Here is a 223,708-nt window from a genome sequence, read left to right as displayed (position 1 = left end):
CCGCCGAAGGCGTCCCACGGGGACCAGCCGCCGTTGGGGGACGTCTGGTACTGGTGCTGGAAGACGTCCCCGTTGAGGGCGAATACCTCGAGGCGTCCGTCGCGGGACTTCTCCATCTCCACCCGGGCGTCGGCGGGCCCGCCCCCGGTCGGCTCCCACTCCGACCAGCCGCCGTTCGGCGCCGTCTGGTACTTGTGGAACAGACCGGCGGGACCGGAGGCGAACACCTCGATCCGGCCGTCGGCGTTCACCCCTGCCGCCGCGTCCGTGCCGCCCCCGCCGAAGGTCTCCCAGCCCGACCAGCCGCCGGACGGGGACACCTGGTAGCGGTGCTGGAAGGTGTTCCCGTCGATCGCGAAGAGCTCCAGGCGGCCGTCCGCGTCGGGCGCGATGGCCAGCTCCGCGCCGGCCGGACCGCCGAGCGGCTCCCAGGCCGACCAGGCGCCGTTCACCTCGACCTGCCAGGCGTGGTGCACGCCGTCGGCGCCCGCGGCGAACACCTCCAGGCGGCCGTCCGCCGAGCGGGCGGAGACGACCCGGCCCGACTCGGCCGGGTACACCAGCGGGGCGGGCCCGGGCTCCCCCGGGTGCCCGAGCCGGTCGACCGCGGCCCGCGCCTCGTCCAGGTGCCGCTCGTGCAGGTTCTGGTTGTAGGTGGACCAGGGCTGCCAGTTCGTACCGCCGGAGGAGATGTCGAAGGCCGCGTGCGCGTTGCACTGCGCGTCGTAGGCGCAGGCGTCGTCGACCTCGGAGTGCCAGTAGTCGTTGATCTGCCACAGGCCGCGGTCGGTGGAGGCGGGCGAGTTGTTCTGCGTGTTGGACGCCAGCGGGTTGCAGCTGGACTCGGCGAGGGCCACGGCCACGGCCGTCACCAGCGCCTCGCCCCGGAAACCGGCCTGGTAGCCGACCTGGGCGCACAGATCGCTCCCGGCCGCGTGCGCCGGAGACGCGCCGGCGAGGGCGCCGGCGGCGAGCAGCAGCGACGTGAGGGCCGACGCGGCGATCCGGTGCGGGGCACGGCGTCGGGAGGGCCGGGGCCGGGGGCCGCCCGCTGCGGGGCGTCGAACACTCGTCACCTGCGGTCTCCTTGGGTGGGGGTGGTACGTCAGAGGTGCGCGGCGCGCCGCGTGGGCGCGCCGCGCACCGGGGCTCACGCCTTGCGGAGCCGCTGGATGACGCCGTCGATGTCGCGCTGCATCATGTCGTGGCGGATGTAGTGGCCGCCGGGCAGCTCGTGCCACTCGTGCGGGATGCCCGCGTTTCCGAGGAGAGAACGGAACTCCCGCTGCCCCCAGAGGACATGGGACTCGTTGGCGCTGTCGAACCAGTTGACCGGGTCCGGGCTGGTGCCGGCGACCAGGAAGACCCGCTTGTGGCGGTAGCTCTCGATCCGCTGGACCGGGTTGTCGGCGCTCACGCGCGCCTCGTCCCAGAACGGCGCGCCGTAGACCGTGCCGCCGCCCAGTTCGAGCGCCGCGGAGGTGGCGTTGGCCCAGTGGACCACCATGCCGTTGTCGCGGCGGAGGCTGGCCGGGCCCGAGTGGGCGCTGACGGAGGCGAAGTGGCCGTAGTACTTGGCCGCGTACTTCAGCGCGCCGAAGCCGCCCATGGAGAAGCCGGACACGGCACGGCCGTCGTACTCGGCGTAGGTGCGGAAGTTCGCGTCGATCCACGGGATCAGCTGCGCGATGTGGAAGTGCTCCCAGTTGCGCGGGCCGACGTTGGAGCTGACCGGGTTGGAGTACCAGCCCGTCCGCCCGCCGTCGGGCATGACCACGATGAGCGGCTTGCCCGCGGTCCAGGCGCGGACACCCTCGCGGTCGAAGGTGATGAAGTCCTGCTCGCCGCCGTGGAGCAGGTACAGCACGGGGTAGCGGCGGCCGCTCCAGTGGTAGTCGTCGGGAAGGAGCACGTTCACGGCCGGGTTCCAGCCGATGGCGTCGGTGGCGAACCGGTAGTACCACATGCGGTGGTCGGCCTCGCCGCGCTCCACGATCCGCAGCCCGAAACCGTCGCCGACGGCGGCGGCCGGCCCGGCCGCGGCGACGACACCCGCGCCGCCCAGCGCCAGGGCGGCCGACAGGCCGCCCGCGGACTTGAGGATGTTCCTGCGCGAGGGATGCTGCGCGCTCAACGTGACCTCCGGGTCGAGAACATGGGGCCCGGAAGGCACCGGGGCTCCCGCCCCGCACCCCCGGACCGTACGGTCGAACGGTCGAACGGTCCGGAAGCTAGCAACGCCCCCGGCGGACCGGGACCCGGAAGATTACGGACTGACACCCGGGCACGCGTGCGCTAGGAACTGACTCGGGAGGAAGGGCTCAAGCGCACGTGCGGCGGCGCCCCGGGAGGATCCGGGGCGCCGCCGCACGGACGGGTGTGAGGGTCAGGAGGCCGGGGTCGTGGATTCCGGCTTCTGGAAGAGGAGGAGGGTCGACGCGCCGAAGGCTTCGGTGTCGGTGTGGGTGCTGCTCACCAGGGTGAAGCCGTGGTGCCTGATCTCCTCGACGAGGGCGTCGCCCTCCCGCTCCGCGTAGGGCAGGACCTCCAGGCCGATGTTCTTCTCGCCGTCCGCGACGCGGATCTTCCGGGGGATGACGCGGCCGGGGACGAGGTCGGCGGCGATCTCGTCGTAGTCCGGGATGGAGAAGAAGCCCTTGCCCCACTCGCTCGCGCAGTGGTCCACGACGAAGTGGCCGCCCGGGCGGAGGATGTCGAAGACGCGGGAGATGTGGCCGGCGCGCTGCGTGTCGTCGACGAGCATGTGGAGGCAGCCCATGTTCATGGCCAGGTCGAAGCTGCCCGCCTCGAAGCCGCGGAGGTAGATGATGTCGCGCTCCATGAACCCGGAGGCGTCCAGGTTCGCGGCCGTGGCCCGCTCGCGCGCACGGGAGAGGGCCGAGTGCGACACGTCGACCGAGACGACGTCGTGTCCCTGGGACAGGAGGTACAGGGAGTCGCGGCCCTCGCCGCAGCCGAGGTCGATGATCTTCCGGGAGAAGAGCTCCGGACGCTCCTGCATCAGCTGGAGGAGCGAGGCGTTCGGCTCCTCCGACTCCCACAGCTCGGCGCCGTTCTCGTACACGGTCCGGTAGCGGTCCTCGTAGCCGAAGTAGTAGTCGTCGATCGAGCCGACGATGTTCCGTACGTCGTCGCTGGTGGGCGAGAACTCGACGGGCGAGGCCGTGACGTCCGCCTCCCCGCCGAGGGCCATCAGCGCCGTGTCGTCGACCAGCCCGATCGCCAGCAGGTACTGCGACTCGTCGCACTCGACCGGTTCGCCGACCCCGAAGGGAGCGCAACTCTCCTTCAGCGACTCCAGGGTGATCGCGGCGGCCTTCTCGCACGTGAAGATCGCCGCACGTCCCTGGGTCACCTTGACGACGAAGCCGGCGGTGCCGTCCAGCTGCCACACGGTCTTGCGGTCCTGGAGCCGGATGTCGGTCAGCTGCATGCCCTCGGGCGCGACCTCGTCGGCTATCGCCTGGTAAAGGCTCACTTCAGTACCCCCTGTGAATGGTTCTCGGATGTGCGCAGTTCCGCCAGGCGCTCTTCGTAGCGCCGGATGACGGGGCCTTGGTGCCGGAAGATCCGGCCGGAGTCGCGCAGGTGGCGCGCGAGCTCGTAGTTCCGGGAGCGCAGGGCGGCCTCGATGCCGGTCATCTCGATGACGTCGCGCTGGGCGTTGCTGCCGCCCATCGCAGCCGAGTGACGGAAGGAGCGGGCCAGCCGGGCCGCCGCGTCGGCGTAGTCGCCGGTGGTGAAGGAGCGGAAGCCGAGGAAGATGTCGACCATCTCCTCGGACACCTTCTCGGGCCGCGACAGGACCGCTTCGAGGAGGGCGTCCGCGCGCTCGTGGTCGCCGAGCCGGCAGTAGGTGAGGTAGGCGTGGAAGTCGTTGAAGAGGTACCAGTTCTCTTCCGTGTACGGCTTCCAGTCCTCGTAGAGCGACTGCCAGTACGCGGAGAGGTCGAGCGACGGCCGGACGAGCCCGAGCCGCCAGAGCAGCGTCACGGCGTCGAGGTCCTCGGCCGAGCGTGCCGACGTCTTGCGGCGGATGCCGATGCGGTAGCAGGCCAGTACGTCCTGGACCCGGTCCGCGTACAGCTCGAAGAGGGCGTAGTGCCACCAGACGTGGATGCGCATGGGGGTCGAGGCGTCCCTGCCGCGCATGTAGTCCTGGATGTAGCGGGCGCCCTCTTCGTGACGGCCCGTCTCGTACAGGCAGTGCACCAGGGCGTGCATGGCGTAGATGTCGTCGGAGTGCGCTTCGAGGGCGACTCCGCAGCGCTCCATGGCCGCCGTGATGAGGCCGTTCTCCTCCAGGGCGAAGGCGTGGAGGCCGTGCAGGTAGCCGCTGACGGGGTCGTCGTCCGTGAACCGTCCGACGGCGCCCTCGATCGAGGCCAGCATGTGCGGCGCGTCGCCGAGGTAGAAGTCGAGCATGTGCGCCGCGTAGACCGAGACGGCGTCCCCGGGGTACGTGTCGACGAGGGTCTGGAAGCCGTTGCGGGCGGCCACCAGGTCGCCGGCCGCCCAGGAGGCGACGGCGGAGAGCATGGCCCGGGTCCGAGGTTCGGCCGGGGCGGTCTCCCTGAGGGAGTCGCAGATCTTCGCGGCCTCCACGGCCGCGGGGCGCTCCATGGAACACAGCAGGTCGACGGCGAGCATGAGCGCCAGGGGCGGCGTGGACCGCGCGTGGCGGCGACAACGTTCGTGGTCCAGTCTCATGGAGACCAGTTGGACGATCGCCTTCTCGACGACGTCCATGTCCGCCGGCTGTTCCACAAGATGCGGAACGCCTCGGGAATCGTCGATCACTGTCATTCGGACACCTCACTCGGAATGGGTCGACGGCCTTGGACCGCGTGGATTCGGTGAAATGAGAGAACGAGCAACAGCGTCAGGGCGAACGGGGCCGGCCAGATCTGGCCGGAGAAGTACCTTCCGCCTGCCAGGACGGCGGACAGCAGGAGGAGCGAGTAGGCGTTCGCGTGGGCCACGATCGCCCCGACCTGCTGCGGCGTGGAATTCGACGCCGCTTCCGAGCGCAGGATCACCCGCAGGGATCCGAAGGCGCATCCGAGGAGGAAGATGGCGATGGAGTGCGGTACTCCGAAGGCCGGGAAGAAGAGCCAGAACGTTCCCGCCACGGCCATTCCGATACCGAGGAGCATGTCCAGGATTCCGACGGTGAGCATGCTCCCGCCATTGGCCAGGACCTCCAGGGGCAGCATGAGGTTGAACGTACCCAGGATGGGCCAGACGAATATGAAGGCGAGAAGGTAGCTGAAACGGCGCAGGGCGTCACCGTCGAGCCCGGACGCCTCGTCGTTGAACCAGACCTCCCAGGCCGATTCGAGGTGGAAGAAGAAGATCCACAGGACGAGGTTCAGGGCGACGACGACCTGGACGTGGGTGTAGCCCGCCGCGATCACCAGGAGGGTCAGCGCGACGCCGACGAGTCCCGCGGCGGTCGTCCTGGCCCCGCCGGCGATCGGCACGAAGCGGATCAGCGACGGGACGAAGACGGCGGGCACGAAGGAGAGGGCGGTGGAGACGGCGAGGACGTCGTATCCACCGCCCTGCGCCGACGCGATGCGCCAGTTCAGTGGACCGGGAGCGAGGCCTCCTCGTCGAAGAGCGGGTCCCTGCCCAGTTCGACGAGCCCCTCCCTGTTGTTCCAGTTCTTGGCGCACCGGGAGAGGTCGCAGAGGTCGACACCGAAGTACGAACCGATGTGCACCCGATAGGGGTTGAGCGCGTACGCGCGCTCGCCCTGGTCCATGATGCCGTCGCCGCCCGCCCGGGCGGCCACCTCGCGGGTGGTGGCCAGGACGACTCCGACGCTGCCCCCGAAGTCGTACGGCTTGATGACGACGGGCAGCCCGATGGCGTCGAGGGCTTCGAGCAGCTCCTCCTCGGACTGCACGAGGAGGGTGGCGAGGCCTCCGCACGCCCGCGTCCAGGAGGGCCCGCTCCATGGCGTGCTCGTTGCGGACGGCGTTCGCGGAGTCCACCGTCCAGTCGTTCAGCGCGGCCGACACCATGTTGTCGAACGTGCGGCTCCGCTTGCGTACGGCATCTTCCGCAGCCGCCCACACAGGAAGATCGGTGATCTGCTTCGCTCCCGATAAGGCCCGTTCCCGGAGATACTGGTCGGCCCCGAGCAGGAGTACGCATTCCTTGGACTGCACAGATCTTCCCGATCTTCCATGGATTGAGCAATGCTGGGGATTCACTCGGCGTCTTCGCACGTCATCGGGCCAGTGACGCGTGCGGAATTCATTGCCGAGGGGGCGACGGGACGCGGCTGCAGCGATCCAATCGACAGGTCTCTAGCTGCGCCTCATTTGAATTCCCCCATACCCATTCTCCCCTTCCGCCGCCAGAGCGTAGCTTCGGCATACGGGGCGTGCAAGCGATCGTTTTGAGACTTGGCGCAAAAGGAACGGCGCGCCGTGACGGCCCGACGGAAACGAGAATACGTGCAGGAGGCAGCTTTTCGTGCGGCGTCGTCCTGCTCCCGGACGACACCGTATTGACCTGCGGAAATGCCGCCGGAGCGGTCAGCCGGAGCGGTATCCCCAGCGGGCGGCGCCGTCCTTGCCCATGAAGCACTTCGCCGGACGCCCGTCGGAGGTCGTGGCGGTGGCACCCACGGGAGAGCAGAACTGGCCGAAACCGACCCCAGAGGCGGTGCCGGAGCCCGTGCCGGAGCCGGACTCGGACCTCGGCTTCGGCGTCGACTTCGGGCTCGGGTTCGTCTTGGGCTGGGGCTTCGGCTCAGGCTCAGGCTCGGGCTCGGGGTTCGGCTTCGACTTCGGCTCGGGTTTCGGCTTGGGTTTCGGCTTCGGTTTCGGAGTCGGCTTCGGGGTCGGGCTGGGCTCGGTGCAGGAGGCGCCCTCGGGGGTGAGCCACAGGTCGACCCGCGTGGTGACGGGCACCTCGATGCCCGCCTCCGGCTGCTGCCGGCAGACCCGCCAGTCCGCCAGGCTCGTACGCCGCTCGTCCAGACGCTGCCCGGTGTGCGCGTGGAAGCGCGTGACACTGTCGAGGCCGAGGGGGGCGAGCTCCCGCCACGCGGCGTCGTGCCGCTCGCCGACCAGGTCCGGCATCACCACGCGCCGGGTGCCGTCCAGTCGGGACGGGCACGGTTCCGTCTCGGGAACCGCGTAGAGCGTCAGCGTCCTGCCGTAATGGCCGGTCCGCTCGCCGGGAGAGGGGTTCTGGAAGCAGACGCGCCAGCCGGCCCGATACGCCGTCACCGTACGCAACGCGGACGACGCGTCGGCGGCGGCCACCCGCCACGACGCACGGCGCGCCTCCCCGGCGGCCGTGGTCAGGGAGGCACCCCGGAGGTCGGGCACGGTCGGCGCGTGGTCCGTCCCGCCGCGCGCCACGGCGTCGGTCTGCCCGGCACCGTTCACCCCGGCGACCAGCATCGAGGCGGCCGCGACGGCCATCGACACCGGGTGCCGCCGCACCCACGTGGCGGTCCGCCTCCCCCCGCCGGGCCGCAGCGCCGAGTCCGGGGGCAGGAGCTCCCCCGCCGCTTCCAGGAGCTTCCCCTTCGGGTCGAGCTTCGAGCCGTGCAGCTTGTGGGGCTTCCCGGCCACCAGGATCTCGACGGCGTCGAACATGCCGTAGGAGCGCCGCAGGATCCGCAACGGCCGGGCCACCCGCGTGGCCTTGGGCGCCAGGAGGTTCCGGAGGAGGACCAGCCCCTTCCCGGTGAGCACGGCGTAGCCCCAGCCGTCGTGATAGACGGCCCGCACGGCCTCCCCCGCCTTGAGCTCCCGCAGCAGCGCCTGCTTGTGGCCGTCGGAGAGGGAGACTTCGCCCGGCGCGACCTCGATGGTGCGCGGGTCGTCGGCCAGCGGATCGGACACAAGCTTCCCCGTGCTCGGAGGTACGACGGACGGCCGGGGGAGGCTCGTACGGCGCCCCCCTCCGGACGTACCGGATGCTAGCTCTCGCCCGGAGCGGCCCCCGTCCGGGCCCCTGCCCTGGCCTGCCTTGGCCTGCCCTGCCTTCCCTGCCTGCCTGGCCAGGCCTGGCCTGGCCTGGCCTGGTGCGAAAACCGTTTGGCGGCGGTGGGTGGGCCTTGCTAGTTTTCCGCCCGGCCGTGCGAGAGAACGAGGAGGTGGTACCCGTGAACACAGTATCGACATGGGTGCTCCCCTCCGGAGTCACGGTCGGGCGATAGGTCGTCGTCCGGGAGCGCCGTTCCAGAGCACTCCCGAAAGGCACGACCGTGCACTTCACTTCCGAACAGCACCTCGACGACGGCGTCCTCGAACGCGCATTCACTCGCGGCGAGATCCCCGGCACCCTGTGGACGCCTCCGTCCACCACACCGGCCCCGCTGATCCTCATGGCCCACAACAACGGTCTCCCCCAGGCGGATCCCCGGCTTGTGGCCAGGGCCCGCCACACGGCGGCGCGCGGCTACGCGGTGGTCACCATCGACGCCGCCGGGTGCGGCGACCGGCCCCGTTCCGCCGCCGCCGAAGAGGCCCGCGCCGAGCTCGGCCGCGCGATGCGGGCGGGTGAACCGGTCGACGAGATCTTCGAGTCCTTCATCGGGCCGATGGTCGAGAACGCCGTCCCGGACTGGCTGACCACGCTGGACGCGGCCCTCGCGCTGCCCGAGGTCGGCGGCCCCGTCGGGTACTCCGGCGGCTGGACCGCGCTCGGCATCCGGCTCGCGGTCGTCGAGCCGCGCATCGCGGCCGCCGGATTCTTCGCCGGAGGCTATGTGCCCCGCGCTCAGCGCGAGGAGGCACGGCAGGTGACCATCCCGCTGTTGTTCCTGCTCCAGTGGGACGACGAGGGCAACCCCCGTCAGCGGGCACTCGACCTCTTCGACGCCTTCGGCAGCGAGGAGAAGACGCTCCACGCCAACCTCGGCGGGCACACCGGCACGCCGTGGTTCGAACTGGAGGACGGCTGCCGCTTCCTGGACCGCCACCTGAAGTAGGGTCCGGGGCCCCTGCCGCTGTGCGGCGGGGGCCAGCTGCCGTGCCGGCACCCGTTGTCAGAGCCGTGTGCGAGCGTGGAGAGGTGAGGACGTCGGGTCGAGAGGCGGGGGCGGGAGTTCGGTGACTGCGGTGGAACACGGGTGGACCGGCATGGGGTGGGACTGGAGCGACCATGAGGACATCCGCAGACGGCTCGACGGGGGTGCCGATCCGGAGAGGTGGACCGGGGGAAGGCCGCTGCACCGCGCCGCGCTGTTCGGGTCTCCCGAGGTCGTGGCGGAGCTGGCCGGGCGCGTGGCGGACGTGGACGCGCTGGAGGGCGGGGTGACGGCCCTCTGGGAGGCCGTCGTGTCCGGGAAGGTGGAGAACGTTCGTGCGCTCGTCGCCGCCGGGGCCGATCCGTGGCGGCCGTCCCTCGGCGGCTGGTCACCGGGGCGGCTGAGCCTGGCGGGGCCGACGCCGGAGCTCTTCACGGTCCCGGAGGGAGTACGGCTGGGCGCCGGGGAGCGCGCGGCGGCGGACGAGGCCCGTCGTCTCTGCGCGGCGCTCGGCGAGTTCTTCTACGACGGCCTGGGGCTGGCCTGCGTCGCGGGGATCGACGCGTCCGAAGCGGTCCGCCGTCTCGACGGGGCGCCCATGGCGGACGACGTCATCGAAGAGTTCCTGGAGGACCCGCTGGAGTACGACATGGACGAGAGCCTCCACTTCGTCGGCGTCACATCCGTACCGGGCGGCTGCGTGGTGACCCAGCCGTGGGGCTACGCACCCCAGATGCCCGGCGTACTGACCCGGCTCTCCGCCGGCACCCACTGCTACGGCCTGTACGCCAACCCCAAGAGCGGCAACCAGGGCAGCATCGCCCGGGACGGGACGGTCGAGGGGTGGGACCTGCACCCGGGCGGCGGGCCGAACGAGGACGACACCCCGGAGGAGGTACTGACCTCCTACCTCTACCACCACCGGGCCGTCGCCTACGCGTGCGCCTTCGCGGGACTCCGCCCGACCGACGCCCGCGCCGTGCTCGGACCCCCCGACCTATGGATCGAACTGCCGGACAGCGACTACTGGAACCACTGACCGTCCGCTCAGGCGGCCGGTCCGGTCGGTCGGTCGGGGAATGTGTCCCGTCGTGGCGGGAATGCGGGGTTCGCTCCCCTGGAGAGGGAGAGTCTCGCTAGCGTGACCTCGGAGCGGAAGGGGACAGCGATGACACTGACCGTCGGGTTCCGGCTGGGCAACGACACCACCGGGCGTCAGGTGACGGTGCTGGTCACCGAGACGGGCGTCCTGCACCGGGCCCACGGTCTCTACGGGAGACTGCCGCGCGTGTCACCGCCGGTGGCGTCACCCGCGCTGGCCGCGACGCTTCCGGCCCTCCGGGGTGACAACCCGCTCGCGCGGCGCATCGCCGAACTGCGCACCGAGCACGCCGCGTACACGAGGAAGGGGTATACGCGTCCCCTGATCCCGCCGGCCGTCGTACGGGTCGACGTGAAGGAGCATCCTCCTCAGGACAGGATGCGGCACCGGGAGTTGGTGCACGCCTTCACCGACGCGGCGCCCACCACGCCCCGGTCCCTCGAAGCGGCCATCAAGGAGTTCCGGACCCTCCTCGGGCTGCCCACCCGGCCCGAGGGCATCGCTCCGGCGCCCCGTGGACGGCCCTTGCCGCCGCGCGTCACGGCGATGCTGCGTACCCTCGCCCACGGCTCCGCGATCACCCCGACCCGACCACGCCCCGTGGGATGGACGGTGACGGGCCGGGCCGTGCGGCTGCACGTCGGCGCGGCCGGGGAGGACCTCGACCGCGCGGCCGTGCTCGATCTGCAGGCCGCCCTGAGCGCGTGGCTGCACTTCACCGAGCAGCCCAAGGAGTCCGCTGCCGCGGAGCGGCCGCCCTCTCGTTCCTGAACTTCGGTTCCTGTCATCCGGCTCCTGAACCCCGGTCCGGCGGCTTCAGTGTCGCCGCGCCAGGGTGGCCGTGATCGCGGCGAAGGCGACCGCGTGGCCTCGGGCGTTGGCGTGCACGCGGTCGGCGGCGTAGATCGCGGGGTCGGCGGCGAGCGGGTGGTGGTGGGTGTCGACGTGGACGCCGCCGAGTTCGCGCGTCAGGCCGGCGGTGAGGGCGTCGAGTTCGTCGAAGCGGCGGGCCATGCCGGGCGCGTGTTCCGGTGGGACGAGGCCCGAGCGGGCGAGGTCGAACAGGCCGATCGTGACGACCAGGGCTCCGGTCCCGGCGAGCGGTGTGAGGAGCGCGGCGAGGCTGCCCCGGAGCGTGGCGGGGTCGAAGCTGCGGAAGGCGTCGTTGCCTCCCGCGCTCACCATCACCACGTCGGGCCCGAACTCCAGGGCAGGCCCGAGCTGTCGGTCCCGGATCTCGTCGAGGAGCAGGTGGGGCGTGGCCAGGTTGACGGCGGCGAAGCCGGGGCGGGTGGCCACAAGGGCGTCGGTGAAGCGGTCGGCGAAGGAACGGTGGCGGTAGCCCGGGAGGGGGTCCATCACGCCGGCGGTGACGCTGTCGCCCAGGACGGCGAGCCGCTGCCACGGGTGGTGGCGGAGCAGTTCGGCGGCGGTGTCCGGGGCGACGCAGTACGGGTCGGACGACTCGGCGGCGAGGTCGAGGCGGTCGGCCGGCCGGTCCTGGACGGGGGTCCGGTCCTGCTGCGGGGTCATCGCTGGTCCCCTTCGAGGACACGAGGGACCGCCGGGACCCCGTCGGCCACGGCGGCGAGCCCAAGCGACGGACCGACCGCGGACTCGGGCTGGGACTGGGACTGGGACTGCGGCTGCGACTGCGACGGGCGCTGCGGCTGGGACTGGGACCCCAGCTGCGACTCCGACTGCGCCGGGGGCTGCGGCTGCGGCTGCGGCTTGGCGCGTAGGGCTAGTGCGCCGAGCGCGGCGGCCACGTTGACGGCGGTGGTGAACCCGTACACGGCGGCGTACGGCTCCGCTCCCGAGCCCGGGACCTCCGCGATGATCACGGCCGTGGCGGCGATGCCGAGTCCGCCGCCGACCTGACGGGCTGCCATGACCATGCCGGTGGCGGCGGCGAACTGCTGGGGCGGCGCGGAGAGCGCGGCGGCGCTGGAGACGCCGACGGTGACCAGTCCGACGCCGACTCCCATCACCGCTCCGGCCGGGAGCCACAGCGTCCAGAAGCGGGGCTCGGTGTCGATCAGGAGGGCCAGCACGGCCGTCGAGGCGGCGACGAGGGCCGAGCCGGCCACCACCATCGTGCGCGGGGTGAGCGGGAGCGAGAGCCGTCCGATGCCGACGCCGACCACGGCGGTGGCCAACGCCGCCGGGCTCATCGCGAGGCCCGCCTCCAGGGCGGAGTACTTCCAGGCGTCGGTCATGAAGAGCACGCCGAGCAGCATCGTGGCGAAGAGCGCGGCGCCGTACGCGACGGAGACGGCGCTCGCGACGGCGAAGGGGCGGCTGCGGAAGAGGTCGAGCCGGAGCGCCGGCCGTGGATGCCGCAGCGAGCGCGCCACCGCGGCCACCGCCGCGAGCGGGGTGACGCCGGCGGCGACCAGGACGTGCGCCGAGGTCCAGCCGCGCTCGGGTCCCCGCGTCAGCCCGTACACCGCCGCGCCGACGCAGAGGGCGAGCAGCACGCTGCCCGCGAGGTCGGGCGCCCGGCCGGTGCGGGACTCGCCGGTGAGCAGCTTCCTGCCGGCGATCGACACCCAGACGCCGACGGGCAGGTTGAGGCAGAAAAGGGCGCGCCAGTCGAGCGCGTCGACGACGACGCCGCCGAGTGCGGGCCCGGCCGCGGCGGCCAGGGCGCCCGCGGCGCTCCACAGGCCGATGGCGGCACGCCTGCGTTCGGCGGGGATCTCCGCGAGCACCAGACCCAGCGAGGCGGGCACCAGCAGGGCCGCCGCCAGGCCCTGGACGGCGCGGGCGCCGAGCAGGACGGGCAGGTTCGGGGCCACGGCGATCAGCAGGGACGACGCCGTGAAGGCGGCGACGCCGATCAGGAAGAGGCGGGCGCGGCCGACGGCGTCGGCCAGCGGGCCGGCCGGGGCGAGGAGCGCGGCGAAGGGGATGACATAGGCGGTGGCGACCCAGGAGACCGTGGTCAGCGAGGCGTCGAAGGTGTCGGCGATCGGCGGCACGGCCAGGTTGGTCACCGTGGCGTCGAGGAAGCTCAGGAAGGTGCCGGCACAGGCGAGTGACAGGGCGAGGGAGGCTCGGCGGGGGTCCGCGGCAGGCGTCATGGCGAGGATTTAAGAGTACGATCGTTCGTACGTCAATGACGTACGGTCGTTTGCTAAACTCGCCGGCATGGCAGGACGTGCATCAGCTCAGGCGGCCCTCGAAACCCGGCGGTCGGTGCTGCGCGCCGCCGCCGATCTCGCTTCCCTGGAGGGTCTGGACAGCGTCACCATCGGCCGGCTCGCCGACCGGCTGGGGATGAGCAAGGCCGGAGTCATCGGCCAGTTCCGCAGCAAGGAGAAGCTGCAGCTGGAGACGGTGGAATTGGTCCTGGAGGACTTCCGCACCCGGGTCTGGCTGCCGGCGCGCCACCTCGACGCGGGGCTGCCGCGCCTGCTGGCCGTCTGCGCGGCCTGGGTGCGGTACGCCGCCGAGCCCGGCTACTCCGGCGGCTGCCTGCTCACCCAGGTCACGTACGACTACGACGGGCGCACCGGCTCCGTGCACGACCGGATCGCCGAGGGGCGCGGCCGCTGGCGGGAGACCCTGCGCCACGACATCGACGCCGCCGTCGCCGCCGGGGAGCTGCCGCCCACGACGGACACCCCCCGTGTCGTCTACGGGCTCGAATCCCTGGCCGCGGGGATCACTCCGGCGCGGCTCCTCCACGGCGACGACCAGGCGGACGGCTGGGCGCTGCACGGCATGCGCACGATCCTGGGCGTCCCCACGGCGGACTGACCGCCGGCGACCCGTTCCCCTCAGGGGCGTCCCCGGCGGGGGCGCCCGGGCGCGTCACCCTCCGGCGAGCAGCTCCGGCAGTTCGCGCATGTCGTCGAAGACGACGGTGCCCGGGCCTTCGAGGCGTACGGCGGGCGTGGGGCCGCCCGCGTACCCGAAGGCCCGCATCCCGGCGGCCCGGGCGGCCGCGACGCCGGGGCCGCTGTCCTCGACCACCGCGCACGCCGCCGGGTCGACGCCCATGCGGCGGGCGGCGTACAGGAAGAGATCGGGCGCGGGCTTGCCCCTGGGCACTTCGCTCGCGCTGTAGATCCGGCCCTCGAAGTGGCCGTAGAGGCCGGTGCGGCCCAGGGTGTGACGCATCTTCTCGTGGGACCCGCTGGACGCGACGCAGGTCGGCAGGGTGAGGGCGGCGAGCGCCTCGGGCAGCCCGTCCACCGGGTCGAGGCCCAGGTCGACCGCGTCCCGGTGGCGCTCGATGAGCAGGCGCCACCACAGCCCCGCCGTCTCCGCGCCGAGCCGCTCGGCGATCTGCCCGACGATCGACTCCTTGGAGCGGCCGATGAACCGGTCGACCACCTCGTCGGCGGTGAGCGGCCAGCCCAACTCGGCGCCGAGCGCCACCTGGAGACGGACGGCCAGGCGTTCGCTGTCGACGAGGACGCCGTCGCAGTCGAAGATCACGAGCTCTATCGGTTTGATCATTCCCGCAGGGTAGGCGGCGAGGTGGGCGGGGCTCACGTGGCATCGGCCGTCAGCGGTGACAGCGGCCGCTCGAAGAAGGTCTCCAGGACGACGGTGGCCTGGGTGCCGCTGACCCCGTCGATGGCGTAGATCCGGCGCAGCACGTCCTGGAGTTGCTCGGTGGTCGCGGTCCTGACCTTGACCAGGACCGAGGCGCTGCCGGCGATGACGTGCGCCTCCAGGATCTCGGGGAGCGCGGCGAAGTCCTTCGCCGAATCGCCCATCCAGGACGTGGAGTCGACCATCACGTAGGCGAGGACGGCGCTGCCCACGGCGGCCGGGTCCACGTCGGCGACGGTACGCCGGATGACGCCGCGTTCCCTCAGTTTGCGCACCCGTTCGTGGGCGGCGCCGGCGGACAGGCCGACGGCCCGGCCGAGGGCGGCGTACGACTGGGTGGCGTCCTGCTGAAGCTGGGCCAGCAGTGCGCGATCGATGTGATCCACAACTCTCCATTCGTTGATTCCTGGCGAAGACCGTATCTCATCCCGCAATATCAACTCCGGGCCGACTGAGGTTCAATGCGCGGCCCGGATGCGGCATGTGACGTCTCTCGTGAGGAGTGGACCCTATGAGCAGCGAGCGCCCGGGACTGTACGAGATGCTCGACGAGCGGTTCCGGACCGGCCGGTGCATGAACGGCGACGACGCGCTGGAGGTCCTTTTCACCGGCTGCCGCTGGGCCGAGGGGCCGGTGTACGTACCCGCGTGGCGGCAGGTGGTCTGGAGCGACATCCCCAACGACCGGATGCTCCGGTGGGACGAGGAGACCGGCGCGGTCGCCGTCTTCCGCCGCTCCGCCGGCCACACCAACGGCAACACCCTCGACCGGGAAGGCCGGTTGATCACCTGCGAGCAGGGCAACCGCCGGGTGACCAGGACCGAGCACGACGGCACCGTCACCGTCCTCGCCGACCGGTGGCAGGGCAAGCGGCTGAACAGCCCGAACGACGCGACCGTGAAGTCCGACGGCTCGATCTGGTTCTCCGACCCGGACTTCGGCATCACCAGCGACTACGAGGGGTACCGCGCGCAGAGCGAGATCGGCGCCAACAACGTCTACCGGATCGACCCGGCCACCGGTGAGGTGCGGCTCGTCGCGGACGGTTTCGGCGCGCCGAACGGGCTGGTCTTCTCGCCCGACGAACGGCGCCTGTTCGTCTCCGACACCCGCGCCGGCTTCATCCGGGCCTTCGACGTCCGCGAGGACGGCACCCTCTCCGAGGGCACGGTCTTCGCGAAGACCGGGGACCGCGAGAAGGCCCGCTTCGACAACCTCCGCTTCGACGACGGCGGCCGGCTCTGGGTCGCCGCGATGGACGACGGGGTGCACTGCTACGACCCCGACGGCACGCTGATCGGCCGGCTGAACGTCCCCGAGGCCGTCGCCAACATCTCCTGGGGCGGCGCCAAGCGCAACCGCCTCTTCATCACCGCGGAGACCAGCCTGTACTCGGTGGTCATGGGGGTCACCGGCACGCACCCGACGGGGCCGGGCCACCGCCCCTGGCTGTAGCCGAGGCCTTGCTGAGCCGAGGCTTTCCGGGCCGGGGGCTCGTATGGCCAGGGGGGCTCGTGCAGCTGGGGGGCTCATGCGGCCGGAGGGCTCGTGCGGCCGGGGGGCTCGTGCGGCCAGGGGGCTCGTGCGGCCAGGGGCTCATGCTCAGCCCGTCGGCGCCGACGCCCCCCGGAAAGTGCGGCGGTACGCCATCGGCGAGACGCCGATGGCCGCGTGGAGGTGCTCGCGCAGGGAGGTGCCGGTGGCGAAGCCGACCCGGCCGGCGATGTCGTCGACGGCCAGGTCGGTGGTCTCCAGGAGGTGCTGGGCCCGGGAGACGCGCTGCTGGATCAGCCAGCGCCCCGGGCTCGTCCCGACCTCGTCGCCGAAGCGCCGCGCGAAGGTGCGCAGGCTCATCCGGGCGTGCCCGGCGAGTTCGCTCAGCGTCAGCGGCTCGTGGAGGTTCTCCAGCGCCCACTGGCGGGTGGCGGAGGTGCCGCTCCCGTCCGCCGGGGGCACGGGGTGCTCGATGTACTGGGCCTGCCCGCCGTCCCGCCACGGCGGTACGACGCACGCGCGTGCCACGTGGTTGGCGACGGCCGCGCCGTGGTCCCGTCGTACGAGGTGGAGACAGACGTCGACGCCGGACGCGGCGCCGGCCGAGGTCAGCAGGGTGCCGTCGTCCACGAAGAGCACGTCCGGGTCGACCGCGACCTCCGGGTACCAGGAGCGGAAGAGGTCGGTGACGGCCCAGTGGGTGGTGGCCGGGCGTCCGTCGAGGAGTCCCGCCGCCGCCAGGACGAAGGCACCCGTGCAGATGGACACGATCCGGGTGCCAGGGCGGATCGTCTTGAGGGCCTCGCCGACCCCCGGCGGCAGTTCGCGCGAGAGGCGGGAGAGGTCGAACGGCGGCAGCAGCACGGTGTCCGCCGTCGCGAGGACCTCGGGGCCGTGCCCCACCGTCACCGAGAAGTCGGCGTTCGTGGCGACGGGACCGCCGTCGACCGAGCAGGTCAGGACCTCGTAGCGGTCCTGGAGCGCGCCGAAGACCCGGCTCGGGATGCCGAGTTCGAAGGGGTACACCCCGTCCAGGGCGAGGACGACGACACGGTGGACACTCATGGCACGATCCCGTCGGAAGTTGGCATTCATGCCATGGTACCGGGGTGGGCTCCGCGACGAGGCTGGACGGCATGACGAACACGAACACCGCCACCGCCACCGCCACCGCCACCGCCACCACGGCTGCCCGCACCATGCGCGCCATCAGCCAGGACACCCACGGCACCCCCGACGTCCTGAAGCAGGTCGACCTTCCCCGTCCCGTCCCCGGCCCGAGCGAGATCCTCGTCGCCGTCCGCGCCTCCGGCGTCAACCCGACCGACTGGAAGCACCGCGCCTCGGGACTCTTCCTCGACCGGCTGCCGCTCGTCCTCGGCTGGGACGTCTCCGGCGTGGTCGAGGCCGTCGGCTTCGGCGTCACCCTGTTCAAGCCGGGCGACGAGGTCTTCGGGATGCTGCCCTACCCGCACGGCGTCGGCTCCCACGCCGAGTACGTGACGGGCCCGGCCCGCGCCTTCGCCGCCAAGCCCGCCGGCATCGACCACGTGCAGGCCGGCGCCCTGCCGCTCGCCGCCCTCACCGCGTACCAGGCGATCGTCGACACCGCCGGGGTGCGCGCCGGTCAGCGCGTCCTGATCCACGCCGCCGCCGGCGGGGTCGGCCACCTCGCCGTCCAGATCGCGAAGGCCCGCGGCGCGTACGTCATCGGCACCGCCAGCGCCCCCAAGCACGAGTTCCTCCGCTCGATCGGCGCGGACGAGGTGATCGACTACCGCACCACCGATTTCCGCGACGCCGTCCAGGACGTCGACATGGTGCTCGACCCGCTCTCCGGCGACACCCGCGCCCGCTCCCTCGACGTCCTGCGCCCCGGGGGCCTCCTCGTCTCGATCATGCCGGGAAACGACCCCGACGAGGCCGCGAAGGCCGCGGCCCGCGGGGTCCGCGTGGAGACCCTCCTCGTCGAGGCGGACCACGCCGGTATGAACGCCGTCGCCGACCTGGTCGCCTCCGGCGCCCTGCGCGCCCACGTCGAGGCCGTCTTCCCGCTCGCCGAGGCGGCCAAGGCCCATGCCCTGGGCGAGACGAACGGCACGACCGGCAAGATCGTGCTGACCGTCCCGTAAGCAAGCGCCTCTCGTCGCACACCCCGACCCGCCCCTCCCCGAAGGTGGCGGTGGCGGTCCCAGGCTCATCGCGCACCGCCTCGGCCCGCCCCCGCCGCCCAGGAGCGTGGGCATGAAGCGATCCACCGCCCCCACCGTCCTGATCACCGGCGGCACCTCCGGCATGGGGCTCGCCCTGGGCAGTACGGACGCCGCCGTACGGGCCCTGTCCTGCCCCCCGGGCACATACAACGTCGTGGACGACGAGCCGGCCCCCGCGCACACCTGGCTGCCTCTGCTCGCGCAAATCCTGGGCGTGCCCGCACCGGAACGCACCGAGGCCCGAACCCCCTGGGCCCGAGGCGCCCTCAACACCCGTACCCGCGAACTCGGTTGGACCTCAACCCGACCGTCCTGGCGCACACCAGCCAGTCCCCGCCCGATCTCCGGAACGCCCGCCGGGGTCGGCCTCTCACCCCGCCGCGCGCGCCTGGCCAGCCGCTCCGGAAGGTAGTGCAGCGCGGCGTCCTCGGCGGTGGCGCGCACCCGCTCCTCCGTGCCGGATGCCGGGAGACTACTGACAGCCGTCCGCGAGCCGCGCGTCCGCCGGATCCGGCGGATCCGCCGGATCTGCGTGACCTTCGCCGCCGCAAGGTCGATACTGCCCAGGTCGACATGGATCCACGCCCGACCCTGCCAGCCCCGCGAGGAGACACCGTTGAAGATGCTGATCAATGTGCCCGAGAGTGTCGTGGCCGATGGGTTGCGGGGGCTTGCCGCGGCGCATCCGGAGTTGACCGTGGACGTGGAGCAGCGGGTGGTGGTGCGGCGGGACGCGCCGGTGGCGGGGAAGGTGGCGCTGGTCTCGGGGGGCGGGTCGGGGCACGAGCCGTTGCACGCGGGGTTCGTGGGGCCGGGGATGCTGGACGGGGCGTGCCCCGGGGAAGTGTTCACGTCGCCGGTTCCGATGCAGATGGTGCGGGCGGCGGCGGCCGTGGACAGTGGGGCCGGGGTGTTGTTCGTGGTGAAGAACTACACCGGGGACGTGCTGAACTTCGAGATGGCCGCCGAGCTCGCCGAGGACGAGGGCATCCAGGTGGCCAAGGTGCTCGTGGACGACGACGTGGCCGTGACGGACAGTCTGTACACGGCGGGGCGGCGCGGGACCGGGGCCACGCTGTTCGTGGAGAAGATCGCGGGGGCGGCGGCCGAGGAGGGTGCGCCGCTGGAGCGGGTGGAGGCGCTGGCGCGGCGGGTGGTGGCGCGGTCGCGGTCGTTCGGGGTGGCGCTGAGTGCGTGCAGCACACCCGCGAAGGGCGGTCCGACGTTCGATCTGCCGCCGGGGGAACTGGAGTTGGGGGTCGGGATCCATGGGGAGCCGGGGCGGGAGCGGCGCGGGATGATGACCGCCGGGGAGATCGCCGAGGTCGCCGTCGACGCCGTCCTGGACGACCTGCGGCCCTCGGACCCCGTCCTGCTCCTGGTGAACGGGATGGGCGGGACGCCGCTCCTGGAGCTGTACGGGTTCAACGCGGAGGTGCGGCGCGTGCTCGACGCCCGGCGGGTGCCGGTGGCGCGCACGCTGGTCGGGAACTACGTGACCTCGCTCGACATGGCGGGCTGTTCGGTGACCCTGTGCGCCGCCGACGAGGAGCTGCTGCGGTTGTGGGACGCGCCGGTGGCCACGCCCGCGCTGCGCTGGGGACGGTGAGCGGGCGATGACGACGGAGACGTACGGTGCCGCCTTCGCGGTGCGGTGGATGGAGGGCGTCGCGGCGGCCGTCGAGCGGGAGGCGGGGCGGCTCACCGACCTCGACGCAGCGATCGGCGACGCGGACCACGGGGCCAACCTGAAGCGCGGGTTCACGGCCGTGGCCGAGGCGCTGGCGAAGGAGCCGCCCGCGACGCCGGGCGCGGTCCTCGTCACCACCGGCGGGCTGCTGATCGCGACCGTGGGCGGGGCCTCGGGGCCGCTGTACGGGACGCTGCTGCGGCGGGCCGGGAAGGCGCTCGGCGGGGCCGGGGAGGTCTCGCGGGCGGAGCTGGCGGACGCGCTGGCCGCCGGGGTCGCGGCGGTCGGGGCACTCGGCGGGGCGGTCCCCGGCGACAAGACGATGCTGGACGCGCTGACGCCAGCCGTGGAGGCGCTGCGCGAGTCGTTCGGCGCCGCGCGGTCGGCGGCGGAGGCGGGCGCGCTCGCGACCGTGCCGCTGCGGGCCCGCAAGGGCCGGGCCAGTTATCTCGGCGAGCGGTCGGTCGGCCACCAGGACCCGGGGGCGACGTCCTCGGCGCTGCTGTTCGCCGCCCTGGAGGAGGTGGCGGCGGGATGAGCGGGGAGCGGGTCGGGATCGTGCTGGTCTCGCACAGCGCGGCCGTCGCCGCCGCCGTCGCGGAGCTGGCGCGCGGGCTCGCCGGCGGCGGTGACCTGGCGCCGGTCGCGGCGGCCGGCGGCGCTCCCGACGGCGGTCTCGGTACGAGCTCCGAGCTGATCGCCGCGGCGGCGAAGTCCGTCGACGCGGGCGCCGGGGTGGCGCTCCTGGTGGACCTGGGCAGCGCGGTCCTCACGGTGAAGGCGCTCCTCGCGGAGGGCGACGAACTCCCGGCGGGCGCGCGGCTCGTGGACGCGCCGTTCGTCGAGGGCGCGGTGGCCGCCCTGGTGACGGCGAGCGCCGGCGGCGACCTCGACGCGGTCGCGGCGGCGGCCTCGGAGGCGTACGGCTACCGCAAGGTCTGACGCCCACGCCGACCGTGTCCCGCCCGCGCCGACCGTGTCATGCGCCCGCCCCGTGTCCCTCTCGTCCACCGCCCGTCACACGCCCGCCGGCGCGGGTGTGTGACGGCGGTAGCGACCCGGCGGGAGGCCGTGACGGTGGGAGAAGGCGCGGGAGAAGGCGAACTCGGAGGCGTAGCCGACGGATCGGGCGATGTCGTCGACCAGGGAGTCGGTGTCGCGGAGGAGGCGGGCGGCGAGGTCGACGCGGAGTCCGGCCGGGTAGGCGAGCGGGGTGCTGCCGACGAGGTCCTTGAACCGGCGGGCGAACGCGGCCCGGGACATCGCCACCGCGCGGGCCGGGCCCTCACCGTCCAGGCGCGCTGCGGCTCCTCGTGCATCAGGGAGAGCGAGGTCCCGATCCGCGGGTCGCGCAGGGCCGTCAGCCACGAGGGCCCGGCCGGTTCGCCGTCGGCGCCGCGCTCCAGCCAGGCGCGGACGGCCTGCGCGAAGAGCACGTCGGTGAGCCGCGTCGCGAGGGCCTGCGCACCCGGGCGCCGGCGGGTGGCCTCGGCCGCGATCAGCCGTACCGTGGCCTGGAGTTCGGGGTCGGCGCTCATGCCGGGGAGGTGGACGACCCGGGGCAGGGCGGCCAGCACGGGGTGCCGTCCGAGCGCGCCCCCGTAGGCGAACCTGCCGCACACGACGCGGACGACCGGGCCGTCGCCACCGCCCGCGACGCCGGAAGCCTCGCCGACCTGTCCGGGCGGTACGGCGACGCCGTGCTCGCCCTGACCCTGGACGTGACCGACAAGGACGCGGTGTTCGCGGCCGTCGGGAGGGCCAGGGAGCACTTCGGCCGGCTCGACGTGGTCGTCGACAACGCCGGGTACGGCCTGTTCGGCGCGCTGTGGGTGACCCAGGCCGCGCTGCCGCATCTGGGCGAGCGGGGCGGCGGGGGCCACATCGTGCAGATCTCCTCCACCGGCGGCGTCGCCGCCTGGCCGCTGGTCGGCGGCTACCACGCCTCGAAGTGGGCCCTGGAGGGGCTCACCGAGTCGCCGGCGCGGGAGGTCTCGGGCCTCGGCATGAAAGTCACGCTCGTCGAGCCGGGGGCGTACGCCACCGGCTGGGGCGGGCCGTCGGCCGTCCATTCGGAGCCGATCCCGGCGTACGACGGTACGACGGCGTCCGCGAGAGGCTCGGCGGGTTCATCGCGACGCTGGACCTCGGCGACCCGGCCGCCGCAGGCCTGGCGCTCCTCGGAATCGTCGACGCGGACGCCCCGCCGCTGCGCGTCTTCCTCGGCACCCAAAGCAACGAGATGCTGCCGCGGGTCTGCGCCGACCGGTTCAAGACCTGGGCCGACCGGCAGGACCTTTCGGTGCGAACACGGTGCGAACACAGGGCCGAGCGCGGGCGGCCGTCGGGGCTTCGGAGCGCGAGTGACCGACCCCGCATTGTGATGAAGCAGGTCAACACACTAATGTCACAGGGCCTTGGTGTTCGGGAAACCGGTGCAGTACCGGTGCGGCCCTCGCCACTGTGATCGGGAGGTCCAGCTCCGTCCCTTCGGGGAAGCCACTGCTCCGCCGCGGGAGACCGTCGCGGGGTGGGAAGGCGGAGTCGGGCGGCACTACCGTCAGCCAGGAGACCGGCCAGGGCGCGTTGTCCATCCACGAGGTGCTGGAGAGGGTCTCCCGATCATGCATATCGCCGAGGGGTATCTGCCCCCCGTCCACGCGGCCGCCTGGGGCGTCGCGTCGGCTCCGTTCGTCGTCCACGGGGTCCGCGCGCTCACCCGCGAGGTGCGCGCCAACCCCGAGTCCACCCTGTTGCTCGGCGCCTCGGGCGCCTTCACGTTCGTCCTGTCCGCGCTCAAACTGCCCTCGGTGACGGGCAGTTGTTCCCACCCTACGGGTACGGGACTGGGCGCCATCCTGTTCCGGCCACCGATCATGGCGGTGCTCGGCACGATCACCCTGCTGTTCCAGGCGCTGCTGCTCGCCCACGGCGGGCTGACCACGCTGGGCGCGAACGCCTTCTCGATGGCGATCGTCGGACCGTGGGCCGGGTACGGCACGTACCTGCTGGTCCGGCGGTCCGGGGCGCCGCTGATGGTGGCGGTGTTCTTCGGCGCGTTCGTCGCCGACCTCTCCACCTACTGCGTGACCAGCGTCCAGCTGGCCCTCGCCTTCCCCGACCCGGGCAGCGGCGTGGCGGGCTCGCTCGCCAAGTTCGGCGGGATCTTCGCGGTGACGCAGATCCCGCTCGCGGTGAGCGAGGGGCTGCTGACCGTCCTGGTCATGCGGCTGCTCGCCCAGTCCAGCAAGGGCGATCTGCTGCGGCTCGGCGTGCTCGCCGCGCCGAAGGCGGCCGAGCGGCGCGAGGAGGCGGCGGCGTGATGAGCAGGAACACGAAGATCAACGGTCTGCTGCTCCTGCTGGTGGCGGCGCTGGCCGTGCTGCCGCTGGCGCTGGGGCTCGGCGACCACAAGGAGGAGCCGTTCACCGGCGCCGACGCCGAGGCCGAGACGGCGATCACGGAGATCGAACCGGACTACGAGCCGTGGTTCTCGCCGCTGTACGAGCCGCCGTCCGGCGAGATCGAGTCGGCGCTGTTCGCCCTGCAGGCGGCGCTCGGCGCCGGTGTCCTCGCGTACTACTTCGGGCTGCGGCGCGGCCGGCGGCAGGGCGAGGAGCGGGCGGCGGCCCGTGCGGAGGGCGGCGTGACCGTCCCGGACACGGACAAGGACGCGTAGCCGCCGATGCTGCCGATCGACGCGGCGGCGCACAGCAGTCGCTGGCGCCGCCGCCATCCGGCGGAGAAGGCCCTGCTCGGTTTCGGTCTGACGCTGTGCGCGGTCTGCCTGCCGCCGTGGCCGGGGGCGCTCCTGGTCGCCTCGGCGACCCTCGCCGTGCTGCTCGGTCCGGCCGGTGTGCCGGGCCGGCAGCTGTGGCGGGCCTTCCGGATCCCGCTGGGCTTCTGCGTCACGGGGGCCGTTCCGCTGCTGTTCTCGGTGGGCGGGCCCGCCGGTCTCGTCGCCTGGGCGCCGGACGGTCCGGTGCACGCCGGGGAGCTGCTGCTGCGGACGGCGTCGGCCTCGCTGGGCGTGCTCCTGTTCGCCTTCACGACGCCGGTGTCGGACGTGCTGCCGCGGCTCGTTCGGGCCGGGGTGCCGGCCCCCGTGGTGGACGTGGCCCTGGTGATGTACCGGATCGTGTTCCTGCTGCTCGACGCGCAGAGCAAGGTGCGGCAGGCGCAGGCGGCGCGGCTCGGGGCGACGACCCGGGCCGCGGTGTGGCGCTCGATGGCGGGGCTCGGCGCCACCTCGTTCGTGCGGGCCTTCGACCGGGCGCAGCGGCTCCAGACCGGACTCGCCGGGCGCGGTTACGACGGCACCCTGCGGGTCCTGCTGCCCGAGGCGTCCGTCTCCCGCCCGTTCCTCGCGGCGACGGGCGGCCTCCTCGCGGGGCTCGTCGCCCTCACCCTCGTACTGGAAAGGCTTCTGCCATGACGACCCCCACTCCGGTCGTGGAGCTGGTCGGCGCGGGTTTCGCGTACGAGGACGGGCCGGCCGTCCTCACGGATGTCTCCTTCGCCGTGCACGAGGGGCGGGCCGTCGCCCTGCTCGGGCGCAACGGCGGCGGGAAGACGACGCTGCTGCGGCTCCTGAGCGGCGGGCTGCGGTGCGGGAGCGGGGCGCTGCTCCTGGACGGGGCGGAGGTGGCGCACGACCGGAAGGGGCTGACCCGGCTGCGGACCTCCGTGCAGCTGGTGGTGCAGGACCCGGACGACCAGCTCTTCGCGGCCTCGGTGGCGCAGGACGTGTCCTTCGGGCCGATGAACCTGGGGCTGCCGGAGGACGAGGTACGGCTCCGGGTGACGGAGGCGCTGGAGGCGCTGGACATCACCGCGCTCGCGGACCGGCCCACACACCTGCTGTCCTACGGGCAGCGGAAGCGGGCGGCGATCGCGGGCGCGGTGGCGATGCGGCCCCGGGTCCTGATCATGGACGAGCCGACGGCCGGTCTCGACCCGCACGGTCAGGAACGGCTCCTGGAGACCCTGGAGCGGCTGCGGGCGGCGGGCACGACGGTGGTCATGGCCACGCACGACGTGGACCTGGCCCTTCGCTGGGCCGACGAGGCCGCCGTCCTCTCCCCCGCCGGGCTGCGCACCGGCCCGGCGGCCGACCTGCTGGCCGACGACGCCCTCCTCGACGCGGCGCGCCTGCGCCGCCCATGGGCGGTGTCGGTGGGACGGCTGCTGCGGTCCCAGGGGCTGCTGCCGGAGGGCGTACCGACCCCCCGGACGGCGGAGGACCTCGACGCGCTCCTGGACAGGGTGGGGTGAGCGGTCCGGTGGAATGAGCGGGTCGCGCGGCCGGTCGGGCGGGGCGATCGGCCCGGGGGGCAGGCCCGGTCGGCGCCCCCGTCACCGAAGACCCGACCGGCACAGATCCCACCGACACAGGCCCGACCGGCGGCCCCGCCACCGCGGGCCCGACCGGCACAGGCCGGACGGCACAGGCCGGACGGACGGACGGCACAGACCGCACGGCACAGACCGGACGGGCGGACGGCATAGGCCGGACGGCACAGGCCGGACGGACGGACGGCACAGGCCGGACGGACGGACGGCACAGGCCGGACGGACGGTCCGCACAGGCCCGACCGCACAGGCCCGACCAGCAGCCGGCTTGGTCGGCGGCCCGGGCGGGCCGCCTGGACGGGCGGCCGACCCGGACGGTGGCCCGGACCGCGGCCCCGGCGGCCGTCCCCTGTGGTTCAGTCGTCCGCCGCGACGAGCAGGGTGAGTCGGCCCGTTCCGTGGTTGATCAGGACCAGTTCGTGGAACTCGCCGTGGACGCTTGCCCAGTCGTGGTACTCGGCCTCGCCGAGGCCGTCGAGGTGGTGGACGGCGTCCGCCGCCGCCAGGGCGTCGTACGCCTCGCTGCGCAGGGCCTCGGAGAGCGGGGCGGGGAGGGGGCCGTGCTGGTCGGCCCAGGTCCTCAGGAGGAGGGTGGCCCGGTCGCGGCCGATCGGCTCGTACGCCTCGGGGGTGACGCAGCGGAGCCAGTACTCGCCGTGGCGGGTGCCCTCGGGGTCCACTCCGCCGCCGGCGTAGTCGTCGCGGAACTGCTCGTGTGCGATGAGCGCGGCGAGGAGGTCCCGGTCCGTGGCGGACGCCGCGCGCCCGGGGAGGGCGAAGTGCTTCACGTCCAGCCAGCGGAAGGCGTGCGCGTGCGGACGCGGCTCCGCGAAGTCGAAGTGCCGGAAGTTCACGAAGGCGCTGCCCTCGTGGGTGAGCGTCCATCCCATGGTCCCTCAGCCCAGCCACGGCAGGCCACCGCTTCTACCGAGTAGTAACCATCACACCCCGAACCTTCTGCAACTAGTTGCATAAACGCCGCCGCGTCGCCTACAACAGGATCCGACGATCCCTGCGCGAGGAGGCGCCCCGTGACCGCGACGACCCCGTACCCGCATCTGCTCAGCCCGCTCGACCTCGGGTTCACCACCCTGCCCAACCGGGTGATCATGGGCTCGATGCACGTCGGCCTGGAGGAGACCGAGCACGGCTTCGAGCGGATGGCCGCCTTCTACGCCGAGCGGGCCCGCGGCGGCGCCGGCCTCATCGTCACCGGCGGCATCGCGCCCAACGAGGCCGGACGGCCGTGGGACGGCGGCGCCAAGCTCACCACCGGCGAGGAAGTCGCCGAGCACCGGCTGATCACCGACGCCGTGCACGCCGAGGGAGGCAGGATCGCCATGCAGATCCTGCACTTCGGCCGGTACGCCTACCACCCCGGCCTCGTCGCGCCGAGCGCGATCCAGGCGCCCATCAGCCCCTTCGTGCCGAACGAGCTGACCGACGCCGAGGTCGAGCAGACCGTCGAGGACTACGCACGCTGCGCCGAGCTCGCCCGCGAGGCCGGCTACGACGGCGTCGAGGTCATGGGCTCCGAGGGCTACCTCATCAACGAGTTCATCGCCGCCGCCACCAACCACCGCACCGACCGCTGGGGCGGCTCCTACGAGAACCGCGTGCGGTTCCCGCTGGAGATCGTCCGCCGGATCCGCGAGCGGGTCGGCACCGACTTCATCATCGTCTACCGGCTCTCCATGCTGGACCTCGTCCCCGGCGGTTCCACCCTGGAGGAGGTCGTCCAGCTCGCGCAGGAGATCGAGGCGGCCGGCGCCACCATCATCAACACCGGCATCGGCTGGCACGAGGCCCGCATCCCCACCATCGCCACCTCCGTGCCGCGCGGCGCCTACACCTGGGTGACGAAGAAGCTGATGGGCTCGGTCTCCGTGCCGCTCGTCACCTCCAACCGCATCAACACCCCGGAGGTCGCCGAGGAGATCCTCGCCGACGGCCGCGCCGACCTCGTCTCGCTCGCCCGCCCCTTCCTCGCCGACCCCGCCTTCGTGAACAAGGCGGCCGCCGGCCGGGCCGAGGCCATCAACACCTGCATCGGCTGCAACCAGGCCTGCCTCGACCACACCTTCAACCTCAAGATCACCTCCTGCCTGGTCAACCCGCGCGCCTGCCACGAGACCGAGCTGGTCCTCTCCCCCACCCGCCTCGCCAAGCGGATCGCCGTCGTCGGCGCCGGCCCGGCCGGCCTCTCCTGCGCCGTCTCGGCGGCCGAGCGCGGCCACACCGTCACCCTCTTCGACGCCGCCGCCGAGATCGGCGGCCAGCTGAACGTCGCCAAGCGGGTCCCCGGCAAGGAGGAGTTCGACGAGACCCTCCGCTACTTCCGCGTCCGGCTCGCCGAGCACGGCATCGACGTCCGCCTCGGCACGTACGTCTCCGCCGACGACCTCGACGGCTACGACGAGGTCGTCGTCGCCACCGGCGTCACCCCCCGCGACCCCGGCATCGAGGGCCAGGACCACCCCAGCGTCCTCAGCTACCTCGACGTCCTCCGCGACGGCGCGCCGGTCGGCGAGCGGGTCGCCGTCATCGGCGCCGGCGGCATCGGCTTCGACGTCGCCGAGTTCCTCACCGACGGCGGCGAGGGCGCGAGCCAGGACCCCGAGACGTACTTCCGCCAGTGGGGCGTCGACACCTCGTACGAGAACCGGGGCGGCCTGCGCAAGCCCGAGCGGAACGCGCCGCCGCGCCAGGTCCACCTGCTCCAGCGCAAGACCACCAAGGTCGGCGCCGGACTCGGCAAGACCACCGGCTGGATCCACCGCACCGAGCTCAAGCACCGCGGCGTCGCCATGGTCGCCGGCGTGAGCTACGACCGGATCGACGACGAGGGCCTGCACCTCACCGTCGACGGCGAGCCGCAGGTCCTCCCGGTCGACACGATCGTCCTCTGCTCCGGCCAGGAGCCGCGCCGGGACCTGTACGAGGAGCTGGTCGCCGCCGGCCGCCCGGCGCACCTCATCGGCGGGGCCGACGTCGCCGCCGAACTGGACGCCAAGCGCGCGATCGACCAGGGCACCCGGCTCGCCGCCACCCTGTGAGCGCGGCCGGCCGCCCGACCTAGGATGCCCGCATGTCCCTCCCGCACGCGATCCTCACCGCGCTGCTCGAGAAGCCGTCCTCCGGTCTCGAACTGACGCGCCGCTTCGACAAGTCGATCGGCTACTTCTGGTCGGCGACGCACCAGCAGATCTACCGGGAGCTGGGGCGCCTGGAGGAGGCGGGGCAGATCCGCGCCCTGCCCTCCCCCGTGCCGGTGCGCGGGCAGCGCAAGGAGTACGAAGTGCTGCCCGCGGGACGGGAGTTCCTGCGGGAGTGGGTGGGCGCCGCCGAGGACCCGAAGCCGCTGCGGTCCGCGCTGCTGCTGCGGATGCGGGCCGCGGCCGTGGTCGGCTCGGCCGGGCTGCGGGCCGAGCTGGAGCGGCACCTCGCGCTCCACCGGGCGCAGTTCGACGAGTACACGGGCATCGAGGAGCGCGACTTCCCGGCCGAGCGGCGCGCCGCCGAGCCCGACCGGCTGCGCCATCTCGTGCTGCGCGGCGGCCTCGACCTGGAGCGGTTCTGGGTGGAGTGGCTGACGGCCGCGCTGGAGGAACTGGGCCCGGAGGACTGACCTGAGCGGCCGCACGGGCGGGTGCGCGCCCGTCCCGCGCCCTTCCGCCCCCGGCGCGCGCCGGGGCTCTCCCCCTCCGCCGTGGATACTGGTCGGTACCGGTTTCATGGTCCACGGAGGGAAAGGGCGGGTATGGCCGACGACTTGGGGCGCCGCGGCACACGACACGCGGTGGTCATCGGGGGAAGTCTCGCCGGACTGCTGGCGGCGCGGGTGCTCGCGGAGCACGCGGAGCGGGTCACGGTCGTGGAGCGCGACCGGCTGCCCGAGGGGCACGACGCCCGGCCGGGGGTGCCGCAGGGCCGGCACCTCCATGTGCTCATCGAGGGCGGCCAGCGGGCGCTCGACGAACTGCTGCCCGGCTTCATGGACGAGCTGCGGGAGCTGGGCGCGCCGAAGGTCGGGATGCCGACGGACATGGTGCAGTGGCAGGCGGGCCAGTGGTTCACCCGGTCCCCCGCCTCCGCGCACTTCTACAGCGGCCCGCGGGCCCAGCTGGAGTGGCTGGTGCGGCAGCGGGTGCTCGCGGACCCGCGCATCGAACTCGTCGAGGGCACCGAGACGGTGGGCCTGGCCGGCACGGCCGCGCGGGTGACGGGGGTACGGCTCCGGGAGCGCGGCGCGGGCGCCGGGCAGGAGCCCCGTACCCTCGCCGCCGACCTGGTGGTGGACGCCTCCGGACGGTCGACGAAGGCGGCGGACTGGCTGGCCGGGATCGGCGCGGAGGCCCCGCACGAGGAGACCCTCGACACCGGACTCGCGTACGCCTCCCGGATCTACCGGGCGACGGACGCGGTGCCCGCCACCGACGCCCAGGGGTACTACATCGTGCCGGGCCCGCGGCAGACGTACGGCGGGGTGATCGTGCCGCTGGGCGACGGGCACCACATGGTCACCTTCTCGGGGCTGCGCGGGGAGGCGCCGCCCACCGAGGAGGAGGCGTTCGAGGCGTACGCGAAGCGGCTGCCGCACCCGGTGCTCAGCGAGTGGCTGGCCGGGGCGGAGCCGGTGACGCCGGTCCACGGCTTCCGGCGGACCGCCAACGTCCGCCGCAGGTACGACCGTCCGGGCCGCCGCCCGGCCGGTTTCCTCGCCACCGGCGACGCGCTGTGCGCGTTCAACCCGATCTACGGACAGGGCATGACGACGGCGGCGCTCGCCGCGGTGGCGCTGCGCCGGGCGCTGGCCGAAACCCGCCGGGTCCCGACGACGGCGCGGGTGCAGCGGGCGCTCCTGGAGTCGTCCCGGCAGGCCTGGGACATCTCGGCGGGCGCGGACAAGAAGATGCCGGGCGCCACGGGCGACGCGGCCCGTCTCCAGCCGGCGGACAGGTTCGCCGACTGGTACCTGGGCCGGATCCAGGAGCTGGCGGCGGGCGATCCGGCGGTCGGAACGCACTTCCGGGCGGTCCTGAACCTGACGGCCCCGCTGAGCAGCCTCTTCGCCCCGTCGCTCGTCCGCGCGGTGCTCTTCTCGCCGGTGCCGGAGACCCCGGCGGAGCCGCCGCTGCTGAAGGACGCCTGACCGTCCGGCCGTCGGAGGGCGGGCGGTGGTGTCCGCACGCCCTCCGGGCTCCGGGGCCCGCCCTCCGTCAGACGCCCGGGGCCGCCGTGATCATGCCGGCGGCGATGCCGGCGCCGAGGGTGGCGTAGTCGTCGGCGTTCTGGCTCGCGTAGGCGAGGGAGAAGTCGGCGACGGCGCGGTCGAAGACGTCGGAGGAGCCGAGGTAGGCGGCGATGGCGACGCGGTCGCCGGAGCGGGCGTGGGCGCGGGCCAGGGCGCGGCCGCACAGCCGGGCGTAGTCGCGCAGCAGGGCGGGGGTCATCGTCTCGACCTCGGCGGAGCCCTTCATGTCGCGCAACTGCCGCCAGTAGAAGTGGCGTTCCTCGGGTCCGGTCATCCAGCCGAGGAAGATGTCGCTGGCGGCCTGGGTGAGGCGCTGGCCGCAGACGACGCGCCGGCCCTGGTGGTCGTAGACGGTGGGCGGGAGGTAGGCCTCCAGGACCGAGCGGCCGGCCTCCTTGATCTGGAGGATCAGCGGGTCGCCGTCGTCGCGGCCTTCGAGGAGGACGACGAAGCAGCGGGTGCCGACGCTGCCGACGCCGACGACCTTGCGGGCGGCGTCGCGGAAGCGGTAGCGGTCGAGGAGGACCCGGCGCTCCTCGGAGAGCGAGCTGCGGTAGTCGCCGAAGATCTTGCCGAGGGCGACCCGGTCGAGGTCGGGGACGCGTTCCAGGAGCGGCGGGTCGTCGGCGATGCGGCGCTCGCCGTCGCCGTCCCGGGTGGTGAGCTTGTCGAAGGCCTGGAGGCTGGTGCGGCGGCGGGCCTTGGCGAGGTTGCGGGTGAGCCGCTCGCGTTCGCGGGGGCGGGCGAGGGCGGTGAGGTCGTCGGCGGAGATCCGCTCGTACCAGACGGTGAGTTCCCCGAGGCCGGCGAGGCGGCGCATGGCGGTGCGGTACGCCTCGGCGGCGGCGAGCGCGGCACGGTGGGCCTTGGGGCGCGGGCTGCCGTTCTGGAGGGCGGCGACGGCGATGCTGGCGGCGAGGCGCTTGACGTCCCATTCGAAGGGGCCGGGGAGGGTCTCGTCGAAGTCGTTGACGTCGAAGAGGAGCGTCCGTTCGGGTGAGGCGTAGACGCCGAAGTTGAGCAGATGGGCGTCGCCGCAGAGCTGGACGGTGAGTCCGGTGTTCCGGGTGGCGCCGAGGTCGGCGGCCATGACGGCGGCGGCGCCCCGCAGGAAGGCGAAGGGGGAGGCGGCCATCCGTCCGTACCGGACGGGTGCGAGGTCGGGCAGGCGGTCGGCGGCCTGCTTCTCCAGGACCGTGAGCGGGTCGGGGCGCTGCGAGCTCGGTATCCAGCGGCCGTGCGAGGACCGCGGGACCTTCTTGCGGGCCGCGCGGCCGCGTGCGGAGCGCTCGGAGGGCGTCGTCATCCGGCCTCACCCCTGTTCCTCCGCCGGCATCGCCGGTCCTGTCGCCTGGTCCCCATTACAGGGCGCCGCGCGGGTTTCGGCCACTCTGCACGGTCGCCCTAGCGGAATGGTTTAGACCAATGATAGGAATTGATCACCCATACGGCCCACGCGGTGACGCTGAGCGAAGAAGGGGTCCATCATGGCCGTACCCGATTCCGCGCCCGATTCCGAGCCCCCGGAGGGGGTGGTCCCGCGCTATCTGCGGGTGGCCGCCGCCCTGCGGGACGACCTCGTCCGGCACGCCCTCGCCCCCGGGAGCAGGCTCCCCTCGGAACGTTCCCTGGCGCAGCGGTACCACGTCAACCGGCAGACCGTCCGCAGCGCGCTCCAACTGCTCCGCGAGGAACGGCTCGTGGTCACCGACCGGCGCGGCACCTTCGCCGCGCACGACCCCTCGCACGGCCCCGCGCACGGGGAGGCGCCGCGGCCCGCGCCGCCGCCGGCCCCGTCCGCCGCGCGACCGGTCTTCCCCGGCGGGCCGCGCGCGGCGGAGGCCCTGGTGCGGGCCTCGCTCGACTGGGAGCCGCCGCCGTCGGCGCTGGCCGCGCGGCTGCACCTGGCGCCGGGCGAGCCGACGCTGGTGCACCGCCACCGGGTCCTCGCCCCGCAGGGTCCCGAACTGCAGCGGGCGGTCTCGTGGTTCTCGCGGGCCGCCCTCGAAGAGATCCCGCAGCTGGCCCGCTACCGGCGGGCCCGGTACGGCGTGCGCCAGCCGGACCTGCGACTGCTGTACCACTGGATGCACCAGGCCGGCCTGCGGGCCACCCACCGCGAGTCGGTCAGGGTCCCGCCCGGTACCGCCGGGGCGGCGGCGGGCGGTGCGGCCCGGCTGAGCGTCCACCGGGTGGTGAGCGACCAGCACGGGCACGTCCTGGAGGTCACGGACATCGACTTCTCGGCCAGGGAGGCTGCCTGGACGTACGAGTACAGCCTCTGACAAGCCCCCTGACGGGGGATCAGACGAGGTTCTCGGCGAGCTCCGCCTCCTCGCGGGCCGTACCGCCGTACGGGGTCGGCGTGCCGTACGACCGGCGGGCGGCGTACCACCAGACGGTCGCCAGGAGGAGGACGACGGCGAGGGCGATGACCGCGTAGTTCATGGTGTCGACGGTCACCGGGCTCTTCTGGGGCAGGCAGAAGAGGACGGTCACGACCGCGACCCAGCCGACGGCGGTCCAGCCGATCGGCCGGCTCCAGCGGCCGAGGCTCCACGGGCCGGGCGTGAAGTCGCGCCCGGCCCGCAGCCGCAGGAGGATCGGGATGGCGTAGGCGGGTGTGATGCCGATGACGTTGATCGCGGTGACCGCGCCGTACGCCGTCGGCGAGTACAGCGACGGCAGGGCGAGCACCGCGGCGGCGCCGACCGACAGCCAGACCGCCGGCACCGGCGTCCGGTTGCGGGCGCTGACCTTCCGCCAGGTCGCCGACGCCGGAAGGGCGTTGTCGCGGCTGAACGCGAAGACCATGCGGCTGGCGGCGGCCACCTCGGCGTTGCCGCAGAAGAGCTGGGCGACGATGACGACGAGGAGCAGGGCGGTGGCGCCGCCGGAGCCGAGGGCGTCGAGGAAGATCTGGGCGGGCGGCACGCCGGTCGCGCTGCCGACGGTGCCCGCGTAGTCCTGGATGGCGAAGGTGAGCCCGGCGAGCAGCGCGAAGCCGGCGATCCAGGAGACCCAGATGGCGCGGACGATGCCCTTGGCCGCCGTGACGGAGGCGTTGGCGGTCTCCTCGGAGAGATGGGCGGAGGCGTCGTAGCCGGAGAAGGTGTACTGGGCGAGGAGGAGTCCGATCGCGGCGACGTAGAACGGATTGGCCCAGCCGGTGTCGTTGACGAACTCGGTGAAGACGAAGCCGGCCGACTGGTGGCGGTCGGGGACGATCGTGAGGGCGCCGACGATCACGGCGACGCCCGCGAGGTGCCACCAGACGCTGATCGAGTTGAGCACGCTGACGAGGCGCACGCCGAAGAGGTTGAGGGCGGCGTGGACCAGCAGGATCGCCAGGAAGATCAGGAAGGTGGAGCCGGGCGTCGGCTCGAAGCCCCACTGGAGGTTGAGGAAGGCGCCGGTGAAGAGGGCCGCGCCGTAGTCGATGCCGGCGATGGCGCCGAGCAGACCGAGCAGGTTGAGCCAGCCGGTGTACCAGCCCCAGCGGCGCCCGCCGAGCCGGTCCGCCATGTAGTACAGCGCCCCTGAGGTCGGGTAGGCGCTGGTGACCTCGGCGAGGGCGAGGCCGACGCAGAGGACGAAGAGGCCGACGCCCGCCCAGCCCCAGAGCATCACGGCGGGGCCGCCGGTGCCGAGCCCGAAGCCGTAGAGGGTCATGCAGCCGGAGAGGACGGAGATGACCGAGAAGCTGATGGCGAAGTTGCCGAAGCCGCCCATGCGGCGGGCGAGCACCGGCTGGTAGCCGAGCTCGCGCAGCCGGGCCTCCTCGTCGGGTAACGCCGGGGACGGGTGGCGCGGTGCCTCGGGTGGGATGGGGCGGGACATCGGGGAACCTTTCCGAAGGGGGGACGGGTCTGCTCAGCCGGCGAGGCAGCGGGCACGGGCCCGCAGGAAGACCTCCTCGGCGAGGGCGCGGTCGGCCGGGCGCGGGGTGCGGTGGGCCCAGGGCGCGGTCGTGCAGTACGGGCCGAGGGCCTCGAAGACCCGTGCCGCGTCGGCGAAGCGCAGGGCGCCGAAGAGGGCGTGCGCCAGATGGTTGAGGTCCAGCTGGGAGGCCTCCGGCACGGCGCAGAAGAGGAACCAGGCGTCCATCGCCCGCCGGGCCTCGCGGATCGCGTCCTCGGCCACCCAGTGCAGGTCCAGGGCGTGTTCGTGCCCCCGGTCGCGCCGGTAGCGCTCGACCCGCACGTAGAGCGGCAGGGCGTGCAGGGCGGAGCCGCGCGGCGCGCATGCGGCCGCCCACTGGGCGTAGTTGACGGCCTCGGAGAGCGGGCCCTCGCTGCGCCCGTACATGAACTGCAGCATGCGGTGGTACGCCTCGCGGTTGTACGGGTCGCGCCGCTCGACCTCGGCGAGCAGCCCCCAGGGTCCGGGCGGCAGCATCGGCGCGGGCGGCGCGGCGCGGTGTTCGGGGGCGTCCTTGCGGGGGTCGAGCGCGGCGAGGGCGAGGAGGCAGACCCAGGGCACCGGGTCGGCGGGGGCGCGCTCCGCGGCCTCCCGGCACGCGGTCCACGCCTCCTGCCGGAGGGTGCGGGCGCGCGGGTGGCCGCCCCGTTGGGCGCGGACGGCGCGCTCGACGGCGACGCGGGCGTGCATGACGCAGGCGGCGGCGCTGCCGGGCCGTTCGGCGCGCCAGGTGTGGACGACGTCGGTGCCGGCGGCGACGGTGGCGAGGACCTGCGTACGCCGCGTCCAGCCGTCCCAGTGTCCGGCGCCGGTCCGGTCGTCCGCGCCGCCGACCGCCCGGGCGTCGGGGCCGTCGGCGCCGTCCGGGCCTTCGAGGAGCCGCGCCATCTCGCCCCAGCGGCCGGTGCGCAGGTCCTGGAGGGCGTGGCGCAGGGCGTGGTCGTGGCCCGCAGGGTGGAAGACGGGCCGGAAACCGTGTCCGGGCATCAGCGGGCGGGACGGGGTACGGGCGGAGCGGTGGGCGTGGTCATCGTTCCTCGGTCGGGCGCGGTCGGGCGGCGGGTGCGGCGCCCGCGCGTCCGTCGGCGAGCGGCGCTCACTATAGGCGCGACCGAAGGTGACCGTCCGGATCATTCTTGTGACCGTAACTATCCGGCCAGCGCCTTCTTTTGAGCTACCGTCAAGTAATCGTGAGTGACCTGACAGGCTCGCCCGGAGAGGGTTGACGGTGAGCCGCCGGCCCACCAGCCTGACCCCTTCCCTCCGGCGAACCCCACGACGGGAGCAGGCACATGACGGGCGGCCCGGTACTCGCCGTCGACCAAGGCACCTCCGGAACCAAGGCACTCGTCCTGTGCCCGGAACGGGGCGTTCTCGGCACCGGCACCGCACCGGTGAGACCCCGCCCTCTGCCCGGCGGGCGCGTCGAGGCCGACCCCGCCGAACTGTACGGCTCCGTGGTCGCGGCGGGCCGCGCCGCGCTCGCCGAGGCGGGCGTACCGGTGGTCGCCGTGGGCCTCGCCAACCAGGGCGAGACGGTCCTCTCCTGGGACCCCGCCACCGGCGAAGCGCTCACCGACGCCCTGGTCTGGCAGGACCGCAGGGCGGCCGGAATCTGCACGGAACTCACGCCGCACCATGACGACTTGCGGGACCTGACGGGCCTGCCCGTCGACCCCTACTTCGCCGCGCCGAAGATGGCCTGGATCCGTCGCCACGCCACCGGCGCCGGGGTGGTGACGACGAGCGACGCCTGGCTGGTCCACCGGCTGACGGGCGCCTTCGTCACCGACGCGGCCACGGCCGGCCGCACCGGCCTGCTCGATCCGGCCGCCGTCGCCTGGTCCGGACCCGCCCTCGACCTCTACGGCCTCGGCGGCGAGAAACTCCCCCGGATCGTCGACTGCGACGAACCCGTCGGCACCACCACGGCGTTCGGGCCGCCGCTGCCGCTCACCGGGCTCGTCGTGGACCAGCAGGCCGCGCTCCTCGCGCAGAGCGCCACCGCGCCGGCCGCCGCCAAGTGCACCTACGGCACCGGGGCGTTCCTCCTCGCCCGCACCGGTCCGCACCCCCGCCGCACCACGACCGGCCTCGTCGGCTGCGTGGCCTGGCGGCTGCGGGGACGTACCGAGCACTGCCTCGACGGGCAGGTGTACACCGTCGCCTCCGCCGTCCGCTGGCTCACCGACCTCGGGGTCGTCTCCGGCGCGCGGGACCTGGACGCCGTCGGCGGCTCCGTGCCCGACAGCGGCGGCGTCACCTTCGTGCCCGCGCTCGCCGGACTCGCCGCCCCCTGGTGGCGCGCCGACGCCCGCGGCACGGTCACCGGCCTGGGCCTCGACACCGGCCGCGGACACCTGGTGCGGGCCCTCGTCGAAGGCATCGCCGCGCAGGTCGTCGACCTCGCAGAGGCGGCGGCCGCGGACCGGGGCGCCCCCCTCGACGCCCTGCGCGCCGACGGCGGCCTCACCCGCTCCGCGCTGCTCATGCAGACCCAGGCGGACCTGCTCCAGCTCCCGGTGGAGGTCTCCGCGCTCCCCGACGCGACCGCCCTCGGCGTCGGCGCGATGGCCCGCCTCGGCCACGACCCGCACCTCACCGTCCCGCAGGCCGTACCGCCGTGGAAACCCTCCGCCGTGTACGAGCCCGCGATCTCGGCGGACGAGGCGGCGGACCGGCTCGGCCGCTTCCGGACGGAGGTCGCGGCGCTCCTCGACCGCCAGGAGGCGCCGGGAGCGTCGGGGGCCCCGGGGTCGTCGGGGGCCTCGGCGTGACCCGCCCCGGGCACCGCCGGACGGGCGGCAGGGACGGCGGCAGGACCGTGGCCGCGAACGGGCTGGAGTCGCCACGCTCGGTCGGGCCGGCGGCGGGTGGTGGTGGCGGGCGCGTCAGTGGCCACGTCAGTCGGCGCGGCCCCCTGCCCGGCGGGGCGGAGGGCGCGTACGACGTCGTCGTGGTGGGGGCCGGGGTCGTCGGGGCCGCGATCGCCCGCGCGCTGGCGCGGTACCGGCTGCGGGTCGCTCTGGTCGACGCGGCGGACGACGTCGGCGAGGGCACGTCCAAGGCCAACACCGCGATCCTCCACACCGGCTTCGACGCCGCCCCCGGCACCCTGGAGGCCGGGCTCGTCCGGGCGGGCCACCGGCTGCTCACCGCGTACGCCGCCGAGGCGGGGATCCCCGTCGAGCCGGTCGGCGCGCTCCTCGTCGCCTGGGACGAGGAGCAGCTGGCCGCCCTTCCCGGCCTCGCCGCGAAGTCCGCCCGCAACGGCCACCACGCCACCCGGATCGTCGGCGCGGACGAGCTCCGCCGCCGCGAGCCGCACCTCGGCCCCGGCGCGCTCGGCGCGCTGGCCGTGCCCGGCGAGTCGATCGTCTGCCCCTGGAGCACCACCCTCGCCTACGCCACCCAGGCCGTCCTGTCCGGCGTGGACCTGCTGCTCGGCTGCCGGGTGACGGACGTCGTCCCCGGGACCCGGACCGGTACCGGCGACGACGGCGCGCCGCACCGGCTGGTCACCACGCGGGGCCCGCTCACCGCCCGGTTCCTGGTCAACGCCTGCGGACTGTACGCCGACGGCTTCGACGCGCTGCTCGGCGTACGGGACTTCACGGTCACGCCCCGCCGGGGCCAGCTGCTCGTCCTCGACAAGGACGCCCGCCCGCTCGTGCGGCACATCCTGCTGCCCGTGCCCGGCCCGCTCGGCAAGGGCGTCCTCGTCACGCCCACCGTGTACGGGAACGTGCTGGTCGGCCCGACCGCCGAGGACCTCCACGACCGCACCGCCACCGGCACGACCGCCGACGGCCTCGCCGGGCTGCGGGAGCAGGGCGCGCGGATCGTGCCCGCGCTGGCGGAGGAGGAGGTGACGGCCGCGTACGCGGGCCTGCGGGCCGCCACCGGGCGGGAGGACTACCGGTGCGCCGCCCATCCCGCGCTGCGGTACGTCACGGTCGGCGGGATCCGCTCCACGGGCCTGTCCGCCTCCCTGGCCCTCGCCGAGCACGCCCTCGGGCTGCTCGGCGAGTGCGGGCTGCGGACCGGCCCCGAGGCGCCGCTCGCGCCGGTCCGGGTGCCGAACCTCGGCGAGGCGTTCCCCCGCCCCTACCGGGACGCGGCGGCCGTCGCCCGCGACCCCGAACTCGGCGCGGTCGTCTGCCACTGCGAGCACGTCACCCGCGGCGAGGTGCGTGCCGCGCTCGCCTCGCCCGTCCCGCCCGCCGGCCTCGCCGGTCTGCGCCGCCGCACCCGCGCCGGTGCCGGCCGCTGCCAGGGCGGCCACTGCCGGCCGACGCTGCGCGCCCTCGTCGAGGAGTACGGGAAGGGGGCCGGGGCCCGGTGAACGCACGGTCACGGGAGGCGCGGGCCGTCGACGTGCTGGTCGTCGGGGCGGGTCCGGCGGGGCTCGCCGCGGCGGCTCGGCTCGCGGCGCTCGGAATCGGACGCGTCGAGGTCCTGGAGCGGGAGCCGGAGGGCGGGGGCGTGCCCCAGCACTGCGCCCACCCGGGTTTCGGCGCGGACGCGCGCGGGCGCGCCCTCGACGGACCCGGGTACGCGCGGCGCGCCGTGCGGGCGGCGGGGCGGGCCGGCGCCGTCCTGCGTACCGGCGTGTCGGTCGTCGGCTGGGCGGGTCCGCTCGCCCTGGAGACGGCCTCGCCGAGCGGGCCGGAGACCGTCGTGGCGCGGGCGGTGGTCCTGGCGACGGGCGCCCGCGAGCGGTCCCGCCCGGCCCGGCTGCTCCCCGGCACCCGCCCCGAGGGGGTCCTGACGGCCGGTGAGCTCCACCGGACCGTCGCCCTCCTCGGCCCGCGCCCGGAGCGGATCGGCCGACGCGCCGTGGTCGTCGGCGGCGGAGCGACGGCCGGACACGCCGTCAGGCTGCTGCGCCGCGCCGGTGTCACGGTGGCGGCCGTGGTCACCGGGGAAGGGTACGCGACCGCCCCCGGGGTCCCGGTGCTGACGGGCGCGGCGGTGACGGAGCTGACCGGCCGGGGGCGGCTCGCCGGAGTGACCGTCCGGGACCGGCACGGGCGCGCCCGTCCGCTCCGCTGCGACACGCTCGTCCTCACCGGCGACTGGACCCCGGAGCACGAACTGGCCCGCGCGGGCGGCCTCCCCCTCGCACCCGGCACCCGCGCGCCCCTGGTGGACGCGTCCCTGCGCACCGGCGTGCCGGGCGTCTTCGCGGCGGGCGGCCTCCTGCGCGGCGGCACGCCCGCGGTCCGCGCCGCCGCGGAGGGCCGGAGGGCCGCCGAGGCCGTGTGGACGCACCTGAACGGCGGGGCGTAAGGGGCGGACGAGGGCCCCCGGGGCGTCGGGCTCGGCCGGCCGGCGCGGCGCGCGTGGCCGTGCGTACCCCGGGCGGGTCGGCGCGTGTGGCCGTGCGCGGCCCGGGCGGGTCGGCGAGACTGGCGGCATGGCGGTCAGGCGCAGCGCGGGTCTGCTCGTCTTCCGTCGGAGCGGGGCGGAGGACGACGGGATCGAGGTGCTCATCGGGCACATGGGCGGGCCGTTCTGGGCGCGCCGGGAGCAGGCCGCCTGGTCGGTGCCGAAGGGCGAGTACGGGCCGGAGGAGGCTCCGGAGGACGCGGCCCGGCGGGAGTTCCGGGAGGAGCTGGGACTGCCGGTCCCGGAGGGCGAGTGGCTCGCGCTCGGGGAGGTGCGGCAGGGCGGCGGAAAGACCGTCACCGTGTGGGCGGTGGAGGGGGACCTCGACCCGGCGGCGGTGGTGCCGGGGACGTTCTCGATGGAGTGGCCGCCGCGCTCCGGGGTCCTGGCGGAGTTTCCGGAGCTGGACCGGGTGGGGTGGTTCACCGCGGAGGCGGCGGCTCCGCTGCTTGTCGCCGGGCAGCGGGAGTTCCTGGAACGGCTTGTCACGCGGGTGCACGGGCGGGCCTGAGGGTCATTGTCAGACCCGTGCGAGAGGGTGGGGTGCGTCAAGCCGTCGAGAGGGAGCCCGACATGACCACCATCACCGCCACCGAGCGCGCCGCGGCCCAGGCGTACCTTCGCCTCCTCGAATCCACCCAGGCCGTGATGACGGATCCGCGCCTCGCCCCGTACGCGGGGGTGATGCTGACGAACCCCATGGCGGAGGCCGACGAGGCGCTGCGCGCGGCGGGCCTCGCGGGGAACGAGGACCGGCTGCTGCGGCTCGTCTCCACGCTGCGGGCCTCCCCCACACCGCCTACCGGCGTGCCGGCCCCCACCCGGGACCCGGACCGGGGCCGGAGCCGGCGCGGCTGACCGGCGGGGCGGTCACCGCGCGGCGGGGCCGAGCCGGACGGGCAGGGCGCGGACGCTGTTGCCGACGAAGCCCGCGTGGCGGCTGAGTCCCTCCTCGGGGACGGCGACGTCGAGGTCCGGGAAGCGGGTGAAGAGCGCTTCGAGGGCCACGGCCGCCTCCATGCGGGCGAGGGGGGCGCCCAGGCAGTAGTGGGGGCCGTGGCCGAGGGACAGGTGCTTGGCCGCGCCGCCCCGCGTGAGGTCGAAGCGGTCGGCGTCGGGGCCGTGCGCCTCCGGGTCGCGGCCCGCCCCCGAGTACCCGGCCAGGACGGGGGTGCCGCGCGGGATGAGGGTGCCGTCGACGGTCAGGTCACGGGTGGGGTAGCGGAAGGGGAAGTAGCTGACGGGGCTGTCCCAGCGCAGGGTCTCCTCGACCGCGTCGGCCCAGCTCGCGCGTCCCTCGGTGACGAGGGCGAGCTGGTCGCGGTGGGCGCACAGGGCGCGGACGGCGTTGGTGACCAGGTTGAGGGTGGTCTCGTGCCCCGCGATGATCATCAGCAGCAGGGTGCCGATGAGCTCGGGCTGCGCGAGCCGGTCGCCGCCCTCGTCTCGGGCGGCGATCAGGGCGCTGGTGAGGTCGTCGCCGGGCTCCGCCGCCTTGGCCTCGGCGATCGCGCCGAGCAGTCCGAGGAGTTCGCGGTTGGCGGCGACGACCTGGGCGGGCTCGGTGTCGGTGGCGACGACGAGGCTCGACAGGCGGTGCAGCCGCTCCTGGTGGGCGGGGTCGACGCCGAGGAGCTCGCAGATGACGCCGAGCGGCAGCGGGAGGGCGAAGTGGCGGCGCAGGTCGGCGACGCCGTCTCCCTCCGCGGCGGCCTCGGCGAGGCCGTCGAGCAGACCCTCCGTCACCGCCGCCACGCGCGGGCGGAGCTCCTCGACGCGGCGGGCGGTGAAGGCGCTGCTGACGAGGGTCCGCAGCCGGCGGTGGTCGGCGCCGTCGGCGGTGGTCATGCCGGGCACGGTCGCGAAGGTGCGCAGCGGCCAGCCCTCCGGTATGCGTCCCTCGGCGAGTGCGGCGAAGTGCTGCGGCCCCTTGGCGACGTCGGGGTCCGAGAGGAAGTCGCGCAGGGCGTGGTGCCCGAGGACCACCATGCCCTCGATGTCCCCGGGCAGGAGCACGGGAGCGACGGCCCCCTGAGCCCGCAGCCGCGCGTTGACCGCGTGCGGACAGCCACCGGCCGCGTCGAGCCGGTACGGCTCCGGGGTCGGGGCGGGGGCCTCGGTGCGTCCGGTCTGCTCGGGGTGCGTGTCCATGGGGGCTCCTGACGACGGGCGGGCGGGTCGGGCGGGGCGGGCCGGGTCGCATCCTAGGGTCAACGCGCATCGGCTCGCGCGGAGTTGTCGTCGGCGGGTGCCGGGGACCGGGGGGCCTCACCCGCCCGGCAGAGCGCGACCACCCGCCCGGCGGCACGACGCGCCGCCCGTCGTCGCGTTCTCTAGGCCGGGTGGCGCACTTCCTCCTGCGCACCGCGCACCCCCTTCCTACGGTGGCTGAATGATCGTCACGTCAGCTGTTCGCCATGCCGCCGCGGGCTCCGCCGCGATGCTGCTCGTGCTCTCCGCCCCCGTGGCCGGCGCCGCGACCCCGCCCCGCGCCCCGGTGACCGCCCCCGCCGCCCCCGCCCCCGCCCTCGGACCCGGCTCCGTCACCGAACCGACGCCTCCCGCACGGCGGTTCGTGGACCGGGCGCGGCTCGACCGGGACGGGACGCAGGTGCAGCCACTGGCCGGCGCGCCGGCCGTCCCGACGCCCTCGGCGCTCTCCTGGGTGGTGGCCGACGCGGGCACCGGCGAGGTGCTCGCCGCGCGCGCCGCGCACCGGAAGCTGCCGCCGGCCAGCACGTTGAAGACCCTGTTCGCGCTGACGGTGCTCCCGCACCACGAGGCGTCCGAGCGGCACACGGTGGCCGACGAGGAGCTGAAGGGAATCGGCGAGGGCAGCAGCCTCGTCGGGGTGAAGGAGGGGTACACGTACCGGGTCTCCGACCTGTGGAACGGCGTCTTCCTCAGCTCGGGCAACGACGCCGTGCACGTCCTCGCGGCGATGAGCGGCGGCTGGGAGTCGACGGCCCGCCAGATGCAGGAGAAGGCGCGGTCCCTGGGGGCGAGGGACACGCACGTCGTCTCCCCCGACGGGTACGACGCGCCGGGGCAGGTGTCGTCCGCGTACGACCTGGCGGTCTTCGGCCGGGCGGGGGTGCGGGATCCGGAGTTCACCCGCTACTGCTCGACCGCGTACGCCGACTTCCCGGCCGGCTCGTGGTCGTACGGCATCGCCAACACCAACCGTCTCGTCACCGGGGCGGACGGGGTGGGCCGCTACCCGGGGATCATCGGCGTCAAGAACGGCTACACCAGCAACGCGGGCAACACCCTCGTGGCCGCCGCCCGCCGCGGCGACCGCACCCTGGTGGTGTCGGTGATGAACCCGCAGGCGGGCGGCGGCCTCGCCGTCTACGAGGAGGCCCGCGACCTCCTCGACTGGGGCTTCGCGGCGGCGGGCAAGGTCGAGCCGGTCGGCTCCCTGCTGCCCCCGAGGTCCGAGGAGTCCGCGGGGTCTCAGGCGGCCCGGGGGCCGGCGGGCGAGAAGCGGCCCGACGCCCGGGGCGTCTCCGTGCGCGGGGGCGGCGGCGCCCCGGCCGCCGCTCTCGGCGCCTCGGCGGCCCGTCCCGGCACCGCCGCCGACGCCTCCGCCGACGCCGGCCCGTCGGTGGCGCTGCCCCTCTCCCTGGTGGGCTCGGCCTGCGCGGCGGCCCTCGCCCTGTGGGCCTGGCGGCGCCGGCTGTCGCGCGCCTGACCCCCGGCCCACGCGGGCGGTTCCACCACGGCGGCTTCCGGCGGGCGTTCAGTCCATGCCGGGAGCCGCCGCCGTGTGCGCGCGGCGGTGCGCGGCGACCCGCTCGCGGGTGGCGCAGCGGCGGGAGCAGTAGCGTCGCTCGGGGCCGCTGCCGTGGGCGACGAAGACGTTCCCGCAGCTCGCGGAGGCGCAGGTGCGACCGGGCGGGGCCTGCCGCTCCCAGAGGAGGACGGTCAGGGCCAGACAGCCGGAGGCGCGGAACCACTCCGTCCAGGGCGCGTCGTCGGAGGCGTCCGCGTGGGGGTGCCAGGGGGCCGTGCCGCCGTGCGAGGTGAGCCGGAGGGGGCCGGTGTGGGCGGCGAGCAGGGAGTTGAGGAGGGCGGCGGCCTCGTCGGCGGAGCCGGCGGCGAACACCTCCCGCAGGTGCACGGCGGCGGCCCGCAGCCCGGTGACGTCCTCGGCGGTCACCTCGACGGGCGCGGGTTCGCCGTGGGAGAGGAGGACGGCGGCGATCTCCCCGGGCCCGGCCGCCGGGTCGGCCAGGGCGTTGACGAGGGCGGCGGTGCGGAGGGCCATGGCGACGGTGGAGTGCCAGGTGGACCGGTCGGGGAGCACGGGCATCGGCCGAATGTAACGCATATTGCGAGGTTTTGAGTTACCTCCGTAGCCTCTGCCGCCATGCGCAGCCCTTCGTTCCGCCTATCCCTCCGCCCCTCCGTCGCCGCCCACCTGACGGGTGCGCTCGCCGCCCGGACCGGTGACGAGGCGGCCGGTCCCGCCCTGGCGCTCGCCGGGTTCGCCGCCGCCGGCTCGACCTCCGGTGCCGCCGCGCTCCTCGCCTGCGTCACGGTCGCGGCGGCCGTCGGCGGCCCCGCCTTCGGGGCGCTCCTCGACCGCTCGCGCCGGCCGGGACGGCTCCTCTCCGGCGCCCTCGCCCTCTACGCGGCCGGGCTCGGAGCCGTACTCCTCGGGCTCGGCCGGCTGCCGTTCGCAGTGACGGCGCTGCTCGCGGTGGTCACGGGGCTGACGGGCCCGGCGCTCTCGGGCGGCTGGACGGCCCAGCTGCCGGGGCTCGCGCCCGCCGGCCGGATGCCGCGCCTGCACGGCCTCGACTCGCTCACCTTCTCCGTCGCCGCGCTGGCGGGGCCCGCGCTCGCGGGCGGCGCCGCGCTGCTCCTCGGCGCGCCGGCGGCGGTGGTCGTCGCGGCGGCCCTGGTCGCGGCGGCGGTGCCCGTCGCCTGGGCGCTGCCCCCGGCCGACCCGCGGCCCGGGGGACGTGCCCGGGGCGGCCGGGTGCGGGCAGTGTTCGGGCGGGGGCCGCTGCTGCGGGCCACGGTCACCTCGGTGGGCTGCGCCGCCGCGCAGGGCGTGGTCGCGGCCTGCCTCCCGGCGCTGGGGGCGCGGACGCTCGGCGCGCCCGGTCAGGGGGCGCTGCTGCTGTCCGTGGCGGCGGCGGCCTCCCTCGCCGCGACGGCGCTGCACGCCCGGCTCCGCCGCACGGTGGCGGCGGCGCGGGTGCTGTGGGGCGCGGCGCTGGCGCAGGCCGGCGCGTGGACGGTGGCCGCGACGGGCGGGGCGGGTGCCCTGGTGGTGGCGTTCGCGGTGGCGGGGGCGGCGGAAGGGCCGCAGCTCACCGCGCTGTTCGCGGTGCGGCACGAGGAGACGCCGGGGTGGCTGCGGGGGCGGGTGTTCACCACCGGCGCCGGTTTGAAGATCACCGGCTTCGCGGTGGGCGCGGCGGCCGCGGGGCCGGTCGCGGCCCGGTCGGTCGCGGCGGCCCTGCTGCTCGCGGCGGTGCTCTGCGCCTGCTCGGCGCTGCCCTACGCGGGGCTCCGGAACCGCCGGACCGTCAGAGCGACGCCCTGGGAGCACCGGGCCGTCAGAGGGACGCCCGGGGCGCGACGTAGCGTTCGGCGGCGCGGAGTGCTTCGGCGGTCGAGCGGACGCCCATGAGCACGCACAGGGTGTACGCGGTGTCCTCGAAGCGGCGGCGGACGGTGAGGTCGCAGGGGCCGGCCAGGACGCGCTGTTCCTGGGCCCGGTAGTGCCGGAGGACCCGTTCGACGGTGTTCCGGTCGGGCAGCAGCATGGGTTCCTCCGTAACGGCCCCGTCTCGTGCGTCGCTCCATGGTGCTCGCGACCGGCCACCCGCGCGACCCGCACGGTCACCCTCCGTGACCCGGGGCGGGCCGAGGTGCGGGGGCCGCCCGGATGGCGGAGGGTCGAAGACATGAAGACGCGTACCGGGCTGAGGGTGGTCGTCACCGGCGCCACCGGAAACGTGGGCACCAGCGTCGTACGGGCCCTGGCCGCCGAATCCGGGGTCGGCTCCGTCCTGGGTCTGGCCCGCCGGCTGCCGGCGCTCGACCTCCCGGGCGTCGAGTGGGCCGCCGTCGACCTGTCCCTCGACGGCGACGAGCCCCGGCTCGCCCAGTACGTCGCCGACGCCGACGCCGTCGTGCACCTGGCGTGGCGCTTCGGGCCGACGCACGACCCCGTGACGACCTGGCGGACCAACGTCCTCGGCACACTGCGGGTCGGGGACGCGGTCGCGGCGGCGCACGTCCCCGCCCTGGTGTGCGCGTCGTCGGTGGGGGCCTACTCCCCCGGCCCCGAGAGCGGCGCGCCGGTCTCCGAGGCCTGGCCGACGCACGGCTGGCCGGACGCCGCCTACAGCCGCGAGAAGGCCTATCTGGAACGGGTCCTGGACACCTTCGAGCGCGATCACCCGCAGACCCGGGTGGTACGGATGCGGCCCGCGTTCCTGTTCAAGGAGGAAGCGGCGAGCGAGCAGCGCCGGATCTTCGCCGGCCGGTTCGTGCCGGGCCGGCTCTTCCGCCCCGACCTGCTGCCGCTGCTGCCGGAACCGTCCGGGCTCCGCTTCCAGGTCCTGCACACCGACGACGCCGCCGACGCCTACGTGCGGGCCGTGCTGCGGGACGTGCGCGGCGCGTTCAACCTGGCGGCGGACCCGGTGGTCGACGCGGCGCTGCTCGGCGAGATGTTCGACGCCCGCCCGGTGAAGGTCCCGGCGGGCGCGGTGCGCGGCGCCCTCGCGACGGCCTGGCACCTGCGCCTCGCCCCCGCCTCCCCCGGCCTCTTCGACCTCCTGCGCCACCTTCCCGTCATGTCCACGGACCGGGCGCGCGAGGAGCTCGACTGGGCGCCCGCGGCGAGCTCGGTGGAGGCCCTGGAGGCCTTCCTGCGCGGCGTCCGCGCCGGCGCGGGCGACGACACGGCACCCCTGACCGGGCGCCGCGCCGCCTGAACCCCCGCCACCAGCCCGTCGACGCGCACCTGCTGCTCTCCTACGGCGAACTCGCCACCGCGGCCCACACCGCCGCCGCCGTCGCCGAGCGGGCCGCCGACGCGCTCGCGGGCGGCCCGCGCGCGGGCTGGACGCTCGGTGTCGAGGAGCGCGCCGACCTCGCCGCCCTGGTCGCCGCCGCCGAGACCGTCACCGGCCGGACGGCCGTCCGGCTGACCACCCGCATCCTGGAGCTCGTCGAGGGCGCCGGGGGCGGCGGCCCCGGCTTCGACCGCTTCCGGCGCAACGCCCGCGCCCTCGCCGCCCGCGCCCGCCCCGCCCACCGGCTCCGCGACATCGGCGACCACTGCCTCCACGACGGCCGCACCCGGCTGGCCCGCACCGCCTGACCCCGGGGACGGACGGTCCGGCATGTCGGGGCCTCCGGCCCTCGCCTCCGACGGCCGATGGGCCCAAGCTGGAGGTGGAAGGGGACCGGCCGCCGGGCCGGACCCGTCGCGTGCTGTCAGGGAGGACGTCGGATGAGTCGCGAGGCCCAGGAGTTCCGTACCGGGACGGAGATCGTGGCCGGGGTGGACGGATCGCCGGAGAGTCTCGCCGCCGCGGAGTGGGCGGCGCGGGAGGCCGAGCACCGGGGGGTCGCGCTGCGGCTCGCGCACGCCTGGCGCTGGGAGCCGCTCGACCTGCCGCTGGTCCAGGACCAGGGCGCGCAGGAGCAGGCGGCCGAGGCGGTGGTGCGGGCGGCGGAGCGGGACGTCACGGCACGGCACCCGGGCCTCGCCGTCACGGCCGAGGTGCTGACGGACACGCCGGTCGCGGCGCTGCTCGCCGCGCAGGACGGCGCCGGGATGCTGGTCATCGGCTCGCGCGGGCACGGGGCGGTGGCCGGCTTCCTGCTCGGCTCGTACGGGCAGCAGATCATCGCCGCCGCGAGCCGGCCGGTGGTCGCCGTCCGCGCCCGCGACGACCGGGCGGCCGAACCGCCCACGGGCGAGATCCTGGTGGGCCAGCAGGGCAGCCCGGAGGACAGCGAGGAGGTGCTGCGGTTCGCCTTCGAGACCGCCGACGCGCGGGGCGCCGCGATCCGCGCGGTGCGCGCCTGGAGCCTGCCGTCGCTGTACGCGTTCAGTCCGGCCTCGCTGCGGCTCGCCGACGACTCCGGCGGCCTGGTGCCCTTCGAGGAGAAGGCGCTGCGCGAGGCGCTCGCGCCCTGGCGCGAGCGGTACCCGCACGTCCCGGTGACCGAACACGTCGAACTCGGCAGCGCCGGCCAGGTCCTCCTCACCACCTCCGGGGCCGCGCAGCTCCTCGTGGTCGGCCGTCGCGCCAAGCGCGGCGCGCTGGGCGGGCGGATCGGCTCGGTGGCCCACGCGGCGCTGCACCTGGCCCCCTGCCCGGTGGCCGTCGTCCCCCAGGGCTGAGGCCCGCTCCGACGTGGTGCACCCGTTCGGCCCTCACGTCAAGCCGGTGCGGCGGGTTGACGCGGACAGTTGACTCACCGGGTTGACGTCGGGTGTCGGGGCGCGGGAGGGCGGAAAGCCTTGCCCCCGTCGCCCCGGGGCCCACGGACCCCGGACCGGACGGCGGCGCAGGCGAGAGAGCGGAGCCCCATGCGGTACGACGGTCCCCCCGGTCCCGACCCTTCCGACCCCCCCGAACCCCACGAACCCCACGAACCCGACCCTCACGAACCCGCCCCCCACCACCTCGTCCCCCACTCCCCCGCCTCCGGCCGCCACCGCCGCGGCGGTCCGGTCCGGCGTCGCGGGCTCCCCCGGCCTGGCTTCGCCGCGTCGGTGCTCGCCGCGGGCACGGCCGCCACCGTCGTCACCGTCCTCCTCGGTCTGTACGCGGCCCACCCGCCCACGGCTCCCGCCCCCCGCGCGGCCAGGCCCCCCGCCGCCGAGGCCCCACCCCCGTCCCACCCCACCCGGGTCCCCGCCTCGCCCCCGGCCCGCGCCGGGGCGCAGGACGGGAGGGCCTCCGACGGGCTCGCGCCCCAGACGGGGGCGGTGGCCGCCGCTCCGGTGACGGTTCCGGCGCGCGCCTCCCGCTATGTCCAGGACGTCATCGCCCTCGCCAACGCCGAACGGGACCGAGCGGGTTGCGGCCCGCTGCGGTCGGAGGCGCGGCTCGCCCGGGCCGCCCAGGGGCACGCCGACGACATGGCGGCGCGCGACTACTACGCCCACGACAGCCCCGAGGGGCGCGACGGCGGCGACCGGATGACGCGGGCGGGCTACAGCTGGTCGGCGTGGGGCGAGAACATCCACAAGGGGCCGAAGACCCCGCAGCGGGCGATGGACGACTGGATGGACAGCCCGGCGCACCGGGCGAACATCCTCAACTGCTCGTTCCGCGACATCGGGGTCGGCGTGGCGCTGACCGCCGACGGGCCGTGGTGGGTGCAGGACTTCGGCACGAAGGACTGACCGGGCGCCGGGGTCAGTTCGCGGGCGCGGCCAGTTTCTGCACCCAGACCGTGCCGCGCGGGCCGGGCGCGGCGGCCACTCCGGTGTCGCGGTAGGAGCAGTCGAGCATGTTGCGCGCGTGCCCGGCGTCGTCCCGCCAGCCGGCGACGACGGAGGCCGGGTCCTTCTGTCCTTCGGCGAGGTTCTCCGCCCAGGCCGACCAGCGGTAGCCGGCCTCGGTCATCCGGGTGTCCGCGAACTCGCCCTCGGGGCTGGCGTGGCCGTAGTAGCCGCGGGTCGTCATGTCCCGGGCGTAGGCGCGGGCGGCGGCGGTGAGCCGGGGGTCGGTGCGCAGCGGGGCGCAACCGGCGTCCGCCCGGAGCCGGTTGACCAGCTCGGTGACGCGTTCGCCCGGGTCGGCCGGGGGTGGTGGGGTGGTGCGGGCCGGGGTGGGCGGGGTGGTCGTGGGCGTGCGGGTGGGCGGCGCCGGGCGGGTGGCGGCGGTGGTGACGGTGCTCGGTGTGGGGGTGGGCGGGGGCGTCGTCGCCGCGGGGGTGGTGGCGGGTGGTGCGGCGGCGGGGCGGGGCGCGGGCGGGGGCTCGGTCGCCCCGGGGAGGGTGAGCACGAGCGCGCCGAGCACGGCGACGGCCGCGACCCCGGCGGCTCCCGCGGCTCCGGCGCGGCGCCCGGTCGACCAGTACGGCGCGGCTTGGGCCCCGGCGGACTCCGCCGCGCCCGACGGCTCCGGCACGCCCGCCGCCCCCGACGGCTCCGCCTCGCTCGCCGCGTTCGCCGCGCTCGCCGCTCCCGCCGGTTCCGCCGCGAGTGCCGGGGTCGTACCCGCGTCGAGGAGGGCGCCGGCGACGGGCGGGACCAGGCCGATGCCGACGAGGAGGCCCTCGACGGGGGCGAGGCCCCGGCGGGCGTTGCCGGTCGCGCAGGTGCGGCAGTCGCGGAGGTGGCGGGCTATGCGTTTGCGCCACAGCGGGGAGGGGCGGCCGTCCCAGGGGGCGAGGGTGGCGGCGAGGCCGGGGCAGCGGGGGTCGGCGTCGAGGGCGCCGACGACGGCCCGGCCGGTCTCCAGCCGTTCCTTCATGCGCTGGACGCGGACGGCGGTGTGGGCCGGGGGCAGCCCGAGGCCCTCGGCGAGTTCCGCGCGGGTCAGTTCCCCGGCGGCCTCCAGCCACCACAGGGAGAGCAGCTCGCGGTCGTCCTCGTCGAGCCAGCGGGTGGCGCGGGCGACGTCGCGGCGCTGTCCGGTGAGGCCCAGGCGGAGGATGGTGAGGTCGGTGAAGTCGCCCGCCGGGTCGGCGAGGCCGACGGCCCGGTCGAGGCCGGGCACGGGTGCCTGGCTGCGTTCCCGCCAGCGGCGGCGCACCCCGTTCATGGCGATGGCGACGAGCCAGGACCGGAAGCGCTCGGGGTCGCGGAGCCCGGGCAGCCCGTCGAGGGCCCTGACCAGGGTCTCCTGCACGATGTCGTCGGTGTCGGCATGGCCGTCGAGGGCGCGCCCCACGATGGCGTGGACGAGCGGCAGGAAGGCGCGTACCAGGTCCTCCCTGGCGTGCGGATCGCCCGCGCGGGCCGCCTCCACCAGGGCGGTGGTGCGCTGCTCGTCGCTGTGCATGGATGGTGCTCCCTCGTGCCCGGTCCTGTCCCCGTCCTGCTGGAGACGCGTGGCGCCGGGTGGGGATAACACTTTTCTAGCCGGTCGGATGGGGCAGGCGGGGGACGGTGGCCCCGGCGCCCTCTCTCACCGCCTCCACGACCGCGTCGTGGAGTTCACGGCTCTCCTTCTCCGAGGAACAGGGGACGGGACTTCCCGACATGGTGAACCAGTCGGAGGCGCCGCTGTACTGCACGGCCACGCGTGCCTCACCGTCGGCGAAGGTCGTGTGCACGGTCAGGTCGCCCGTGACGATTCCGCCTTCGACGGTCAGCACCCCACCACGCCCGGTGTAGACACCGGCGGTCGTCCAAGATGCCCAGCTCATGCCCTCCAGGGTCACACCCGGATGGCGTATGCGCCACCGACGCGACCGCCCCGGCCGGAATCGTTCCGGCCGGGGCGGTGTGCGTCGGGTGCCGGATCAGGCGAGGGACGCGACGGCCTCGTTGAACGTTGCGGACGGGCGCATCACGGCCGCGGCCTTGGCCGGGTCGGGCTGGTAGTAGCCGCCGATCTCGGCCGGGGCGCCCTGGACGGCGTTCAGCTCGTCGACGATCTTCTGCTCGTTGGCGGAGAGCGTCTCGGCGAGCGGGGCGAAGGCCTTGGCCAGCTCGGCGTCCTCGGTCTGCTTGGCCAGCTCCTGGGCCCAGTACAGGGCCAGGTAGAAGTGGCTGCCGCGGTTGTCGATGCCGCCGACGCGACGGGTCGGCGACTTGTCCTCGTTGAGGAAGGTGCCGGTGGCGCGGTCCAGGGTGTCCGCGAGGACCTGGGCGCGGGCGTTGCCCGTGGTGGTGGCCAGGTGCTCGAAGGAGGCGGCCAGCGCGAAGAACTCGCCGAGGGAGTCCCAGCGGAGGTAGTTCTCCTTGACGAGCTGCTGGACGTGCTTCGGGGCGGAGCCGCCGGCGCCGGTCTCGCAGAGGCCGCCGCCCGCCATCAGCGGGACGACCGACAGCATCTTGGCGCTGGTGCCCAGCTCCAGGATGGGGAAGAGGTCGGTCAGGTAGTCGCGGAGGACGTTGCCGGTGACGGAGATGGTGTCCTCGCCGCGGCGGATGCGCTCCAGGGAGAACTTCGTCGCCTCGATCGGGGACAGGATCCGGATGTCCAGGCCCTCGGTGTCGTGCTCCGGGAGGTACTGCTTGACCTTGGCGATGATCTGCGCGTCGTGGCCGCGCTCCTCGTCCAGCCAGAAGACGGCCGGGGCGCCGGTGGCGCGGGCGCGGGTGACGGCGAGCTTCACCCAGTCCTGGATCGGGAGGTCCTTGGTCTGGCAGGCGCGGAAGATGTCGCCGGCGGCGACCTCCTGCTCCAGGAGGACGGTGCCCTCGGAGTCGACGAGGCGGACGGTGCCGGCCTCGGCGATCTCGAAGGTCTTGTCGTGGGAGCCGTACTCCTCGGCCTTCTGCGCCATGAGGCCGACGTTCGGGACGGAGCCCATGGTGGCCGGGTCGAAGGCGCCGTGGGCGCGGCAGTCCTCGATGACGGCCTGGTAGACGCCGGAGTAGCTGTGGTCCGGGAGGACGGCGAGGGTGTCGGCCTCCTGGCCGTCCGCGCCCCACATGTGGCCCGAGGTGCGGATCATGGCCGGCATCGAGGCGTCGACGATGACGTCGGACGGCACGTGCAGGTTGGTGATGCCCTTGTCGGAGTCGACCATGGCGAGGGCCGGGCCCTCGGCGAGCTCGGCGTCGAAGGAGGCCTTGATCTCGGCGCCGTTCGGGAGGGCGTCGAGGCCGTTCAGGACCGTGCCGAGGCCGTCGTTGGCGGAGAGGCCGGCGGCGGCCAGCGCCTCGCCGTACTGGGCGAAGGTCTTCGGGAAGAAGGCGCGCACGACGTGGCCGAAGATGATCGGGTCGGAGACCTTCATCATGGTGGCCTTGAGGTGCACGGAGAAGAGCACGCCCTCGGCCTTGGCGCGGGCGACCTGCTCGCCGAGGAAGGTGCGCAGGGCGGCGGCGCGCATGACGGCGGCGTCGACGACCTCGCCGGCGATCACCTTGAGCGGCGCGCGCAGCTCGGTGGTGGTGCCGTCGGCGGCGGTGAACTCGAAGCGGAGGGTGTCGTCCTTGGCGAGGACGACGGACTTCTCCGTGGACGCGAAGTCGTTCTCGCCCATGGTGGCGACGTTCGTCTTGGACTCGGAGGTCCAGACGCCCATGCGGTGCGGGTGGTTCTTCGCGTAGTTCTTGACCGAACCGGGGGCGCGGCGGTCGGAGTTGCCCTCGCGCAGGACCGGGTTGACGGCCGAGCCCTTGATCTTGTCGTAGCGGGCGCGGACGTCCTCGTCCTGCTCCGTCTTCGGGTCGTCCGGGTAGTCCGGGAGGGCGTAGCCCTGCGCCTGGAGCTCGGCGATCGCGGCCTTCAGCTGCGGGATCGAGGCCGAGACGTTCGGCAGCTTGATGATGTTGGCCTCGGGGGTCTTGGCCAGCTCGCCGAGCTCGGCGAGGGCGTCGCCGATGCGCTGCTCCTCCTGGAGGAACTCGGGGAAGCTCGCGATGATGCGGCCCGCGAGCGAGATGTCACGCGTCTCGACCGTGACACCTGCCGTGGAGGCGTACGCCTGGATCACGGGCAGGAACGAGTACGTCGCCAGGGCAGGCGCCTCGTCGGTGTGGGTGTAGATGATGGTCGAGTCAGTCACCAGGTGCTCCGCTCCACGTCTGCGTATGCGAGATTGCTCGACATCAAGATATCTCGTGATCGCGGTTCTCCGTAAAGGGCCCCACGAGCTCACCTTGGTCGGGGACTCCGGAGTCCTCCACGAAGGGGCCTCCGAGCCGGTACGAGGCGGGCCCTCCGTCCAGGTCGACGTGGCGGACGAGGGCGAGCAGGGCCAGTCCTGCGGCGGCGCCGACGCCGGCGGCGAGGGCCTGGCCGCAGCGGTGGGCGAGGCGGAGCTCGTCGGGGTCGTACGGGGCGGTGGCGGGCAGTCCGAGGGTGTCGCCGAGGAGTAGGAATCCGGCCACGAGCCCGCCGGCGGCGACGAGCGCGAGCGGCAGGGTGGTGGGGAGGCCGCGCAGGGTGGCGCCGCGCCGGGCGCCGGGGCGGACCTTGCCGCGGCGGGCGAGCAGGGCGATCAGTCCGCACTGGACGGCGAGGGCGAGCAGCGCGGCGGCCATGACGTCGCCGGGGCGGTGGTCGCCGACGGCGATCGAGTACGCGCCGAGGAGGATCGCCCACAGGGTGGCGGCGCCGGTGACGAGGCCCCGCGAGCGCCGGGGCACGAGCAGCGGGAGGGCGAAGGCGACCCCGAAGGCGAGGGTGGCGGTGGCGCTGGGGAAGCCGCTGGGCACGAGCGCCCCGGCGCCGTCGGCGAGCGGGGGGCGGGGGGCGTACCGCTGGAGGAGTCCGGTGACCGCGAGGGCGACGGCGACGGCTCCGGCGGCGGCTCCGGTGAGCGCGTACCGCTTGCGCAGCGCGCCGAGGCCGACGAGGAGGACGCAGGCGAGGACGAGGGAGAGGGTGGCGGCGCCGGCGAGCGAGGGGTGGTCGCGGACGAAGTCGGCGACGCGGGTGTCGGCGCGCCGGCCGGTCACGGCGGCGTCGCCCCAGCGGCGGCCGGTGGCGGTGAGCACGAGTCCGGCGTAGACGAGGGTGAGCAGCAGGACGGCCCCGAGGCAGGCACGCCGGGTCCGGGTGCGGACGCGGGTGCTGAAGGAGTCCGCGGCCTCGCCGGCCACGGCGGCGTACCACCAGGTGTCACCGGCCTTCGGCGGCCTCGGGGAGCCGCCTATGCGCCTGTCGTAGGAAGCCATGCCCCGATTCGAACCCACGCGCGCCCGCGCCGCCTGCTGGGATCGCCCGAACGACATGCCGGGGAGCGGATTCGGCCCTCACGGGGTCCGCGCCGCGCGACGACGGCGCGGACGAGGGGGAGGCCGCGGACGGCGGGCAGCGGGTGGCGGGCGTCAGGCGTCAGGAGGAGGCGCGGACGACGAGTTCGGTGGGGAGCATCCGGCGGGGCTGGTCCTCGGGGTCGCTCGGGGAGGCGATCTCGTCGAGGAGCATGCGTGCCATGGTGCGGCCCATCTCCTCGATGGGCTGGCGGACGCTGGTGAGCGGCGGGTCCATGAGGCGGGCGACCGGGGAGTCGTCGACGCCGACGAGGGCGACGTCCTCGGGGACGCGGCGGCCGACCTCGCGCAGCACGGCCCGGGCGCCGGCCGCCATCACGTCGGAGGCGGCGAAGACGGCGTCGATGTCCGGGGCGCGGTCCAGGAGTTCGCGCATGGCGCGCCGGCCGCCCTCCTCGGTGAAGTCGCCGGTGGCGACGAGCGCGTCGTCGGCGGGGAGCCCGGCCTCGGCGAGGCCCTCGCGGTAGCCGTCGAGGCGGCAGCGGGCGCCGTACATGTCGAGGGGGCCGGTGACGGTGGCGATGCGGCCGCGGCCGGCGGCGGCGAGGTGGGCGACGGCGGTGCGGCCCGCGCCGGTGTTGTCGGAGTCGACGAAGGCGACGGGCTCGTCCTCGCGGCGGCGGCCGTTGAGGACGGCGGGCAGGCCGAGGGCGCGGACCTGGTCGGGCAGCGGGTCGTCGGCGTGCACGGAGACGAGCAGGACGCCGTCGACGCGCTGGGCGGCGAGGTACTGCTCGAAGCGCTGGCGCTCCTGGTCGCTGCGGATCAGGGTGAGCAGCAACTGCTTGTCGGCGGCGGCGAGTTCACCGCTGACGCCGCGGATGATGTCGAGGAAGTACGGTTCGGCGAAGATCCGGGCCTCGGTCTCGGGGACGACGAGGGCGACGGCGTCGGTGCGGCTGCCGGCGAGGGCGCGGGCGGCGCGGTTGGGGATGTAGCCGAGTTCGGCGACGGCCTGCTCGACGGCCGCCTTGGCCTGTTCGCTCACCTTCGGGGAGCCGTTGATGACCCGGGAGACGGTGCCGCGGCCGACTCCGGCCCGGGCCGCGACCTCCTCCAGGGTGGGCCTGCCGGTCTGTCGCCCGCTCACCGCCATGTGCCGCTTCTCCCCTCGGCCCCGGGCCCGCCGCCCGCTCGACCGCCCGTACTGTGCGGCGAACCTATCAGGCGGGCGGACGGGCGCCGGTGGGTCAGGCGTGGGCGGGTGGGGGGTCTCCGGGTCAGGCGCCGGTGGGCGCGAGTTCCGCCATCGGGCCCCAGCCCGGCTGCTCCGTCTTCACGTTGATGATCTCGGGGGTGGTGGCGACGGCCCCGGCCATGGCGGCGAGTCCGGCGGCGAAGTGGTCGGAGCCGACGTGGACGGCGCCGGCCTCGTCGTCGACGAACCCCTCCAGGAGGGTGAAGACGTTGGGGTCGTCGACGCCGCGGGACCAGTCGAAGAAGAGGTTGCCCGGCTCGGCGCGGGTGGCGGCGGTGAAGTCGGCGACCAGGTCGAGCCACTGGTCGGCGAGGTCGGGGCGGACGGTGAAGCGGACGGCGATGAAGATCATGCGGTCAGGCTGCGCCGGGCGGCCCGGTACGGGCCAGGCCGGACGGTCAGGATTCCGGCAGGGCCGGAAAGTCCGGTACGGCGCGGGCCAGGGCGGCCCGGACGGCGCCCTGGCGGCGGGCGAAGTCCGCGGTGGGCAGGGAGACGGAGAGGGCGTGCACGATGCCGTCGCCGCGGTCGGGCACGGCGACCGCGAGGCAGGTGTACGCGAGGTCCGCCTCGCCGACGGAGACGGCGTAGCCCTGGCCGCGGACGGCGGCCATCTCGGCCTCGAAGCGTTCGGCGCCGGTGATGGTCCGCTCGGTGAAGCGGGCCATGCCGTGCTCGGCGAGGTAGCGGCGGCGCCGGGCGCGCGGCAGGGCGGCGAGGAGCGCCTTGCCATGGGCGGTGGCGTGCGCGCGGGCCTCCGGGCCGGGGGTGAAGGGGTGGGCGGTGTCGGTGACGGGGGCGGTGGTGTCGACGACCGTGATCAGGCCGTCGCGGTAGGCCGTGTGGTACGCCTCCGCGCCGGTCGCCCGGCGCAGCCGCCCGAGCAGCTCGCCCGTGGGCGCGCCGAGGCCGTGGTGGCGGAGATGGGCGCGGTGCAGGGCCGGGACGCGGGGCCCGGGGGCGTATCCCTCGGCGGTACGGACGAGGTGCCCGCGCGCGAGCAGCGGCCCCGCCAGGTGGTAGACGGTCGAGAGCGAGCAGCCGAGGCTCCGCGCGAGCGCCTTGGCCCCGACGGCCCGCCCGGCGTCGGCGACCAGATCGAGCAACTCCAACGCCCGCTCCACGGACCGCGGCCCACCGCCTCCCCGGTGCGGCTGATCCTGCGGATGCGAGTACGGGAGCGGGGCGTCGGCGGGCATCCGACCAGGGTAGCGGCGGGGGCCTGCGTGGTCCTGGCGGCGGCGTGAAGGACGGACTCCCGGTGGCCCCTGAGGGAACCCCCTACGGGGCGGGTCCGGAACGGGCCCGAGGACGGCCCGCACGTCGCATCCCCAGGGCGACGCTCCGGGACGCCGGCTCAGATGGACCCGCCCGCCCGACTCCGGGCAGACCCGGGACAACCCGCGCCCCGACCTCCAGGCAGAACCCGGGGACACCCCTTCCGCGCAAGCCCGGAGCAGCAGGCGCAACGAGCTCCCGCCGCACCCGGAGGCAGCCCGCACGGCGGACGCCCGGCACGACGCTCCGGGGCGCGATTCGGGTGGGCCCGCCCGGCCGCCCTCCGGGCACAACCCGGGCACGACCCTTCCGGGCAAGCCCGGGGCGGCAGACCGCGACGGGCTCCCGCCGTGCCCGGAGGCAGCCCGCACGGCGGGCACCCGGCAAGTGAGCCGGCCGGGCCGCCCCTGGGCCGGGCCCGCCCGGGCCCGGCCCAGGGGCGGCCCAGGGGGGCGGCCCAGGCCGCCACCCAGAGGAGCGTCCCGGGGGGCGGCCCCCGCAACAAAGTCCGGGCAGGCCCGGGCAGCCCGCACGGCCGGTTTCCGGCGCGCCCGGCGCGATGCTCTGGGGCGCTGCTCGGGTCGGCCCGAATAGCCGGCCTCCGGGCAGGACCCGGGGGCGTGCCTTCCGGGCGAGCCCGGGGCGGCAGGCGCGGTGGGCTTCGGGGTCGCCCCGTGGCGGCCGTGCGGCGGGCGCCCGGCGGGGGCGGGGCGGCACCTGCGGGGGTGGGGGCCGCACCCTCCGTGGCGAGGGCGTCGCGGGTGGTATTCGTGCAGGTCAGGGCAGCTTTATGTGCATTTGACACTCTTTCGACGTACCTTCGTGAGGATCCCTTTGTCCCCGACGCACCGGGAGAACGTGTGCCCCGCCCCAGGACCGACCATGCCCCGACGCCCGCTGCCGCGGACCGCCCACGGTGGCGGACGGCCGCGATCGCCACGGGCGTCGTCGCCGTCGCGGCGGGCGGTCTCTACGTGGCCGGTCTCGTGGCCACCGGCGACGACATATCCGCCGGCACCCGGGCGGGCGGTGTCGACATAGGCGGCCTGAGCAAGGCCGAGGCCGCCGAGCGGCTGCGGGCGCAGGCCCCGGCCGCGTGGACCGCGCCGATCGCGGTGCGGGTCGGCGAGCGCACGGAGAGCGTCTCCCCGGCCGCCGCCGGGCTCACGGTCGACGCGGAGGCGACGGCCGAGCGGGCCGCCGACCCGTCCAGGGACCCCTTCACCGTGATCGGCCGCCTCTTCTCCTCCGGCGACCGCGAGATCGAGCCGGTCCTCGCCCAGGACACGGCGAAGACCGACGCGGCCGTCGCCGCGCTGGCGAAGAAGAACGACCGGGCCGTCAAGGAGGGTTCGGTCTCCTTCAGGGACGGCGAGGCCGTCGCCACCCGGCCCGTCACGGGGCAGAAGTTGGACACCGCGAAGGCCGCCGAGGCCCTGCGGGCCGCCTACCCGGCCGCCCCCGGCGCCGCCGCCGTCGCCCTGCCGGTGTCGCTCACCGAGCCGAAGCTGCCCGCCGCCGAGCTGACCCGCTTCCTCGACGCGTACGCCCGGCCGGCCGTCTCCGGCCCGGTGACGCTCACCGTGGGCGAGGAGCGCCTGCGGATCTCCCCCGAGACCCTCGGCGACCATCTGACCGTAAAGAACGACGGCGGCCGGCTGACCGGCTCCCTCGACACCACGGCCCTGCTGCGCGACCCGGACGTCGCCCGCCCGCTGGCCACCATGACGGGCGCGCCGGTGGAGGGCACCCTCGGCGTGCGGGACGGCAAGGTCGTCGTGGTGAAGGAGGGCAAGCCGGGGCGCGAGGTGACCGAGAAGTCGCTCGCCGCCGCCGTGGACCCGCTGCTCACCCGTACCGGGGACGCGGCCCGTACCGCCGCCGTGGCCACCAAGGTCACCCAGCCGCAGGTGAGCTCCGCCACCCTCGACTCGCTCGGCGTGAAGGAGCAGATGTCGACCTTCACCGTGAACTTCCCCACCGCGCCCTACCGGACGATCAACATCGGCCGGGCCGCCGAGCTGATCAACGGCTCCCTCGTGCGGCCGGGCGAGGTGTGGAGCTTCAACGAGACGGTCGGCGAACGCACCGAGGAGAACGGTTTCGTCGACGGCACGATGATCCTCGACGGCCGCTACCAGGAGGCGCCCGGCGGCGGTGTGTCGGCGGTGGCGACCACCGTCTTCAACGCGGTCTTCTTCGCCGGCGTGCAGCCGGTCGAGTACGGCGCCCACTCCTTCTACATCGAGCGCTACCCGGCCGGCCGGGAGGCGACCGTCGCCTGGGGCAGCCTGGACCAGAAGTTCCGCAACGACTCCGGCAAGCCGATCTACATCGCGGCGAGCGCCACGGACTCCTCGGTGACCATCACCTTCTACGGCACCAAGAAGTACGACTCCGTGGAGGCGGTGGCCGGACCGCGCACCGACGTCACGAAGCCGGAGAAGCGGGAGGTCACCGGCGAGACGTGCGTGCCGCAGGAGCCTCTGGAGGGCTTCGACATCGCCGTCGACCGGGTCTTCAGGAACGGCGGCGAGGAAGTGAAGCGGCAGACGTTCAAGACCCACTACACCCCGCGCGACGAGGTCGTCTGCAAGCCGGCCACAGACTGACGCCGTCCGGGCCGGAACGGTGTCCTCCCCGCCGAACGCGGGCATGCATCCCGGGTGCGGCCGGTCCGGGGCCGCTCCGAGCCCTGCCGGAGGCGTCCGTGGCGGAGCGCAGCGAGGTTCCCCCCTACGCCCGGCTGCTGGCCGGGGCCGTCCAGGACGGCGTGTGCCCGGGGGCCGTGTGGGCGGTCGGCGATGTCTCCGGTACGCGCTCCGCCGGCGCGGTCGGCGTCCTCGACCCGGCCCGCCCCGGGGAGCCGGTGCGCCCGGACACCCTCTTCGACGTGGCCAGCCTCACCAAGATCCTCACGGTCTGGGCGGTGACCGGGACCCTGGTCGACGCGGGGAAGCTGGACCTGTCGGCGCCGCTCGGCTCCCTCTGGCCGGCGGCGGCCGGCCGCCCGGTGGGCCGGGTCACCGCGCACCACCTGCTCACCCACACCGCCGGGATGCCGCTCCGCGCCAATCTGCGCTTCCTGTACGGCTCCGATCCGCAGGACATCAGGGACGGGGTGCTCTCGGAGCCGCTGCGGCACCCGCCCGGCGCGGCCGTCGCGTACACCGACCGGGCGGCGCTGGTCCTCGGCTGGCTGGCCGAGCACCTGACCGGCAGGCCGCTGGCCGAGCTGGCGCGCGAGCGGGTGTGGACGCCGCTGGGCATGCGGGAGACCCGCTGGGGCCCGCTGCCGCCGGCGGAGGCGGCCCGCTGCGCGCCCACCGAGTACGACGAGGAGTCCGGCCGCCGGCTGCGCGGCACGGTCCACGACTTCTCCGCCCGGCTCCTCGGCGGGGCGTGCGGGATCGCCGGGGTGTTCACCACGGCCGGGGACACCGGCCGCTTCCTGCGCGGGGTGCTGTCCCCGCCGTCCGGCACCTTCTCGCCCGCCTGGACGGCCGCCTCCCTGCGCGTCGGCACGGGCGCCCTCGACCCGCCGCGCGGCCTGCTGTGGCATCCGGCGCCGGGCACCGGGCCCGGAGACGACGTGTGGGCGCACTTCGGCTTCACCGGCACCGCGATGTGGGTCTCCCCCGCCCGCGCCCGCTGGGCGGTGCTGCTCACCAACCGGCTGTACGTGACCCGGGACCCGGCTCCGCTGGCGCGGGTCCGCGAGGCCTTCCGGGCGTACGCCTTCGCGTGAGCCCCGCGCGGGCGGCGGGCCGCGCTGCCGGCGGGCCCTACGCCTCGCAGCCCAGCGGCGGAGCTGCGGCGGCTGGTCGCGGACCGGTTCGCGGGGCCGGAAGTGTGAGCTCGCGGACACACGTTCGGGGCCCCTTGTCGGGGTCGAGGACCTGCGGGTTACCATATGAGCGCCGTCTAGCTCGAAAGATAAATCTTGTGACTGTCAATGATGACTCGTTCACCAGCTGGAAGAACCGTGAGGAGATCGCGGAGTCGATGATCCCGATCATCGGGAAGCTGCACCGTGAGCAGGACGTCACCGTCCTCGTTCACAGCCGCTCCCTGGTGAACAAGTCGGTCGTCAGCATCCTCAAGACGCACCGCTTCGCCCGCCAGATCGCCGGCGAGGAGCTCTCGGTCACCGAGACGCTGCCTTTCCTGCAGACGCTCACCACGCTCGACCTCGGCCCCTCGCAGATCGACATCGGCATGCTCGCCGCCGAGTACAAGGCCGACTCGCGCGGCCTGACGGTCGAGGAGTTCACCGCGGAGGCCGTCGCCGGCGCCACGGGTGCGAACAAGATCGAGCGCCGTGACGGCCGGGACGTCGTCCTGTACGGCTTCGGCCGCATCGGCCGCCTCGTCGCCCGCCTCCTCATCGAGAAGGCCGGTTCGGGCAACGGCCTGCGGCTGCGCGCCATCGTCGTGCGCGGCGGCGGCGAGGCCGACCTCGTCAAGCGCGCCTCCCTGCTGCGCCGGGACTCGATCCACGGCCAGTTCCAGGGCACGATCACGGTCGACGAGGAGAACAGCTCCATCGTCGCCAACGGCAACACGATCAAGGTCATCTACGCCAACGACCCCTCCGAGGTCGACTACACGGCGTACGGCATCGAGAACGCCATCCTGATCGACAACACCGGCAAGTGGCGCGACCGCGAGGGCCTCTCCAAGCACCTGCGCCCCGGCATCGACAAGGTCGTCCTCACCGCGCCCGGCAAGGGCGACGTGCCCAACATCGTGCACGGTGTCAACCACGACACGATCAAGCCGGACGAGCAGATCCTCTCCTGCGCCTCCTGCACCACCAACGCCATCGTCCCGCCGCTCAAGGCGATGGACGACGAGTACGGCGTGCTGCGCGGTCACGTGGAGACCGTCCACTCGTTCACGAACGACCAGAACCTGCTGGACAACTACCACAAGGCCGACCGTCGCGGCCGTTCCGCGCCGCTCAACATGGTGATCACCGAGACCGGTGCCGCCTCGGCCGTCGCCAAGGCGCTGCCGGAGCTGAAGGCCCCGATCACCGGCAGCTCGATCCGCGTCCCCGTCCCGGACGTCTCGATCGCCATCCTCAGCCTGCGCCTGGGCCGCGAGACCACCCGCGACGAGGTCCTGGAGTACCTCCGCGACGTCTCGCTGCACTCGCCGCTGAAGCGCCAGATCGACTTCACAACGGCTCCCGACGCCGTCTCGATGGACTTCGTCGGCTCGCGCCACGCCTCCATCGTGGACGCCGGCGCGACCAAGGTCGACGGCGACAACGCGATCCTGTACCTGTGGTACGACAACGAGTTCGGCTACTCCTGCCAGGTCATCCGCGTCGTCCAGCACGTCTCGGGCGTCGAGTACCCGACCTTCCCGGCCCCGGCGGTCTGATCCCCGCCCGCGCCCACGCGAACGGCGCGCCGCACTCCCCCGCGGAGTGCGGCGCGCCGTTCGTCGTACGGGATCAGCGCTTGCGGACCGAGCGCAGGGCGCCGGCCGCCGGCTCGACCGGTTCGTCCCGGGCCTCGGCCCAGAGCGAGCGGACGTGGCCGAGGTGGCGCATCATGCACGCCTCGGCGCCGGCCCGGTCGCGGGCGATCATCAGGTCGAGCAGTTCGACGTGCTCCTCGGCGGAGGAGACCAGCTTGCCGGCCTCGTCCAGACCGGTCAGCCCGTAGAGCCGGGACCGCTTGCGCAGGTCGCCCACGGTCTCCACCAGCCGGTCGTTGCCGGACAGGCCGAGGAGGGTGAGGTGGAACTGCCGGTCCGCCTCCAGATAGCCGATGAGGTTGTGCTCGCGGGCGTTGACCACGATCTCCTCGGCCAGCGGGCGCAGCGCCTCCAGCTGCTCGGCCGTCGCGGTCTCGGTGACCCGGCCGACCGTGGGCACCTCGATGAGCATCCGCAGCTCGGTGCACTGGTCGAGCTCGCGTTCGCTGACCTCGGTGATCCGGAAACCCTTGTTGCGGACCGGCTCGACGAGGCCCTCTCGGGCCAGGTCGAGCATGGCCTCGCGCACCGGCGTGGCCGACACGCCGAGCTCGGCCGCGAGGCCCGGGGCCGAGTAGACGGTCCCGGGCTTCAGCTCACCGGCCGTGAGGGCGGCGCGCAGTGCGTGGCCCACCTGGTCGCGAAGCCGCTCCTGGGCCTTGATGAGACTGTGCTGCTTCAGGTCGCCCACGCCGTTCCTCCGAGTATCCGCAGGCGCCCAGCGTACAATGTCACGTTGCTCAGCCGGTGGCCGCCCGGTGGACCGCGACGGCCACGGCGAGATCCTGCCAGGCCATGCCCACGCTCTTGAAGAGGCGGGGGGCCGGCCCGGGGGCGGGCAGCGCCGGGCCCCGGACGAGGTCGGCGAGGGTGCCGGTGATGTGGCCGGGTCCGATCGCCCCCTCCGCCTCGGGGATCAGCAGGTCGCCGGCCTCCCGCAGGGCCGCCGTCCGCGCCTCCACCCAGACCTCGGAGCGGCGGACCAGGGCGGTGTCGGTCTCGCGGGCGTCCGGCTCGTGCGAGCCGACGGCGACGACCACCGCCCCGGGCGCCACCCGCCGCCCGTCGAAGAGCGGGGTCCGGGCGGTGGTGCAGCAGACCACCAGGTCCGCCTCCGCGACCTCGGCGGCGGTGCCGCGGCGAGCCTCGGGGACGCCGATCCCCCGCGCGTACGCCGCGAGTCCCTCGGCCCGCCCCGGGTCGCGCGCGACCACGGTGACGGAGGCGAGCTTCCGTACCGCGAGGAGCGCGTCAACGTGCCCGTACGCCTGCGGTCCCGAGCCGAACATCACCACCCGCAACGGCCGCTCGCCCGGTGTGAGGTGACGGACCGCCAGGGCGGAGACGGCCGGGGTGCGCAGCGCGGTGAGGGCGGCGCCGTCGAGCAGCGCGCGGGGCCGGAGGGTGGTCCCGTCGAGGAGGAGGTAGCTCCCGGTGATCCGGGGCAGTCCGAGGGCGGCGTTGCCGGGCGCCACCCCGGCGATCTTCACCCCGGCCCAGTCGCCGGCCGCGGCCGGCATGAGCAGCAGCTCGCCCGCCGGGACGGGGACGGCGGAGCGGGGCGGGCAGGTCTCGGGGTCGAGCCCGTCCCGCAGGACCCCGGCCAGGGCCTCGACGGCGGCGGCCGGGGCGAGCGCCCGGGTGACGGCGCCGCCGTCGAGGTACGGGAGCGCGGTCACAGGAGGAACCCCGCGCCGAGGGTGTCGTCCGGGTCGAGCGTGAAGTGCGCCTCGCCGGTGCGGTGGGCGGTGCCGGTGACCTCGGTGACGAGTCCGCCGTCGGGGTCGCCGCCGGGCAGCACGCGGCCGGTGAAGACCGTGCCGGCGACGGACTCGTGGGTGAGGACCTGGCCTTCCTTGAGGCTGCCCTGGTCGGCGAGGAGGGCGAGCCGGGTGGAGGTGCCGGAGCCGCACGGGGAGCGGTCGATCTGGCCGTCGGCGAAGACGGTGACGTTCCGCTGGCGCGGGCCTTCCGGGGTGTCGGGCAGGTCCTCGTACAGGATGACGCCGTAGACGCCGGAGAGCAGCGGCCCGTCGGGGTGCCAGGTGGCGGGGTGGCCGGCGAGCGTGGTGCGGATCTCCCGTCCGACCCGGGTGAGTGCGGGCAGGGACGCCTTGTCCACGGTGAGGCCGAGCTCGCGGGCGGAGACGGAGGCGTAGCAGGCGCCGGCGTGGGCGAGGTCGGCCTCGACGATGCCGAGGCCGGTGGCGACGGGGACCCTGCGGGCGGTGACCCGGGCGGGCACGTTCCGGAAGGTGACGCCGGTGGTGCGGCCGCCGGACCGGTGGACGGTGGCGGTGACCCGGCCGGACGGCACGTCGATGCGGACGGGCACGTCCCGGTCGCCGTCGCCGGCCGGGACGCGGCCGGTGTCGACGGCCCAGGCGGCGAGGGCGATGGTGCCGTGGCCGCAGGCGGTGGAGAAGCCGTCCTTGTGCCAGAAGAGGACGCCGAGATGGGCGCCGTCGTCGTCGGGCGGGACGACGAATCCGCCGTACATGCCGGCGTGGCCGCGCGGCTCCTGGACGAGGAACCGGCGCAGCGCGTCCAGGGGGCCGGGGCGGGGGGCGGTACCGGAGCCGCCGGCGCCGATGGCGGTGGCGCACCGCTCGGCGACGGTGTCGCCGGGGGCGGGCGGCAGGCCGTCGGCGACGATCCGGAAGGGTTCGCCGGCGGTGTGGTAGTCGGTGACGCGGACGCCGTCCGCGGGGAGTGCGGTCACAGCAGGAATCCGGCGGGGAAGGGGTCGGTGGGGTCGAGGAAGTACTGGGCGGTGCCGGTGATCCAGGCCCGTCCGGTGACGGTGGGGACGACGGCGGGCCGGCCGCCGACGGTGGTCTCGGCGACGAGCCGCCCGGTGAACTCGGTGCCGATGAAGGACTCGTTGACGAAGTCGGTGTCCAGGGCGAGCTGTCCGCGGGCGTGCAGCTGGGCCATGCGGGCGCTGGTGCCGGTACCGCACGGGGAGCGGTCGAACCAGCCGGGGTGGATGGCCATGGCGTGCCGGGAGCGGCGGGCGTCGGAGCCGGGGGCGGCGAGGTAGACGTGCTTGACGCCGGCGACGGCCGGGTCCTCGGGGTGGACGGGCCGGTCGTCGCCCGCGTTGATCGCGTCCATGATCGCCAGTCCGGCGGTGAGCAGGTCCTGTTTGCGGGCGCGGTCGAAGGGGAGGCCGAGGGCGTCGAGTTCCACGAAGGCGTAGAAGTTGCCGCCGTAGGCGAGGTCGTAGGTGACGGTGCCGTACCCGGGGACCTCGGTCTTGAGGTCGAGTCCGACGCTGAAGGCGGGGACGTTGGTGAGGGTGACGGAGCGGGCGGCGCCGTCCTCGACGCGGACGGCGGCGGAGACGAGTCCGGCCGGGGTGTCGAGGCGGACGGTGGTGACCGGTTCGGTGACCGGGACCATGCCGGTCTCGACGAGGACGGTGGCGACGCCGATAGTGCCGTGGCCGCACATCGGGAGCAGGCCGGAGACCTCGACGAAGAGGACTCCGTAGTCGGCGTCGGGGCGGGTCGCGGGCTGGAGGATCGCACCGCTCATGGCGGCGTGGCCGCGGGGCTCGTACATGAGCAGGGTGCGCAGGTCGTCGCGGTGCGCCATGAAGTGGAGGCGCTTCTCGGCCATGGTGGCGCCGGGGATCACCCCCACTCCGCCGGTGATCACCCGGGTGGGCATGCCCTCGGTGTGGGAGTCCACCGCGTGGTAGACGTGTCGGGTGCGCATGGGCTGTCTTCCCCCTGGGGTCAGCGAAGGCCTTCGGCCAGGACCTTCTCGGTGGCGGCGCGGACGGCGGTCTCGACGGCACCGGTGAGCGGCAGGCGCGGGGCGCGGGTGGGGCCGCCGGGGCGGCCGGCGAGGTCCATGGAGAGCTTGATGGCCTGGACGAACTCGGTCTTGGAGTCCCAGCGGTAGAGGGGGTGCAGCGCCTTGTAGAGCGGCAGCGCGGTGGCGAGGTCGCCGGCGACGGCGGCCCGGTAGAGGGTGGCGGCGGACTCGGGCAGGGCGTTGGGGTAGCCGGCGATCCAGCCGACGGCACCGGCGAGGGCGAGCTCCAGGAGGACGTCGTCGGCACCGATGAGGAGGTCGAGTCCGGGGGCGAGTTCGGCGATCTCGTAGGCGCGGCGGACGTCGCCGCTGAACTCCTTGACGGCGACGATGTTCCCGTCGGCGTGGAGGCGGGCGAGGAGGGCCGGGGTGAGGTCGACCTTGGTGTCGATGGGGTTGTTGTAGGCGACGATCGGCAGCCCGACGCGGGCGACCTCGGCGTAGTGGGCGCGGACGGCGTCCTCGTCGGCGCGGTAGGCGTTGGGCGGCAGGAGCAGGACGGAGCCGGCGCCGGCCTCGGCGGCCTGTTCGGCCCAGCGGCGGGACTCGGCGGAGCCGTAGGCGGCGACGCCGGGCATGACGCGGGAGCCGTCGCCGGCGGCCTCGACGGCGGTGCGGACGACCGCGGCGCGCTCGGCGTCGGTGAGGGTCTGGTACTCGCCCAGCGAGCCGTTGGGGACGACGCCGTCGCAGCCGTTGTCGATGAGCCAGCGGACGTGGGCGGCGTAGGCGTCGAGGTCGACGGAGAGGTCCTCGCGCAGCGGCAGGGTGGTGGCGACCATGATGCCGTGCCAGGGGCGGGTGCGGGTGTCGGTCATGGTGACGTACTCCTTTGTAGTGTGTGACATTTTACTAGGGGGTGTGCGGCGGCCACAAGAGTGTGACCACCACGGAAGGGGCTAGTCGGCGGGGAGCTCGGCGAGCTCCCCGAGCCGTACGGGGCAGGCCAGCGGGCGCCGGTCGGCGGCGGGTTCGCCGCCGGCGAGCGCGGCCACCGCCGGACCGCACATGCGGCCCTGGCACCAGCCCATCCCCGCGCGGGTCAGCAGCTTGACCGTGCGGGCGTCGGTGGCGCCCAGCTCCTCCACCGCCTCGCGGACCCGCCCGGCCGGCACCTCCTCGCAGCGGCAGACGGCGGTCTCCTCGCGGAGCCAGCCGGTCCAGCCGGCACCGGGCCGGTGGGCGGCGCCCATGGCGTCGGCGAAGGCCCGCAGTCGCTCCCGGCGCCGGGCGAGCGGCGTCGGGACGGCCTGTCCGGCGATCGAGTGGGCAGCGATCTCGCCTTCGGTGAGCGCGAGTTGGGCTCCCCCGACGCCGCCGGTCTCGCCCGCCGCCCAGACGCCGGGCACCGAGGTGCGCAGGCCGGGGGTGAGGACGAGGGCGGCGGTGCCGTCGGCGGCGGTGCGGGTGGTGCAGCCGAGGGCGGTGGCGAGGGAGAGTTCGGGGACCAGGCCGTGGCCGACGGCGAGCGCGTCGCAGGGGATCCGGCGGCCGGTGCCGGGCACGGGGCGCCAGTCGCGGTCGAGCCGGGCGACGGTCACCGCCTCGACGCGGTCGGTGCCGTGCGCTTCGACGACGGCGTGCCGGAGCAGCGGGCGGACCTGGTGGCGGAGCAACGCAGCGCCGTAGAGGGCGCCTTCGGCGAGCTTGGCCGGGTTGCGCAGCAGGGTGCCGGTGTGGCGGGCGTACGGGCCGTATCCGGCGGCCTCGACGACGGCGGGGACACGGGCGCCGGCGGCGGCGAGGGAGGCGGCGACGGCGAGCAGCAGCGGCCCGCTGCCCGCGACGACCACGCGGCGGCCGGGGAGCACGAGCCCGCTCTTGAGCATGGCCTGGGCGCCCCCGGCGCCGACGACGCCGGGCAGGGTCCAGCCGGGGAACGGCAGCTGGCGCTCGTACGCCCCGGTGGCGAGCAGCACCGCGCGGGCCCGGACGGGCTCCCCGGCCTCGTCGTCGGTGCGGGAGTGGACTCTCCAGTCGGTTCCGGAGCCGGTGACGCTCCACACCTGATGGTTCGCCAGATATCGTACGCGGCCCGCTCGTTCGTGCGCGCGGAGCTCGGCCTCGCGGCCGGCGAAGGCGGCCCAGTCGTGGTGCAGGGCCTGGGGGCGGGTGGCGCCGAGGGCCGGGTCGGGGTGGCGGTAGTACTGGCCGCCGGGGCGGGCGCCCGCGTCGAGCAGGGTGACGGTGCGGCCGAGGGCGGCGGCGGTGACGGCGGCGGCGAGACCGGCGGGTCCCGCGCCGACGATCGCGAGGTCCACGGGCGCGGTCCCGGAGTCAGACGGCGAGGTCGTCATGGCCGGTTCCCTCCTGGCTGGTGACGAGGCCGCCGGGGCGGGCGGGGACGAGGCAGGCGCGGCGGTTGGGGGTGCCGTCGACGGTGACGAGGCAGTCGAAGCACTGACCGATCCCGCAGAAGGCGCCCCGGGGTTCGCCGCCGTGCCGGGTGGTGCGCCAGGCGAGGACGCCCGCGCCCCACAGGGCGGCGGCGACGGTCTGCCCGGCGGCGGCCGGGATGTCCCGGCCGTCGAAGCGGAAGGTGAAGGTCTCCTGCGGCGCGCCACCGACGAGGGCGCGCGGGGTGCGGCGGCTCAACTCTGCTGCTCCTGGGTCGGGGCGTCGGCGGGGCCGAAGTCGCGCTCGGGGCGGAACGGCGCCGGGTCGAGCGGGGGTTCGGCGCCGGTGAGGGCGGCGGCGACGAGGGCGCCGGTGGCGGGGGCGAGGCCGATGCCGGCCCCTTCGTGGCCGCAGGCGTGGTGGAGGCCGGGGACGCGCGGGTCGGGGCCGATCGCCGGGAGGTGGTCGGGGAGGTAGGGGCGGAAGCCGTGGTAGGCGCGGAGCACCTGGACGCCGGCGAGGACCGGGAAGAGCGCGGCGGCCTGGGCGGCGAGCCGGCGCAGGGCCTCGGTGGAGAGCGAGCGGTCGAAGCCGACGCGTTCGCGGGTGGCGCCGATGAGGACGGGGCCGCCGGGGGTGCCCTCGACGACGGCGGAGGACTGGAGGGCGGCCGAGCCGCTGGCCACGTCGGCGATGTAGTCGGCGGCGTAGACCTTGTGGCGGACGATCCTCGGGAGGGGTTCGGTGACGAGGACGAAGCCGCGGCGGGGCAGGACGGGGAGGTGGACGCCGGCGAGCCGGGCGGCCTCGCCGCCCCAGGTGCCGGCGGCGTTGACCACGGCGGGGGCGAGGAGTTCGCGGCGCGGGGTGCGCACGCCCCGGACGGCGCCGGCCGGGCCGCGGAGGATCGCGGTGACCTCCTCGCCGAGGTGGAGCGCGGCGCCGGAGGCGGCGAGCAGCCGGGCGGCGGCCTGGGCGGGCTGCACCTGGGCGTCCTGGGGGTAGTGGAAGCCTCCGGCGAGGCCGGGGGCGAGGTGGGGTTCGAGCTCGGCGAGCCGGTCGGCGGGGAGTTCGGTGGCGGTGACGCCGGCCTTCCGCTGGCCCTCCGCGAAGGCGCGGAGGGCCCGGAGGGCGGACTCGTCGGGCGCCACGACGAGCCCGCCCTTGGGCTCGTACTCGGTCTCCGGCGGGAGTGTCGCGGAGAGTTCGCGCCAGAGTCTCGTGGACAGCAGCGCGAGGTCGAGCTCGGGGCCCGCCTCCTTGTCGGAGACGAGCAGATTGCCTTCCCCGGCGCCGGTGGTGCCGCCCGCGACGGGACCGCGGTCGACCACGGCGACGGTGAGTCCGGAGCGCGCCGCGTAGTACGCGCAGGCGGCTCCGACGACGCCGGCGCCGATGATCACGACGTCCGGGGAGTGTCTGTTGGGCACGGCAGTAATATGTCACATTCTTCAGGCGTTGCCCAGGGGCCGGCGGCCCCTGGGCGGGACGGACGTGGGGTCAGCTGCGGAGCGGGCCCTCGCAGCGGAAGCTCGACGTGCCGGCGACCCTGTTGGACCAGATCTCGATCGGCCCGAAGCTGCAGTTCATGTCGGCCAGGTTGTTCAGCGCCGCGCCCGAGCGGTCGAGGATGAAGTAGTCGACCGTCTCGGACATGTCCTTGAAGTTCTGGTCGTCGCTGCCCGGGTTCGCGAGGTTCGCGGTGATCCGGCCGGTGCACTCGAAGCGGCGCTTGCCGGGCTCGCCCTTCTCGACGCAGTCCGGCGTGTTGTACGTGGCGTTGGCGAAGGCGGTCTTCACCCCGGAGACGGTCGAGTACGTGAGCTGCCCGTTGGGCGTGTAGGAGGTGTCGGGCACGAACAGCTCGTCGACCTTGGCGATCTGCGCGTCGAGGAAGCGGTCGTACGCCTGCTGGAGTCCGGCGTCGGAGCTGAGCCGCTCGCGCCAGGCGTCGTAGCCGGCGACGTCGTCGGCGCGCAGGCGGGTGTACATCTCGCGGATCAGCGAGGGGCGCTCGGTCCACAGGAACTCGAAGAAGGTGCCCGCGTAGCTGTAGAAGCGGAAGCCGTCGCCGTCGTAGGTGGCGTGCAGGATCTGCCGGAGGTTCATGCGGGGGCCGCCGCCCGCGGTGTCGTTGATGATGCTGCGGACCAGGGACTTGCGGACGGCGATGCCGTCGTCGCGGGTCGCGCCGTCGAAGAACTCGGCGGTGCCCTCGTCCATGAAGGTGGTCCGGTCGCCCTGGTACCAGGGGCCCTGGCCGAAGAAGCCGGGGACGGCGAAGCGCCCGTTGAGGTAGTGGGTGTACTCGTGGCGGAACAGCTCCTCCAGGGTGAGGGAGGAGTCCTGCGGGACGCGGCGCTGGTACGTGTAGAAGGTGGCGCCGTTCTCGATGTAGATGCCGCCGTTGTTCGTGTCGTACCCGGTCAGGATCGGGTGGTAGTTCTCGTAGTCCGCCCGGGAGCCGTACAACACGATGTTCAGGGTGGTGTTGGGGTCGCCGGCCAGCGGCTGGTCGCTGCCGACCACCCGGTGGAACTGCGCCTTGACCTGCTTGCTCGCGTAGTACAACTGGTCGACGGTGGCCCGGTCGAGGCCGGTGCGGACCTTGAGGGCGGCGCCGGTCCCGGTGTCGTAGGTGTACGTGTAGGGGAAGATCCGGGCCTCGATGTCGGCCTTGCAGACGCCGTACGGGGCGCAGGCGTCGTAGAAGTTCAGCCAGGACACGATCTTGGCCCAGGGCTGGCTGCCGGGGCCCCAGGCGGACTCGACGGGGCCGATCATCGCGCCGAGGTCGGCGACGATCCCGTTCCGCAGGCCGGCGACCTCGCCGAAGCGGCCGTACTCGCTGATCGCGTCGCGGGCGACCCACGCGTTGGCGGTGCCCTTGAGGTGGGTGTAGCCGGCGAAGGCCTTGAAGACGGCGCGGTAGGCCGGGTCGGCGGCGACGGCGGCGTGGAAGGCCGTGTCGTGGTTGCCGGAGTAGATGCCCAGGTAGTTGACGGAGAGCGCCGACAGCGCGGCGCCCGCCCAGGTCGGGTCCTGGTTCGTGGCGGGGTGCGCCGGGTCCATGGTGGCGAGCACCTTGGTGATGAGTCCGAGCTGGTGCTGGCGCAGGCCGGGGGCGCTGCCGATGTAGAGGGCCTCGCGGAGGGTGCGGGCGTTGGACGCGGTGACGTCGAAGGTCCGGGCGGCGGAGCCGAAGGCGGCGATGGCGCGGCGGACGGCGTCGACGGTCGGGGCGTCGGTGATGTCGATCTCGTCGCGCGAGAAGTCGTGGTACGCGACGGCGTGGAGATAGGTGAACATCTCCTCCAGGTGGGAGGAGTTGCGGCCGTCGTGGGCGGCGGCCAGGCCGGATATCCGGTTCGCGACGGCCTGGACGTGGGCGTCGGACATGACCGGGGCGAGGCGGGCGTCCCAGGTCCAGATGAGGCCGGTCAGACAGCCGTCGGCGGTGACGGCGGGGTCGGCGAGGAAGTCGGCGAAGGCCGCCGGGGAGAGGCCGGTGATGCCGTCGAGGGTGCAGGGCACGCCGGCGGCGAGGGTGGCGGCGGGCGCAGACTGGGCCTTGCCCTGCTTGGCGGTGGCCTTGGCGTCCTTCTTCGCCTGGCCGGGGACGCGGGCCCTGGTGTCGCCGGTGCCGCCGGGGGCGGGGGCCGGGGCGGGCGTGGCCGTACGGGCCTTGGCGAATCGTTCCACCTCGTCGAAGGGGTTCGGCTCGGCGGCGGCGGTGGGCGCGAAGGCGCCGGGCACGCCGGACGTCGCGGCGGCGGCGCGCGGGGCGGGCGCCTCGGCGGCCTGGGTCGCGGCCTGTCCGGCGGAGGCCACGAGGGTCACGGCGATCGCGGTGGCGAGGAGGGAGGAGCGCACGACTCTGTGCTGGGACACGAGGTCTCCTGATCGAGGGTGGGGATGAGGGGGGTTGCGCGGCCGATCAGCGGCACCTGAACGCGAGTTGACGGAGAGAAGGCCGTCCGCCGCACGAGCTGTAACATAGTAATGTGAAATTGCACTGACAAGCCCTGTGCGCGGGTCAGTTGTGAGAGCCGGGCGTCCGCCTCCGTGAGGGAACGGGGGGAGGCGGACGCCCGGCCGCCTGATCCGGAGCCGAACCCGCAGGTCAGCGCGGTGAGTTCGGTACGGATCCGAGCCCGGGCGCCGTCGGCCTCAGCCCCTTCGCCGCACCCTCCGCCCGCCCGCGCGCCACCGCCGCGAGCGCCGCGTCACCGATCGCGTCGGCCAGCCGGGCCCGCCCCAGCCAGTTGTACGGGCTGTCCGGGCGCAGCCCGTCCCGCTCGCTCAGCAGCAGCCGGGCCCGGTCGTGCTCCCCGGCGGCGAGCGCCGATTCGAGGAGCGTCCGCTGGACGGCGTCCCGCTGGGCGTGGCTGCCGCCGAAGACCTGGATCCTGCGCCGCAGCGGCCACAGCAGCTCCACCACGGCGGCGTGGTCACCGCGCCCCTGCGCCACCAGCGCCTCGCAGACCGGGAGTCCGACCTCGGCCGTCATGGCGTGGTTGGAGAGGGTACGCCGGTCCCCCTCGCCCTCTCCCTCGGCCAGCCACCGGCGGCGGTCGGCCACCAGCGCCTCCGCCTCCGCGATCCGGCCGGCCCCCACGTACGCCATCACGGCGTGGGCGTCGTTGAAGGCGTAGAACGGCGGATCGGCCCGCGCGGCCCAGGCGTCGGCGAGCCGCGCCCAGCGCTCCGGCTCCTCCCGGCCCGCGAGCCGCAGACGCCACAACAGCGCGGCGGCGTCCAGGAGTTCCATGGCGAGCCCGGCCGACTCCTCGTGGTGGACGGCCGCGTCGTAGACGCGCAGCGCGGTCTCCTCCGCGCCCGCCTCCAGGGCGTACAGCGCGTAGTGCCACCAGTTGTGCACCGTCAGGTAGTTGCCGCGCGCCCAGTCGTCCGCGCGGCCGTCGAGGAAGGCGACGCCCTCGGCGACCCTGCCCTGCATCTCGTACACATGGGTCACCGCGTGCACCGCCCACACGTCCCTCGGATGCCGCTCCACCGCCGCGAGGCCCGTCTCCTCCGCGCGCCGGTAGTGGCCCGACTCCTCCAGACCGAAGGCGTACATGCCGAGCAGCGGCCCCCGGTGCTCGTCGGCCCTCCCCCACGCCGACAGGGCGCCGCCGATCCGGTCCCGCAGCCGGACGGCGTCCCCGGTGAGGAAGTCCAGCTGGTGCCCGGCGAAGAGCGCGAGGACGTCTCTCGGGTACGCGAGGGACAGCTCCTCCAGGAGGTCGCCCGCCCCGTGCAGGTTCCCGGCGAGACAGGCGCCGGCGGCGGCCAGGTGCAGCCGCTCGCGCGCGGGCAGCGCGGAGGTGTCGCAGTCGGCGAGGAAGCGCTCGAAGCGGGTCCGGGCCTCCGCGGCGCCGGTGTGCTCGGTGCCGAGCACCCCCAGATAGGCGGCGAAGGCCTGGGCGTCGGGCGAGCCGGGGCTCGCCGCGAGGGCGTCCTCGACGGCCGGGGCCACCTCGGGCCGGAAGAAGAGCAGGGCCTCCACGGCCCGGTCCAGATGGGCGGCCCCCTCGGGGGTGCAGGCGTACAGGGTGTTGCCGTAGCGGTCGGTCGCCAACGCGGATCCTCACCTCGGTTCCTCGGATGCTGCCGGATGCTGCCGGATGCTGCCGGATGCTGCCGGATGCTGCCGGGAGCGTGCCCCACCGGCTCCCGTGCCACTCCGCCCGGCGGCATGATCCACTGTTCCCCGCACGACAGCACGCAGCACGCAGCACGCAGCACGCAGCACGAGGAGAGTGAACGTTCATGTCGGTCGCCGACGACGCCGCCGTCCGGGTCCGTCCGGTCCGGAAGGACGACTTCGACCAGTGGCGCGCCCTGTACCGGGGCTACGCCGCGTTCTACCGGGTCGAGCAGAGCGAGGAGGCCGCGGCGCTCGTCTGGTCGTGGCTCCACGACCCCGGCCACGAGGTGGAGGGGCTGGTGGCGGAGGGCTCCGACGGACGCCTTGTGGGACTCGCGCACTTCCGGGCCTTCGCCCGGCCGCTGTCCGCGTCGGTGGGCGGCTGGCTCGACGACCTGTTCGTGGACCCGGCGAGCCGCGGCACCGGCGCCGCCGACGCCCTGCTCGCCGCGCTGCGCGGAATCGGCGCGGAGCGCGGCTGGAGCGTCGTCCGCTGGATCACGGCCGACGACAACCACCGCGCCCGCTCCAAGTACGACCAGGTGGCCACGCGCACGATGTGGATCACGTACGACATGGCCCCGGAGGCCTGAGAACAGGCCCTAGCGGAGTTCCTCGGCGACGATCGCCGCGGCGGCGGCCACGAGTTCGTCGACGCCCTTCGCCGCCCGGTCGAACCGGGTGGTGAGGACGGCGAGGAGGATCGGGCCGCCGTCCGGCGGCCAGGTGACCGCGACGTCGTTGTTGCCGCCGTAATCGCCGCCGCCGGTCTTGTCGGCGACGGTCCAGTCCGCCGGGAGGCCCTTGCGGAAGCGGGCGTCGCTGGTGGTGTTGCGGAGCAGCCAGTCGGTGAGGAGGCCGCGGTCTGCGGGGGCGAGGGCGCGGCCGAGGACGAGCCTGCCGTAGGTGCGGGCGATGGCGCGCGGGGTGGTGGTGTCGGTGATCCGCCACGGCTCGGCGGAGTTCAACTCGGGCTCCCAGCGGTCGAGCCGGGTGACCGGGTCGCCGAGGGAGCGGGCGAAGCGGGTGACGGCGGTGGGGCCGCCGAGCTCGCGCAGCAGGAGGTTGGCGGCGGTGTTGTCGCTGAACCGGATGGCCGCGTCGCAGAGTTCGGCGACTGTCAGGCCGCCCGCGACGTTCTCCGCCCGCTCGGTCACCGGGGACCAGCCGGAGCGCTCGACGTAGTCGGCGGTGTAGTGGAGGCGGCGGGCCAGGAAGGCGCCGTCGTGGTCCAGGTCGCGCAGGACGGCCGCGGCGGCGAGGGTCTTGAAGACCGAGCACATCGGGAAGCGTTCGCGGTCCCGGTGGGCGATCGTGCGGCCGGTGCGCACGTCGTGGGCGTGGACGCCGAGGCGGGCGTCGTACCGCTCCTCCAGGGCACGTAGGCGGGCGGCGATCCGGTCCTCGGCCGGGCCGGACGGCCGGCCCGCGGCGTGGGCGGTGCCGGCGCCGGCGAGGCCGAGGGTGGTGAGCGCCGTCGCGGCGCCGAGGGTGAGCGCGGTCCGGCGGGAGGCGCCGGGGTTCTGGGGATGCACGGACGTCCCTTCGCGGGCGATCGTCGGCGATCGCGGGTGATCGTTTCCGCAGTGCACCACGCGGGACCGGCGGGGTTCGGTTCCGACACCCCGGGTCGCCTGACGGTACGTGATTCCGGTTCCACTGTCCGATCATGAGGTCGGAGCGCAGTGCTCCGCGCGTGATGAAAGGGCACGCATGCCCCAGCGCGGGGGCACGGGGAGCGCCGAGCAGCCGGCCCGGGACGCGGTGCTGCCGCTGCCGACCGCGTACCACCGGCTGCGGACGCCGGTCCACGAGTGCCTGGTGGGGCGACGACAACGGTGTCGACCGGCTCGTCGCGCCGCTGCGCCGGGGCGCTGGCGCCGTCGTCCACGAGCCCACCGATCTCGGAGCCGTCATGCGAACGCGGCCGCGACCGCCCGCGAGTGATCGGTATACACGAATACTGACCGTCTTGATACCCCACCGGGTATCCTGGCGAGGGGGTGACGACGAGAAGGAGGCGGCCGTGCAGGTCGACGAAGAGGCCATGGCGCCCGTGCTGAACCGTCTGCGGCGGGCCCAGGGACAGCTGGCCGGGGTGATCGCGATGGTCGAGGCGGGCCGCGACTGCAAGGACGTCGTGACCCAACTCGCCGCCGTCTCCCGGGCCCTGGACCGGGCCGGATTCAAGATCGTGGCGAGCGGGATGCGCCAGTGCCTGTCCGAGGAGCCGGCCGGCGGCCCGCCGATGACGGAGGCGGAACTGGAGAAACTCTTCCTCGCCCTGGCGTAGGGCCACGCCGCCCGACCCCGCAGCCCGCAGCCCGCAGCCCGTCGCCTCGTGTCCGCGCGACGGGGTCGGGCGGCCGTCGCGCCTCCTATGCTGATCAGGTACGGAATCACCAGGCCAGGCATGGCGCACGGACAAAGGGGCACCCCGCTCGATGAGCCCGAAGCAGCAGCGCGGAGAAGTCACCGTCGACCGCGTCCTCGACGCCGCGCTCGACCTCTACGCGCGCGAGGGGGAGGCGGGGCTCACCGTCGCCGCCCTCACCCGGGTGAGCGGTGTCAGCACCGGCAGCGTCTACCACCACTTCGGCAATCTCCACGGAGTCGTCTCCGCGCTCGCCCTGCGCTGGCTCGGCCGTCTCCTGGGCGAGTTGGGCACCGCCCTGCTCTCCCACCAGGACGCGCGCTCCGGCATCGAGGCGGTCGTCCACGCCTATATGGACTTCGTCCGCACGGAGCCGGCCGCCTCCCGCCTCCTGCACTCCCCCTTCGCGGACCAGGAGGGCACCGCCCGCGCCGCCGAGATCCGCGACAACCAGGAGGCCCGGCTCACCCCCATCGAGCACTGGCTCGACGCCCACCGCGCGGCGGGCGAGCTGGCGGACCTCCCCACCCCGGTCATCGAGGGCCTCGTCCTGGGCCCGGTCGTCGCCATGGCCCGCCGCTGGCTCACCCTCGGCGACGTCGACCTCGAGGAGGCGAGCCGACTCCTCCCCGACCGGATCTGGCGCGCGGTCGGCCCCTGACGGCGGCCGGCCCGGGGGTCAGCGGGGTCCGCCCCCGCCGGGCGGGGCGGGCGGGACCGGCGCCGGGGACGCTCCGTCCGTGGTGCCCGGGCCGATGCGGAGCTCGAAGTCGCCGTCGTACCGCTGGTGTCCGGCGATGACCGCGACCCCGACGACCTCCTCGCCGACCTGGCCGCGCACGATCAGCGGATCCTCCCGCAGGTCCCGCATGAGGGCCACGCACATGCCGATCATGACGAGCACGAACGGGGCGGCGACCAGGATCGTCAGGTTCTGCAGGCCCGCCAGGGCGTCGCCCTGCCCGTCGCCGATGAGCAGCATGATCGCGGCGACGGCGCCGGTCAGCACACCCCAGAAGACCACCACCGGTCGCGTCGGCTCCATCGCGCCGCGCTGCGACAGGGTGCCCATGACGATGGAGGCGGCGTCCGCGCCGGAGACGAAGAAGATCGCGACGAGGACCATCACGAGCAGGCTCATCGCTCCGGTCATCGGGAACTCCTGGAGCAGCCCGAAGAGCTGCCCCTCCGGCGTCGTCTCCCCCGCGAGCTCCCCCTGCTCGCTCAGCCGCATCGCCGTGCCACCGAAGATCGCGAACCAGACCAGGCTGACCGCGCTCGGCACCAGGATGACGCCGCCGATGAACTGACGGATCGTCCGGCCCCGGCTGATCCGGGCGATGAACATGCCGACGAAGGGCGTCCAGGAGATCCACCACGCCCAGTAGAAGACCGTCCAGCTGCCCAGCCAGTCGTGGATGTTCTCGCCGCTGGTGGCCTCGGTGCGGCCGGCCAGCTGCGGCAGGTCGCCGATGTACGCGGCGATCGAGGTCGGCAGCAGGTCGAGGACGATGATCGTGGGTCCGGCGACGAAGACGAACAGGGCGAGCAGCAGCGCGAGCACCATGTTGATGTTGGACAGCCACTGGATGCCCTTCTCCACGCCGGAGACGGCGGAGAGCACGAAGGCGACGGTGAGCACGGCGATGATGCCGACCAGCAGGCCCGTGCCGGTCTTCGCCATCCAGTCCAGCTCCTCCACGCCGCTGCCGATCTGGAGCGCGCCGAGCCCCAGCGAGGCGGCGGAGCCGAAGAGGGTGGCGAAGATGGCGAGGATGTCGATGACCCGGCCCGGCCCGCCGAGCGCCCGGCGCGCGCCCATGAGCGGCACGAAGACGGCGCTGATCGTCTGCCGGCGCCGGCGCCGGAAGGTGGAGTAGGCGATGGCGAGGCCGACGACGGCGTAGATCGCCCACGGGTGGAGCGTCCAGTGGAAGAGCGTGGTGGCCATCGCCGTCTCCATCCGCTCGGCGGAGTCGGCCGGGGAGGTGCCGGGCGGCGGGGTGCCGTAGTGGGCGAGCGGTTCGCTCACCCCGTAGAACATCAGGCCGATGCCCATGCCGGCGCTGAACATCATGGCGATCCAGGAGACCGTGCGGAACTCCGGCCCCTCGCCCTCCTGTCCGAGCGTGATCCGGCCGTACCGGCTGATGGCCAGCCAGAGCGCGAAGACGACGAAGCCGGAGGCGGCGAGCATGAACGCCCAGCCGCCGTCCCGGATCAGACCGTCGAGGAGGCTGCTGGAGACCGACTCCAGGCTGTCGGTGGCCGTCGCGCCCCAGACGACGAACGCGAGGGTGAGGACGGCGGTGACGCCGAAGACGACCGGGTCGGTACGGGCGGGATGCCGGTGGCGGAGATCGGGCAGGTCCGCCGTCACCGGCAGCACACCCCTCCCGCCCCCACCCCTGCCGCTCCCACCCCTGCCGCGCTCTCCCCCGCCGCCCGCACCCGGATCCTGTCCGACATTCGCCATCTACGACCCCTTTCCCCGCCGAACGGGGCACACGCCATATGTCCTGCTAAGGCAGTACCACAGGCGGGGCTCAACTCCGTGGACCAACAGCCCTGGTGACTCCTGGACACCACCGGGAGGGGATGGTTAGGTTAGCCTTACCTAAAAGTCGATCGAGGAGAGTCTCCGTGCGCGTCGCCCCCTCCCCCGCCCTGCCCCAGCAGACCGCCGCGGAACAGGTCCGCTCCGTGCTGGCCAGGGCCATCTCCCTCTCCCTCACCCTCGACGGCCAGACCTACGACCTCCTCGGCGCCCACACCGTCGGCGCCCGCGGCCGGATCACCCTCCACCCGCCCGCCGACACCCCCCTGGCCGACCACCTCGCCCGCGCCCCGCTCGGCGGCCTCGACGCCCGCATCGACCTCACCGACATCGCCCCGACCGCCCTGCGCGACCGGGTCCGCGCCCGCGTCACCCTCACCGGACGGCTCGCCCCCGCCACCCCCGGCGACCTCGGCTCGCTCCGCCTCGACCTCGCCGGCGTCGCCCTGCGCACCGGGACCGGGACCCAGGAGATCGCCCCCGGCGCGTACACCCTCGCCGCACCCGACCCGCTCGCGCTCGAAGAGGCCGCCCTCCTCACCCACCTCGCCGACGCCCACGCCGACCTCGTCTCCGACCTCGTCGTCCTCGCCGGCTCCCGCCTCCCCCACGGCGTCGTCCGCGCCCTCCCCCTCGCCATCGACCGGCACGCCGTCTCGCTGCGCTGCGAGTACGGCGAGGGCCACTGCGACCTCCGCCTCCTCTTCCCCGGCGAGGCCCGCGACGCCGCCGAGGCCGGCGACATGGTCCGCCGGCTGCTCACCGCCCCGCGCTGCGCCCACCACCACGACCACCACTGACCCGCCCCACCCTGCGGAAACCGCACACACGCGCGGACGCGTCCCCTCCCGCATGGACCAGATCACGCACGGATTCCGCCAGCTCCTGCGCTTCGCCCTCCTGGAGGCGCGCTGCTGCGCCTTCGCCGTGGCGCTCGTCGGCGGCATCGCCGTCTCCGCGCTGTTGCCCGAGCTGCCCGTCGCCCGCTACGACCTGCTCCTCGGCTACGGGATCCTGCTCACCGTGCTGGCCTGGCGGGTCGGCTGGGACAGCGGGCGGGACGTCGTGGTCATCGCCGTCTGCCACCTCATCGGCCTGGTCTTCGAACTGGTCAAGGTCCGCATGGGCTCCTGGAGCTACCCCGAGGACGCGGTCACCAAGTTCGGCGGCGTCCCCCTCTACGGCGGCTTCCTGTACGCGGCCGTCGGCAGCTACGTCTGCCGCGCCTGGCGCCTCTTCGACCTGCGGATCACCGGCTACCGGCCCCGGATCATGGCGGTCCTCGCCGGCGCGGTCTACCTCAACTTCTTCAGCCACCACTGGCTGCCCGACGCCCGCTGGTTCCTGGCCGGGCTGCTGCTCCTCGCCACCGCCGGCACCTGGGTCCGCTTCCGGGTCGGCGAGGAGGACCACCGGATGCCGCTGGCCCTCTCCTTCGTCCTCATCGGCTTCTTCCTCTGGATCGCCGAGAACGCCGCCACCTACGTCGGCGCCTGGAGCTACCCCGACCAGCTCGACGGCTGGCAGCCCGTCTCCGTCGCCAAGTTCGGCGCCTGGGCGCTCCTCATCTCCGTCACCTTCGTCCTCGTCTACCGGACGGGCTCCTCGCCCCGGCGGATGCCGAGCGTGGCCAGCAGGTCCTCGTGAAGCTCCATCCAGACGGTGTGGCAGGAGTCGGCGCGCGGACGGTCCACCCAGGACAGCTCGCCGCGCTTCACCCGGGCGAGCGCGCCGGTGAAGCGCTCCCCATAGCCGCCGAAGCGCGGCAGCAGGGCGGAGAGCTCGCCCGAGAGGGTGTCGATGACCCCGCCGAGCACGGTCAGCTCGTCGAGGACGCGCCGGTCCCAGACCGGGTCCCCGTGGGTGTTGACGGCGAGGCGCCCACCGCCGTCGGGCCGTAGCTGCCAGTCGGTGCAGGCCGTGAGACAGCGGGCGTTGTACGCCAGGAAGGTCGCGTACCGCTCCCGTACGAACGCCTCGTGCCCGGACCCGGCCAGCTCCTCGGCCAGCAGCCGCTCCCCCTCGGCCCGTCCCCGGTCGGTCAGGCTCCAGCCCGAGGTGCCGGCGAAGGAGGACCGGGTGACCCGCCCGTAGGCCTGGAGGTCGAGCAGCAGCTCGCCCACGGCCTCCGGATCGAGCCCGAAGCGTGCCGCGGCCTCCTCCCCGGTGGTCATGCCCCGCAGCCGTACGGCGTGCAGGACGAGGAGCTCGGGAGCGGAGGGGATCGCGGGTGTCGCCATGGAGGAGAGCCTAGGCAACCCCGGGGGCGGCCGGGGCGTCCTCCCGGGCAGGAAACCCCACGACCGGGCAGCGAGGGCGCCACCCGAAAGGGACACGGATGGGTAACGGACGGGGCGAACGGGATCCCACACCTTGTCAGTGCAATTTCACATTACTATGTTACGGGTCACATTCCGGCCGCTCTGGCTGTCCGACCGCTCTTCCGCTCTCCTCGGAGTGACCCATGAACAAGCGCACCCACACCCTGGCCATCGCCCTGGTGTCGACCCTGACCCTCGGCCTCGCGGCCTGCTCCGGCGGCTCGTCCGGCGGAAAGACCGGAGGCCCCGACCGGAAGAACCCCGCCGCCGCCAACGCCGGAGCGACCATCGGCGGCACCCCGCAGCGGGGCGGCACCCTCACCGTCCTGTCCAACCAGGACTTCTCCCACCTCGACCCGGCCCGCAACTGGGTCATGCCCGACATGGACTTCGGCACCCGGCTGCTCTACCGCACCCTCGTCACCTACCGGGCGGCGCCCGGCGCCCAGGGCAGCGAGCTCGTCCCCGACCTCGCCGAGGACCTCGGCACCCCGTCCAACGGCGCCAAGACCTGGACCTTCCGCCTCAAGCCCGGCCTGAAGTACGAGGACGGCACCCCGATCACCGCCCAGGACATCAAGCACAACGTCGAGCGGTCCTTCTCCCCCGACCTGCCCGGCGGCCCCGACTACGCCGCCCGCTACCTGGCGGGCGCCGAGGGCTACCAGGGCCCCGCCCAGGGCAGGCACCTCGACTCGGTGAAGACCCCCGACGCCCGCACGATCGTCTTCGAACTCCACAAGCCCTTCGCCGAGTTCCCCTTCGCGGCCACCCTGCCGACCTTCGCCCCGGTGCCGCCGAAGCAGGACAAGGGCCCCCAGTACGACAACCGCCCGTTCTCCTCGGGGCCGTACAAGATCGAGAGCTACGCCCGCGACAAGCAGATGGTCCTCGTCCGCAACACCCACTGGGACCCGAAGAGCGACTCCGTCCGCAAGGCGTACCCGGACCGGATCGTCGTCACCATGGGCCTCAAGGGCAACCAGGTCGACGACCGCCTCATCACCTCCTCCGGCGCCGACGCCTCCGCGATCTCCTGGGCCCAGCTCCGCCCGGAGTCCCTCTCCAAGGTCCTCACCGTGGCCGACGTGAAGGCCCGGCTGCTCGCCGAGTCCAGCAGCTGCACCGAGATGCTCCAGATGCACACCGGCCGCGCCCCCTTCGACGACCTGAAGGTCCGCCAGGCCGTCCAGTGGGCCCTCGACCGGGAGTCGATCGTCACCGCCGCCGGCGGACCGGCCGTCACCGACGCCTCCAGCGCCGCCATGCCCGGCGCCCTCTTCGCCGGCGGCAAGCAGCCCGACACCCTGAAGATCCCGCTCGCCGGCGACCCGGAGAAGGCCAAGAGCCTGCTGAAGGAGGCCGGGAAGCCCGACGGCTTCGCCACCCGCCTGACCGTCTCCACCGGCGACAAGGCCATCGGCGAGGCCGTCCAGCAGGCCCTCGGCAAGGCCGGCATCAAGGTGACCATCGACACCGTCGACCCGTCCGCCTTCTACGACACCATCGGCGACACCAAGAACCGCACCGACCTCGTCTACACCGGCTGGTGTCCCGACTTCCCCTCCGGCACCACCTTCCTCCCCTTCGTCTTCGACGGCCGCTACATCAAGGAGAAGGGCAACTCCGGCAACCACTCCCTCTTCAAGGACGACGCCACCATGAAGCGGATGGACGAGATCGCCGCCATGACCGACGGCGCCGCCGCCAACAAGGCCTGGCAGGAGCTCGACGCGCGGATCCTCGCCCAGGCCCCGGTCGCCCCCGCCGCCACGAAGCGCCGCTCCCTCCTCGTCGGCACCAACGTCGCCGGCGCCTACGGCCACACCTCCTGGGGCGGCCAGATCGACTACGCGACCGTCGGTCTCAAGGACCCGTCGAAGAGCACGAACTGAGGACTGAGGGACGACGCCCCGATGACCACGACCACACCCACGTCCCAGCCCCAACCCGACCCCGAGCCCGACCCCGTCCCCACGTCCTCGTCCCCGCCCTCCTCCGCGGCGACCGCCATCGCCGCCGCTCCGGTCCACCCGGCCGACGGCGCCTGGCGGCTCGTCCGCGCGGAGCTGGGCCGCCGCGCCTCGCTCAAGGTCGCGCTCGCCGTCGTCGTCCTCTTCGCGGTGATGACGGCCGCCGCCCCGCTGATCAGCGCACTGGGCGGCTGGGGCCCGGAGGAGTTCGACAAGTCCGCCGTCGACCCGTACCTCGGCGGACTGCCGATCGGGCCGCTCGGCGGCGTCTCCGCCGAGCACTGGCTCGGCGTCGAACCCGTCACCGGCCGCGACCTGTTCGCCCGCGTCGTGCACGGCGCCCAGGTCTCCCTCCTCATCGCCTTCGCCGCCACCGCGATCGTCGTCCTCGCCGGCACCACCGCCGGCATCGCCGCCGGCTACTTCGGCGGCCGCACCGACACGGTCCTCTCCCGGCTGATGGACCTCACGATGTCCTTCCCCTCCCTCATCTTCATGATCGCGATGATGTCGGTGGCCAGGGACGTCGACCGGATCCTGCTCATGACCCTCGTCATCGGCCTCTTCGGCTGGCCCGGCGTCGCCCGGGTCGTCCGCGGCCAGACCCTCTCCCTCAAGCACCGCGAGTACGTCGACGCCGCCCGCGTCGGCGGCTCCGGACCCTGGCGGATCCTCGCCCGCGACATCCTCCCGGGCGTCGCCGGGCCGGTCATCGCGTACACCACGCTGATGGTCCCCGGCATGATCGCCACCGAGGCCGCGCTGAGCTACCTCGGCGTCGGGGTCCGCCCGCCGACCCCGTCCTGGGGCCAGATGATCGCCGAGAGCGTCGCCTACTACGACACGGACCCCATGTACTTCCTCGTCCCGAGCCTCTGCCTCTTCCTCACCGTGCTCGCCTTCACCCTCCTCGGCGACGCGCTGCGCGACGTCCTCGACCCCCGGGGGAGCCGTACGTGATCCTCTACCTCGGCCGCCGGCTCCTCGGGATGCTCGGCGTCCTCCTCGCCATCGCCGCCGTCACCTTCACGATCTTCTACGTCCTCCCCTCCGACCCGGCCGCCGCCGCCTGCGGCAAGGCGTGCAGCGACGAACGCCTGGAGGCGATCCGCGCGAACATGGGCCTGGACGCCCCCGTCTGGCGGCAGTTCGCCGACTTCGTCACCGGCATCTTCACCGGCCGCACCATGGGCACCGGCCAGTACGCCCTGCACTGCGACTTCCCCTGCCTCGGCTACTCGTACGAGAACAGCGAGGGCGTCTGGGACCTGCTCGTCGACCGGCTTCCCGTCTCCGCCTCGCTCGCGGTCGGCGCCGCCGCCCTCTGGCTGGCCCTCGGCCTGACGGCCGGCGTCACCGCCGCCCTCCGCAAGGACAGCCTCACCGACCGGGCCCTCATGGTCGGCGCCGTCGCCGCCGCCTCCCTGCCCGTCTACTTCACCTCCGTCCTCCTCATCTACGGACTGATCCGGCTCACCGGCCTGCTGCCGTACCCGAGTTACGTCCCTTTCACCTCCGACCCGCTGTCCTGGGCGACCAACCTGCTGCTACCCTGGCTGGCCCTCGCGATCCTGTACGCCGCCATGTACGCCCGGCAGAGCCGCGGCGCCATGATCGAGTCCATGGCGGAGCCGTACATCCGCACCGCCCGCGCCAAGGGACTGCCGCGCCGCACGGTCGTCGTCAAGCACGGACTGCGGGCCGGCCTGACGCCCGTCCTCACCATCTTCGGCATGGACCTCGGCGGACTCCTCGCCGGCGCCGTCATCACCGAGTCCCTCTTCGGACTCCCCGGCATCGGCCGCCTCTTCTACGGCGCCCTCACCACCGGCGACCAGCCCGTCATCCTCGGCGTGACGCTCCTTGCGGCCACCTTCATCGTCGTCGCCAACCTCGCCGTGGACCTGCTGTACGCCGTCGTCGACCCGCGAGTGAGGTACTGATGGCCGACCCCGCCCCGCTCCTGTCCGTCCGGGACCTCAGCGTCACCTTCCCGACCCCGCGCGGCCCCGTCCGGGCCGTGGACTCCCTCTCCTTCGACGTCCCGCACGGCCGCACCCTCGGCATCGTCGGCGAGTCCGGCTCCGGCAAGTCCGTGACCTCGCTCGCCGTCATGGGCCTCCACACCGGCGCCGAGGTCACCGGCTCCGTGACCCTCGACGGCCGCGAACTCGTCGGCCTCCCCGACCAGGAGCTCAACCGGCTCCGCGGCCGGCGGATGGCGATGATCTTCCAGGACCCGCTCTCCAGCCTCCACCCGTACTACACGGTCGGCGAGCAGATCGCCGAGCACCACCGCGTCCACTTCGGCACCCGCAGGGCCGCCGCCCGCGCCCGCGCCGTCGAGGCGCTGGCGGAGGTCGGCATCCCGGAGCCGAAGCGGCGGGTGGGCGAGTACCCCCACCAGTTCTCCGGCGGCATGCGCCAACGCGTCATGATCGCCATGGCGCTCGTCTGCGAACCCGACCTCCTCATCGCCGACGAACCGACCACCGCGCTCGACGTCACCGTCCAGGCCCAGATCCTCGACCTGCTCGCCCGCCTCCAGCAGGAGCGCCGGCTCTCCGTCGTCATGATCACCCATGACCTGGGCGTGGTGGCCCGCGTCGCCCACGAGGTCCTCGTCATGTACGGCGGCCGAGCCGCCGAACAGGCCCCGGTGGACGCCCTGTTCGCCGCCCCCGCGCACCCGTACACCCGAGGCCTCCTCGACTCGCTCCCCCGCCTCGACGACCCCGACGACGTACCGCTCCGCGCCATCCCCGGCACCCCGCCGTCCCTCCTCGCCCCCGCCCCCGGCTGCGCCTTCGCACCCCGCTGCGCCCGCGCGGCGGCGGGCACGCCGGAGGAACGGGACCGGTGCGCGACCGAACGCCCGACGCTCGCCGCGGTCGACGCGCACGACGCGGTCGACGCGGTCGACGGCCGCACCGCGGCCTGCCACTTCGCGGCCTCCCCGGCCGCCTCGTCCGAAGGGATCACCCCGTGAGCACGACGCCCCCTCCCGGTACGCCGCCGCTGCTGCGGGTCCGGGACCTGGCGATGACCTTCCCGGGCCGGCGCGGCTCGGCGCCCGTGCGGGCCGTCGACGGCGTGGGCTTCGACCTCGCGGCCGGGGAGACCCTGGGCCTGGTCGGCGAGTCCGGCTGCGGCAAGTCGACCACGGGCCGGATGATCGTCCGGCTCCTGGAACCGACCGCCGGCTCCGTCGAGTACGACGGCCGCCCCATCGCCCACCTCTCGCAGCGGGCCCTGAAACCGCTCCGCCGCGAGATCCAGATGGTCTTCCAGGACCCCCACTCCTCCCTCAACCCCCGCCAGTCGGTGGCCCGCATCATCGCCGACCCCCTCCTCGTCCAGGGCAGTTCACCGGAAGAGGCCCGCAAACGAGCGGTCGAGCTGATGGAACTGGTAGGCCTGATCCCCGAACACGCCGACCGCCGCCCCCACGAGTTCTCCGGCGGCCAGGCCCAGCGCATCGGCATCGCCCGGGCCCTCGCGACCGGACCCCGCCTGGTCGTGGCGGACGAACCGGTCTCGGCCCTCGACGTCTCCGTCCAGGCGCAGATCGTCAACCTCATGGAACGACTCCAGGACGAACTCGGCCTCGCCTACCTCTTCATCGCCCACGACCTGTCCGTGGTGAAGCGCGTCTGCGACCGGGTCGCCGTCATGTACCTCGGCCGCATCGTAGAGATCGGCCCCAAACAGCAGGTGTACGAAACCCCCGCCCACCCCTACACACGAGCCCTCCTCTCCGCCGTCCCCCTCCCGGACCCGACGGCCGAACGCACCCGCGAACGCCTCACCCTCCTGGGCGACCCGCCCAGCCCCGCCGCACCCCCGCCCGGCTGCACCTTCCACCCCCGCTGCCCCAAGGCCCAGCCGATCTGCCGCACCGAACGCCCGCTCCTACGTCCCCTGGCCCCGACCGACCCCAGGGAGGTGGCCTGCCACTTCCCTGACTGAGGGGTGTCAGGGGCACTAATCGGTGGGTTCGGCGGCGCGGCGGGCCTCGTCGAGGACGGACTCGGCGGCCCGGAGGGCCGTTTCGGCCTCCGTCGCGGTGCGTTCGGTCGCGGCGGCGGCCGTGCGGGCCTCCTCGCGCTCGCGTTCGGCGCGGCGGAGCCGCCGGGCGGCCTCCTCGGCCGCCGTCTTCGCGGCAGCCGCCGCCTCGCGGGCCGCGTCGCGCTCCCGCTCCCGCCGCGCGACGACGGCGCGGGCCCGCTCCGCCTCGCGGGCTTCATGGGCTTTGCGCGACGCGCGGGCCTCGCGCGCCGTGCGGTCCGGCGCGGTGGCGGGCGGCCGGGGCAGCACGTCCGGCGGGACTTCGGGGAAGCCGACGGTCGTCTCCGGGAGGGCCGTGAGGCTGCCCCGGGACCACGGTCCGGCCACGTCGGGGTGGGCGAGGACGGCGTGGAGGACGCGTTCGACCTCGCCGAGGACCGTGTCGCTCAGGGGCTGACCGGCCGCCTCGGCGAGACCGGCGGCGGTGCGGACGAGCGCGGCGACCAGCCGGTGCTGCCGCCGGCTCGCCTCCCGGAGCCGCTCGCCGTCGAGCGTCCGGTGGGCTTCGCGGAGGGCCTCGCCCAGGGCGAGGAACCGCTCGGCCTCCTCGGGCCGTTCGCGGGCCAGCAGGTTCGCCGCCCAGACGGCCAGCGGCGGGCGCCGCAGCGCCGCGATCGCCTTGGCGGCCTCCTTGTCCTTCGCCTGCCGCGCCTCGGCGGCGTACGCGTCCCGGGCGGCCGTGAACTCGGACGGCCGCAGCCCGTACAGCTCGTCGGTGATCCGCTCGACATCGACATCCATGCGCCCCACTCTGCGGTGCCCGGCGCGGACGGCCGGGCCGAACCTCCGCGGGCCCGCCCGCCCGTCACCCACTCGGTGGCGGCGCCTCAGGCGTCCTGGATCCGCCGGAAGGGCCGCTCGGCCTCCAGGGCGAACGCGGCCTCCAGGAGGGTGCGTTCGCTGCCGGGCCGGCCGGAGAGGAGGACGCCGATCGGCAGGCCGTCAACGGTGGTCCGGGCGCTGGGCAGCGAGATCGACGGGGTGCCCACCACGTTGTCGACCGGGGTGTAGGCGACGTACGCGAGGATCCGCTCGACGAGGAGCTCGTACGGCACCGTGGGGCTGAGGTACCCGATCGGCGGCGTGGTGTGGGCGAGGACCGGAGTGAGGACGAGGTCGAGACCGCGGAAGGCCGCCGCGTACGCCTCCTTGGTGCGCCGCAGCCGGCGCACCACGCCCGGCGTGTCCCGCCACCGCTTCACGTACTCCTCGCGCAGCCCCCGGCTCAGTCCATCCATGCGGTGCCGGTCGAAGTCGGGCCCGAAGGTGCGTCCGGTGGCGCCGAGGAGGAAGGAGAGCATGCCCCAGTAGGTGAGGAAGTCGCCGGTGAAGCGGGGGTCCAGGTCCATGGTGACGGGCTCGACGGTGTGGCCGAGGCCCCGGAGCGTGGCGGCGGTGTCGGTGACGGCGGCGCGGGTGCCGTCGTCGCAGGCGACGCCGTTCGGCGAGTCGAGCAGGAAGCCGATGCGCAGCCGGCGGTCCGAGGGCCCCTCGACGAGGCCGACGGGCGGCAGCTTCGGATTGCGCCGGTAGCGTTCGGCGGCGGCGAGGAAGGCGGCGGAGTCGCGCACGGTGCGGGTGACCACGCCGTCGGCGACGAGGTCGACGGGCAGGTGCCGGCTCTGCTCGTTGCCGACGACCCGGCCCCGGGTGGGCTTGAGACCGACGAGTCCGCAGCAGGCGGCGGGGATCCGGATGGAGCCGCCGCCGTCGTTGGCGTGGGCGAGGGGTACGGCCCCGGCGGCGACGAGCGCCGCCGCGCCGCCCGAGGAGCCGCCGGAGGAGTGACCGGTGTGCCAGGGGTTGCGGACCGGCTCGGCGTTCTCGTACTCGGTGGCCGGGCTGAAGCCGAACTCCGGCAGCCGGGTCTTGCCGAGGACGGTGACGCCGGTGCTGAGGAGCTGCCGGACGAAGGGCGCGTGCCGGCGGGCGGGCCGGGGCGTGAAGGCGGCGCTGCCGTGGCCGGTGGGCAGCCCCGCGAAGTCGGTGTTGTCCTTGACGAGGGTGGGGACTCCGGCGAAGGCCCCGCCGTTCGCGCCGCCGAGGGCTTGGGGCCTCCCCTCGCTCGAACGAAGTTGAGAGCTTGGGGAAAAATCGAGCGGTGTCTGCACCGCGTGGAGCCCGGCGGCCGCCCGGATCCGGGCGGCCGCGTCCCTGGCGGCCTCGGCCGGGCTCACCTCGCGCCGCCGTATCGCCTCCGCGAGTCCGACGGCGTCGTGCTCCCCGAGGGAGTCGTCCCTGAAGGCGTGCACCGTGTTCCGCTTGTCGTCGCTCACCGCTGCCTCAGCCCCCGGAATGGTCGTGGTCGTCTGCTGCCGCCATCATGGCGTACCCACGGGTAACACGCGAGGGGCGGAGGCAGGGGCGAGCCGGTGGGCTAACGACCCTGGAGCCGCTTGACGTTGTCGCCGAAGGTCCAGTTCTTCGACCCGTCCCAGTTCGCCGACCAGGTCATCAGGCCCTTGAGCTTGCCGCCGTAGTGGTTCCACGCCTGGGCGGCGAGCGAGGGCGCCATGTACCCGCCGCCCGCGCCGGGCTGCGCGGGCAGGCCGGGGACCTGCTTGTCGTACGGGACCCGGACGGTGGTGCCCTGGATGACGAGCCCGCGGTCGAGGCAGTCGGTCTGCGCGGTGAACCCGGCGACGGTTCCGGCGGAGTAGGAGTCGCCGGAACAGCCGTACATGCTGCCGTTGTAGTACTGCATGTTGAGCCACCACAGGCGCCCGTTGTCGGCGTACTTCTTCACGATGGGCAGGTACGCGCCCCAGATCGAGCCGTACGCGACGCTGCCGCCGGTGACGTACGCGGTCTCGGGCGCCATCGTGAGACCGAAGCCGGCGGGCATGCGGGCGAGGACGCCGTCGATGATCCGGATCAGGTTGGCCTGGGAGGCGGAGAGGGTGGTGATGCTGCCGCTGCCGACGAGACCGGTCTCGATGTCGATGTCGATGCCGTCGAAGTTGTACCGCTGGAGGATCGGCACGATCGTCGCGACGAAGCGGTCGGCGACGGCCGGGGAGCTGAGGTCGATGCCGGCGGCCGCACCGCCGATGGACATGAGGATGGTGGCACCCGCGGCCTTGGCGCGGCACATCTCGGCGGGTGTGGCGACCTTGACGGTGTTGTCCATGCCGTCCTCCCACAGCACGGTTCCGTCGGAGCGGATCACGGGGAAGGCGGCGTTGATGACGTTGTACCCGTGGGCGGCGAACCGGGGATCGTCGATCGGGGCCCACCCGAAGGGCGGGTGAACGCCGTTCACCGCTCCGTCCCAGTTCTCCCAGTAGCCCTGGAGCACCTTGCCGGACGGGCGGGGCTTGAGGGCGCAGGTGTCGGCGGCGGCGCCGACGGCGCCGGCGGTGGGCGGGACCACGGCGGTCGTGGCGGCGGCCGGGGAGGAGACGGCCGCGCCGGTGGCGAGCAGGGCGGCGAGGCCCGCTCCGAGGGCGCGGACGATCCGTGAGCCTGGCATGCGGGTGCTCCTTGGGACGTGGGGGCGGTCCGGGGCGTGGCGCGCGCTCCAGGAGACCGTAGATTGGTCCAGACCTACCGTCAACCATCCGTGACTGCAGGGGAGTTGACGATATGGCGAGAGAAGTCGGCAGCACATGTCGCCAGAGGTGCGTGACACCAGGCGGCGCCACTACGGCACCACATGGCACCACCCGCCGCCACCATTGACGCCACCTGGCACACCGAAGGCGCCTCACTGGCACTATTCGGCGCCACATGGCACCACACGAGGTTGCATATGGCGCCACGATGGTGCCATGATGACGTCATGGATCTCACCCCGTATGTCGACACCCTCCGCCGCGAACTCGCGGTGGCCGCCGAAGCCGGTGGCGACGCGGCCCGCGAGCTGGCCGAGCGGCTCACCGCTCCGCTGGAGTCGGCGGCCCGTCTGACCATGCTCAACGTGCTCTCCGCGGCGACGGACGAGATCACCCGCGAACTCGCCCCCGGTTCGGTCGACGTACGCCTCCGTGGTCTCGACCCTGACTTCGTGGTGACGCGGCCGCCCGCCGACAGCGGCGCGGCGCCCGCGGAGCCGTCGGAGCCGTCGGAGCCCGCCGAACCTCTCACGGTCCCCGCGGCCGCCGACGCGGACGAGGGGGCGGTCGCCCGGGTGAACCTGCGGCTGCCGGCCCACCTCAAGGCGCGGGCCGAGGAGGCCGCGGGCCGCGAGGGACTGTCGGTGAACGCCTGGCTGGTACGGGCCGTGTCGTCGGCGCTCGACGGCGGCGGCGCGGGGCGCCCGCGTACGACGGAGCGACCCCGGTCCGTCGGCCAGAGCATCACGGGCTGGGTGCGCTAGCACTCCCCCGCGACCAACGCTCCACTCCACTCCACTCCACTCCACTCCACCCACACCGCGTCCCACCAGCGGGGACGTTCCAGCGACCCAAGAGGACGGGACAGCCATGCCTTCTTTCGACACTCCCGCAGCGATCTCGGCCCTGGCCCGCGTGGAAGCCGGTTCGATCCAGTTCGTCGCCGGCGACCGTACGGACACGGTGGTCGAGGTGGCGCCGCGCAACCCGAAGAAGGACCTGGACGTGCGGACGGCCGCCCAGACCGAGGTGTCGTACGCCAACGGCACGCTGACCGTACGGACGCCGAAGTCGAACCTGTTCGGCCGCACCGGCGTCGTCGACGTGACGGTGGAGCTGCCGGCCGGCTCCCGCGTCGAGGTCGACGGCGCCTGGACCCAGATCCTCGGCGAGGGACGGTTCGGCGAGGTCCGCGTGAAGACCTCCGCCGGCGACGCCCGGCTCGACACCACCGGCCCGCTGCACCTCACCGCCTCGCACGGCTCCATCACCGTGGACCGCGTCGAAGGGGCGGCCGAGATCACCACCAGCTCCGGCAGCATGCGCGTCGGCTTCGTCGACGGCCCGGCCGTCCTGAAGAACTCGTCCGGCTCCACGACGGTCGGCGCCGTCACCGGCGAGCTCCGCGTGAGCGGGGCGCACGGCGACATCACGGTGGACCGCGCCGAGGACTCGGTCACCGCGACCACGGCCCACGGCACGATCCGCGTCGGCGAGATCGCCCGCGGGACGGCGCAGCTGGAGACGAACCACGGCGCCATCGACGTCGGCATCCGCGAGGGCACCGCCGCATGGCTTGACGCCGTCTCCGGAAGCGGCCAGGTACGCAACGGCCTCGCGGCCTCCGACGCCCCCGAGGCGACGGAGGAGACCGTCAAGGTCCGCGCCCGCACCCGCCACGGCAACATCGACATCCGCCGCGCCCGCCCCTGACCCGACCCGGTCCGCACCCGAGACCACCCCTGCCCCGGACGGGCCCGGCCGGGGGGGGAAGCACAGAGCCGCCCCGGCCCCACCCGGCCCCTCCCAAGCGGGCACCGCACGACCTCCCCTCCGACCACCCCGGAATCGCGCGGCCTCAGCCCCACGCAACGAGGCGCGAGCTCCGCCCCGCCCCAGCCGGCGGGCCCCCGAGTCCGCCTCCCCGCACGGCCGCCCCCGCCCCGGCGCCGTCCAGGCATCGCCCCCACGCGACACGGGGCCCCACCCGGCCGAGTCCGACCGCGCCGAGCGGCATCAGCCCGCCCCCACCCCGGACCGCCCCGCCCTCCAGCCGGACAGGCACCCGAGCTCCCGGCACCATCAGACACCGGCCGCCGCCCGCAGGCCGGACACGGCGAGGCACGAACTCCGAAGGACCGGCTCGACGTGGACCCGGCCACTCCAGCTCCCTCCCCGCCCCACGCCCACACCCACACCCACCTCAGCCTTCGATCGGAGGCTCCCATGCCTTCCTCTGTCATGCCCACGCCCACCCCTCAGCCCGTCCCGGGCCAAGGGAACGGTCGTGCCGCCCCCGCCGCCATCACCGCCGCCGGTCTCCGGAAGTCGTACGGCGACAAGGTCGTCCTCGACGGAGTCGACCTGGCCGTCCCCGAAGGAACGATCTTCGCCCTGCTCGGCCCGAACGGCGCGGGCAAGACGACCGCCGTGAAGATCCTCTCCACCCTCGCCACCGCCGACTCCGGCCACGCCGCCGTCGCCGGACACGACCTCACCACCCACGCCCACCACGTCCGCGCCGCCATCGGCGTCACCGGACAGTTCTCCGCCGTCGACGGACTCATCACCGGCCTGGAGAACATGCTCCTCATGGCCGACCTCCACCACCTCCCCAAACGGGAAGGACGCCGGATCGCCACCGAACTGCTCGAACGCTTCGACCTCACCCACGCCGCCGGCAAACCCGCCTCCACCTACTCCGGCGGCATGAAACGGCGCCTCGACATCGCCATGACCCTCGTCGGCAACCCCCGCGTCATCTTCCTCGACGAACCCACCACCGGCCTCGACCCCCGCTCCCGCCACACCATGTGGCAGATCATCCGCGCACTCGTCGCCGACGGCGCCACCGTCCTCCTCACCACCCAGTACCTCGAAGAAGCCGACGAACTCGCCGACCGCATCGCCGTCCTCAACGACGGAAAGATCGCCGCCGAAGGCACCCCCGACCAACTCAAACGCCAGATCCCCGGCGGGCACGTCCGCCTCCGCTTCACCCACCCCGACACCTACCGCGCCGCCGTCACGACGATCCAGGTCGCCACACGCGACGACGAGGCCCTGACCCTCCAGATCCCCAGCGGCGGCACCCAGCGCGAACTGCGGGCGATCCTCGACTGGCTGGACGCCGCCGGCATCGAGGCGGACGAACTCACCGTCCACACCCCGGACCTGGACGACGTCTTCTTCGCCCTCACCGGCACCACCGCCGCCCCGGCCCCCGCCCCCACGACCCGGAACCAGGAGTCCGCCCGATGAGCACCCTCTCCCTCGCCGCCCGCGACTCGTCCACGATGCTCCGGCGGAACCTCCTGCACGCCCGCCGCTACCCCTCCCTCACCCTCAACCTCCTCCTCACCCCGGTGATGATGCTGCTGCTCTTCGTCTACGTCTTCGGTGACGTGATGAGCGCCGGCATGGGCGGCGGCGCGGACCGTGCCGCGTACATCGCCTACGTCGTCCCCGGCATCCTGATGATGACCGTCGGCGGCACGGTCGTGGGAACGGCGGTCTCCGTCTCCAACGACATGACCGAGGGCATCATCGCCCGCTTCCGCACGATGGCCATCCACCGGCCGTCGATCCTCGTCGGGCACGTCGTCGGCAGCGTCCTCCAGTGCGTGATGAGCGTGCTCCTCGTCGGCGCCGTCGCCGTGGCCATCGGCTTCCGCGCCACCGACGCCACCGCCCTCGAATGGCTGGCCGCCTTCGGCATGACGATCCTGATCGCCTTCGCCCTGACGTGGATCGCCGTCGGCATGGGCCTGGTCTCCCCCAACGCCGAGGCCGCCTCCAACAACGCCCTCCCGCTGGTCGTCCTCCCCCTGATCTCCAGCGCGTTCGTCCCGATCGACTCGATGCCGGGCTGGTTCCGGCCGATCGCCGAGTACCAGCCCTTCACCCCGGCGATCGAAACCCTCCGCGGCCTCCTCCTCGGCACCGAGATCGGCAACAGCGCCTGGATCGCCCTCGCCTGGTGCGCGGGACTGACCGTCCTCGGCTACGTCTGGTCGAAGTCCGCCTTCGACCGCGGCGCCAAGTAGCCCTCACCTCGCACCCCCGCAGCCCCAGGGCGGCGTACCCGACCCCCGTCGGCTACGCCGCCCCCCGCGCATGCCGCAACGCCCGTCACCCGTCCTCCGCGATCCGCGCCAGCAGCGATTCGTACACGGCCCGACGGTCGGGCCGCGCATGGGCCGCGGCCCTCCGCAGGGGCGGCACCGCTTCCGCGCCCGCGTGCAGGACGGCCGCCTCAGCCGTGCGCCGTACGGTCTCCCGGCCGTGGTCGAGCAGCGTGACGAACACGGGGACCGCCGACCTCCGGCCCGCCTGCGACAGCACGCGGATCGCGCTGCGCACCACGTCGGGCTGCGCGTCGCCGAGCAGCACCTCGGTCAGCCGCAGATACGCGTCCCGGTCGAGCAGCGCCCGGGCGACCCGCTGCGCGTGGAGGCGTACGCCTGTCTCTCGGTGCGTCAGCAGCACACGCAACTCGCCCTCCAGGAGCGTCGGTTCGGCCTCGCCCCGACGCTCCGTCAGAGCGGCGAGCGCACGCCGGACCCGCCGGGGCTCCGGCGACCGCAGCAGGGCGACCAGTTCCCCGTACGCGAGGGAGGACCCGTCCGGTACGGGAGCGGGGGCGCGGGCGCGGAGTGCGCGGAGCGCCGCCGCCTGCCGCTCGGCCGCCTCCGGGCCGTACGGCGGTCCGTCGACGAGGACGATCCCGGCGTCGGGGTGCCGTTCGGCCAACCGCGCGAGGAGAGGCGTGGACTGGAGGCGCCGGTCGGCGAACAGTTCGAGCAGGCCCACCTCCCCGGCAACGAGCCGGCCCTCCAGGTGCGCCGCCAGGTCATCGCCGTTCAGCCACCGCAGCGCGGTGTACGCGTCGGACCGCGCCTCCGTCGGCCCGTGCTGCCACAGGTCCAGGAGCAGGGGCAGCAGGGGCCTGAGCCGCCGCTCGTCGAGGCCGGCGGCGAGCCGGGCGGCCCGGGCGACCCGCTCGGGCCGGAGCTCCGGGTCGCGCAGCGACTCAGGAGCCGCCTCCGTCAGGGCCTGCGCCAGAGCCTTGGACGCATCGTAGGCCGTCGGCTCGTCGACCCGTCCGCGCAGGTACGCGGCCAGCACGGCGGCGCGCGGGGCCGGTTCGGGCCAGGCGAGGAGGGCGCTCGCGTCCTCGTTCCGCCGCTTCGGGTCGCCGGAGGTCAGCAGCGCGAACAGCCGGTCCCGTCGCGCGGCGGAACGGGGTTCGTCCAGGTCCACGGGGCGCACCGCCACCGGCTCGGGCTCCGCCAAGTCCCACGGCGGGGCGTCGAGTGGCTGAAGCTCCGTCATCCAGTCGACGAGCGCCGCCCGTACGTCCTCCGAAGCCCCGCCCCACACCTCCACCAGCGCGGCGAGCAGCTCGCGCGACCCCGCCGGACGCGCCTGCCCCCGAAAGGCGGCCAAGGTGCGCGCACTCCGTACTGCGAGGGCGAGTTCACCGCGCCGGGAGGACCCAGAGACCTCGCCGGCCTCCACTCCGAACGCCTCCCGCAACACCCGGGCCCCCGCCTCCGACGGCTCGGAACCCCGGGCGGCGCAGGCGAGTTCGCGGTCCAGATCGGCACGGACCACGACCGCTCCGGCGCGCCGGAGCAACGACAGCGCGGAACGCCGGCCCAGCCCTCGCACGGGCAACGCCCGTACGGCCGCGACGACTTCGGCACGGTCGGCGACGCGCTCCGCGACCGACTCCAGGAGGGCGAGGATTCCGTCCCTCACCTCCCCCTCGGCCTCCGCGAGGCCGTCGAGGAGGACGGTGACATGCCGGGCGATCACCGTACGCTCGACCGCCGCCCACGGAGCCGGGCAGACCTCCGTCGGCAGCACGGCCAGAACGGCCCTCCGCGCCTCGGCCGAGGTGGCGGCGAGCTCCAGCCAGTCGGCCAGGTACGGGCGCGTCGCTCCCAGCCGCACGGCGCACGGCCGGGACTCGGCGAGGCGCAGGGCGGCGGCCGGATCCCAGCCCTCCTCCGTGAGGTGCCGCAGATCGGTCTCGTCCCGCTCCGGCTCCGGTCCGACGGCGAGCGCGGCGAGCAGGCGGGCGCGGGCGGCCGCCTCGGTGGCACGGTCGGCCGCCGCGGTGACCGTGGCGGTGAGGGTGTCGCCGAGGAGGGCGCTCAGGGCGTCGAGGAGGTGGGTGCGCAGACCGGGGTTGTCGTCGCGGGCCAGGCGGTCGAGGAGCGCCGGGACGGCCCGGGGCGTTCCCGCGGTGGCGAGGGCGCGGGCGGCGGTCTTGCGGACGTTCATGGCGGGGTGGGCGAGGCAGCCGGCGATGGCGTCCGACGCCCAGCGGGCCCCGGCGTCCCCGAGGGCGCTCAGGGTCTGGCGTACGGTCTGCGGATCCCGGTCGGGGCCCGTGAGCGCGAGGAGCGTCGCCGACACGGCCGCGACGCCGTCGCCCGTGGTGTCGCGGGCGAGGAGGGCGACGACGTGCTTGCGCACATGCCGGTCGGGGTGGCGCAGGAGGTGATGCACGCGGGGCCGGATCATACGAACCGGGGCCTGCGGGAGATCCAGCAACACCCGTAGCAGCACCGCCTGTTCGCCTGCCGTGAGCGCGGGTCGTTCGAGCAGTCCGAGGACCACGTCCGTGACGAGCGCCGGTCCGGCGTCGTCGTCCCGGAACACGTCCAGGAGGCACCCGGGCCGGATCCGGCCGCGCCGCCTCAGCCGGCGCCCCAGGGAACTCAGCGCGTCCACGGCCTCCTCCGGCACCACCGGCTCCGCGCCGGGCACGGGTCCCGTGCCGCCGGGCTCCCAGGCCGCGGCCGCCTCCCCGGCGATCCGGAGCAGCAGGTCGGCGAGGGCGGGCAGGAGGCCCGGTCCGGCGTGCGCGGCGAGGCGGCGGAGGGCGGCGACGGGCTGTTCCGGGTCCAGGTGGGCGGCGAGGAGGGCGAGTTCGCGTTCGTCCGGTCCGCCGAGGTCGGCGGCCATGCGGGCGGGCAGCTCGGCGGCGTCGACCCGCGCGAGCAGCTGTCGCCGGACGTCGGGGTCGTCGTTCAGCAGCCAGACGAGCTCCAGGGCGCGCTTGCGATGCCCCCGCAACGCCCGTTCGACGAGGGCGGGTTCCGGTGTGGTCGGAGCGTCGTCCGGGGCCACCGCGTCGAGGCCGAGGCCCGCGCCCAGGACGCGTACCGTACGCGCTCCGCCCACGGCCTCCAGCGCGTGGAGGGCGTCGGCGGGGGCGTACGGGAGGGCGTCGAGGACGGCGTCCTCGGTGCGGGGGTCGCGCAGGACGCGCAAGGCCCTCAAGAACGGCCCCGGCGCCTGCGCGAGCGGCAGCAGACGCGCGATCTCCCCGGCGACCGGCAGTCCCCCGACCCCCTGCCCGTCCAGCGCGACGAGCAGGTCGAGCCGGCGCGGCCACTCCGGATCGTCCGGAGGCGCGTCGACGAGCAGGCCCAGCAGCGCGTGCCGCGCGGTGAAGAGCACCGTCGCCACGGCCTCGGCCGGAACGGTGTGGTCGGCGAGCGCGAGGGCCAGCACGGCGGGCACGTCCGCGTCGGTGACGAAGTGGCCGCGCCGGTGCATCGCGCGCAGACACTCCACCGCCGGTCCGGCGAGCAGCAGCGGGTCCACCCCCGCGAGGTCCAGGACCGCGGCCGCGTCCTCCCGCCGCGCCTGCTCCCCGTACAGGGCCAGCGCCCACCCGCGTACCCCCGGCGGCAACCGGTCCGCGTCCGAGGCGACCCACCACAGCAGCTCCCCGTGCCCGTGTGCGGCGGCGACGGTGAGCACCGCCTCGACGGTCGCCGCCGGCACGGACCGCGCGGACGGCGCGAGGAGATCGGCGAGCCGGGCGTGCGGCAGCGGCTCGAACGCCGCCCAGGGCTCCGCGAGTTCGTTCAGCGCACCCTGCACCACGCCCTCGGCCGACGAGTCCGCCAGCCGGGTCAGCACCTCGCGTACGAATCCACTCGTGAGCCCACCCGTACGCAGCCCTTCCCGGGCCAGCCGCAGCGCCTCCCCCTCCAGCACGGCGTCCCCGGCACCGGCCAGTTCACGCACGAGCTCCGGCACGCACGCGGGCGCGCCCGCGTACACCCCCGGTACGGCCCCGGCCGTCTCCACGCGCGCGTGCACACCGCGAACGGCCTGGTACAGCACCTCCCCGCGGTCCTCGTGCGCGAGCACCGCCGCGGGCTCCCGTACGAGCTCCGCCCGCAGCAGCGCCACCCGCACGGACGGCGCGAGCACGGCGTCCGGCCACCGCCGCCACCCGGGCGGAGCCGCTCCGGCGGCGGCCAGGGCGAGCGCCGCCTCCGGGCTCGCCGGGACGGGATGCGGGGGCTTCGGGCTCGGGCCGGCCTGGGGGTTCGACGTGGGGCGCATCCGGGGATCGTACGGTCCGCATATCCGGATGAAGGGACGGCGGCCGGTCTGGCACACTCACCCCCGCAGGCAGAAAGGCTCGAACGTGCACCCGAAAGACCAGGCCCCCGAGGGCGCCGGATCCACCGACACCCAGGGTCCGTACGAGACGCACGTGACCCTCCGCCGCACGACCGGGCCCGAACTGGACCGTCTGGAGGCGTGGGCGGCGCGCCGGGGCCTGAAGCTCACCACCATCGTGCTCGCCCGGGGCCGGACGCCCGTCCAGCCGATGCTGACGCTCCCCGACCGGACGGGGTATCCGGCGCTGGTGGCAGCGCTGCGGGCGGACGGCTTCGCGCCGGTGCGGGTCAAGGTGGAGACCGTGCCGTGGAGCACGGAGCCCGTGGGGCCGGGCGGCGGCTACCACGAGCACCACCTCAAGCTGGCGCTGCCGTCGCCGTACGACCGCGCCGCGCTCGAAGCGCTCGTCGTCCCCCACGGGGCCCATGTCTCCTGGAACGCCCGGCGGGCCCTGCCCGGCCCCCGGGGCTGCCACGAACGCTTCGTGACGCAGCGGCACCCCGGCCCGGCGCCCGAGGCGCTCCGCGCCTGCGACGCCCTCCTCGCGGAGCTGCTCGCCGCCGGATACGAGGTGGTCGGCGAGGAGCGCGAACGGGTGCTCCGCGACAGCGACCCGACGATCGACGCGGGCTGGCTGGAGCCCGGCACCCCGGAGGAGAAGGCATGAGCGACAGCGGTACGACCTGGACGGATCCGATCCCGAACGGGCCCGGCACGGCCGGTGAGCCGGCCGCCGAGTACCGGCGGCGCAGCAGTGCGCACCCGAGCACGCTGACCGCCGGAGTCGGGGCGGCGGCCGTCCGGCACCACGCCTTCGACCCGGCCCTGATGCACTTCCGGGAGGCCTTCCGTCCCACGGACGACGTCATCGAGGACCCGGAGCTGCGCGCCCGCTGGCAGGCGGCCCGCCGCTCCGCCCTGGACCTGGTGCTCGCGGCGGTCGCGGGCTCGGCGTGGGCGGACTCGCTGGTGCTGCGGGGCAGCATGCTGATGTCGGCGTGGTTCGGGGAGGCGGCCAGGCCGCCCAAGGACATCGACTTCGTCGTCGTCCCGGAGACCTGGCGCATCGAGGAGCCCCGCACCCGGACCATGCTCGACGACATCGGCCGGTCCGCCGGCCGGCTCGCCCGGGCGCTCGACCTGGACCTGGTGATCGACGACGCCGGCGCCGTGACCGAGTACATCTGGACCTACGAACGGGTCCCCGGCCACCGTCTCGTGCTGCCGTGGAGCGCGCCGGGCCTGCCCGGCGGGCAGGTGCAGCTGGACTTCGTCTTCCACGAGCGCCTGCCGACCCCGCCGCGGCCGACCGAGGTGGCCGGAGTGCAAGTGCGGGCGGCGGACCGTGAACTGTCCCTGGCGTGGAAGCTGCTCTGGCTGAGCTGCGACATGCATCCGCAGGCCAAGGACCTGTACGACGCCGTCCTCCTCGCCGAGAGCTGCACCCTGCCCCTCCCGCTCCTGGAGACCGTCCTGAAGGAGGCCGACGAGTGGCCCCTGGACATCGGCGTGCCGTTCGGCCCCGCCGTGTTCGAGCAGGCCGCCCGCGAGGTCGACTGGGCGGCCTTCCCCGACGACCACGCGGGCGCCGGGAAGGACTCCGGCCCGTCCCTCCGGGAGGAGCTGGCCACCCGTCTGGTGACCGCGCTGGCCCCGACGTTCGCCTCCTGAGCGGGCCCGGCCGGGCGTCGGAGGGGCGTTGTCAGACCCTCACGGCACGATGGGTCCATGACCGCGATTCCCGCCGCTGAGGCGCACCTTGTCCTGTCCAGCTCCGCCGCCTACGAGGACGCGCTCGACCGGCTGCGCGCCGCGTCCGGCGCCTACTACGCGGGCGAGAACAGCCCGCTGGACGACGCCTCGTACGACGCGCTGCGCCTGGCCGTGCTGGCGTGGGAGGCGGCGCACCCGGACGAGGCGCCCGGTTCGCCGACGGGGCTCGTCGCGGACGGGGCCGCGCCGGCGGGCGACGTCGCGCACACCACCCGGCTGCTGAGTCTGGACAACGTGTTCGGTCCCGAGCAGCTGGTCGCCTGGGACGCCTCCCTGCAGCGGCGGCTCGGCCGGCCGGTGGAGGGCGGGTTCGCCGTCGAGCCGAAGCTGGACGGCGCGGCGGTCGCCGCGCGGTACCGGGACGGCCAGCTGGTGCAGGTCGTCACGCGCGGCGACGGCACGCACGGCGAGGACGTCAGCCATGTGGTGGGTTCGGTCGTCGGGCTGCCCGAGCGGCTGGCGGAGCCGGTGACGTTCGAGGTGCGGGGCGAGGTGCTGTTCACGCAGGAGCAGTTCGAGACGGCGCAGCGGGTCCGCGTGGCGCACGGCGGCGCGCCGTTCGCGAACCCGCGGAACGCGGTGGCGGGGACGCTGCGGGCCAAGGACCGGCCGTACCGCCTGGAGATGGCGTTCTGGGCGTACGGCGCCGTCGACCTGGACGGCGGATCGTTTCTTCCGGTGGGGGCGACGCACGCCGAGACGCTGGCGGCGGTCGCCGCGGCCGGCGTCCGCACGACGGCCGACACGCCCGCCGGGCTGCACGTGGTCGCCACCATCGCCGAGGCGCAGGCCCGGGTGGACGCGATCGCCGCGCTGCGCGCCGGGCTCCCCTTCGGCATCGACGGCGTCGTCGTGAAGGCGGACAGCGCGGCCGAGCAGGCCGAGGCGGGCCTCGGCAGCCGCTTCCCCTACTGGGCCATCGCGTACAAGCTGTCGGCGGTGGAGCGGCAGACGGTGCTCCGCGACGTCGTGTGGGAGGTGGGCCGCACCGGCGTGCTCGCGCCGACCGCCGTCCTCGACCCGGTCGAGATCGACGGCTCCACGGTCTCCCGCGCCACCCTGCACAACCCCGCGGACATCGCCCGCCGCGACCTCCACCTCGGCGACACCGTCACCGTCTACAAGGCCGGTGACATCATCCCGCGCGTGCAGGCCCCCGTGGCCGAGCTGCGCCCCGAGGACGCCGTGCCGGTCCCGCTGCCGGCCGCGTGCCCGAACTGCGGCGGCGACATCGACAAGAGCCAGGAGCGCTGGCGGTGCGCGAAGGGCGCCGGTTGCGCGCTCGCCCCGCTGATCGAGTACGCCGCCGGGCGCGACGTCCTCGACGTCGACGGCCTCGGCAGGACCTACGTCAAGGCGCTGATCGACGCCGGTCTGGTCACCGACGTGGCCGACCTGTTCACCCTCACCGAGGAGCAGCTGTCGGCGGCCTCCGGCAGCGCCCGGCGCGGCGCGAAGCTCGCCGAGCAGTTCGAGCTGGCCCGCAGCCGCCCGCTGAGCCGGGTCTTCTGCGCCCTCGGCATCCGGGGCACCGGCCGCCGCATGTCGCGGCGGCTCGCCGCCCACTTCGGCACGATGGAGGCGATCCGCGCCGCGAGCGCCGAGGACCTCCTCGCCGTGGAGGGCATCGGCCCGGAGAAGGCCCCGGTGGTCGTCGCCGAACTGGCCGCGCTCGCGCCCGTCGTCGACAAACTGATCGCGGCGGGTGTGAACATGACGGAGCCTCAGCAGCCCGGACGCCCGGCCGGCGCGGCGGACACGGCCGAGGCGGACGCGGACGGTTCCGCACCCGCCGCCGCGGGCCCCCTCGCCGGCAGGACGGTCGTCGTCACCGGGAAGATGACCGGTCGGCTCGACGGCTTCGGCCGCTCGCAGATGAACGAGCTCATCGAACGGGCCGGCGGCCGGGCGGGCAGCGGCGTCAACGGGAGGACGAGCTACCTCGTCGCCGCCCCCTCCCCCACGGGCAGGCCCAGCTCGAAGGCGGTCACCGCCGAGAAGCTCGGCGTCGAGGTCCTCACCCCGGAGGCCTTCGCCGACCTCGTGGCCGACTACCTCCCCTGACCGCCCACGGCTCCGGGGGGCGGGTTACGCCGCTCCGCCGCCCTGCGCGGACGTGCGCCGGCGCGACCGCCGCTCGCCGCCCCGCGCCGCGGGCTTGGCGGAGCCGTCGCCCTTCGCGGCACCCGCCGCGGCGGAGCCCGTACGACGAGCGGTCCCGCGCCCACCGGCGGCGGAGCCCCGTCCGCCGGCCTTGGCGCCGCCACCGGCGCCGCCACGAGAACCGCCACCGCCGCCGGCACCACCACGGGCACCCGCACCGGCCTTCGCGTCGGCGCCGCCACCGGCGCCACGGGCGGCGCCGCCCTCCCCACGGGCTCCGGTGCCGCCACCCCCGCCGCGGCGTCGCCGCGGCGGGCGGGTGCCGGCTTCGCCCGCCGGCTTGCGGGCGGGGCGGGAGGCCGCCGGGGCGGCCTGCTGGGGCACCTCGATGGTGACGGCGACACCGGACGGCTCACGGGCGCCGGTGAGGGTGGTCAGCTCCTCGTCGCTCGACTTCAGGCGGGTCGTACGGGGCTGGATGCCCGCGTCCCGCATCAGCTTGGTGAACTCGTGCTTCTGCTCGGGCAGGACGAGGGTGACGACGCTGCCGGAGCCGCCGGCGCGGGCGGTGCGCCCACCCCGGTGGAGGTAGTCCTTGTGGTCGCCCGGCGGGTCGACGTTCACGACGAGGTCGAGGTCGTCGACGTGGATGCCGCGGGCCGCGACGTTCGTCGCCACCAGCGCGGTGACCTGGCCGTTCTTGAACTGCTCCAGGGTGCGGTTGCGCTGCGGCTGGGTGCGGCCGCCGTGCAGGGCCGCCGCCCGGACGCCGACGGACAGCAGCCGCTTGGCGAGCCGGTCCGCCGACCGCTTGGTGTCGAGGAAGAGGATGACCCGGCCGTCACGGGCCGCGATGCGGGTCGTCACGGCCTTCTTGTCGGTGGCGTCCTGCACGTGGAGCACGTGGTGCTCCATGGTGGTGACCGCGCCCGCCGACGGGTCGACGGAGTGCACCACGGGATCCGTCAGGAAGCGCTTGACCAGCTGGTCGATGTTCTTGTCCAGGGTCGCGGAGAAGAGCATCCGCTGCCCGTCGCCCCGCACCTGCTTGATCAGCTTGGTGATCTGCGGCAGGAAGCCCATGTCGGTCATCTGGTCGGCCTCGTCCAGGACCGTGATGGCCACGTCGTCCAGGACGCAGTCGCCGCGCTCGACGAGGTCGTTGAGCCGGCCGGGGCTCGCCACGACCACCTCGACGCCGCGCCGCAGCGTGGCGGCCTGCTTGGTGATCGAGAGGCCGCCGACGACGGTCGCCATCCGGACGTTCACCGCGGTCGCGTACGGGGCCAGGGAGTCCGTCACCTGCTGCGCCAGCTCACGGGTGGGCACCAGGACCAGCGCGAGCGGCGCCCTGGACTCGGCCCGCCGCCCGGCCGTACGGGCGAGCAGCGCGAGCCCGAAGGCGAGGGTCTTGCCGGAGCCGGTCCGGCCGCGTGCCAGCACGTCACGGCCGGCGAGCGAGTCGGGCAGGGTCGCGCCCTGGATCGGGAAGGGCGTGGTCACGCCCTGTGCGGTCAGGGTCGCGAGCAGTCCCGCCGGCATGTCCAGTGCGGCGAAGTCGTCCACGGCGGGGAGGGCGGGCGTCGCGCTCTCCGGCATGCGGAACTCGCCGACCGAGGCCGAAGAGGGAGCCGAGGGAGGAACCGAGACGGGAGCGGAGCCTCGCTTGCTCGACTTCCGGGGCCTGCGGGACATAGACACTGCCTTTCTTCGAACAGCACAAACCGGGGCCCGCACCACGAAGGTGCGAACCCCGGCGGGTGACGGACTGATGTCCGGCGATCAGGCGGGGACGATGTTCTCCGCCTGGGGGCCCTTCTGGCCCTGCGTGACGTCGAAGGTCACGCGCTGGCCTTCCTGGAGCTCACGGAAGCCGGAGGCGTTGATGTTCGAGTAGTGGGCGAACACGTCCGGACCGCCACCGTCCTGCTCGATGAAGCCGAAGCCCTTTTCCGCGTTGAACCACTTCACGGTTCCCTGTGCCATGACGTTCTCCTTCTGTAGGCAGAGGCCCCATCCGGAGATGCCGGTAAAACGAAATATGCGCCTGCGGAAAAGCATTCCGGTCAGGCGCACATAGGTTCATGGGTACCACAACTGCAACACGTCCACCGTAGCACGATCCGGCTCACACGGCTGATGGGGGCGCGCGTCGGTGTGCCGCGCGCCCCCGGTCGCCGCTCAGGCGGTGACGGCCGCCAGCAGGTTGGCCACGATCATGAGGACGACGCCGAGCCGGTGCACGGCGAAGCCGGTGCGGCGGGCCCGCATGATGTCGCCGGACCGGAAGCCGAGCAGGTACTGGCGCAGCCGCAGCAGCGAGGCCGGCAGCATCACCAGGACGAACCACCAGGGGGCGACGCCCACCAGGCTCGCGACGGCGATCGTGAGGAACTCGGCGAGCGAGAGCGCGCCGATGAACCGGGCGTTCCCGCGCTCCGAGACCAGGGCGGCGACGGTGGGCCTGCCCACCGCGCGGTCGCCGTCCACGTCGTTGGTGTTCGAGTAGACGCCGAACATCAGCGGGCCGAAACCGAAGAGCACGGCCTGGACCAGCAGGAAGCCGGTGGCCTGCCCGGTGACCATGCCGTACGGGAGGATGACCAGGGCGAAGCCGAGGGCGACCAGGTAGAGCTCCTGGAAGCCGTGGTAGCTGAGCTTGACCCCGTACGAGTACTGGAGCGTCACCACCCACAGCACGACGAGCCCGATCGAGGTCCAGGCCGGCCGGTGCGGGGCGAGGACGGCGGTCACGGCGAACAGCAGGGCGGCCAGGACGGCGCACGCCCAGGCGAAGCGCAGCGCCTCGGGCACCGTGAGCGCCCCCGCCACCAGCGGCTTGCGCTTCACGTTGCGCAGCGGGTGGTCGGGGCCGTAGTTGGTGATGTCGCTGCCGTCGCGGAAGCCGGTGACGTCGTCGAAGGCGGTCATCGCCATGAGCAGGAGGACCTGCCCGACGAGGAAGACGCCGAAGAGGGCGGCCGTCCGCCCGGTGAGCGCCCCGGCGGGCAGCAGGACGGCGGAGAGGGCGATGAAGGTTCCCAGGTAGTAGTCGTAGACGTCCAGCTTGCCGAGCCGCGCGTAGGTCCTGAGCCTGCTGTCGGCGGCGGGGGCGGGGGGCCCGTCGGGGGCGGGCGCGGTGGTCGTCGTGAGCGTGGAGTCTGTCATGTCGCCTCGGAGCGTGGGGTGGGGAGGGGGGTACGGGCGGGGCGGCGGCCCTGCACGGAGTAGAGGACGCCGGTCGCGGCGGCGAACCCCGGGTCGCGCATCAGCGCGCCGAGCCGGTCGAGCTCGGCGGGGGTGAAGCCCGCGTCGAGGAGCCGGGGCGCGAGGTGGTCGAGGTGGTGGAGCTGGAGGCCGAGCGCGGGCGTGCCCGGGGCGCGCACCAGGACGTGCGGCCGGATGCGGAGGCCGGTGAGGCCCGCCTCGCGCAGTGCCGCGGGTGCCCGGCGGCCCCAGGTGGGGTCGCCGCCGGCCGCGCGCATCAGGTCGGTCCTGGCCGTGGTGAAGCGCTCGTAGAGCCGCGCGTCCTGCGGGGAGGGCGCGAGGAGGCACGGTTCGTGTCCGGCGTCGAACTCGTCGATCTGGAGGAGTCCGCCGGGCCGGAGCGCGCGGACGAGGCGGTCCAGGACGGCCTGCCGCTCGGGCAGGTGCTGGAGGACGAGGCGGGCGACGACGAGGTCGTAGGCCGCTTCGGGCAGCGGGTCGGTGACGACGTCGTGGGCGAGCACGGTCAGTCCGGGTGCCGGGGCGATCCGGCCCGGTTTGATGTCGGTGGCGGTGACGGTGCCGCCGGGCGTGACCAGCCGGAGCAGGGCGTGCGAGACGCTGCCGGCGCCGGCCCCGATCTCCAGGCAGTCCATGCCGGGCGTCACGCCGGCCTCCCGGAGGTGGCCGAGCGTGAGCGGGTCGAGGGCGCCTTCGAGGGAGGCGTGGTGGCGGGCGCTGTGCGGGCTGTCGTTGTCGAAGACGTAGCCGCCGGGCGCGGGGGGCGGGGCCGCGGTCATGTCCAGCGGCCGGTGCCGCAGGTCTCGGCGCTGCCGGTGAGCTGTTCGAGGAGAACGGCGCGGCGGACCTTCCCGGTGGCGGTGCGCGGGACCTCGTCCCAGGCGACGACGGCGGGTTCGGCGAGCGGCGGGAGGCCGTCGGCGGCGCGCTTCCAGCTCGCCGGGTCGAGGGTGCCGTCCTCGGTGACGACGACGGGCAGCGGTGCGGCGCCGCCGGTCCGGGCGAGGACGACGCACTCCAGGGCCTCGGGAAGCAGGTCCTCCAGCATGTCCTCGGCCTGGAGGCAGCTGAAGCCGGGGAGGTGGTCGACCTCGCGGTCGAGGAGCCGGACGCTGCCGTCGCGGGCGATCGTGCCGATGTCGCCGGTGTTCCACCAGCCGCCGTGCGCCTTGGCCGCCCAGCGTTCCGGCTCGCCGGGGTAGTCGGGGGCGAGGGCCTTGGTGCGGCACAGGATGAGGCCGGGGGTGCCGGCGGGCACGGGGAGGAAGGTGTCGGGGTCGACGGCCTTGAGGCGGGTCTTCAGGGGGACGGGGCGCCCGAGGTCGCGCGCGGTCGTCGCGGTGCCGTCGGCGGCCCGGGCGACGGAGCGGCGGGTGTGGAAGGCGAAGGTGAGCGGGCCGGTCTCGCTCTGTCCCCAGCCCTGCATCCAGAGCGGCCGGCGCCGGGTGCTGGCCTGGAGGTAGGAGCGGATGACCGGCGGGTGCACGGCGTCGTAGGTGCTGATGTAGGTGCGGACGTCCCGGAAGGGCTGGTCCAGGCGGCGGGTGAGCGGGCGGAGCCGTACGTAGTGGGCGGGCAGCGCCTCGACGACGGTCGGCGGGTGGGCGCGCAGCAGCAGGTCGGCGGTGTCGGGCCGGCCCTGGGAGTCGATGGAGATGTGCCGGGGTGCGCGGACGGGGGCGACGGCGGTCCAGCAGATGGTGCGGCCGTGGGCGTAGGAGCTGGCGTTGAAGAGGCTGTCGTCGCGGCGCAGGCCGATGCGGGGCGTCGGCAGGGTCTCGAAGCGGGCGAGGTGGTGGATGAGGGTGCGGGTGGTGTGGGTGACGAGTTTGGGTACGCCGGTGGTGCCGCTGGTGTGGACGACGACCAGGGGGGCGTCGTCGTCGCGGGGGTGCGGTCCGGGGTCGGCCGCTCCGGCGAGCTCGTCGAGGTGGACGGTGCCGTCGGGGAGGGCGTCGCGGGGGCCGAGGACGACGGTGGTGCGGGCGGTTCCGGCGAGGTCGACGGTGGGGTCGCGGCGCAGGACGTCGGCGTCGGTGACGAGGACGGTGGGGGCGCAGCGGTCGAGGAGGACGCGCAGGGCCTCGGGCGCGACCCGGTCGGAGAGCTTCACGGGGACGGCGCCGGTGCGGACGGCGGCGCAGGCGATCAGGTCGTAGTCCCAGTGGTTGGCCTTGACGATGGCGACGCGGTCGCCGGGGCCGGCTCCCGCGGCGGCGAGGGCGCCGGCGGTCTCCTGGACGAGCAGGGCGAGTTCCGGGACGGTCCATTCGGTGGCGCCGTCGCCGGTGGGCGAGGGGGCCAGGTCGAAGGGGCGGTCGAGGTGGACGCGGGTGGGGGTGCCGGCGTCGGCGAGCTCGTCGAAGAGGGTGCCCAGGTCGTGGGGGATCATGCGGCGGTCTCCTGCCGGGTGGTACGGCCCCGGTGCGGGGCGAGGTGGGCGAGGACGCGGGCGGCGGCGAGGGCTCCGGAGCGGGCGGCGCCCTCGCTGGAGGGCCGGGCGGCGACCCAGTCGCCGGCGTACTCGACGGCGCGGGCCGGGCGGCGCAGGAAGGCGGGGCGGACGGCGAGGGCGCGGGGGGTGAGTTCGGGCATGGCCTCGGGCCAGTGGTGGACGTGGGTGGCGGTGAGGGCGGCGCCGAGGCCGGGGACGTACCGTTCGGCGGCGGCGGTGAGCCGGCGGGCGGCTTCCTCCTCGGTGGCCTCGGCGAGTTCGGGGATGCGGCGCGGGGAGGCGAGCAGGCTGATCAGGCCGGCGCCGGCGGGGGCCCGGTCGGGGCATTTGAGGTGGTCGGCGATGACGCAGGAGAGCAGGGGTTCCTCGACGGCGGGGGTGAGCAGGGCGTAGCCGCCGCCGCGCGGGGCGAGGGGCCGGTCGAGGGCGCAGCTGACCTTGAACATGGGCCGGAAGGTGGAGGCGGCGACGTAGCCGGCGTCGGCCGGGTGGGGGCCCCCGGTGAGCCGGACGGCGACCGGGGCGGGCACGGCGAGGACGACGGCGCGGGCGGTGAGGGTGGCGCCGTCGACGGTGAGCCGGGCGTGGTCGCCGTGGTCGGTGACCTGGTCGACCCGGTGGCCGTAGCGGGTGGTGAGTCCGGCGGCGAGGCGGGTGGCGAGGAGGTCCATGCCGCCGCGGTAGGTGCGCCAGGCGGAGACCGGGCCGACGGCGAGGAGCAGGCCGACGAGGGGTGCGGCGGCGCTGCGTCCGGCGTCCCAGCCGAAGAAGGCGGCGGAGAGCGGCTGGAGCAGGTGGTCGTGGAGGTCGGGGTGGTAGGCGCGGGCGGCGTCGGCGATGGTGTCGGAGCCGAGCGGGGTGCTCTCGGGGTGGTCGTGGTCGATCTCGCCGCGGCGGCGTCCGCCCCAGGCGAGGAAGCGGGCCAGGGAGGGCCGGGCGGCGGGCACGAGTCCGGCGCCGGTGAGGACGGCGCGGGGTTCGCCGACGCCGTTGTGGGGCCGGCCGCCGCGCCAGACGGCCATGGGGCGGCCGATGCGGGGCACGTCGTCGGGGGTGAGTCCGGCGCGGCGGATCAGCTGCCAGGTGGCGCGGTAGCCCTGGGCGGAGATCTGTTCGGCCCCGGTGTCGATGAGGTAGCCGTCGCGGCGGACGCTGCGCATCCGGCCGCCGGGGGCGTCGGCGGCCTCGAAGACGCACACCTCGTGGCCGTTGCGGCGCAGTTCGTGGGCGGCGGCGAGTCCGGCGAGTCCGGAGCCGATGACGGCGATGTCGAGGTCAGGGGTCATGCGGGGCTACTCCGTGCGGGGCGGGGGCGGGGGGCGCGGCCCGTCCGGGGCGGTGCGGTCACCGGCGGGTGCGCAGGACGTGGGCGCGGACGGCGTCGGTGACGCGTTCGACCTGGGCGTCGGTGAGCCGGTGGTGGACGGGCAGGGAGAGGTGGCGGCGGGCGGCGTCGCGGGCGTGCGGCAGGCCGGGGCCGGGGCGGGCGGCGGCGACGGGGGCGAAGGCGGTCTGCTCGGGGAGGGTCCTCGGGTAGTAGACGTGGGTGTCGACGCCCGCGGCGGCGAGGTGGTCGCGCAGGGCGTCCCGGTCGTCGGCGAGCAGGGTGTAGACGTAGTAGCAGCGGCCGTCGGTGCCGGGCGGCGGGGTGGTGAGGCCGGGCAGTCCCGTGAGGTGTTCGGTGTAGTGGGCGGCGATGCGGGCGCGGCGCTCCAGGCGGGCGTCGAGGCCGGCAAGCCGGTGCAGCTGGAAGGCGGCCTGGATCTCGTCGAAGCGGCTGTTGACGCCGATCCGGTGGTGGAGAAAGCGGTTGACCCCGTCCTGGCCGTGGTTGCGGAGCATGCGGACGGTGCGGCCGGTCTCCTCGTCGCGGGTGACGACGGCGCCGCCCTCGCCGGGCATGCCGAAGGACTTGACCTGGACGAAGGAGTAGAGCCCGGCGTCGCCCCAGAGTCCGGCGGGGGTGCCGTCGAGGACGGCGCCCTGGGCGACGGCGGAGTCCTCGACGAGCCGCAGGCCGTGGTCGGCGGCGAGGGCGGTGAAGCGGGGCATGTCGGCCATGACGGAGAACATGTGGGCCGGCATCAGGGCCTTGGTCCGTCCGGTGACGCGGGTCTCGGCGTCGGCCGGGTCGAGGGTGAGGGTGCGGGGGTCGATGTCGCCGAAGACGGGGACGGCGCCGGTGTGGAGGACGGCGGCGGCGAGCGGGGCGCAGCCGAAGGCGGGGACGACGACCTCGTCGCCGGCGCCGATGCCGAGGGCGGTGAGGATCAGCTGGAGGGCGGAGGTGCCGCTGGAGCAGGCGATGACGTCGGCGGCGCCGAGCCGCTCGCGCAGGGCGTCCTCGAAGCGGCGGGTGCGGTCGCCGAGGATGAACTTCTGGTCGGCGCCGGTGCCGATCTCGTACAGGAGCCGCAGCAGGGTGTCGCGGTCCTCGTGGAAGAGGTCGGGCGGGAAGAAGGGGACGCGGTCGCCGGGGTCGGCGGTCGGCTCGGTGGCCCGGTCGCCGGTGGTGGTCATGCGGGCACCTTCCCGGTGTGGAACGCGCGGACGGCCGCGCAGACCCGGTCCACCTCGGCCTCGGTGAGGTCGGCGTGGAGGGGCAGGGCGACGGCGGCGCGGGCGGCGGCCTCGGCGACGGGGAAGTCGCCCGGCCGGTGGCCGAGTCCGGCGAAGCAGGGCTGGAGGTGGAGCGGGCGCGGGTAGTACGTCTCGGTGCCGATGCCCTGGTCCTGGAGGTGGTGGACGAGCGCGTCGCGCCGTTCGGTCTCGATCAGGTAGACGTAGAAGACCTCGTCGGGGGCGCCGGTGACGGCGGGCAGCCGGGTGATGCCGGGTGTGTCGCGCAGGCCCGCGTCGTAGCGGCGGGCCAGTGCGGCGCGGTGGCGGATGTCGTCGTCGAGGACGGTGAGCTTGGCGAGCAGGACGGCGGCCTGGAGGTCGTCCATCTTGCTGTTGTGGCCGATGTGCACGGTCTCGTTGGAGATGCCGGGGAAGTGGGCGAGGGTGCGCCCGGTACGGCCGTGGTGGCGGAGGGCGGCCACGTGCTCGGCGAGCTCGGGGTCGTCGGTGAGGACGGCTCCGGCGTCGCCGAGCGCGCCGAGCGTCTTGCTGGGGAAGAAGGAGAGCACGCCGCCGCGTCCGTGCAGCCCGGCGTGGACGCCGTCCTGCCGCATGCCGATGCCTTCGGCGCTGTCCTCCAGGAGCGTGATGCCCCGGTCGGCGGCGTAGGCGGAGAGCGCCGCCATGTCGGCCATCCGGGAGAAGAGGTGCACGGGCATCAAGAACCGGGCGCCGTCCGCGTCCTCGTCCCGGATCGTGCCGGGGCTCATGGCGTACGTGTCCGGTTCGACGTCCGTGAAGACGGGCCGGCCGCCGGCCAGGACGACGGCGCTGGCGGTGGCGACGAAGGAGTACGTGGGGACGAGGACCCGGTCCCCTGGGCGCAGCCCGCACGCCTGGAGGAGGAGCACCAGGGCGTCGGTCCCGCTGTTCACGCCGATGACGTGGCGGGCGCCGGTGTACCGCGCGAGGGCGTCTTCCAGGAGGCCCACCCGACGGGAATGCGAGAACTTGCCGTCGGCGAAAATCTCGTCCACTCCGGCGCGCAGTTCCGGCCAGATCTTTTCGAACGTCTTCGCCTGGGAGAAAAAGGGAATACTGGATCGCGTCACGCGGAAACAATTCTTCTCGGCCGACGGGACGCCGGCGTCAACTGGGGCCGGAGAGAAGGCCCGAGAGGGATGAAGGGCCGGGTCGGTGCCCGCCCTGAAAGCCTGCCGAGCGAGCGTAACAGTACGAAGAACGGCGTCACGAATCCCCAAAGGAAATTCATACTTCTCGGTGATCATGTCTCCGATTTCCTTGACCGCTGTCGCACGCGGCGGCGAGATTCTTCGCTGCGTCCCGCCCGAATCACCGAATGGAACAACCGTATGAGGCAGCCCCTGATCATCGGACTGGGCCGGGCCGGCGCCGGGCTGCACCTGCGGGCCCTGCGCACCGCCCTGGCCCGCTCGCCCGGGCTCTGGCACGGTCCGGTCGTCGCCGTCGACCCCCGGCCCGGCGAGCGGGCCCCGGTCCCCGACGGCGTCACCGTCACGGCCACGCTCGACGAGGCGCGAGCCCTGCTGCCGCCCGAGCGCGCCGTGGTCCACGTCTGCACCCCGCCCGCCGCCCGGCTCTCCGTCCTCGCCGAGCTCGCCGCCGCCGGCTACCGCGACCTCGTCGTGGAGAAGCCGCTCGCCGCCGACGCCGCCGAACTGGCCGCCGTCACCGAGCTGGTGAGCCGGTACGCCCTGCGCGTCGCGGTGGTGGCGCACTGGCCCGCCTCCGGCCTCGCCGACCGGCTGCGCACCTCCCTCGCCTCGGGGGAGCGGGGCCGGCTGCTGCGCATCGACGTCGTCCAGCACAAGCCGCGCTTCACCCGCTCGCTGCGCCCCGACGACGGCCATCCCACGGCGTTCGACGTGGAGCTGCCGCACTCCCTGGGTCTGGTCCTGTCGCTCGCGGGCCCCGCCGAGACGACCGGCGCCCGGCTGACCGACCTGCGGATCGGGGAGACGGTACGCCCCGGCCTGGGCTCGGCGGTGCTCGACCTCCTCCACGCGAACGGGGTGCGCACCCGCATCCACTCCGACCTCACCGCCCCCGTCCGCGAGCGGCGGGTCTCCCTCACCTTCGAACGCGGCACGCTCGTCGGCCACTTCGCGCCGAGCGACGCCGACGACCACGTCCAGCTGGACGCCGACGGACGCCGCGAGGTGTTCCTCGACGACGCCCTGGCCTCCTTCCTGCACCGGACCTACACCCGTTTCGCCTCCGCCGAAGAGCCTTCCTGGGAGGCGGAGTTCGCCCTGCACGCCGACGTGGTCCGCATCCTCGACGCGGCCAAGCGACGCTGCGCGGCGGACACGGTCGCCGAGCACGACGAGGAGGCCCGCCGTGCCGTGGCCCGTTGACCTGACCGGCCGGATCACCGGCATCGGCGACGAGGCCGCCCCCGGCCTCGCCGAACAGATCGCCGTCGCCCGGGAGTTGGGCTGGTCCGCGCTGGAACTCCGCAGTCTCGACGGCACCGCCCTGGCCGACCTCCCCGCGAAGGCGGTACGGGAGGCGGCGGCGCGGCTGCACGCGGCGGGGCTCGGCGTGGTCTGCCTCGACTCCCGGATCGGCAACTGGGCCCGCCCGGTCACCGGCCCCTTCTCCGCCGACCTGGACGAGCTGGACCGGCTCGCCGAGCACGGCAGGGTGCTGGGCTGCCGCAGCCTGCGCGTCATGTCGTGGACCGACGGCGGGCTGCCCGAGGCGGAGTGGGCGGCCGAGGCGATCGACCGCATGCGCCGGCTCGCCCGCCGGGCGGAGCGGCTCGGCGTCGAACTGCTCCACGAGAACTGCGCGGGCTGGGCGGGCTCCGACGCCGACCGGACGCTCCGGCTCCTCGCCGAGGTGGACAGCCCGGCGCTGCGCGTCCTCTTCGACATCGGCAACGGCGTGCCGTACGGCTACGACGGCCACGCCCTCCTCGAACGGCTCCTGCCGCACGTCGCCCACGTCCACGTCAAGGACGCCCTGCCCGGCGCCCGCCCCGGCGAGGCCGCGTACACGCTGCCCGGCGAGGGCGTCGCCCGGGTCGCCGACTGCGTCCGTATCCTGGAGGACCACGGCTACCGGGGCGCGTACTCCCTCGAACCCCACCTGGCGGTGATCCCGCACGAGGGCCTCCACGCCGAGGGCACCGACACGACCGCCCCCTTCGTCCGGGCGGCCCGCCGTCTGGCCACCCTGCGGATCCCCGCGCCCGCGCGGCCCGCCCCGGGGGCCCCGTCACGGCCGATTCCCTCCCCCACCGCCCCCAACCAGCCGCACACACCACCCCCCATCGACACGGGCCTGCTGCTCCACCTCCTCCACACGCCCACCGCGGGCCCCCTGGAGACCGGCCCGGACGCGCCCCATCACCTGACGGCGGCCCTGCACGCGTACGCCACCGCGGCGGCCCGGATCGGCTTCGCGACGGTGCGTCTCGGCTCCCCGGCCCCCGAGGCGGTGCTGCGCGACGACACCCCGCGGCCGGTACGCCGCGCGGTCGCCGCCGACCCCGCGTTCCTGGAGCGCCAGCCGAGCCTCGTGCTGCGTCTCGGGCCCGAACTGCCCCGTGAGCGCACGGTGATGTTCAACGTGCACCTGGACACCGTCGCCGGCGGCGCGCCGCCGGTCTTCGACGGGTCCCGGTTCCACGGCCGGGGCGCGGTCGACGCGAAGGGCCCGGCGGTCGGGCTGCTCGCCGGGGTCGCGGCCGCCGTCGCGCGCCGACCGGCGATCGGGCGGGACGTCGCGGTCCTGGTGCAGGCGGTGGCGGGCGAGGAGGGCGGGGCGCTCGGCACCTTCGGAACCCGGCCGCTGGTGGAGGCGGGCCACGTGGGCCGGCTCAACGTGTTCTGCGAGCCGACCGGGCTGCGCCACCTGCCGCGCGCCACGGCCGCCGCCACCGCCCGTATCTCGGTCGAGGGCGAGGACGCCGTCGACGACCGGCCCGGCGCCGGGCACAACGCCACCGTCCTCCTCGGCTTCCTCGCCCAGCACCTCGCCGCCGCGCTCGGCCCGGCGCCCTCCGGCGGACCCTCGCCCACGGTCTGCGTGGCGGGCCTTCACACCGGCACCCTGCACAACAAGGTGCACGGCACCGGCAGTCTGCTGCTGAACCTCGCCTACGCGACCGCCGAGGCGGGCGCCGCCGCCGAGGGCGCGCTCGCCCGCGCCCTCGACGAGGGGCTGCGGGAGTTCACCGCCCGCTTCTCCGGCCTGCCCCTCTTCGCGCGGACGGCGGCCGACGCCGCCCGGATCACCCGCCTCGACTGGGAGAAGCGCGGCCTGCCCGCCCTCGGCCCCCAACCGGCCTGGGGCGAGGAGCTCTTGGCCCGAGCGGGCATCCCCCGGTGGCCCGACGACGAGCCCGCCTTCACCTGTGACGCGATCTGGCTGGACGGCACGGAGGCCGCCTTCACCACGGTGTTCGGCCCCGGCTCCCTGGACGCCAACGGGGCCCACGCGCCGGGCGAGTTCGTCGACCTCGCCGACCTGGAGACCTTCGCGGACCGTGTCGCCGCGCTGCTGACCGCCTTCGCCGACGACCTCCGGTACGGCCCGGACCACCGCGCCGTACCGGCACCTACCGAGAAAGCAGGAACCGCATGACGTCCACGCTGCCCGACGGCGCCGTACCCCGGAGCTCCGGCCCGGCACCGGGAGGGGGCCGCGAGGTGACGGTCGCGTACGAGACGCTGCTCGACGAGACCGCCGCCTGCTTCGTCCGCCTCGGCCTCCCCGAGGGCCGGGCCCGGCTCGCCGCCGAGGCGCTCTGCTACGGCGACCTGACCGGCATGGACTCGCACGGCGTGTTCAACCTGGCGCGCCTCTACGGGCCGCTGCTGCGCTCCGGCGGCGCCGACCCCGTCGCCGAACCGCTGGTCCTGCGCGATCTGGGGCCCTGCGTCGCCGTCGACCACCGGCGTGCGCTCGGCCTGTGGGCCGCGTCGGAGGCGATGGACCTCGCCGTGGAGCGCGCCGCCCGCTGCGGCATCGGCCTGGTGTCGGTGCGGGGCGCCACCCATTTCGGCTGCGCGGGCGTGCACGCCAAGCGGGCCGCCGACCGGGGCATGATCGGTGTCGTCGCCTCGAACTGCGGCGGCCAGCGCATCGCCCGCCCGCCGCTCGGCGCCGCCGCCCTCCTGGGGACCAATCCGCTGAGCGTGGCGGCACCCGCCCTCGAAGGCCGCCCGTTCGTCCTGGACATGAGCACCACCGTCGTCCCCACCGGCCGGATCCGCACGGCCGCCCGCGACGGCCGGGAGGCGCCCGAGGGCTGGCTCACCGACGACGCCGGACGGCCGGTGCGGGACGCCGCCGCCTACGACCGGGGCGAGGCCTGGCTGGGCTGGCTCGGCAGCACGCCCGCGACCGGCGCCTTCAAGGGCTTCGGCCTCGGCCTCGCCGTGGAACTCCTCGCGGCCGTGCTGCCCGGCGCCGCCACCGGCCCCTCCCCCGCCGCCCTGGAGGGCGACGGCAGGCCGGGTGGCGACGACGACGACATCGGCTTCCTCGTCCTCGCCATCGCCCCGAACGTGCTCCGCGACGGCTTCGAGGACGACGCCCGGGAGATGTTCGGCACGATCGTCGACTGCCCGCCGCTGCCCGGCCAGGGACCGGTGCGCTACCCGGGCCACCCCGAGGCCGAACGGGCCGAGCGGCGACGCGCCTCGGGCGTCCCGCTCTCCGCCGCGCTGCACGCCGAACTGACCGCCCTCGGCCTGCGCCTCCCGGCCATCCCGGAGGAGAACCGATGACGCCCCCCGCGGACCGCCCGCTCCGCCTGGGGATCGCCGGGCTCGGCGTGATCTCCCGCTTCTACGTGGCCGCCGCCGAGCGGATGCCCGAGTGGGAGGTCGCCGCGGTCTGCGACCTGCGCGAGGAGGCCCTGGCCCCGTTCCGGGGCCGGGTCGCCTGCCACACCGACCACCGGGAGCTGCTCGCCGCCGGCCCGCTGGACGCCCTGGTGGTCGCCGTGCCCAACCACGCGCACGCCGAGGTGTGCACAGACGCGCTGCGGGCCGGCGTCCCGGTCTGCGTGGAGAAGCCGCTCGCCCTCGACCCGGCGGACGGCCACCGTCTGGCCGCGCTCTCCAAGGAGTACGGCGTCCCGCTCCTCACCGCCTTCCACCGCCGCTACAACGACCGGGTCCTCGCGCTGCTCGACCGGCTGCCCGCACCGGACGCGCCGGTGCGGGTGGAGTCCGTACGGGTGCGGTACCTGGAGCGGATCGAGGAGCACATCGGCGCCGACACCTGGTACCTGGACCCGGCCCGCTGCGGCGGCGGCTGCGTCGCGGACAACGGCCCCAACGCCTTCGACCTCGTCCGCCTGTTGCTGGGCGAGACGCCGCTGGAGGTCGTCGCGGCGACGGTGACCCGGGACGGGGCCGGCACCGACCGGCAGGCCGTGGTCGAGCTGGCCGGTCCGGGCGGCCGCGGCCTGGTCGAGCTGGACTGGTCGTACCCCGGGGAGGTCAAGGACGTCGTCGTGCGGCTCAGCGACGGCACCGAGCTCTCCGCGGACATGCTGGGCGGCCGCCCGGGCTTCAAGGAGTCGCTGTGGCACGAGTACGAGGGCGTGCTGAGGGAGGTCGCCGGGCTCCGCGGCCTGCCCGACCCGTCCCGGGCCGTCGAGGGCGGCCTGGCCGCGCTCGGGCTGGTCGCCGACGTCTACGCCGTGGAGGCGGCCCGGTGACCGCGCCCCCCGTGGTGTCCGCCGCGTCCCTGGACGCGGGCCGGCACGAGAACGGCCCCAAGCGCGCGGTGTGCGGGACGCTGGTGAAGGTGCTGCTGCACGAGCGCACGGACCGGGGCATGACCCTGGAGCCGTTCGCGGCCCGCTGCGTCCGCCGAGGCGAGGTCCACGAGCTGCTGACGACCGACCGGTGGACGGACGCGCCGGGCGCGCGGGTGGACCGGGTCGGCTTCCTCGGCTTCGTGGAGCTGGAGGCCGGCGGGGTCGTCGACCGGGGCGACGCGGTGCTGATCGGCGGGGAGCCGGTGGGCACCGTGCTCGGCTTCGACGGCTGCCACCTGCCCAACCACTACAACATCGTGATCCACGCGCCCCGACTGCTCACCGGCCGGTCCCTGGCCCTCGAACCCGAGACGCCCGTGGTCTTCGCGCCGGCCGGCTGATCCGGGCGGGCGACAGGGAAACGGCCGGCCGGCACCCCCCGAGAGGGTGCCGGCCGGCCGCCGTCGGCACGTGGGGCTCAGCCGAGCAGCTCCACGTCGAGCTCACCGGTGTGGAATCGGCGCACCGCGTCGAGCAGCTCGTCCTCGGACAGCGAGCCGTTCTTGTTGGTGTCGATCTCCTGGAAGGCCTCGCGGCCCTCCTTCTCGCCGAGGCCGATCGCGCGGAGCCACGTGGCGAACTCGGCCGCGTCGATGGAGCCGTCGTCGTCCTTGTCGGCGAGGGCGACGATGCCCTTGACCACCGGGCCGAGGACCCGGTTGAAGGAAGCGGGGTCCGCCACGATCTCGTCGCCGACGGTGAGGAACTGCTCCTGGCTGACCGAGCCCGCGCCCTTGGCGATGTACTGGAACATGGCCTCGAAGCCGTTGCGCAGCTGGACGCCCTTCGGCGACGAGATGTCCGAGCCGAAGGCACTGGCGATCTTGGCGGCCTCGGTGTCGAAGTCCGCGGCCTCCAGCGTGCCGTTGCCGTCCGTGTCCCACTTCGCGAAGCGCTTCTCGAGACGGTCCTGAACGATGCTCATGAGTTTTCTCCTTCGTTATTCCATCGTGCCGGTCGGACGGATGTCCTCACGGCCTTCCTCGGTCCGGCCACACGCACATGGCCGGACCGGAGGTCTGTGGGGAGCGGGGCGGCGTCAGAGCCGCACCACGCGTCTGCCCTCCGCCGTCCCCCGGGTGTCCAGGACGGGGCAGTCCGCGCCGTCCCAGTCGGTGGACCGGTACTCGGCGTGCTCCTGGAGCAGCACCACCAAATCGCTGTCGGCGAGGGCCTGTTCGCGCGAGCGCTGCCGGGGGACGGTGACGCCGTCCACCTCGAAGCGTCCGACGTACGGGTCGTGGTAGGCGAGCCGGGCGCCGAGCGCGCCGAGCGCCCGGGCCACGGCGTAGGCGGGCGACTCCCTGGTGTCGGAGATGTCGGCCTTGTAGGCGACGCCGAGGAGGGTCACCCTGGCCCCGGCGGGGTCCTTCCCGGCCGCGAGGAGCAGGTCGCGGGCCCGGTCCGCGACGTGTTCCGGCATGGCGTCGAGGACCGCGCGGGCGGCGCCCAGGGTGTGGAAGGTGAAGCCCTGTTCGGCGGCGTGGGTCATCAGATAGCGGGGGTCGACGGGGATGCAGTGGCCGCCGACGCCGGGGCCCGGCCGGAAGGCCGAGTAGCCGAAGGGCTTGGTGTCGGCGCAGCGCAGCACGTCCCAGATGTCGATGCCGACCCGGTCGCAGTAGAGGGCGACCTCGTCGACCAGGGCGATGTTGACGTACCGGTAGCTGTTCTCCAGGAGCTTGGCCATCTCCGCCTCCCGCGTCCCGGCGGCGACGACGACCTCGTCGACGAGCCGCTCGTAGAAGGCGGTGGCGTGCTTGGCGCAGAGCTTGGTGCAGCCGCTGACGACCTTGGGCGTGGTGCGCAGGCTGTAGCGGCGGTTGCCCGGGTCGATGCGCTCGGGCGAGTACGCCAGGTGGAAGTCCTCGCCGACGCGCAGTCCGTGCGCTTCGAGGAGGGGCCGGACGATCTCCTCGGTGGTGCCCGGGTGGCTGGTGGACTCGACGCAGACGAGCACGCCGGGTTCCAGGTGGCGGGCGACCGTGCGGACGGCCGTCGTCAGCGGTAACAGGTCGGGCTCCCCGGTCGGGGTGAGTCCGGTGGGCACGCAGATGACGACGGTGTGGGCGCCGGCGAGGACGGCGGGGTCGGTCGTGGCCCGGAAGCCGGCGGCGCGCATCGCCTCGACGTCCTCGTCCGGGATGTCCTCGATGTGCGAGCGCCCCCGGTCGAGCCCCTCCACGACCTCGGCGTCGACGTCGAAGCCGACGGTCGCGAGGCCCGCTTCGCAGGCCCGGCGGGCCAGCGGAAGACCGACGTAGCCGAGACCGACCACGGCGACTTCTGTGAACATTCGTCCCCCCGTGATTCACTTCCCGAACAAGGAAGTTGAATCAAAGATTCCGTTTGCAGTAACAGGATTGCATGCAATTTCGGGCTGTTGCGCAATCAATGCACGAGTTCGCCCGCATGGGTGAAATCTCCTGCCTCCAGGTCGACGCGGACCGTCGCGCCGACCGGTGTGGCGCCGCCCAGGGCGTCCACGGCCCGGGCGGTGACGGTGCGCCGGCAGACCTTTCCGGTGGGCCGCAGCGGCATCCGGTCGAGCACCAGGAGGTACTCGGGGAACTTCCGGCGCTCCAGGCCCCGTGCCGCGAGGTGCGCGGTCACGGCGCCCAGGAGCGGCGCGGGCGCGCCGGGAGCCGGGCGTACGACGGCGCACAGCCGCTCGCCGAACTCCTCGTCGGGCACGGGCACGCAGACCGCCTCGGCGAGGCGGGGGTCGGTGCCCAGCTCCTGTTCCACCTCGGCCGGGCTGATCGTGTAACCGCCCCTGATCACCACGTTCTTGAGCCGGCCGAGGACCCGCAGCCGCCCCGCGCCGTCGAGTGCCCCGAGGTCGCCGGAGCGGACCCAGCCCGTCGCGGTGCGGTAGCGGGCGTCGAGTTCGGGCGCGTCCACGTAACACAGCGGTGTCATGGGCCCCTTGGCCTGGATCTCCCCCGGCTCGCCGACGGCCGCCGGCGTGCCGTCCGGCCGGACGATCCGGAGCGCGGCCACGGCGGGGTCGGGGGTGCCGGCGGTGTCCGCCGGGGTGACGGTGTGACAGTTGACCCCGTCGGAGGAGCCGTAGACGGTGACGACCGGCACACCGAAGCGTTCCCGGCAGGCGGTCGCGGTGGAGGCGGGGAGCGCGGCGCCGCTGGAGACGACCGCTCGCAGGCCCGAGGCGGATTCCCCCGGCAGGCGGGGCAGGTCCGCCATCCGCCGCAGCATCGTCGGCACCCCGAAGACGTGGGTGGGCCGGTGATCGACGACCGCCCGGAGCGCCTCGCGGGCGTCGAACCGCTCGCGCGTGATCAGGGTCGCCCCGAGCGCGGCGAGCGCCACCGGGACGCCGAGCGAGCCGTACGAGGAGGCCAGCGGGACGAGCACGAGGAAGCGGGGCGGCTCCGCCGGGAAGCCCGCGAGCGCCCGTACGTACGCGGCCCGGCCCCCGGCCAGCGCCTGATGGCTGTAGGCCACCAGCTTCGGCTCGGCCTCGGAACCGGAGGAGACCAGGAACCGCGCCGGCGCGCCGGCCCCGGCGGGGCGGTCCGCCGGCCGGAAGGCCGTACGCGGCACGGCACGGTCCAGGCCGTCGGCGCCGGAGGAGGTACGGAACACGGCGCGCGTCCAGGGGAGTTCGGCCGCCGCCTCGGCGTCCTCCGGTTCACTGAGGACGGCTCCGCCCGCCCGGGAGCGGGCAAGGAGCGAGCGGGTGTCGCGGACGCCGCCGCCGAGCGGATACGGCAGGGCGACCGCGCCGAGGGCGTAGACGGCGAGTTCGGCCGCCGCGGCGAGCCGCCCGTTGGGCAGCCGCACCGCGATCACGTCCCGGGCGCCGAGCCCCGCCTCCGCGAACAGGCCCGCGACGCGCAGCACTTCGGCGTACAGCTCGCCGTAGGTGAGGGTGCCCCGGTCGTCCACCACGGCCTCGCGGTCGGGGAAGGCGAGGGCGTTGTGCCGGAAGAGGGTGAAGAGGTCGGCGTCGGGGCACAGCCCCCGGGCCTCCCATGCCTCGCGGTCGGCGCGCGGCACCCGGTCGGGCAGCTCCAGGCCGTTGCGGGAACGCCAAGGGGTCTCCCGCACGGCGGTCGTCGCGGTCATCGGTGTTCTGCCTTCCGGGGTGGTTCGGGTGGGGCGTGGGGCGTGGGGCCTCGGAGCGGCGGGCGCGGGCCTCGCGTCAGCGCGTACGGGCGGGCGTGGGCGCCGGCGCGCCGGGGCTCGGGCGGCGGCGCCTCACCCGGAGGTCTCCTCGGTGAACGTCCAGGGCGCGGCCGGGCGGGCGTACGGGAGGTGTTCGTCCGGCGGGAGGACGGCGCGGGCGAAGGCCGGGTCGGCGGCGAGGCCGGCCAGGTCGGTGCGGACGGCGACCGACGGAAGTCCGGCCGTGCGGAGCTCGTCCAGCCAGGCCTCCGTCGTACGGCTCCGGAGCCGCTCCCCCACCGTGCCGGCTCCGTTCGCGCCGACGGCCCGGGCGAGTTCCGCGGGCCTGGAGCGTGCGCGGGCGCCCAGGTAGAGCAGTCCGTCGGCGGTGGGCAGCGGGTGGTCGAGCGGGGAGAGGGCGACCCGGCGGCCCGCCCGGGGCACCAGGGCCGCGGCGGAGAGCAGTGAGGAGTGGACGCGGGCGCCGCGGCCGGTCCGCTCGCGGGCGAGGAGGCCGGCGAGGACGGCCTGGGCGAGGACCAGGCCGCCGAGGACGTCGGTGACGGTCATCAGGGAGGGGGCCGGGGGCTCCGCCGAGGGGCGCAGGGCGGCGGCGAGGCCGCCGTGGACCTGGGCGAGGTAGTCGGTGCCGATCGGCGGGACGGGTCCGAGGGCGGTGCCGAATCCGGAGGCGGAGGCGTACACGAGGCGGGGGTGGCGGGCGTGCAGCGCGTCGGCGTCGAGGCCGAGGGAGCGGTCCTTGCCGGGGGCCCAGTTGTGGAGGAACACATCGGCGTCGGCGGCGAGTTCGCCGACGGTGTCCCGGCCCCGGCGGGTGGTGAGGTCGGCCTCGACGACGGCCTTGCCGTGGTTGAGCGCGGAGAACCGGACCGAGCAGCCGGCGGCGACCGGTGGCAGGTGGCGCAGGGGGTCGCCGCCGGGCGGTTCGACCCGTACGACCTCGGCGCCGAGCATCCGCAGGACGTGTCCGGCCATGGGGCCCTGGACGCGGCGGGCCGATTCGACGACCCGGACGCCGGCCAGCGGCAGGGCCTCTCCGGCGGGCGGGGTGGCGGTGGGGGGGCGGGGTGGTGCGGGTGGTGCGTGGGGGGCGGGTTCGAGGGTCCAGGGGGTGAGGTCCGGCGGGGGTGTCGTGGTCTCGCCGATCTCGGCGACGGACACGCCGTGCGCGGCACCGGCGTGGCGTAAGGCCTCCAGGGGCCGGGCCAGGACGGCGGCGCGGAGCTCCGGGGGGAGCGGACAGACCGCCGTCCCGAAGCGGGACTGGAAGGGGAGCCAGCCGCGGCCCGCCGTGCGCGGCGGAACGCCTAACCGGCTCCAGAATCCGGCCCAGGCCTCGGGGTCGAGCGTCTCGATCTCGACGCGGACGCCGTCGGCGGTGACGAGGGTGGCCAGTCCGGACGGGCCGCCGGGCGGCGCGGCGTCGTCGGGCGCGGTGGCGGCGGCGAGGTACTGGGTGACCGTGAGCAGCGCCCCCTGGGCGAGGGAGGTGCCGGTGCGCAGCGGCGGGCGGCCCTGGGCGCGGGCGAACAGAGCGGCCGTGACGCCCTGCGCGGCGAGCACGCCGGTGACGGCGGAGACGTACTCCGCGGTGAGGGGCGCGGGGGCGCCGGTGGCCCGGCCGTGCACGTGCATGAGGCCGCAGGCGGCCTGGGCGGCCCGCTCGTCGCCGGCGTCGATGCCGACGGGTCCGGCGCCGCCGACGGTCCAGGCGGGGCGGTCCCGGTCGTCACCCGGCAGACCGTCGAGGGTGCGGTCGAGCAGCGCCCCGGCCACGGCGCGGGCGGCATGGGCGGTGCCGGTGGTGTCGGCGGGCGCGGACGGGGCCCGGGTCCCGGCCTCCTCGGACAGGCTCACCTACGCCGACCGCCTTCCCCGTCCCGCAGCATGCGCCGACCTCTCCCACCTCGAAACGATCTTTACTTCCGGGTGAGAACAGCGGACGGACGGCGAGGGCACGGCCGCCGCCGCGGCTTCCGCCCGACGGGCGAGTGCTCGTACGGCCGTCCGGGATCACTCCCGGCCAACGCCGGGCGGGGGCCGGAGGTGGCGCCGGGTCCTGAGGTCCGCCGGGGGTCAGGCGCGGGCGACGGTCGACGAGAGGGCGTGCAGGCGGAGGGCCAGCTGTATCTCCAGGGCGCGGGAGGGCGCCTGCCAGTCGGGTCCGAGGAGCCGGCCCACCCGCTCCAGGCGCTGGGCCACGGTGTTCACGTGGACGTGGAGGTCGTCCTTGGTGCGGGCCGGGCTCATGCCGCTGGCGAAGTAGGCGTCGAGGGTGCGCACCAGGTCGGTGCCGCGCCGCCGGTCGTAGGCGACGACCTGGCCGATCGTCCGCTCCACGAAGCCGCCGATGTCCCGGCCGTCGGCGAGCAGCAGGCCGAGGAAACCGAGGTCCTCGGCGGCGGCGCCCTCGCCCGCGCGGTGCAGCAGTCCGAGGGCGTCGAGGCAGCGGCGGGCCTCCTGGTAGGCGCCCGCCACCCGGTCCGGGTGGTCGAGGAGGTCCCGGACCGGGGCGGAGGCGCCGACGGTGACGGGTTCGCGGAGGGTGCCGCCGAGGTGGCGGGCGGTCTGCCGGGCCAGTTCGGCGGCGCCCTCGCCGGGGCCCAGCGGCAGCAGGAGGACCGTACCGCCGTCCCGGGCGGAGGCGAGGCCGCCGCGGGTGGCGGCGAGGTGGGAGGCGGCGGACCACAGCCGCTGCCGGTCGGCGCTCTCGCGGCCGGGCCGTCCGGTGTCGTCGGCGGGCCCGGTGCGGTCGATGCGGGCGGCGAGGACCACGTGCGGGGCGTCGCTGTCGGTGCGGAGGCGGGCGGCGCGCTCGCGCAGCAGGCGGCGGTCGCGGTCGGGGGCGTCGAGGAGGTCGTCGAGCAGCTCGCCCCGTACCCGCAGTTCGGCCTCGCCGGCCGAGCGGCGGGCGAGCAGCAGCAGGGAGGTGACGAGCGCGGCCCGCTCCAGGGTGCGCAGGTCGACGGGGTCGAGGTCGGGGCGGCCGCGCAGGACGAGGGCGCCGAGGTGCTCGCCTCCGGCGGAGACGGCGGCGACCCAGTCGTCGCCCTCGCGGACCGCGTGTCCGCCGGAGCGGCGGGCGGCGCCGGCGGGGGTCTCGGTGAACTCGACGGTGCCGCCGAGGACCTCGGAGACGGCCTCGGCGACGTCGTGGACGCCGCCGCCGCGCAGCACCAGTTCGGAGAGGCGGTCGTGGACCTCGGAGGCCCGCTCGATGACGGCGCTGTGCTCGCGGATGATGTCGTTGGCCCGCTCCAGTTCGGCGAGGGCGGAGCGGGTCTCGGCCAGCAGGTTGGCCGTGTCGATGGCGACGGCCGCGTGGGCGGCGAAGGAGCCGAGGAGGGCGACCTGCTCGCGCTCGAAGACCCGGGCGCGGCGGTCGGCGGCGAAGAGCACCCCGATGACCTGGCTGCCGAGGCTGAGCGGCACGCCGAGGATGGCGACGAGGCCCTCGTCGCGGACGGCGGAGTCGATGGTGCGGGTGTGCTGGAAGCGGTCGTCGCCGAAGTAGTCGGCGGTGACGTAGGGGCGGGCGGTCTGGGCGACGAGGCCTCCGAGGCCTTCGCCCATGCCGAGGCGGACCTGCTGGAAGCGGGCGGAGACGGAGCCCTCGGTGACCCGCATGTAGGTGTCGCCCGCCACCGGGTCGTTGAGGCTCAGGTAGGAGACCTCGGTGCCGAGGAGGGCGCGGGCGCGCTGGACGATCGCGCGCAGCACGGCGTCGAGGTCACGGAGTCCCGCGAGGTCGTGGGCGGTGGCGAAGAGCGCGGAGAGCTCTGCCTCGCGCCGCCGCCGGCCCTCCAGGTCGGCGCGGACCCGCAGGGCGAGCTGCTTCGCCTCTTCGAGCCCGGCCAGCACCTCGGGCTCCGCGCCGCTCGCGCGGGCCAGGAGCACGGGCCGGTCGTATGCCTCCGTGGCGGCTCCCCGGGCGAGGAGTTCCAGGTAGGAGACGTGTTCGTGGGACATGGAGACAGGAATACCCGGCGGGAGTGGGGTCGCACCACCCCTGTGGACGGAGCCTGTGGACAACGCCCGTCGGAGTGGCCGGCCGCTGCCGGGCCGTGCTCAGTCGCCGAGGGCAGTGCGGAACCAGGTGGGTTCGTCGGCGAGCGCCTTCTCGATCCGGCGCAGGGAGAAACGCTTCATCTCGGGGAGGGCGTCGACCTCGAACCAGCCGACGTCGATCGACTCGTCGTCGTTGACCCGGGCCTCGCCGCCGACGGCCCGGCAGGCGAAGGCCACGTCCATGTACTGGCAGATGTCGCCGTTGGGGTAGACGACGGGCTTGCGCAGGGTCTCCACCAGGAGCACCCGCTCGGGCACGCAGCGCACCCCGGTCTCCTCCTCGACCTCGCGGACCGCGGTGTCGGCGGGCTGCTCGCCGGGTTCGACGATGCCGCCGATCACGGCCCAGCCGCCGGTGTCGGCGCGGCGGCCCAGCAGGACCCGGCCCCGGTCGTCGAGGACGACGGCGCTGACCCCGGGCAGGAAGAGCAGCTGGTGCCCGGCGGTCTTGCGCAGTTCGCGGATGAAGTCAGGGGTAGCCATGGGCCGACCCTAGATCATCTTCCGGGTGGGCCCGGGTCTCAGGAGCGCGCCCGGCGGGCCCGTACAGCCCGGGCGGCGGCCCAGCCGAGGCCGGCGGCCGCGACGGCGGCGAGGAGGGCCTCGGGAAGGGTGCCGAGCCGCGTCGCGGGGGTCTGCGTGGAGCGCAGGGGGACCTCTTCGACCAGGTAGTCCGGGGTGAACATCGCGGTCTGCGAGACGATCTCGCCGTCGGGACGGATGACGGCGCTGACGCCGCTGGTGACCGGGACGACGACGGCGCGGCTGTGCTCCACGGCCCGGACGCGGGACATGGCGAGCTGCTGGTAGGTCATCTCGCTGCGGCCGAAGGTGGCGTTGTTGCTGGGGACGGTGAGCAGCTGCGCCCCGTGGGTGACGGTGTCGCGGACGGCCCAGTCGAAGGCGGCCTCGTAGCAGGTGGCGAGGCCGACCTTGGTGCCGGCGAGGTCGAAGACGCCGATCTGGCTGCCGGGGCCGAAGTCGCGGGCGACGCGGTCGACGTCGCTGTTGAAGAGGCGGACGACCGACCGCATCGGGATGTACTCGCCGAAGGGCTGGACGTGCCGCTTGTCGTAGGTGGCGACGGGTCCCTTGCCGTGCTCCCACTGGATGAGGGTGTTGCGGAGCTTGCCGGTGGGCGGGGAGATCACGGCGCCGATGACCGTGGGGGCCTTGACGGCGTCGACGGCGCCCTCGATGACGGCGGCGGCGTCGGGGTTGGCGTAGGGGTCGATGTCGGAGGAGTTCTCCGGCCACAGGACGAAGTCCGGCTGCGGCTTCGTGCCGGCCTTCACCTCGGCGGCGAGTTCGCGGGTGCGGGCGGCGTGGTTGTCGAGGACCTGGCGGCGCTGGGAGTTGAAGTCGAGGCCGAGGCGGGGCACGTTGCCCTGGATGGCGGCGACGGTCGCGGTGCCGTCCTCGGGGGCGTCGCTGACGAGCGGCAGGGCGGCGAGGGCGCCGGTGACGGGGACGAGGACGGAGAGCGCGGCGGCGGCGAGCGGTCCGCGCGGGACGGTGCCGGTGGCGCGGTGGAGGAGGACCAGGCGGACGGCCTCGTAGAGGCCGAAGCCGCAGAGGGCGACGGCGAAGCCGAGCACCGGTGTGCCGCCGACGGCGGCGAGGGGCAGGAAGATCCCGTCGGCCTGACCGAAGGCGATCTTGCCCCAGGGGAAGCCGCCGAAGGGCACACGCGCGCGTGCCGCCTCGCCGAGGATCCACACCCCGGCGGCGAACACCGGCCACCAGGGCAGCCGGGAGACGGCGGCGATGCCGAGCCCGGCGACGGCGACGAAGAGCGCCTCGATCGCGGCGAGGGCCAGCCACGGCACCGGGCCGACCTCCTCGCCGGTCCACACGAGGAGCGGCAGCAGGAAGCCGAGCCCGGCGAGGTAGCCGAGGCCGAAGCCGGCGCGGAGGCGGCGCCCGTACAGGCTCCACCCGAGGAGCGCGAAGGCGGGGAGCGCCAGCCACCACAGGGGGCGCGGCGGGAAGCTCAGGTAGAGCAGGACGCCGGAGAGCAGAGCCGTTCCGGGGCGGGCGAACCGCCGGACCCGGTCGAGACGGCGCGCCCGGTCGTCGGTCGCGGACGGGTCGGCGGCGGCTCCGGCCGCCTCGGGGGTGATGGTGGTGCTCACCTTGCGGAGTGTACGTGCCGTGTCTGTTGACGCCCGGTCCGGCACCGCGCGGCTCCGGGCGCCGCGCCGGGCCCCGCGGGAGCGTGCCACCCGTACGCGCGCGTGCCGGTCAGGCGCCGGCGGGGGTCTGGGGCGGAGCCGGGTGGCGGAGGCGGCCCCGGATGGAGTCGACCGCTCCTTCGGCGCCGTCGACGGTGACGGTGAAGGTCCGTCCGTCGGCGAGGCGGAGCACCAGGCCCTCGCCCCGGCGGACGACGACGGCGGTGCCCCGGTCGGGGCGCCAGCGGTAGCCCCAGCCGCCCCAGTGGCGCGGGGTGACCCGGGGCGCGTAGTCGGCGTCGACGACCTCGGTGAGCGGGATGGTCCGGCGGGGGACGCCGATGTGGCCGCAGCGGACCTCCATGGCCCGGTCGTCGACGCGGACCTCGACGTGGACGAAGGCGAGGGTGCCGAAGAGGACGAGGAGTCCGGCGGCGACGCAGCCGAAGACCGCCATGACGAGCGCGGCGATGCCGGAGGTCCAGGCGGAATCGACGGCGAGGGTGATCCCGAGCGCCATGAAGGCGGCGCCGGCGACGGCGGCGATCCACTGGAAGCGGTTGGTCGCGCGACCGGTCCAGACGGCGGGCGGACGCCCGTCGGCACGTACCTGGCCGGATTGCTTCCTCATATTCGGAAGACTACCCAGTCGCGTCCGGTTCAGCCCGCCGGAGCGGAGTCGTCCGGTGACCCTGCGTGGCGTCCCCCCGAGGGTCCCGGAGGGATCAGAGGGAGGGGGCCGGGGCGGCGGCCAGGAGGCGGCCGGCGGCGTACGCGAGGGCAGCGGACGGGAGCGGGCCGGGGCGGCCGCTGAGCAGGACGGAGAGGGTGCCGGTGGGCTCGACGTCGGGGGCCGGCGCGGCACCGACGCGGCGCAGGGCCTGGGCGGCGACGGCGTCGGCGGAGCCGTGGAAGACGAGCGGCGGCAGCCCGGGACGGCGGCGGGGGGTCAGGGCGGCGAGGATGCGGTCCTCGACGAGTTCGTAGTGGGTGCAGCCGAGGACGAGTGCCCGGACGTCCGGCGGGGTGAGCGCGGCGGCGGCGACGACGGCCCGGTCGATGGCCTCGGGGTCGGCGTGCTCGACGGCGTCGGCGAGGCCGGGGCAGGGCACCTCGGTGACCTCGGCGCCCCCGGCGAACTCGCGGATGAGTCCGCGCTGGTAGGCGCTGCCGGTGGTGGCGGGGGTCGCCCAGATGGCGACCTTGCCGCCGGCCGCGGCGGCCGGCTTGATCGCGGGGACGGTGCCGACGACCGGTACGCCCGGTTCGAGGGCGGCGCGCAGCGCGGGCAGGGCGTGGACGGTCGCGGTGTTGCAGGCCACGATCAGGGCGTCGGGCCGGTGGTCGGCGGCGGCGCGGGCGACGGCGAGGGCGCGCCCGGTGAGGTCCTCGGGGGTACGCGGTCCCCACGGCATGCCGTCGGGGTCGTTGGAGAGGAGCAGCTCGGCGTCCGGGCGGAGCCGGCGCACCGCGGCGGCCGCCGGGAGGAGGCCGATTCCGGAGTCCATGAGCGCGATCTTCACCCGGTCACCCTAGCCGATGGGCCCCGACTGCCCGCCGTTCTGGGGCAGACTGCGGCAAATGAGCACGCTTGCCTGGTTCGCTTCCGTCTCGCTGGCCGTCTGGGTCTGGCTCCTGCTCGGCCAGGGCTTCTTCTGGCGCACGGACCAGCGCCTGCCGAAGCCCGGCCCCGGCGCGGGCCACGCGCGCGTGGGGGCGGGGGCGTGGCCCGGCGTCGTGGTGGTGGTGCCCGCGCGGGACGAGGCGGGGGTGCTGCCGCTGAGCCTGCCGTCGCTGCTGGCCCAGGACTATCCGGGCCGGGCCGAGGTGATCCTGGTGGACGACGGCAGTACGGACGGGACGGGACGGGTGGCCGCCGAGCTGGCCGCGCGGCACGACGGGCTGCCGCTCACGGTGGTGTCGCCGGGCGAGCCCGGACCGGGGTGGACGGGGAAGCTGTGGGCGCTGCGGCACGGGATGGCGCTGGCACGCGCGCGTGGGCCGGAGTTCCTGCTCCTCACGGACGCGGACATCGCCCACGAACCCGACAGCCTGCGGCGCCTGGTGGCCGCGGCGCGGGACGACGACCGGGACCTGGTCTCGCAGATGGCCCGGCTGCGGGTGACGAACTTCTGGGAGCGCCTCGTGGTCCCGGCCTTCGTCTACTTCTTCGCCCAGCTCTACCCCTTCCGCTGGATCAACGCGGCCCGGCCGCGGGCGACGGCGGCGGCCGGGGGGTGCGTGCTGCTGCGGACGGAGACGGCGGTGGCGGCCGGGGTGCCGGACGCGATCCGTACGGCGGTGATCGACGACGTGTCGCTGGCGCGGGCGGTGCGGGCGGCCGGCGGCCGGATCTGGCTGGGGCTGGCCGAGCGGGTCGCATCGGTGCGCCCGTATCCGGGGCTCGGGGAACTGTGGCGGATGGTGACGCGGAGCGCGTACGCCCAGCTGCGCTACAGCCCGCCGCTGCTGCTCGGGACGGTCGTCGGGCTCGCGCTCGTCTATCTGGTGCCGCCGGCCGCGTGCGTGGCGGGGCTGGTCTCGGGGGACGCGCCGGCGGCGTGGGCGGGCGGGGCGGCCTGGGCGGTGATGACGGGGACGTACGTACCGATGCTGCGCCACTACCGTCAGCCGGTGTGGACGGCGCCGCTGCTGCCGTTCACCGCCTTCCTCTATCTGCTGATGACGGTGGATTCGGCGGTGCGGCACTACCGCGGGCGGGGCGGGGCGTGGAAGGGCCGGGTCTACTCCGGGGGCCGGACGGCGACGGGAGGCGGGGAATTCACTCCCCGCCACGGGGAGTAACGCGGCGAATTCGGCGTGTGTACATCTCGCCGTTCGGCATCGGATTGACGTTTCGACTTACCCAAGATCACTTCTCCCACTCCCTCCGGCCGCCTTTTCTTTATCCGTTCTTCATACCGGGTGGAGCCGTCGGCCCCTTGCGGTCCGACCCGGCGGTAACCCCCTCTCAACTCGGGTTTTACGCGATCATGAAACAGCGGCATGCCCGTTTTCTACGAGTTCGCTCTGGTTGGGGATCCACGGCCGCCAGAAGCCCGTCAAAGAAGGCGTTGAGCAGGCTCCCCAATCGGCAGATCGTGGGCTTAACTTATGTGCCATGACCTCCCCCCGCTCCAGCTATGGAGGCGGTTACCACACCGCGCCGTCCTTCCCGGACACCCCTATCTACGACTCCCTGGTCGCGGAGCGGGGCACGCCTCAGATCGCCCCGATCCGAGTGCCCGCCGCGTACGAGGCCCCCGTCGGCTATCCGACGCCCGCGCCGACCGGCTCCTACCTGCCGGCGCTCCCGGCGGCCCTGCCCGCCCTCCCCTCGGCGCCTTCCCCCCAGCCGGCGCCCGGCTACCTCGGCGGCGGCGGTTACGGATATCCGCAGCCGGCCCCGCAGATGGCGGCGCCCGCGCCGCTCCAGCCCGCCCCGACGCCGTACATCCCGCAGCAGCCCGCGCCGCCGCGCGGCTACCCGGGCGGACCGGTCCCGCAGCCGGCCCGGCCGGCCGCCACCGGCTACGAGGCGATGCGGCCCGCCGCCCCGCGCCCCGCTCCGGCGCCGGTCCCGGCCCCCGCGCAGTACCACGACCCGTACAACCGCCCCTACCAGGGCGGCGGTTACTGACGGGACGCGCGACCCCGATCCCGGCGGGGACGGAGCGGCTGGCAGGATGGGCCCATGGCTGATCCCGTCCTCCGCTCCGTCCACGTCCATCCCGTCAAGGCCCTGCGCGCGCTCGACCGCGCGGAGGCGGAGGTGCAGCCCTGGGGCCTCGCGCACGACCGCCGCTGGGCGGTCGTCGACGCCACCGGCACCGTCATGACCCAGCGCCGTCACCCCCGGCTCGCCCTCGCCGCCGCCGAACCCCTCCCGGACGGCGGCCTGCGACTGACCGCGCCCGGACGCGAACCGCTGGTGGTCCCCGTACCCGAGCCCTCGGCCACGCTGACGGTGGACCTCTTCGACAAGGACGTGGAGACGGTGCCCGCCGGCGCGCCGGCCGCCGCCTGGTTCTCCGCCCACCTGGAGACCGACGCGCGCCTGGTCCACCTGGACGCGCCCGAGCACCGGCGCCCGATCGACCCGGCGTACGCGCTCCCCGGCGAGACCGTCAGCCTCGCCGACGGCTACCCGCTGCTCGTCACCTCCAGCGCCTCCCTCGACGCCCTCAACAGACTGATCGGCGAGGGCGACCACGCCCACGAGGGCCCGCTGCCCATGAGCCGCTTCCGGCCGAACCTCGTCGTCGACGGCACCGAGGCGTGGGCGGAGGACGGCTGGACCCGGCTCGCCGTGGGCGAGGTGACCTTCCGGGTCGCCAAGCCGTGCGGGCGGTGCGTGGTGACCACCACCGACCAGACGACCACCGCGCGCGGCAAGGAGCCGCTGCGGACCCTCGGCCGACACCGCAAGCTGAACGGCAGGCTCGTCTTCGGTCAGAACCTCGTCCCCGAACACCGCGGCACCGTCCGCGTCGGCGATCCGGTGAAGATCCTCGACTGACCGCCGACCCCGCCCCGCTCGACAGGCGAACCGCGCGCCCCGAGGGCAGACTCGTCGGAGGACCGACGAACGAGGGGGTTCGGCACATGCGCGCAGTCACCGGACTCTGGCGCTGGCGGCACAATCCCCTGCGCCGCACGACGGACCTGGTCGAGGTGTGGGTGGCGCTCATCGCCGCCCTCGCACTGTGCCTGGCGGTGCCCGCGGCCGGCTGGGCGGCCGGAGCCGCCGCGCAGCACTCGCTCCAGCGCGCGGTCCACGCCCAGCAGCAGGGGCGCGTGGAGACCACGGCCCATGTGCTCCGGCCCGCCCCGAAGTCGCCGGGCGGCGCCGCCTCGCACGAACAGGCCGCCGAACAGCGCTTCCGGCGCGCGGTCGTGGCCCGATGGACCGCCCCCGACGGCACCTCCCGCACGGGCACCGTCACCACCTCCCGGGCCAGTTCCGCGCCCGGCGACGCCTTCTCCCTCTGGACCGACCGGGACGGCCGTCCCGTCACCGCGCCCCTGGCCCGCGACACGGCCCGCGCCCACGCGGTCCTCGTCGGCCTGATGACGGCCGTCCTCACCGCCGTCGGCGTCGAACTGGTCCGGCGACTGGTCATGCGACGCCTCCGCTGCCGGCGGTACGCGCGCCTCGACCGCGCCTGGGCGTCGGTCGGCCCCGACTGGGGCCGAACCGGCACCGGCAGCTGACCCCGCCCCGGAAGCAGGGGTTCCGTGCCCCGTAAGGGTGTGGCTCGACGACCCGTCAACCCCGCGCGGCCGCGCGCGCTACGGTGGGGCATCGGGTCCACGATCCCGGATACCGGATCCACCACAGGGGATCCGGCACATTGGATCCAGTACGCCGGATCCAGGAGGTCGGATCCCGTACATCGGATCCCGTAGGTCGGATCCAGGATCCGTTCTATTGGATCCAGGATCCATGGCATTGGATCCAGGATCCGTTACGTCGGATCCAATGCATCGGATCCTGGATCCGGTTCAGCGTCGACGGCACGAGGCGGGGGCAGAGCACACCCATGGCACAGGGCACGGTCCAGGTGACGCACACCGGCACGTCGCGGTGGCGGCGCCGCACGGGCGAGTACGCCTCCCTCGCCGCCGCGCTGGAGGCGGCCGGTGACGGCGACGTCCTCACCGTCGCGCCCGGCACGTACCGCGAGAACCTCGTGGTGACCCGGGCGGTGACGCTGCGGGGGCCGGAGGACGGGGCGGGGCCGGTGCGGATCGCGCCGCCTGACGGGGTGCCGCTGACGCTGCGCGCGTCGGCGATCGTGCGGGATCTGCACATCGAGGGCCAGGACGTGGCGGCGCCGGCGCTGCTCGTCGAGGACGGCACGCCGGAACTGCTCGACCTGCGGATCATGACCCGTTCGGCCGCCGGGATCGAGGTGCGCGGGCAGGCCAGGCCGACGGCCAGGCGCTGCACCGTCGACAATCCGGCGGGGGTCGGCATCGCGGCCGTCGACGGCGCGGGCGGGGTCTTCGAGGAGTGCGAGGTCGTCGCGGCCGGGCAGGCCGGGGTGGCCGTGCGCGGCGGGGCGCACCCCCGGCTCGAACGGTGCCGGGTGCACCACGCCTCCGGCGCCGGGATCGCCGTCACCGGCGAGGGCAGCGGCCTGGAGGGCATCGGCTGCGAGGTGTACGAGATCAAGGGCGCCGGGCTGCAGATCGCCGGCCGCGCCACGGCGCACCTCGTGGACTCCTCCGTGCACCGCACGTCCGCCGACGGCGTCACCCTGGACACCGACGCCGTGCTCACGCTCTCCGACTGCGACATCCACGACGTGCCGGAGAACGCCGTGGACCTGCGGTCGCGTTCGGTGCTGACGCTCACCCGGTCGACCGTGCGGCGCTTCGGGCGCAACGGCCTGTCGGTGTGGGACCCGGGCACGCGCGTGGACGCCCACCAGTGCGAGATCCACGACAGCACCGGCGACTACCCGGCGGTGTGGGTGAGCGACGGGGCGAGCGCCGTGCTCGACGCGTGCCGGGTGCACGACGTGCCGGACGCGCTGTTCGTACTCGACCGGGGCTCCCGGGTGGACGTCGTGGACAGCGACCTCACACAGGTGCGCAACACCGCCGTGTCGGTGAGCGACGGCGCCACCGCCCAGCTGGACGACTGCCGGATCAAGGAGGCGTCCACCGGGGCGTGGTTCCGCGACCACGGCAGCGGCGGCACCCTCGCCAACTGCACCGTGGACTCGGTGCAGACGGGCGTGATCGTCACCAAGGGCGCGGACCCCACGGTCGAGCGCTGTGTCGTCACCTCCCCCGCCGAGGCCGGTTTCTACGTGTCGGCGGAGGGCCGGGGCACCTTCCTGGGCTGCCGGGTCACGGGCAGCGGCGGTTACGGCTTCCACGTGATGGACGGCTGCCGGACGGTGCTGCGCCGCTGCCGGACCGAGCGGTGCGCGCGGGGCGGGTACGAGTACCCCGAGGACGGGCCCGTCGTGGAGGACTGCACCGGCGACGAGAGCGCCGTACGGACTCCGCCGGCGCACGTTCCGGCGGCTCCGGCCCCGGCCTCCCCGCTCCTGACGGCGGCCCAGCACTCCCCCGGCCTGCTCGGCGGCCCTCCCCCGGCGCGTACCGGCGCCCCGGCCCCGCTCGCCGCGCCGGCCGCCGCGGCCACCCTTCCGGTCCCTGCGCCGAGGTCCTCGGACGATGTGCTCGGGGCGCTCGACGCGCTGGTCGGTCTGGACAGCGTGAAGCACGAGGTGCGGACGCTCACCAACATGATCGAGGTGGGCCGCAAGCGGCAGGAGGCGGGGCTGAAGGCCGCCTCGGTCCGCCGCCATCTCGTCTTCACCGGCAACCCGGGCACCGGCAAGACCACCGTCGCCCGCCTCTACGGCGAGATCCTCGCCTCGCTCGGTGTCCTGGAGCGCGGTCATCTCGTGGAGGTCTCCCGGGTCGACCTGGTCGGCGAGCACATCGGGTCGACCGCGATCCGCACCCAGGAGGCGTTCGACCGGGCGCGCGGCGGGGTGCTGTTCGTGGACGAGGCGTACGCGCTGTCGCCGGAGGACTCGGGGCGGGACTTCGGGCGCGAGGCGATCGACACGCTGGTGAAGCTGATGGAGGACCACCGGGACGCGGTGGTGGTGATCGTCGCCGGGTACACGGCCGAGATGGAGCGGTTCCTCACCGTCAACCCCGGTGTGGCGTCCCGTTTCTCACGGACCATCAGTTTCGGTGACTACACGCCGGAGGAGCTGCTGCGGATCGTGCGGCAGCAGGCGGACGAGCACGAGTACCGGCTCGCGGAGGGCGCGGACGACGCGCTCCTGACGTACTTCGGGAAGCTGCCGAAGGGGCCGGCGTTCGGCAACGGGCGGACGGCGCGGCAGACCTTCGAGTCGATGGTCGAGCGGCACGCGGGCCGGGTCGCGGTGCTCGCGGAGGCGAGCACCGACGACCTGACCCTGCTCTATCCGGAGGACCTTCCCGAACTCCCCTGATCCGCCGCCTCGTCGGGGGCGCGGGGGTGGGGCAGGGCGGGCGGGAGCCGGTCGAGGAGGGCCGACCGGCCGGCCGCGAAGGCCGGGTCGGCCTGGTAGTCGGAGTGGCCGAGGACCGGTTCGGGCAGTGGGTGGGCGCGGGTGCGTCCGTACGCGACGGGGTCGAGCAGCACCGGCGCGTCGACGGCCGGGCGGCCGTCCTCGGCGGGGACGCGGACGGGGCCGCCGATGGGGTCGGTGGCGCGGTGCAGATTGGTCCAGCAGTGCACGGCGCGGTGCAGTCCGCGCAGCGCCTCGGGGCCGAAGTAGGCGGGGAACCAGCGGCCGTAGAGCCGTTCCAGCGGGGAGCCGTACGTGAGGAGGGCGACCCGTGCGCGGGTCGCGGACGGCAGCTGCCAGACGGCCGCGGCGGCGAGGACGCTGCCCTGGGAGTGGCCGGAGATGACGAGCCGGCCGCCGGTGTGCCGGGTCCAGGAGCTCATCCGCCAGGTGAGGTCGGGCACGGCCCGCTCGGCGTAGCAGGGCGGTGCGAACGGGTGGGCGGCGCGCGGCCAGAAGGTGCCGACGTCCCACAGGATGCCGATGGTGCGGCGGGCGGAGGCGTCGCGGTAGGCGCGGCGGCCCAAGGTGACGAAGAGCAGGAAGCCGAAGCCGATCATCCAGGAGCCGAGCGCCTGGGTGGTGGCGGCGAGGGCGGCGATCGCCGGGTGCGCGTCGGAGAAGGCGCTGCCCGGGACCTCTCCGCTGGTCCAGGCCCCGACGACGGAGGCGGCGCCGAGCAGCAGCGCGGTGCCGGAGACGACGCCGATGAGGACGGGCGCGGAGTCGGTGAGCGAGGCACGGGCGCGGCTGGTGGCGATCTGGCCGGTACGCACCGGGTCGGGGCGCTCGCCCGCGTAGTCCGCCTCGACGGCGGCCCGCAGCCGGCGGGTCGCGAGGAGGGTCCGGACGCCGAGGAGGGCGGCGGGCACGAGCAGCAGCAGGAGCAGCACGGGGATGACGGACGCCTGCCAGCTGAGGAGGACGGGCGGTCCGGCGAGTGCGCCGGAGTCGCCGAGGCGGTCGGCGACCCACTGGGCGACGCCGCCGGACATGACCCCGCCGAGGGCGCAGGCCAGCATGGCGGTGGCCGGTCCTCCGAGTCCGGCGAGGGCGGTACGGGGATCGCGGCGGGGCCGCTGGAGCAGCAGGGCGACGGCGCCGAGGGCGACGACGAGTCCGCCCTGGGCGAGGGTGAGCGCCCCGAAGGCGGCGTTCCCGGGGAGGGTGCCGGCGGAGTTCCAGCCGGGCCGCTCCCCGGCGGTGTGCAGGGCGGTCAGGGCGAGGAGGACGAGCGCGGCGGCGGGCAGCCGGGTGAAGAGGGCGCTCTCGACGCGCTGGTCGAGCCGGCGTTCGCTGCGGCCTCGGGCGCAGACCGACCACAGGACGACGGCGGCGACCGCCAGCAGGGCGGCCCGCAGGGCGAGTCCGGTCGCGGCGAGGCCGCCGGTGTCGTGGCGGGCGGGTGCGGCGGCGAGGGCGCCGGCGACCGTGAGGAACCCTGCGGCGGTGTGCGCGGCGCGCAGCCGGGCGACGAGCCGCCTCCCATACCAGAATCCGGGCCGTCCGAGCGCGGGCCGCGGGTCCTCGGGCGGCGCGGGGGCGGGCGGTACGGATCCGGGTGGTTTGGATCCAGACAGTTTGGATCCAGGTGGATTGGATCCAGGTGGATTGGATCCAGACCGTTCGGATCCAGACCGTTCGGATCCAGGTGGTACCGGCCCGGGCAAGGTCTCGTCGGTGGGTGGGCGCTGGGCCTCGTACGCGCTCCAGGTGCGGTGGGAGAGGTACCAGAGGAGCCCGACGAGGGCGGCCGGGAGGGCGGCGGCGAGGGCGAGCCGGCGGCCGGGCCCCGACCACCAGCCGCCCCGGTCGGCGGCGAGGAAGCCGAGCCAGGCGCGGCCGTCGGCGCAGCCCGCGGTGCCGGCGCACTGCCAGGCCGTCAGGTCGAGGGCGACCTCGCAGGCGGCGGCGGTGAGCAGCACGGTGAGGCTGAGGGCGAGGAGGCGGACGAGGACGCCGTAGAGCCGGAGGAGGCCGGGGCGGCCGGCGGTGGGCGGCCGCATCCAGTGCGCGAGGTTGACCACCATGAACGGCAGGAGCAGCAGCCAGAGGGCTCGGGCGCCGTCGCCGGAGGTGAGGTTGGACCAGACGTACGCCTCCGGCACCGGCCGGGCGGCGTACCGCCCGGGATGGGCCTCGGCGTCGAGGTCCTCGGCGCGCCGGTGCACGGCGGCGGTCTCGTCGCCGGTGACCCGTACGGTCCTGGCGTCGTCCAGCATGGACTGGGGGGTGGCACCGCCGACTCCGTGGACGAGGAGTTCGAGCGCCGCGCCCCCGTGCTCCGGGGCGGGTGTGGCAGGGGACACTTAGGAGTCCTCCTCTCGGGAGTGGGAGGATGCGACGTCGGCTCCAGGATCGCGGACGACCGTGTGCCCGCGCACGGTCTCTCACCGAATCCGACAGCCATCCCCTCGTCTCCTGCGGAAGGACCGGCCCCGGCGGTGACTGACAATCAGAACCTCCTCGCGGAGCAGCGACGCGCCCTGATCCTCGACGAGGTGCGGCGGCGCGGCGGCGTACGGGTCAACGAACTGACCCGGCGGCTCGGCGTCTCGGACATGACCATCCGCCGCGACCTGGACGCGCTGGCCCGGCAGGGCATGGTCGCGAAGGTGCACGGCGGGGCCGTACCGGTGACGGAGCCGAGCACGCACGAGCCGGGGTTCGAGGCGAAGTCGGTGCTGGAGCCGAGCGCGAAGGACGAGATCGCCCGGGAGGCGGCGTCGCTGGTGCTGCCGGGTTCGGCGATCGCGCTGTCGGGCGGGACGACGACGTACGCGCTGGCACGGCAGCTCCTGGACGTGCCGGACCTGACCGTGGTGACGAACTCGGTCCGGGTGGCGGACGTCTTCCACGAGGCGCGCCAGACGGCCGGCGAGGGCCGGCGGGCGGCGACGGTGGTGCTGACGGGCGGGGTGCGGACGCCGTCGGACGCGCTGGTGGGACCGGTGGCGGACCGGGCGGTCCGCTCGCTCCACTTCGACCTGCTCTTCCTGGGTGTGCACGGCCTGTCGGTGGAAGCGGGCCTGTCGACGCCGAACCTCGCGGAGGCGGAGACGAACGGCTGCCTGATCCGGTCGGCGCGCCGGGTGGTGGTGGTCGCGGACCACACCAAGTGGGGGACGGTGGGCCTGAGTTCCTTCGGGACCCTCGACGAGGTGGACACCTGGGTGACCGACCGGGGCATGGCGGCGGAGGTGCGGGCCGAGGTCACCGAGCACGTGCCGGGGCTGCTGGTGGCGGGCGAGACGGCGGCGTGAGCCGCTTCCGGGTGGTGCGGGCGGTGCCGCTGACTCCGGCGGAGGCGTGGCGGCGGCTGACGGACTGGCCGGCGCACGGCCGGCAGGTGCCGCTGACGCGGACGGCGGTCCTGACGTCCGGCCCGAGCCGGGCCGGGACCCGTTTCACGGCGCGCACCGGGCTCGGCCCGCTGGGCTTCGACGATCCGATGGAGGTGGTCCGCTGGGAGCCGCCGCGCGGGGACCGGCCCGGAGTGTGCCGACTGGAGAAGTACGGGCGCCTGGTGCGGGGTTGGGCCGAGATCGAGGTGGCTCCGGAGGCCGGCGGCAGCCGGGTGGTGTGGACCGAGGAACTGTCGGTACGCGGACTGCCGCGCGCCTTCGACGGGGTGCTGGCGCGGGCGGGGCGGGTGGTGTTCGGCAGAGCGGTGGACGGGCTGCTGAAGGCGCCCTCCGGGGCCGGGCGGTGAGGTGTGCGCCGCCGGCGCCTCCGGGCCGCGGGCCCCTCCAGGCGGCGGGCCGTGCGGGGGTGCCGGGCGGTGCAGGGTGCGCCTCCGGAACCTCCGGAGGCGGGCGGTGAGGCATGCGCCGCCGTCCGGCCGGGGGCATCTTTCGGACGATGGCGTTCCCCCGCCAACACATATCCCTCGAACGGGCTTTCGCGCTGACAGGCTGTCAGTTAGGGTGCGTCTTCCACTCATCCGGGAGGTCCGGTCCATGCCACGCCGACTGCGGCCGGTGGAGCTCGGCTTCACCGCCACCGCGCCCGTCCGCCTCGCCTTCGAGGCCACCCTCCAGGCGCCGCCGGCGGCGGTCTACCGCTCGATCGCGGTGGAAGTGGGCAGCCTGCCCGCCTGGTTCACCCCGGTCGCCTCCGCCATCCCGCTCGACGACGGGGCGCGCCGGACGATCCGGCTGCGCGGCGGGATCCGGTTCGAGGAGACGATCCTGGCCTCCGAACCGGACCTGCGCTACGCCTACCGGGTGGACCTCACCAACGCGCCCGCGGTCTCCGCGCTGGCCGAGGAGTGGGCCCTGGCCCCGGACGGCTCCGGGACCCGGCTGCGCTGGACGATGGCCGCCGACGGCCCCGCCCCCTTCCGCACCGGACTGCGGCTCGCCTCCCCCGGCCTCGACCTCTCCTTCCGGCGCGCCGCCGCCGCGCTGGACCGGCGGCTCACTCCGGCCAGACGCCCGTCGCCAGGAAGCGCTCGATAGCGGCGGCGTACGGGGCGACGTCGAGGCCCTGCTCGGCGAGCCAGGCGTCCGAGTAGTACTTGTCGAGGTAGCGGTCGCCCGGGTCGCACAGGAGGGTGACGACGCTCCCGGTGCGCTCCTCGGCGACCATCTCCGCGACGATCTTGAGGGCGCTCCACAGGCCGGTGCCGGTGGAGCCGCCCGCCTTCCGTCCGATCGCACCCTCCAGGGCGCGGACGGCGGCGACGCTCGCCGCGTCCGGGACCTTCATCATGCGGTCGATGGCTCCGGGCACGAAGCTGGGCTCCATCCGGGGCCGGCCGATGCCCTCGATGCGGGAGCCGCAGTCGGAGGTGGCGTCGGGGTCGTGGTGCACCCAGCCGTCGAAGAAACAGGAGTTCTCCGGGTCGGCGACGCAGATCCGGGTGTTCTGCTGCGTGTAGTGGACGTAGCGGGCGATGGTGGCGGAGGTGCCGCCGGTGCCGGCGGTGGCCACGATCCAGGCCGGTTCGGGGTACCGCTCCAGGCGGAGCTGCTGGTAGATCGACTCGGCGATGTTGTTGTTGCCGCGCCAGTCGGTGGCCCGTTCGGCGTAGGTGAACTGGTCCATGTAGTGGCCGCCGGTGCGCGTCGCGAGCGCCGCGGCCTCCTCGTACATCCGGCGCGAGTCGTCGACGAAGTGGCACTGCCCGCCGTGGAACTCGATGAGCCGGCACTTCTCGGGGCTGGTGGTGCGGGGCATCACGGCGACGAAGGGGACGCCGATGAGCTTCGCGAAGTACGCCTCCGAGACGGCCGTCGAGCCGCTGGACGCCTCGATGACGGGCTTGCCGGGCCGGATCCAGCCGTTGCAGAGCGCGTACAGGAAGAGCGAGCGGGCCAGTCGGTGCTTGAGGCTGCCGGTCGGGTGGGTGGACTCGTCCTTGAGGTAGAGGTCGATCCGCCACTTCTCGGGGAGCGGGAAGCGCAGGAGGTGGGTGTCGGCGGAACGGTTGGCGTCGGCCTGGACCTTGCGGACGGCCTCCTTCAGCCAGGCGCGGTACGCCGGGTCGGTGCGGTCGACGTCCACGGTGGCCATCGCCTCGCCGGCGTGGGGGGTGATGCTGGGGGCGGTGCTCAACGGTTCTCTCCTCGCTGTCCCGCCGGGTCGGAACCCGGCTTCCCAATGCCGACGATACCGCTCCGACCTGGGCAAACGTTCACTTTGACGCTCCATAGGAACGCCTTGGGGAACACCTGAGCGGGGCCCCTGGCGTGCGGGCCGACGGCCCGGCACACTGGGAGGGACGGGCAGCCGGAAGGGGTGGAGCGGCAATGGCGGAACCGGAGTTCACTGCCAGGGGCGTACGGATCGAGCGGTGGCCGCGCTCGCTGACCCGGGCCGGGGAGGTCCGCATCGAGGACGGCCGGCTCGCGCTGCTCACGAGTTACGGCTCCGAGATCGACAGCGCGCCCGTCAAGGCGGTACGGGCGGGCCGCCCGTGGTTCGCGAAGGGCGACGAGACGGTGGCGACGGTGAACGGCACCCGCTACCGGCTGACCATGGACGCCGCCGGGGAGGACGACGCCCGGGACGCCGAGCAGGCGGGCCGTTTCCTCGCCGCGCTCAGGCGGGCCGGCGGCGGCGAGTGACCCGCTCGGCGCGGCGCTGACCTGGGGAAGCTCGCGGCGGGTTGCGGCGGGGTGACGGCTGGTTCACGCTGGAATCACCTCACTGAGGGTTCAACGGTGGTGACACTGTGCTCAGTGCGCCGCCCTGATGTACCGCATGACAGATCCGAATCTCCGTTCTTCAGGACTACTTCGGGGAGTCGCAGCCGTGATCAGCGAGCCGAGCAGGTTTTACGCGGTGGAGCTCCAGGCCCTGCCGTCGCGGATCGGTCAGATCCGCAGGATCGTCGCCGCCCATCTGCGCCATTGGCGCCTCGACGCCTTGGTCGATCCCGTCCAACTGGGAGTGACCGAGCTGTTGAGCAATGTGCACCGCCATGCGCAGCCCGACAAGGAGTGCACCGTCGAGCTGGAACTCCTGCTCGACCGGCTGACCGTCTCGGTCCGGGACAACGATCCTCGGATACCGGTGGCGACGGAGTCGGCCTTCCTCGACCTGTGGGACGAGCCGGACGCGCTCGCCACCTCCGGCCGTGGCCTCGCCATCGTCGGGGCGCTCAGCGACAGCTGGGGCGTCCGGCCGCGGGGCGCGAGCGGCAAGGTCGTCTGGTTCACCCTGACGGCGCCGCCGCCCTCCGACGGGCCGGCCGCGGCCGGCGCCGAGGCCGGGTTCGGCTTCGGGCTCGGGCTCGACGCGGTGCCGCTCGCCCCGATCGTCTCGTACAGCCGGCTCGCGGGCGTCCCCCTGGGCACGCCTGCGGAGGCCCCGGCGCTCGCGGCGAGCGGCGCCCGCGCCTGAGCGCAGGCGCGGACGCGGGCGTCAGGCGGTGGCCACCAGCGTCAGGTACGCGATGCCGAGGACGTCCCGGTAGCCGTTCAGCCAGCCGGAGCGCTGCCGGTCGACCCGCTCGCGGGTCTCGGCGGCCAGCGGGTGGTCCGGGTGGGCGGCGAGCCACAGCTCGGTGTCGTACCGGTAGCCGGACTCGAAGTGCTCCCACTCGTCACGGCTCGCCGTCTCGATCCACGCCGGGCGGAACCCCGCCGCGAGCGCCAGGTCGACGAGCTCCCCCAGCGGGAGGTGGTCGCCGGTGCTCGCGCCGGGCCACATCCCGGCGAGCTCCGCGTCGGTGGGGGGCCGCTCCCAGAAGCCCTCGCCGAGCACGACCAGGCCGCCGGGCCGGACGAGGCGGCGCAGCTCGCGCAGCACCTCCGCCGGGTCGTACGGCAGCTCCGGGTCGCACAGCGCCTGGCTGGAGCCGAGGCAGAGGACCGCGTCGACGGGGCCGCGCTCGCTGCCGCGGGCGGACTCCTCGACGAAGGTGGCGCGGCCGGCGAGGCCGCGTTCCGCCGCGAGTGCCCGGCCGCGGGCGAGGTCCTCGGCGTTGATGTCGATGCCGATGCCCTGGGCGCCGGGCGCGGCGCCGAGGATCCGCAGCAGCAACTCGCCCCAGCCGCAGCCGATGTCGAGGACGGTGGCCGGACCGGAGTCGGCGATGCGGCGGACCAGCCGCCCGGCCCGCTCCTCGGAGAGCGGGCCGTGGAAGGTGAGGGCGCCCAGGCGCGGCGGGAGCGGGGCGTCGGAAGTGATCATGGACGGGGACGTTACCCGCCCGCGCCCCGGACGCCCACCTCCTTTTACGTGGGCCCCCTCGGCTCAGGCGGGGGCGCCGGCCAGGGCGGTCAGGGGGTCGTCGAGGACCGGCTGCCAGGCCAATTCGGCCGCGCCCACCAGGCTGTTGTGGTCCAGGGTGCAGGGGAGGATCGGGACGCCGCCGCTGCGGCCCCACAGGCTCCGGTCGGCGACGACCGCGCGCAGCCGCTCCGGGTCGGCGTCGAGCAGCTCGCGGTGGAGGCCGCCGAGGATGATCCGGTCCGGGTTGAGGATGTTCACCAGGCCGGCGAGGCCCAGGCCGAGACGGTCGATCAGCTCCTCCACCGCCACCCGCACCCCCGGGTCGTCCGGCGCCGTCCGCAGCAGGTCGCGGGCCTGCTGGAGCAGGGACACCTCGGGGCCCGGCGCCCGGCCGGCCACCGTGAGGAAGGCCAGCGGGTCGGTCTCCACGTCCAGGCAGCCGCGGCCGCCGCAGTGGCAGGGCCGGCCCTCCGGATTGACCGTCAGGTGGCCCACCTCCAGGGCGAGCCCCGAACTGCCGGTGTGCAGACGCCCGTCGAGGACCAGCGCCCCGCCGACGCCCCGGTGCCCGGTCGCCACGCACAGCAGGTCGCGGGCGCCGCGCCCGGCGCCGTGCCGGTGCTCGGCGAGCGCGGCGAGGTTGACGTCGTTGGCGGTGAAGGCCGGGCCCTCGATCCCGGCGGACCGGATCCGCTCGGCGAAGATCTCGCGGACCGGCGCCCCGGCCGGCCAGGCCAGATGGAGCGGGTTGAGCGCGGTGCCCTCGGGCTCGGCGACCGCGGACGGCACGGCGAGGCCGGCGCCGACGCAGCGCCGCCCGCTCTCACGGAGCAGCGCCGCCCCCGCGTCGACGACCGCGCCGAGGACCTGCGCCGGGTCGGCCGAGACCGTCACCGAGCCGGGGACGGTGGCGACGAGGGTGCCGCCGAGGCCGACCAGCGCGGCCCGGAAACCGTCGGCGTGGACCTGGGCGGCGAGCGCCACGGGCCCCTTCTCGTCGACGGCGAGCCGGTGCGAGGGCCGGCCCTGGGAACCGGCGGCGGCCCCGGGATTGGAGTCGACCCGGATGAGCCCGAGGGCCTCCAGCTCGGCGGCGACGGCACCGGCGGTGGCCCGGGTGACGCCCAGCTCGGCGGTGAGGACGGCCCGCGTCGGCGCCCGGCCGGTGTGCACCAGCTCCAGCGCGGGGCCGAGCGCGCTGCGCCCCCTGTCCAGCCGAGTACGCGTCGTCGTCGCCTTGCCGTTCATGCGCCCGAGTCTGCCATGATCGGGGCCGCCCGCCGGACCCGGCCGGACCGGTCCTCCGGTCACGGCCTCGGGAGCAGGCCCACCTCGCGGCCGAGGCGTTCGGCGGCGACGGCGAAGAAGGCGTCCCGGTCCTCGACGACCCGGTTGAACTGGCCGAAGACCTCGAACGAGATCAGGCCGAAGAGCTGTGCCCACGCGGCGGCGAGGGCGACGGCGAGGGCGGGCGGCAGGCCGGGGGTCACATCGGCGGCGAGCCGCTCCGCCTCCGGCGCGAGGGCGTCCGGGAGCGGCGGCAGCGCGACGCCCTCGGCCTCGTACGCGGCGCGGGCGGTTCCCACCAGGAGCATCGCGACGCGGGCGGCCGGGCCGACGGTGTCCCGGGGGGCGGTGTAGCCGGGGACCGGAGAGCCGTAGATGAGGGCGTACTCGTGGGGGTGGGCGACGGCCCAGACGCGCACGGCGCGGCAGACGGCGGTCCACTGCGCGAGGTGGTCGCCGGGGGCCGTGCGGACGGCCGCGGCGTGGGCCTGCTCGGCGGCGGCGCCGACGGCGTCGTACGCGTCGATGATGAGCGCCGTCAGCAGCTCGTCGCGGCTGAGGAAGTAGCGGTAGAGCGCCGAGGAGACCATGCCGAGCTCGCGGGCGACGGCGCGCAGCGAGAGCTTGGCGGCGCCCTCGGCGGCGAGCTGCCGGCGGGCCTCGTCCTTGATGGCGGCGGTGATCTCGACCCGGGCGCGGGCGCGGGCTCCTTGAACGGTGGTCATGGGGGCAGTCTGCCACGTTTCGGAGCGGCGCACTGAAACGAGAGCAGTGCTCTTGCTTGTGAGCGGCGATCCATGCAGACTGTTCTCAAGCGAGAGCAGTGCTCACGATTCAGGGAAGCGGTACGAAACGAGAGCATCGCTCGCGTAAGCAACGCCTACCGACCTCGCCCGCCCCGCACCCTCCAGGAGGATCCGATGTCCGCCGAGACCACCGCCCACGTCATGAAGCCCGGCTGGTTCACCGTCCACGTCGTCAACCGCTCCGTCGCCTGGCTGACCCGCCGCGGCATCAGCGTCTGGGGCTCGCGGGTCCTCGCCGTCCGGGGCCGCAAGAGCGGCGTCTGGCGGACCACGCCGGTGAACGTGCTCACCCTCGACGGCGAGCGCTACCTGGTCGCCCCGCGCGGCCACGTCCAGTGGACCCGCAACATGCGGGCGGTCGGCGGCGGCGAGCTGCACCTCGGCAAGCGGGTAGAGCCGTTCACCGCGGCCGAGGTAGGCGAAGACGACGCCAAGGTGGCGGTGCTGCGCGCCTACCTCAAGCGCTGGAAGGCCGAGGTCGGCGTCTTCTTCGGCGGTGTCGGCCCGGACTCCACCGACGACGAGCTGCGCGCCGTCGCGCACAAGCACCCCGTGTTCCGCATCACGTCCGCCGGAAACGCGTGAGGGTGGGCGCGGCCCCGGAGGCCCGCACCCACCCTCGTACTTCTCCTCGTACTTCTCCCCGTACTCGTCCCCCGGCGACGCGCGGTCGTCAGAGCGCGCCGGCCGACTCCTCCGGAGCGGTGGCGGCGTCCTCCTCGTCCCTGCGGGTCACGCCACGGCCCGCCGGGCCGACGCCCGACTCCGTGTCCATGCGCTTGTCGAGGACTTCGAGGGCCCGTCGGGCCAGGCCGTTCGAGCGGACCATGCCGCCGAGCGTGGCCGAGCCCCGGGTGATGTCCGCGAACGCCTTCCAGGCCGGCCGCACCCCCGTGATCACCGCGTGCAGCAGCCCCGGGCGGCGCTCGAAGACGGAGAGCATCCGCCGCCCCACCGCCATCTCCACCCCGAGCCCGGCCTTGATCGCGAAGGCGTAGTTCAGCGCCTGGCGCCGGGCGTCCACCGCGTCGCCGGCCTCCGCGACCCGGACCGCCCACTCGCCGGCGAGCCGGCCGGAGCGGAGCGCGTACGAGATGCCCTCGCGGGTCCACGGTTCGAGCAGGCCCGCCGCGTCGCCGCAGACCAGGACCCGGCCGCGGGAGAGCGGGGAGTCGTCGGTGCGGCAGCGGGTGAGGTGGCCGGAGGAGAGCGCGGGCTCGAAGCCGGCGAGGCCGAGCCGGGCGACGAAGTCCTCCAGGTACCGCTTGGTCGCCGCGCCCTCGCCGCGCGCCGAGATGACGCCGACCGTGAGGGTGTCGCCCTTCGGGAACACCCAGCCGTAACTGCCGGGCATGGGGCCCCAGTCGATGAGGATCCGGCCCTTCCAGTCCTCCGCCACCGACGGCGGCACCGGGATCTCCGCCTCCAGGCCCAGGTCCACCTGGCCAAGCTTCACCCCGACGTGCGCCCCTATCCGGCTGGCGCTGCCGTCCGCGCCGACCACGGCCCGCGCCAGCACCGTCTCGCCGTCGGCGAGGACCACCGCGACGGTCCGCCGGTCCGGCACGGAGGGGCCGTGCTGCTCCACCCGGGTCACGGTGGCGCCGGTGCGCAGCTGGGCGCCGGCCTTCTGCGCGTGCTCGACGAGCTGGGCGTCGAACTCGGGCCGGTTGACGAGCCCGAAGAGCATCCGGCGCGAGCGGCGGGTGCGGGCGAAGCGGCCTTCGAGGGAGAAGGTGACCGCGTGCACCCGGTCCAGGAAGGGGAGTTCGAAGCCGGGCGGCAGGGAGTCGCGGGAGGGGCCGATGATGCCGCCGCCGCAGGTCTTGTACCGGGGCAGCTCGGCCTTCTCCAGGAGCAGCACCCGGCGGCCCGCGACGGCCGCCGCGTACGCCGCCGAGGCACCGGCCGGGCCGGCGCCGACGACCACGACGTCCCACACCTCGGGCCGGTCGCCGTCGTCGGCGGAGTCGCCCGCGGAGTCGCCCGCGAAGTCGTCCACGAAACCGGGCTCCCCGCCGGGTGCCGCGCCCGACGCCACACCGGACGGCTCGACGGCCGGGACCGAATCGCCGGGCGCGAGCGGCTCGATGGGCTCCGGACCGGCGTTCTCTGCGTTCTCGCTGCTCACGATGTGCTTCTGCTCCTGATCCGACCGGCGTCTGCTTCCCGCATCCTACGGCTCGGTAGGCCGGAGCCCGGTCGTAGGATCGACGGTGCGAACGCCGTACCACCCGATACGCCGTTCGTTCCCCATACCCTCAACGTCGCACCCACGAGGAGCGTGCCCATGTCGCCGAATCCGATCGCCGAGACCGTCCAGTCCCTGATGCCTCGCGCGAAGGCCGAGCTGACGGAGCTGGTCGCCTTCGAGTCGGTCGCGGACGAGGCCGTGGCGCCCCGAAGCGAGTGCGAGGCCGCCGCGAACTGGGTCGCCGACGCCCTGCGCGCCGAGGAGTTCCAGGACGTGGCGCTGCTCGACACCCCGGACGGTTCGCAGTCGGTCTACGGCGTTCTGCCAGGCCCTGCGGACGCCCCGACGGTGCTCCTCTACGCCCACTACGACGTACAGCCGAAGCTCGACGAGTCGGCGTGGCTGACCCCGCCGTTCCAGCTGACGGAGCGCGAGGACGGCCGCTGGTACGGCCGCGGCGCCGCCGACTGCAAGGGCGGCTTCATCCTGCACCTGCTCGCCCTGAGAGCCCTCAAGGCCAACGGCGGCGTGCCGGTGACCGTCAAGATGATCGTCGAGGGCTCGGAGGAGCAGGGCACCGGCGGTCTGGAGCGGTACGCGGAGCAGCACCCCGAGCTGCTCGCCGCCGACACCATCGTGATCGGCGACGCGGGCAACTTCCGCGTCGGCCTGCCGACGGTGACCGCGACCCTGCGCGGCATGACGATGATCCGGGTGCAGATCGACACCCTGGAGGGCAACCTCCACTCGGGCCAGTTCGGCGGGGCCGCGCCGGACGCGCTCGCCGCGCTCATCCGGGTCCTGGACTCGCTGCGGGCCGAGGACGGCTCGACGGTGATCGACGGGCTGCCGGCGGACGCCGTGTGGGAGGGCCTCCAGTACCCGGAGGAGCAGTTCCGGGCCGACGCCAAGGTGCTGCCGGGCGTGGAGCTGCCGGGCTCCGGGTCGGTCGCCGACCGCATCTGGGCGCGTCCGGCCGTCACCGTCATCGGCATCGACTGCCACCCGGTGGCGGGCGCGACCCCGTCGATCCCGCGCACCGCCCGCGCCCAGATGAGCCTGCGGGTGGGGCCCGGCCAGGACGCGGCCAAGGCGACCGAGCTGCTCTTCGCCCACATCGAGAAGCACACGCCGTGGAACGCGCGGGTGACCCTGGAGCAGGTCGGCCAGGGCCAGCCGTTCCAGGCGGACACCTCCAGCCCGGCGTACGCGTCGATGGCCGAGGCGATGCGGGTGGCGTACCCGGGCCAGGAGATGCAGGCGGCCGGCATGGGCGGCTCGATCCCGCTGTGCAACACGCTCGCCACGCTCTACCCGGAGACGGAGATCCTGCTCATCGGCCTGAGCGAGCCGGAGGCGCAGATCCACGCGGTGAACGAGTCCGTGTCGCCGGAGGAGCTGGAGCGGCTCTCCGTCGCCGAGGCGCTGTTCCTGGTGAACTACGCGAACGCGCGCCGGGCCTGACGCTCCGACCTCCGACGGCCGTCGGGGCCGGTCCGCGGCGACCGGCCCCGACGGCCTTCCGTCTTTCCGCGCTGGGCGAAGCTCGCCGAGAGCGTAGAACGCTCCGGCGGGCGGGCCTCCTTGCGTACGTTCGCCGTATGGAAGCCCTCAGGATCACGCCCCGGCTGCACCTGCTCGACTACGGGATCGGGCAGGCGTACCTGTGGCGCGACGACAGCGAACTGACCCTGGTGGACGCCGGCTGGGCCGGCTCGGCGGACGCCACGACCGGGGCGATACGGGGTGCGGGCCTCGACCCGGACCGGCTGGCCCGCATCGTCCTCACCCACGGCCACCGCGACCACGTGGGCGCGGCGCAGGAGCTGGCCGAGCGGCACGGCGCCGAGATCCTCGCCCACCGGCTCGACGCGCCGTACGTGCGCGGCGCGGCGCCGATGCCCCCGCCCGACCTCCTGGAGTGGGAGCGGCCGATCTGGGACCACGGCCTCACCTGCCCGGAGGCGCCGCCGACCCGGGTGGACCGGGAGGTCGAGGACGGCGAGGAGCTCGGCTTCGGGGACGGGGCGGTCGCGGTCCACGTCCCCGGGCACACCCCCGGTTCGATGGCGGTCCATCTCCCCCGCCACGGCGTGCTCTTCGCGGGCGACACCGTTGCCTCGGTGCGGGAGGTGACCTTCGGCGTGCTGCACGTGGACCGCGCGCGGGCCCTGGAGTCGCTGGCCCGGCTGGCGGAGCTGCGCCCGTCGGTGCTGTGCTGCGGGCACGGGCCCGCGGTGACGGAGGAGACGGCGGAGCGGCTGTCGGCGGCCGCGGCGGCGGGGGCGGTCGAACCAGGCTGACCGAGCTGACCGAGCTGACCGGGCTGACCGCGCTGACCAGGTCTCAGCCCACTGGTACGCCCGCCTCCAGGTTGAGCACCGTGCCGCGTTCGCGGGCGCGCAGGGCCCAGCGGAGGCGGTCGTAGCGGACGGGTGGGAGGAGGTCGGCGGCCTCCGCCTCGGTGACGAAGCGCCAGGCGCGGAGTTCGGCGCCGGGGAGCCGGAGCCGGTCCCGGTCGTGGGCGGCGAGCCGACCGCCGTCGAAGAGCAGGCGGAGGCCGCCGAAGCCGGGTGGCTGGGGGCGTTCCCAGTCGACGAGGAGCAGCCGGGGCACGGTGTCGAGTTCGAGGCCGATCTCCTCGGCGACCTCGCGCATCCCGGCGCGGGCGGGCGGTTCGCCGGCCTCGACGACGCCGCCGGGGAACTCCCAGCCGGGCTTGTAGGTGGGGTCGACGAGCAGGAAGCGGTCCTGGTCGTCGAAGAGGAGGACGCCGGCGGCGAGGGTCTCGCGGGTCGGCTCCGGCGTCTGGACGATCCCGCAGGGTGCGGCGAGGCCCGCCCGGACGGCGTCGGCGACGGCTCTGGCCGTCTCGGCGACGGTGAGCGCCGAGCTGTCGACGGTGTGGGCGTCGGCGCCGAGCCAGCCGTCGACGGCCTCCCGGTAGGGCGGCAGATGGGCGTGACACCAGCGGCGGACGTCGGCGTCGACGGCCGGGTCGCGGTAGTCGGCGCGGCCGTCGATCCGCGAGCGCAGGATCGTTTCCTCGGGTGCCAGGAGCACATGCCGGACGTCGATGCGGCGGGCGGCGAGGCCGCCGAAGATCTCGTCCCGGTACTCCTGCCTCAGGAGGGTCATCGGAACGACGAGCACCCCGCCGACCTCGGCGTGCAGGGCGGCCGCGGTGTCCACCACGAGCCGTCGCCAGATCGGCAGGTCCTGGTAGTCGTCCACCTCGGCGAGGCGCTTGTCGGGGAGGAGCCGGCGCAGCGCGGCGCCGGTCGCCTCGGGGTCGTACAGCGTGCTGTGCGGGATCAGTCCGACCAGTTCGCGCGCGGTGCTCGATTTGCCCGCGCCGAAAGCACCGTTGATCCAGACGATCACGATTCCCCCCTCATCGACGGCCCCCTGTGGCTTGCCCGCAACACCCTGCCACGAAAACCACGAACACACGTCCGGAGCCGAGGCGTAACGCTTCGGGCCCCGAGGTCGTTGAGAACCGCGAGCACGAGGGGGTGCGGAGATGGACCGTACGGTTCTGGAACGGTTTCCCGCGGGCGGCCCGCGAGGGCACTGGCCCGCCGAGGAGTACGCGGGCGCGCGCCGCGAGGAGGGGGTGCCGGCCCGGGTGGTGATGGACCTGGCCTCGGACGCCTTCCTGGTCGTGGTCGAACAGCGCACCCCACAGCAAGCGGAGCCCCGGGCCCTTCCCGTACGCGAGTGAGCACGACGCCGGGCGGGCACGGAGCCCGGCGGCGCCCGACCAGCACAGAGCCCGGCCGGCGTGGGGCCCGGCGGGCGCGGGCCCAGCGGGCGCGGGCCCGGCGGGCGCGGGCCCGGCGGGCGCGGGCCCGGCGGGCGCGGGCCCGGCGGGCATCGGCGAGCGCGAAGTCCCCGGCCTTTCCCGTACGCGAGTAAGCACGGCGCCCGGCCGGCGCGGAGCCCGACCGGCACCCGGCGAGCACGGAGGCCCGGGCCTTTCCCGTACGCGAGTAAGCGCGGCGCCCGGTGGGCGCGCAGCCCGGCGGCGCCCGACCAGCACAGAGCCCGGCACGGAGCCCGGCCGGCGTGGGGCCCGGCGGGCGCGAGCCCGAGCGGCGCGAGCCCGAGCGGCGCGAGCCCGAGCGGCGCGAGCCCGAGCGGCGCGAGCCCGAGCGGCGCGAGCCCGAGCGGCGCGAGCCCGAGCGGCGCGAGCCCGAGCGGCGCGAGCCCGAGCGGCGGCCGGTCAGTGCGGCTCGAGCCCGAGCGGCGCGAGCCCGAGCGGTGGACGGTCAGTGCGGCGTGCGGGTCGCGGCGGCGGCGCCCAGGAGGCCCGCGTCCGGGCCGGTGGCGGCGGGGACGACGGTCAGGCTGCGGGCGAAGGAGAGCGTGGCGTAGTCGGTGAGGGCGCGCCGCAGCGGGGCGAAGAGGACCTCGCCGGCGCCGGCGACTCCCCCGCCGATCACCGCGATGTCGACCTCGACGAGGTGCGCGGTGGCGGCGATGCCGGCCGCGAGCGCGCGGGCGGCCCGCGCGAAGGCGGCGAGGGCCGCCGGGTGGCCGGCGCGCGCGGCCTCGGCCACCGCGGCGGCCGAGGCGTCGCCGTCGGGGCCGGGACGCCAGCCGCCGTCGAGGGCGTGGCGGGCGATGTGCGGGCCGCTGGCGAGGCGTTCGACGCAGCCCCGGCCGCCGCAGGCGCAGGGGTCGCCGTCGAGGTCGACGCTGAGGTGGCCGATGTGGCCGGCGTTGCCGGTGGGGCCCGGGTGGAGGCGGCCGCCCAGGACGAGGCCGCCGCCGACGCCGGTCGAGACGACGAGGCCGAGGGCGTCGGCGTGGCCGCGGGCCGCGCCGAGCCAGTGCTCGGCGGCGGTCATGGCGACGCCGTCGCCGACGAGGGTGACCGGCCGGCCGCCGGTGTGCTCCCGGACCCGCTCGACCAGCGGGAAGCCGCGCCAGCCGGGCACGTTGACCGGGCTGACGGTGCCCCGGGCGGCGTCGACGGGGCCCGCGCTGCCGATGCCGACGGCCTCGGCGGCCTCCCAGGACGGGGAGGTGGCGAGGGCGTCGAGCACGGCGCCGACCGCCCCGAAGACGGTCTCCGCGCCCTCCCGCGCCGGGGTCGGCCGCTGGGCGCGGGCCAGGATCCGTCCGTCGGCGTCGACCAGCGCCCCGGCGATCTTGGTGCCGCCGAAGTCGAGCGCGACGACGGGGGGTGCCGGGCTCACGGGAGCGGGAGCGGAAGCGGGTGTGGTGCGCATGCCGGTAGGTTCTCACGGCCCCACGTACCGCCCACCGACGGGGTGACAACGTTATCAAGCGCACTATGCTCGGACGGGCGGCGCATGGTCCGCCGGACCCGCGCACGCCCTACCGGAGGAACCCCGCACCGTGGCCGAGACCACCCGCCCCGAGTCCCGCTACGGCAACAGGCCCACGATGAAGGACGTCGCCGCCCGGGCGGGCCTCGGCCTGAAGACGGTCTCGCGGGTGGTGAACGGCGAGCCGGGGGTCACTCCGGAGACCGAGGGGCGGGTCCGCGAGGCCATCGACGCGCTCGGTTTCCGCCGCAACGACAGCGCGCGGGTGCTGCGGAAGGGGCGGACGGCGACCGTCGGGCTCGTCCTGGAGGACCTCGCCGACCCGTTCTACGGGCAGCTCAGCCGCGCCGTGGAGGAGGTGGCGCGGGCCCACGGCACGCTGCTGATCAACGGCTCCAGCGCGGCCGACCCCGGGCGGGAACAGGAGCTGGCGCTGACGCTCTGCGCGCGCCGGGTGGACGGTCTGATCGTGATCCCGGCCGGGGACGACCACCGGTATCTGGAGCCGGAGATGCGCGCGGGCGTGGCCACGGTCTTCGCCGACCGCCCGGCCGGACGCCTCGACGCGGACACCGTCCTCTCGGACGGCGTCGGCGGGGCCCGCGAGGGCGTGGCGCACCTGATCGCCCACGGGCACCGGCGGATCGGCTTCGTCGGCGACCGGCCGCGGATCCACACGGCGGCGGAGCGGCTGCGCGGCTACCGGGCGGCGATGGCGGAGGCGGGGCTGCCGGTCGACGAGCGGTGGGTGGCGCCCGGGTCCACGGAACCGGAGCGGGTGGCGGCGGCGCTCGCCGGGATGCTGTCCGGCCCCGAGCCGGTGACGGCGCTCTTCGCGGGCAACAACCGGGTCACCGTCACCGCCGTCCGGATGCTCGCCGGGCGGAGCGGCGGGGAGCACCCGGTGGCGCTGGTCGGCTTCGACGACGTCGAGCTCGGTGACGTCCTGGGCGTCACGGTGATCGCCCAGGATCCGGCCGCGCTCGGCCGGACGGCCGCCGAGCTGCTCTTCCGGCGGCTCGACGGGGCCGCGGAGGCGCCCCGCCGGGTCGTCATCGGGACGCGGCTCCTCGCCCGGGGTTCGGGCGAGGTCCCGCCGCCGCCCGCCGGATGATCAGCGGCCGGCGCCGGCGGTGAGGTCGCCGCGGCGCGGGGCGGCGAAGCGCTCCACGTCGGCGCGGGTCATGCCGGTGAGGGCGTCGACCTCGGCGGTGTCGAGGGCTCCGCACTGCAGGCCGCGCAGCAGGTAGGAGGAGAGCGCCTTGGCGGTGGCGGGCTCGTCCATGACGTCGCCGCCGGCGTGGTTGGCGTAGGCGGAGAGGCGCTTGGCGGCGGTCTCGAAGCCCTCGCGGTAGAAGGCGAAGACGGCGGCGTAGCGGGTGGGGATGTGGCCCGGGTGCATGTCCCAGCCCTGGTAGTAGGCGCGGGCCAGGGCGCGGCGGGTGAGGCCGTAGTGCAGCTTCCACGCCTCGTGGACGTGGGCCGTGGAGCCGACCGGGAGGACGTTGGTGGAGCCGTCGGAGACGCGTACGCCGGTGCCGGCGGCGGCGACCTGCATGATCGCCTTGGCGTGGTCGGCGGCCGGGTGGTCACTGGCCTGGTAGGCGGCGGAGACGCCGAGGCAGGCGCTGTAGTCGAAGGTGCCGTAGTGGAGACCGGTGGCTCGGCCCTCGGCGGCGTCGATCATGCGGGCGACGGCCGCGGTGCCGTCGGCGGCGAGGATGGACTGGCTGGTCTCGATCTGGATCTCGAAGCCGAGGCGGCCGGCGTCGAGGCCGTGGGTCTTCTCGAAGGCCTCCAGGAGGCGCACGAAGGCGGTGACCTGCTCGGGGTAGGTGACCTTCGGGAGGGTGAGGACGAGGCCGTCGGGCAGGCCGCCGCTCTCCAGGAGGCCGGTGAGGAAGACGTCGGTGGTGCGGATGCCGCGGTCGCGGACGGCGGCCTCCATGCACTTCATCCGGATGCCCATGTAGGGGGCGGCGGTGCCCTTGGCGTACGCCTCGTTGATCAGGCGGGCGGCGCGGGCCGCGTCGTTGTCTTCTTCGGCACCGCCGCCCCCCGCGTACCCGTCCTCGAAGTCGACCCGGAGGTCCTCGATGGGCTCGCGCTCCAGCTTGGCGCGCACGCGCGCGTACACGTCCTCGGCGAGGTCGTCGGAGAGGCCGAGGACGGCGGCGAAGGAGGCGGCGTCCGGGGCGTGCTCGTCGAGCGCGGCGAGGGCCTGGTCGCCCCAGGAGCGGATGGTGCCGGCGTCGAAGACGTTGCCGGGGACGTAGACGGTGTGGACGGGCTGGCGGGTGCCGGGGTCGCCCGGGTAGCGGCGGTCGAGCTCGGCGTCCACCGCGGCGAGGGAGGCGCTGATGCCCTCGCTGACCGCGCCCGCGAGGCTCGTCGACACCTTCTCCTGCTGACCCATCCCTGATCCCTCCTGTTTTCCGCTTCACGGAATCAACAATCCGTATAGCGAAGTTAGTAGGCCGTCGGACCTGCGTCAATGGTTGTCCGAAACGGCCAGGGGCCGCACGGCGAACTCGCCGTGCGGCCCCTGGATCCGAGAAGTCGGACCTGCGGAAGCGCTGGTCGTCAGCCCTTGCGGGCCTGGACCTCCTGGGTCAGGACCGGGACGACGTCGAAGAGGTCGCCCACCACGCCGTAGTCGACGAGGTCGAAGATCGGCGCCTCGGCGTCCTTGTTGATGGCGACGATGGTCTTCGAGGTCTGCATGCCGGCGCGGTGCTGGATCGCGCCGGAGATGCCCGCCGCGATGTACAGCTGCGGGGAGACCGACTTGCCGGTCTGGCCGACCTGGTTGGAGTGCGGGTACCAGCCGGCGTCGACGGCGGCGCGGGAGGCGCCGACGGCCGCGCCGAGCGAGTCGGCGAGGGCCTCGATGATCGCGAAGTTCTCGGCGCCGTTGACGCCGCGGCCGCCGGAGACCACGATCGCGGCCTCGGTCAGCTCCGGGCGGCCGGTGGCCTCGCGGGCGGTGCGGGAGGTGACCTTGGTACCGTGGGCCTTCTCCGAGAAGGAGACGGCCAGGGCCTCGACCGCGCCGGCGGCCGGGGCGGCCTCGACGGGGGCCGAGTTCGGCTTGACCGTGATGACCGGGGTGCCCTTGGAGACGCGGGACTTGGTGGTGAAGGAGGCGGCGAACGCGGACTGCGTCGCGACCGGGCCCTCGTCACCGGCCTCCAGGTCCACGGCGTCGGTGATGATGCCGGAGCCGATGCGGACCGCGAGGCGGGCCGCGATCTCCTTGTTCTCGGCGGAGGACGGGACGAGCACGGCGGCCGGGGACACGGCCTCGTACGCGGCCTGGAGGGCCTCGACCTTCGGGACGACGAGGTACTCGGCGAACTCGGGGGCGTCGGCGGTCAGGACCTTCACGGCACCGTGCTCGGCGAGGACGGCGGCGGTGTCGGCGGCGCCGTTGCCGAGGGCGACGGCGACCGGCTCGCCGAGGCGGCGGGCGAGGGTCAGCAGCTCCAGGGTGGGCTTGCGGACGGCTCCGTCGACGTGGTCGACGTAGACGAGAATCTCAGCCATGGGACTTCAATCTCCTGCGAACGAAAAAGGGGGCGGTCTGAGCGGCTCGCGGGAGCCTTAGATGAACTTCTGGCTCGCGAGGTACTCGGCGAGCTGCTTGCCGCCCTCGCCCTCGTCCTTGACGATCGTGCCCGCGGTGCGCGCCGGACGCTCGTCGGCGGAGTCGACGGCGGTCCAGGAGCCGGCCAGGCCGACCTCGTCCTCGTCGATGTCCAGGTCGTCGAGCTCCAGCTCCTCGACCGGCTTCTTCTTGGCGGCCATGATGCCCTTGAAGGACGGGTAGCGCGCCTCGCCCGACTGGTCCGTCACGGAGACGACGGCCGGGAGGGAGGCCTCCAGCTGCTCGGAGGCGGTGTCGCCGTCGCGGCGGCCCGTCACAGTGCCGTTGGGGCCACCCTCGACCTTGACCTCGGAGAGCAGGGTGACCTGCGGGACGCCCAGGCGCTCGGCCAGGATCGCCGGGAGGACACCCATGGTGCCGTCGGTGGAGGCCATGCCGGCGATGACCAGGTCGTAGCCGGTCTTCTCGATCGCCTTGGCGAGCACCAGCGAGGTGGCCATGACGTCGGAGCCGTGGATGGACTCGTCGTCGACGTGGACGGCCTTGTCGGCGCCCATCGACAGCGCCTTGCGGAGCGCGTCGCGCGCGTCCTCGGGGCCGACGGTCAGGACGGTCACCTCGGCGTCGTCCGCCTCCTCGGCGATCTGCAGCGCCTGCTCGACCGCGTACTCGTCGAGCTCCGACAGGAGACCGTCGACGTCCTCGCGGTCGACCGTCAGGTCGTCGGCGAACTTCCGGTCGCCAGTGGCGTCCGGCACGTACTTCACACAGACAACGATCCTCAAGCTCACGCCGGCTCTCCTACTGCATCGTCATAACTGGGCTGCCTTGTTGCTCGCAGCATAGGCGCCTGAAGGGCGGGTTTCCGGCCGGGGCGCCGGACGCCTCGACCAGATATTACTCGCCAGTACACCCAGTTCGTGACCAGTGAGCAAGCGCTCAGCACTGTGATCTGCCCAACGCGCGCGGCGCCGCCGGCGCGGGAACTCTCAGTCGCGCAGCGCGTTGAAGCGCCCCTGGTGGTACAGGAGCGGACGGCCCGCGCCGCCGGGGTCCCCCGCGACGGCCTCGGCTATGACGATCCGGTGGTCGCCGGCGGGCACCCGGGCCACCACCCGGCAGACCAGCCAGGCCTGCACCCCGTCGAGCACGGGCACGCCCTCGGGCCCCCGGCTCCAGCGGGTCGGCGCGGCGAACCGGTCGGCGCCACTGCGCGCGAAGGTGGTCGCCAGCTCCTCCTGGTGCTCGCCGAGGATGTGCACGCCGACGTGCTCCGCCTCGGCGAGCACGGGCCAGCTGGAGGAGCCGGTGCCCACGCCGAAGGAGATCAGCGGCGGGTCGGCCGCGACGGAGTTGAGCGAGGTGGCGGTGAAGCCGACGGGGCTCTCGCCGTGCGCGGTGATCACGGCGACGCCGGCGGCGTGCCGGCGGAAGACGGAGCGCAGCAGGTCGGGCGAGGCGGAGCGGGGGGCGCCGATCGCCGGAACGGAGCGGAGCTCGGGCGAGACCGTCATGGAGTCGTCCTTCGTGCGGGGCGGTGTGGAGCGGGGTCCGGGGGCGTCAGAAGCCCGGACAGCGCGCGCTCGCGTGGCGGCCCAGGTCCACATGGGCCCGGCCGTGGAGAAGGAGGTCACCGGTCACTCCGTCAGGGTGACGACGGGTGACGGTCCAGGTCAAGTGCGTATCGCGATGTGGGAGATGTGTCACCGCGTCAGAATCCCCGGGCCGGACCGCCCCAAGGGGGGTCCGGCGGCCCGGCAGGCTCACAGCGCGTGACCGAGGGCGGCGATGACGTCCGCCTTGCGGGGCTGTCCGGCGGCCCGGCGGACGATCACGCCGGCCGCGTCGAGGACGAGGACGGTGGGGGTACGGGTCACCTCCAGGTCGCGGACGAGGCCGAGGTGCTCCTCGGCGTCGATCTCCACGTGCGCCACGCCCGGCACCATGGCGGCCACCTCGTCGAGGACCCGGCGGGTGGCCCGGCAGGGCTGGCAGAAGGCGCTGGAGAACTGGACCAGCGTCGCCCGCTCCCCCAGCTCCGCGCCGCCGAGGCGCTCCGGTCCGAGCCTGCGCGTCGTCTCCGCCGTCATCCCTGGTCCCCCGTCATCCTTCTCCGGCGTTTCCCCGTCCTTCTTCCCGTGCAGCGTCGCACGCGGCCGAACGATTCCCGCCACGACCACCGCGAGTGACGAGAATCTCCCCGTACGAAGCCGCCTGGACTGGTCACGGCGGCCCACATGGGGCACGATCTGCCCAAAGCCGAAAACCTACGGCCGCGTAACTTCGCCGGGAGAGCCCTCCCACAGGCACAGAAGAAGGGGTATCTCTCCCATGGCAGAACTCGTGTACCGACCGGTGATCGGCGCCGCGCTCACCATGTTCAAGGCGCTCGATCTCAAGATCGACACACAGGGTTCGGAGCACATCCCGCGGACCGGCGGTGCCGTCCTGGTCAGCAATCACATCAGCTACCTGGACTTCATCTTCGACGGCCTGGCCGCGCTGCCGCAGAAGCGCCTGGTGCGCTTCATGGCGAAGGAGTCCGTCTTCCGCCACAAGGTCTCCGGGCCGCTGATGCGGGCGATGAAGCACATCCCGGTGGACCGCTCCCAGGGCGAGCACGCGTACAAGCACGCCCTGGAGGCGCTGCGGGCGGGCGAGATCGTCGGCGTCTTCCCCGAGGCGACCATCTCGGAGTCGTTCACGCTGAAGAGCTTCAAGTCGGGCGCCGCCCGGCTCGCCCAGGAGGCCGGGGTGCCGCTGATCCCCATGGCCCTGTGGGGCACGCAGCGGATCTGGACGAAGGGCCGGCCGCGGAACTTCAAGCGCGCGCACATCCCGGTGACGATCCGGGTCGGGGAGCCGGTGGAGGCCCCCGCCGACCAGTACGCGGGCGCGATCACGCGCCGGCTGCGCGACCGGGTCCAGGAGCTCCTGGAGGCCGCGCAGCGCGCCTACCCGGTGCGTCCGAAGGACGCCACGGACACCTGGTGGATCCCCGCGCACCTGGGCGGCACGGCACCTACCCCGGAGCAGCTGAAGGCCGCCGGGAAGTAGCCCCGCGGGTCCTCACTCGGGGTGGCGCACGGCGATCCGCGCCCCGGGGCTACCCTTCCGGAGCGGAGGAAGAGGGCGTCGGTGGTGTCGTCGCCGATGCGGGTGCGCGGCCCCTGACGCCAGTTCCGGCGGCGGCAGGTGACGGTTCTTCGGAACTCACAGTTCCGTGGGGAGCGTCCGCCAGAGGTACGGCCGGTCGGGCGCGGCTTGCAGGGTCCGGAGCACCACCGGATGAGGTTCATCGTAAAGGTCCGGATAGTCCACTTCATTGAACTCCGGGCGTACGGCCCAGGCCAGTCGCTCCTCCCCCAGCGAGAACTGGGCGTCCACGCCGGGCGGCACGTTGCCCCGTACGTCCTGCCGGGCCCAGCGCCCCTCGCCCGGCAGCCTGACCGCGACGAGCCCGTGGATCACCGGGTTCGATCCTTCGTCGTCCGCGAGCCGCTGATAGCAGAGGGCGGCCGGGATGCCCCGGGCCCGCAGGAGCGCGGCGTACGCGACGGACTTGGCGTAGCAGATGCCGGTGCCCTGCTCCAGGACGTCGGAGGCGCGCCAGGTGACGCGGAGGTCGCCGGAGTCCTGGGAGTGCGGGATGGCGTCGCGGATGAACTCGTAGGCGGCCCTGGCGTATGAGTATGCGTCGACATGGTCGGCGGCGATGCGGTCCGCCGTGGCGCGGACGAGCGGGTGATCGTGGTCGACGGCCTCACCGACGGCCAAGTAGGCCGCGATGTCGGCATGCTGCTGTGTCAGCTCCATGATCCGCGAGCATAGGAAAGCGGCCGAGCGGAGTCAATGACTTTCCGTTCGACCGCATACCTATTCAGCTTGCCGCTAGCGGGCCAGTTCTTCCTTCAGGGCCTGGAGGAAGGCGTCGACGTCGTCCTCCGTGGTGTCGAAGGAGCACATCCAGCGCACGTCGCCGGCCTGCTCGTCCCAGAAGTAGAAGCGGAACCGCTGCTGGAGCCGGCGGCTGACCTCGTGCGGGAGGCGCGCGAAGACCGCGTTGGCCTGCACCGGGTAGAGGATCTCCACCCCGTCCAGGGCGCGCACCCCGTCCGCGAGGCGGCGGGCCATCGCGTTGGCCTGCCGGGCGTTGCGCAGCCACAGGTCCTTGGCGAGCAGCGCCTCCAGCTGCACCGACAGGAAGCGCATCTTGGACGCGAGCTGCATGGACAGCTTGCGCAGGTGCTTCATGTGGCTGACCGCGTCCGGGTTGAGGACGATCACGGCCTCGCCGAAGAGCATGCCGTTCTTCGTGCCGCCGTACGAGACGACGTCGACGCCCACCGCGTTGGTGAAGGCGCGCATCGGCACGTCGAGGGAGGCGGCCGCGTTGGCTATCCGGGCGCCGTCGAGGTGCACCTTCATGCCCTTGGAGTGGGCGTGCTCGACGATGGCGCGGATCTCGTCCACGGTGTAGACGGTGCCCAGTTCGGTGTTCTGGGTGATCGAGACGACCTGGGGCATGGCCCGGTGCTCGTCCTCCCAGCCCCAGGCCTGCCGGTCGATGAGCTCGGGGGTGAGCTTGCCGTCCGGGGTGGGCACGGTGAGCAGCTTGAGGCCGCCCATGCGCTCGGGCGCGCCGCCCTCGTCCACGTTGATGTGGGCGCTCTCGGCGCAGATGACGGCGCCCCAGCGGTCGGTGAGCGCCTGGAGGGCGGTCACGTTCGACCCGGTGCCGTTGAAGACCGGGAAGGCCTCCGCGAGCGGGCCGAAGTGACTGTGCACGATCCGCTGGAGGTGGTCGGTGTACTCGTCCTCGCCGTAGGCGACCTGGTGGCCGTCGTTGGCGAGGGCGATCGCGGCGAGGATCTCGGGGTGGACGCCGGCGTAGTTGTCGCTCGCGAAGCCCCGGACCGACGGGTCGTGGTGACGACGGGCGTCGGTCCGGTGTCCGAGGGCGGCGGTCACGGTGCGGGGGTCAGCCACAGGCGCTGTCCATTCACTTCCTGGGCGGGCCGGTCCCACAGGCCGGCGATCTCGTCGGCCAGGTCCTTCACGTCGGTAAAGCCCGCGAACTTCGCGTTGGGGCGTTCGGCGCGCATGGCGTCGTGCACCAATGCCTTGATCACCAGGATCGTAGCCGCGGCCTGCGGGCCGTCCTCGCCGCCCAGCTTGCGGAAGGAGTCCGCCATGGCCAGGGTCCAGGCCTCGGCGGCGGCCTTGCCCGCGTTGTACGCGGCGTTGTTGGCCTGCGGCTTGTGGGCGCCGACCTGGCTGACCAGGGCGTAGCGGCCGCGGCCGCCGCTGCGGAGCAGGGCGTCGTGGAAGGCGAGCGAGGTGTGCTGGACGGTGCGGATCAGGAGCTTCTCCAGGAAGTCCCAGTCCCCGAGGTCGGTCTCGGTGAAGGAGGAGCTGCCGCGCCAACCGCCCACGAGGTGGACGAGCCCGTCGACGCGCCCGAACTCCTTCTCCGTCTTGTCGGCCCACGCGCGCGTGGCGTCGAGGTCGAGGAGGTCGACGGTCTCGCCGACGACCTTGGCGCCCTGCGTCTCGCGGGCGGCCTCGACGGCCTCGGCGAGCCGGGCCGGGTCGGCGTCGGCGGCGACCACGGTCGCGCCGGCGCCGGCGAGGCGGAGCAGCGCCGCCCGGCCGGCGGGTCCCGCCGCGCCGGCCACCGCGACGACCGCCCCGTCGAGAGGTCCGCCGTTTCCGTTGGCGTTCATGGACGTCTCCTCCGTGTGCTCCGTACCGTCGGTCACGCGGCGGCCCGCTCGGGCATGTCCGCGGCGGTGATCCCCTTGGTGCCGGCGATCACGCCCTTCATCTTCTTGGAAAGGGCCTCGAAGAACATGCTCAGCGGAAACTCGTCGGGAAGCACGTCGTCGACGAGCTTGCGCGGCGGGAGGGTGAGGTCCAGGGCGTCGGGGCCCTTGGCCCACTTGGAGCCCGGGTGCGGGGCGAGGTAGCCGGAGACGAACTCGTACGCCTTGATCCAGTGGACCAGCTTCGGACGGTCGATGCCGTCGCGGTAGAGGGTCTCGATGTCGGAGCAGAGGCGGTTGGTGACCTCGGGGGCGCGGTCCCAGTCGATGGTGAGGACGTTGTCCGTCCAGCGCACCACGTCGTTCTTGTGGAGGTACGCGAAGAGGAGCTGGCCGCCCAGACCGTCGTAGTTGCGGTTGCGGTCACCCGTGAGCGGGAAGCGGAACATCCGGTCGAAGAGGACCGCGTACTGCACGTCGCGCCCGTGGGAGTTGCCCTCGGCCTCCAGCTTCACGGCCTCCTTGAAGGCGGTGAGGTCGCAGCGGAGCTCCTCCAGGCCGTACATCCAGAACGGCTGGCGCTGCTTGATCATGAAGGGGTCGAAGGGCAGGTCGCCGCGGCTGTGGGCGCGGTCGTGGACCAGGTCCCAGAGGGCGAAGGCCTGCTCGCAGCGGCTCTGGTCGTCGAGCATCGCGGCGATGTCCGCGGGCAGCTTCAGGCCCAGGGTGTCGACGGCGGCCTCGGTGACCTTGCGGAAGCGGGCGGCCTCGCGGTCGCAGAAGATGCCGCCCCAGGTGAAGCGCTCGGGGACCTCGCGGACGGCGACGGTCTCCGGGAAGAGGACGGCCGAGTTGGTGTCGTACCCGGCGGTGAAGTCCTCGAAGGAGATGCCGATGTAGCCCGGGTTGTCGTAGCGGGTGGCCTCCAGCTCGGCGAGCCACTCGGGCCAGACCATGCGCAGGACGACGGCCTCGAAGTTGCGGTCCGGGTTGCCGTTCTGCGTGTACATCGGGAAGAGCACGAGGTGCTGGAGCCCGTCCGCGCGGCCGGCGGCCGGGTGGAAGGTCAGCAGCGAGTCCAGGAAGTCCGGGACGCCGAAGCCGCCCTCGGACCACTTGCGCAGGTCGGCGACGAGGGCGCGGTGGTACGCGGCGTCGTGCGGCACCAGCGGGGAGAGCTGCTCGACGGCGGCCACCAGGCGGTCCACGGTCAGCTCGACGAGGGAACGCGCGGGCGCGCCCTCGGCCTCGAAGTCGACCGATCCGTCGGCACGCTGCCAGACGCGGATCTCCTCCACGGCGTTCTTGAGCTCCGGCCAGGCAGGGTGGTCGATGACGCGGGCGGTAGCTATCCCCTCACCGGTCACGTCCTGCACAAGAATTTCCGTCATGCCTCTTCCTCCACAGGAGAACCTTGCGTAAAGGAACCGTATCCACGCATGACTCATGACCGCAAGAGGAGCAAGAGAAATTCTCCCGTGGGACACCCTCCCGACCGCATTTTTTCCTGTCGACCGGGGGGTGAACGGGTGCTTCCGGCGGAAGGATCAGACCAGGGGCTTCACCAGGAGCTCGAAGCGGAGGTCCTCGCGCCGGGGCAGACCGAAGCGCTCGTCGCCGTACGGGAAGGGGCTCGTCTCGCCCGTGCGCCGGTAGCCGCGCCGCTCGTACCAGGCGATCAGCTCCTCCCGGGCGGTGATCACCGTCATGTGCATCTCGCGGACGTCCCACAGCTCGCGGACCCGCCGCTCGGCCTCCGCGATGATCCGCTTGCCGAGGCCGGCGCCCTGGAGCTCGGGCCGGACCGCGAACATGCCGAAGTAGGCGGCCTCGCCGCGGTGCTCCAGCTGACAGCAGGCGACCGTGTCGCCGTCCCGCTCCACCAGCAGCAGCACGCTGCCCGGGGCGGCGATCACGGCGGCCACGCCCTCCGGGTCGGTCCGCTGCCCGTCCAGGAGGTCCGCCTCGGTGGTCCACCCGGCCCGGCTCGCGTCGCCCCGGTAGGCCGACTCGACGAGCGGCACCACGACGGGCACGTCGTCGAGCACCGCCTGCCGGTAGGTGACGGTGCCGGGCTCCTGGCTCGCGGCGGTGTCGGGAACGGGTGTGGCGGTGTCCATCGTGCGGGGCTCCCCTCGGGCGCGTCGACCGGCGTGCGCGGTCGTCCCGAGCCTAACGCGCGCCGCCGCACCCCCTTTCGTACGCCTGTGCGCGCCTGTGCGCCCGCGTGCGCACACCCGGCGGCGGGCAGCCCCTCCCCGGGACACGAGCCGAGGGACACGAGCCGAGGGACACGAAGCCGAGGGGCACAAGCCGAGGGGGGAGGTGCGCCGTGCACGGAGCGGGCCTGTCGGGGTGGCTGCTCGTCGCGCTCTGCGCGGCCGTCGGGACGTACTGCGCGCTGCGGACCCGGGCCAGCACGGGCGAGGAGCGGCGGGCGGCGCGCGCGGAGGCCGTGATGGGCTTCGGGATGGCGGCGATGGCACTGCCGCCCGCCGTGCTCACCCCGCCGTCCTGGAACTGGGCGGTGTACGCGGCGCTCTTCGGCGCGGCGGCGGTGGCCGACCTCGCCGCGGCCCGCCGGGACGCGCACCGGCTGCACCACGCCGTCGGCTCCCTCGCCATGGTCTACATGGCGCTCACGATGGCCCCGTCAGCGGCGACCGGCGCGCAGGGGGTGCACGCGGCGCACGGCGCGGGGACGGCGGCCGGCGGGATACCCCTGCTCACCGGTGGGCTGCTCCTCTACTACGCGGTGTACGTGCTCCGCTCCGGGGCCCGGCTCGTCCCGGCCGGCCCGCACGGGCGCGGGGGCGGACCGACGGGAGGCGGGGGACCCGGCTGGACGACCCGGCCGGAGCTCGCCCTGGTCTGCCGGCTGTCGATGGGCCTCGCCACGCTGGCGATGCTGTGCACGCTCTGAATCCCTCCGTGCCGCCCTCAGGCCCGCCGAGTCCCCTTGTCCCGCGCGGACGTTCGGGCTCACGAGCGGCGAAACCGTGGCGTACGTCACTTGCCGGGTGAGGCCATACCCCCGGGGAGCACCCCGCTCATAGGGTGACGTCCATGTGGGTCTCCCTCGCGCTGCTCCTGCTCGGCGTCCTGACCGCGCTCACCGCGCCCCGGCTGCTCGCCCGGGCCGACTGGGCGGAGCGAGAACCCGTCGTGGCGCTCTGGGTGTGGCAGTGCGTGGTGGCCGCGGTCCTGGTCAGCTTCGCGCTCTCGATGACCTTCAGCGCGGCCGCCGCCTGGCAGGCCGTGCGCGGCCAGGTCTTCGCGCACGCGCCGCGCGCGGTCCTCGACGCGTACGAACTCTCCACCGACGGCGGCCCCTGGTCGGCGGCGCTCGCCGTGGTCCTCGCGGCCGGCGGGCTGTGGACCGGCGCCATGCTCGGGCGCGAGATCGGCCTGGCCCGCGCCCGCCGCCGCACGCGCCGCGACGACCTGCTGGTCCGCGCCCCGCAGCTGCCCGGCGAGGAGCCGGACGGCGGGCGGCTCGTCGTCCTGGAGGGCGAGCGCCCCGACGCCTGGTGGCTGCCCGGCACCGCGCCCCGGCTCGTCGTCACCACCGCCGCGCTGCGCCGCCTGAAGGGCCGACAGCTCGACGCGCTGCTCGCCCACGAGCAGGGGCACGCCCGGGCCCGGCACGACTGGCTGCTCCACTGTTCCGGAGCGCTCGCCTCCGGCTTCCCCGGCATCCCGGTCTTCACCGCCTTCCGCGAGGAGATGCACCGGCTGGTCGAACTCGCCGCCGACGACGTGGCCTCGCGCCGCTTCGGGCGGCTGACCGTCGCGCTCGCCCTGGTGGGACTGAACGAGGAGCGGGGCGTGTTCGCCACCCCGCCCGGCATCGGCCCCGAGGCCGGCCTCCCCCAGCGCGTCGACCGCCTCCTCACCGCCACCCCCCGGCTCCCCGCCGTCCACCGGCTGCGTCTCACGGCGACGGCGGCCCTCGTCCCGGCGGTCCCGGTGCTCATCGCCTTCTTCCCCGGCCTGGCCGCCCTCGGCTGACCGGTGACGGCGGGAAGGACCACTCCGGCCGAGGCCCCGCCCCGCGCACCGCGGAACGGTGACGCGCGGGGCGGTGCCGCGTGGAGCGGGTCACGGCGGGCGGTCCTGCAGGATCGTGGAATGCGAAATTCCGCGGTGGTCTCCGGAGGGCTCTCCCTGCTCCTGCTCGCGCTCGTGGCGGCCGCATGGGCCCCGCTGCTCGCCTTCGACCGGTCGGTCGACGAGGCGCTGCACCGCAGCGCCCTCGCCCATCCCGGCCTCACCCGTGCCCACCGGGTGCTGAGCGACTGGGTGTGGGACCCGTGGACGATGCGGGCGCTGGCCCTCGCCGCGGCCCTGCTCCTCGTCCGGTACGGGCACCGGCGCCTCGCGCTGTGGGTGGTCGGGACCGTGCTGGCCGCGGCCGGGGTGCAGCAGGGCGTGAAGGCGCTGGTCGACCGGGAGCGGCCGGTGTGGCGGGATCCGGTGGACTCGGCGTCGTTCGCCGCCTTCCCGTCGGGGCACGCGATGACGGCGGTGGTGGTCTGCGGGCTGCTGCTGTGGGTGTTCGCACTGGTCGGGCGGGAGCCGTGGCACGGCTGGGGCACGGCGGCCGGGCTCGCGGTGGTGTCGGTGCTCGGGGTCGGCTGGACCCGGGTCTACCTCGGGGTGCACTGGCCCTCGGACGTGCTGGCCGGCTGGCTGATGGGGTGGTGCTGCGTGGCCGTCGCCGTCGTCGCGTACCGGCGGATGCCGGGCGGCGGGCCGCTTCCCGTGCCGCCGCGCGAGCCGCGCGACCATGGAGGGGAAGGGACATGACGAGGCCGCCCGTCCTGGACGATCCCCCGTGTCGCCCAGGAAAGGCGGCCTCCACGCCGTCACGCCACGGGGGCGGGACGACGATCCACGCTGAGTATATTGGCCGCGAGCCAGTCAACGCAGGAGCCCAGCATGACGCCGCGTAGCCCGTCGGTCAACGAAGAGCTTCGCCGACGCTCCCGGGAGCGGATCCTGGCGGCCACCGTGGAGCTCGTGGGGCGCCGTGGATACGAGGCGACCACCCTCGGGGACATCGCCCGGGAGGCCGGGGTGGCACGCGGTCTGGTCTCGTACTACTTCCCGGGCAAGCGGCAGTTGCTGCAGTCCGCGGTGCACCGCCTGATGCACCTCACGCTCGCCGAGGCGCTGGAGCGCCCGCCGCGCACCGAGGACGGCAGGGAGCGGCTGGCCCGGGCGATCGACGCCGTCCTGGGGCTCGCGGTGGACCGCCCGACGCTGATGCGCACGCACATGGCCGGCATCCTGCAGGCCGAGGGCTTCGTGCGCTGCGAGGAGCAGCAGCGGCTCGCCTTCCTGCTGCGGGACACGGTGGAGCGGTACGGCTCCGAGGACGTGGACCGCGACTATCCGCTGCTGCGGGCGCTGCTGATGGGGGCGGTGGTGGCGGTGCTGCTGCCGGGGGCGCCGATGCCGATGGCCCGGCTGCGGGCGGAGCTGTTCCACCGCTACGGCCTGGACTGGGAGAGCGGCGCGCCGCCGGACGGTGGTCCGCCCGACGGCGTGCTCTGAGGCGCGCGGGGTCAGTCCCGGTCGCCGAAGTCCTCGAAGTAGTCGGGCTGGGTCTGGACGTTGAGCTCGTCCATCCGGATCCGCTGGGCGGGGTCGGTGCGCCGGTCGGAGATCTTCAGGACGTCGAGGCCCCGGGCGATCTCGTTCGAGTAGACGTGGCCGTTGTAGTAGTACGCGGACCAGGAGCCGCCGACGGCGAGGGCGGTGTCGGAGACCGGGCCGCGGTCGAAGTAGCCGATCTCCTTCGGGTGCGCGGAGTCGGTGAAGTCCCAGAGGGAGACGCCGCCCTGGTACCACCCCTGGACCATGAGGTCCTTGCCCTTGACCGGGATCAGCGAGCCGTTGTGGGCGACGCAGTTCTCGGTGTCGGCCTGGTGGCGCGGGATCTTGAAGTAGCTGCGGAAGACGAGCTTGCGGTTCTTGCCCTTGCCGGTGATGTCGTAGACGCCGTTGGCGCCGCGGTTCGGACCGACGGCGGCGTTGCAGGTGGCGCCGCCACCGCCGCCGAGCTCGTCGGTGAAGACGACCTTGTTCGCCTTCTGGTTGAAGGTGGCGGAGTGCCAGAAGGCGAAGTTGACGTTGTCCTGGACCTGGTCGAGGACGCGCGGGTGCTCGGGGTCGGAGACGTCGAAGAGGATGCCGTCGCCCATGCAGGCGCCGGCGGCGAGGTCCTTGCCGGGCAGCACGGTGATGTCGTGGCAGCCGGTGGTCTTGGAGACGCCCGGGTTGGTCGGGCCGCCGGGGTTGCCGCCGCCGTCGGGGCCTTCACCGGGGAAGAGGACGGGGAAGTTCACGACGCGGGCCTGCTGCGGCGCCTCGCGCGGCACCTTGATGACCGAGATGCCGTCGTGCGGCGGCCGGCAGTCGGGGAAGGCCGCGTTGGGCGAGTAGGAGGAGACGTACACGTACACGTCCTTGCGCTGCGGCAGGATCGTGTGGGTGTGGGAGCCGCAGGCGGTCTCGACGGAGGCGACGTACTTCGGGTTCGTGACGTCGCTGATGTCGAAGATCTTCATGCCCTCCCAGGACTCCTTGACGGAGGCCGACTGCATCGTGGAGGCGCAGGAGTCGTCGCTGCGGGAGGAGTCGGTGGAGAGGAAGAGGAGGTCCCCGGAGACGGAGACGTCGTTCTGGGAACCGGGGCAGAGCACCTGGGCGACGCTCTTCGGTGCCTTCGGGTCGCTGATGTCGAAGATCCGGAAGCCGTCGTAGTTGCCCGCGAAGGCGTACGGGCCCTGGAAGGCGAGGTCGGTGTTGAGGCCCTGGAGCGCGTCCTTGGGGATGTTCGCCAGGAGCTGGATGTTGTCGCTCTTCACGATCTCGTCGACGCCGGGTATCGCGCCGGTCTCGATCGCCGACCGCGCCTCGGCGGCCTGCGCGGCCGGGACGGGCGCCTGGAGCGGGGCGTCACCGGGGTCGGGGGTGGCGGTGGCGGTGGCGGTGCCGGTGGCGAGCAGCGCCGCCAGGAGGCCGGCCGCGGCGGTGGCCGCGCCGAGGCGTCTGATCCGGGAGGGTGGACTCTGCGGGGTGTCCAATGAAGTCACTCCGTCCTCCGTGTTTTCCGTTCAATGCTGAACGGTGCTGGACCCCGGCAGTATGTTCCTTGGCGTGCACATCCCAACAGAGGGCAACACGGATGTATTGAGGGAATCCGATCGACTCCCCGAAAAGAACTGCCAGGAACGGCCCCTGAAGCCGCACATCTCCCAGGAGGCACCGTTGCCGAACCGCCACCGCCGGCGCGCCGCACTCGCCGCGACCCTCTCAGCGCTGGCCGTACTCGCCCTGGGCGCCTGCGAGTCGGGCTCCGACCACGCCGCGCCCGAGCCCGCCCCGACCGGCACGGCCGCGGCGGTCCTGGCGCCCGGCAGGCCCGGCGAGCCGGCCCGGCGGATCTCACCGGAGGAGGCGGCGAGCCTGCTCCCCGACGAACGGCCGAACGGCGCGGACTTCCGGTACGTGCAGATGATGGTGGTGCACCACCGGCAGGCCCTGACGATGACCGCGCTCGCCCCGAGCCGCGCCGGATCGCCCGGGGTGAAGAAGGTGGCGGAGCGGATCGCGGCGGCGCAGCAGCCGGAGATCGGGGCGATGGAGGGGTGGCTGACGGCCAACGGCGGGCCCCGCGACCAGGGCGCCCACGACCATCACGCGATGCCGGGCATGGCGACCGAGGCCCAGCTGGGCCGGCTGAAGGCGGCGGAGGGCGCGGCCTTCGACGAGCTGTTCCTGGAGCTGATGGTGCGGCACCACGAGGGCGCCGTGACGATGGCGGCCGAGGTGCTCGGCCAGGGCAACAACATCCAGGTGGAGGAGATGGCGAACGACGTGATCGCCCAGCAGACCGCCGAGATCAACCGGATGCGGTCGCTGTGATCAACCGGTTGCGGTCGCTGTGAGTCCGGCACCTTCGGCCGCCCCGGCCGGGTCCTGGCGGGCGGACTGGGCCTCGGCCGCCGCCAGGACGGTGTCGAGGAGGCCGGGGAAGAGGGCGTCGAGGTCGTCGCGGCGCAGGCAGTTGAGCTTGGCGGTGCCGCGGTAGTCCTGCCGGATGACGCCGGCCTCGCGGAGCACCCGGAAGTGGTGGGTGGTGGTCGACTTGGTGACCGGGAGGACGAAGTACGAGCAGCTCAGCTCGGTCTCCGCGGCGGCCAGTTCGCGGACGATCCGCAGCCGCACGGCGTCCGAGAGCGCATGCAGGACGGTCTCCAGGCGGATCTCCTCGCGCGCGGGGTGCTCCAGGAGGCGGGTGCTGGCGGGGGACGTCATGGCGGCGGCTCCACTTTCTCCGGAGGGGTCGTACCGAGCGGCCTCCATTGTACGAGGATCCTCGTAGTTTGACAGTCGCCGTACTACGATGGGTATCGTACGAGCATCCCGCCGGGCCTCCCCCCGCCCGGCACCCGGCCGTCCCGAAACGGAGTCCCCGATGAGCGCCGCCCTCTTCGAGCCCTACACCCTCCGCTCCCTGACCGTCCCCAACCGCGTGTGGATGGCGCCGATGTGCCAGTACTCGGCGGAGGTCTTCGGGCCGAACGCGGGCGTCGCCACCGACTGGCACTTGGCCCACTACGGCTCCCGGGCCACCGGAGGCGCCGGACTGATCCTGGTCGAGGCCACCGCCGTCGCCCCCGAGGGCCGCATCAGCCCCGCCGACCTGGGCCTGTGGAACGACACCCAGACCGAGGCGCTGCGCCGGATCGCCTCCTTCCTCAAGGCGCAGGGCACCGTCCCGGGCATCCAGCTCGCGCACGCCGGCCGCAAGGCCGCCACCCAGCGCCCCTGGCTCGGCCGCGGGCCCGCCCCGGCCGAGGAGGCCTGGCAGCCGGTCGCGCCGAGCCCGCTCCCCTTCGACGAGGGCTACCCGGTGCCCACCGAGCTGACCGAGGACGCCATCCGCGAGATCGTCGGACAGTTCGCGGCCGCCGCCCGCCGCGCCCTGGCCGCCGGCTTCGAGGTCGCCGAGGTGCACGGCGCCCACGGCTACCTGATCGGCGAGTTCCTCTCCCCGCACAGCAACCACCGCACCGACGGCTACGGCGGCTCCTTCGAGAACCGCACCCGGCTCGCCCTGGAGGTCGTCGACGCGGTCCGCGCCGTCTGGCCCGCGGAACTGCCGCTCTTCTTCCGCATCTCGGCCACCGACTGGCTGGAGGAGGCAGGGTGGACCCCGGACGAGACCGTCCGCTTCGCCGCCCTGCTGCGCGAGCACGGCGTCGACCTGCTCGACGTCTCCAGCGGCGGCAACGGCGGGCCCGCCGCGATCCCCGTCGGCCCCGGCTACCAGGTGCCCTTCGCCGCCCGCGTCAAGGCCGAGACCGGACTGCCGGTCGCCGCCGTCGGCCTCATCACCGAACCCGCGCAGGCCGAGAAGATCCTCGCCAACGGCGAGGCGGACGCGGTCCTGCTCGGCCGCGAGCTGCTCCGCGACGCCTCCTGGCCGCGCCGGGCCGCGCGCGAGCTGGGCGCCGCCACCCTCACGCCGCCGCAGTACGCCTGGGCGATCTGACCCGACACCCTCGCCCGTGACACCTCGCGACCGACCGGTCGCGGGGTGTCCCAGGAGCCGTTGTCAGTGGCCGGGTGCAGACTGGCCCGTATCCGCGACAACGGCGTCCTGGAGGTGGGCCCCATGCCCGACGTACTTCTCACCGTAGGCACCCGCAAGGGACTCTTCATCGGCCGCAGGCACGACGGGCGCTGGGAGTTCGACGATCCCCACTTCCCCGCCCAGGCCGTCTACTCGGTGGCCATCGACACCCGGCCGGACACCCCCCGGCTGCTGGTCGGCGGCGACAGCTCCCACTGGGGCCCGTCCGTCTTCCACTCCGACGACCTGGGCCGGACCTGGACCGAACCGCCCACGCCCGCCGTCACGTTCCCCCAGGACACCGGCGCCTCGCTGGAGCGCGTCTGGCAGCTCCACCCGGCCCCCGCCCACTCCCCCGGCGTCGTCTACGCGGGCACCGAACCGGCCGCGCTCTTCCGCTCCGAGGACGGCGGTGCCTCCTTCTCCCTGGTCCGGCCGCTCTGGGAGCACCCGAGCCGCTCGGCATGGGTCCCGGGCGGCGGGGGCGAGGCCGTGCACACGGTCGTCACCGACGCGCGCGACCCCGACGCCGTCACCGTGGCCGTCTCCACCGCCGGCGTCTTCCGCAGCCGGGACGGCGGCGCCTCCTGGGCCCCGTCCAACCACGGGGTCGCGGCGCCCTTCCTGCCCGAGCCGCACCCGGAGTTCGGCCAGTGCGTCCACAAGATCGCGCAGGACGCGGGCGATCCGGACCGGCTCTACCTGCAGAACCACTGGGGCGTCTACCGCAGCGACGACGCCGGCGGCAGCTGGACGGACATCGGCGGCGCGCTCCCCTCCGACTTCGGCTTCGCCGCCGCCGCGCACCCGCACCGCCCCGGCACCGCCTACGTCTTCCCCATCACCGCCGACTCCGACCGGGTCCCGGCCGGGCGCCGCTGCCGCGTCTACCGCACCACGGACGCCGGCGCGAGCTGGGAGCCGCTGCACCGGGGGCTCCCTGAGGGCGACCACTACGGCACGGTCCTGCGCGACGCGCTGTGCACCGACGACGCCGACCCGGCGGGCGTCTACTTCGGCAACCGCAACGGCGAGCTGTACGCCAGCGCCGACGACGGCGACAGCTGGCAGCTGCTCGCCGCCCACCTGCCGGACGTGCTGTGCGTACGGGCGGCGGTCGTCTGAACGCCCGGCCGCCGTACGGCTGTCGGCGCGTCGCTCAGGGCAGCAGCCAGTCCACCGGCTCGGCGCCCTGGGCGACCAGCATCTCGTTGGCCCGGCTGAAGGGCCGGGAGCCGAAGAAGCCGCGGTCGGCCGAGCGCGGGGACGGGTGCGCCGACTCGACGGCGGGCAGACCGCCGAGCAGCGGACGGGCGTTGCGCGCGTCGCGGCCCCAGAGGATGGAGACCAGCGGCTTGCCGCGGGCGGCGAGAGCGCGGATGGCCTGCTCGGTGACCTCCTCCCAGCCCTTGTTGCGGTGGGCGCCCGCGTTGCGCGGGGAGGTGGTCAGGGTCCTGTTGAGCAGCAGGACGCCCTGCCGGGTCCAGGGGGTGAGGTCGCCGTTCGACGGGCGGGGGTGGCCCAGATCGGTGTGCATCTCCCAGAAGATGTTCAGCAGGCTCCCCGGAAGCTGCCGCACCTCGGGCGCCACGGCGAAGCTCAGGCCGATCGCCATCCCCGGCGTGGGATAGGGATCCTGACCCACGATCAGGACCCGCACGTCGTCGAACGGCTGCTGGAAGGCGCGCAGCACGTTCGGCCCCGACGGCAGATAGGTACGGCCCGCGGCGATCTCCCCGCGCAGGAAGTCGCCCATCTCGGCCACCCGGCCCGCGACGGGCTCCAGGGCCTTGGCCCAGCCGGGCTCCACCAGTTCGTTCAACGGTCTCGCAGTCACGGTCCGTCACTCTAGCGGCCAACACCGACAACGCCCTCCGGCCTAGACTGCGGGCCCCAGGCCCCCACCGGGAAGGGACGGTTCGCGGCATGGACTCCGGGAGCGGACACGGCGGCGGACGGACGGACCCGGTGGTCGTCGGCATCGACTCGGGCGGCTCGGGGCTCCGGGTGGCCCTCGCCCGGGCCGCCGACGGGACGGTGCTCGACCGGGCGGCCGCGCCCGGGCCCGTACGGACCGGTCCCGGCGGGATCTCCGCCGCCCACTTCCTGGAGTGCGTGCTGCCCGCCGTGGCCGCGCTGCGGGTCCGGGCGGGGAAGGACCGCCCGGTGCTCGCCGCGGCCGTGGGCGCCGCCGGGATGGCCACGCTCGGCGAGGAGCTGCGGGCGGTCCTCCCGGGGGCCTTCGCCGAGGCGTGGGGAGTGCGCGGGACGGTACTCGCCGCCGACGCCGTCACCGCCTACGCGGGGGCGCTCGGCACCCGGCCCGGCGCGGTCGTCGCCGGCGGCACCGGGCTGATCGCCCTCGGCACCGACCTGACCGGCTGGCGCCGCGCCGACGGCTGGGGCCACCTCCTGGGCGACTGCGGCAGCGGCGCCTGGATCGGCCGGGCGGGCCTGGAGGCGGCGATGCGGGCGTACGACGGGCGGCGCGGCGGTTCGCCCGCCCTGCTCGCCCGCGCCGAGAAGCTGCACGGCCCGGCCGCCGGGCTGCCCGCCGCGCTCTACCCGCGCACCGACCGGCCGGCGGTCCTCGCCGCCTTCGCCCCGGAGGTCGCGGCCTGCGCGGCCGACGGCGAGCCGGTCGCGGCCGGGATCCTGGAGCGGGCCGCCGGGCACATCGCCGAGGCCGCCGAGGCGGCCTGCCCGCCGGACCCGGCGGCGGTGGTGGCGCTCACCGGCGGACTGTTCCGGCTCGGCGACCCGCTCCTCGTACCCCTGCGGACGGCGCTCGCCGAGCGGCTGCCCGGGGTCGGGACCGTCGCCCCCACGGGGGATCCGCTCGACGGCGCCCTGACGCTCGCCGGCGGGCTCGCCGCCGGGGTCCGGGGGCTGCCCGAGGACCCCGCGCTGCTGCGGTACCTCTGACCCCGCCGCACCCGCCCGGCGGGCATCGCCGCTGGTCCGGGGCGTGCGGCGGCGACTCGGCCGGCCCGGTCCACGATCCGGCGCGCTCCCGACCGGACATACAGGGGCAGAAGGCGCGTGGTCGCACCTCACCGAACGCTCCCGTCCGCAAAACCAGTAGCATGCGGCGCCATGAGCACCCCCACTGGGCCCGCCAACGGCCTGCCTGTACGAATGCCGCGCCCCCGCCCGTCCGGGCGGCACCGTCGCCCAGAAACGGCGGCGGCGCCCGAGGGCGCTCCCGCCTTGGTGCTCGCCGTGCCCGGCGCGCCCTCGGCCGCCATACGTTCGCTGGCCGAGGAGCTGGTGAGCATCGCCCGTTCCGAGCTGCCCGGCCTGGAGGCCGCGATCGGTTTCGTGGACGGCGACGGCGAGGAGTACCCGACGCTCGCCGGCGTGCTGGCCGCCGCCGCGGAGCTCCGCGAGGAGCGGTACCGGATCGCGGTGGCCGCCGGCCGCGAGGTCGAGGCCCCGCAGGGCCCGGCCGCGATCGCCGTCCCGCTGCTCGCCGGCCCGGACAGCGCCGTCATGCGCCAGATCCGCCAGGCCGTCATGGACAGCGGCAACACCGCGGAGCTGACCGAGGTGCTCGGCCCGCACCCGCTGCTCGCCGAGGCGCTGCACGTGCGCCTGTCGGAGGCCGGGCTCGCCCGCGCCGACCGCGCCCGGCTCTTCACCGTCGCCACGGCCGCGGACGGCATCGTCCTGGCCACGGTCGGCGGCGAGGAGGCCGTCCAGGCCGCCGGCATCACGGGCATGCTGCTCGCGGCCCGGCTCGCCGTGCCGGTGATGGCCGCCGCGCTCGACCAGGAGGGCTCGATCGCCTCCGTCGCCGAGCAGCTGCGCGAGGCGGGCGCGGTGCAGCTGGCGCTCGCGCCGTACCTGATCGGCCCGGAGCTGGCCGAGGGCCTGCTCGACGAGGCCTCGAAGGAGGCCGGCTGCCCGGCGGCCGAGGCGCTGGGCGCCTACCCGGCCATCGGCAAGCTGATCCTGTCGCAGTACTCGGCCGTGCTCGGCCTCCCGCAGCAGGGCGCGGCCCCGGCGCACTGACGCCCCGGCGCATACGGAAGGGCCCGCACCGACGGTCGTCGGTGCGGGCCCTTCCGCGTCCCCGGGGTGCGTCCTCGGGGCCGTACAGGTCCTCGGAGCCGTATCAGCCGAAGACGACGCAGGTGACCGCCGGGGCCTCGACGGAGCCGGTCCTGACGGGGGTGCCGGTCTCGGGTTCGACGTCGAACCAGGTGACGTCGCCGGAGCGCTCGTTCGCCGCGTACAGCCGCTGTCCGGACGGGTCGAGGGCCAGGTCGCGGGGCCAGGCGCCGCCGCAGGGGACGGTGGCGGAGCGGATCGCCTCGTCGCCCGCCGGGGAGAGGACGAGGACGGCGATGGTGTCGGTGCCGCGCACGGCGACCCAGAGGAACCGGCCGTCGGGCGCCACGACGACGGCGGAGGGGTACGCGGGTCCGGCGGCGTCCGTGTCGGCGAGCGGGATCTCCGCGAGCGGGGTCAGCTCGCCGTTCCGGGCGTCCCAGCGGCAGACGGTGACGGCGGGCTCCAGCTCGCCGACGACGTACAGATGGCCGCCGGCCGGGTGGAAGGCGAGGTGGCGGGGGCCGTAGCCGGGCCGCAGGGTGGTCTCGCCGTGGAGGCGCAGCGCGCCGGTGGCGGGGTCGAGGGCGCAGACCCGGACGGAGTCGGTGCCGAGGTCCACGGTGAGGACCCAGCGGCCGCTCGGGTCGGGGACGACCTGGTGGGCGTGGGGCCCGGACTGCCGGTCCGCCACCGGGCCGCCGCCCTCGTGGTGGAGGACGGCGGTGGCGGGGCCGGGGACGCCGTCCGCGCCCAGCGGCAGGGCGCTGACGCTGCCGGAGGTGTAGTTGGCGGTGAGGAGGTGGCCGGCGGTGACGGCGAGGTGGGTGGGGCCCGCGCCGTCGACGGGCACGGGGGCGCCGAGCGGGCGCGGCGCGGGCCCGCCGGGGGCGAGGGCGGCGACGGCGCCCGGGGCGGTCTCGGAGACGGCGTAGAGGACGCCGCCGGCGAGGGCGAGGTAGGAGGGGTCCGCGACGGCGTCGGTGCCGCCGGTGACGGTCAGCGCACCGGTGTCCGGGGCGACGTCGGCGGCGAGCACGCCGCGCCCGCCCGCCGAGGTGAAGGACCCGAGGTAGGCGCGTACCGGCCCCGTCCCCCGTCCCTGTGTCTCGTCGGTCCCGCCCACGGCGCCTCCCTGCCCCTGGGCCGGTCGCTGCGACCGGCCGTCTGCGGGCGACGTTAGCAGGCGGTCTAGACCAAGTTCGATCAGTCGGCGGAGTCCGTCAGGAGCGGACCAGGAGGGAGCCCGGCGGAGTGCGCAGCGGCTCGTCGAGGGCGGCGAGCAGCCGCTCCAGGCCGCTGACGTGGCCGAGGGCGGCGGGCGCCGGTTGAGCGGCCGGTTCGGGCTCGGCGGCCGGCGCGGGACGGGCCGCACCGGACGAGGTGAGGCCCTCGACGGCCGTCTCGACCCGCCAGCAGGCGGCGGCGAGCCGGGCGTCGTGGCTGGCGTCGGGGTCGGCGGCGACGGCCGCGAGCCCGCGCACCTCGGCGGCGCACTCGTCGAGCAGGGCGAGGACCCGGCGGGCCCGGGCCTTGCGGCCCCGGAAGGGGCTCAGCGGGTGGACGAGCGGGGCGAGCGAGAGCCGCACCCGGCCGAGCACCAGGTCGAGCTCGGCGACGTGCGGGCTCGGGTCGGCGGCCTCGTCGCCGGCGAGGCGCCGCTCGGAGGCGGCGGTCGCCGCGTGGACCGCGCGCAGGGCGCGCTGGATCCAGGCGTCGTTGATGGCGTGGGTGGTGACCGGGAGGATCAGCAGGACCGCGAGGGCGGCGCAGACGGCGCCGACGACGGTCTCCTCCAGGCGCAGCACGAGGAGCGCCGGGTCGAGGACGCCGAGGAGTCCGTAGAGCAGGCCGGCCATGACGGTGACCGCGAGCATCATCCAGCTGTAGGAGAGCGGCGCGGTGTAGAAGATGCCGAAGACGCAGACGGCCACCAGGAGGGCGGTGGGCAGCGGGGCGCCGTGCAGCGGGAGGGCGACGACCATGCCGACGGCGATGCCGAGGAGGGTGCCGAGGAAGCGGCGGAAGCCGCGGACCAGGGTCTCTCCGCGCGACACCGTGTTCACGAAGATCCACCAGGTGGTGCCGACGGCCCAGTACCAGCGGTCCTCGGAGAGCACCTGCCCGATGCCGAGGGCGACGGCGCAGGCGGCGGTGGCCTGGATCGCCTGCCGGGTGGTGATCCGGGCGAGGCCGCTGCCGGGCAGCGGGGCGGGGGCGGCGGGCGGCGGGGTGCGCCGCTCGATCGGCCAGAGCACGAACCGTACGGCCCCGGCCGCCGCGAGGGCGATGCCCACGGCCGCGTACAGCTCGGGGAGCTGGGCGGGCAGGGCGTGCAGGAACTGGGTGCTGAAGAAGTTCATGAAGGCGAAGATGCCGAGCGCGTGGCCGCGCGGGCCCCAGCGCCGGGCGTAGACGCCGGCGAGGACGACCAGCAGGAAGGAGACGTCCCGCAGAAGGGTGTGGTCGTGCAGCAGCGTGGCGAGCGCGAGCACCGGGAAGCCGGCGAGCGGCAGCAGCAGGGTGGTGACGGCCTGGCCGCGGACGGTGCCGTCGGTGACGGTGAACAGGGCGAGCAGCGCCGCCAGCCCTCCGGTGATCGACGCGGTCAGCGAGAAACCGGCCAGCTCGGCGACGGCCACCGCGAGCGCGATGCCGAGCACCGCGCGCAATCCGGTCCTGAGCCGGAGGAGCCCCGGGTCAGGAGCCACGAACATCCTCTTCACGGCGGTCGGCCGCCCCCTCGTCTTGCCGCTCGCCCGCCGCACGCCCTGCCCCGGGGATGGTGGGGCGCGTACGGACACGACGAAGGCGCCGACGTCCGGAGCGGCCTCGTCGCCGTCCCGGCGCTGCGGCGCCGCAATCTTCTGATGGACACAAGAAAAACACCGATCGGGCCCTTGGCTCAAATCGCTTCCGAAACGCTGTGCCATTGGCCCTGTCACCGGCGCCGGAGGTGGCCCAGGTGTGGGCCGGTGGACCAGCTCAGCCCGGGGCGGCCGGAGCGGTGGGGGTCCGGCGCAGCAGGGCGGCGAGCGCGGTGTGGCCGCGCCGTTCGGCGTGCTCCAGGGCGGTGGCGCCGTACGCGTCGGCCAGCTCGGGGTCGGCCCCGGCGGCGAGCAGCAGCGCGACGACCTTCTGGTGGGCCGGGCCGCCGTCGCCGAGGATGACGGCCTCCAGGAGGGCGGTCCAGCCGAGGTCGTTGACGTGGTCGACGTCGATCGGGGTGTCGCGCAGGACGGCCCGGACGTACGGCACGTGGCCGCGTTCGGCGGCGGGGATGAGGCTGGTGCCGCCGAAACGGTTGGTCAGCCGGACGTCGGGGGCGGGGTCCGCGGCGAGCAGCACCCGCAGCATGGCGACGCTGCCGGTGGCGCCGGTGGCCAGCCAGGGGCTGTCGTGCCGGGCGTCCCGGGCGTTGGCGTCGGCGCCTGCGGCGACGAGCACGCGGGCGGCCTCGACGTGGTCGCCGAGGACGGCGAGCAGCAGCGGGGAGCGCAGCTCCTCGTCGCGGGTCTCGGCCGGGGCTCCGTCCGCGAGCGCGGCGCGGACGCCGGCGGCGTCGCCCCGGCGGGCGGCGGCGAGGAGACGGTGGTGGGGCGTGGCGGTCACGGCGGTCTCCTCGGGCGTCGGGTGTGTACGGGGGGCGGGGGGTGGGTTCGGGGGTGGGTTCTGGGGGTACGGGAGGGGCCGACGGCGTCCGGGCGGGCATGTCCGGACGCCGTCGGGGCTTCGGGGGCCCGGTCTCGTTACTTGGTGAGGGTGTCGGCGCCGGCCTGGGCGTACTTCTGGTCGAGGTCGCCGGAGGGGGCGCCGGCGACGCCGATGCCGGCGATCGGGGCGTTCTTGCTGGTGACGGGGGCGCCGCCGCCGAGGAAGAGGGTGCCGGGGATGTCCTTGAGGTTGGGGGCCTGCTCCAGGCGCTCGACGAGCTCCGTGGTGGGCGCGTTCCAGGAGACCGCGGTGTAGGCCTTCTTCTCGGCGGACTCGTAGGACTGGGGGCCTGCGCCGTCGCCGCGGAGGGTGACGATGGTGTTGCCGTTGCGGTCGACGACGGCGACGGAGACGCGCTGGTTCTCCTTCTCGGCGGCGTCGAGGGCGGCCTGGGCGGCCTTGGTGGCGGCGTCGATCGTCAGGTGCGTGCTGGTGGTGGTGTTCTTGTTCTTCGCGTCGGCCTTGGCGACCACGGCGGCCGGGGCGGCGGCAGGGGTCGCGGCGTTGGCGGAGACCGCGCCGAAGGCGCCGGCGCCCAGGGCGACCAGGGCCGCACCACCGGTCAGGACACGGGCACGCTTCGAGATCTTCTGCATGGACGGACACTCCTGCGACTCGGTGGGAGGCGCACTCTCGCCGTCCCGCTCTGCACTCCATCCTGGGTCCGGCCCGGGACCCGGACGGTCGGCCCGGCGGATGGTCGTGCGGCCCCGCCCGGCGGACCGGGGGGTCAGCCGATCGGACGACCCCGGACGACGTCGGCCCGCGGTACGCGCGCCGGTTAGAGTCGGACCATCGGGAACAGAGAGGCAGGCCGGCGCGCCATGGCGGTGGACGAACTCGACACCCGCATCCTGCGGCTCCTCATCGAGCAGCCGCGCACGAGCGTGCGGGAGTACGCACGCATCCTGGGCATCGCCCGGGGCACCGTACAGGCGCGCATCGACCGGCTGGAGCGGGACGGGGTGATCACCGCGACCGGGCCGGTCCTCTCCCCCGCCGCGCTCGGCCATCCGGTGCTCGCCTTCGTGCACGTGGAGGTCACCCAGGGCCATCTCGACGAGGTCGGCGACGCGCTGGCCGCCGTGCCGGAGATCGTCGAGGCGTTCTCCATCACCGGCGGCGGCGACCTGCTCACGCGCGTGGTGGCCCGGGACGCGGGCCATCTGGAGGACGTCATCCAGCGGCTCATCCGGCTGCCGGGGGTGGTCCGCACCCGCACCGAGATCGCGCTGCGCGAGCGGGTCGCCCACCGGATGCTGCCGCTGGTGGAGTCGATGGGCCGGGGCGGGACGGGACGGAACGACACGGCGGGTCGGTGAGCCGGAGCCGGTTCCGGAGGAGCGGCCGACGACTCGGGTGCGGGGCGGGCCGACAACTCGGGTGCGGGGCGGGCGGCGGCGTGGCAGGGTACGGGCGTTCCCGCACTCGCGCACTCCTCACGCACTCCTCACGCACTCCTCACGCACTCCTCACGCACCGGAGCCTTCCCATGGCGATACCCGAACGCCTCGTGCCCCTGCTCGCCGAATTCGACTTCGCCCGCAAGCGGCTGACGGACCGTCTGTCAGGGCCCGTGGTGGACAGTGGCAACGGCACGGACGTGCCGGTGGGCCCGATGACCGACGCCGAGTACCTGTGGGAACCCGCGCCGGGCTGCTGGTCCGTACGGCGGCGGGCCGACGGCCCCGGCCCGGCCGCCGCGCTGCTGACCGGCGCCGGCGAGTGGGGCCGGGAGACCGCCCCGTATCCGCATCCCGTGCCGCCGCCGTTCACCACCCTCGCCTGGCGGCTCACCCACCTCAGCGAGCTGCTGGCGCTCCGCGCCGACCACACGAACGGGACCCGTTCGCTGACCCGCGACGACTACCGCGCGCCCGGCGACGCGGCCGCGGCGATCGCCGACTTCGACGCGGCGGCCGGGGCGTGGCGGGCGGCGCTGCTCTCCGTCGGCGACAAGGACCTCGACACGGTCGGGCACTGCTCCTACCCGCACGGCGGCGACCCGGAGGAACCGTTCCTGGAGGTCGTGTGGTGGGTCAACCAGGAACTCCTGCACCACGGCGCCGAGATCGCCCTGCTGCGCGACCTGCACCGGGTCCTCGGCCGCGCCGCCGCCTGACGGTCAGCCGGTCGTACGGGCCAGGACGAGGGCGACGTCGTCCTGGGCCGGGTCCACGAGGAGCCGGCCCAGGACCCCGTCGCACACCTCGTCCAGCGTGCCGCCGGCCCGGTCGATGGCCTGCTCCAGAGCACGGCCGAGCTCGCCCATCCCCTCGTCGAGGTCCCGGTCCCTCGCCTCGATCAGCCCGTCCGTGTAGAGCACCAGCAGGCCGCCGGGCGGCAGCGGGAGCTCCTCGGTGCCGAAGTCGAGCGCGCCGGTGCCGAGCGGCGTGCCCGGCGGTCCCTGGAGGAAGGAGACCGTGCCCTCGGACGTGACGACGGCGGGCGGGAGGTGGCCGGCGCGGGCGATCGTCCACGTGCCGGTGGCCGGGGAGTGCACGGCGTACAGGAAGGTCGCCATGGTGTCCTCGCCGAGGTCGGCGACGACGGCGTCGAGGGAGCGCAGCATCTCGGTGGGCGGGATGTCGTGGCGGGCCAGGGTCCGCACGGCGGTGCGCAACTGGCCCATGACGGCGGCCGCGTGGATGCCGTGGCCCATCACGTCGCCGATGACGAGCCCGGTGCGGCCGCCGGGCAGTTCGATCACGTCGAACCAGTCGCCGCCGACGTCGTGGGCGCTCGCCGGGAGGTAGCGGCCGGTGAGTTCGAGGCCGGGGACGGCGGGCAGGGCGCTGTTGGTGAGGCTGCGCTGGAGCGCGAGGGCGGCGGCGCGCTGGGTGGTGTAGAGCCGGGCGTTGTCGATGTTGAGCGCGGCCCGGGCGACGACCTCGTCGATGAGCACCGCGTCCTGGTCGTCGAAGGGTTCCCTGGTCTTCAGGCGGGTGACGGTGACGGCGCCGAGGACCTGGCCGCGGGCGACGAGGGGCACGGTGCGGGCGGAGCCGAAGCGGGTCGACAGGTAGTCGCGCAGCGACTCGGCGGCCTTGCCGGGGAAGAGGACCGGGATGTCCTCGTCGGTGAGGAAGGTGGGCCGGCCGTCGAGGACGAGCCGTTCGTACGCGGATCCGGCGGGCAGCTGGAAGGTCTGGCCCGGCCCCAGGAGCGGGCTCGGCGGCACCGGCTCGGGGAAGACGGCGGCGATGCGGCGCAGCACGCCCCGGGAGGAGGCGGCCGGGTCGTCGGGCTCCAGGACCGCTTCCAGCATCTGCACGTCGGCCGAGTCGCAGAGCTGCGGCACGAGGAAGCGAACCACCTCCTCGGCGGTCTGCCGCAGGTCGAGGGTGGTGCCGATGCGCGCGCCGGCCTCGGAGAGCAGGGCGAAGCGGTGCCGGGCCCGCTCGACCTCCAGGTGCGCCTCCTGGCTCTCGGTGATGTCGACGAGGGAGGCGATGAGACCGAGGGGGCGACCGGTGCGCGCGGGGTCGGCCACACCGTCGGCGCGCCCGGGGGCCGGGTGTCCGGAGGCCGTGCGCCCGGAGGCCGGGGCGGCTTGTCCGGCGGTGCGGTCTCCGCCGGGGAGGGGGCGGGTGCCGCGGTCGATGAGGGGGGCGTAGGAGCAGGACCAGATGTGGTCGCGGCCGGGGTCGGCGGGGGTGCGGCCGACGCGGCGGGCGTCTATCACCGGCGTACGGGAGTCGAGGACCTGCCGCATCAGGGACTCCAGGGAGGCGGCGTTGACTCCGGGGACGACCTCGGTGAGACGGCGGCCGACGTGTTCGGCGGCGCTCACGCCGTTCATCCGGGCCAGGGCGTCGTTCACCCGCAGGAAGCGCAGGTCGGGGCCGAGGAGGGCGAGCCCTATGGGCGACTGGGTGAAGAGGCTCTCCATGGCGGCGAGGTTCTCCCGCATCCGCAGGACCTCGGAGGTCTCCACGGCGATGAGCATGGCGCCGGGGCGGCCCGCGGGGTCGGCGGCGGGCACGATCCACATCTCCATGGGGACCGTGTGGCCGTCGCGGTGGCGGACCGGGAGGGTGCCGACCATGGTCTCGCCGGCCTGGACGCGGCGGGTGAGCCGGTCGGCGAGCTCACGGTTGGCGTCGGGCACCAGGAGCGGGGAGGCGGGCAGGCCGAGGACGTGCTCGGGGCGGTGGCCGAGCAGGTCCTGGGCGGCGAGCGACCACTCGACGATCCGCCCCTCGGCGTCCTCGCGCCACAGGGCGATCGGAAGCAGTTCCCGGAGCACGCCCGCGTCCCCGACGGCCGCTCGCGGCGGCTGCGGAACCCTGCTCGGTGACGACTGATGAGCGTCCACGCATCGACCTACGCATCGGCCTGGCCCCCGGGGGGCAATCCCTACCGAATCACCCTAGCCGAGGTGCCCTCGGGGGGCTTGCGAGGCGCATCCGTTCGGTGGGCGCCCGCCGGGCCCGGGGGTCCGACCGGTTCAGAAGGCGAAGACCGCGCCGGTGCGGGCGCTCAGCTCGCAGCTGTTGCCGTACTGGCGGGCGAAGGAGACGGGCCGGCCGCGCCAGACGCCTTCGGCGCGGACCTCGACCGGGTCGTAGAGGAGGACGCAGGCGGTGTCGGACGCGCGGTCGACGCGCCCCTGGGAGGCGTCGAGGTCGGCGCAGGCGGCGTCGGCGCGGGGGTGGTCGCCGCCGGCCGGGTCGCAGTGGAGGGTGACGGTGCGCACGGCGGGCGCGGGCGCGGCGGTGGATTCGGGGGACGGGGCGGTGGTGGCCGGGGCGGGGCCGGTGACGGTGAGCCGGAGGGTCGTCGTCGGGGCGGGGAGGACCGGTCGCGCGTCGGTCGTCGCCGGGGCGGGGACGGCCGGTCCTCCGTCGGCCGCGGAGGTGCCGACCGCGGAGGCGGCGAGAAGGAGGGCGGCCAGGAGGGCGGCGGGGGTGTGCGTGTTCATGTCCGGTCAACGAGCCTCGGGGACCAGGGGTCACCGCCCGCTCCCCCGAGGGCCGACGGGACGCGTCATGGCGAGGACTCGCCGCGCGGAGGGGTGTCCGGGCGGCGTCGAGTCGCCACGGCGGGTACACGGTGGGGGCGCCGCACAGTCGACGGAGTGGCCGATTCCGGGAGGCCGGAGCGGCAGAGGCCTTGGCGTGCGGGGCTCCTCGATGTTCCCGCGCACGACCGGACGGCCGGATTCCATCGCTGGTCACGCAAACAGGCCATTGGTTGCACAGGGCGTAATCATCGCTGGTCATGTGCGTCTTGCGCCCCTCCGCACGCCCTGGCGAAGCCGATCTTCCGGGGCGCACTCTGGTCCGTGAACACGAACGGGAGGGGTGGCACGTGGACGTCTGTGTGGTGGGGGCGGGTCCGGTGGGGCTGACGTTGGCGATCGGGCTGCGCCGGCTCGGCCTGGAGGTACGGATCGTCGACGCGGCGCCGGAGACGAAACGGGAGGCCCGTGCGCTGGTGCTGTGGGCGCGGGCCCGGGAGGCGCTGCACGCGCTGGGCGTCGGCGCGGCCCTGGACGCGCACGGGGTGGAGCTGGGCGCGGTGACCGTGCACGCCCGGGGCCGGCCGCTGGGCGAGCTCACCACCGGCTGGGCGCACTCCGCCTTCGCCCGCCCGCTCAACATCGAACAGCACGTCATCGAGCGGCTGCTGGCCGGGGAGCTGGCCGGCCTCGGCACGCCGGTCGAATGGAACACCGAACTCACCGACGTCAAGGTGCACGACGACCGGGCCGAGTTCACCCTGCGTCATGGCGACGGGCGGGTCGAGTCGGGCTGCGCGTCGTGGATCGTGGGCTGCGAGGGCACCCGCAGCGTGGTGCGGGACCGGCTGGGGATCCCCTTCGAGGGCCGCCGCCGCACCGGCCTCCAGGTCGTGCAGGGCAACGCGCTGCCGACCTGGCCGCTGGCCGAGGAGCCGGGACGCGGGCACATCTTCCTGGCGCCGCGCCGGGCCCTCCTCGTCTTCCCGCTGCCCGACGGCGGCTACCGGTTCTTCTGCTTCCGCGACGACCCGGATCCCGCCCTCGGGACGCCCCCGACCCTCGACGAGCTGCGCGACCTGGTCGCGCAGACCGCCCGCATGCCCGGCCTCCGCCTCGCCCCCGCCCCCTCCCGCTGGCTCAACCGCGCCCGGTTCAGCGACCGGGTGGCCGCCCGGCTGCGCAGCGGGCGCGGGCTGCTCGCGGGGGACGCGGCGCACGCGTGGGCGCCGGTCGGCGGCCACGGCATGAACGTGGGGGTCCTCGGTGCCCACAACCTCGCCTGGAAGCTCGCCGCCGTGCACCGGGGCGCGGCCGGGGACGCGCTGCTCGACACGTACGACGCGGAGCAGCGGCTCCTCGCGCTGCGGTACATCCGGGAGATGCGGTTCAACTTCATGGAGCTGCCGCTGCCGCCCCTCGGGCACCGGGCGTTCACCGCGACCGTGCCCGCCGCGCTGGCCAGGTCGGGCTTCCAGCGCCGGCTCGACCTGCGGCTGAGCGATCTGGTGCGCCACCACCGCGACAGCCCGCTCTCGGTGCGCGTACCCACCTCCGGTCGGGCCTCGGGCGCACGGGCCGGCGACCGGATGCCGGACGCCTCCGTCGTGCCGGCGGAGCCCGGGCCCGGCGCGGAGACTCCCGGGGAGGCGGTGCGGCTGCACCGGCTGCTCGCGTACGGGACGTGGACGCTGGTGCTGCGCGCGGACCGGGCCGACGCCGTCACCCTCGGGGCGCTGCGCGCGGCGGCCCTCACCGGTCCCGTCCCCGTACGGCTGCTGCCGGTGACGCCCGCGGACGCGCGGGCGGAGGCGGCGCTCGGGGATCCGGCGGAGCTGCGGTTGGTGCGGCCCGACGGCTACGTGGGCCTGGTCGCGCCGCTCGGCGGCGTCGAGCCGCTGCGGGAGTACGTGGCCTCGCTCGCCGCCGGGGCGAGAGCCGACGGCCGGGCCTGAGCGGCGCTCGCCCCGGCCTGCGGCGCCCGCGCCCGCGACGTCCCGTCCCCGCGCCCTGTCGCCCTCCCGTTCTCTCGCCGTCTCGCCTTTTCGCCTTTTCGCCTTCTCGCCTTCTCGTCGTCTCGTCGTCTCGTCCCAGAGCCTGCGCATCGAACCGTCCGGGAGTCGGATCCTGATGTCCACCACGCCCCTCCACCCTGCCGCCGTCACCGTTCCCCTGCCCCGTCCCGGCCCGTCGCCCCGCAGGCGTCCCTGTGCCGGTGGCACGGTGACCGTCGTGGGGGCGGGGATGGCCGGGCTCGTCGCCGCCTACGAGCTGGAGCGGCGGGGGTTCCGCGTCGAGGTCCTCGAAGGGAGCCTGCGGCTCGGCGGGCGGGTGCGCACCCACCGCTTCGGGGCGCAGGAGGGCGCGCCGTTCGTGGAGCTGGGCGCGATGCGGATCCCCACGGCGCACCACCGGACGATGGGGTACGTCGCCCACCTGGGGCTCGCCGACCAGGTGCGGCCGTTCCGGACGCTGCTGTCGGAGGAGAACGCCTTCCTGGCGACCGGTGGCGGGCACGTGCGGCTGCGGGACGCGCCGCGCGCCCTGGTGTCCGAGGTGCGGTCCTCGCTGGGGCCGGCCGGGTTCCGGGAGGAGACGGTGGTCTTCGGCGCCTGGCTGGCCGCGGTCGTCGACGCCGTCGCCCCGCCGGCGCTGCGGGACGGGCTCAGGGCCGATCTGGGCGGGCGGCTGCTCGGTCTGGTGGACGAGATCGATCTGACGCCGCATCTGCGGGGCGGCGGCAAGGACCGGATCGACGTGCACGGCCTCTTCGCGGCCCATCCGGGGATCCGGGCGGGGTGCGGCAGCCGGCTCGACGGCTTCCTCGACGACATCCTGACCGAGACGAGTCCCCGGCTCGTGCAGCTGGCCTGCGGCATGGACCAGCTGGTGCAGCGGCTGGCCGCGCGGATCCGGGGGCCGATCTGGCTGGGTCAGCCCGCGACGGGCTTCGAGGTCGCCGCCGACCACGTGCAGGTGCGGCTCGGGGGCGGGGCGGGGGCCCGGGTCCGGCGGTGCGACTACGTGCTGTGCACGGTGCCGTTCTCGGTGCTCCGGGGGCTGCGTCTGGCGGGGTTCGACGAGGACAAGCTCGCCGCCGTCCGGGAGGTCGTCTACTGCCCGGCGACCAAGGTGGCCGTGCACTGCAGGGAGCCGTTCTGGGAGCGGGAGGGCATCCGGGGCGGCGCCTCGTTCAGCGGCGGCCGGATCCGGCAGACGTACTATCCGACCGCCGAACCGGCCGGTGCCGAGGGTGCCGCGGAGCCCTCGCTCGGGGCGGCGCTGCTCGCCAGCTACACGATCGGCGAGGACGCCGACGTGCTCGGCGGGATGCCGGCGCCGGTCCGGCACCGGGCGGTCGTCGAGGAGTTGGGCCGGATGCATCCGCAGCTGCTGCGGCGCGGGATGGTCCGCGGGGTCGCCAGTCTGGCCTGGGGCGGCCATCCGTGGACGCGCGGCGGCTGCACGATCCGCTGGGGCGCGGACCCGGCGGGCCGGGAGGAGCAGCGGCTGCGCGCGCTGCGGCCGCAGGGCCGGATGTTCTTCGCCGGGGAGCACTGCGCGACGGAACCGGCATGGATCGAGGGGGCGGTGGAGTCGGCTCTGGAGGCGGTGGAGCTGATCGCGCGGGACGAGGGGCGGTGCGGCGGCCCGTCCCGGGACGGGTGGTGGCGGGGCGCGCCCGCGCCGGCCGGTCGGGAGGCGGCGTGAGCGTCTTCGACCTGCCCCGGGTGTACTTCGCCGGTACGGCGCTGACCCGGCTGCCGACCGGGCCGCGGTCCGGGCTCGTGGACCTGGCCTCGAACACGGCGCTGCGCAGCGCGGCCGGAGGCGCTCCGGCGGAGCCGTTCGGGGTGGTGGGCCCGGCGGCCGACTACCACGCGCACCTGGCGGAGCGGGGCGCGCGCGGCGGGCACTTCTCGGGGAACGGGCATCTGGTGTGGGAGGCCCGGGTCACCGGGGTGGAGCGGCGGGCGGGCGAGGTCGACCGGTCGGATCCGCTGGTGGGCCGGTCGGTGGACCTGTGGGGCCATCACAACCCCTATCTGGGCACGACGGTGAACCGGGCGCGGGTCTTCGACGTCGATCCGGTGTCCTCGTGGACGGCGACGCTGATGGGCGGCCGGTTCGCGTTCGGACGTGCGGGCCGGTCGCACGACACCGGCTATGCGTGCCTGGGCGGGGTGAGCGGATTCATGCCGCCGCGCTGGCAGGGCTTCCGGCCGCCGGCGCGCTCGCTGTACCAGTGCGTGGCCGGGGCGGACGACGGACCGGACTGGCAGGCGGGTGCGGTGGACTCCCTGGCCGTCCGGGCACTGCGGGCGGCCGTGGCCGAGCGGGACGGCGGGGCGCTCCTCGTCCAGTTCACCCTGGAGGCGGAGGCGGACCCGGAGGGGTCGTCCGAGGCCGGGGACGCGCCGGGGCGGTGGCGGCTGCGGGGGGTCGTGGCGCCGTGGGGTCCCGGCGAGCCGCGCAGTCATCCGGCGGGCCGGCTGCTCGTCCCGTACGGGGCGGAGGACGGCGGTGCGGACGGGCCCGGGCCGTGCACGGTGCGGGTCGGACCCGAGGGGGTGGTGGTCAACGAGCCGTACGCGCGCGGCGGGACGGACGGTGGTGACGGTCCCGCGCTCGAAGTGCGGACCGCCGGGTCGGGGCTGACGGTCGCGGTGCTGCCCCGGGAATTCCGGGGCGGGGCGGTGGCGACCGTGCCGGCGGTGTCGGAGGAGGCGGTGCGCCGGGCCGGGGAGGAGGGGCTCGTGGTGGTGCGGGACGGCACCGGGGTCGTCCTGCGGGAGCGGGAGGCGGTGGTGCTCGCCGACGAGGCCGCGCTGATCCTGGACCATCCGGACGTGGAGCGCGGCGACGAGCACGCCGTCGAGGTGCCGGTGCGGAGCTTCCTGCGCGGCCGGCCGGGGCCGCTCGACGCGGTGGAGGTGCGGCAGTACCCCAACCCGCGTGCCCTGCCGCTGGATCCGGCGGCGTCCGGTCCGGGTGCCCGCACCGGGGACGTCGAGGTGGTACGGCTCCGGGCCGGGCGGACGGGCGGCCGGAAGGGCTCCGAGGCGGAGCCCGCCGGGGCCGCCTGCCGGGTGGTGACGGACGCGGAGGGGCACGGCTGGTTCACGGTCCACGGGGCGCGGGCGGGCACCGCGCGGCTGCTGTTCTCGACGGGGCCGGAGGACCTGCCGCCGGCCGACGCGGCGGCGCCCGGTTCGGCGGCCGCCTGCTACGACGACGGGGACGCGCTCGGCTTCTGGGCGTGGGCGGGGGGCGCCGCCGTGCGGGTGCTGCCCGACGACTGGCACCTGGACGCGGTCCTGCCGTCCGAGGTCGACTTCGCGCTGCTGCACCGTGAGGTGTTCGCGTACTACGAGCAGTTGTTCCCGTTCATGCGGGACGAGGTGTTCAGCCTCGCCGACCGGTGCAAGGTGGAGACGTACGCGAAGCTCGTGTGGCAGATGTGCGATCCGGCGAACAAGGACCGCACCTACTACATGCCGCCGACCCGGGACCTGACGCTGCCCAAGGCCCGGCTCCTCCTCTCCTATCTGCGCTCCCGGGGCGCGGCGGCGGCGCACCCGCACGCGCCGGCGGCCCCCGCGCCGCGCCGGGCGGCCGAGCCGCGCATCACCACCCGGGGCCAGTTGCGCGCGGCGCTGTGGCAGGCGGTCACGGTGGAGCTGGCGACCTCGCTGCAGTACCTGTACGCGGCGTACACGGTACCGACGCACGGGACGGGGTTCGCGTACGTCCGCAGCGGGGTGTGGACGCCCCGGCAGCTCCGGCTGGCCTGCGGGGACGGCGGGGAGACCCTGGCGAAGGGGATCAGGGACAGCCTCCTCGACGTGGCCCGCGAGGAGATGATCCACTTCCTGGTCGTCAACAACGTGCTGATGGCGATGGGCGAGCCCTTCCACGTGCCGGCGATCGACTTCGGGTCGCCGGGACGCCTTCCGCTGCCGCTGGACTTCGCCCTGGAGCCGCTGCACCTGGGCAGTCTCCAGCGGTTCATCGCGATCGAGCGGCCCGAACGGCTCGCGGGCGGCTCGGTGGGGACGGCGGGGTCCGGGACGGAGGCGGCGGGAGAGCCGTGGGGCGCCGGGCGCGCGGGGACGCCGTTCGGGTCGCCGAGCGAGCTGTACGCGGCGATCAGGGACGGGCTGACCCGGGTGCCCGACCTGTTCCTGGTGGAGCGGGGCCGGGGCGGCGGGGAGCACCACCTGTTCCTGGGGGCGGCCGTCGACTCCGTCCACCCGGACTACCAGCTGGAGGTGGACGACCTGTCGAGCGCGCTCTTCGCCATCGACTTCGTCACCGAGCAGGGCGAGGGCGGGGTCCTGGACGCGCCGGGGGACGGCGGCCCCTCGCACCACGAGACCTTCGTGCGGCTCGCCGAACTCCTCATGGCCGAACGGGCCGACGGGCCCGGCGGGCAGGGGGCGCCGTGGGAGCCAGCCTATCCGGCCCTGCGGAACCCGACGGCCGACCCTGCGCATCCGGGGCGGGCCGCCGTGCTCGACGCGCATGCCCGGCAGGTGCTGCGGCTGTTCAACCGCAGCTACTTCCTGATGCTCCAGCTGATGGTCCAGCACTTCGGCGAGAGTCCGGACGCGAGCCTGCGCCGCTCCCGGCTGATGAACGCCTCGATCGACGTGATGACGGGGATGATGCGGCCGCTGGCCGAACTCCTCGTCACGCTCGACTCGGGGTGGCGTGGGCGGACGGCGGGCCCCTCCTTCGAGCTGGAGGAACCACCCGTGCACATCGCCAGGCCCGATGTGGCCCGGCGCGGTTTCGCGATGCGCTTCCGGCACCTGGCGGCGATGGCCCGGGAGTGCCCGGGCGTCCCCGACCGGGTGCCGGAGCTGATGGCCTGGTACGCGGAGTACTTCGCGGCGGAGGGGAGGAGGTGAGCCGATGACGGCGGTGGAGGAGACCGAGGTGCTCGTCGTGGGCGGCGGTCCGGTGGGGCTGGCGCTCGGGCTCGACCTGGCGTGGCGGGGGGTCGACTTCGTCCTGGCGGAGGCCGGGGACGGCCGGATCACCCATCCCAGGGTGTCGACGATCGGCCCGAGGGCGATGGAGCTGTTCCGCCGCTGGGGCGTGGCGGACGCGATCCGGGGTGCCGGCTGGCCCGCCGGGCACACCCTGGACGTCGCCTGGGTGACGGCGGTCGGCGGGCACGAGCTGCACCGGCTGCGGTTCGGCACGGTAGCCGAGCGGCCGCCGCCCGCCCACACGCCGGAGCCCGAGGCGATCTGCCCCCAGCACTGGCTCGTGCCGCTGCTGACGCGACGGCTCGGTGTGCGGCCCGACGGCCCGGTGCGGCTGCGGACCCGGCTGACCGGCTTCCGGCAGACGGACGACGGGGTGCGGGCCGAGCTGACCGACGCGGCGGGGGTGGTGACGACGGTGCACGCCCGGTATCTGGTGGGGTGCGACGGGGCGGCCTCGCCGGTGCGGAAGGAGTGCGGGATCGCCTCGCCGGAGCGGCACGCCACCCGAACCCTGCGGAACGTCCTCTTCCGGGCGCCGGGTCTCGGCGAGCGGCTCGGCGGGCGGGCGGCCCTGGTCCACTTCGTCACCGAACCGGGCGGGCTGCGGTACCCGCTGCGGGCGATGGACGGCCGGGACCTGTACCGGCTCACCTGTCCCCCGGGCCCGGCCGAGCCACTGCGGGTGGTCCGCCGGGCGCTCGCCGTGGACGTGCCGGTGGAGATCCTCTCGGACTCCCGGTGGCACCTGACCCACCGGGTCGCCGCCCGCTACCGCGACGGCCGGGTGCTGCTCGCCGGGGACGCGGCACACACCCTCTCCCCCTCCGGCGGCTTCGGTCTGGCCACCGGGATCGGCGACGCGGCCGATCTCGGCTGGAAGCTCGGCGCGGAACTGTCCGGCTGGGCGGGTCCCGGGCTGCTCGACGCGTACGGGAGCGAGCGGCGTCCGGTCGCCCTCGCCGGCCTGGAGGAGAGCCACCGCAATCTGCGCCGCACCCTGGACCGGCGCATCACCTCGGCGCTCCTGGAGGACTCGCCGCGCGGCGCGGAGGCCCGGGCGGAGCTGGGGCGGAGGATCGCCGCCTCCGACCCCCGGCGCGAGTTCGAGGCGCCCGACGCCCACTTCGCCCACCGGTACCGGTCGCCGCTCGTCGCGCAGGGCACGGACGGGGAGCCGGTTCCGGATGCCCAGGACGACGACCGTCCGGAGTGGGACCGGGCGGCGGTGCCGGGCGGGCGTGCCCCGCACGTGTGGCTGGCGCCGGGGTTCTCCACGCTGGACCTCTTCGGCCCGGGGTTCACCCTGCTCCGACTGGCCCCCGGGGACACGGTCGGGACCGAGGGGACGGAACGGGCCTTCGCCGCGCGGAGGGTGCCGTTGCGGGTGTGGAGCCCGCCCGGGGGCTCGGAGCCTCGGCGTCGGTACGGGCACGCCTACGTACTGGTGCGGCCGGACGGCCATGTCGCCTGGCGGGGGGCCCGGCCGCCCGCCGACCCCGGCGCCCTCGCCGACCTGGTGCGCGGCGCCGGGCCGGCCACCGGCGGGGCGCGGACGGACGGGGGCGGGTGATGGGCGGGGACCGGCTCGCGCCGTTCGATTCCGGGCTGCTCGACCTGGCGGATCCGTACCCGGTCTACCGCCGCTACCGCGAGCGGGACCCCGTCCATGCCGTGCGGTCCTCCGACACCGACGCGGACCGCGACCGCGACCACGACGGCGACGGCGACGGCGCGGGCGGGACCGGGGCCACCACCTGGTACCTCTTCCGGTACGCGGAGGTGGCGCGGGTGCTCGCGGGGCGCGCGTACCGGCGGAGGTCCCCGGCGACCGGGCGGGCGGCGCCGATACCGGAGGGGTACGAGACGCTGCGGCGGGTCGTCGAGAACTGGCTGGTCTTCCTCGATCCGCCCCGGCACACCGTGCTGCGGGCGCGGGTGAACCCGCCGCTCGCCTCCGCCGCCGTCGCCGGACTGCGGCCGGCCGTACGGGAGATCGCCGAGGAGCTGGCGGCACCGCTCGCGGGGCGGGCGGCCGTCGATGTGGTGCGGGGGTTCGCGGCGCCGTTCCCGCTGCTCGTCATCGCGCGCGTGCTCGGGGTGGAGGGGCGGTTGTGGCCGTGGTTCCGGGAGCGGGCGCTCGCGCTCCAGGAGGCGGGCGGGACGCGCGGCGACCGGACCGGGGCGGGCCTCGCGCGGGCCGACCGCGCGGCGGGCGAGCTGGAGCGGTACTTCACGGCCGCGCTGACGGCCCGGCGGGACGCGGACGGGGAGCCGCGCGACCTGATGGGAGCACTGGCGGCGGCCGGGCGGGAGGACCCCTCGCTCACCCCGGGGCTCCTCGCGTCGACCTGCGTCCACCTCCTGACGGCCGGGCACGAGACGACGACCGGGCTCCTCGGGAAGGCGGTCCTGGCCCTGCTCACCCGGCCCGGGACGGTCGCCGAACTCCGCGCCGAGCCGGGACTCGTGGCCGGGGCGGTGGACGAGTTCCTGCGCTTCGACCCGCCGGTGCAGATGGTCACCCGCTGGGCGTGGCGGGAGACCGAGCTCGCCGGGCGGCGGATCCGGCGCGGGGACCGGCTCGTCGCGGTGATCGGCTCCGCCCACCGGGACCCGGCGTGCTTCCCCGACCCGGACGTCCTCGACATCCGCCGGGCCACGGGCCGGCACTGCGCCTTCGGGCTCGGCATCCACTACTGCGCGGGCGCGGCGCTCGCCCGTCTGGAGGCGGAGACGGGGCTCGCCGTGCTCCTCGAACGGCTGCCCCTGCTCAGGCCGGACGCCCGCCCGCTCGTCGAGGTGGAGTACGCCCCGGACTGGGTCTTCCACGGCCCGTCCCGGCTGGTCCTCCGGGACAGGGGGCAGGCGGCCGGGAACGAACCGACCCCACCTCCCGTTATACCCCCCATGGGTATACAGAGGAGGAGTGCATGACCACGACCGGCACCACCGCGGCAATCACCACCGTCACCACCGCCCGCCCCCGACGCCTGCCGGCGCTCACCCCCGACCAGGCCCGGGGCCGGGCCCGCGAACTCCTCGCGGACATCGTCGAACGGCACGGCTCGGCGGGCGAGATGGTCTCCACGATGGCCAACTCGCCCGCGATGATCGAGGGATATCTGAGCCTCTCCCGCGCCATGAAGCGGGTGAAGATCCCGCGCGCGCTGAGCGAGAAACTCTCCCTCGCCGTCCAGGAGTGGATCGGCTGCGGCACCTGCCGCGAGGCGCACGAGTCGGCAGGCCGCGCCGCCGGGCTGAACGACACGGACATCGCCCTGGCCCGCCAGGACACCTCCACCGATCCGCGCGAGGCCGCCCTGATCGCCCTCGCCCTCAAGGTCCTCGCCGAACCGGGCGCGCTCGGCGACGCCGACGTCGCCGAGGTGCGGGCGCACGGCTGGAGCGACCGGGTCCTCGCCGAAGTGGTCGGGGTCGTCAGCCTCAACCTGCTCACCGGCGCCTTCAACCTCCTCGCCGGCATCCAGCCGGACACCGGAGAGGAGGAGGCGGACGGCTAGGCGGGCGCCGGGAGTTCCTTCTCCATCAGGGTGAAGGACTTGGCCGGGCCGCCCGGCTGCGGCTTGCCGTCCTTGCGGCCGACGACGCGGTAGCCGGCGTCCTGGTAGTAGGCGGTGAGCTTCGGGTTGGTGGACAGGCAGTCCAGGCGCACCCGGGTCCGGCCGGTGGCGGCCACCCGGTCCTCGGCGGCGGCCAGCAGCAGCCGTCCGGTGCCGGGGGCGGCGGCGCGGTCCACCATGAGCCGGTGGACGTAGCCGGCGTCGGGTGGCTGCGGGCCCCAGGCGGCCTCGTCGTCCCACCACAGCTCCCAGGCGCCGAGGACGTGCCCGTCGCGCTCGGCGAGCCAGACCTCGCCGTGCGCCATGATCCGATGGAAGTGGTCCTCGTCCAGTTCCCCGGGCCGCCACTGGCCGGTGACGCCCCGCTCCAGCATCCAGCGGGCGGCGTCGTCCCGGAGCCGAACGAGGGTGGCGAGGTCGGCCTCGCCCGCCGGGCGGTGGTGCGGTGCGATCATGCGACCGATCCTCGCACGCGGCTCACCGGCGGCGACGGGGCGGTGAAGGAGACGGCGGCGGCCGGGTCGGTGACCTCCGCGTCGGAGCCGAGGGAGTAGGCGGCGACGCGGGAGACCACCACCGCCGGGACGGCGTCGGCGACACCGGGGACGGCCGGGCAGTCCTGGGTGGCGTGGGCGTCGTACGGGACGACGACGCGGTAGCCGAGGTCCAGGGCCGTACGGGCGGTGGCCCGGACGCACATCTCCGACATCACCCCGCAGACGGCGACGGCCCGGCTGCCGTGCCCGTCGAGCACCGCGCCGAGGGCCGTCTCCTCGAAGCCGTCGTCGTACGGCTTGCGGATCACGAGCTCGGTGGGCCCCGGCTCGACGGGGTGGTGCAACTCCCATCCGGGGGTGTGCGGTTCGTCCTCCGCGCCGGGCGGCCCGTCGTTCTGGAGGTGGACGACGAGCGCGCCGGCGGCGCGGGCCCGGGCGATCAGCCCGGCGGTCCGGTCGACGAGCCGCGCGGCGTCGGGCACGGCGCCGTCGCCGGTGACGAAGGCCGACTGCACGTCGACGACGAGGAGCGTGTCCACCAGCGGGAGCGGGTGCGGGAGCGGGGGTGGTTGTGGAGGTGTCTCGGCGATCATGCGGGCATCATCACGCGGCCGGGTGCGGCCGCTCCACGGGGTTTCCGGCCGTCGCCGACCGGCGGAGCAGCAGCCGCCCGGTGACTCCGGTGGTGAACAGCCCGCCGAGCAGGGCGAGAAGGGAGACGGCACCGCCCGAACCCCAGTCGACGTCCGTGGCGCGGACGGCGAGCACGATCCCGCACGCGGCGGCGACCGCGGGGACGGCGCGGAGGGCGGGGCGACTGCGCGTCAGATCGTCCTCGGCGAGCGAGCCGAGGACGCCGACGCCGAGCGAGAGCGCCCAGACGCCGAGGCCCTGGGCATCGGCGCGGTTCACCGCCCAGGGCACGAACCCGCTCCAGAAGCCCGGGAGGAAGAGGAGCCCGGCGCCGACGCCGAGCCACCCCGAGCCGAGCACCGCGAGCAGGGGCCTGGACCAGCCTGGCATCGGAACCGGCCCGGTCCGCGCGGGAACGCCGCCCGCCGGCCTGCGGTACTGGGCGGCCAGGCAGCCGACGGACGCCAGGGCGAGGAGGGCCACGACGGGCACCCAGCCGAGGCTGAAGAGGACCAGGAAGAGCGGGCCGCCGGTGGCGACGCGGAGGGCGCCGAGGTTGAGGAGGGTGACGGCGAGCAGGCCGGTCATGACGACGACCAGCGGCAGGTAGAGGCTCCGCGCCTCCTCCCAGTCGTCGGCCCGGCCCAGGGTGAGCAGGGCGGGCGCCACGCCCACCATGGCCGCGCCGATGAGTCCGGGGCTGAGGGCCTCGGGCGACGCCCAGGCGCCCACCCCGTGCCCGGTGAGCGCCGCGACGGCGAGCAGGACGCCGACACCGAGGCTGACGACGCCGACGACGGTGCCCATCACGACGACGGCGGCGGAGAGCTCTCGTCCGGGCCGGGCGGAGGGATCACGTCCGGGCCGAGCGGAGAGCTCACCTCCAGATCGCGCGGAGGGATCATCTCCAGGCCGGACGGCGGGACCACCTCCAGGCCGGACTGACCGCTCATCTCCACGCCGGGCGGACAGTTCGCCTCCGGACCGCGGGGACCGTTCGCCTCCGGGAGGGCGGCCAGGGCTGCTCATCGGCTTTCCTCCCCGGTCGCCGCGGCGCCGCTGAGCGCCGGTTCGGGTGCCGGGGGCGGGGGTTGCGGGGCGCGGCGGCGCAGGAGTTCGCGTGCGGCGAGGACGCGGAGGGCGACGACGGTGACGGCGGTGTAGGCGAGCATGCCGCAGCCGATGCCGGCGGCCGCGGTGAGGGCCGTCGCCCGGTCGAGGCCCATGGACCGTTCCAGTACGGGAACCATGACCGCGGAGAACGCCGAGGCGAGGAGCAGGGCGGCGAGGTGCAGGCGCCACTCCTCGCGGGCCCAGCCGTTGCCGGCGCGGCGCGCGCCGGCGGCCCGGGCGGCGAGGACGGCGTACACGACCGCGTACGGCAGCAGGTAGGCGAGGAGCAGGCGGCGTCCGGCGGTGCCCTGGTCGAGGAAGGCGGGGACGAGCGCGGCGAGGCCGGCGGCGCCCGCGAGGTGGGCGAGGACCATCACCGGTCCCGGCGCCCAGGTGCCGGTGAGGCCGGGGACGGAGGTGCGCCGGTCGAGCGCGCGGGTGGCGAGCAGCGCGCCGAAGGAGACCAGCGCGCCCAGGTGCATGATCGCGACCCGGTTGACGTCCTGGAGGGGCAGGCCCGGGTAGAGCGCGGGCAGGAGGCTCCATTCGATGCGGAGCAGCGGGGCGGTCATCAGGAAGCCGTAGCAGAGCAGCAGCCAGCGCTGGTGGAGGTCGGGGAAGCCCTTGTAGGCGGCGAGGGTGCCGAAGGTGACGCTGCCGACCGCGCCGACCAGGATGACGGCGAGCACGATCCAGAAGGCCGCGCCGCTGAACGCCCGCTCCGGCGGCGTGCGGACCAGGTAGACGGCGGCGCCGGCCATCGACACGTACACGGTCGCGGCGAAGACGACGCCGAGGGCGCGGTGGAGGCGGATCCGGCGGCGGACGGCGCTGAGCAGCTGGACGGGGCCGAGGAGCATCAGGAGGCCGCCGAGGACGGAGTGGACGATCAGCGGGACGAGGCTGCGGCCGTACGGTCCCATGCGGTCGCGGACGGCGTCGGCGACGAACCCGGGCGAGACCGAGCGGCCGAGGAGCCACTCACCGAGGGCGGGCGCGCCGGGGCGGGCGTACGGCCAGAGCTCGGTGAACGCGATCGGCGCGTACGCGAGGCAGACCGCCGTCAGCGCGACGACGGCCACCCTTCCGCGTCTGGTGCTGGTGGGACGCCCCACGGCGGTCCTCCTCTGCGAGGTGCGCGAATCTGCACGGGTGCGCGATAGTCCACTCTGGACTATGGAGGAAGGTAGGGCCGGGCCCGGCCAGGGTCAACCGGTCGGTAATAAAGTCGTGTTACCAGGGGTCAGCACTGTTCAGGACCGCCCCCGTGCCCCTCCGGGCTCTCCCCCGGCTCGCGGTCGCCGACCCAGTGCCAGAAGTCGACCATCATCCGCTCGTACCGGATCCCGAACTCCAGCGCCTCGCGCTGCCCCCGGCTCAGCAACTCGCCGACCTCGCCCGCGAGCCCCTCGTACTCCTCCAGGGTGCGCCGGTGCTCGGCGACCTGGACCGGGGCATGGACGCGCGGACTCGCGCCGAACCAGAGCTTGAGGATGCCCCGTTCGCGTGCCTCGACCGGGACGAAGGAGGGGTCGGCGAGCCAGCCGCGCAGCGCCGCCGCGCCCTCCTGCGTGAGCCGCATCAGCCGCCGGTTCCGGCCGCCCTCCTGCCGCACCTCCGAGAGCAGTCCGGCCTCCAGGAGGCGGTCGCACTGGGCGTACACCTGGGCGTGCGGCACGGACCAGAAGGGGGCGACGGTCCGCGCGGCCTCGACCTTGACGTCGTACGGACTGGCCTCGCCCAGTGCGTCGATGATGCCGAGGACGAGGAAGGAGGGCGTGGTCAGCCGGACTTCAGACATGCGGCGACCGTATCGCGGGGCTTCAGACCGGGTGCTCCGCCCGGGCGCGGGGTCCTGCGGGCAGCGGGGAGGGCAGCGGGCGCGGTACGGGCTCGGGCCGCAGCAGCTCGTCGAGGCCGGTGAGGCGCACCAGGCGGAGGATCCACGGCTGGTCGCAGACGAGCTGGAAGTGCGCCCCGCGCGCGCGGGCACTCCGGGCGCAGTGGGCGAGCAGGCCGAGGCCGGTGGCGTCGCAGAAGCCCAGCGGGCGGATGTCGACGGCCAGGGCGTCGGCCTCGCGGACGAGCGCGTCGAGCTCGGGCCGCAGATGGCGGACGAGGACGAGGTCCAGTTCGCCGCGGAGGACGGCGACGGTCAGGGCGCCGGCCGTGCGGACGGCGAGGTGGGGGTCATGACGGGGGATCAGCTGCATCGGACGCTCCACAGGGTGGGTCCAAGTGTCAGGTCGAGCGTGGCCGCAGTCGGGGCGGGAGGGACGTTTCGCCTGGGCCTCAGTCACCGGATCCGGTGAATACGCGTCCATAGGTTTGTCGGACGTGTGTACGAGGTGTCAGGGGCGCCGCTCCCCCAGGAGGGACCGGGTGCGCAGGGCCAGGAGGGCCTCGAAGCGGAAGGCGGGGTCGGCGAGCCGTTCACCGAACAGGGCGTCGAGCCGGTGCAGCCGACGACGGGCGGTCTGCGGGTGGACGCCGAGCACCCGGGCGACCTCGGGGGCGGTACGGCCCCAGGACATCAGCAGCGCCTCCAGGGTCTCGGCGAGCCGGTCGGCCCGGCCGCGCGGCAGCTCCGCGAGGGGGGCGAGGACCCGGCCGGCGAGCAGCCGGCCGACGGGCGCGGCCCGCAGCAGATGGAGCTCCCCCAGCTCCTCCTCGGCCAGGACGAACTCCCCGCCGAAAAGCCCGACGCCGGCCGCCGCACCGGCCGCCACACCGGCCCCCAATCCCGCTACCGCCCCCGCCCCCGCCCCCATCCCCGTCCCCGTTCGGCGGTCGAGGGCGGCGCGGGCGCACTGGAGCGAGAGCCAGGCGTCGTCCGGCGTGACGGCGGGCCCGAGGGCGGCGGTACGCCCGCGCAGCGCGGTACGGATCCGGCCGAGCGGCCCGGCCTGCCCCTCCCCCGCGTCACCGTGCGGCTCCGGCAGCGGCACGATCAGCACCAGGTCGTTGCCCCGCCGGGCGGAGAGGAGTCCGGTCTCCGCGCCGGGCACCGCGAGCCGGCCGTCGCCGGGTCTGACGAGGAGGCACGCGAGGGTGCGGGGCAGGGGCCAGCCGGCCCGCTCGGCGAGGGGTTCCGGCGACGGTCGGCCGTCACCGGGACCCGGGGGTTCGAGGAGCCGCTCGGCCAGGGTGCGGCGGGCCCGTTTGAGCTCGCCCTCGGAGCGCAGCCGCTCGGCCCGGAAGCCGGCGACGGCCTCGTTGGACAGGGCGTTGATGTGGACGAGGACGGCCTCGTGCAGCGGCAGCACCAGCTCGGCCGGGAGCGCGGCGGCCTGGAGGACCTCGGCGTACCGGCGGCTGCCGACCCGGGCGCCGACCCGGAACGCGGCCTGGATGCCGTCGGTCGTACGCCCGCTGCGGAACTCGACGCGGCCCAGCTCCCTGAAGTGCCTCAGGTGGTGGTCCTGCGGGCTGTCGGGGTGCTCGATCAGCTCCGCGAACTGGTGAAGGGCGCGGCGTATCGACTCCGCGAGGTCCCGCCCGACGGCGGATTCCAGCGGCCTGCGGTAGGGGGCCACCTCGACGCGGATCGCCTCGATCATCTCCGCGACGATCGCGTCGATGCGGGGCCGGATGAGTGCCGCGAGCCCGGGCGGCAGCTCGTGCCACGGGGTCCGCGCGAAGCCCCCGCCGGGGCCCGGCGGGGGCGACGGCGGCGCGTACTCCTTCACGGGGCTCCCCCTCGGGTGGACTGCGGACGGTGTCGACGCGCGTGAGGCGGGTGCGCCGGAAGGTGTCACGCGCGTGACCGTTTTCCGGCGTACGGGCTCCGCCTCCCTGGTCCGGCCGGAGCCGGTGACCGCACTGTGGACCCGACGTTACGCGCCAGTAGCTTCCGCGTCTCTCCCCCGTCACAGGTTTCTCCGCCACAGCAGCCCCACCACAGCTCACCCGTCGAGAGAAAAGGCACCCCCATGCGACGCACACGCACCACACACCCCGGCCGCACCACCGCACGTCGCCGGATCACCGCCGCCGTCACCGGCGCCGCCGCCGCGCTCTGCCTCGCCCTCACCGGGACCGCCCCGGCCCAAGCCACCCCGACAGACACCCAGCAGGCCGAGGCCGACCCGGTGGGCCCGCCGCAGGGCGACTTCCTCTCCGCGTACGGCTACTCGCTGTTCGCGCCGACGGCCGTCCCCTCCGGGGCGAACGAGTGGGGCTGCCGGCCGACGGCCGAGCACCCGCGCCCGGTGGTCCTGGTGCACGGCACCTTCGAGAACCGGTACGCGAACTGGGCCGGGCTCGCCCCGCGCCTGAAGTCCGCCGGGTACTGCGTCTACGCGCTCAACTACGGCGGCGGCCTCGGCCCGGTCACCGGCACCGGCGACATCGCCGCCTCGTCACGCCAGTTGGCCGACTTCGTGGAGCGGGTGCGGGCGGCGACGGGCGCGGCGAAGGTGGACCTCGTGGGCCACTCGCAGGGCGGCCTGATGCCCCGGCACTACATCAAGCACCTGGGCGGTTCGGCCACCGTCGGCAGGCTCGTCGCCCTCGCCCCCACCAACCACGGCACCTCGCTGTGGGGCATGGGGCTGCTCGCCGCCGCCGTCCCCGGCGGCGGCGGTCCGCTCGGCGCGGCCTGCACGGCCTGCTCCCAGCAGGTCACCGGCTCCGACTTCGTGACGGAGCTCAACGCGGGCGGCGAGACGCACCCGACGGTCTCGTACACGGTGATCGCCAGCCGCTACGACGAGGTGGTCACCCCGTACACCTCGTCGTTCCTCGCGCCCGCGCCGAACGTCGTCAACCAGCGGGTCCAGGACGCCTGTCCGGCCGATCTCACCGAGCACCTCGGGATCTCCTACGACCCGGTCGCGACCCGGCTCGTCCTCAACGCCCTCGACCCGGCGCACGCCCAGCGCCCGTCCTGCTGAACCGTCGCGCGGCCCACGGCCCCGTCCGCCGGTCTCAGCCGGCGGACGGCGCCCCGAACCACCGCTCCAGAGCGTCCCGGAGCCCCGCCGGGTCGTCGCCGACCCAGACCACGTGCCCGTCCGGCCGCAGCAGCGCGGCCGGCACGTCCGGTTCGGCGCCCGCGCCGGTGACCAGGTGCACCCGGTCCTCCCAGCCGGTCACCGCGAGCGTCCCGGTGCGGTCGAGGAGGAGGCCGCGCCCGTCACGCGCCGCCTCGTACAGCCTGCCCTCCTTCAGCGGCACGTCCTTCAGCCGCCGGCCGAGCAGTTCGTGGCCCTCGCCGCAGTCGTAGCGGAGGTCGACGGCGGTGAGCTTCCCGATGAGGAAGCGGTTGACCTCGTCGAAGTCCATCAGCTCCGCGAACAGCCGGCGCACCGCCTGCGCCCCCGGCTCGGCGGACATCAGCTCCATCTGGGCGCGGGTGTTGTCGAGCACGGCGGCGCCGACCGGGTGGCGCTCGGAGTGGTACGTGTCGAGCAGCCCGTCGGGCGCCCAGCCGAGGACCTCCGCGGCGAGCTTCCAGCCGAGGTTGAAGGCGTCCTGCACCCCGAGGTTGAGGCCCTGGCCGCCGGTCGGCGGGTGGATGTGGGCGGCGTCGCCGGCGAGCAGCACCCGGCCGTCGCGGTACCGCTCCGCCTGCCGGGTGCCGTCGCCGAAGCGGGAGAGCCAGCGCGGCTCGTGCACCCCGAAGTCGGTGCCGCCGACGGCCGTCAGACGCTCCTTCAGCTCGTCGAGCGTCGGCGCGGACCGGTCCTCGGAGAGTCCGGCGGCGGGCACGACCACGCGGTACAGCCCGTCCCCGAGCGGCATCACGCCGTACCGCGTCTGCGTCTTGCGGACCTCGGCCATCACCGGGAGGACCTCCTCCCACGGCACCCCGATCCGCACCTCGGCGATCAGCGTCTCGTGCCGCGCCGGCTCTCCGGGGAAGCCGATCCCGGTCAGGGCGCGCACGGTGCTGCGGCCGCCGTCGCAGCCGACCAGCCAGCGGGCGCGCAGCCGGGAGCCGTCGGCGAGCTCGGCCGTCACGCCCTCCTCGTCCTGCTCGAACCCGACCAGCTCCCGGCCGCGCCGCAACTCCACGCCCAGCTCGCGGGCGTGCTCGTCGAGGAGTTCCTCGGTGATGTTCTGCGGGATGCCGAGGACGTAGGAGTGGGCGGTGTCGAGCCCTTCGGGCCAGGAGGTGCCGAGGCCGGCGAAGAATCCGCCGACCCGGTACTGCTGTCCGCGGGCGAGGAAGCGGTCGAGGAGGCCGCGCTGGTCCATCACCTCGATGCTGCGGACGTGCAGCCCGAGCGCGCGGCTGTGCCCGCTCGGCTCGGCCGCCTTCTCCAGGACGAGCGGCCGCAGGCCCCACAGGCGCAGCTCCGAGGCGAGCACGAGCCCGGTGGGCCCGCCGCCGATCACGAGGACATCGGCGTCGAACATGGTGTTCCCCCATCTGTTTACGCAGGTCAGGGGCCGATTGTGCGCTGCGAGGGGGGCCTTGCCGCAAGGCCCCCCTCGCAGGGTACGGTGAAGAGGGAGAACGGCGGCGCCCGAGGCCGCTCAGCGCAGGTCGAGCCGCATCAGGATCCGGGGATGGCCGGAGAGCACCGAGGTGGTGTCGGCGGCCCACACGAAGCCGGCGCGCTCGAAGTTCTTCCGCAGCCCGGGATACGCCATCGTCAGGTCGACCCGCGCGTCGCCGTTGTCCAGCGGGTACGCCTCCACCGCCGGCGCCCCGTGCGCGCGGGCGAACTCGACCGCGCCCGCGATCAGGGCGTGGCTGACGCCCTTCTTGCGGTGGCCCGGGCGGACCCTGATGCACCAGAGCGACCAGACCGGCAGGTCGTCGACGTGCGGGATCTTGCGGTTGCGGGCGAAGGTGGTCTCCGCCCGGGGTGCGACGGCGGCCCAGCCGGCCGGTTCGCCGTCGTCGTAGGCGAGGACGCCCGGCGGGGGCTCCTGGGCGCACAGGCCGGCGACGTACTCGCTCCTGGCCGGTTCGCGCATCGCATTGTTGATCTTGGACGGGATGCGGTAGCTGAGGCAGAAACAGACGTTGGCCGTGGGCGACTTGGGGCCGATCACGGCGCGGACGTCCTCGAACACGGAGGCCGGGCGCACTTCGATGGTCATGCTCCCACCCTGGCACGGACGCCGCCGTCCGGCAGGCCGTACCGTGCGGTCCCATGGACCGAACCGAGAACACCCCCGCCGCCGGTTCCGGCACGGCCGGAGCCGTACCGCTCGATCCCGAACTCGCCGCCGTGCTCGCCGCGTCGGGCGCCCGGAGCCGGGAGCCGCTCACACTCCGGAACCTCGCCGGGCGGCAGGCGGTGGACGCCGCCGCACGCCCGCTGCCGTCGCTGCCGGAACTGTCCCGCGACGGCGCCTTCGCCGTGGAGGAGGTACGGGTGCCGGGGCCTCCCGGCGCGCCCGAGGTGACGCTCGTGCACGCCCGCCCGGCCGGGGCCCGCGGACCGCTGCCGCTCCTGTATTACATGCACGGCGGCGGCCTGGTCATGGGCAACGCCCGGGCGGTGCTGCCCCGGGTCCTGGCGTCCTGGGCCGGGCCGCTGGGCCTCGCGGTGGTCTCCGTCGCCTACCGGCTCGCCCCGGCGGCCCGCTACCCGGCGGCGGTGGAGGACTGCCGGGCGGGCCTGGAATGGGTGGCGGAGCACGCCGGGCGGCTCGGCGTGGACGCGGACCGGATCGTGATCGGCGGGAAGAGCGCGGGCGGCGGGCTCACGGCGGCGCTCGCACTGCTGCTCCGCGACCGGGGCGGCCCCCGGGCCGTCGGACAGCTGCTGCTCTCCCCGATGCTCGACGACCGACCGACGCGGGACGACCGGTCCGTGCCCGACGGCCGGTCCGTGCCCGACGACCGCGCCGGCGCGCATTCCGCACGCCTCCAGGACGGCGTCGACACCCTGGACCGCGTCTCGAACGCCACCGTCTGGCAGGCGTACCTGGGCGGGGCGTACGGCTCCGGGGACGTGGAGCCGTACGCGGCGCCGGCCCGCGCCGCCGACCTGTCCGGGCTGCCGCCCGCCTACCTCGACGTCGGTGCGGCGGAGCTGTTCCGGGACGACGCGGTGACGTACGCGAGCCGGCTGTGGCGGGCGGGCGGCGCGGCCGAGCTGCACGTGTGGCCGGGGGCGTACCACGGCTTCGACACCTTCGCCCCGGGCGCGGCGCTGAGCCGGGCCGCGACGGCGGCCCGCACCGACTGGCTGCGGCGCACCCTGGACGCGGGCGGGCGGCCGTAACGGCTGCTCCGTACGAGGGGCCGGGAGAGTGCGTCAGACGCGGAGTTCACGCGCTTCGAAGCGGCCCTGGCCGAGGACGAGGACGAAGGTGATCTGCTGGCCCTCGGAGAGGGAGCGGACCCCGTCCTCGACGTCCTCGGCCCGGAAGAAGACGGGTTCCTCCGAGCCCACGGGCAGCACGAAGCCGTATCCGGCGCGGCGGTTGAAGGACTGCACGAATCCGGTGGTGCGGTTGTCCACGGCGACCTCCTTCGCTCCGGGCGCTCACGGCGCCCCACCGGAGGTGTACCCCGTGCGGCCCGGCTCCGCATCCGGGCCGCGGGATGCGGCGTGCGGTCAGAAGACGGAGAGGCCCGTGATGGTGGTGAAGCGGTCGAGGGCGGCGACGCCGGCGACCGAGTTGCCGCGCGCGTCGAGGCCCGGGCTCCACACGCACAGGGTGCAGCGGCCGGGCACGACGGCGATGATCCCGCCGCCCACGCCGCTCTTGCCGGGCAGCCCGACGCGGTACGCGAAGTCGCCGGCGGCGTCGTAGGTGCCGCAGGTCAGCATGACGGCGTTGATCTGCTTGGCCTGGCTGCGGGTGAGCAGCCTGCTGCCGTCGGCGCGGACGCCGTGCCGGGCGAGGAAGCCGGTGGCGACGGCGAGGTCGGCGCAGGAGGCCTCGACGGAGCACTGCCGGAAGTACTCGCGCAGCAGGGTGGGGACGGGGGTGGAGATGTTGCCGTAGGAGGCCATGAAGTGGGCGAGGGCGGCGTTGCGGTCGCCGTGCTCGCCCTCGGAGGCGGCGACGTCCCGGTCGAAGTCGAGGTCGTCGTTGCCGCTCTCGGCGCGCAGGAAGTCCCGCAGGACGCCGGAGGCGTCGCCGGTGAGCCGGTGGAGCCGGTCGGTGACCACGAGCGCGCCCGCGTTGATGAACGGGTTGCGGGGGATGCCGTGTTCGTACTCCAGCTGGACGAGCGAGTTGAAGGGGTTGCCGGAGGGCTCGCGGCCCACGTGCGCCCACAGCTCGTCACCCTCCTTGGCGAGGGCGAGCGCGAGGCTGAAGACCTTGGTGACGGACTGGGTGGAGAAGGGCCGCTGCCACTCCCCCACTCCGTACACGCTGCCGTCCACCTCGGCGACGGCCATCCCGAACAGGTTCGGGTCCCCGGCGGCGAGCGCCGGGATGTAGTCGGCCGGGCGGCCCCGGCCGGCGAGGCCCGCGATCTCCTCGGCGACACGTTCGAGGACGGGCAGGAAGGACTGCATCATGATCACATCATGATGCAATCGGCCGGGCGGAGCGTCCTGGGCTCCGGACGACGGAGCGCGGGACTCCGCCGCCGCGTGCCGCCGCGCCCCGGTGTGGGGGACGCGGGCCCGGCCGCACATCCGGGCCCGCGCACCCCCGTCCGTCAGCCCGCGACGCGGGCCATCCACTCCTCCACCTCGGCGGAGGTGCGGGGCAGCCCGGCGGACAGGTTCTCGTGTCCCGCCTCCGTGACCAGCAGGTCGTCCTCGATGCGGACGCCGATGCCGCGCCACTCGGCGGGCACGGTCAGGTCGTCGGGCTGGAAGTAGAGGCCCGGCTCGACGGTGAGGACCATGCCCGGCACGAGGACCCCGTCGACGTACTCCTCGTTGCGCGCGGAGGCGCAGTCGTGCACGTCGAGACCGAGCATGTGGCCGGTTCCCGCCATGGTGAAGCGCCGCTGGAGGCCGAGCTCGTACGCGCGGTCCACCGGTCCCTCGATGAAGCCCCACTCGACCAGCCTCGCCGCGAGGTGCCGCTGGGCGGCCTCGTGGAAGGCGCGGTAGGGGGCGCCGGGCTTCACCGCGTCGAAGCCGGCCTGCTGGGCCTCGTACACGGCGTCGTACACCCGCCGCTGGACGTCGGTGAAGGTGCCGCTGATGGGGAGGGTGCGGGTGACGTCGGCGGTGTAGAGGGAGTGGGTCTCCACGCCCGCGTCGAAGAGGAGCAGTTCGCCGGGGCGGACCGGGCCGTCGTTGGAGGTCCAGTGCATGATCGTGGCGTGGTCGCCGGCGGCGCAGATGGAGCCGTAGCCGACGGAGTTGCCCTCCAGGCGGGCGCGGCGGAAGAAGGTGCCCTCGATCCAGCGCTCGGAGGTGGCGACGGCGGTGGAGAGGTCGCCGACGGCGTCGGTGAAGCCGCGGACGGTGGAGTCGACGGCCTTGCGGAGCTCGCCGATCTCCCAGGCGTCCTTGACCAGGCGGAGCTCGCTGAGGGCGTCCTCCAGTTCGGTGTCCCGCTCCTCGTCGGTGGTGACGGCCGCCTCCAGGGCGGGGTCGACGCCGCGCACGATCCGGGTGGGCACGCCGGCGTCCGCGGCCAGGTGGGCGGGGAGCTCTCGGACGTCGCGGCAGGCCAGTCCGAGGACCCGCTCGGCCTCGGCGAGGGAGAGCCGGCGGCCCATCCACAGCTCGGCGGTGTAGCCGATCCAGAAGGTGTCGTCGTCGCGGCCGTCGCGCGGCAGGACGTAGCCGTACGCGTCGTGGCCGCCGTCCTCGCGGGGCTCCAGGACCAGGGCGCAGTCGCGGGCCTGGTCGCCGGTCATGTGGACGTAGGCGGAGTGCGGGCGGAAGGGGTACGTGTCGTCGTTCGAGCGGACCTTGAGGTTGCCGGACGGGATCACCAGGCGCTCGCCGGGGAAGAGCGCGGAGAGCGCGGCGCGCCGGGCGGCGGCGTACGGCGCCTGCGCGGACTCGGCCAGGTCGTGCCGTTCGGTGTCGGCCCAGCCGGTCCGCATGAGGGCGGAGAGTTCCTCGGATATGCCGTCGTACAGGCCGTTCTTGCGACCCTTCGCCACGGTGTGCTCCTTCGTCGAGAGTCCTGCGGGGAAACCGCCGGTCGTCGGCGGCTCACGGACCGTAGCCCGCCCCGGGGCGCCGTGGGGCCGGGGAGTGCCAGTGGCACGGATCGGACACGCGGGGGTGCGGGCGGCGGCCAGAATGGGTGCCATGGCGAACGCGAGACTGGGCGAGGCGCTGCGGCTCCTGGGCCTCGGCGAGACGGCGGCACGGGTCTACCGAGCGCTCCTGGAGCGGGCCCCGGCGCCGCTGGCGGCGGTCGGCGCGGCGGCCGGGGTCGAGGGCCCGGCGCTCACGGAGGCGTACGGGGAACTGGTCGACGCGGGGCTCGCGAGCCCGGCGGCCGACGGCCGCGACACGGTGGCTCCGGTGCCGCCGGCGGCGGGCCTGGAGATCCTGGGCCGGCACCGGGCGGCGGAGCTGGACGAGTCGCGGATCACCGTGGGCGGCGCCTTCGAGTCGTTCCGGCGGCAGCGGCTGGCCGCGTACAACGACGACCTGGTGGAGGTGGTGACCGGGGAGGCGATCGGACCGCGGATGCGGCAGGCGTGGGCGAGCGCCCGGCAGCAGATCCGGCAGCTGGACTCACCGCCGTACTTCACGGTCCCCGGCGCCACCGACGACGCGCTCGCGACCCTCGCCCGCGGCGTCACCCAGCGGGTCATCTACTCCCGGGCCTCCCTGGAGCAGCCGGGCCATCTGGAGCGGTCGATCGAGCCGGTGATCGCGGCCGGCGAGCAGGCCCGGGTGCTGCCGTCGGTGCCGGTCAAACTGGTGATCATCGACGAGGCGTACGCGCTGGTGTCGCTGTCGATCCGGGAGGCCGACGTGTTCACCACGATGCTGGTGGTGCAGCCGTGCGGACTGTTCTCGGCGCTGGTGGCGCTCTTCGAGCAGTCCTGGCGGGACGCGCTGCCCTTCCACGGCCGCACCGCGCTCCCGGGCGGCCTTCCGCCGGCCGACCGGCGGCTGCTGTGGCTGCTCGCCGGGGGCGCGGCGGACGAGGTGATCGCCCGGGAGATCGGGGTCAGCCGCCGCACCCTCTTCCGCCGGATCCAGGTCCTGATGGCCCGGCTCGGCGCGACGAACCGTTTCCAGCTGGCGCTCCAGGCGCAGCGGCACGGCTGGCTCTGACCTGCGGGGTCAGGACCCTCAGGCCCCCAGGTGCTTGCGCAGGAAGGTGTACATCAGGGCCTTGTTGCGGGCGGCCTGGGCGTTGTCGGTGGCGCCCGCGTGCCCGCCGCCGGTGTTCTCGTGGAAGAGCACCGGGTGGCCGAGCTCGCGCAGCCGCGCCGCCGCCTTGCGGGCGTGCCCGGGGTGGACCCGGTCGTCGCGGGTGGAGGTGGTCAGCAGCACCGGCGGGTACGGGGCGCCGGCGGTGAGCCGGTGGTACGGGGAGAGGTCCCGCAGGTGCGGCAGGTCGGCCTCGTCGTCGGGGTCGCCGTACTCGGCGATCCAGGAGGCGCCGGCGAGCAGCTTGTGGAAGCGGACCATGTCGAGCAGCGGCACCTGGCAGACGATCGCGCCGAACAGCTCGGGGTAGCGGGTGAGCATGGCGCCCATGAGGAGGCCGCCGTTGCTGCCGCCGGCGGCGCCGAGCCGCTCCGGGGTGGTGATGCCCCGGGCGACGAGGTCGCGGGCGACGGCCGCGAAGTCCTCGAAGGCCCGGTGCCGGTGGGCGCCGAGCGCGGCCTGGTGCCAGTCCGGGCCGTACTCGCCGCCGCCCCGGATGTTGGCGATGACGTACGTGCCGCCGGTCTCCAGCCAACCGCGGCCGGTGAGCGAGGCGTAGGACGGGGTGAGGGAGACCTCGAAGCCGCCGTAGCCGTAGAGCAGGGTGGGCCCCGGGCCTTCTGAGCGGTCGGGGCCGATGACGAAGTACGGGACGCGGGTGCCGTCGTCGGAGACGGCGAAGGCCTGCTCGACGGCGAGCCCGGTGGTGTCGAAGCGGGCGGGCGCCTGGCGCAGGATCTCGGTGTCGCCGCCGACGTCGCCGCGGGTGAGCGTGGACGGCTGGAGGAAGCCTGAGACGTCGAGGAAGTACTCGTCGGAGACGTCCGGGTCGGTGTCGGTGACGGCGACCGCCGACAGCGGCGGTACGTCGGCGAGCGGGGCGCGCGACCAGCCGCCCTCCTCGCGCGGGGTGAGCACCTCGATGCGGGTGCTGACGTCCCGCATGGTCTCCAGGATGAGGTGGCGGCGGGTCCAGGAGTGCCCGGCGAGGGCGGTCCGCTCGTCGGGGACGAAGAGGGCCTCGGCGGTGCGGTCGCCGGCCAGGAAGGCGTCGAAGCCGAAGGCGAGGAGGGCGCCGGCGGGGTGGCCGAGCCAGGGCGACTTGAGGGTGACGATCAGGTGCTCGCGGTGGGCGTAGACCTCGGCGTCGTCGGGGACCTCGATCCGCACCAGCCGGTCGTCGGCGGTGACGAGGTGGGTCTCGCTGCGGAAGAAGTCGAGGGAGCGGCCGACGAAGTCGCGCTCGTAGCCGGGGGTGGGGTCGTGCCAGGCCCAGGCGGAGACGTCGGCGGCCTCGCCCTCGAAGAGGGTGACGGCCTCGGCGAGCGGGGTGCCGCGCCGCCAGCGGCGGACGGTGCGCGGGTAGCCGGCGTCGGTGAGCGAGCCGGGGCCGTGGTCGGTGCCGACGAAGACGGTGTCGCCGTCGACCCAGCCGATGCTGGTCTTCGCCTCGGGCACGGTGAAGCCGTCCCCGACGAAGCTCCGGGACGGCAGGTCGAACTCGCGGACGACGACGGCGTCGCCGCCGTCGCGGGAGAGGCTGACGAGCGCCCGGTCGTGGTCGGGCCGCCGCACCCGTGCCCCGGCCCACGCCCACTTCTCGCCCTCGGCCTCGGCGAGCGCGTCCACGTCGAGCAGGACCTCCCACTCGGGGGCGTCCTTGCGGTACTGCTCCAGGGTGGTGCGCCGCCACAGGCCCCGTACGTGCTCGGCGTCCTGCCAGAAGTTGTAGAGGTAGGGGCCCCGCCGGGTGGTGTACGGGATGCGGTCGACGGCGTCGAGCACCTCGCGCAGGCGCTCCGCGAAGGCGTCGAAGCCGGGTCCGGAGGCCAGCTCGGCCTCCGTCTCGGCGTTCCGCTCGGCCACCCAGGCGAGGGCGGCCTCACTGTCGACGTCTTCCAGCCACAGGTACGGATCGTCATGGTTCACGCGGGCCATTCTCCCCCGGCGCGGGAGGGTGGTGCCTCAGTCCGCGGTGAGCTTGTGCACCTGCTTGCCGTCGGTGTCGACGGCGAGGTAGCCGACGGCGCTGTACTCGTTGGTGCGGTAGACGAGGAGGGTGGGGCGGTCCTCGTTGAACGTCCAGCGCTCGGCGATGACGTACCGGGTCCGGGGTGCGTCGACGTTGAGCTCGCGGTCGGCGCGCCGCATCAGGGCAGGCAGGTCGTCCCAGGGCAGGACTGCGGGGTCGAAGGGCTGCTCGTCGGCGTCGGAGGCGCCGATGGTGCCGCCGGCGCCCTGCCGGCTGACCTTGCCGTCGCGGAACTGGTAGCGGTCGTAGGTCTTGGCGCCCTGCTTGGTCGGGATCTCGGCGATGGCGTACTCGTCGTAGACGAACATCTGCTTGATCGTCGTGACGCCGGTGGCCTCGCGGAAGGCGGCGAGGGCGGTGCGGACGCCGTCGGGGGTGAGGAGCTCGACGGGTGCGGGGGTGGGCGTGGGCTCGGTCTCCGGGGTGGTACTGGTGTCCGTCCCGGTCGTGGGGCGATCGGTGCCCGTCCCGGTCGTGGGGCCGGGTGAGGTGGTGCGCTCGCCGGTCCCGGTGCCGGTGCCCTTGCCGGTGCCGAGTCCGAGACCGCCGGTGCCGCCTCCGCCGTCGGGGAGGAACTGGAAGACGGCGAGGGTGAGCAGGGCGGCGCCGAGGACCAGTCCGCCCGTGAGCCTGGCGAGGCGCTTGCGACGGGCGGGGCCGGTGGGGCGCGCGGGGTCCGGCCCTGCGCCCTGCGGGCCGGGCCACCCGTAGGCGGGATGGGCGTACGGATGGGCCGGGGGCGCCGGGTGGGCGGCGGGGTCCGGCGGGCCGAAGCCCGGGGGTACGGCGTCGGCGGCGGCACCGCCCGCGGCGGCCTGCGCCTCGGCGAGGAGGCGGTCGAGGAGCGCGCCGTCCGGGCGCTGGGCCGGGTCGCGGACGAGGAGGCGGGTGAGGACGGGGGCGAGGGCGCCGGAGCGGACCGGCGCCGGGATCGGGTCGTCGAGGACGGCGACGACGGTGGCGAGGCTGGTGGCGCGGCGCAGCGGGTGGTGCCCCTCGGTGGCCACGTACAGGAGCATGCCGAGGGACCACAGGTCGGAGGCCGGGTTGCCCTCCTCGCCGCGGATCCGCTCGGGGGCGATGAACTCGGCGGAGCCGATGAGGTCGCCGGAGGCGGTGAGCCGGGAGGTCGACTCGTCGAGGACGGCGATGCCGAAGTCGGTGAGCACGGCGCCGCCTTCGGCGCGCAGCAGCACGTTGGCGGGCTTGACGTCGCGGTGCTGGATGCCGGCGGCGTGGGCGGCGCGCAGGGCGCCGAGGACCTGCCGGCCGAGGGCGATCGACTCGGGGACGGACATCGGCCCGGCGGCCAGCCGGTCGGCGACCGAGCTGCCCTCGACCAGTTCCATGACGATCCACGGGGCCGAGCCGTCGGCGGGTTCGACGATGTGGTGGACCGTCACGACGTGCGGGTGGGAGAGCCGGGCGAGCGCCCGCGCCTCGCGGACGGCCCGCGCCCGCGACTGGGCCGTGAGGCCGGGGCGGGCCGCCTCGGCGGCGGGGTCGGGCGGTTGGACCTCCTTGAGGGCGACGTCCCGGTCCAGGGCGATGTCGCGGGCCCGCCAGACGGTGCCCATGCCACCGCTGCCGAGCCGGGAGACCAGCCTGAACCGTCCGTCGACGAGCGGTCTGCCGTCGTCGTCACTCGTGCTCATGAGCGGTCATCGTAGGCGGCCGGGGTGACAGCGGGCGGTCCGGGCGGCGCACCGGAGCGCGCCGCCGGGACCGGCGGGGTCAGGGCTTCATCTCGTACGCGCCGGAGAGGGCCTCGACGCGGGACCAGACGCGGGCGGTGCGGGCCTCGTCGACGACGGGGCGGCGGACCGCGCCGAGCGCCCAGCTCTGCTGCGCCTCGGTGGCGGAGTCCTTGCCGTGGAGTTCGACGGCGTGGGCGGAGAAGTCCCGGACGAGGACGGCGAAGAGCTCGTCGAGGACGTCGTCGTCGAGGCCGGTGAGGGCGGCCTGCTCCAGGACGAGCTGGGCGTGGACGACGAGCGCGAAGAGCTGGCCGACGGCGAGGAGCAGGTCCAGGTCGCGGCTCTGCGCCTCGTCGGGCGCGGCGGTGCGGACGAAGTCGCAGAGCGCGTCGGCCTGTTCGCGGAAGCGGGCCACGTTCGGGAGCCGGTCGTACGCGTCGAAGGCCGGCCGCCAGTCGTGGAAGCGGACCGAGCCGAGGCCGCGGGCCGGACCCTGGCGGAAGAGGAAGGTGTCGTCGGCGGCGTCGAGGCGGGTGGGGACGGGCTCGTAACCGGCCGGGGCGAGGAGGTGGTTGGCCATGAACTTGAGGATGAGGGCGAGGTTGACGTGGACCGTGCCCTCCAGCTTCGGCAGGCCGCGGATCTCGACGGCGGCCTGGGCGAAGTAGTTGTCCTTCTCGAAGCCCTTGGCGGCGATGACGTCCCACATGAGGTCGATGACCTTCTCGCCCTCGGTGGTCACCTTCATCTTCGTCATCGGGTTGAAGAGGAGGTAGCGGCGGTCGTCGGGTCCGGCGGTGCGGAAGTAGTCGACGGCGCGGTCGCTGAAGAGCTTCATGCCGGCCAGGCGCACGTAGGCGTCGGTGAGTTCGCGGCGCACGTGCGGGAAGGCGGTGACGGGGCGGCCGTAGAGGACGCGGTTCTGGGCGTGGGTGACGGCCTCGTACATCGCGTGCTCGCAGATGCCGATGGAGGCGGTGCAGAGGTTGAACTTGCCGACGTTGACGGTGTTCAGGGCGGCGTCGAAGGCGGCGCGGCCGGTGTGCAGGACGTCGGCGGCGGCGACCGGGTAGTCCTCCAGGCGGAACTCGCTGACGAACTTCGAGGAGTCGACGACGTTCTTGACCAGGTGGTAGGCCGGGTGGCGGCTGTCGGCGGCGAAGAAGACGTAGCCGTCGGGGCCCTCGACGTCGGTGCGGCGGCCGAAGACGGAGACGAGACCGGCCTTGTTGCCGTTGCCGATGTAGTACTTGGAGCCGGTGGCGCGGAAGCCGCCCTCGCCGTCGGGCGTGAGCAGCATGTCGGTGGAGTAGATGTCGGCGCCGTGCGTCTTCTCGGAGAGGCCGAAGGCGAACACCTCGCCCTGGTCGAGGAGTTCGGCGGCGCGGGCGCGGGCGGCGGCGTTGTCGCTCTGCCAGACCGGGCCGAGGCCGAGGATGGTGACCTGCCAGGCGTACCAGTAGTCGAGCCCGTAGAAGCCGAGGATCTCGTTGAGGGCGGCGATGCGGGCGGTGTCCCACCGCTTGTCGCCCTGACCGTCGCCGTCGCCGGCCTCGGCGGCGGGGGTCAGGAAGGTGGCGAACAGCCCCTCCTTGGCGGCGAAGGCGAGGAAGTCGCCGAGCCAGGCGCGGGTCCGGTAGTCCTCGATGATCCGGCGCTTGCCGCGCTCCTCGAACCAGTCGACCGTGGCGCGCAGCAGCCTGCGGGTCTCGGGGTCGAAGTGCGCGGGGTCGTAGGTGCGGGGGTTGAACAGGAGCGCGTCGGTCATGGGGTAACCGCCTTGAGGGTAAGGAGGGTGGACAGGGAGGGGGACAAGGAGGATTGACGAGGGGGATCGACAAGGGGGATTGACGAGGGGGCGAGGCTTCCAGAGGTGGCCTCAGAACCGGTGCAGGGTGGCGAGGACGTCGTCGAGCCAGGCGATCATCATGCGTTCGTACGCGATGCCGCCCCGGAGCACGACGTGCTGGAGCTCCCGCTCGGCGTCGGGCGGGGTGCCGTCGCCCGGGACCGGCGGGAAGTCGCGCTCCTCGCCGGCGAGGTAGTGGGCGAGGCGATCGGAGTGCGCCCGCCGGTGCCGTTCGACCTCGCGGACGAGGCCGGCGGGGTCGTCGAAGGCGGCGCCCCGGATCTTCACGGCGAGGTCGTGCCGGACGCTCTCGGGCTCGATCGGCTCGTGCAGCCAGGAGCTGAGCGCCGCGTGCCCGAGGTCGGCGACGGAGTACTCCCTCTTGTCCGGCCGCCCCTGCTGGGGCACCTCGCGGGCGGCCACCCAGCCGTCGTTCTCCATCCGCTTGAGGACGCGGTAGATCTGCTGGTGGGTGGCGGTCCAGAAGTAGCCGATGGAACGCTCGAACCGCCGGGCCAGTTCGTATCCGGACCCCGGCTGCTCCAGCAGGGACACGAGGATCGCGTGTTCGAGCGCCATGCCCCCGATCCTGCTATGCAACTGGTTGCATAGCAAGGCGGCCGGCCACCGATGAGACGCGCCTCACGACGCGAACGGCCGGGCTGCCACGCCGTCCATCACCTCGCCCGTCACCTCGTCCGTCACAGCGTCCGTCACGCCGTCTGGAACACCAGGGCGAGGACCTCCGCGAGGCGCCGCTTCAGCGCCTCGGCGTGCGGGGCCCGTACGGGGCCGGGGGCGCCGGTCCGGGGCCGTACGCCGACGTCGGCGAGGAGGTACAGCATCCGCAGGGTGCGCATGGCGTTGGAGATGTGCGCGGCCGTCGTGGGGACACCGGGCGCCCGCCCGGCGGCGAAGGCCGCCTCGACCGGCTCCAGCCAGCGCAGCGCCTCGGCCTCGGTCAGCTCGGGCCGGTTCAGGGTGCGGGCGATGCCCTGCGCGAGCCGGTCGTCCTCCTGCTGGGCGAAGACGTGCCCGGTGGGGGCCACCAGCCGCTCCGCAGCGAGCGCCAGCATCACGCTCGGATCGACGTCCGGATGGGAGCCGAAGGCGCCGAGCAGGTCGGCCCCGTGCGCGACGGCGTGTAGCCAGCCGAGCCGGGAGTCATGGTCGCGCAGGTCGGTCTCGGCCGGGTACCAGCGCCGGAACGCGGCGAGCCACGCCGGGTCGAAGTCGCCCCGCGCGACGATCATGTCGAGGACGAGCGGCGCAAAGGCACGCGCCTGGATCTCGGGGGCGTCGAAGCGGGCGGCCATCACGGCGCCGAGCCGCGCGCGCAGCGCCCGGTCGATCACGTCCCGCTCGATCCAGGTCCGCAGCACGACGTACGGCGCGCCGTCGCGGAGGTCCGGATCGGGATGCCGCAGGGCCTCGGCCAGCTCGTCGGCGAGCGCGGGGAGGTCGGCGGCGGCAGGGGCAGGGCAGCCGTCCGTGTAGAGGCGAAGCCAGCGGGCCGCATCGATGGGCGGCGTACGGCCGTCCGTCGTCAGGTCGCCCGCCGTCAGATCGTTCGTTGTCAGGTCGTTCATTGTCAGGTCGTTCGTCGTCACGGCCTCACCCTGGGGACCCACCGGAAGGCGGTCAACCGATTATCGGACGGAGGGTCAGGCCTGAGGCACGGCCGGCAGTGTCAGTGGCGCTGACTACGCTCGGCGACATGACGACTCACCTGGTGGACGCCGCCTGGGACCGCATCGACCGCTGGCTCCTCACGCACGCACCCCGCACCTTCGCCGCGCTCGCACCGCCCGCGCGGGAGGAGGACATCCGCGCTGCCGAGCGGGAGTTGGGGGTCGACTTCCCGCCGGATCTGTGCGCCTCACTGCTGCGCCACGACGGCACCCGGCCGGGGCCGGAAGCCCTCCGCTTCGACGACGACGACCGGCTCCTCGGACTCCGGGAGATCGTGGAGGCGACGGAGATGATGCGGTCGTTCGCGCAGGGCCTGGACGCGGACGACGAGGACGGGTACTGGTCGCACGGCTATGTGAAGTTCGGCGCGTACGAGGTCACCTCCGACGGGGTCGCCATCGACTGCGACCCGCGCAGGGACACGTACGGCACGATCGGCCGCTTCTTCGACGAGATCGGTACCACCTTCGGCAAGGCCGACTCCCTGAGCGCGTACCTGACGCGGCTGGCGGACCGCCTGGAGATCCCGGGCCATCCCATCCCGGTCACCTTCGCCGGCCGCCTGATCTGGGAGGACCCCTCCCAGCGCCTCCCGGAGTGGGAGCCGACGGACACCCCGCTGCCGGGCCCGGACGCGGAACTCCCCTCGTTCGACCTCCCGGAGGACCCGTCGGAGCGCCTGAAGGTGGGCTTCCTGGACGGCCTGGAGGAGCTCGGCGCCCTGGTCGCCACCCTCCCTCCGGAGCGCATCGCGGAAGCCGCCCGCGCACAGGCCCGCCGGCTGGCGGACGAGACCGGCCTCGCGGCGTACGCCGAGATAACGGAGGCCCTGGACACCCCCTCCCCCGACAGCCCCGCGATCCCGCGGCTGCGCGCGGTGAGGGCATCGGCAGAGTCGCGCGGCGACCACGTCCGGGCCAAGGCGGCGCTCGAACTGGCCCACGCGGTACGGGGCTCCGTCTACCGGGCGGTCGCGGAGATCCCGACCACTCGTGCCATGTACGCCCCGCTGTGGCGCGACGACCTCCACGCCGACCTCGGCAGCCCGCCGCTCCCGCCGGACCCCGACGACACGTTCTGGGCGCGGCTCCGCAACCCCGCCATCGACGCGGACGCGTACGCCGACTGGTTCACGGAGGGGCATTGCATTCAAGACTAAACCCATTGCAACAAAAGACCGCCATTAACCTGCATGCACTTCGGACTTGCCATCCATCATCGTTGCCGAATCACTAAACGCAATGTACTGTCACTCCCGTTCGACAGTCCGCTGAAGATCAAGTACGGGGGGATTCGATATGGGAACGGCCAAGGGCGGCTTCACCGAGGCGGGGCTGCGGCGGGTGCGCGAGGTGCTCGCCGGGCACGTCGCGTCGGGCAGGATCCCGGGGCTCGTGGCGCTGATCGGGCGGGGCGACGAAACGCACGTCGAGGCGCTCGGCACCATGCGGCACGAGGGCGGCGCGCCGATGCGCCGCGACACCATCTTCCGGATGGCCTCGACGTCGAAGCCGGTCGCGGTGGCGGCGGCGATGATCCTGATCGACGAGTGCCGGCTGCGCCTGGACGACCCGGTCGACAGCTGGCTCCCCGAGCTGGCGGACCGTCAGGTGCTGAAGCGGGTCGACGGCCCGCTGGACGAGACCGTGCCGGCCCGCCGGCCGATCACCGTCCGGGACGTGCTGACCTCGACGTTCGGCCTCGGCATGGACCTGACGTCGCTCGGCACCCCGATCATGAACGCGGTCTTCGAGCAGGGCCTCACGCCCAACCTGCCGGTGCCGATGCCCGAGCAGGACGAGTGGATGCGCCGCCTCGGCACCCTCCCGCTGATGCACCAGCCGGGCGAGCGCTGGCAGTACCACATCAGCCACGACCTGCTGGGCGTGCTCGTCTCCCGGGTCTCCGGCCAGTCGTACGAGGCCTTCCTCCGCGAGCGCCTCTTCGAGCCGCTCGGCATGAAGGACACCGGCTTCCACGTCCCCGCCGACCAGATCCACCGGCTGCCTCCGCTGTACGCGCCGGACCCGCAGACCGGCGAGTTCCACGTCTGGGACGAGGCCGAGGGCGGCCGGCACAGCGCGCCGCCCGCCTTCCAGAGCGGTGGCGGCGGCCTCAACTCCACCGCCGACGACTACCACGCCTACTTCCGCATGCTCCTCAACGAGGGCATGCACGGCAACGAGCGCATCCTCTCCCGCCCCGCCGTGGAGCTGATGACCACCAACCGGCTGACCCCCGAGCAGCAGGCGGCCCGCCACAAGCTGGCCACGGACAACGTCCACATCTCCTACGGCCAGGGCCAGCACGGCGGCTGGGGCTTCGGCATGGCGGTACGCACCTACCGGGGCGACTACGCCCCCGTCGGCCAGTTCGGCTGGGACGGCGGCAGCGGCACCTCCACGTACGCGGACCCGGTGAACGGCCTCACCGGCATCCTCCTCACCCAGACCGGCACCTCCGTCCCGGCCCCGGCCCACCTCTTCCACGACTTCTGGACCACCCTGTACCAGGCCCTGGAGGACTGAACCGAAGCACGGCGGCCGGCTGCACTCAGCACCGGCCGCCGTCATACACCTCCGTCCCGCGCGGGGGCAACCAGCCCAACGCTCCACCGGCCGTCGCCGGGGTGGCCGACAGCGGCATCATGATCGTTCGTGAATGTGGGTCTGTCGCAGCGGCTCGTGCCGGACGATCTATGGGCCATGGTCGAGCCGGAACTGCCGTCTTTCCGCTCGCGCCCGCAGGGCGGTGGCACCGCGCCAATCGACCAATGTGCCGTGTTCACGGCCGTCGTGTACGTGCTGACCAGCGGGTACGCATGGCGGCATCTGCCACCGTCTTTCGGAGTGTCACCGGCGACGGCTCACCGGAGGTTCTCCGTCTGGACCGCCTCCGGAGTGTGGCGTCGGCTGCACCGCGTGGTCCTGGACGAGACTGGAGCCCGTGGCGGACTCGCCTGGAGTTCAGTGATCGCCGATGCCGCCTCAGTGCGCGCGAAAAGGGGGCCCCTGATAGGGCCGAATCCTGTCGACCGAGGCAAAGCGGGCAGCAAACTGCACGTTCTGACCGACGCGCAGGGGCTGCCTGTAGTCGTCGGGATGTCTGCCGCGAACGTCAACGATGTCCAAGCGCTTCGCCCGCTCATCCTCGGAATCCCGGCCGTCCGCTCGCGCCGCGGCCCCTCGCCGGCGACGTCCCGGCAAGGTTCGTGCCGAAAGGGCGTACCACTCGGCCGGCAACCTGGCGTGGCTGCGCGAACGCCATATCACTCCACGGATCGCCCGGCCGGGCATGGAGTCCTCCGAACGCCTCGGAAGGCATCGATGGAAGATCGAGAGAGCGATCTCCTGGCTCTTCGGACACCGCCGCCTGACCGTCCGCTACGAACGAAAAGGCAGCCACTTCCTCGCCTTCCTCGGGCTCGCCGCAGTCATGACCTGCTATAAGAAGCTCGCCAAGATCGTCACGTGAGACCCCGTCTTAGAACGCCTAACACAATGAGGTGGTGTCACCAGCAGGCGACGCACTGGGTGAGGTCTTCCGACAGGAAGACCGTGAAACGTCTCTGTGATCCGGTGACCGTGGCCATGTAGACCCGGGCCGCTCCTGCCGCTTCGAGTCGGGCGATGGCCTCGGCCAGTCCGGGCCGGGGTGTGACGCCCGTGTCGAGCATGACTTGGTGCCGCCAGGACCAGGTGTCCCAGAGCTGTCGTGCAGAAGCCGTCTGGTTCAGGAAGACCTGGAAGTCCGCGCCTGTCTCCAGCTCGGCCAGGGCTGAGCGTGCTGAGATGCTGCCGTCCTCGGACAGTGCGGATTGCAAGGCGTCTCGGTTCATGCGATCAGTTTGCGGGGCCGGTCGATCGACATGGGGCGGGCCGGTCAGGTCAAGGACAGCACCTGGCGGTGGGTGATCAGGCAGCAGGCTAGTTTGAGGAAGGCTTCGTGGATGTCGGCTCGACGTTCCCAGCGGACGCGGAGGCGTTTGAAGCCGTGGAGCCATGCGAAGGTCCGCTCGACCACCCACCGGTAGGTTCCGAGACCACTGCCGTGAGGTGTTCCGCGGCGGGCGATGGCAGGGGATGATCTGGCGGGCCCGAACCTGGTCTCGGTAGATGTCGTGGTCGTAGCCGCGGTCAGCGAAGACGGACTGGGGCTTGCGGCGGGGCCGTCCGGGCCGCCCACGAACGGGTGGGATGGCGTCGAGCAGGGGGATGAGCTGGGTGACGTCGTTGCGGTTGCCGCCGGTGAGGATGACCGCAAGCGGGGTGCCGTGGCCGTCGGTGATCAGGTGGTGTTTGGAGCCGGCCCGTCCCCGGTCGACCGGCGACGGGCCTGTCTGGAGCCCCCTTTTAGCGCTCTGACGTGGCTGGAATCGACGACCGCCCTCGACCAGTCGAGGCGGGCGGCGGCATTCAGCTCGGCCAGCAGCACCTCGTGCAGCTGCTGCCAGACGCCAGCCTCGCTCCAGTCCCGCAGCCTGCGCCAGCACGTCATACCGGACCCGAACCCGAGCTCCTGGGGCAGGTGTTCCCACTGGATGCCGGTGTGCAGCACGAACAGGATCCCGCACAGCACCTGCCGGTCCGGGACCGGCTTGCGGCCCGGGTACCTGAACCGTCTCTCCCGCTTCGGCAGGATCGGTTCGATCCGTGCCCACAGGTCATCCGACACAATCCACGGTGAAGCCCCCATGACCCGGACAACTCCGAACCCGGCAACCGGACACGGGCACCAGGACCGATCCACCTCATTGTGTTAGGCGTTCTTAGGGCGTGCAGCTGGATTCCGGCACGCAGGCTCCCGACCGGCTCCGCCTACCGGGTCGCCCGTAAAACGCAGAAAAGCCCCGCACCATAAGGTGCGGGGCTTCCCCACAATGATTGTTCGGCGGCGTCCTACTCTCCCACAGGGTCCCCCCTGCAGTACCATCGGCGCTGAAAGGCTTAGCTTCCGGGTTCG

The 223,708-nt window shown here is 74.5% G+C and carries 199 protein-coding genes, 1 rRNA gene, 1 pseudogene and 1 riboswitch (1 of these 202 cut by a window edge); of the genes and pseudogenes, 93 read left to right on the top strand and 108 right to left on the bottom strand.

Features of this window, described 5'->3' with window-relative positions; genetic code table 11:
* From HHL19_RS29495 to HHL19_RS29465, 7 genes are all read right to left on the bottom strand, one after another.
* A protein-coding gene (locus HHL19_RS29495) for a hypothetical protein (RefSeq protein ID WP_346768581.1) crosses the window boundary here: on the bottom strand, positions 1 to 1,076 show its 5' portion. Its footprint begins 427 nt before the window's first position; the window shows 1,076 of its 1,503 coding nt (coding positions 1-1,076); it begins with the start codon at positions 1,074 to 1,076; its stop codon lies beyond the left edge, outside the window.
* A 74-nt stretch (positions 1,077 to 1,150) separates the two neighbouring features.
* On the bottom strand, positions 1,151 to 2,134 hold the full coding sequence (locus tag HHL19_RS29490) for an esterase family protein (RefSeq protein ID WP_169093413.1): 984 nt from the start codon (positions 2,132 to 2,134) through the stop codon (positions 1,151 to 1,153).
* 252 nt (positions 2,135 to 2,386) lie between these two features.
* The gene (locus HHL19_RS29485; RefSeq protein ID WP_346768580.1) at positions 2,387 to 3,499 is read right to left on the bottom strand and encodes a class I SAM-dependent methyltransferase; all 1,113 of its coding nucleotides are present in this window, start codon (positions 3,497 to 3,499) and stop codon (positions 2,387 to 2,389) included.
* Positions 3,496 to 4,770, bottom strand: coding sequence for a hypothetical protein (locus tag HHL19_RS29480; protein ID WP_240981939.1), 1,275 nt, complete (start codon positions 4,768 to 4,770; stop codon positions 3,496 to 3,498). Before HHL19_RS29480 ends, HHL19_RS29485 begins: the two co-directional genes overlap by 4 nt.
* A 53-nt stretch (positions 4,771 to 4,823) precedes the next feature.
* A complete protein-coding gene (locus tag HHL19_RS29475; RefSeq protein WP_240981938.1) occupies positions 4,824 to 5,540 on the bottom strand; it encodes a hypothetical protein in 717 nt (238 codons plus the stop codon).
* Positions 5,541 to 5,608: 68 nt separating this feature from the next.
* Positions 5,609 to 5,932, bottom strand: a complete 324-nt coding sequence (locus HHL19_RS37825; protein WP_240981937.1) for a hypothetical protein — start codon at positions 5,930 to 5,932, stop codon at positions 5,609 to 5,611.
* A 637-nt stretch (positions 5,933 to 6,569) separates the two neighbouring features.
* Complete coding sequence (locus HHL19_RS29465) at positions 6,570 to 7,892, bottom strand: hypothetical protein (RefSeq protein WP_169093411.1); 1,323 nt, start codon at positions 7,890 to 7,892, stop codon at positions 6,570 to 6,572.
* A gap of 365 nt (positions 7,893 to 8,257) precedes the next feature.
* Here HHL19_RS29465 and HHL19_RS29460 point away from each other — a divergent pair, with 365 nt between their 5' ends.
* From HHL19_RS29460 to HHL19_RS29450, 3 genes are all read left to right on the top strand, one after another.
* Positions 8,258 to 8,983: an alpha/beta hydrolase gene (locus tag HHL19_RS29460; RefSeq protein ID WP_169093410.1), complete on the top strand. Its 726-nt coding sequence runs from the start codon at positions 8,258 to 8,260 to the stop codon at positions 8,981 to 8,983.
* Positions 8,984 to 9,134: 151 nt separating this feature from the next.
* On the top strand, positions 9,135 to 10,061 hold the full coding sequence (locus HHL19_RS29455) for an ankyrin repeat domain-containing protein (RefSeq protein WP_169093409.1): 927 nt from the start codon (positions 9,135 to 9,137) through the stop codon (positions 10,059 to 10,061).
* Between the two features lie 129 nt (positions 10,062 to 10,190).
* Positions 10,191 to 10,895, top strand: coding sequence for a hypothetical protein (locus tag HHL19_RS29450; protein WP_169093408.1), 705 nt, complete (start codon positions 10,191 to 10,193; stop codon positions 10,893 to 10,895).
* Between the two features lie 45 nt (positions 10,896 to 10,940).
* Here HHL19_RS29450 and HHL19_RS29445 read toward each other — a convergent pair whose 3' ends face one another.
* Positions 10,941 to 11,657 (bottom strand): SGNH/GDSL hydrolase family protein, encoded by a 717-nt coding sequence (locus tag HHL19_RS29445; RefSeq protein ID WP_169093407.1) that lies wholly within the window; start codon positions 11,655 to 11,657, stop codon positions 10,941 to 10,943.
* Complete coding sequence (locus HHL19_RS29440) at positions 11,654 to 13,210, bottom strand: DHA2 family efflux MFS transporter permease subunit (protein WP_169093406.1); 1,557 nt, start codon at positions 13,208 to 13,210, stop codon at positions 11,654 to 11,656. The genes HHL19_RS29445 and HHL19_RS29440 overlap by 4 nt, the downstream gene beginning before the upstream one ends.
* A 67-nt stretch (positions 13,211 to 13,277) precedes the next feature.
* On the opposite strand from HHL19_RS29440, the gene HHL19_RS29435 reads away from it, so the two are divergent.
* Positions 13,278 to 13,889, top strand: a complete 612-nt coding sequence (locus HHL19_RS29435) for a TetR/AcrR family transcriptional regulator (RefSeq protein ID WP_169093405.1) — start codon at positions 13,278 to 13,280, stop codon at positions 13,887 to 13,889.
* 54 nt (positions 13,890 to 13,943) lie between these two features.
* Here HHL19_RS29435 and HHL19_RS29430 read toward each other — a convergent pair whose 3' ends face one another.
* Both HHL19_RS29430 and HHL19_RS29425 read right to left on the bottom strand, forming a co-directional pair.
* Complete coding sequence (locus HHL19_RS29430) at positions 13,944 to 14,594, bottom strand: HAD family hydrolase (RefSeq protein WP_169093404.1); 651 nt, start codon at positions 14,592 to 14,594, stop codon at positions 13,944 to 13,946.
* Positions 14,595 to 14,626: 32 nt separating this feature from the next.
* Positions 14,627 to 15,079, bottom strand: coding sequence for an Lrp/AsnC family transcriptional regulator (locus HHL19_RS29425; RefSeq protein WP_169093403.1), 453 nt, complete (start codon positions 15,077 to 15,079; stop codon positions 14,627 to 14,629).
* 125 nt (positions 15,080 to 15,204) lie between these two features.
* Here HHL19_RS29425 and HHL19_RS29420 point away from each other — a divergent pair, with 125 nt between their 5' ends.
* Complete coding sequence (locus tag HHL19_RS29420; RefSeq protein WP_169093402.1) at positions 15,205 to 16,149, top strand: SMP-30/gluconolactonase/LRE family protein; 945 nt, start codon at positions 15,205 to 15,207, stop codon at positions 16,147 to 16,149.
* A gap of 147 nt (positions 16,150 to 16,296) precedes the next feature.
* Here the strand turns inward: HHL19_RS29420 and HHL19_RS29415 are convergent, their stop codons facing one another.
* The gene (locus HHL19_RS29415) at positions 16,297 to 17,253 is read right to left on the bottom strand and encodes a helix-turn-helix domain-containing protein (RefSeq protein WP_169093401.1); all 957 of its coding nucleotides are present in this window, start codon (positions 17,251 to 17,253) and stop codon (positions 16,297 to 16,299) included.
* A 134-nt stretch (positions 17,254 to 17,387) separates the two neighbouring features.
* Here HHL19_RS29415 and HHL19_RS29410 point away from each other — a divergent pair, with 134 nt between their 5' ends.
* From HHL19_RS29410 to HHL19_RS29390, 5 genes are all read left to right on the top strand, one after another.
* A complete protein-coding gene (locus tag HHL19_RS29410) occupies positions 17,388 to 18,320 on the top strand; it encodes an NADP-dependent oxidoreductase (protein WP_206325902.1) in 933 nt (310 codons plus the stop codon).
* A 112-nt stretch (positions 18,321 to 18,432) separates the two neighbouring features.
* Positions 18,433 to 18,813: a hypothetical protein gene (locus tag HHL19_RS36890; RefSeq protein WP_206325893.1), complete on the top strand. Its 381-nt coding sequence runs from the start codon at positions 18,433 to 18,435 to the stop codon at positions 18,811 to 18,813.
* A 210-nt stretch (positions 18,814 to 19,023) separates the two neighbouring features.
* The gene (gene dhaK / locus HHL19_RS29400) at positions 19,024 to 20,010 is read left to right on the top strand and encodes a dihydroxyacetone kinase subunit DhaK (protein ID WP_169093465.1); all 987 of its coding nucleotides are present in this window, start codon (positions 19,024 to 19,026) and stop codon (positions 20,008 to 20,010) included.
* Positions 20,011 to 20,017: 7 nt separating this feature from the next.
* Complete coding sequence (gene dhaL / locus HHL19_RS29395; protein ID WP_169093399.1) at positions 20,018 to 20,629, top strand: dihydroxyacetone kinase subunit DhaL; 612 nt, start codon at positions 20,018 to 20,020, stop codon at positions 20,627 to 20,629.
* On the top strand, positions 20,626 to 21,033 hold the full coding sequence (locus HHL19_RS29390) for a PTS fructose transporter subunit IIA (protein ID WP_169093398.1): 408 nt from the start codon (positions 20,626 to 20,628) through the stop codon (positions 21,031 to 21,033). Before dhaL ends, HHL19_RS29390 begins: the two co-directional genes overlap by 4 nt.
* 75 nt (positions 21,034 to 21,108) lie before the next feature.
* Here the strand turns inward: HHL19_RS29390 and HHL19_RS29385 are convergent, their stop codons facing one another.
* Positions 21,109 to 21,360, bottom strand: a complete 252-nt coding sequence (locus HHL19_RS29385) for a helix-turn-helix transcriptional regulator (RefSeq protein WP_346768579.1) — start codon at positions 21,358 to 21,360, stop codon at positions 21,109 to 21,111.
* A 278-nt stretch (positions 21,361 to 21,638) separates the two neighbouring features.
* Between HHL19_RS29385 and HHL19_RS29375 the strand changes: the two genes are divergently transcribed.
* From HHL19_RS29375 to HHL19_RS29355, 5 genes are all read left to right on the top strand, one after another.
* Positions 21,639 to 22,475: an SDR family NAD(P)-dependent oxidoreductase gene (locus HHL19_RS29375; protein WP_346768578.1), complete on the top strand. Its 837-nt coding sequence runs from the start codon at positions 21,639 to 21,641 to the stop codon at positions 22,473 to 22,475.
* A riboswitch (cobalamin riboswitch) is annotated at positions 22,465 to 22,687 on the top strand. Its footprint overlaps the gene before it by 11 nt.
* 28 nt (positions 22,688 to 22,715) lie before the next feature.
* Positions 22,716 to 23,414: an energy-coupling factor ABC transporter permease gene (locus HHL19_RS29370; protein ID WP_169093396.1), complete on the top strand. Its 699-nt coding sequence runs from the start codon at positions 22,716 to 22,718 to the stop codon at positions 23,412 to 23,414.
* Positions 23,414 to 23,770: an energy-coupling factor ABC transporter substrate-binding protein gene (locus tag HHL19_RS29365; RefSeq protein WP_169093395.1), complete on the top strand. Its 357-nt coding sequence runs from the start codon at positions 23,414 to 23,416 to the stop codon at positions 23,768 to 23,770. Before HHL19_RS29370 ends, HHL19_RS29365 begins: the two co-directional genes overlap by 1 nt.
* 6 nt (positions 23,771 to 23,776) lie before the next feature.
* Positions 23,777 to 24,526 carry a cobalt ECF transporter T component CbiQ gene (cbiQ, locus tag HHL19_RS29360; RefSeq protein ID WP_169093394.1) on the top strand — a complete coding sequence of 250 codons (750 nt, stop codon included), beginning with the start codon at positions 23,777 to 23,779 and terminating at the stop codon, positions 24,524 to 24,526.
* Entirely contained in the window at positions 24,523 to 25,365 is an 843-nt protein-coding gene (locus HHL19_RS29355; RefSeq protein ID WP_169093393.1) for an ATP-binding cassette domain-containing protein, read from the top strand. The genes cbiQ and HHL19_RS29355 overlap by 4 nt, the downstream gene beginning before the upstream one ends.
* 434 nt (positions 25,366 to 25,799) lie before the next feature.
* On the opposite strand, the gene HHL19_RS29350 is transcribed toward HHL19_RS29355, so the two are convergent.
* On the bottom strand, positions 25,800 to 26,333 hold the full coding sequence (locus HHL19_RS29350; protein WP_169093392.1) for a hypothetical protein: 534 nt from the start codon (positions 26,331 to 26,333) through the stop codon (positions 25,800 to 25,802).
* 141 nt (positions 26,334 to 26,474) lie between these two features.
* Between HHL19_RS29350 and HHL19_RS29345 the strand changes: the two genes are divergently transcribed.
* The 3 genes from HHL19_RS29345 to HHL19_RS29335 all read left to right on the top strand — a co-directional run bounded on the left by HHL19_RS29345 (position 26,475) and on the right by HHL19_RS29335 (position 30,595).
* On the top strand, positions 26,475 to 28,499 hold the full coding sequence (locus HHL19_RS29345) for an NADPH-dependent 2,4-dienoyl-CoA reductase (protein WP_169093391.1): 2,025 nt from the start codon (positions 26,475 to 26,477) through the stop codon (positions 28,497 to 28,499).
* A gap of 32 nt (positions 28,500 to 28,531) precedes the next feature.
* Positions 28,532 to 29,071, top strand: a complete 540-nt coding sequence (locus HHL19_RS29340) for a PadR family transcriptional regulator (RefSeq protein WP_169093390.1) — start codon at positions 28,532 to 28,534, stop codon at positions 29,069 to 29,071.
* A 132-nt stretch (positions 29,072 to 29,203) separates the two neighbouring features.
* The gene (locus HHL19_RS29335) at positions 29,204 to 30,595 is read left to right on the top strand and encodes an FAD-dependent monooxygenase (RefSeq protein WP_169093389.1); all 1,392 of its coding nucleotides are present in this window, start codon (positions 29,204 to 29,206) and stop codon (positions 30,593 to 30,595) included.
* Positions 30,596 to 30,662: 67 nt separating this feature from the next.
* Here HHL19_RS29335 and HHL19_RS29330 read toward each other — a convergent pair whose 3' ends face one another.
* Positions 30,663 to 32,003, bottom strand: coding sequence for a DUF2252 domain-containing protein (locus HHL19_RS29330; protein WP_169093388.1), 1,341 nt, complete (start codon positions 32,001 to 32,003; stop codon positions 30,663 to 30,665).
* Between the two features lie 181 nt (positions 32,004 to 32,184).
* Between HHL19_RS29330 and HHL19_RS29325 the strand changes: the two genes are divergently transcribed.
* Positions 32,185 to 32,982 carry a GntR family transcriptional regulator gene (locus HHL19_RS29325; protein WP_169093387.1) on the top strand — a complete coding sequence of 266 codons (798 nt, stop codon included), beginning with the start codon at positions 32,185 to 32,187 and terminating at the stop codon, positions 32,980 to 32,982.
* 19 nt (positions 32,983 to 33,001) lie between these two features.
* Here the strand turns inward: HHL19_RS29325 and HHL19_RS29320 are convergent, their stop codons facing one another.
* Together HHL19_RS29320 and HHL19_RS29315 are read right to left on the bottom strand one after the other, a co-directional pair.
* Positions 33,002 to 34,537 (bottom strand): amino acid permease, encoded by a 1,536-nt coding sequence (locus tag HHL19_RS29320; protein WP_169093386.1) that lies wholly within the window; start codon positions 34,535 to 34,537, stop codon positions 33,002 to 33,004.
* Positions 34,538 to 34,570: 33 nt separating this feature from the next.
* Entirely contained in the window at positions 34,571 to 35,605 is a 1,035-nt protein-coding gene (locus tag HHL19_RS29315; RefSeq protein ID WP_169093385.1) for a hypothetical protein, read from the bottom strand.
* A gap of 305 nt (positions 35,606 to 35,910) precedes the next feature.
* On the opposite strand from HHL19_RS29315, the gene HHL19_RS29310 reads away from it, so the two are divergent.
* The 5 genes from HHL19_RS29310 (at position 35,911) to HHL19_RS29290 (ending at position 40,867) form a co-directional block, all read left to right on the top strand.
* Complete coding sequence (locus HHL19_RS29310; RefSeq protein ID WP_169093384.1) at positions 35,911 to 37,395, top strand: FGGY family carbohydrate kinase; 1,485 nt, start codon at positions 35,911 to 35,913, stop codon at positions 37,393 to 37,395.
* Positions 37,396 to 37,538: 143 nt separating this feature from the next.
* The gene (locus HHL19_RS29305) at positions 37,539 to 38,963 is read left to right on the top strand and encodes an FAD-dependent oxidoreductase (protein WP_240981960.1); all 1,425 of its coding nucleotides are present in this window, start codon (positions 37,539 to 37,541) and stop codon (positions 38,961 to 38,963) included.
* Positions 38,960 to 39,910, top strand: coding sequence for an FAD-dependent oxidoreductase (locus HHL19_RS29300; protein WP_169093382.1), 951 nt, complete (start codon positions 38,960 to 38,962; stop codon positions 39,908 to 39,910). Before HHL19_RS29305 ends, HHL19_RS29300 begins: the two co-directional genes overlap by 4 nt.
* A 127-nt stretch (positions 39,911 to 40,037) precedes the next feature.
* Positions 40,038 to 40,520, top strand: coding sequence for an NUDIX domain-containing protein (locus tag HHL19_RS29295; protein ID WP_169093381.1), 483 nt, complete (start codon positions 40,038 to 40,040; stop codon positions 40,518 to 40,520).
* 62 nt (positions 40,521 to 40,582) lie between these two features.
* Positions 40,583 to 40,867: a hypothetical protein gene (locus HHL19_RS29290; protein WP_206325892.1), complete on the top strand. Its 285-nt coding sequence runs from the start codon at positions 40,583 to 40,585 to the stop codon at positions 40,865 to 40,867.
* A gap of 12 nt (positions 40,868 to 40,879) precedes the next feature.
* Here the strand turns inward: HHL19_RS29290 and HHL19_RS29285 are convergent, their stop codons facing one another.
* On the bottom strand, positions 40,880 to 42,160 hold the full coding sequence (locus HHL19_RS29285; protein WP_169093380.1) for a cytochrome P450: 1,281 nt from the start codon (positions 42,158 to 42,160) through the stop codon (positions 40,880 to 40,882).
* Between the two features lie 241 nt (positions 42,161 to 42,401).
* Between HHL19_RS29285 and HHL19_RS29280 the strand changes: the two genes are divergently transcribed.
* Positions 42,402 to 43,703, top strand: a complete 1,302-nt coding sequence (locus HHL19_RS29280) for a D-alanyl-D-alanine carboxypeptidase (RefSeq protein ID WP_169093379.1) — start codon at positions 42,402 to 42,404, stop codon at positions 43,701 to 43,703.
* 48 nt (positions 43,704 to 43,751) lie between these two features.
* Here the strand turns inward: HHL19_RS29280 and HHL19_RS29275 are convergent, their stop codons facing one another.
* Positions 43,752 to 44,324: a CGNR zinc finger domain-containing protein gene (locus HHL19_RS29275; RefSeq protein ID WP_240981936.1), complete on the bottom strand. Its 573-nt coding sequence runs from the start codon at positions 44,322 to 44,324 to the stop codon at positions 43,752 to 43,754.
* Positions 44,325 to 44,381: 57 nt separating this feature from the next.
* Here HHL19_RS29275 and HHL19_RS29270 point away from each other — a divergent pair, with 57 nt between their 5' ends.
* Positions 44,382 to 45,656, top strand: a complete 1,275-nt coding sequence (locus HHL19_RS29270; protein WP_169093377.1) for an MFS transporter — start codon at positions 44,382 to 44,384, stop codon at positions 45,654 to 45,656.
* Here the strand turns inward: HHL19_RS29270 and HHL19_RS29265 are convergent.
* Entirely contained in the window at positions 45,583 to 45,792 is a 210-nt protein-coding gene (locus tag HHL19_RS29265; protein ID WP_169093376.1) for a DUF5133 domain-containing protein, read from the bottom strand. The genes HHL19_RS29270 and HHL19_RS29265 overlap by 74 nt on opposite strands.
* A gap of 141 nt (positions 45,793 to 45,933) precedes the next feature.
* Here HHL19_RS29265 and HHL19_RS29260 point away from each other — a divergent pair, with 141 nt between their 5' ends.
* The 3 genes from HHL19_RS29260 (at position 45,934) to HHL19_RS29250 (ending at position 49,403) form a co-directional block, all read left to right on the top strand.
* Complete coding sequence (locus HHL19_RS29260; protein ID WP_169093375.1) at positions 45,934 to 46,971, top strand: NAD-dependent epimerase/dehydratase family protein; 1,038 nt, start codon at positions 45,934 to 45,936, stop codon at positions 46,969 to 46,971.
* A gap of 521 nt (positions 46,972 to 47,492) precedes the next feature.
* Positions 47,493 to 48,392, top strand: coding sequence for a universal stress protein (locus tag HHL19_RS29255; RefSeq protein WP_169093374.1), 900 nt, complete (start codon positions 47,493 to 47,495; stop codon positions 48,390 to 48,392).
* Positions 48,393 to 48,767: 375 nt separating this feature from the next.
* Positions 48,768 to 49,403, top strand: a complete 636-nt coding sequence (locus HHL19_RS29250; protein WP_346768577.1) for a CAP domain-containing protein — start codon at positions 48,768 to 48,770, stop codon at positions 49,401 to 49,403.
* A gap of 13 nt (positions 49,404 to 49,416) precedes the next feature.
* Here HHL19_RS29250 and HHL19_RS29245 read toward each other — a convergent pair whose 3' ends face one another.
* The 7 genes from HHL19_RS29245 to HHL19_RS29215 all read right to left on the bottom strand — a co-directional run bounded on the left by HHL19_RS29245 (position 49,417) and on the right by HHL19_RS29215 (position 57,302).
* Complete coding sequence (locus HHL19_RS29245) at positions 49,417 to 51,009, bottom strand: sigma-70 family RNA polymerase sigma factor (protein ID WP_169093373.1); 1,593 nt, start codon at positions 51,007 to 51,009, stop codon at positions 49,417 to 49,419.
* A gap of 76 nt (positions 51,010 to 51,085) precedes the next feature.
* A complete protein-coding gene (locus HHL19_RS29240) occupies positions 51,086 to 51,376 on the bottom strand; it encodes a hypothetical protein (protein WP_169093372.1) in 291 nt (96 codons plus the stop codon).
* Positions 51,377 to 51,472: 96 nt separating this feature from the next.
* The gene (locus HHL19_RS29235; protein ID WP_169093371.1) at positions 51,473 to 53,692 is read right to left on the bottom strand and encodes an NADP-dependent isocitrate dehydrogenase; all 2,220 of its coding nucleotides are present in this window, start codon (positions 53,690 to 53,692) and stop codon (positions 51,473 to 51,475) included.
* 43 nt (positions 53,693 to 53,735) lie between these two features.
* On the bottom strand, positions 53,736 to 54,806 hold the full coding sequence (locus HHL19_RS29230) for a phosphatase PAP2 family protein (RefSeq protein WP_169093370.1): 1,071 nt from the start codon (positions 54,804 to 54,806) through the stop codon (positions 53,736 to 53,738).
* 160 nt (positions 54,807 to 54,966) lie between these two features.
* Complete coding sequence (locus HHL19_RS29225; protein ID WP_169093369.1) at positions 54,967 to 56,001, bottom strand: LacI family DNA-binding transcriptional regulator; 1,035 nt, start codon at positions 55,999 to 56,001, stop codon at positions 54,967 to 54,969.
* Positions 56,002 to 56,125: 124 nt separating this feature from the next.
* Complete coding sequence (locus HHL19_RS29220) at positions 56,126 to 56,455, bottom strand: putative quinol monooxygenase (protein ID WP_169093368.1); 330 nt, start codon at positions 56,453 to 56,455, stop codon at positions 56,126 to 56,128.
* 46 nt (positions 56,456 to 56,501) lie between these two features.
* Positions 56,502 to 57,302, bottom strand: coding sequence for an IclR family transcriptional regulator C-terminal domain-containing protein (locus tag HHL19_RS29215; RefSeq protein WP_169093367.1), 801 nt, complete (start codon positions 57,300 to 57,302; stop codon positions 56,502 to 56,504).
* Between the two features lie 939 nt (positions 57,303 to 58,241).
* On the opposite strand from HHL19_RS29215, the gene HHL19_RS29210 reads away from it, so the two are divergent.
* From HHL19_RS29210 to HHL19_RS29200, 3 genes are all read left to right on the top strand, one after another.
* A complete protein-coding gene (locus HHL19_RS29210; protein ID WP_169093366.1) occupies positions 58,242 to 59,993 on the top strand; it encodes a VanW family protein in 1,752 nt (583 codons plus the stop codon).
* Between the two features lie 98 nt (positions 59,994 to 60,091).
* On the top strand, positions 60,092 to 61,129 hold the full coding sequence (locus tag HHL19_RS29205; RefSeq protein WP_169093365.1) for a serine hydrolase domain-containing protein: 1,038 nt from the start codon (positions 60,092 to 60,094) through the stop codon (positions 61,127 to 61,129).
* Between the two features lie 197 nt (positions 61,130 to 61,326).
* A complete protein-coding gene (locus HHL19_RS29200) occupies positions 61,327 to 62,772 on the top strand; it encodes a glyceraldehyde-3-phosphate dehydrogenase (protein WP_169093364.1) in 1,446 nt (481 codons plus the stop codon).
* 73 nt (positions 62,773 to 62,845) lie between these two features.
* On the opposite strand, the gene HHL19_RS29195 is transcribed toward HHL19_RS29200, so the two are convergent.
* From HHL19_RS29195 to HHL19_RS29150, 10 genes are all read right to left on the bottom strand, one after another.
* Positions 62,846 to 63,562 (bottom strand): GntR family transcriptional regulator, encoded by a 717-nt coding sequence (locus tag HHL19_RS29195; RefSeq protein WP_169093363.1) that lies wholly within the window; start codon positions 63,560 to 63,562, stop codon positions 62,846 to 62,848.
* 49 nt (positions 63,563 to 63,611) lie between these two features.
* The gene (locus HHL19_RS29190; protein WP_169093362.1) at positions 63,612 to 64,550 is read right to left on the bottom strand and encodes an ornithine cyclodeaminase family protein; all 939 of its coding nucleotides are present in this window, start codon (positions 64,548 to 64,550) and stop codon (positions 63,612 to 63,614) included.
* Positions 64,547 to 65,602, bottom strand: coding sequence for a proline racemase family protein (locus HHL19_RS29185; protein ID WP_346768550.1), 1,056 nt, complete (start codon positions 65,600 to 65,602; stop codon positions 64,547 to 64,549). Before HHL19_RS29185 ends, HHL19_RS29190 begins: the two co-directional genes overlap by 4 nt.
* Positions 65,590 to 66,594, bottom strand: coding sequence for a proline racemase family protein (locus tag HHL19_RS29180; RefSeq protein WP_169093361.1), 1,005 nt, complete (start codon positions 66,592 to 66,594; stop codon positions 65,590 to 65,592). The genes HHL19_RS29185 and HHL19_RS29180 overlap by 13 nt, the downstream gene beginning before the upstream one ends.
* A gap of 20 nt (positions 66,595 to 66,614) precedes the next feature.
* Positions 66,615 to 67,514: a dihydrodipicolinate synthase family protein gene (locus tag HHL19_RS29175; RefSeq protein WP_169093360.1), complete on the bottom strand. Its 900-nt coding sequence runs from the start codon at positions 67,512 to 67,514 to the stop codon at positions 66,615 to 66,617.
* 81 nt (positions 67,515 to 67,595) lie between these two features.
* Positions 67,596 to 68,993: an FAD-dependent oxidoreductase gene (locus HHL19_RS29170; protein WP_169093359.1), complete on the bottom strand. Its 1,398-nt coding sequence runs from the start codon at positions 68,991 to 68,993 to the stop codon at positions 67,596 to 67,598.
* Entirely contained in the window at positions 68,974 to 69,291 is a 318-nt protein-coding gene (locus HHL19_RS29165) for a (2Fe-2S)-binding protein (protein WP_169093358.1), read from the bottom strand. Before HHL19_RS29165 ends, HHL19_RS29170 begins: the two co-directional genes overlap by 20 nt.
* Positions 69,288 to 70,463 (bottom strand): FAD-binding oxidoreductase, encoded by a 1,176-nt coding sequence (locus HHL19_RS29160; RefSeq protein ID WP_169093357.1) that lies wholly within the window; start codon positions 70,461 to 70,463, stop codon positions 69,288 to 69,290. The genes HHL19_RS29165 and HHL19_RS29160 overlap by 4 nt, the downstream gene beginning before the upstream one ends.
* 70 nt (positions 70,464 to 70,533) lie before the next feature.
* A complete protein-coding gene (locus HHL19_RS29155; protein WP_169093356.1) occupies positions 70,534 to 72,924 on the bottom strand; it encodes a collagenase in 2,391 nt (796 codons plus the stop codon).
* A 232-nt stretch (positions 72,925 to 73,156) separates the two neighbouring features.
* Complete coding sequence (locus HHL19_RS29150) at positions 73,157 to 74,617, bottom strand: tetratricopeptide repeat protein (protein ID WP_169093355.1); 1,461 nt, start codon at positions 74,615 to 74,617, stop codon at positions 73,157 to 73,159.
* A gap of 191 nt (positions 74,618 to 74,808) precedes the next feature.
* Between HHL19_RS29150 and HHL19_RS29145 the strand changes: the two genes are divergently transcribed.
* The gene (locus HHL19_RS29145; RefSeq protein ID WP_169093354.1) at positions 74,809 to 75,279 is read left to right on the top strand and encodes a GNAT family N-acetyltransferase; all 471 of its coding nucleotides are present in this window, start codon (positions 74,809 to 74,811) and stop codon (positions 75,277 to 75,279) included.
* Positions 75,280 to 75,288: 9 nt separating this feature from the next.
* On the opposite strand, the gene bla is transcribed toward HHL19_RS29145, so the two are convergent.
* Positions 75,289 to 76,221, bottom strand: coding sequence for a class A beta-lactamase (bla, locus tag HHL19_RS29140; protein WP_346768538.1), 933 nt, complete (start codon positions 76,219 to 76,221; stop codon positions 75,289 to 75,291).
* A gap of 512 nt (positions 76,222 to 76,733) precedes the next feature.
* Between bla and HHL19_RS29135 the strand changes: the two genes are divergently transcribed.
* Positions 76,734 to 76,979, top strand: coding sequence for a metal-sensitive transcriptional regulator (locus HHL19_RS29135; protein WP_206325785.1), 246 nt, complete (start codon positions 76,734 to 76,736; stop codon positions 76,977 to 76,979).
* A 151-nt stretch (positions 76,980 to 77,130) separates the two neighbouring features.
* Positions 77,131 to 77,721 carry a TetR/AcrR family transcriptional regulator gene (locus HHL19_RS29130; RefSeq protein WP_169093352.1) on the top strand — a complete coding sequence of 197 codons (591 nt, stop codon included), beginning with the start codon at positions 77,131 to 77,133 and terminating at the stop codon, positions 77,719 to 77,721.
* Between the two features lie 18 nt (positions 77,722 to 77,739).
* Here HHL19_RS29130 and HHL19_RS29125 read toward each other — a convergent pair whose 3' ends face one another.
* On the bottom strand, positions 77,740 to 79,440 hold the full coding sequence (locus HHL19_RS29125) for a BCCT family transporter (protein ID WP_169093351.1): 1,701 nt from the start codon (positions 79,438 to 79,440) through the stop codon (positions 77,740 to 77,742).
* 263 nt (positions 79,441 to 79,703) lie between these two features.
* Between HHL19_RS29125 and HHL19_RS29120 the strand changes: the two genes are divergently transcribed.
* Both HHL19_RS29120 and HHL19_RS29115 read left to right on the top strand, forming a co-directional pair.
* A complete protein-coding gene (locus HHL19_RS29120) occupies positions 79,704 to 80,417 on the top strand; it encodes a DUF2470 domain-containing protein (RefSeq protein ID WP_169093350.1) in 714 nt (237 codons plus the stop codon).
* 52 nt (positions 80,418 to 80,469) lie between these two features.
* Positions 80,470 to 81,264, top strand: coding sequence for a DUF817 domain-containing protein (locus tag HHL19_RS29115; protein WP_169093349.1), 795 nt, complete (start codon positions 80,470 to 80,472; stop codon positions 81,262 to 81,264).
* On the opposite strand, the gene HHL19_RS29110 is transcribed toward HHL19_RS29115, so the two are convergent.
* Positions 81,207 to 81,857 (bottom strand): transcriptional regulator, encoded by a 651-nt coding sequence (locus tag HHL19_RS29110; protein WP_169093348.1) that lies wholly within the window; start codon positions 81,855 to 81,857, stop codon positions 81,207 to 81,209. The two genes, HHL19_RS29115 and HHL19_RS29110, sit on opposite strands and share 58 nt — an antisense overlap.
* A gap of 224 nt (positions 81,858 to 82,081) precedes the next feature.
* On the opposite strand from HHL19_RS29110, the gene HHL19_RS29105 reads away from it, so the two are divergent.
* The 5 genes from HHL19_RS29105 to HHL19_RS29085 are packed head-to-tail and all read left to right on the top strand — an operon-like array spanning position 82,082 to position 87,880.
* Positions 82,082 to 83,833 carry an ABC transporter substrate-binding protein gene (locus tag HHL19_RS29105; protein ID WP_169093347.1) on the top strand — a complete coding sequence of 584 codons (1,752 nt, stop codon included), beginning with the start codon at positions 82,082 to 82,084 and terminating at the stop codon, positions 83,831 to 83,833.
* Between the two features lie 21 nt (positions 83,834 to 83,854).
* Positions 83,855 to 84,871 (top strand): ABC transporter permease, encoded by a 1,017-nt coding sequence (locus tag HHL19_RS29100; protein ID WP_346768539.1) that lies wholly within the window; start codon positions 83,855 to 83,857, stop codon positions 84,869 to 84,871.
* The gene (locus HHL19_RS29095) at positions 84,868 to 85,854 is read left to right on the top strand and encodes an ABC transporter permease (protein WP_169093346.1); all 987 of its coding nucleotides are present in this window, start codon (positions 84,868 to 84,870) and stop codon (positions 85,852 to 85,854) included. Before HHL19_RS29100 ends, HHL19_RS29095 begins: the two co-directional genes overlap by 4 nt.
* Positions 85,854 to 86,900, top strand: a complete 1,047-nt coding sequence (locus HHL19_RS29090) for an ABC transporter ATP-binding protein (RefSeq protein WP_169093345.1) — start codon at positions 85,854 to 85,856, stop codon at positions 86,898 to 86,900. Before HHL19_RS29095 ends, HHL19_RS29090 begins: the two co-directional genes overlap by 1 nt.
* 53 nt (positions 86,901 to 86,953) lie before the next feature.
* Complete coding sequence (locus tag HHL19_RS29085; RefSeq protein ID WP_169093459.1) at positions 86,954 to 87,880, top strand: oligopeptide/dipeptide ABC transporter ATP-binding protein; 927 nt, start codon at positions 86,954 to 86,956, stop codon at positions 87,878 to 87,880.
* 15 nt (positions 87,881 to 87,895) lie between these two features.
* Here the strand turns inward: HHL19_RS29085 and HHL19_RS29080 are convergent, their stop codons facing one another.
* The 3 genes from HHL19_RS29080 to HHL19_RS29070 all read right to left on the bottom strand — a co-directional run bounded on the left by HHL19_RS29080 (position 87,896) and on the right by HHL19_RS29070 (position 91,451).
* Positions 87,896 to 88,720: a hypothetical protein gene (locus HHL19_RS29080; RefSeq protein WP_169093344.1), complete on the bottom strand. Its 825-nt coding sequence runs from the start codon at positions 88,718 to 88,720 to the stop codon at positions 87,896 to 87,898.
* Between the two features lie 86 nt (positions 88,721 to 88,806).
* The gene (locus HHL19_RS29075) at positions 88,807 to 90,255 is read right to left on the bottom strand and encodes an amidase (protein WP_169093343.1); all 1,449 of its coding nucleotides are present in this window, start codon (positions 90,253 to 90,255) and stop codon (positions 88,807 to 88,809) included.
* A gap of 101 nt (positions 90,256 to 90,356) precedes the next feature.
* Positions 90,357 to 91,451 carry a chitinase gene (locus tag HHL19_RS29070; protein ID WP_169093342.1) on the bottom strand — a complete coding sequence of 365 codons (1,095 nt, stop codon included), beginning with the start codon at positions 91,449 to 91,451 and terminating at the stop codon, positions 90,357 to 90,359.
* A 309-nt stretch (positions 91,452 to 91,760) separates the two neighbouring features.
* Here HHL19_RS29070 and HHL19_RS29065 point away from each other — a divergent pair, with 309 nt between their 5' ends.
* From HHL19_RS29065 to HHL19_RS29050, 4 genes are all read left to right on the top strand, one after another.
* Complete coding sequence (locus tag HHL19_RS29065; protein ID WP_169093341.1) at positions 91,761 to 92,297, top strand: hypothetical protein; 537 nt, start codon at positions 91,761 to 91,763, stop codon at positions 92,295 to 92,297.
* A 106-nt stretch (positions 92,298 to 92,403) separates the two neighbouring features.
* Positions 92,404 to 93,246 carry a DUF4097 family beta strand repeat-containing protein gene (locus HHL19_RS29060; RefSeq protein ID WP_169093340.1) on the top strand — a complete coding sequence of 281 codons (843 nt, stop codon included), beginning with the start codon at positions 92,404 to 92,406 and terminating at the stop codon, positions 93,244 to 93,246.
* Between the two features lie 528 nt (positions 93,247 to 93,774).
* Entirely contained in the window at positions 93,775 to 94,794 is a 1,020-nt protein-coding gene (locus tag HHL19_RS29055; RefSeq protein WP_240981957.1) for an ATP-binding cassette domain-containing protein, read from the top strand.
* Positions 94,791 to 95,579 (top strand): ABC transporter permease, encoded by a 789-nt coding sequence (locus HHL19_RS29050; RefSeq protein WP_169093338.1) that lies wholly within the window; start codon positions 94,791 to 94,793, stop codon positions 95,577 to 95,579. Before HHL19_RS29055 ends, HHL19_RS29050 begins: the two co-directional genes overlap by 4 nt.
* An 85-nt stretch (positions 95,580 to 95,664) precedes the next feature.
* On the opposite strand, the gene HHL19_RS29045 is transcribed toward HHL19_RS29050, so the two are convergent.
* A complete protein-coding gene (locus tag HHL19_RS29045) occupies positions 95,665 to 99,909 on the bottom strand; it encodes a HEAT repeat domain-containing protein (protein ID WP_169093337.1) in 4,245 nt (1,414 codons plus the stop codon).
* Between the two features lie 85 nt (positions 99,910 to 99,994).
* On the opposite strand from HHL19_RS29045, the gene HHL19_RS29040 reads away from it, so the two are divergent.
* Genes HHL19_RS29040 through ligA form a run of 3 tightly spaced genes read left to right on the top strand, consistent with a single transcriptional unit; the run spans position 99,995 to position 103,809 of the window.
* Positions 99,995 to 100,639: a hypothetical protein gene (locus tag HHL19_RS29040; protein WP_169093336.1), complete on the top strand. Its 645-nt coding sequence runs from the start codon at positions 99,995 to 99,997 to the stop codon at positions 100,637 to 100,639.
* Positions 100,636 to 101,643 (top strand): nucleotidyl transferase AbiEii/AbiGii toxin family protein, encoded by a 1,008-nt coding sequence (locus HHL19_RS29035; RefSeq protein WP_169093335.1) that lies wholly within the window; start codon positions 100,636 to 100,638, stop codon positions 101,641 to 101,643. The genes HHL19_RS29040 and HHL19_RS29035 overlap by 4 nt, the downstream gene beginning before the upstream one ends.
* Before the next feature lie 57 nt (positions 101,644 to 101,700).
* Positions 101,701 to 103,809 (top strand): NAD-dependent DNA ligase LigA, encoded by a 2,109-nt coding sequence (gene ligA, locus HHL19_RS29030; protein ID WP_169093334.1) that lies wholly within the window; start codon positions 101,701 to 101,703, stop codon positions 103,807 to 103,809.
* Between the two features lie 24 nt (positions 103,810 to 103,833).
* Here the strand turns inward: ligA and HHL19_RS29025 are convergent, their stop codons facing one another.
* From HHL19_RS29025 to HHL19_RS28990, 8 genes are all read right to left on the bottom strand, one after another.
* Positions 103,834 to 105,447: a DEAD/DEAH box helicase gene (locus HHL19_RS29025; RefSeq protein ID WP_240981934.1), complete on the bottom strand. Its 1,614-nt coding sequence runs from the start codon at positions 105,445 to 105,447 to the stop codon at positions 103,834 to 103,836.
* 183 nt (positions 105,448 to 105,630) lie between these two features.
* The gene (locus HHL19_RS29020; protein ID WP_169093332.1) at positions 105,631 to 105,834 is read right to left on the bottom strand and encodes a cold-shock protein; all 204 of its coding nucleotides are present in this window, start codon (positions 105,832 to 105,834) and stop codon (positions 105,631 to 105,633) included.
* 195 nt (positions 105,835 to 106,029) lie between these two features.
* Positions 106,030 to 107,016 carry a UbiA family prenyltransferase gene (locus HHL19_RS29015; RefSeq protein ID WP_169093331.1) on the bottom strand — a complete coding sequence of 329 codons (987 nt, stop codon included), beginning with the start codon at positions 107,014 to 107,016 and terminating at the stop codon, positions 106,030 to 106,032.
* Positions 107,013 to 107,855, bottom strand: coding sequence for a methyltransferase (locus tag HHL19_RS29010; RefSeq protein WP_169093330.1), 843 nt, complete (start codon positions 107,853 to 107,855; stop codon positions 107,013 to 107,015). The genes HHL19_RS29015 and HHL19_RS29010 overlap by 4 nt, the downstream gene beginning before the upstream one ends.
* On the bottom strand, positions 107,852 to 109,468 hold the full coding sequence (locus HHL19_RS29005; protein WP_206325776.1) for a class I adenylate-forming enzyme family protein: 1,617 nt from the start codon (positions 109,466 to 109,468) through the stop codon (positions 107,852 to 107,854). Before HHL19_RS29005 ends, HHL19_RS29010 begins: the two co-directional genes overlap by 4 nt.
* Positions 109,465 to 110,817, bottom strand: coding sequence for an FAD-dependent oxidoreductase (locus HHL19_RS29000; RefSeq protein WP_169093329.1), 1,353 nt, complete (start codon positions 110,815 to 110,817; stop codon positions 109,465 to 109,467). The genes HHL19_RS29005 and HHL19_RS29000 overlap by 4 nt, the downstream gene beginning before the upstream one ends.
* Positions 110,818 to 110,875: 58 nt before the next feature.
* Positions 110,876 to 112,051 (bottom strand): DegT/DnrJ/EryC1/StrS family aminotransferase, encoded by a 1,176-nt coding sequence (locus HHL19_RS28995; protein ID WP_169093328.1) that lies wholly within the window; start codon positions 112,049 to 112,051, stop codon positions 110,876 to 110,878.
* Positions 112,048 to 113,205, bottom strand: a complete 1,158-nt coding sequence (locus HHL19_RS28990) for a DegT/DnrJ/EryC1/StrS family aminotransferase (protein ID WP_346768540.1) — start codon at positions 113,203 to 113,205, stop codon at positions 112,048 to 112,050. Before HHL19_RS28990 ends, HHL19_RS28995 begins: the two co-directional genes overlap by 4 nt.
* A gap of 261 nt (positions 113,206 to 113,466) precedes the next feature.
* Here HHL19_RS28990 and HHL19_RS28985 point away from each other — a divergent pair, with 261 nt between their 5' ends.
* Genes HHL19_RS28985 through HHL19_RS28960 form a run of 5 tightly spaced genes read left to right on the top strand, consistent with a single transcriptional unit; the run spans position 113,467 to position 119,260 of the window.
* Positions 113,467 to 114,492 (top strand): Gfo/Idh/MocA family oxidoreductase, encoded by a 1,026-nt coding sequence (locus tag HHL19_RS28985; RefSeq protein ID WP_169093326.1) that lies wholly within the window; start codon positions 113,467 to 113,469, stop codon positions 114,490 to 114,492.
* Positions 114,476 to 116,728, top strand: coding sequence for a M20/M25/M40 family metallo-hydrolase (locus HHL19_RS37820; protein ID WP_346768541.1), 2,253 nt, complete (start codon positions 114,476 to 114,478; stop codon positions 116,726 to 116,728). The genes HHL19_RS28985 and HHL19_RS37820 overlap by 17 nt, the downstream gene beginning before the upstream one ends.
* Positions 116,725 to 117,876 carry an Ldh family oxidoreductase gene (locus tag HHL19_RS28970; RefSeq protein ID WP_169093325.1) on the top strand — a complete coding sequence of 384 codons (1,152 nt, stop codon included), beginning with the start codon at positions 116,725 to 116,727 and terminating at the stop codon, positions 117,874 to 117,876. Before HHL19_RS37820 ends, HHL19_RS28970 begins: the two co-directional genes overlap by 4 nt.
* Positions 117,873 to 118,817: a Gfo/Idh/MocA family oxidoreductase gene (locus HHL19_RS28965; protein WP_169093324.1), complete on the top strand. Its 945-nt coding sequence runs from the start codon at positions 117,873 to 117,875 to the stop codon at positions 118,815 to 118,817. The genes HHL19_RS28970 and HHL19_RS28965 overlap by 4 nt, the downstream gene beginning before the upstream one ends.
* On the top strand, positions 118,814 to 119,260 hold the full coding sequence (locus HHL19_RS28960; RefSeq protein ID WP_346768542.1) for a hypothetical protein: 447 nt from the start codon (positions 118,814 to 118,816) through the stop codon (positions 119,258 to 119,260). Before HHL19_RS28965 ends, HHL19_RS28960 begins: the two co-directional genes overlap by 4 nt.
* Before the next feature lie 77 nt (positions 119,261 to 119,337).
* Here the strand turns inward: HHL19_RS28960 and HHL19_RS28955 are convergent, their stop codons facing one another.
* The 9 genes from HHL19_RS28955 to HHL19_RS28915 all read right to left on the bottom strand — a co-directional run bounded on the left by HHL19_RS28955 (position 119,338) and on the right by HHL19_RS28915 (position 130,836).
* Complete coding sequence (locus HHL19_RS28955) at positions 119,338 to 119,844, bottom strand: EF-hand domain-containing protein (protein ID WP_169093323.1); 507 nt, start codon at positions 119,842 to 119,844, stop codon at positions 119,338 to 119,340.
* A gap of 114 nt (positions 119,845 to 119,958) precedes the next feature.
* On the bottom strand, positions 119,959 to 121,215 hold the full coding sequence (locus tag HHL19_RS28950) for a nucleotide sugar dehydrogenase (RefSeq protein WP_169093322.1): 1,257 nt from the start codon (positions 121,213 to 121,215) through the stop codon (positions 119,959 to 119,961).
* A gap of 95 nt (positions 121,216 to 121,310) precedes the next feature.
* Entirely contained in the window at positions 121,311 to 123,011 is a 1,701-nt protein-coding gene (locus HHL19_RS28945) for a class I adenylate-forming enzyme family protein (protein ID WP_169093321.1), read from the bottom strand.
* Between the two features lie 132 nt (positions 123,012 to 123,143).
* Complete coding sequence (locus HHL19_RS28940) at positions 123,144 to 124,928, bottom strand: CoA transferase (protein WP_346768543.1); 1,785 nt, start codon at positions 124,926 to 124,928, stop codon at positions 123,144 to 123,146.
* A 219-nt stretch (positions 124,929 to 125,147) separates the two neighbouring features.
* Positions 125,148 to 127,040: a GAF domain-containing protein gene (locus HHL19_RS28935; RefSeq protein WP_169093320.1), complete on the bottom strand. Its 1,893-nt coding sequence runs from the start codon at positions 127,038 to 127,040 to the stop codon at positions 125,148 to 125,150.
* A gap of 99 nt (positions 127,041 to 127,139) precedes the next feature.
* Positions 127,140 to 127,622 (bottom strand): NUDIX domain-containing protein, encoded by a 483-nt coding sequence (locus tag HHL19_RS28930; RefSeq protein ID WP_169093319.1) that lies wholly within the window; start codon positions 127,620 to 127,622, stop codon positions 127,140 to 127,142.
* A gap of 38 nt (positions 127,623 to 127,660) precedes the next feature.
* The gene (lnt, locus tag HHL19_RS28925) at positions 127,661 to 129,262 is read right to left on the bottom strand and encodes an apolipoprotein N-acyltransferase (protein ID WP_169093455.1); all 1,602 of its coding nucleotides are present in this window, start codon (positions 129,260 to 129,262) and stop codon (positions 127,661 to 127,663) included.
* Positions 129,263 to 129,383: 121 nt separating this feature from the next.
* A complete protein-coding gene (locus tag HHL19_RS28920; RefSeq protein WP_169093318.1) occupies positions 129,384 to 129,944 on the bottom strand; it encodes a hypothetical protein in 561 nt (186 codons plus the stop codon).
* A 94-nt stretch (positions 129,945 to 130,038) separates the two neighbouring features.
* Positions 130,039 to 130,836 carry an aspartate/glutamate racemase family protein gene (locus HHL19_RS28915; RefSeq protein ID WP_169093317.1) on the bottom strand — a complete coding sequence of 266 codons (798 nt, stop codon included), beginning with the start codon at positions 130,834 to 130,836 and terminating at the stop codon, positions 130,039 to 130,041.
* Positions 130,837 to 130,894: 58 nt separating this feature from the next.
* Here HHL19_RS28915 and HHL19_RS28910 point away from each other — a divergent pair, with 58 nt between their 5' ends.
* From HHL19_RS28910 to HHL19_RS28890, 5 genes are all read left to right on the top strand, one after another.
* Complete coding sequence (locus HHL19_RS28910; protein ID WP_169093316.1) at positions 130,895 to 132,118, top strand: glycosyltransferase; 1,224 nt, start codon at positions 130,895 to 130,897, stop codon at positions 132,116 to 132,118.
* Between the two features lie 316 nt (positions 132,119 to 132,434).
* Positions 132,435 to 132,953, top strand: a complete 519-nt coding sequence (locus HHL19_RS28905; RefSeq protein ID WP_169093315.1) for a DUF6643 family protein — start codon at positions 132,435 to 132,437, stop codon at positions 132,951 to 132,953.
* Between the two features lie 54 nt (positions 132,954 to 133,007).
* Positions 133,008 to 133,832 carry an MOSC N-terminal beta barrel domain-containing protein gene (locus HHL19_RS28900; protein WP_169093314.1) on the top strand — a complete coding sequence of 275 codons (825 nt, stop codon included), beginning with the start codon at positions 133,008 to 133,010 and terminating at the stop codon, positions 133,830 to 133,832.
* Between the two features lie 86 nt (positions 133,833 to 133,918).
* Entirely contained in the window at positions 133,919 to 134,527 is a 609-nt protein-coding gene (locus HHL19_RS28895; RefSeq protein WP_169093313.1) for a hypothetical protein, read from the top strand.
* 329 nt (positions 134,528 to 134,856) lie between these two features.
* Positions 134,857 to 137,304 (top strand): right-handed parallel beta-helix repeat-containing protein, encoded by a 2,448-nt coding sequence (locus tag HHL19_RS28890; RefSeq protein ID WP_169093312.1) that lies wholly within the window; start codon positions 134,857 to 134,859, stop codon positions 137,302 to 137,304.
* Here HHL19_RS28890 and HHL19_RS28885 read toward each other — a convergent pair.
* Positions 137,274 to 139,712 (bottom strand): hypothetical protein, encoded by a 2,439-nt coding sequence (locus tag HHL19_RS28885; protein ID WP_169093311.1) that lies wholly within the window; start codon positions 139,710 to 139,712, stop codon positions 137,274 to 137,276. The genes HHL19_RS28890 and HHL19_RS28885 overlap by 31 nt on opposite strands.
* A 135-nt stretch (positions 139,713 to 139,847) precedes the next feature.
* Here HHL19_RS28885 and HHL19_RS28880 point away from each other — a divergent pair, with 135 nt between their 5' ends.
* The 3 genes from HHL19_RS28880 to HHL19_RS28870 all read left to right on the top strand — a co-directional run bounded on the left by HHL19_RS28880 (position 139,848) and on the right by HHL19_RS28870 (position 141,863).
* Positions 139,848 to 140,666: a DeoR/GlpR family DNA-binding transcription regulator gene (locus HHL19_RS28880; RefSeq protein ID WP_169093310.1), complete on the top strand. Its 819-nt coding sequence runs from the start codon at positions 139,848 to 139,850 to the stop codon at positions 140,664 to 140,666.
* Entirely contained in the window at positions 140,663 to 141,115 is a 453-nt protein-coding gene (locus tag HHL19_RS28875) for an SRPBCC family protein (RefSeq protein WP_169093309.1), read from the top strand. Before HHL19_RS28880 ends, HHL19_RS28875 begins: the two co-directional genes overlap by 4 nt.
* Positions 141,116 to 141,362: 247 nt before the next feature.
* Entirely contained in the window at positions 141,363 to 141,863 is a 501-nt protein-coding gene (locus HHL19_RS28870) for an SRPBCC family protein (protein WP_169093308.1), read from the top strand.
* Here HHL19_RS28870 and HHL19_RS28865 read toward each other — a convergent pair.
* The gene (locus HHL19_RS28865) at positions 141,823 to 142,920 is read right to left on the bottom strand and encodes a PLP-dependent cysteine synthase family protein (protein WP_169093454.1); all 1,098 of its coding nucleotides are present in this window, start codon (positions 142,918 to 142,920) and stop codon (positions 141,823 to 141,825) included. The two genes, HHL19_RS28870 and HHL19_RS28865, sit on opposite strands and share 41 nt — an antisense overlap.
* Before the next feature lie 236 nt (positions 142,921 to 143,156).
* On the opposite strand from HHL19_RS28865, the gene HHL19_RS28860 reads away from it, so the two are divergent.
* The gene (locus HHL19_RS28860; protein WP_169093307.1) at positions 143,157 to 143,474 is read left to right on the top strand and encodes a hypothetical protein; all 318 of its coding nucleotides are present in this window, start codon (positions 143,157 to 143,159) and stop codon (positions 143,472 to 143,474) included.
* Between the two features lie 187 nt (positions 143,475 to 143,661).
* Positions 143,662 to 144,252, top strand: coding sequence for an ATP-binding protein (locus HHL19_RS28855; protein WP_169093306.1), 591 nt, complete (start codon positions 143,662 to 143,664; stop codon positions 144,250 to 144,252).
* A 21-nt stretch (positions 144,253 to 144,273) separates the two neighbouring features.
* Here HHL19_RS28855 and HHL19_RS28850 read toward each other — a convergent pair whose 3' ends face one another.
* The 3 genes from HHL19_RS28850 to HHL19_RS28840 form a co-directional block, all read right to left on the bottom strand.
* Positions 144,274 to 145,044: a class I SAM-dependent methyltransferase gene (locus HHL19_RS28850; RefSeq protein ID WP_169093305.1), complete on the bottom strand. Its 771-nt coding sequence runs from the start codon at positions 145,042 to 145,044 to the stop codon at positions 144,274 to 144,276.
* A gap of 63 nt (positions 145,045 to 145,107) precedes the next feature.
* Positions 145,108 to 146,334, bottom strand: a complete 1,227-nt coding sequence (locus HHL19_RS28845; protein ID WP_169093304.1) for an ROK family protein — start codon at positions 146,332 to 146,334, stop codon at positions 145,108 to 145,110.
* Positions 146,335 to 146,393: 59 nt separating this feature from the next.
* Positions 146,394 to 147,098, bottom strand: a complete 705-nt coding sequence (locus tag HHL19_RS28840) for a TetR/AcrR family transcriptional regulator (RefSeq protein WP_169093303.1) — start codon at positions 147,096 to 147,098, stop codon at positions 146,394 to 146,396.
* Between the two features lie 195 nt (positions 147,099 to 147,293).
* Here HHL19_RS28840 and HHL19_RS28835 point away from each other — a divergent pair, with 195 nt between their 5' ends.
* A complete protein-coding gene (locus tag HHL19_RS28835) occupies positions 147,294 to 147,764 on the top strand; it encodes a nitroreductase/quinone reductase family protein (protein ID WP_169093302.1) in 471 nt (156 codons plus the stop codon).
* Positions 147,765 to 147,852: 88 nt separating this feature from the next.
* On the opposite strand, the gene HHL19_RS28830 is transcribed toward HHL19_RS28835, so the two are convergent.
* The gene (locus HHL19_RS28830) at positions 147,853 to 149,181 is read right to left on the bottom strand and encodes a geranylgeranyl reductase family protein (protein WP_346768551.1); all 1,329 of its coding nucleotides are present in this window, start codon (positions 149,179 to 149,181) and stop codon (positions 147,853 to 147,855) included.
* 288 nt (positions 149,182 to 149,469) lie between these two features.
* Here HHL19_RS28830 and HHL19_RS28825 point away from each other — a divergent pair, with 288 nt between their 5' ends.
* Positions 149,470 to 150,837, top strand: a complete 1,368-nt coding sequence (locus tag HHL19_RS28825; RefSeq protein ID WP_169093300.1) for a dipeptidase — start codon at positions 149,470 to 149,472, stop codon at positions 150,835 to 150,837.
* Positions 150,838 to 150,974: 137 nt separating this feature from the next.
* Positions 150,975 to 151,676, top strand: a complete 702-nt coding sequence (locus tag HHL19_RS28820) for an MBL fold metallo-hydrolase (protein WP_169093299.1) — start codon at positions 150,975 to 150,977, stop codon at positions 151,674 to 151,676.
* Positions 151,677 to 151,719: 43 nt separating this feature from the next.
* Here HHL19_RS28820 and HHL19_RS28815 read toward each other — a convergent pair whose 3' ends face one another.
* Positions 151,720 to 152,757, bottom strand: a complete 1,038-nt coding sequence (locus HHL19_RS28815; protein ID WP_169093298.1) for an NUDIX hydrolase — start codon at positions 152,755 to 152,757, stop codon at positions 151,720 to 151,722.
* 139 nt (positions 152,758 to 152,896) lie between these two features.
* On the opposite strand from HHL19_RS28815, the gene HHL19_RS28810 reads away from it, so the two are divergent.
* On the top strand, positions 152,897 to 153,097 hold the full coding sequence (locus HHL19_RS28810; RefSeq protein WP_169093297.1) for a hypothetical protein: 201 nt from the start codon (positions 152,897 to 152,899) through the stop codon (positions 153,095 to 153,097).
* A 547-nt stretch (positions 153,098 to 153,644) separates the two neighbouring features.
* Here the strand turns inward: HHL19_RS28810 and HHL19_RS28805 are convergent.
* Complete coding sequence (locus HHL19_RS28805) at positions 153,645 to 154,610, bottom strand: ROK family protein (protein WP_169093296.1); 966 nt, start codon at positions 154,608 to 154,610, stop codon at positions 153,645 to 153,647.
* A 130-nt stretch (positions 154,611 to 154,740) separates the two neighbouring features.
* Between HHL19_RS28805 and HHL19_RS28800 the strand changes: the two genes are divergently transcribed.
* Positions 154,741 to 155,784, top strand: a complete 1,044-nt coding sequence (locus HHL19_RS28800) for a LacI family DNA-binding transcriptional regulator (protein ID WP_169093295.1) — start codon at positions 154,741 to 154,743, stop codon at positions 155,782 to 155,784.
* On the opposite strand, the gene HHL19_RS28795 is transcribed toward HHL19_RS28800, so the two are convergent.
* The 5 genes from HHL19_RS28795 to HHL19_RS28775 all read right to left on the bottom strand — a co-directional run bounded on the left by HHL19_RS28795 (position 155,785) and on the right by HHL19_RS28775 (position 160,367).
* Positions 155,785 to 157,086: an aldolase/citrate lyase family protein gene (locus HHL19_RS28795; protein WP_169093294.1), complete on the bottom strand. Its 1,302-nt coding sequence runs from the start codon at positions 157,084 to 157,086 to the stop codon at positions 155,785 to 155,787. It lies immediately after the preceding gene.
* Between the two features lie 167 nt (positions 157,087 to 157,253).
* On the bottom strand, positions 157,254 to 158,216 hold the full coding sequence (locus HHL19_RS28790) for an electron transfer flavoprotein subunit alpha/FixB family protein (protein ID WP_169093293.1): 963 nt from the start codon (positions 158,214 to 158,216) through the stop codon (positions 157,254 to 157,256).
* A gap of 57 nt (positions 158,217 to 158,273) precedes the next feature.
* Positions 158,274 to 159,068, bottom strand: coding sequence for an electron transfer flavoprotein subunit beta/FixA family protein (locus HHL19_RS28785; RefSeq protein ID WP_169093292.1), 795 nt, complete (start codon positions 159,066 to 159,068; stop codon positions 158,274 to 158,276).
* Positions 159,069 to 159,266: 198 nt separating this feature from the next.
* Positions 159,267 to 159,791 carry a flavin reductase family protein gene (locus HHL19_RS28780; protein WP_169093291.1) on the bottom strand — a complete coding sequence of 175 codons (525 nt, stop codon included), beginning with the start codon at positions 159,789 to 159,791 and terminating at the stop codon, positions 159,267 to 159,269.
* Between the two features lie 249 nt (positions 159,792 to 160,040).
* Positions 160,041 to 160,367, bottom strand: a complete 327-nt coding sequence (locus tag HHL19_RS28775) for a thioredoxin family protein (RefSeq protein ID WP_169093290.1) — start codon at positions 160,365 to 160,367, stop codon at positions 160,041 to 160,043.
* Between the two features lie 241 nt (positions 160,368 to 160,608).
* On the opposite strand from HHL19_RS28775, the gene HHL19_RS28770 reads away from it, so the two are divergent.
* Complete coding sequence (locus tag HHL19_RS28770) at positions 160,609 to 161,334, top strand: lysophospholipid acyltransferase family protein (RefSeq protein WP_169093289.1); 726 nt, start codon at positions 160,609 to 160,611, stop codon at positions 161,332 to 161,334.
* Between the two features lie 156 nt (positions 161,335 to 161,490).
* On the opposite strand, the gene HHL19_RS28765 is transcribed toward HHL19_RS28770, so the two are convergent.
* The 5 genes from HHL19_RS28765 to HHL19_RS28745 all read right to left on the bottom strand — a co-directional run bounded on the left by HHL19_RS28765 (position 161,491) and on the right by HHL19_RS28745 (position 166,162).
* Positions 161,491 to 162,093: a transglutaminase family protein gene (locus HHL19_RS28765; RefSeq protein WP_169093288.1), complete on the bottom strand. Its 603-nt coding sequence runs from the start codon at positions 162,091 to 162,093 to the stop codon at positions 161,491 to 161,493.
* Positions 162,094 to 162,168: 75 nt separating this feature from the next.
* Complete coding sequence (locus tag HHL19_RS28760) at positions 162,169 to 163,248, bottom strand: low specificity L-threonine aldolase (protein WP_169093453.1); 1,080 nt, start codon at positions 163,246 to 163,248, stop codon at positions 162,169 to 162,171.
* A complete protein-coding gene (locus HHL19_RS28755) occupies positions 163,245 to 164,003 on the bottom strand; it encodes an SDR family NAD(P)-dependent oxidoreductase (RefSeq protein ID WP_169093287.1) in 759 nt (252 codons plus the stop codon). The genes HHL19_RS28760 and HHL19_RS28755 overlap by 4 nt, the downstream gene beginning before the upstream one ends.
* A gap of 32 nt (positions 164,004 to 164,035) precedes the next feature.
* Complete coding sequence (locus tag HHL19_RS28750; protein WP_169093286.1) at positions 164,036 to 165,433, bottom strand: DUF6421 family protein; 1,398 nt, start codon at positions 165,431 to 165,433, stop codon at positions 164,036 to 164,038.
* 156 nt (positions 165,434 to 165,589) lie between these two features.
* The gene (locus HHL19_RS28745; RefSeq protein WP_169093285.1) at positions 165,590 to 166,162 is read right to left on the bottom strand and encodes a GNAT family N-acetyltransferase; all 573 of its coding nucleotides are present in this window, start codon (positions 166,160 to 166,162) and stop codon (positions 165,590 to 165,592) included.
* 212 nt (positions 166,163 to 166,374) lie between these two features.
* Here HHL19_RS28745 and HHL19_RS28740 point away from each other — a divergent pair, with 212 nt between their 5' ends.
* From HHL19_RS28740 to HHL19_RS28725, 4 genes are all read left to right on the top strand, one after another.
* The gene (locus tag HHL19_RS28740) at positions 166,375 to 166,965 is read left to right on the top strand and encodes a DUF5134 domain-containing protein (RefSeq protein WP_169093284.1); all 591 of its coding nucleotides are present in this window, start codon (positions 166,375 to 166,377) and stop codon (positions 166,963 to 166,965) included.
* 143 nt (positions 166,966 to 167,108) lie between these two features.
* The gene (locus HHL19_RS28735; protein WP_169093283.1) at positions 167,109 to 168,053 is read left to right on the top strand and encodes a M56 family metallopeptidase; all 945 of its coding nucleotides are present in this window, start codon (positions 167,109 to 167,111) and stop codon (positions 168,051 to 168,053) included.
* A gap of 120 nt (positions 168,054 to 168,173) precedes the next feature.
* Positions 168,174 to 168,851: a phosphatase PAP2 family protein gene (locus tag HHL19_RS28730; RefSeq protein ID WP_169093282.1), complete on the top strand. Its 678-nt coding sequence runs from the start codon at positions 168,174 to 168,176 to the stop codon at positions 168,849 to 168,851.
* A 132-nt stretch (positions 168,852 to 168,983) separates the two neighbouring features.
* Positions 168,984 to 169,601, top strand: coding sequence for a TetR/AcrR family transcriptional regulator (locus tag HHL19_RS28725; RefSeq protein WP_169093281.1), 618 nt, complete (start codon positions 168,984 to 168,986; stop codon positions 169,599 to 169,601).
* An 11-nt stretch (positions 169,602 to 169,612) separates the two neighbouring features.
* Here HHL19_RS28725 and HHL19_RS28720 read toward each other — a convergent pair whose 3' ends face one another.
* Complete coding sequence (locus HHL19_RS28720; protein WP_169093452.1) at positions 169,613 to 171,136, bottom strand: hypothetical protein; 1,524 nt, start codon at positions 171,134 to 171,136, stop codon at positions 169,613 to 169,615.
* A gap of 184 nt (positions 171,137 to 171,320) precedes the next feature.
* On the opposite strand from HHL19_RS28720, the gene HHL19_RS28715 reads away from it, so the two are divergent.
* Positions 171,321 to 171,977, top strand: a complete 657-nt coding sequence (locus HHL19_RS28715) for a DUF305 domain-containing protein (protein ID WP_240981933.1) — start codon at positions 171,321 to 171,323, stop codon at positions 171,975 to 171,977.
* Here the strand turns inward: HHL19_RS28715 and HHL19_RS28710 are convergent, their stop codons facing one another.
* Entirely contained in the window at positions 171,978 to 172,370 is a 393-nt protein-coding gene (locus HHL19_RS28710; RefSeq protein WP_169093279.1) for a helix-turn-helix domain-containing protein, read from the bottom strand.
* Positions 172,371 to 172,530: 160 nt separating this feature from the next.
* On the opposite strand from HHL19_RS28710, the gene HHL19_RS28705 reads away from it, so the two are divergent.
* Both HHL19_RS28705 and HHL19_RS28700 read left to right on the top strand, forming a co-directional pair.
* Entirely contained in the window at positions 172,531 to 173,610 is a 1,080-nt protein-coding gene (locus tag HHL19_RS28705; RefSeq protein WP_169093278.1) for an NADH:flavin oxidoreductase/NADH oxidase, read from the top strand.
* Between the two features lie 123 nt (positions 173,611 to 173,733).
* Positions 173,734 to 174,816 carry a sialidase family protein gene (locus tag HHL19_RS28700; RefSeq protein WP_169093277.1) on the top strand — a complete coding sequence of 361 codons (1,083 nt, stop codon included), beginning with the start codon at positions 173,734 to 173,736 and terminating at the stop codon, positions 174,814 to 174,816.
* Between the two features lie 34 nt (positions 174,817 to 174,850).
* Here the strand turns inward: HHL19_RS28700 and HHL19_RS28695 are convergent, their stop codons facing one another.
* The gene (locus HHL19_RS28695; protein ID WP_169093276.1) at positions 174,851 to 175,528 is read right to left on the bottom strand and encodes a uracil-DNA glycosylase; all 678 of its coding nucleotides are present in this window, start codon (positions 175,526 to 175,528) and stop codon (positions 174,851 to 174,853) included.
* Between the two features lie 89 nt (positions 175,529 to 175,617).
* Here HHL19_RS28695 and HHL19_RS28690 point away from each other — a divergent pair, with 89 nt between their 5' ends.
* Complete coding sequence (locus HHL19_RS28690; RefSeq protein ID WP_169093275.1) at positions 175,618 to 176,616, top strand: BadF/BadG/BcrA/BcrD ATPase family protein; 999 nt, start codon at positions 175,618 to 175,620, stop codon at positions 176,614 to 176,616.
* Between the two features lie 171 nt (positions 176,617 to 176,787).
* Positions 176,788 to 177,705 carry a hypothetical protein gene (locus HHL19_RS28685; protein ID WP_169093274.1) on the top strand — a complete coding sequence of 306 codons (918 nt, stop codon included), beginning with the start codon at positions 176,788 to 176,790 and terminating at the stop codon, positions 177,703 to 177,705.
* 103 nt (positions 177,706 to 177,808) lie between these two features.
* Here HHL19_RS28685 and HHL19_RS28680 read toward each other — a convergent pair whose 3' ends face one another.
* The 4 genes from HHL19_RS28680 to HHL19_RS28665 all read right to left on the bottom strand — a co-directional run bounded on the left by HHL19_RS28680 (position 177,809) and on the right by HHL19_RS28665 (position 182,054).
* The gene (locus HHL19_RS28680) at positions 177,809 to 178,870 is read right to left on the bottom strand and encodes a lactonase family protein (RefSeq protein WP_169093273.1); all 1,062 of its coding nucleotides are present in this window, start codon (positions 178,868 to 178,870) and stop codon (positions 177,809 to 177,811) included.
* Positions 178,871 to 178,967: 97 nt separating this feature from the next.
* Positions 178,968 to 180,461: an FUSC family protein gene (locus HHL19_RS28675; RefSeq protein WP_169093272.1), complete on the bottom strand. Its 1,494-nt coding sequence runs from the start codon at positions 180,459 to 180,461 to the stop codon at positions 178,968 to 178,970.
* A 268-nt stretch (positions 180,462 to 180,729) separates the two neighbouring features.
* Positions 180,730 to 181,356 (bottom strand): ankyrin repeat domain-containing protein, encoded by a 627-nt coding sequence (locus tag HHL19_RS28670; RefSeq protein WP_169093271.1) that lies wholly within the window; start codon positions 181,354 to 181,356, stop codon positions 180,730 to 180,732.
* Between the two features lie 137 nt (positions 181,357 to 181,493).
* Positions 181,494 to 182,054, bottom strand: coding sequence for a heme-binding protein (locus HHL19_RS28665; RefSeq protein WP_169093270.1), 561 nt, complete (start codon positions 182,052 to 182,054; stop codon positions 181,494 to 181,496).
* 228 nt (positions 182,055 to 182,282) lie between these two features.
* Here HHL19_RS28665 and HHL19_RS28660 point away from each other — a divergent pair, with 228 nt between their 5' ends.
* Positions 182,283 to 182,780 carry an Lrp/AsnC family transcriptional regulator gene (locus HHL19_RS28660; RefSeq protein WP_169093269.1) on the top strand — a complete coding sequence of 166 codons (498 nt, stop codon included), beginning with the start codon at positions 182,283 to 182,285 and terminating at the stop codon, positions 182,778 to 182,780.
* Positions 182,781 to 182,950: 170 nt separating this feature from the next.
* Entirely contained in the window at positions 182,951 to 183,580 is a 630-nt protein-coding gene (locus HHL19_RS28655; RefSeq protein ID WP_169093268.1) for a DinB family protein, read from the top strand.
* 3 nt (positions 183,581 to 183,583) lie between these two features.
* Here the strand turns inward: HHL19_RS28655 and HHL19_RS28650 are convergent, their stop codons facing one another.
* Entirely contained in the window at positions 183,584 to 185,707 is a 2,124-nt protein-coding gene (locus tag HHL19_RS28650; protein ID WP_346768544.1) for a SpoIIE family protein phosphatase, read from the bottom strand.
* 201 nt (positions 185,708 to 185,908) lie between these two features.
* Positions 185,909 to 186,382, bottom strand: coding sequence for an SSI family serine proteinase inhibitor (locus tag HHL19_RS38280; protein WP_169093266.1), 474 nt, complete (start codon positions 186,380 to 186,382; stop codon positions 185,909 to 185,911).
* A gap of 299 nt (positions 186,383 to 186,681) precedes the next feature.
* On the opposite strand from HHL19_RS38280, the gene HHL19_RS28640 reads away from it, so the two are divergent.
* The 6 genes from HHL19_RS28640 (at position 186,682) to HHL19_RS28615 (ending at position 196,940) form a co-directional block, all read left to right on the top strand.
* Positions 186,682 to 188,376 carry an FAD-dependent monooxygenase gene (locus tag HHL19_RS28640; protein ID WP_277349239.1) on the top strand — a complete coding sequence of 565 codons (1,695 nt, stop codon included), beginning with the start codon at positions 186,682 to 186,684 and terminating at the stop codon, positions 188,374 to 188,376.
* Between the two features lie 268 nt (positions 188,377 to 188,644).
* Positions 188,645 to 190,132, top strand: coding sequence for an NAD(P)/FAD-dependent oxidoreductase (locus HHL19_RS28635; protein ID WP_346768545.1), 1,488 nt, complete (start codon positions 188,645 to 188,647; stop codon positions 190,130 to 190,132).
* On the top strand, positions 190,129 to 193,335 hold the full coding sequence (locus HHL19_RS38275) for a ferritin-like domain-containing protein (protein WP_169093263.1): 3,207 nt from the start codon (positions 190,129 to 190,131) through the stop codon (positions 193,333 to 193,335). The genes HHL19_RS28635 and HHL19_RS38275 overlap by 4 nt, the downstream gene beginning before the upstream one ends.
* A gap of 4 nt (positions 193,336 to 193,339) precedes the next feature.
* Complete coding sequence (locus HHL19_RS28625) at positions 193,340 to 194,989, top strand: FAD-dependent monooxygenase (protein WP_169093262.1); 1,650 nt, start codon at positions 193,340 to 193,342, stop codon at positions 194,987 to 194,989.
* Positions 194,989 to 196,353 carry a cytochrome P450 gene (locus HHL19_RS28620; RefSeq protein WP_169093261.1) on the top strand — a complete coding sequence of 455 codons (1,365 nt, stop codon included), beginning with the start codon at positions 194,989 to 194,991 and terminating at the stop codon, positions 196,351 to 196,353. The genes HHL19_RS28625 and HHL19_RS28620 overlap by 1 nt, the downstream gene beginning before the upstream one ends.
* On the top strand, positions 196,350 to 196,940 hold the full coding sequence (locus HHL19_RS28615; RefSeq protein ID WP_169093260.1) for a carboxymuconolactone decarboxylase family protein: 591 nt from the start codon (positions 196,350 to 196,352) through the stop codon (positions 196,938 to 196,940). The genes HHL19_RS28620 and HHL19_RS28615 overlap by 4 nt, the downstream gene beginning before the upstream one ends.
* Here the strand turns inward: HHL19_RS28615 and HHL19_RS28610 are convergent.
* The 7 genes from HHL19_RS28610 to HHL19_RS38610 all read right to left on the bottom strand — a co-directional run bounded on the left by HHL19_RS28610 (position 196,937) and on the right by HHL19_RS38610 (position 202,932).
* Positions 196,937 to 197,455, bottom strand: a complete 519-nt coding sequence (locus tag HHL19_RS28610) for a GNAT family N-acetyltransferase (protein ID WP_169093259.1) — start codon at positions 197,453 to 197,455, stop codon at positions 196,937 to 196,939. The two genes, HHL19_RS28615 and HHL19_RS28610, sit on opposite strands and share 4 nt — an antisense overlap.
* Positions 197,452 to 198,090 carry an isochorismatase family protein gene (locus HHL19_RS28605; RefSeq protein WP_169093258.1) on the bottom strand — a complete coding sequence of 213 codons (639 nt, stop codon included), beginning with the start codon at positions 198,088 to 198,090 and terminating at the stop codon, positions 197,452 to 197,454. The genes HHL19_RS28610 and HHL19_RS28605 overlap by 4 nt, the downstream gene beginning before the upstream one ends.
* Before the next feature lie 10 nt (positions 198,091 to 198,100).
* A complete protein-coding gene (locus tag HHL19_RS28600; protein ID WP_169093257.1) occupies positions 198,101 to 198,937 on the bottom strand; it encodes a hypothetical protein in 837 nt (278 codons plus the stop codon).
* Positions 198,938 to 199,155: 218 nt separating this feature from the next.
* Positions 199,156 to 200,358 (bottom strand): DUF2306 domain-containing protein, encoded by a 1,203-nt coding sequence (locus HHL19_RS28595; RefSeq protein WP_346768546.1) that lies wholly within the window; start codon positions 200,356 to 200,358, stop codon positions 199,156 to 199,158.
* Between the two features lie 128 nt (positions 200,359 to 200,486).
* Positions 200,487 to 201,044, bottom strand: a complete 558-nt coding sequence (locus HHL19_RS28590; RefSeq protein ID WP_169093256.1) for a PadR family transcriptional regulator — start codon at positions 201,042 to 201,044, stop codon at positions 200,487 to 200,489.
* A gap of 22 nt (positions 201,045 to 201,066) precedes the next feature.
* Positions 201,067 to 201,456 carry an STAS domain-containing protein gene (locus tag HHL19_RS28585; protein WP_169093255.1) on the bottom strand — a complete coding sequence of 130 codons (390 nt, stop codon included), beginning with the start codon at positions 201,454 to 201,456 and terminating at the stop codon, positions 201,067 to 201,069.
* A 138-nt stretch (positions 201,457 to 201,594) separates the two neighbouring features.
* A complete protein-coding gene (locus HHL19_RS38610) occupies positions 201,595 to 202,932 on the bottom strand; it encodes a helix-turn-helix domain-containing protein (RefSeq protein ID WP_169093254.1) in 1,338 nt (445 codons plus the stop codon).
* Between the two features lie 243 nt (positions 202,933 to 203,175).
* Between HHL19_RS38610 and HHL19_RS28575 the strand changes: the two genes are divergently transcribed.
* The gene (locus HHL19_RS28575) at positions 203,176 to 204,138 is read left to right on the top strand and encodes an alpha/beta fold hydrolase (protein WP_169093253.1); all 963 of its coding nucleotides are present in this window, start codon (positions 203,176 to 203,178) and stop codon (positions 204,136 to 204,138) included.
* A 34-nt stretch (positions 204,139 to 204,172) separates the two neighbouring features.
* Here HHL19_RS28575 and rox read toward each other — a convergent pair whose 3' ends face one another.
* Together rox and HHL19_RS28565 are read right to left on the bottom strand one after the other, a co-directional pair.
* A complete protein-coding gene (gene rox / locus HHL19_RS28570; RefSeq protein WP_169093252.1) occupies positions 204,173 to 205,606 on the bottom strand; it encodes a rifampin monooxygenase in 1,434 nt (477 codons plus the stop codon).
* A gap of 120 nt (positions 205,607 to 205,726) precedes the next feature.
* Positions 205,727 to 206,299 carry a GNAT family N-acetyltransferase gene (locus HHL19_RS28565; protein WP_169093251.1) on the bottom strand — a complete coding sequence of 191 codons (573 nt, stop codon included), beginning with the start codon at positions 206,297 to 206,299 and terminating at the stop codon, positions 205,727 to 205,729.
* A 53-nt stretch (positions 206,300 to 206,352) separates the two neighbouring features.
* Here HHL19_RS28565 and HHL19_RS28560 point away from each other — a divergent pair, with 53 nt between their 5' ends.
* A complete protein-coding gene (locus tag HHL19_RS28560; protein WP_169093250.1) occupies positions 206,353 to 207,432 on the top strand; it encodes an alpha/beta hydrolase in 1,080 nt (359 codons plus the stop codon).
* 33 nt (positions 207,433 to 207,465) lie between these two features.
* On the opposite strand, the gene HHL19_RS28555 is transcribed toward HHL19_RS28560, so the two are convergent.
* The 3 genes from HHL19_RS28555 to HHL19_RS28545 form a co-directional block, all read right to left on the bottom strand.
* Positions 207,466 to 207,672 (bottom strand): cold shock domain-containing protein, encoded by a 207-nt coding sequence (locus tag HHL19_RS28555; RefSeq protein WP_346768547.1) that lies wholly within the window; start codon positions 207,670 to 207,672, stop codon positions 207,466 to 207,468.
* A gap of 96 nt (positions 207,673 to 207,768) precedes the next feature.
* Complete coding sequence (locus HHL19_RS28550) at positions 207,769 to 208,686, bottom strand: glutaminase (RefSeq protein WP_169093249.1); 918 nt, start codon at positions 208,684 to 208,686, stop codon at positions 207,769 to 207,771.
* 143 nt (positions 208,687 to 208,829) lie between these two features.
* Positions 208,830 to 210,242 (bottom strand): aminopeptidase P family protein, encoded by a 1,413-nt coding sequence (locus tag HHL19_RS28545; protein ID WP_346768548.1) that lies wholly within the window; start codon positions 210,240 to 210,242, stop codon positions 208,830 to 208,832.
* 151 nt (positions 210,243 to 210,393) lie between these two features.
* Between HHL19_RS28545 and HHL19_RS28540 the strand changes: the two genes are divergently transcribed.
* Positions 210,394 to 211,377 (top strand): response regulator transcription factor, encoded by a 984-nt coding sequence (locus HHL19_RS28540; RefSeq protein WP_206325778.1) that lies wholly within the window; start codon positions 210,394 to 210,396, stop codon positions 211,375 to 211,377.
* A gap of 18 nt (positions 211,378 to 211,395) precedes the next feature.
* Here HHL19_RS28540 and HHL19_RS28535 read toward each other — a convergent pair whose 3' ends face one another.
* The 5 genes from HHL19_RS28535 to HHL19_RS37795 form a co-directional block, all read right to left on the bottom strand.
* Positions 211,396 to 213,405 (bottom strand): prolyl oligopeptidase family serine peptidase, encoded by a 2,010-nt coding sequence (locus tag HHL19_RS28535; protein ID WP_346768549.1) that lies wholly within the window; start codon positions 213,403 to 213,405, stop codon positions 211,396 to 211,398.
* Between the two features lie 36 nt (positions 213,406 to 213,441).
* Positions 213,442 to 215,163 (bottom strand): serine/threonine-protein kinase, encoded by a 1,722-nt coding sequence (locus tag HHL19_RS28530; RefSeq protein WP_169093245.1) that lies wholly within the window; start codon positions 215,161 to 215,163, stop codon positions 213,442 to 213,444.
* A gap of 79 nt (positions 215,164 to 215,242) precedes the next feature.
* Entirely contained in the window at positions 215,243 to 216,973 is a 1,731-nt protein-coding gene (locus HHL19_RS28525) for an acyl-CoA dehydrogenase family protein (protein WP_169093244.1), read from the bottom strand.
* Between the two features lie 111 nt (positions 216,974 to 217,084).
* Entirely contained in the window at positions 217,085 to 217,633 is a 549-nt protein-coding gene (locus HHL19_RS28520; protein ID WP_169093243.1) for a PadR family transcriptional regulator, read from the bottom strand.
* 134 nt (positions 217,634 to 217,767) lie between these two features.
* Positions 217,768 to 218,664, bottom strand: coding sequence for a DUF2785 domain-containing protein (locus HHL19_RS37795; protein WP_169093242.1), 897 nt, complete (start codon positions 218,662 to 218,664; stop codon positions 217,768 to 217,770).
* Positions 218,665 to 218,771: 107 nt separating this feature from the next.
* Between HHL19_RS37795 and HHL19_RS28510 the strand changes: the two genes are divergently transcribed.
* From HHL19_RS28510 to HHL19_RS28500, 3 genes are all read left to right on the top strand, one after another.
* Complete coding sequence (locus HHL19_RS28510; protein ID WP_169093241.1) at positions 218,772 to 219,905, top strand: SMI1/KNR4 family protein; 1,134 nt, start codon at positions 218,772 to 218,774, stop codon at positions 219,903 to 219,905.
* Positions 219,906 to 220,044: 139 nt separating this feature from the next.
* Positions 220,045 to 221,274: a serine hydrolase domain-containing protein gene (locus tag HHL19_RS28505; RefSeq protein ID WP_169093240.1), complete on the top strand. Its 1,230-nt coding sequence runs from the start codon at positions 220,045 to 220,047 to the stop codon at positions 221,272 to 221,274.
* Positions 221,275 to 221,403: 129 nt separating this feature from the next.
* A protein-coding gene (locus HHL19_RS28500; RefSeq protein ID WP_169093239.1) for an IS5 family transposase occupies positions 221,404 to 222,220 on the top strand; the annotation gives its coding sequence in 2 pieces (ribosomal slippage) (positions 221,404 to 221,928 and positions 221,930 to 222,220; 816 coding nt in all).
* A 37-nt stretch (positions 222,221 to 222,257) separates the two neighbouring features.
* Here HHL19_RS28500 and HHL19_RS28495 read toward each other — a convergent pair.
* The 3 genes and pseudogenes from HHL19_RS28495 to rrf all read right to left on the bottom strand — a co-directional run.
* Positions 222,258 to 222,584 (bottom strand): phosphoribosyltransferase, encoded by a 327-nt coding sequence (locus HHL19_RS28495; protein ID WP_169093238.1) that lies wholly within the window; start codon positions 222,582 to 222,584, stop codon positions 222,258 to 222,260.
* Positions 222,585 to 222,628: 44 nt separating this feature from the next.
* Positions 222,629 to 223,441, bottom strand: a pseudogene (locus HHL19_RS28490) (IS5 family transposase).
* 190 nt (positions 223,442 to 223,631) lie between these two features.
* A 5S ribosomal RNA gene (rrf, locus tag HHL19_RS28485) occupies positions 223,632 to 223,708 on the bottom strand; the annotation flags it as partial.

The organism is Streptomyces sp. R302, from assembly GCF_012927245.1.
In the GTDB taxonomy this organism is placed as follows: domain Bacteria; phylum Actinomycetota; class Actinomycetes; order Streptomycetales; family Streptomycetaceae; genus Streptomyces.
The sequence above is the reverse complement of the archived record's forward strand: the minus strand, read 5'-3'. Positions and strand labels throughout refer to the sequence as shown.

What these genes read in the sequence shown, in the direction of transcription:
- HHL19_RS28565 (WP_169093251.1), bottom strand. Translation starts at nt 206,299, where the DNA reads ATGACCATCGAAGTGCGCCCGGCCTCCGTGTTCGAGGACGTCCGCGCC.
- HHL19_RS28920 (WP_169093318.1), bottom strand. Translation starts at nt 129,944, where the DNA reads ATGAGGAAGCAATCCGGCCAGGTACGTGCCGACGGGCGTCCGCCCGCC.
- HHL19_RS28510 (WP_169093241.1), top strand. Translation starts at nt 218,772, where the DNA reads ATGACGACTCACCTGGTGGACGCCGCCTGGGACCGCATCGACCGCTGG.
- HHL19_RS28835 (WP_169093302.1), top strand. Translation starts at nt 147,294, where the DNA reads ATGTCCGCCGAGACCACCGCCCACGTCATGAAGCCCGGCTGGTTCACC.
- dhaL (WP_169093399.1), top strand. Translation starts at nt 20,018, where the DNA reads ATGACGACGGAGACGTACGGTGCCGCCTTCGCGGTGCGGTGGATGGAG.
- HHL19_RS29440 (WP_169093406.1), bottom strand. Translation starts at nt 13,210, where the DNA reads ATGACGCCTGCCGCGGACCCCCGCCGAGCCTCCCTCGCCCTGTCACTC.
- HHL19_RS28905 (WP_169093315.1), top strand. Translation starts at nt 132,435, where the DNA reads ATGACCTCCCCCCGCTCCAGCTATGGAGGCGGTTACCACACCGCGCCG.
- HHL19_RS28585 (WP_169093255.1), bottom strand. Translation starts at nt 201,456, where the DNA reads ATGCAGCTGATCCCCCGTCATGACCCCCACCTCGCCGTCCGCACGGCC.
- HHL19_RS29170 (WP_169093359.1), bottom strand. Translation starts at nt 68,993, where the DNA reads ATGACGACCTCGCCGTCTGACTCCGGGACCGCGCCCGTGGACCTCGCG.
- HHL19_RS28775 (WP_169093290.1), bottom strand. Translation starts at nt 160,367, where the DNA reads ATGACGGCGGAGACGACGCGCAGGCTCGGACCGGAGCGCCTCGGCGGC.
- HHL19_RS28745 (WP_169093285.1), bottom strand. Translation starts at nt 166,162, where the DNA reads ATGGACACCGCCACACCCGTTCCCGACACCGCCGCGAGCCAGGAGCCC.
- HHL19_RS28755 (WP_169093287.1), bottom strand. Translation starts at nt 164,003, where the DNA reads ATGAACGCCAACGGAAACGGCGGACCTCTCGACGGGGCGGTCGTCGCG.
- HHL19_RS28985 (WP_169093326.1), top strand. Translation starts at nt 113,467, where the DNA reads ATGAGGCAGCCCCTGATCATCGGACTGGGCCGGGCCGGCGCCGGGCTG.
- HHL19_RS29000 (WP_169093329.1), bottom strand. Translation starts at nt 110,817, where the DNA reads ATGACCCCTGACCTCGACATCGCCGTCATCGGCTCCGGACTCGCCGGA.
- HHL19_RS29110 (WP_169093348.1), bottom strand. Translation starts at nt 81,857, where the DNA reads ATGGCGACACCCGCGATCCCCTCCGCTCCCGAGCTCCTCGTCCTGCAC.
- HHL19_RS28850 (WP_169093305.1), bottom strand. Translation starts at nt 145,044, where the DNA reads ATGATCACTTCCGACGCCCCGCTCCCGCCGCGCCTGGGCGCCCTCACC.
- HHL19_RS28895 (WP_169093313.1), top strand. Translation starts at nt 133,919, where the DNA reads ATGCGCGCAGTCACCGGACTCTGGCGCTGGCGGCACAATCCCCTGCGC.
- HHL19_RS29240 (WP_169093372.1), bottom strand. Translation starts at nt 51,376, where the DNA reads ATGAGCTGGGCATCTTGGACGACCGCCGGTGTCTACACCGGGCGTGGT.
- HHL19_RS28560 (WP_169093250.1), top strand. Translation starts at nt 206,353, where the DNA reads ATGGACCGAACCGAGAACACCCCCGCCGCCGGTTCCGGCACGGCCGGA.
- HHL19_RS28675 (WP_169093272.1), bottom strand. Translation starts at nt 180,461, where the DNA reads ATGTTCGTGGCTCCTGACCCGGGGCTCCTCCGGCTCAGGACCGGATTG.
- HHL19_RS29105 (WP_169093347.1), top strand. Translation starts at nt 82,082, where the DNA reads ATGAACAAGCGCACCCACACCCTGGCCATCGCCCTGGTGTCGACCCTG.
- HHL19_RS28790 (WP_169093293.1), bottom strand. Translation starts at nt 158,216, where the DNA reads ATGGCTGAGATTCTCGTCTACGTCGACCACGTCGACGGAGCCGTCCGC.
- HHL19_RS28900 (WP_169093314.1), top strand. Translation starts at nt 133,008, where the DNA reads ATGGCTGATCCCGTCCTCCGCTCCGTCCACGTCCATCCCGTCAAGGCC.
- HHL19_RS28805 (WP_169093296.1), bottom strand. Translation starts at nt 154,610, where the DNA reads ATGCGCACCACACCCGCTTCCGCTCCCGCTCCCGTGAGCCCGGCACCC.
- HHL19_RS28600 (WP_169093257.1), bottom strand. Translation starts at nt 198,937, where the DNA reads ATGGGCACCGTCGTCGGCGTCGTCAGCCTCGGTGTCGGCGTCCTGCTC.
- HHL19_RS29145 (WP_169093354.1), top strand. Translation starts at nt 74,809, where the DNA reads ATGTCGGTCGCCGACGACGCCGCCGTCCGGGTCCGTCCGGTCCGGAAG.
- HHL19_RS36890 (WP_206325893.1), top strand. Translation starts at nt 18,433, where the DNA reads ATGAAGCGATCCACCGCCCCCACCGTCCTGATCACCGGCGGCACCTCC.
- HHL19_RS29325 (WP_169093387.1), top strand. Translation starts at nt 32,185, where the DNA reads ATGGCCGTACCCGATTCCGCGCCCGATTCCGAGCCCCCGGAGGGGGTG.
- HHL19_RS29335 (WP_169093389.1), top strand. Translation starts at nt 29,204, where the DNA reads ATGGCCGACGACTTGGGGCGCCGCGGCACACGACACGCGGTGGTCATC.
- HHL19_RS28605 (WP_169093258.1), bottom strand. Translation starts at nt 198,090, where the DNA reads ATGATCGCCGAGACACCTCCACAACCACCCCCGCTCCCGCACCCGCTC.
- HHL19_RS29285 (WP_169093380.1), bottom strand. Translation starts at nt 42,160, where the DNA reads ATGGACACGCACCCCGAGCAGACCGGACGCACCGAGGCCCCCGCCCCG.
- HHL19_RS29370 (WP_169093396.1), top strand. Translation starts at nt 22,716, where the DNA reads ATGCATATCGCCGAGGGGTATCTGCCCCCCGTCCACGCGGCCGCCTGG.
- HHL19_RS28725 (WP_169093281.1), top strand. Translation starts at nt 168,984, where the DNA reads ATGACGCCGCGTAGCCCGTCGGTCAACGAAGAGCTTCGCCGACGCTCC.
- HHL19_RS29410 (WP_206325902.1), top strand. Translation starts at nt 17,388, where the DNA reads ATGCGCGCCATCAGCCAGGACACCCACGGCACCCCCGACGTCCTGAAG.
- HHL19_RS28750 (WP_169093286.1), bottom strand. Translation starts at nt 165,433, where the DNA reads ATGACGGAAATTCTTGTGCAGGACGTGACCGGTGAGGGGATAGCTACC.
- HHL19_RS29430 (WP_169093404.1), bottom strand. Translation starts at nt 14,594, where the DNA reads ATGATCAAACCGATAGAGCTCGTGATCTTCGACTGCGACGGCGTCCTC.
- HHL19_RS29045 (WP_169093337.1), bottom strand. Translation starts at nt 99,909, where the DNA reads ATGCGCCCCACGTCGAACCCCCAGGCCGGCCCGAGCCCGAAGCCCCCG.
- HHL19_RS29245 (WP_169093373.1), bottom strand. Translation starts at nt 51,009, where the DNA reads ATGCACAGCGACGAGCAGCGCACCACCGCCCTGGTGGAGGCGGCCCGC.
- HHL19_RS28770 (WP_169093289.1), top strand. Translation starts at nt 160,609, where the DNA reads ATGGCAGAACTCGTGTACCGACCGGTGATCGGCGCCGCGCTCACCATG.
- HHL19_RS29265 (WP_169093376.1), bottom strand. Translation starts at nt 45,792, where the DNA reads ATGCTGCTGCCCGACCGGAACACCGTCGAACGGGTCCTCCGGCACTAC.
- HHL19_RS29090 (WP_169093345.1), top strand. Translation starts at nt 85,854, where the DNA reads ATGGCCGACCCCGCCCCGCTCCTGTCCGTCCGGGACCTCAGCGTCACC.
- HHL19_RS29225 (WP_169093369.1), bottom strand. Translation starts at nt 56,001, where the DNA reads ATGGCGGTGAGCGGGCGACAGACCGGCAGGCCCACCCTGGAGGAGGTC.
- HHL19_RS28665 (WP_169093270.1), bottom strand. Translation starts at nt 182,054, where the DNA reads ATGCAGAAGATCTCGAAGCGTGCCCGTGTCCTGACCGGTGGTGCGGCC.
- HHL19_RS29340 (WP_169093390.1), top strand. Translation starts at nt 28,532, where the DNA reads ATGTCCCTCCCGCACGCGATCCTCACCGCGCTGCTCGAGAAGCCGTCC.
- HHL19_RS28935 (WP_169093320.1), bottom strand. Translation starts at nt 127,040, where the DNA reads ATGTCCCACGAACACGTCTCCTACCTGGAACTCCTCGCCCGGGGAGCC.
- HHL19_RS29025 (WP_240981934.1), bottom strand. Translation starts at nt 105,447, where the DNA reads ATGCCGGAGAGCGCGACGCCCGCCCTCCCCGCCGTGGACGACTTCGCC.
- HHL19_RS29280 (WP_169093379.1), top strand. Translation starts at nt 42,402, where the DNA reads ATGATCGTCACGTCAGCTGTTCGCCATGCCGCCGCGGGCTCCGCCGCG.
- HHL19_RS29100 (WP_346768539.1), top strand. Translation starts at nt 83,855, where the DNA reads ATGACCACGACCACACCCACGTCCCAGCCCCAACCCGACCCCGAGCCC.
- HHL19_RS29215 (WP_169093367.1), bottom strand. Translation starts at nt 57,302, where the DNA reads ATGCCCGCCGACGCCCCGCTCCCGTACTCGCATCCGCAGGATCAGCCG.
- HHL19_RS28780 (WP_169093291.1), bottom strand. Translation starts at nt 159,791, where the DNA reads ATGACGGTCTCGCCCGAGCTCCGCTCCGTTCCGGCGATCGGCGCCCCC.
- HHL19_RS29270 (WP_169093377.1), top strand. Translation starts at nt 44,382, where the DNA reads ATGCGCAGCCCTTCGTTCCGCCTATCCCTCCGCCCCTCCGTCGCCGCC.
- HHL19_RS29050 (WP_169093338.1), top strand. Translation starts at nt 94,791, where the DNA reads ATGAGCACCCTCTCCCTCGCCGCCCGCGACTCGTCCACGATGCTCCGG.
- HHL19_RS29130 (WP_169093352.1), top strand. Translation starts at nt 77,131, where the DNA reads ATGAGCCCGAAGCAGCAGCGCGGAGAAGTCACCGTCGACCGCGTCCTC.
- HHL19_RS28505 (WP_169093240.1), top strand. Translation starts at nt 220,045, where the DNA reads ATGGGAACGGCCAAGGGCGGCTTCACCGAGGCGGGGCTGCGGCGGGTG.
- HHL19_RS29480 (WP_240981939.1), bottom strand. Translation starts at nt 4,770, where the DNA reads ATGGACGTCGTCGAGAAGGCGATCGTCCAACTGGTCTCCATGAGACTG.
- HHL19_RS29180 (WP_169093361.1), bottom strand. Translation starts at nt 66,594, where the DNA reads ATGCGCACCCGACACGTCTACCACGCGGTGGACTCCCACACCGAGGGC.
- HHL19_RS28840 (WP_169093303.1), bottom strand. Translation starts at nt 147,098, where the DNA reads ATGACCACCGTTCAAGGAGCCCGCGCCCGCGCCCGGGTCGAGATCACC.
- HHL19_RS28965 (WP_169093324.1), top strand. Translation starts at nt 117,873, where the DNA reads ATGACGCCCCCCGCGGACCGCCCGCTCCGCCTGGGGATCGCCGGGCTC.
- HHL19_RS29135 (WP_206325785.1), top strand. Translation starts at nt 76,734, where the DNA reads ATGGCGCCCGTGCTGAACCGTCTGCGGCGGGCCCAGGGACAGCTGGCC.
- HHL19_RS29420 (WP_169093402.1), top strand. Translation starts at nt 15,205, where the DNA reads ATGAGCAGCGAGCGCCCGGGACTGTACGAGATGCTCGACGAGCGGTTC.
- HHL19_RS29450 (WP_169093408.1), top strand. Translation starts at nt 10,191, where the DNA reads ATGACACTGACCGTCGGGTTCCGGCTGGGCAACGACACCACCGGGCGT.
- HHL19_RS28865 (WP_169093454.1), bottom strand. Translation starts at nt 142,920, where the DNA reads ATGGCCACCGTGGACGTCGACCGCACCGACCCGGCGTACCGCGCCTGG.
- HHL19_RS29445 (WP_169093407.1), bottom strand. Translation starts at nt 11,657, where the DNA reads ATGACCCCGCAGCAGGACCGGACCCCCGTCCAGGACCGGCCGGCCGAC.
- HHL19_RS29010 (WP_169093330.1), bottom strand. Translation starts at nt 107,855, where the DNA reads ATGACCGCGGCCCCGCCCCCCGCGCCCGGCGGCTACGTCTTCGACAAC.
- HHL19_RS29310 (WP_169093384.1), top strand. Translation starts at nt 35,911, where the DNA reads ATGACGGGCGGCCCGGTACTCGCCGTCGACCAAGGCACCTCCGGAACC.
- HHL19_RS28610 (WP_169093259.1), bottom strand. Translation starts at nt 197,455, where the DNA reads ATGATCGCACCGCACCACCGCCCGGCGGGCGAGGCCGACCTCGCCACC.
- HHL19_RS28810 (WP_169093297.1), top strand. Translation starts at nt 152,897, where the DNA reads ATGGACCGTACGGTTCTGGAACGGTTTCCCGCGGGCGGCCCGCGAGGG.
- HHL19_RS28950 (WP_169093322.1), bottom strand. Translation starts at nt 121,215, where the DNA reads ATGTTCACAGAAGTCGCCGTGGTCGGTCTCGGCTACGTCGGTCTTCCG.
- HHL19_RS28825 (WP_169093300.1), top strand. Translation starts at nt 149,470, where the DNA reads ATGTCGCCGAATCCGATCGCCGAGACCGTCCAGTCCCTGATGCCTCGC.
- HHL19_RS28735 (WP_169093283.1), top strand. Translation starts at nt 167,109, where the DNA reads ATGTGGGTCTCCCTCGCGCTGCTCCTGCTCGGCGTCCTGACCGCGCTC.
- ligA (WP_169093334.1), top strand. Translation starts at nt 101,701, where the DNA reads ATGACCGCGATTCCCGCCGCTGAGGCGCACCTTGTCCTGTCCAGCTCC.
- HHL19_RS29015 (WP_169093331.1), bottom strand. Translation starts at nt 107,016, where the DNA reads ATGACAGACTCCACGCTCACGACGACCACCGCGCCCGCCCCCGACGGG.
- HHL19_RS29350 (WP_169093392.1), bottom strand. Translation starts at nt 26,333, where the DNA reads ATGGGATGGACGCTCACCCACGAGGGCAGCGCCTTCGTGAACTTCCGG.
- HHL19_RS28495 (WP_169093238.1), bottom strand. Translation starts at nt 222,584, where the DNA reads ATGAACCGAGACGCCTTGCAATCCGCACTGTCCGAGGACGGCAGCATC.
- HHL19_RS28930 (WP_169093319.1), bottom strand. Translation starts at nt 127,622, where the DNA reads ATGGCTACCCCTGACTTCATCCGCGAACTGCGCAAGACCGCCGGGCAC.
- HHL19_RS28795 (WP_169093294.1), bottom strand. Translation starts at nt 157,086, where the DNA reads ATGGGTCAGCAGGAGAAGGTGTCGACGAGCCTCGCGGGCGCGGTCAGC.
- HHL19_RS29455 (WP_169093409.1), top strand. Translation starts at nt 9,135, where the DNA reads ATGGGGTGGGACTGGAGCGACCATGAGGACATCCGCAGACGGCTCGAC.
- HHL19_RS28640 (WP_277349239.1), top strand. Translation starts at nt 186,682, where the DNA reads ATGTGCGTCTTGCGCCCCTCCGCACGCCCTGGCGAAGCCGATCTTCCG.
- HHL19_RS29020 (WP_169093332.1), bottom strand. Translation starts at nt 105,834, where the DNA reads ATGGCACAGGGAACCGTGAAGTGGTTCAACGCGGAAAAGGGCTTCGGC.
- HHL19_RS29035 (WP_169093335.1), top strand. Translation starts at nt 100,636, where the DNA reads ATGAGCGACAGCGGTACGACCTGGACGGATCCGATCCCGAACGGGCCC.
- HHL19_RS29230 (WP_169093370.1), bottom strand. Translation starts at nt 54,806, where the DNA reads ATGGCTTCCTACGACAGGCGCATAGGCGGCTCCCCGAGGCCGCCGAAG.
- HHL19_RS28575 (WP_169093253.1), top strand. Translation starts at nt 203,176, where the DNA reads ATGCGACGCACACGCACCACACACCCCGGCCGCACCACCGCACGTCGC.
- HHL19_RS28685 (WP_169093274.1), top strand. Translation starts at nt 176,788, where the DNA reads ATGAGCACCCCCACTGGGCCCGCCAACGGCCTGCCTGTACGAATGCCG.
- HHL19_RS28995 (WP_169093328.1), bottom strand. Translation starts at nt 112,051, where the DNA reads ATGACCACCACCGGCGACCGGGCCACCGAGCCGACCGCCGACCCCGGC.
- HHL19_RS28820 (WP_169093299.1), top strand. Translation starts at nt 150,975, where the DNA reads ATGGAAGCCCTCAGGATCACGCCCCGGCTGCACCTGCTCGACTACGGG.
- HHL19_RS29295 (WP_169093381.1), top strand. Translation starts at nt 40,038, where the DNA reads ATGGCGGTCAGGCGCAGCGCGGGTCTGCTCGTCTTCCGTCGGAGCGGG.
- HHL19_RS28550 (WP_169093249.1), bottom strand. Translation starts at nt 208,686, where the DNA reads ATGATGCAGTCCTTCCTGCCCGTCCTCGAACGTGTCGCCGAGGAGATC.
- HHL19_RS29315 (WP_169093385.1), bottom strand. Translation starts at nt 35,605, where the DNA reads ATGCCCGGACACGGTTTCCGGCCCGTCTTCCACCCTGCGGGCCACGAC.
- HHL19_RS29320 (WP_169093386.1), bottom strand. Translation starts at nt 34,537, where the DNA reads ATGTCCCGCCCCATCCCACCCGAGGCACCGCGCCACCCGTCCCCGGCG.
- HHL19_RS38280 (WP_169093266.1), bottom strand. Translation starts at nt 186,382, where the DNA reads ATGAACACGCACACCCCCGCCGCCCTCCTGGCCGCCCTCCTTCTCGCC.
- HHL19_RS29055 (WP_240981957.1), top strand. Translation starts at nt 93,775, where the DNA reads ATGCCCACGCCCACCCCTCAGCCCGTCCCGGGCCAAGGGAACGGTCGT.
- HHL19_RS28890 (WP_169093312.1), top strand. Translation starts at nt 134,857, where the DNA reads ATGGCACAGGGCACGGTCCAGGTGACGCACACCGGCACGTCGCGGTGG.
- HHL19_RS28845 (WP_169093304.1), bottom strand. Translation starts at nt 146,334, where the DNA reads ATGAACGGCAAGGCGACGACGACGCGTACTCGGCTGGACAGGGGGCGC.
- HHL19_RS28710 (WP_169093279.1), bottom strand. Translation starts at nt 172,370, where the DNA reads ATGACGTCCCCCGCCAGCACCCGCCTCCTGGAGCACCCCGCGCGCGAG.
- HHL19_RS29415 (WP_169093401.1), bottom strand. Translation starts at nt 17,253, where the DNA reads ATGAGTGTCCACCGTGTCGTCGTCCTCGCCCTGGACGGGGTGTACCCC.
- HHL19_RS28525 (WP_169093244.1), bottom strand. Translation starts at nt 216,973, where the DNA reads ATGACCGACGCGCTCCTGTTCAACCCCCGCACCTACGACCCCGCGCAC.
- HHL19_RS28700 (WP_169093277.1), top strand. Translation starts at nt 173,734, where the DNA reads ATGCCCGACGTACTTCTCACCGTAGGCACCCGCAAGGGACTCTTCATC.
- HHL19_RS28615 (WP_169093260.1), top strand. Translation starts at nt 196,350, where the DNA reads ATGACCACGACCGGCACCACCGCGGCAATCACCACCGTCACCACCGCC.
- HHL19_RS28765 (WP_169093288.1), bottom strand. Translation starts at nt 162,093, where the DNA reads ATGGAGCTGACACAGCAGCATGCCGACATCGCGGCCTACTTGGCCGTC.
- HHL19_RS29220 (WP_169093368.1), bottom strand. Translation starts at nt 56,455, where the DNA reads ATGATCTTCATCGCCGTCCGCTTCACCGTCCGCCCCGACCTCGCCGAC.
- HHL19_RS28690 (WP_169093275.1), top strand. Translation starts at nt 175,618, where the DNA reads ATGGACTCCGGGAGCGGACACGGCGGCGGACGGACGGACCCGGTGGTC.
- HHL19_RS28970 (WP_169093325.1), top strand. Translation starts at nt 116,725, where the DNA reads ATGACGTCCACGCTGCCCGACGGCGCCGTACCCCGGAGCTCCGGCCCG.
- HHL19_RS29070 (WP_169093342.1), bottom strand. Translation starts at nt 91,451, where the DNA reads ATGCCAGGCTCACGGATCGTCCGCGCCCTCGGAGCGGGCCTCGCCGCC.
- HHL19_RS28590 (WP_169093256.1), bottom strand. Translation starts at nt 201,044, where the DNA reads ATGTCTGAAGTCCGGCTGACCACGCCCTCCTTCCTCGTCCTCGGCATC.
- rox (WP_169093252.1), bottom strand. Translation starts at nt 205,606, where the DNA reads ATGTTCGACGCCGATGTCCTCGTGATCGGCGGCGGGCCCACCGGGCTC.
- HHL19_RS28730 (WP_169093282.1), top strand. Translation starts at nt 168,174, where the DNA reads ATGCGAAATTCCGCGGTGGTCTCCGGAGGGCTCTCCCTGCTCCTGCTC.
- HHL19_RS29005 (WP_206325776.1), bottom strand. Translation starts at nt 109,468, where the DNA reads ATGATCCCCCACGACCTGGGCACCCTCTTCGACGAGCTCGCCGACGCC.
- HHL19_RS28655 (WP_169093268.1), top strand. Translation starts at nt 182,951, where the DNA reads ATGGCGATACCCGAACGCCTCGTGCCCCTGCTCGCCGAATTCGACTTC.
- cbiQ (WP_169093394.1), top strand. Translation starts at nt 23,777, where the DNA reads ATGCTGCCGATCGACGCGGCGGCGCACAGCAGTCGCTGGCGCCGCCGC.
- HHL19_RS29065 (WP_169093341.1), top strand. Translation starts at nt 91,761, where the DNA reads ATGGATCTCACCCCGTATGTCGACACCCTCCGCCGCGAACTCGCGGTG.
- HHL19_RS28540 (WP_206325778.1), top strand. Translation starts at nt 210,394, where the DNA reads ATGGCGAACGCGAGACTGGGCGAGGCGCTGCGGCTCCTGGGCCTCGGC.
- HHL19_RS28660 (WP_169093269.1), top strand. Translation starts at nt 182,283, where the DNA reads ATGGCGGTGGACGAACTCGACACCCGCATCCTGCGGCTCCTCATCGAG.
- HHL19_RS28955 (WP_169093323.1), bottom strand. Translation starts at nt 119,844, where the DNA reads ATGAGCATCGTTCAGGACCGTCTCGAGAAGCGCTTCGCGAAGTGGGAC.
- HHL19_RS28860 (WP_169093307.1), top strand. Translation starts at nt 143,157, where the DNA reads ATGGCGGAACCGGAGTTCACTGCCAGGGGCGTACGGATCGAGCGGTGG.
- HHL19_RS29115 (WP_169093349.1), top strand. Translation starts at nt 80,470, where the DNA reads ATGGACCAGATCACGCACGGATTCCGCCAGCTCCTGCGCTTCGCCCTC.
- HHL19_RS29175 (WP_169093360.1), bottom strand. Translation starts at nt 67,514, where the DNA reads ATGACCGACACCCGCACCCGCCCCTGGCACGGCATCATGGTCGCCACC.
- HHL19_RS28705 (WP_169093278.1), top strand. Translation starts at nt 172,531, where the DNA reads ATGAGCGCCGCCCTCTTCGAGCCCTACACCCTCCGCTCCCTGACCGTC.
- HHL19_RS29275 (WP_240981936.1), bottom strand. Translation starts at nt 44,324, where the DNA reads ATGCCCGTGCTCCCCGACCGGTCCACCTGGCACTCCACCGTCGCCATG.
- HHL19_RS28530 (WP_169093245.1), bottom strand. Translation starts at nt 215,163, where the DNA reads ATGAGCACGAGTGACGACGACGGCAGACCGCTCGTCGACGGACGGTTC.
- HHL19_RS28625 (WP_169093262.1), top strand. Translation starts at nt 193,340, where the DNA reads ATGACGGCGGTGGAGGAGACCGAGGTGCTCGTCGTGGGCGGCGGTCCG.
- HHL19_RS29060 (WP_169093340.1), top strand. Translation starts at nt 92,404, where the DNA reads ATGCCTTCTTTCGACACTCCCGCAGCGATCTCGGCCCTGGCCCGCGTG.
- HHL19_RS29080 (WP_169093344.1), bottom strand. Translation starts at nt 88,720, where the DNA reads ATGGATGTCGATGTCGAGCGGATCACCGACGAGCTGTACGGGCTGCGG.
- HHL19_RS29260 (WP_169093375.1), top strand. Translation starts at nt 45,934, where the DNA reads ATGAAGACGCGTACCGGGCTGAGGGTGGTCGTCACCGGCGCCACCGGA.
- HHL19_RS29390 (WP_169093398.1), top strand. Translation starts at nt 20,626, where the DNA reads ATGAGCGGGGAGCGGGTCGGGATCGTGCTGGTCTCGCACAGCGCGGCC.
- HHL19_RS29330 (WP_169093388.1), bottom strand. Translation starts at nt 32,003, where the DNA reads ATGACGACGCCCTCCGAGCGCTCCGCACGCGGCCGCGCGGCCCGCAAG.
- HHL19_RS29255 (WP_169093374.1), top strand. Translation starts at nt 47,493, where the DNA reads ATGAGTCGCGAGGCCCAGGAGTTCCGTACCGGGACGGAGATCGTGGCC.
- HHL19_RS29355 (WP_169093393.1), top strand. Translation starts at nt 24,523, where the DNA reads ATGACGACCCCCACTCCGGTCGTGGAGCTGGTCGGCGCGGGTTTCGCG.
- HHL19_RS29365 (WP_169093395.1), top strand. Translation starts at nt 23,414, where the DNA reads ATGAGCAGGAACACGAAGATCAACGGTCTGCTGCTCCTGCTGGTGGCG.
- HHL19_RS29435 (WP_169093405.1), top strand. Translation starts at nt 13,278, where the DNA reads ATGGCAGGACGTGCATCAGCTCAGGCGGCCCTCGAAACCCGGCGGTCG.
- HHL19_RS28910 (WP_169093316.1), top strand. Translation starts at nt 130,895, where the DNA reads ATGAGCACGCTTGCCTGGTTCGCTTCCGTCTCGCTGGCCGTCTGGGTC.
- HHL19_RS29290 (WP_206325892.1), top strand. Translation starts at nt 40,583, where the DNA reads ATGACCACCATCACCGCCACCGAGCGCGCCGCGGCCCAGGCGTACCTT.
- dhaK (WP_169093465.1), top strand. Translation starts at nt 19,024, where the DNA reads ATGCTGATCAATGTGCCCGAGAGTGTCGTGGCCGATGGGTTGCGGGGG.
- HHL19_RS28945 (WP_169093321.1), bottom strand. Translation starts at nt 123,011, where the DNA reads ATGACCGCGACGACCGCCGTGCGGGAGACCCCTTGGCGTTCCCGCAAC.
- HHL19_RS28620 (WP_169093261.1), top strand. Translation starts at nt 194,989, where the DNA reads ATGGGCGGGGACCGGCTCGCGCCGTTCGATTCCGGGCTGCTCGACCTG.
- HHL19_RS29085 (WP_169093459.1), top strand. Translation starts at nt 86,954, where the DNA reads ATGACCTTCCCGGGCCGGCGCGGCTCGGCGCCCGTGCGGGCCGTCGAC.
- HHL19_RS28520 (WP_169093243.1), bottom strand. Translation starts at nt 217,633, where the DNA reads ATGGCGCTCGAACACGCGATCCTCGTGTCCCTGCTGGAGCAGCCGGGG.
- HHL19_RS28870 (WP_169093308.1), top strand. Translation starts at nt 141,363, where the DNA reads ATGCCACGCCGACTGCGGCCGGTGGAGCTCGGCTTCACCGCCACCGCG.